The sequence below is a fragment of the Aliinostoc maniaoense genome (assembly GCF_058172895.1).
The window spans coordinates 1,613,971-1,844,656 of sequence record NZ_CP187952.1; the positions used below are offsets into that span (position 1 = coordinate 1,613,971).

190 protein-coding genes, 1 other RNA gene and 7 pseudogenes (2 of these 198 running past the window's edge) are annotated in these 230,686 nt (G+C 40.7%); 94 read left to right on the top strand and 104 right to left on the bottom strand.

All coding sequences use genetic code 11. The annotated features are described in order from the left end of the window. From ACPZ3T_RS07210 to ACPZ3T_RS07230, 5 genes are all read left to right on the top strand, one after another. Positions 1-718 carry the 3' portion of an Npun_F2552 family protein gene (locus tag ACPZ3T_RS07210; protein WP_490274760.1) on the top strand. 254 nt of this gene lie to the left of the window's left edge, so the window shows 718 of its 972 coding nt (coding positions 255-972); its start codon lies beyond the left edge, outside the window; the stop codon is at positions 716-718. Positions 719-1,389: 671 nt separating this feature from the next. Beyond that, positions 1,390-2,499 (top strand): ParB/RepB/Spo0J family partition protein, encoded by a 1,110-nt coding sequence (locus tag ACPZ3T_RS07215; protein WP_490274762.1) that lies wholly within the window; start codon positions 1,390-1,392, stop codon positions 2,497-2,499. Between the two features lie 362 nt (positions 2,500-2,861). Continuing rightward, positions 2,862-7,472 (top strand): CHAT domain-containing protein, encoded by a 4,611-nt coding sequence (locus tag ACPZ3T_RS07220; RefSeq protein WP_490274764.1) that lies wholly within the window; start codon positions 2,862-2,864, stop codon positions 7,470-7,472. A 118-nt stretch (positions 7,473-7,590) separates the two neighbouring features. Next, entirely contained in the window at positions 7,591-8,283 is a 693-nt protein-coding gene (locus tag ACPZ3T_RS07225; RefSeq protein WP_490274766.1) for a response regulator, read from the top strand. A 681-nt stretch (positions 8,284-8,964) separates the two neighbouring features. After that, on the top strand, positions 8,965-10,755 hold the full coding sequence (locus tag ACPZ3T_RS07230; RefSeq protein WP_490274768.1) for an eCIS core domain-containing protein: 1,791 nt from the start codon (positions 8,965-8,967) through the stop codon (positions 10,753-10,755). A 231-nt stretch (positions 10,756-10,986) separates the two neighbouring features. Here the strand turns inward: ACPZ3T_RS07230 and ACPZ3T_RS07235 are convergent, their stop codons facing one another. The 4 genes from ACPZ3T_RS07235 to ACPZ3T_RS07250 are packed head-to-tail and all read right to left on the bottom strand — an operon-like array spanning position 10,987 to position 12,250. After that, complete coding sequence (locus tag ACPZ3T_RS07235; RefSeq protein WP_490274769.1) at positions 10,987-11,322, bottom strand: XisI protein; 336 nt, start codon at positions 11,320-11,322, stop codon at positions 10,987-10,989. After that, positions 11,310-11,477 carry an element excision factor XisH family protein gene (locus ACPZ3T_RS07240; RefSeq protein ID WP_490277151.1) on the bottom strand — a complete coding sequence of 56 codons (168 nt, stop codon included), beginning with the start codon at positions 11,475-11,477 and terminating at the stop codon, positions 11,310-11,312. Before ACPZ3T_RS07240 ends, ACPZ3T_RS07235 begins: the two co-directional genes overlap by 13 nt. A gap of 30 nt (positions 11,478-11,507) precedes the next feature. Further along, complete coding sequence (locus ACPZ3T_RS07245) at positions 11,508-11,846, bottom strand: XisI protein (RefSeq protein ID WP_490274771.1); 339 nt, start codon at positions 11,844-11,846, stop codon at positions 11,508-11,510. Next, a complete protein-coding gene (locus tag ACPZ3T_RS07250; protein ID WP_490274773.1) occupies positions 11,834-12,250 on the bottom strand; it encodes a XisH family protein in 417 nt (138 codons plus the stop codon). Before ACPZ3T_RS07250 ends, ACPZ3T_RS07245 begins: the two co-directional genes overlap by 13 nt. A 788-nt stretch (positions 12,251-13,038) precedes the next feature. Here ACPZ3T_RS07250 and ACPZ3T_RS07255 point away from each other — a divergent pair. After that, positions 13,039-13,224, top strand: coding sequence for a TLTLP motif-containing protein (locus ACPZ3T_RS07255; protein ID WP_490274775.1), 186 nt, complete (start codon positions 13,039-13,041; stop codon positions 13,222-13,224). Positions 13,225-13,724: 500 nt separating this feature from the next. Beyond that, on the top strand, positions 13,725-14,237 hold the full coding sequence (locus tag ACPZ3T_RS07260) for an inorganic diphosphatase (RefSeq protein ID WP_490274777.1): 513 nt from the start codon (positions 13,725-13,727) through the stop codon (positions 14,235-14,237). A gap of 12 nt (positions 14,238-14,249) precedes the next feature. On the opposite strand, the gene ACPZ3T_RS07265 is transcribed toward ACPZ3T_RS07260, so the two are convergent. Beyond that, a complete protein-coding gene (locus ACPZ3T_RS07265; protein WP_490274779.1) occupies positions 14,250-14,600 on the bottom strand; it encodes a hypothetical protein in 351 nt (116 codons plus the stop codon). Positions 14,601-14,842: 242 nt separating this feature from the next. Here ACPZ3T_RS07265 and panD point away from each other — a divergent pair, with 242 nt between their 5' ends. Together panD and ACPZ3T_RS07275 are read left to right on the top strand one after the other, a co-directional pair. Continuing rightward, positions 14,843-15,226 carry an aspartate 1-decarboxylase gene (panD, locus tag ACPZ3T_RS07270; RefSeq protein WP_490274781.1) on the top strand — a complete coding sequence of 128 codons (384 nt, stop codon included), beginning with the start codon at positions 14,843-14,845 and terminating at the stop codon, positions 15,224-15,226. An 11-nt stretch (positions 15,227-15,237) separates the two neighbouring features. Next, the gene (locus ACPZ3T_RS07275; protein WP_490274783.1) at positions 15,238-16,137 is read left to right on the top strand and encodes an MBL fold metallo-hydrolase; all 900 of its coding nucleotides are present in this window, start codon (positions 15,238-15,240) and stop codon (positions 16,135-16,137) included. Positions 16,138-16,411: 274 nt separating this feature from the next. Here the strand turns inward: ACPZ3T_RS07275 and ACPZ3T_RS07280 are convergent, their stop codons facing one another. Next, positions 16,412-17,629 carry an RNA-guided endonuclease InsQ/TnpB family protein gene (locus ACPZ3T_RS07280; RefSeq protein WP_490274785.1) on the bottom strand — a complete coding sequence of 406 codons (1,218 nt, stop codon included), beginning with the start codon at positions 17,627-17,629 and terminating at the stop codon, positions 16,412-16,414. A gap of 51 nt (positions 17,630-17,680) precedes the next feature. Between ACPZ3T_RS07280 and ACPZ3T_RS07285 the strand changes: the two genes are divergently transcribed. From ACPZ3T_RS07285 to ACPZ3T_RS07295, 3 genes are all read left to right on the top strand, one after another. Beyond that, the gene (locus tag ACPZ3T_RS07285) at positions 17,681-17,821 is read left to right on the top strand and encodes a ribbon-helix-helix protein, CopG family (protein ID WP_096641987.1); all 141 of its coding nucleotides are present in this window, start codon (positions 17,681-17,683) and stop codon (positions 17,819-17,821) included. A 474-nt stretch (positions 17,822-18,295) separates the two neighbouring features. After that, positions 18,296-18,616 carry a hypothetical protein gene (locus tag ACPZ3T_RS07290; protein ID WP_490274788.1) on the top strand — a complete coding sequence of 107 codons (321 nt, stop codon included), beginning with the start codon at positions 18,296-18,298 and terminating at the stop codon, positions 18,614-18,616. 313 nt (positions 18,617-18,929) lie between these two features. Next, positions 18,930-21,362, top strand: coding sequence for a two-partner secretion domain-containing protein (locus ACPZ3T_RS07295; RefSeq protein WP_490274790.1), 2,433 nt, complete (start codon positions 18,930-18,932; stop codon positions 21,360-21,362). Between the two features lie 38 nt (positions 21,363-21,400). On the opposite strand, the gene ACPZ3T_RS07300 is transcribed toward ACPZ3T_RS07295, so the two are convergent. The 3 genes from ACPZ3T_RS07300 to ACPZ3T_RS07310 form a co-directional block, all read right to left on the bottom strand. Next, entirely contained in the window at positions 21,401-22,414 is a 1,014-nt protein-coding gene (locus tag ACPZ3T_RS07300) for a hypothetical protein (RefSeq protein ID WP_490274792.1), read from the bottom strand. Positions 22,415-22,528: 114 nt separating this feature from the next. Further along, the gene (locus ACPZ3T_RS07305; RefSeq protein WP_490274794.1) at positions 22,529-22,666 is read right to left on the bottom strand and encodes a hypothetical protein; all 138 of its coding nucleotides are present in this window, start codon (positions 22,664-22,666) and stop codon (positions 22,529-22,531) included. After that, positions 22,663-23,049, bottom strand: coding sequence for a hypothetical protein (locus tag ACPZ3T_RS07310; protein ID WP_490274796.1), 387 nt, complete (start codon positions 23,047-23,049; stop codon positions 22,663-22,665). The genes ACPZ3T_RS07305 and ACPZ3T_RS07310 overlap by 4 nt, the downstream gene beginning before the upstream one ends. A 442-nt stretch (positions 23,050-23,491) precedes the next feature. Between ACPZ3T_RS07310 and ACPZ3T_RS07315 the strand changes: the two genes are divergently transcribed. Next, entirely contained in the window at positions 23,492-24,133 is a 642-nt protein-coding gene (locus ACPZ3T_RS07315; protein WP_490274798.1) for a M23 family metallopeptidase, read from the top strand. Positions 24,134-24,378: 245 nt separating this feature from the next. Here ACPZ3T_RS07315 and ftsH read toward each other — a convergent pair whose 3' ends face one another. Together ftsH and ACPZ3T_RS07325 are read right to left on the bottom strand one after the other, a co-directional pair. Then, a complete protein-coding gene (gene ftsH / locus ACPZ3T_RS07320) occupies positions 24,379-26,265 on the bottom strand; it encodes an ATP-dependent zinc metalloprotease FtsH (protein ID WP_490274800.1) in 1,887 nt (628 codons plus the stop codon). Between the two features lie 781 nt (positions 26,266-27,046). Then, the gene (locus tag ACPZ3T_RS07325; protein WP_490274802.1) at positions 27,047-27,235 is read right to left on the bottom strand and encodes a hypothetical protein; all 189 of its coding nucleotides are present in this window, start codon (positions 27,233-27,235) and stop codon (positions 27,047-27,049) included. Between the two features lie 20 nt (positions 27,236-27,255). Between ACPZ3T_RS07325 and ACPZ3T_RS07330 the strand changes: the two genes are divergently transcribed. Both ACPZ3T_RS07330 and ACPZ3T_RS07335 read left to right on the top strand, forming a co-directional pair. Beyond that, a complete protein-coding gene (locus ACPZ3T_RS07330) occupies positions 27,256-28,818 on the top strand; it encodes a phytoene desaturase family protein (RefSeq protein ID WP_490274804.1) in 1,563 nt (520 codons plus the stop codon). Beyond that, entirely contained in the window at positions 28,805-29,044 is a 240-nt protein-coding gene (locus ACPZ3T_RS07335) for a hypothetical protein (protein ID WP_490274806.1), read from the top strand. The genes ACPZ3T_RS07330 and ACPZ3T_RS07335 overlap by 14 nt, the downstream gene beginning before the upstream one ends. A gap of 151 nt (positions 29,045-29,195) precedes the next feature. Here the strand turns inward: ACPZ3T_RS07335 and psaK are convergent, their stop codons facing one another. From psaK to ACPZ3T_RS07360, 5 genes are all read right to left on the bottom strand, one after another. Further along, the gene (gene psaK, locus ACPZ3T_RS07340; protein WP_490274808.1) at positions 29,196-29,456 is read right to left on the bottom strand and encodes a photosystem I reaction center subunit PsaK; all 261 of its coding nucleotides are present in this window, start codon (positions 29,454-29,456) and stop codon (positions 29,196-29,198) included. A gap of 314 nt (positions 29,457-29,770) precedes the next feature. Next, positions 29,771-30,853, bottom strand: coding sequence for a photosystem II q(b) protein (psbA, locus tag ACPZ3T_RS07345; protein ID WP_490274810.1), 1,083 nt, complete (start codon positions 30,851-30,853; stop codon positions 29,771-29,773). 578 nt (positions 30,854-31,431) lie between these two features. Then, entirely contained in the window at positions 31,432-32,127 is a 696-nt protein-coding gene (gene bioD / locus ACPZ3T_RS07350; RefSeq protein WP_490274812.1) for a dethiobiotin synthase, read from the bottom strand. 313 nt (positions 32,128-32,440) lie between these two features. After that, a complete protein-coding gene (locus ACPZ3T_RS07355; protein ID WP_490274814.1) occupies positions 32,441-34,096 on the bottom strand; it encodes a protein kinase domain-containing protein in 1,656 nt (551 codons plus the stop codon). Between the two features lie 117 nt (positions 34,097-34,213). Continuing rightward, complete coding sequence (locus ACPZ3T_RS07360) at positions 34,214-34,402, bottom strand: hypothetical protein (protein WP_490274816.1); 189 nt, start codon at positions 34,400-34,402, stop codon at positions 34,214-34,216. A gap of 996 nt (positions 34,403-35,398) precedes the next feature. Here ACPZ3T_RS07360 and ACPZ3T_RS07365 point away from each other — a divergent pair. After that, positions 35,399-36,415, top strand: coding sequence for a ribose-phosphate pyrophosphokinase (locus ACPZ3T_RS07365; protein WP_490274818.1), 1,017 nt, complete (start codon positions 35,399-35,401; stop codon positions 36,413-36,415). A 149-nt stretch (positions 36,416-36,564) separates the two neighbouring features. Here the strand turns inward: ACPZ3T_RS07365 and ACPZ3T_RS07370 are convergent, their stop codons facing one another. Continuing rightward, a complete protein-coding gene (locus ACPZ3T_RS07370; protein ID WP_490277152.1) occupies positions 36,565-37,140 on the bottom strand; it encodes an HD domain-containing protein in 576 nt (191 codons plus the stop codon). 104 nt (positions 37,141-37,244) lie between these two features. On the opposite strand from ACPZ3T_RS07370, the gene ACPZ3T_RS07375 reads away from it, so the two are divergent. Together ACPZ3T_RS07375 and ACPZ3T_RS07380 are read left to right on the top strand one after the other, a co-directional pair. After that, a complete protein-coding gene (locus ACPZ3T_RS07375) occupies positions 37,245-38,636 on the top strand; it encodes an NAD-dependent malic enzyme (protein WP_490274820.1) in 1,392 nt (463 codons plus the stop codon). Next, positions 38,623-38,847: a hypothetical protein gene (locus tag ACPZ3T_RS07380; protein WP_490274822.1), complete on the top strand. Its 225-nt coding sequence runs from the start codon at positions 38,623-38,625 to the stop codon at positions 38,845-38,847. Before ACPZ3T_RS07375 ends, ACPZ3T_RS07380 begins: the two co-directional genes overlap by 14 nt. A gap of 272 nt (positions 38,848-39,119) precedes the next feature. Here ACPZ3T_RS07380 and ACPZ3T_RS07385 read toward each other — a convergent pair whose 3' ends face one another. After that, complete coding sequence (locus ACPZ3T_RS07385; protein WP_490274824.1) at positions 39,120-39,383, bottom strand: hypothetical protein; 264 nt, start codon at positions 39,381-39,383, stop codon at positions 39,120-39,122. 540 nt (positions 39,384-39,923) lie between these two features. Here ACPZ3T_RS07385 and ACPZ3T_RS07390 point away from each other — a divergent pair. Beyond that, positions 39,924-42,206, top strand: coding sequence for a metallophosphoesterase family protein (locus ACPZ3T_RS07390; protein WP_490274826.1), 2,283 nt, complete (start codon positions 39,924-39,926; stop codon positions 42,204-42,206). Positions 42,207-42,883: 677 nt separating this feature from the next. Here the strand turns inward: ACPZ3T_RS07390 and ACPZ3T_RS07395 are convergent. The 7 genes from ACPZ3T_RS07395 to ACPZ3T_RS07425 all read right to left on the bottom strand — a co-directional run bounded on the left by ACPZ3T_RS07395 (position 42,884) and on the right by ACPZ3T_RS07425 (position 53,691). After that, entirely contained in the window at positions 42,884-43,768 is an 885-nt protein-coding gene (locus ACPZ3T_RS07395; protein ID WP_490274828.1) for a ParA family protein, read from the bottom strand. A gap of 979 nt (positions 43,769-44,747) precedes the next feature. Next, complete coding sequence (locus ACPZ3T_RS07400; RefSeq protein WP_490274830.1) at positions 44,748-47,354, bottom strand: DNA translocase FtsK; 2,607 nt, start codon at positions 47,352-47,354, stop codon at positions 44,748-44,750. Positions 47,355-47,383: 29 nt separating this feature from the next. Beyond that, positions 47,384-49,525 (bottom strand): ATP-binding protein, encoded by a 2,142-nt coding sequence (locus tag ACPZ3T_RS07405; protein WP_490274832.1) that lies wholly within the window; start codon positions 49,523-49,525, stop codon positions 47,384-47,386. A 57-nt stretch (positions 49,526-49,582) separates the two neighbouring features. After that, positions 49,583-50,431 carry a transcription factor RcaD gene (locus tag ACPZ3T_RS07410; RefSeq protein ID WP_490274834.1) on the bottom strand — a complete coding sequence of 283 codons (849 nt, stop codon included), beginning with the start codon at positions 50,429-50,431 and terminating at the stop codon, positions 49,583-49,585. 137 nt (positions 50,432-50,568) lie between these two features. After that, positions 50,569-51,558, bottom strand: a complete 990-nt coding sequence (locus ACPZ3T_RS07415; RefSeq protein ID WP_490274836.1) for a glycosyltransferase family 2 protein — start codon at positions 51,556-51,558, stop codon at positions 50,569-50,571. Positions 51,559-51,593: 35 nt separating this feature from the next. After that, the gene (locus tag ACPZ3T_RS07420) at positions 51,594-52,376 is read right to left on the bottom strand and encodes a glycosyltransferase family A protein (RefSeq protein WP_490274838.1); all 783 of its coding nucleotides are present in this window, start codon (positions 52,374-52,376) and stop codon (positions 51,594-51,596) included. Between the two features lie 232 nt (positions 52,377-52,608). Then, positions 52,609-53,691, bottom strand: a complete 1,083-nt coding sequence (locus ACPZ3T_RS07425; RefSeq protein ID WP_490274840.1) for an Npun_R2821/Npun_R2822 family protein — start codon at positions 53,689-53,691, stop codon at positions 52,609-52,611. Between the two features lie 169 nt (positions 53,692-53,860). On the opposite strand from ACPZ3T_RS07425, the gene ACPZ3T_RS07430 reads away from it, so the two are divergent. After that, the gene (locus ACPZ3T_RS07430) at positions 53,861-55,075 is read left to right on the top strand and encodes a glycosyltransferase family 4 protein (RefSeq protein ID WP_490274842.1); all 1,215 of its coding nucleotides are present in this window, start codon (positions 53,861-53,863) and stop codon (positions 55,073-55,075) included. A 476-nt stretch (positions 55,076-55,551) separates the two neighbouring features. Here the strand turns inward: ACPZ3T_RS07430 and ACPZ3T_RS07435 are convergent, their stop codons facing one another. The 4 genes from ACPZ3T_RS07435 to ACPZ3T_RS07450 all read right to left on the bottom strand — a co-directional run bounded on the left by ACPZ3T_RS07435 (position 55,552) and on the right by ACPZ3T_RS07450 (position 60,799). Further along, a complete protein-coding gene (locus ACPZ3T_RS07435) occupies positions 55,552-57,210 on the bottom strand; it encodes a N,N-dimethylformamidase beta subunit family domain-containing protein (RefSeq protein WP_490274844.1) in 1,659 nt (552 codons plus the stop codon). 51 nt (positions 57,211-57,261) lie between these two features. Then, positions 57,262-57,435 (bottom strand): hypothetical protein, encoded by a 174-nt coding sequence (locus ACPZ3T_RS07440; RefSeq protein ID WP_490274846.1) that lies wholly within the window; start codon positions 57,433-57,435, stop codon positions 57,262-57,264. 222 nt (positions 57,436-57,657) lie between these two features. Continuing rightward, on the bottom strand, positions 57,658-59,385 hold the full coding sequence (locus ACPZ3T_RS07445) for a glycosyltransferase family 39 protein (RefSeq protein WP_490274848.1): 1,728 nt from the start codon (positions 59,383-59,385) through the stop codon (positions 57,658-57,660). A gap of 166 nt (positions 59,386-59,551) precedes the next feature. Next, on the bottom strand, positions 59,552-60,799 hold the full coding sequence (locus tag ACPZ3T_RS07450) for a glycosyltransferase (RefSeq protein ID WP_490274850.1): 1,248 nt from the start codon (positions 60,797-60,799) through the stop codon (positions 59,552-59,554). Positions 60,800-61,512: 713 nt separating this feature from the next. Here ACPZ3T_RS07450 and cofH point away from each other — a divergent pair. The 3 genes from cofH (at position 61,513) to ACPZ3T_RS07465 (ending at position 65,122) form a co-directional block, all read left to right on the top strand. Further along, entirely contained in the window at positions 61,513-62,676 is a 1,164-nt protein-coding gene (gene cofH / locus ACPZ3T_RS07455; RefSeq protein WP_490274852.1) for a 7,8-didemethyl-8-hydroxy-5-deazariboflavin synthase subunit CofH, read from the top strand. 134 nt (positions 62,677-62,810) lie between these two features. After that, positions 62,811-63,212, top strand: coding sequence for a photosystem II protein Psb27 (psb27, locus tag ACPZ3T_RS07460; RefSeq protein ID WP_490274854.1), 402 nt, complete (start codon positions 62,811-62,813; stop codon positions 63,210-63,212). Positions 63,213-63,628: 416 nt separating this feature from the next. Then, positions 63,629-65,122 (top strand): family 10 glycosylhydrolase, encoded by a 1,494-nt coding sequence (locus ACPZ3T_RS07465; RefSeq protein WP_490277153.1) that lies wholly within the window; start codon positions 63,629-63,631, stop codon positions 65,120-65,122. A 186-nt stretch (positions 65,123-65,308) separates the two neighbouring features. Here ACPZ3T_RS07465 and ACPZ3T_RS07470 read toward each other — a convergent pair whose 3' ends face one another. Beyond that, positions 65,309-66,952 carry a purple acid phosphatase family protein gene (locus ACPZ3T_RS07470; protein WP_490274856.1) on the bottom strand — a complete coding sequence of 548 codons (1,644 nt, stop codon included), beginning with the start codon at positions 66,950-66,952 and terminating at the stop codon, positions 65,309-65,311. Positions 66,953-67,388: 436 nt separating this feature from the next. Here ACPZ3T_RS07470 and ACPZ3T_RS07475 point away from each other — a divergent pair, with 436 nt between their 5' ends. From ACPZ3T_RS07475 to ACPZ3T_RS07495, 5 genes and pseudogenes are all read left to right on the top strand, one after another. Further along, on the top strand, positions 67,389-68,672 hold the full coding sequence (locus tag ACPZ3T_RS07475) for a phenylacetate--CoA ligase family protein (protein ID WP_490274858.1): 1,284 nt from the start codon (positions 67,389-67,391) through the stop codon (positions 68,670-68,672). 7 nt (positions 68,673-68,679) lie between these two features. Beyond that, positions 68,680-69,222: pseudogene (locus ACPZ3T_RS07480) on the top strand (IS66 family transposase); the annotation flags it as partial. Positions 69,223-69,386: 164 nt separating this feature from the next. Beyond that, entirely contained in the window at positions 69,387-69,917 is a 531-nt protein-coding gene (locus tag ACPZ3T_RS07485; protein ID WP_490274860.1) for a methanogen output domain 1-containing protein, read from the top strand. 98 nt (positions 69,918-70,015) lie between these two features. After that, a complete protein-coding gene (locus ACPZ3T_RS07490; RefSeq protein WP_490274862.1) occupies positions 70,016-71,284 on the top strand; it encodes a hybrid sensor histidine kinase/response regulator in 1,269 nt (422 codons plus the stop codon). 150 nt (positions 71,285-71,434) lie between these two features. Continuing rightward, complete coding sequence (locus tag ACPZ3T_RS07495; protein ID WP_490274864.1) at positions 71,435-73,327, top strand: ATP-binding protein; 1,893 nt, start codon at positions 71,435-71,437, stop codon at positions 73,325-73,327. A 106-nt stretch (positions 73,328-73,433) separates the two neighbouring features. Here ACPZ3T_RS07495 and ACPZ3T_RS07500 read toward each other — a convergent pair whose 3' ends face one another. The 6 genes and pseudogenes from ACPZ3T_RS07500 to galE all read right to left on the bottom strand — a co-directional run bounded on the left by ACPZ3T_RS07500 (position 73,434) and on the right by galE (position 81,895). Continuing rightward, positions 73,434-73,703: a tyrosine-type recombinase/integrase gene (locus ACPZ3T_RS07500; RefSeq protein WP_490274866.1), complete on the bottom strand. Its 270-nt coding sequence runs from the start codon at positions 73,701-73,703 to the stop codon at positions 73,434-73,436. A 35-nt stretch (positions 73,704-73,738) separates the two neighbouring features. After that, a pseudogene (locus ACPZ3T_RS07505) lies at positions 73,739-73,831 on the bottom strand (hypothetical protein); the annotation flags it as partial. Continuing rightward, positions 73,818-74,120, bottom strand: a complete 303-nt coding sequence (locus tag ACPZ3T_RS07510; protein WP_490274868.1) for a plasmid pRiA4b ORF-3 family protein — start codon at positions 74,118-74,120, stop codon at positions 73,818-73,820. The pseudogene ACPZ3T_RS07505 and the gene ACPZ3T_RS07510, both read right to left, overlap by 14 nt. A gap of 361 nt (positions 74,121-74,481) precedes the next feature. Continuing rightward, positions 74,482-76,029 carry a hypothetical protein gene (locus tag ACPZ3T_RS07515; RefSeq protein ID WP_490274870.1) on the bottom strand — a complete coding sequence of 516 codons (1,548 nt, stop codon included), beginning with the start codon at positions 76,027-76,029 and terminating at the stop codon, positions 74,482-74,484. Between the two features lie 310 nt (positions 76,030-76,339). Next, positions 76,340-80,554, bottom strand: coding sequence for a polysaccharide deacetylase (locus tag ACPZ3T_RS07520; protein ID WP_490274872.1), 4,215 nt, complete (start codon positions 80,552-80,554; stop codon positions 76,340-76,342). Between the two features lie 129 nt (positions 80,555-80,683). After that, the gene (gene galE, locus ACPZ3T_RS07525) at positions 80,684-81,895 is read right to left on the bottom strand and encodes a UDP-glucose 4-epimerase GalE (RefSeq protein ID WP_490274874.1); all 1,212 of its coding nucleotides are present in this window, start codon (positions 81,893-81,895) and stop codon (positions 80,684-80,686) included. Positions 81,896-83,138: 1,243 nt separating this feature from the next. Between galE and ACPZ3T_RS07530 the strand changes: the two genes are divergently transcribed. After that, positions 83,139-84,842, top strand: a complete 1,704-nt coding sequence (locus ACPZ3T_RS07530; RefSeq protein WP_490274876.1) for a hypothetical protein — start codon at positions 83,139-83,141, stop codon at positions 84,840-84,842. Positions 84,843-84,888: 46 nt separating this feature from the next. Here the strand turns inward: ACPZ3T_RS07530 and ACPZ3T_RS07535 are convergent, their stop codons facing one another. The 5 genes and pseudogenes from ACPZ3T_RS07535 to ACPZ3T_RS07555 form a co-directional block, all read right to left on the bottom strand. Then, the gene (locus tag ACPZ3T_RS07535; RefSeq protein ID WP_490274878.1) at positions 84,889-85,698 is read right to left on the bottom strand and encodes a spherulation-specific family 4 protein; all 810 of its coding nucleotides are present in this window, start codon (positions 85,696-85,698) and stop codon (positions 84,889-84,891) included. An 88-nt stretch (positions 85,699-85,786) separates the two neighbouring features. After that, positions 85,787-87,307 (bottom strand): GT4 family glycosyltransferase PelF, encoded by a 1,521-nt coding sequence (pelF, locus tag ACPZ3T_RS07540; protein ID WP_490274880.1) that lies wholly within the window; start codon positions 87,305-87,307, stop codon positions 85,787-85,789. Positions 87,308-87,309: 2 nt separating this feature from the next. Further along, entirely contained in the window at positions 87,310-89,127 is a 1,818-nt protein-coding gene (locus ACPZ3T_RS07545; RefSeq protein WP_490274881.1) for a response regulator, read from the bottom strand. 645 nt (positions 89,128-89,772) lie between these two features. Further along, positions 89,773-90,093, bottom strand: a pseudogene (locus ACPZ3T_RS07550) (transposase); the annotation flags it as partial. Positions 90,094-90,304: 211 nt separating this feature from the next. Continuing rightward, complete coding sequence (locus tag ACPZ3T_RS07555) at positions 90,305-90,871, bottom strand: DUF3318 domain-containing protein (protein ID WP_490274883.1); 567 nt, start codon at positions 90,869-90,871, stop codon at positions 90,305-90,307. Positions 90,872-91,163: 292 nt separating this feature from the next. Here ACPZ3T_RS07555 and ACPZ3T_RS07560 point away from each other — a divergent pair, with 292 nt between their 5' ends. Next, on the top strand, positions 91,164-91,421 hold the full coding sequence (locus tag ACPZ3T_RS07560; RefSeq protein WP_490274885.1) for a hypothetical protein: 258 nt from the start codon (positions 91,164-91,166) through the stop codon (positions 91,419-91,421). A gap of 127 nt (positions 91,422-91,548) precedes the next feature. On the opposite strand, the gene ACPZ3T_RS07565 is transcribed toward ACPZ3T_RS07560, so the two are convergent. The 5 genes from ACPZ3T_RS07565 to ACPZ3T_RS07585 form a co-directional block, all read right to left on the bottom strand. Then, positions 91,549-93,162, bottom strand: a complete 1,614-nt coding sequence (locus ACPZ3T_RS07565) for an iron uptake porin (RefSeq protein WP_490274887.1) — start codon at positions 93,160-93,162, stop codon at positions 91,549-91,551. A 153-nt stretch (positions 93,163-93,315) separates the two neighbouring features. Next, a complete protein-coding gene (locus ACPZ3T_RS07570; protein WP_490274889.1) occupies positions 93,316-93,924 on the bottom strand; it encodes a Crp/Fnr family transcriptional regulator in 609 nt (202 codons plus the stop codon). 1,352 nt (positions 93,925-95,276) lie between these two features. Further along, positions 95,277-95,945 (bottom strand): phosphate signaling complex protein PhoU, encoded by a 669-nt coding sequence (phoU, locus tag ACPZ3T_RS07575; RefSeq protein WP_490274891.1) that lies wholly within the window; start codon positions 95,943-95,945, stop codon positions 95,277-95,279. Positions 95,946-95,974: 29 nt separating this feature from the next. Beyond that, positions 95,975-97,312 carry a sensor histidine kinase gene (locus ACPZ3T_RS07580; RefSeq protein WP_490277154.1) on the bottom strand — a complete coding sequence of 446 codons (1,338 nt, stop codon included), beginning with the start codon at positions 97,310-97,312 and terminating at the stop codon, positions 95,975-95,977. Between the two features lie 58 nt (positions 97,313-97,370). Further along, positions 97,371-98,123 (bottom strand): winged helix-turn-helix domain-containing protein, encoded by a 753-nt coding sequence (locus ACPZ3T_RS07585; RefSeq protein WP_490274893.1) that lies wholly within the window; start codon positions 98,121-98,123, stop codon positions 97,371-97,373. A gap of 621 nt (positions 98,124-98,744) precedes the next feature. Here ACPZ3T_RS07585 and ACPZ3T_RS07590 point away from each other — a divergent pair. The 3 genes from ACPZ3T_RS07590 (at position 98,745) to rtcA (ending at position 102,560) form a co-directional block, all read left to right on the top strand. Beyond that, a complete protein-coding gene (locus ACPZ3T_RS07590; protein ID WP_490274895.1) occupies positions 98,745-99,881 on the top strand; it encodes a FecR domain-containing protein in 1,137 nt (378 codons plus the stop codon). A gap of 245 nt (positions 99,882-100,126) precedes the next feature. Then, positions 100,127-101,476 (top strand): FAD-binding oxidoreductase, encoded by a 1,350-nt coding sequence (locus ACPZ3T_RS07595; protein WP_490274897.1) that lies wholly within the window; start codon positions 100,127-100,129, stop codon positions 101,474-101,476. Between the two features lie 31 nt (positions 101,477-101,507). Continuing rightward, the gene (gene rtcA, locus ACPZ3T_RS07600; RefSeq protein WP_490274899.1) at positions 101,508-102,560 is read left to right on the top strand and encodes an RNA 3'-terminal phosphate cyclase; all 1,053 of its coding nucleotides are present in this window, start codon (positions 101,508-101,510) and stop codon (positions 102,558-102,560) included. A gap of 84 nt (positions 102,561-102,644) precedes the next feature. Here rtcA and ACPZ3T_RS07605 read toward each other — a convergent pair whose 3' ends face one another. From ACPZ3T_RS07605 to ACPZ3T_RS07620, 4 genes are all read right to left on the bottom strand, one after another. Beyond that, on the bottom strand, positions 102,645-102,791 hold the full coding sequence (locus ACPZ3T_RS07605) for a hypothetical protein (RefSeq protein WP_490274901.1): 147 nt from the start codon (positions 102,789-102,791) through the stop codon (positions 102,645-102,647). Positions 102,792-102,799: 8 nt separating this feature from the next. Next, the gene (locus tag ACPZ3T_RS07610) at positions 102,800-103,705 is read right to left on the bottom strand and encodes a DUF8738 domain-containing protein (protein ID WP_490274903.1); all 906 of its coding nucleotides are present in this window, start codon (positions 103,703-103,705) and stop codon (positions 102,800-102,802) included. Between the two features lie 882 nt (positions 103,706-104,587). Then, a complete protein-coding gene (locus ACPZ3T_RS07615; protein ID WP_490277155.1) occupies positions 104,588-105,277 on the bottom strand; it encodes a glycoside hydrolase family 24 protein in 690 nt (229 codons plus the stop codon). A 150-nt stretch (positions 105,278-105,427) separates the two neighbouring features. Then, positions 105,428-106,084, bottom strand: coding sequence for an NAD(P)H-binding protein (locus tag ACPZ3T_RS07620; protein WP_490274905.1), 657 nt, complete (start codon positions 106,082-106,084; stop codon positions 105,428-105,430). A gap of 180 nt (positions 106,085-106,264) precedes the next feature. Between ACPZ3T_RS07620 and ACPZ3T_RS07625 the strand changes: the two genes are divergently transcribed. Together ACPZ3T_RS07625 and ACPZ3T_RS07630 are read left to right on the top strand one after the other, a co-directional pair. Beyond that, on the top strand, positions 106,265-106,924 hold the full coding sequence (locus tag ACPZ3T_RS07625) for a DUF1997 domain-containing protein (RefSeq protein WP_490274907.1): 660 nt from the start codon (positions 106,265-106,267) through the stop codon (positions 106,922-106,924). Beyond that, complete coding sequence (locus tag ACPZ3T_RS07630) at positions 106,921-107,100, top strand: hypothetical protein (RefSeq protein WP_490274909.1); 180 nt, start codon at positions 106,921-106,923, stop codon at positions 107,098-107,100. Before ACPZ3T_RS07625 ends, ACPZ3T_RS07630 begins: the two co-directional genes overlap by 4 nt. A 172-nt stretch (positions 107,101-107,272) precedes the next feature. Here ACPZ3T_RS07630 and ACPZ3T_RS07635 read toward each other — a convergent pair whose 3' ends face one another. Beyond that, positions 107,273-107,743: a DUF4079 domain-containing protein gene (locus ACPZ3T_RS07635; protein ID WP_490274911.1), complete on the bottom strand. Its 471-nt coding sequence runs from the start codon at positions 107,741-107,743 to the stop codon at positions 107,273-107,275. Between the two features lie 221 nt (positions 107,744-107,964). Between ACPZ3T_RS07635 and ACPZ3T_RS07640 the strand changes: the two genes are divergently transcribed. The 3 genes from ACPZ3T_RS07640 (at position 107,965) to ACPZ3T_RS07650 (ending at position 110,447) form a co-directional block, all read left to right on the top strand. Then, the gene (locus tag ACPZ3T_RS07640; RefSeq protein ID WP_490274913.1) at positions 107,965-108,141 is read left to right on the top strand and encodes a hypothetical protein; all 177 of its coding nucleotides are present in this window, start codon (positions 107,965-107,967) and stop codon (positions 108,139-108,141) included. Positions 108,142-108,200: 59 nt separating this feature from the next. Then, positions 108,201-109,466 (top strand): ankyrin repeat domain-containing protein, encoded by a 1,266-nt coding sequence (locus ACPZ3T_RS07645; protein WP_490274915.1) that lies wholly within the window; start codon positions 108,201-108,203, stop codon positions 109,464-109,466. A 510-nt stretch (positions 109,467-109,976) separates the two neighbouring features. Next, entirely contained in the window at positions 109,977-110,447 is a 471-nt protein-coding gene (locus tag ACPZ3T_RS07650) for a cobalamin biosynthesis protein (RefSeq protein ID WP_490274917.1), read from the top strand. Positions 110,448-110,539: 92 nt separating this feature from the next. On the opposite strand, the gene ACPZ3T_RS07655 is transcribed toward ACPZ3T_RS07650, so the two are convergent. From ACPZ3T_RS07655 to ACPZ3T_RS07695, 9 genes are all read right to left on the bottom strand, one after another. Next, positions 110,540-110,893, bottom strand: coding sequence for a phage holin family protein (locus ACPZ3T_RS07655; RefSeq protein WP_490274919.1), 354 nt, complete (start codon positions 110,891-110,893; stop codon positions 110,540-110,542). 158 nt (positions 110,894-111,051) lie between these two features. Then, the gene (locus tag ACPZ3T_RS07660; protein ID WP_490274921.1) at positions 111,052-111,978 is read right to left on the bottom strand and encodes a peptidoglycan-binding domain-containing protein; all 927 of its coding nucleotides are present in this window, start codon (positions 111,976-111,978) and stop codon (positions 111,052-111,054) included. A 158-nt stretch (positions 111,979-112,136) separates the two neighbouring features. Beyond that, a complete protein-coding gene (locus tag ACPZ3T_RS07665) occupies positions 112,137-113,438 on the bottom strand; it encodes a M16 family metallopeptidase (RefSeq protein WP_490274923.1) in 1,302 nt (433 codons plus the stop codon). Positions 113,439-113,682: 244 nt separating this feature from the next. Next, a complete protein-coding gene (locus tag ACPZ3T_RS07670; RefSeq protein WP_490274925.1) occupies positions 113,683-114,951 on the bottom strand; it encodes a M16 family metallopeptidase in 1,269 nt (422 codons plus the stop codon). Between the two features lie 249 nt (positions 114,952-115,200). Next, positions 115,201-115,384: non-coding RNA, 6S RNA (ssrS, locus tag ACPZ3T_RS07675), on the bottom strand. Between the two features lie 87 nt (positions 115,385-115,471). After that, positions 115,472-115,594, bottom strand: coding sequence for a hypothetical protein (locus ACPZ3T_RS07680; protein WP_490274927.1), 123 nt, complete (start codon positions 115,592-115,594; stop codon positions 115,472-115,474). Beyond that, a complete protein-coding gene (locus ACPZ3T_RS07685) occupies positions 115,579-116,721 on the bottom strand; it encodes a 5-(carboxyamino)imidazole ribonucleotide synthase (protein ID WP_490274929.1) in 1,143 nt (380 codons plus the stop codon). Before ACPZ3T_RS07685 ends, ACPZ3T_RS07680 begins: the two co-directional genes overlap by 16 nt. A gap of 148 nt (positions 116,722-116,869) precedes the next feature. After that, complete coding sequence (gene iscB, locus ACPZ3T_RS07690; protein WP_490271095.1) at positions 116,870-118,153, bottom strand: RNA-guided endonuclease IscB; 1,284 nt, start codon at positions 118,151-118,153, stop codon at positions 116,870-116,872. 280 nt (positions 118,154-118,433) lie between these two features. Beyond that, the gene (locus tag ACPZ3T_RS07695; RefSeq protein WP_490277156.1) at positions 118,434-118,925 is read right to left on the bottom strand and encodes a pentapeptide repeat-containing protein; all 492 of its coding nucleotides are present in this window, start codon (positions 118,923-118,925) and stop codon (positions 118,434-118,436) included. A gap of 542 nt (positions 118,926-119,467) precedes the next feature. On the opposite strand from ACPZ3T_RS07695, the gene ACPZ3T_RS07700 reads away from it, so the two are divergent. Beyond that, positions 119,468-119,791, top strand: a complete 324-nt coding sequence (locus ACPZ3T_RS07700; RefSeq protein WP_490277157.1) for a slr1957 family protein — start codon at positions 119,468-119,470, stop codon at positions 119,789-119,791. A gap of 150 nt (positions 119,792-119,941) precedes the next feature. Here the strand turns inward: ACPZ3T_RS07700 and ACPZ3T_RS07705 are convergent, their stop codons facing one another. The 4 genes from ACPZ3T_RS07705 to ACPZ3T_RS07720 form a co-directional block, all read right to left on the bottom strand. After that, the gene (locus ACPZ3T_RS07705; RefSeq protein WP_490274931.1) at positions 119,942-120,418 is read right to left on the bottom strand and encodes a NifU family protein; all 477 of its coding nucleotides are present in this window, start codon (positions 120,416-120,418) and stop codon (positions 119,942-119,944) included. Between the two features lie 170 nt (positions 120,419-120,588). Continuing rightward, positions 120,589-121,560 carry a hypothetical protein gene (locus ACPZ3T_RS07710; protein ID WP_490274933.1) on the bottom strand — a complete coding sequence of 324 codons (972 nt, stop codon included), beginning with the start codon at positions 121,558-121,560 and terminating at the stop codon, positions 120,589-120,591. Between the two features lie 436 nt (positions 121,561-121,996). Then, complete coding sequence (locus ACPZ3T_RS07715; protein ID WP_490274934.1) at positions 121,997-122,221, bottom strand: hypothetical protein; 225 nt, start codon at positions 122,219-122,221, stop codon at positions 121,997-121,999. 65 nt (positions 122,222-122,286) lie between these two features. After that, a complete protein-coding gene (locus tag ACPZ3T_RS07720) occupies positions 122,287-122,553 on the bottom strand; it encodes an asr0689 family protein (RefSeq protein WP_490274936.1) in 267 nt (88 codons plus the stop codon). A gap of 666 nt (positions 122,554-123,219) precedes the next feature. Here ACPZ3T_RS07720 and ACPZ3T_RS07725 point away from each other — a divergent pair. The 4 genes and pseudogenes from ACPZ3T_RS07725 to ACPZ3T_RS07740 all read left to right on the top strand — a co-directional run bounded on the left by ACPZ3T_RS07725 (position 123,220) and on the right by ACPZ3T_RS07740 (position 126,957). Beyond that, positions 123,220-124,182 carry an NADH-quinone oxidoreductase subunit B family protein gene (locus ACPZ3T_RS07725; RefSeq protein WP_490274938.1) on the top strand — a complete coding sequence of 321 codons (963 nt, stop codon included), beginning with the start codon at positions 123,220-123,222 and terminating at the stop codon, positions 124,180-124,182. A 55-nt stretch (positions 124,183-124,237) separates the two neighbouring features. Then, positions 124,238-124,747, top strand: a pseudogene (locus ACPZ3T_RS07730) (nickel-dependent hydrogenase large subunit); the annotation flags it as partial. Positions 124,748-125,168: 421 nt separating this feature from the next. Beyond that, on the top strand, positions 125,169-126,719 hold the full coding sequence (locus tag ACPZ3T_RS07735; RefSeq protein ID WP_490277158.1) for an ATP-binding protein: 1,551 nt from the start codon (positions 125,169-125,171) through the stop codon (positions 126,717-126,719). An 82-nt stretch (positions 126,720-126,801) separates the two neighbouring features. Further along, positions 126,802-126,957 carry a hypothetical protein gene (locus tag ACPZ3T_RS07740; RefSeq protein WP_490274940.1) on the top strand — a complete coding sequence of 52 codons (156 nt, stop codon included), beginning with the start codon at positions 126,802-126,804 and terminating at the stop codon, positions 126,955-126,957. Positions 126,958-127,012: 55 nt separating this feature from the next. Here ACPZ3T_RS07740 and ACPZ3T_RS07745 read toward each other — a convergent pair whose 3' ends face one another. From ACPZ3T_RS07745 to ACPZ3T_RS07755, 3 genes are all read right to left on the bottom strand, one after another. Continuing rightward, positions 127,013-127,453 (bottom strand): hypothetical protein, encoded by a 441-nt coding sequence (locus ACPZ3T_RS07745; protein ID WP_490274942.1) that lies wholly within the window; start codon positions 127,451-127,453, stop codon positions 127,013-127,015. Positions 127,454-127,590: 137 nt separating this feature from the next. Continuing rightward, positions 127,591-129,099, bottom strand: a complete 1,509-nt coding sequence (locus ACPZ3T_RS07750; RefSeq protein WP_490274944.1) for a hypothetical protein — start codon at positions 129,097-129,099, stop codon at positions 127,591-127,593. A 204-nt stretch (positions 129,100-129,303) separates the two neighbouring features. After that, the gene (locus ACPZ3T_RS07755; protein ID WP_490274946.1) at positions 129,304-130,758 is read right to left on the bottom strand and encodes a site-specific integrase; all 1,455 of its coding nucleotides are present in this window, start codon (positions 130,756-130,758) and stop codon (positions 129,304-129,306) included. A gap of 115 nt (positions 130,759-130,873) precedes the next feature. On the opposite strand from ACPZ3T_RS07755, the pseudogene ACPZ3T_RS07760 reads away from it, so the two are divergent. Continuing rightward, a pseudogene (locus ACPZ3T_RS07760) lies at positions 130,874-131,974 on the top strand (nickel-dependent hydrogenase large subunit); the annotation flags it as partial. A gap of 115 nt (positions 131,975-132,089) precedes the next feature. On the opposite strand, the gene ACPZ3T_RS07765 reads toward ACPZ3T_RS07760, so the two are convergent. The 7 genes and pseudogenes from ACPZ3T_RS07765 to ACPZ3T_RS07795 form a co-directional block, all read right to left on the bottom strand. Further along, a complete protein-coding gene (locus ACPZ3T_RS07765; RefSeq protein ID WP_490274948.1) occupies positions 132,090-132,254 on the bottom strand; it encodes a hypothetical protein in 165 nt (54 codons plus the stop codon). Beyond that, complete coding sequence (locus ACPZ3T_RS07770; protein WP_490277428.1) at positions 132,248-132,655, bottom strand: hypothetical protein; 408 nt, start codon at positions 132,653-132,655, stop codon at positions 132,248-132,250. The genes ACPZ3T_RS07765 and ACPZ3T_RS07770 overlap by 7 nt, the downstream gene beginning before the upstream one ends. A gap of 408 nt (positions 132,656-133,063) precedes the next feature. Continuing rightward, positions 133,064-133,437: pseudogene (locus tag ACPZ3T_RS07775) on the bottom strand (SMEK domain-containing protein); the annotation flags it as partial. Between the two features lie 55 nt (positions 133,438-133,492). Beyond that, positions 133,493-133,711 (bottom strand): addiction module protein, encoded by a 219-nt coding sequence (locus ACPZ3T_RS07780; RefSeq protein WP_490274950.1) that lies wholly within the window; start codon positions 133,709-133,711, stop codon positions 133,493-133,495. A gap of 150 nt (positions 133,712-133,861) precedes the next feature. Then, positions 133,862-134,254, bottom strand: coding sequence for an ACP S-malonyltransferase (locus tag ACPZ3T_RS07785; RefSeq protein WP_490274952.1), 393 nt, complete (start codon positions 134,252-134,254; stop codon positions 133,862-133,864). Continuing rightward, a complete protein-coding gene (locus ACPZ3T_RS07790) occupies positions 134,251-134,628 on the bottom strand; it encodes a DUF433 domain-containing protein (RefSeq protein WP_490274954.1) in 378 nt (125 codons plus the stop codon). The genes ACPZ3T_RS07785 and ACPZ3T_RS07790 overlap by 4 nt, the downstream gene beginning before the upstream one ends. A 41-nt stretch (positions 134,629-134,669) precedes the next feature. After that, complete coding sequence (locus tag ACPZ3T_RS07795) at positions 134,670-135,248, bottom strand: hypothetical protein (RefSeq protein WP_490274956.1); 579 nt, start codon at positions 135,246-135,248, stop codon at positions 134,670-134,672. A 236-nt stretch (positions 135,249-135,484) separates the two neighbouring features. Here ACPZ3T_RS07795 and ACPZ3T_RS07800 point away from each other — a divergent pair, with 236 nt between their 5' ends. The 3 genes from ACPZ3T_RS07800 to ACPZ3T_RS07810 all read left to right on the top strand — a co-directional run bounded on the left by ACPZ3T_RS07800 (position 135,485) and on the right by ACPZ3T_RS07810 (position 137,106). Then, positions 135,485-136,012, top strand: a complete 528-nt coding sequence (locus ACPZ3T_RS07800) for an SDR family NAD(P)-dependent oxidoreductase (protein ID WP_490274958.1) — start codon at positions 135,485-135,487, stop codon at positions 136,010-136,012. A 123-nt stretch (positions 136,013-136,135) separates the two neighbouring features. Further along, entirely contained in the window at positions 136,136-136,456 is a 321-nt protein-coding gene (locus ACPZ3T_RS07805) for an SDR family oxidoreductase (RefSeq protein WP_490274960.1), read from the top strand. A gap of 227 nt (positions 136,457-136,683) precedes the next feature. Then, entirely contained in the window at positions 136,684-137,106 is a 423-nt protein-coding gene (locus tag ACPZ3T_RS07810) for a hypothetical protein (RefSeq protein WP_490274962.1), read from the top strand. A gap of 120 nt (positions 137,107-137,226) precedes the next feature. Here ACPZ3T_RS07810 and ACPZ3T_RS07815 read toward each other — a convergent pair. Next, positions 137,227-138,108: pseudogene (locus ACPZ3T_RS07815) on the bottom strand (transposase); the annotation flags it as partial. Positions 138,109-138,312: 204 nt separating this feature from the next. Between ACPZ3T_RS07815 and ACPZ3T_RS07820 the strand changes: the two are divergent. Continuing rightward, on the top strand, positions 138,313-141,324 hold the full coding sequence (locus ACPZ3T_RS07820; RefSeq protein WP_490274964.1) for a valine--tRNA ligase: 3,012 nt from the start codon (positions 138,313-138,315) through the stop codon (positions 141,322-141,324). Positions 141,325-141,519: 195 nt separating this feature from the next. After that, complete coding sequence (locus tag ACPZ3T_RS07825; RefSeq protein ID WP_490274966.1) at positions 141,520-141,963, top strand: hypothetical protein; 444 nt, start codon at positions 141,520-141,522, stop codon at positions 141,961-141,963. A 71-nt stretch (positions 141,964-142,034) separates the two neighbouring features. Here ACPZ3T_RS07825 and ACPZ3T_RS07830 read toward each other — a convergent pair whose 3' ends face one another. Both ACPZ3T_RS07830 and ACPZ3T_RS07835 read right to left on the bottom strand, forming a co-directional pair. Beyond that, positions 142,035-144,023, bottom strand: coding sequence for a protein kinase domain-containing protein (locus ACPZ3T_RS07830; protein ID WP_490274968.1), 1,989 nt, complete (start codon positions 144,021-144,023; stop codon positions 142,035-142,037). A 112-nt stretch (positions 144,024-144,135) separates the two neighbouring features. Continuing rightward, positions 144,136-145,821, bottom strand: coding sequence for a protein kinase domain-containing protein (locus tag ACPZ3T_RS07835; RefSeq protein WP_490274970.1), 1,686 nt, complete (start codon positions 145,819-145,821; stop codon positions 144,136-144,138). 248 nt (positions 145,822-146,069) lie between these two features. Here ACPZ3T_RS07835 and ACPZ3T_RS07840 point away from each other — a divergent pair, with 248 nt between their 5' ends. Next, the gene (locus ACPZ3T_RS07840) at positions 146,070-146,282 is read left to right on the top strand and encodes a hypothetical protein (protein ID WP_490277429.1); all 213 of its coding nucleotides are present in this window, start codon (positions 146,070-146,072) and stop codon (positions 146,280-146,282) included. Then, a complete protein-coding gene (locus tag ACPZ3T_RS07845; RefSeq protein ID WP_490274972.1) occupies positions 146,191-147,726 on the top strand; it encodes a phenylacetate--CoA ligase family protein in 1,536 nt (511 codons plus the stop codon). Before ACPZ3T_RS07840 ends, ACPZ3T_RS07845 begins: the two co-directional genes overlap by 92 nt. Here ACPZ3T_RS07845 and ACPZ3T_RS07850 read toward each other — a convergent pair. Further along, entirely contained in the window at positions 147,661-147,864 is a 204-nt protein-coding gene (locus tag ACPZ3T_RS07850) for a hypothetical protein (protein ID WP_490274974.1), read from the bottom strand. The two genes, ACPZ3T_RS07845 and ACPZ3T_RS07850, sit on opposite strands and share 66 nt — an antisense overlap. Positions 147,865-147,909: 45 nt before the next feature. Between ACPZ3T_RS07850 and ACPZ3T_RS07855 the strand changes: the two genes are divergently transcribed. After that, positions 147,910-149,067: a DUF58 domain-containing protein gene (locus tag ACPZ3T_RS07855; protein WP_490274976.1), complete on the top strand. Its 1,158-nt coding sequence runs from the start codon at positions 147,910-147,912 to the stop codon at positions 149,065-149,067. Here the strand turns inward: ACPZ3T_RS07855 and ACPZ3T_RS07860 are convergent. Next, entirely contained in the window at positions 149,012-149,194 is a 183-nt protein-coding gene (locus ACPZ3T_RS07860) for a hypothetical protein (protein ID WP_490274978.1), read from the bottom strand. The two genes, ACPZ3T_RS07855 and ACPZ3T_RS07860, sit on opposite strands and share 56 nt — an antisense overlap. Positions 149,195-149,436: 242 nt before the next feature. Here ACPZ3T_RS07860 and ACPZ3T_RS07865 point away from each other — a divergent pair, with 242 nt between their 5' ends. The 7 genes from ACPZ3T_RS07865 (at position 149,437) to ACPZ3T_RS07895 (ending at position 154,665) form a co-directional block, all read left to right on the top strand. Then, positions 149,437-149,802: a ferredoxin thioredoxin reductase catalytic beta subunit gene (locus ACPZ3T_RS07865; RefSeq protein ID WP_490274980.1), complete on the top strand. Its 366-nt coding sequence runs from the start codon at positions 149,437-149,439 to the stop codon at positions 149,800-149,802. Continuing rightward, positions 149,799-150,191: a DUF309 domain-containing protein gene (locus tag ACPZ3T_RS07870; RefSeq protein WP_490274982.1), complete on the top strand. Its 393-nt coding sequence runs from the start codon at positions 149,799-149,801 to the stop codon at positions 150,189-150,191. The genes ACPZ3T_RS07865 and ACPZ3T_RS07870 overlap by 4 nt, the downstream gene beginning before the upstream one ends. 417 nt (positions 150,192-150,608) lie before the next feature. After that, entirely contained in the window at positions 150,609-151,103 is a 495-nt protein-coding gene (locus ACPZ3T_RS07875) for an LptA/OstA family protein (protein WP_490274984.1), read from the top strand. 28 nt (positions 151,104-151,131) lie between these two features. After that, positions 151,132-151,860, top strand: a complete 729-nt coding sequence (lptB, locus tag ACPZ3T_RS07880) for an LPS export ABC transporter ATP-binding protein (protein WP_490274986.1) — start codon at positions 151,132-151,134, stop codon at positions 151,858-151,860. A 214-nt stretch (positions 151,861-152,074) separates the two neighbouring features. Then, positions 152,075-153,190, top strand: a complete 1,116-nt coding sequence (locus ACPZ3T_RS07885; RefSeq protein WP_490274988.1) for an LptF/LptG family permease — start codon at positions 152,075-152,077, stop codon at positions 153,188-153,190. Between the two features lie 25 nt (positions 153,191-153,215). Next, on the top strand, positions 153,216-153,356 hold the full coding sequence (locus ACPZ3T_RS07890) for a hypothetical protein (RefSeq protein WP_490274990.1): 141 nt from the start codon (positions 153,216-153,218) through the stop codon (positions 153,354-153,356). 73 nt (positions 153,357-153,429) lie between these two features. After that, positions 153,430-154,665 (top strand): hypothetical protein, encoded by a 1,236-nt coding sequence (locus ACPZ3T_RS07895; RefSeq protein WP_490274992.1) that lies wholly within the window; start codon positions 153,430-153,432, stop codon positions 154,663-154,665. Between the two features lie 298 nt (positions 154,666-154,963). Here the strand turns inward: ACPZ3T_RS07895 and ACPZ3T_RS07900 are convergent, their stop codons facing one another. Together ACPZ3T_RS07900 and ACPZ3T_RS07905 are read right to left on the bottom strand one after the other, a co-directional pair. Beyond that, positions 154,964-155,872, bottom strand: coding sequence for an alpha/beta fold hydrolase (locus ACPZ3T_RS07900; RefSeq protein WP_490274994.1), 909 nt, complete (start codon positions 155,870-155,872; stop codon positions 154,964-154,966). A gap of 33 nt (positions 155,873-155,905) precedes the next feature. Then, positions 155,906-156,346 (bottom strand): SufE family protein, encoded by a 441-nt coding sequence (locus ACPZ3T_RS07905; RefSeq protein WP_490274996.1) that lies wholly within the window; start codon positions 156,344-156,346, stop codon positions 155,906-155,908. A 29-nt stretch (positions 156,347-156,375) separates the two neighbouring features. Between ACPZ3T_RS07905 and ACPZ3T_RS07910 the strand changes: the two genes are divergently transcribed. Then, positions 156,376-156,588, top strand: a complete 213-nt coding sequence (locus ACPZ3T_RS07910) for a hypothetical protein (protein ID WP_490274998.1) — start codon at positions 156,376-156,378, stop codon at positions 156,586-156,588. 1 nt (position 156,589) lies between these two features. On the opposite strand, the gene infC is transcribed toward ACPZ3T_RS07910, so the two are convergent. Further along, positions 156,590-157,024, bottom strand: a complete 435-nt coding sequence (infC, locus tag ACPZ3T_RS07915; protein ID WP_490275000.1) for a translation initiation factor IF-3 — start codon at positions 157,022-157,024, stop codon at positions 156,590-156,592. Positions 157,025-157,441: 417 nt separating this feature from the next. Next, complete coding sequence (locus ACPZ3T_RS07920; RefSeq protein WP_490277159.1) at positions 157,442-158,950, bottom strand: phytoene desaturase family protein; 1,509 nt, start codon at positions 158,948-158,950, stop codon at positions 157,442-157,444. A 318-nt stretch (positions 158,951-159,268) separates the two neighbouring features. Here ACPZ3T_RS07920 and ACPZ3T_RS07925 point away from each other — a divergent pair, with 318 nt between their 5' ends. Together ACPZ3T_RS07925 and ACPZ3T_RS07930 are read left to right on the top strand one after the other, a co-directional pair. Next, positions 159,269-160,051 carry an ABC transporter ATP-binding protein gene (locus ACPZ3T_RS07925; protein WP_490275002.1) on the top strand — a complete coding sequence of 261 codons (783 nt, stop codon included), beginning with the start codon at positions 159,269-159,271 and terminating at the stop codon, positions 160,049-160,051. A 16-nt stretch (positions 160,052-160,067) separates the two neighbouring features. After that, complete coding sequence (locus ACPZ3T_RS07930; RefSeq protein ID WP_490275004.1) at positions 160,068-161,459, top strand: MlaD family protein; 1,392 nt, start codon at positions 160,068-160,070, stop codon at positions 161,457-161,459. A 183-nt stretch (positions 161,460-161,642) separates the two neighbouring features. Here ACPZ3T_RS07930 and ACPZ3T_RS07935 read toward each other — a convergent pair whose 3' ends face one another. Beyond that, positions 161,643-161,939: a DUF3288 family protein gene (locus ACPZ3T_RS07935; protein WP_490275006.1), complete on the bottom strand. Its 297-nt coding sequence runs from the start codon at positions 161,937-161,939 to the stop codon at positions 161,643-161,645. A 234-nt stretch (positions 161,940-162,173) separates the two neighbouring features. On the opposite strand from ACPZ3T_RS07935, the gene ACPZ3T_RS07940 reads away from it, so the two are divergent. Together ACPZ3T_RS07940 and ACPZ3T_RS07945 are read left to right on the top strand one after the other, a co-directional pair. After that, complete coding sequence (locus tag ACPZ3T_RS07940) at positions 162,174-164,624, top strand: ATP-dependent Clp protease ATP-binding subunit (RefSeq protein ID WP_490275008.1); 2,451 nt, start codon at positions 162,174-162,176, stop codon at positions 164,622-164,624. A 416-nt stretch (positions 164,625-165,040) separates the two neighbouring features. Further along, positions 165,041-165,535 (top strand): pentapeptide repeat-containing protein, encoded by a 495-nt coding sequence (locus ACPZ3T_RS07945; RefSeq protein ID WP_490275009.1) that lies wholly within the window; start codon positions 165,041-165,043, stop codon positions 165,533-165,535. Between the two features lie 357 nt (positions 165,536-165,892). Here ACPZ3T_RS07945 and ACPZ3T_RS07950 read toward each other — a convergent pair whose 3' ends face one another. After that, positions 165,893-167,866, bottom strand: a complete 1,974-nt coding sequence (locus tag ACPZ3T_RS07950; protein ID WP_490275011.1) for an ABC1 kinase family protein — start codon at positions 167,864-167,866, stop codon at positions 165,893-165,895. Positions 167,867-168,124: 258 nt separating this feature from the next. Here ACPZ3T_RS07950 and recN point away from each other — a divergent pair, with 258 nt between their 5' ends. After that, the gene (recN, locus tag ACPZ3T_RS07955) at positions 168,125-169,873 is read left to right on the top strand and encodes a DNA repair protein RecN (protein ID WP_490275013.1); all 1,749 of its coding nucleotides are present in this window, start codon (positions 168,125-168,127) and stop codon (positions 169,871-169,873) included. An 11-nt stretch (positions 169,874-169,884) separates the two neighbouring features. Here the strand turns inward: recN and ACPZ3T_RS07960 are convergent, their stop codons facing one another. Together ACPZ3T_RS07960 and ACPZ3T_RS07965 are read right to left on the bottom strand one after the other, a co-directional pair. Then, a complete protein-coding gene (locus ACPZ3T_RS07960; protein ID WP_490275015.1) occupies positions 169,885-170,490 on the bottom strand; it encodes a Uma2 family endonuclease in 606 nt (201 codons plus the stop codon). A 102-nt stretch (positions 170,491-170,592) separates the two neighbouring features. After that, positions 170,593-171,543, bottom strand: a complete 951-nt coding sequence (locus ACPZ3T_RS07965) for an NAD-dependent epimerase/dehydratase family protein (protein WP_490275017.1) — start codon at positions 171,541-171,543, stop codon at positions 170,593-170,595. Positions 171,544-172,029: 486 nt separating this feature from the next. Here ACPZ3T_RS07965 and purD point away from each other — a divergent pair, with 486 nt between their 5' ends. The 4 genes from purD to ACPZ3T_RS07985 all read left to right on the top strand — a co-directional run bounded on the left by purD (position 172,030) and on the right by ACPZ3T_RS07985 (position 176,912). After that, entirely contained in the window at positions 172,030-173,310 is a 1,281-nt protein-coding gene (gene purD / locus ACPZ3T_RS07970) for a phosphoribosylamine--glycine ligase (protein ID WP_490275019.1), read from the top strand. Between the two features lie 324 nt (positions 173,311-173,634). Then, the gene (gene nblS / locus ACPZ3T_RS07975; RefSeq protein WP_490275021.1) at positions 173,635-175,575 is read left to right on the top strand and encodes a two-component system sensor histidine kinase NblS; all 1,941 of its coding nucleotides are present in this window, start codon (positions 173,635-173,637) and stop codon (positions 175,573-175,575) included. A gap of 20 nt (positions 175,576-175,595) precedes the next feature. Next, on the top strand, positions 175,596-175,751 hold the full coding sequence (locus tag ACPZ3T_RS07980) for a hypothetical protein (RefSeq protein WP_490275023.1): 156 nt from the start codon (positions 175,596-175,598) through the stop codon (positions 175,749-175,751). A gap of 189 nt (positions 175,752-175,940) precedes the next feature. Next, a complete protein-coding gene (locus ACPZ3T_RS07985) occupies positions 175,941-176,912 on the top strand; it encodes a CobW family GTP-binding protein (protein ID WP_490275025.1) in 972 nt (323 codons plus the stop codon). Here the strand turns inward: ACPZ3T_RS07985 and ACPZ3T_RS07990 are convergent. After that, positions 176,895-177,098, bottom strand: a complete 204-nt coding sequence (locus ACPZ3T_RS07990) for a hypothetical protein (RefSeq protein ID WP_490275027.1) — start codon at positions 177,096-177,098, stop codon at positions 176,895-176,897. The genes ACPZ3T_RS07985 and ACPZ3T_RS07990 overlap by 18 nt on opposite strands. Positions 177,099-177,113: 15 nt before the next feature. Between ACPZ3T_RS07990 and ACPZ3T_RS07995 the strand changes: the two genes are divergently transcribed. Both ACPZ3T_RS07995 and ACPZ3T_RS08000 read left to right on the top strand, forming a co-directional pair. Then, entirely contained in the window at positions 177,114-178,175 is a 1,062-nt protein-coding gene (locus tag ACPZ3T_RS07995; protein WP_490275029.1) for a WD40 repeat domain-containing protein, read from the top strand. A gap of 42 nt (positions 178,176-178,217) precedes the next feature. Further along, complete coding sequence (locus ACPZ3T_RS08000; RefSeq protein WP_490275031.1) at positions 178,218-179,207, top strand: metal ABC transporter solute-binding protein, Zn/Mn family; 990 nt, start codon at positions 178,218-178,220, stop codon at positions 179,205-179,207. Positions 179,208-179,353: 146 nt separating this feature from the next. Here the strand turns inward: ACPZ3T_RS08000 and ACPZ3T_RS08005 are convergent, their stop codons facing one another. From ACPZ3T_RS08005 to purE, 4 genes are all read right to left on the bottom strand, one after another. After that, positions 179,354-180,583 (bottom strand): FAD/NAD(P)-binding protein, encoded by a 1,230-nt coding sequence (locus ACPZ3T_RS08005; RefSeq protein WP_490275033.1) that lies wholly within the window; start codon positions 180,581-180,583, stop codon positions 179,354-179,356. A 151-nt stretch (positions 180,584-180,734) separates the two neighbouring features. Then, positions 180,735-182,315, bottom strand: coding sequence for an ammonium transporter (locus tag ACPZ3T_RS08010; RefSeq protein WP_490275035.1), 1,581 nt, complete (start codon positions 182,313-182,315; stop codon positions 180,735-180,737). Between the two features lie 398 nt (positions 182,316-182,713). Beyond that, positions 182,714-184,183 carry an ammonium transporter gene (locus ACPZ3T_RS08015; RefSeq protein WP_490275037.1) on the bottom strand — a complete coding sequence of 490 codons (1,470 nt, stop codon included), beginning with the start codon at positions 184,181-184,183 and terminating at the stop codon, positions 182,714-182,716. 594 nt (positions 184,184-184,777) lie between these two features. Next, positions 184,778-185,296, bottom strand: coding sequence for a 5-(carboxyamino)imidazole ribonucleotide mutase (gene purE, locus ACPZ3T_RS08020; protein WP_490275039.1), 519 nt, complete (start codon positions 185,294-185,296; stop codon positions 184,778-184,780). A gap of 278 nt (positions 185,297-185,574) precedes the next feature. On the opposite strand from purE, the gene nagA reads away from it, so the two are divergent. The 17 genes from nagA to ACPZ3T_RS08105 all read left to right on the top strand — a co-directional run bounded on the left by nagA (position 185,575) and on the right by ACPZ3T_RS08105 (position 213,534). Next, positions 185,575-186,732 carry an N-acetylglucosamine-6-phosphate deacetylase gene (nagA, locus tag ACPZ3T_RS08025; protein ID WP_490277160.1) on the top strand — a complete coding sequence of 386 codons (1,158 nt, stop codon included), beginning with the start codon at positions 185,575-185,577 and terminating at the stop codon, positions 186,730-186,732. 82 nt (positions 186,733-186,814) lie between these two features. Continuing rightward, positions 186,815-187,234: a hypothetical protein gene (locus ACPZ3T_RS08030; protein WP_490275041.1), complete on the top strand. Its 420-nt coding sequence runs from the start codon at positions 186,815-186,817 to the stop codon at positions 187,232-187,234. Positions 187,235-187,680: 446 nt separating this feature from the next. Next, positions 187,681-190,746, top strand: coding sequence for a type I polyketide synthase (locus ACPZ3T_RS08035; protein WP_490275043.1), 3,066 nt, complete (start codon positions 187,681-187,683; stop codon positions 190,744-190,746). Further along, positions 190,746-195,686 carry an SDR family NAD(P)-dependent oxidoreductase gene (locus tag ACPZ3T_RS08040; RefSeq protein ID WP_490275045.1) on the top strand — a complete coding sequence of 1,647 codons (4,941 nt, stop codon included), beginning with the start codon at positions 190,746-190,748 and terminating at the stop codon, positions 195,684-195,686. The genes ACPZ3T_RS08035 and ACPZ3T_RS08040 overlap by 1 nt, the downstream gene beginning before the upstream one ends. Positions 195,687-196,247: 561 nt before the next feature. Then, positions 196,248-198,065 (top strand): NAD(P)/FAD-dependent oxidoreductase, encoded by a 1,818-nt coding sequence (locus tag ACPZ3T_RS08045; RefSeq protein WP_490275047.1) that lies wholly within the window; start codon positions 196,248-196,250, stop codon positions 198,063-198,065. A gap of 173 nt (positions 198,066-198,238) precedes the next feature. Continuing rightward, positions 198,239-200,065, top strand: coding sequence for an NAD(P)/FAD-dependent oxidoreductase (locus tag ACPZ3T_RS08050; protein ID WP_490275049.1), 1,827 nt, complete (start codon positions 198,239-198,241; stop codon positions 200,063-200,065). A gap of 269 nt (positions 200,066-200,334) precedes the next feature. Then, positions 200,335-202,101, top strand: coding sequence for an NAD(P)/FAD-dependent oxidoreductase (locus tag ACPZ3T_RS08055; protein WP_490275051.1), 1,767 nt, complete (start codon positions 200,335-200,337; stop codon positions 202,099-202,101). Between the two features lie 203 nt (positions 202,102-202,304). Continuing rightward, a complete protein-coding gene (locus tag ACPZ3T_RS08060; protein ID WP_490275053.1) occupies positions 202,305-202,697 on the top strand; it encodes a hypothetical protein in 393 nt (130 codons plus the stop codon). Positions 202,698-202,801: 104 nt separating this feature from the next. Continuing rightward, the gene (locus ACPZ3T_RS08065) at positions 202,802-203,788 is read left to right on the top strand and encodes an alpha/beta fold hydrolase (RefSeq protein ID WP_490275055.1); all 987 of its coding nucleotides are present in this window, start codon (positions 202,802-202,804) and stop codon (positions 203,786-203,788) included. A gap of 312 nt (positions 203,789-204,100) precedes the next feature. Then, positions 204,101-204,970, top strand: coding sequence for a PEP-CTERM sorting domain-containing protein (locus ACPZ3T_RS08070; protein WP_490275057.1), 870 nt, complete (start codon positions 204,101-204,103; stop codon positions 204,968-204,970). A gap of 40 nt (positions 204,971-205,010) precedes the next feature. Then, positions 205,011-205,868 carry an SDR family NAD(P)-dependent oxidoreductase gene (locus tag ACPZ3T_RS08075; protein WP_490275059.1) on the top strand — a complete coding sequence of 286 codons (858 nt, stop codon included), beginning with the start codon at positions 205,011-205,013 and terminating at the stop codon, positions 205,866-205,868. A 630-nt stretch (positions 205,869-206,498) separates the two neighbouring features. Then, on the top strand, positions 206,499-207,809 hold the full coding sequence (locus tag ACPZ3T_RS08080) for an ABC exporter membrane fusion protein (RefSeq protein ID WP_490275061.1): 1,311 nt from the start codon (positions 206,499-206,501) through the stop codon (positions 207,807-207,809). Positions 207,810-207,818: 9 nt separating this feature from the next. After that, positions 207,819-208,988: an ABC transporter permease DevC gene (gene devC / locus ACPZ3T_RS08085; RefSeq protein WP_490275063.1), complete on the top strand. Its 1,170-nt coding sequence runs from the start codon at positions 207,819-207,821 to the stop codon at positions 208,986-208,988. Positions 208,989-209,073: 85 nt separating this feature from the next. Next, complete coding sequence (locus ACPZ3T_RS08090; RefSeq protein ID WP_490275065.1) at positions 209,074-209,784, top strand: DevA family ABC transporter ATP-binding protein; 711 nt, start codon at positions 209,074-209,076, stop codon at positions 209,782-209,784. A 583-nt stretch (positions 209,785-210,367) separates the two neighbouring features. After that, the gene (gene ntrB, locus ACPZ3T_RS08095; protein WP_490275068.1) at positions 210,368-211,192 is read left to right on the top strand and encodes a nitrate ABC transporter permease; all 825 of its coding nucleotides are present in this window, start codon (positions 210,368-210,370) and stop codon (positions 211,190-211,192) included. A gap of 54 nt (positions 211,193-211,246) precedes the next feature. Next, positions 211,247-212,074, top strand: coding sequence for an ABC transporter ATP-binding protein (locus tag ACPZ3T_RS08100; RefSeq protein ID WP_490275070.1), 828 nt, complete (start codon positions 211,247-211,249; stop codon positions 212,072-212,074). Between the two features lie 170 nt (positions 212,075-212,244). Next, entirely contained in the window at positions 212,245-213,534 is a 1,290-nt protein-coding gene (locus ACPZ3T_RS08105) for a CmpA/NrtA family ABC transporter substrate-binding protein (protein ID WP_490275072.1), read from the top strand. Positions 213,535-213,612: 78 nt separating this feature from the next. Here ACPZ3T_RS08105 and ACPZ3T_RS08110 read toward each other — a convergent pair whose 3' ends face one another. Then, the gene (locus ACPZ3T_RS08110) at positions 213,613-213,792 is read right to left on the bottom strand and encodes a hypothetical protein (RefSeq protein ID WP_490275074.1); all 180 of its coding nucleotides are present in this window, start codon (positions 213,790-213,792) and stop codon (positions 213,613-213,615) included. A gap of 45 nt (positions 213,793-213,837) precedes the next feature. Between ACPZ3T_RS08110 and ACPZ3T_RS08115 the strand changes: the two genes are divergently transcribed. Continuing rightward, positions 213,838-215,472 carry an alpha/beta hydrolase gene (locus ACPZ3T_RS08115; protein ID WP_490275076.1) on the top strand — a complete coding sequence of 545 codons (1,635 nt, stop codon included), beginning with the start codon at positions 213,838-213,840 and terminating at the stop codon, positions 215,470-215,472. A gap of 219 nt (positions 215,473-215,691) precedes the next feature. On the opposite strand, the gene ACPZ3T_RS08120 is transcribed toward ACPZ3T_RS08115, so the two are convergent. From ACPZ3T_RS08120 to ACPZ3T_RS08145, 6 genes are all read right to left on the bottom strand, one after another. Then, positions 215,692-215,994: a DUF1816 domain-containing protein gene (locus tag ACPZ3T_RS08120; RefSeq protein ID WP_490275078.1), complete on the bottom strand. Its 303-nt coding sequence runs from the start codon at positions 215,992-215,994 to the stop codon at positions 215,692-215,694. A gap of 97 nt (positions 215,995-216,091) precedes the next feature. Continuing rightward, positions 216,092-217,039 (bottom strand): 23S rRNA (guanosine(2251)-2'-O)-methyltransferase RlmB, encoded by a 948-nt coding sequence (gene rlmB, locus ACPZ3T_RS08125; RefSeq protein ID WP_490275080.1) that lies wholly within the window; start codon positions 217,037-217,039, stop codon positions 216,092-216,094. Positions 217,040-217,136: 97 nt separating this feature from the next. Next, the gene (locus ACPZ3T_RS08130; protein WP_490275081.1) at positions 217,137-217,616 is read right to left on the bottom strand and encodes a Mini-ribonuclease 3; all 480 of its coding nucleotides are present in this window, start codon (positions 217,614-217,616) and stop codon (positions 217,137-217,139) included. 601 nt (positions 217,617-218,217) lie between these two features. Next, positions 218,218-218,619, bottom strand: coding sequence for an STAS domain-containing protein (locus ACPZ3T_RS08135; RefSeq protein WP_490275083.1), 402 nt, complete (start codon positions 218,617-218,619; stop codon positions 218,218-218,220). Between the two features lie 184 nt (positions 218,620-218,803). Then, positions 218,804-219,970, bottom strand: coding sequence for a glutamine-hydrolyzing carbamoyl-phosphate synthase small subunit (gene carA / locus ACPZ3T_RS08140; protein WP_490277161.1), 1,167 nt, complete (start codon positions 219,968-219,970; stop codon positions 218,804-218,806). Positions 219,971-220,070: 100 nt separating this feature from the next. Continuing rightward, on the bottom strand, positions 220,071-220,199 hold the full coding sequence (locus ACPZ3T_RS08145) for a hypothetical protein (RefSeq protein WP_490275085.1): 129 nt from the start codon (positions 220,197-220,199) through the stop codon (positions 220,071-220,073). 184 nt (positions 220,200-220,383) lie between these two features. Between ACPZ3T_RS08145 and ACPZ3T_RS08150 the strand changes: the two genes are divergently transcribed. Next, positions 220,384-221,472, top strand: coding sequence for a retropepsin-like aspartic protease family protein (locus ACPZ3T_RS08150; protein ID WP_490275087.1), 1,089 nt, complete (start codon positions 220,384-220,386; stop codon positions 221,470-221,472). Here ACPZ3T_RS08150 and trpD read toward each other — a convergent pair. After that, positions 221,402-222,484 (bottom strand): anthranilate phosphoribosyltransferase, encoded by a 1,083-nt coding sequence (gene trpD, locus ACPZ3T_RS08155; RefSeq protein ID WP_490275089.1) that lies wholly within the window; start codon positions 222,482-222,484, stop codon positions 221,402-221,404. The genes ACPZ3T_RS08150 and trpD overlap by 71 nt on opposite strands. Positions 222,485-222,871: 387 nt before the next feature. Continuing rightward, positions 222,872-223,705 (bottom strand): DNA adenine methylase, encoded by an 834-nt coding sequence (locus ACPZ3T_RS08160; RefSeq protein WP_490275091.1) that lies wholly within the window; start codon positions 223,703-223,705, stop codon positions 222,872-222,874. Positions 223,706-223,763: 58 nt separating this feature from the next. On the opposite strand from ACPZ3T_RS08160, the gene ACPZ3T_RS08165 reads away from it, so the two are divergent. The 4 genes from ACPZ3T_RS08165 (at position 223,764) to ACPZ3T_RS08180 (ending at position 226,882) form a co-directional block, all read left to right on the top strand. Next, the gene (locus ACPZ3T_RS08165) at positions 223,764-224,459 is read left to right on the top strand and encodes a cytochrome b/b6 domain-containing protein (protein WP_490275093.1); all 696 of its coding nucleotides are present in this window, start codon (positions 223,764-223,766) and stop codon (positions 224,457-224,459) included. Between the two features lie 101 nt (positions 224,460-224,560). Then, positions 224,561-225,229 carry an AIM24 family protein gene (locus tag ACPZ3T_RS08170; RefSeq protein WP_490275095.1) on the top strand — a complete coding sequence of 223 codons (669 nt, stop codon included), beginning with the start codon at positions 224,561-224,563 and terminating at the stop codon, positions 225,227-225,229. 207 nt (positions 225,230-225,436) lie between these two features. Then, positions 225,437-226,408, top strand: coding sequence for an acetamidase/formamidase family protein (locus ACPZ3T_RS08175; RefSeq protein ID WP_490275097.1), 972 nt, complete (start codon positions 225,437-225,439; stop codon positions 226,406-226,408). Between the two features lie 102 nt (positions 226,409-226,510). Continuing rightward, on the top strand, positions 226,511-226,882 hold the full coding sequence (locus ACPZ3T_RS08180) for a TSUP family transporter (RefSeq protein WP_490275099.1): 372 nt from the start codon (positions 226,511-226,513) through the stop codon (positions 226,880-226,882). A gap of 336 nt (positions 226,883-227,218) precedes the next feature. Here ACPZ3T_RS08180 and ACPZ3T_RS08185 read toward each other — a convergent pair whose 3' ends face one another. The 3 genes from ACPZ3T_RS08185 to ACPZ3T_RS08195 form a co-directional block, all read right to left on the bottom strand. Continuing rightward, positions 227,219-228,460 (bottom strand): HhoA/HhoB/HtrA family serine endopeptidase, encoded by a 1,242-nt coding sequence (locus ACPZ3T_RS08185; protein ID WP_490275101.1) that lies wholly within the window; start codon positions 228,458-228,460, stop codon positions 227,219-227,221. 196 nt (positions 228,461-228,656) lie between these two features. Continuing rightward, the gene (locus ACPZ3T_RS08190; RefSeq protein WP_490275103.1) at positions 228,657-229,835 is read right to left on the bottom strand and encodes a hypothetical protein; all 1,179 of its coding nucleotides are present in this window, start codon (positions 229,833-229,835) and stop codon (positions 228,657-228,659) included. Between the two features lie 406 nt (positions 229,836-230,241). Next, positions 230,242-230,686, bottom strand: partial view of a prephenate/arogenate dehydrogenase gene (locus ACPZ3T_RS08195; protein WP_490275105.1) — the 3' portion only. It continues 395 nt past the right edge of the window; only the last 445 of its 840 coding nucleotides appear in the window; its start codon lies beyond the right edge, outside the window; its stop codon occupies positions 230,242-230,244.

Genomic DNA, 230,686 nt, shown 5'->3' on the forward strand with positions numbered 1-230,686 from the left:
GGATAGTCCGGCTTTTGGTAGTGCTAAAGGGGTAGCCATTGCTAATGGTTATCAATCCATTATTCAAGACTTAAATCTGCCTATCGTTGAATTTCACGGACAGCGTTATCAAACCGTCAACGACAATTTTAATCACCTACTCCTTAGCAAAGAAGCGATAGAAGCAGATGTGGTGATTAATTTACCCAAAGTCAAATCCCATACCCAATTAACCTTAACTTTGGGAGTTAAAAACCTCTTTGGTTGCGTTCCGGGCAAAATGAAAGCTTGGTGGCACATGGAAGCCGGTAAGGATGCCAACCGCTTTGGTGAAATGTTAGTAGAAACTGCCAAAGCCATTAATCCCGACTTAACAATTTTAGATGGCATCATCGGTCATGAAGGAAATGGCCCTAGTGGCGGTGAACCTCGTCCCTTGGGGATATTAGCCGCAGCATCCAATGTCTTCGCCCTAGATAGGGCAATGGTGGAAATTCTCAACGTGTCACCTCATCAAGTCCCCACCGTTGCAGTTTCTCAACGGTTAGGAGTTTGCCCAGAACTCGCTGACATTGATTTTCCCAATTTACATCCAGACTTACTCAAAATTACAGATTGGCGACTACCAGACAAACTTATGCCAATTGATTTTGCCATGCCCAGGGTCATCAAGTCCACGTTTAAGCATTTATATATTCGCTTTATCAAAGAAACAATCACTGCCTATGGAAGAAATTAATTTCTCGCGCTTAGTTTATCTTGAGCATTCGCCCAAAACTAAGTGCATACCCTGCTACAACAATCTTCTCATGAGGAGGGTAGTCTAGAAATTACCCTCCGATTGCTTAACTAAACCGCCCAATAGTGGCGGTTTTCTAATTCGTAATTCGTAATTCGTAATTCGTAATTCGTAATGAGCTGCGCCCTGCTATGGTAACGCGTAATACCATTTCACAAAATACTTGATACAAATGTTTAGTCTCTAAATTCTTTCCCCCTGCCTAGGGTGTTGACTTTGATGAGATTTACCTATTCTTTATTCATACAGTTTTGGTGTTATCATCGGTGAGCCAAATTCAATAAGTAATAAGTAATAAATCATGGGTATTTACTCATTACTCATTACTTATTACTCATTACTTAAAGAAGGAAAGAATTGTGCATGAATTTTTCACCCCTGAAAAGGTACAGAGTCAACAGCCTACCCCCTGCCCCCCTGCTGTCTATGTGTATCAATCTTAAAGTGAAACGGTATAACTACTTAGGGCTTGGTGAAAAATGGCGAAAGATAGAAACATCAAGAGCTTCAGGTGGAGAAAACAGAAATAAAGTGGAATCTCTTGTGGGATGGGCTTCTAGCCTGTCTGGTGCTGTCTGTTTCACACCAAAATAACTATGTGTGGCTGACGTATGTTTAGCATTTTTCAGCCTTTGGTACGTTACGGCTTACGCCTAACACACCCTACTTCAGTAATATTGCTTACTCTCCTCACAAGTTCCTCAGATTTATTCCCTATTTTGAATCTAGAAGCAGATTCAGCTAGCAATTATGAAGCTAAAGACAACTTTTGCTTTATTTGCGCTTCAGAGGAAAAGTTTATGGATATGCTAACAGAACCATCCGATTGGAAATCACAGAGATTTGAATTTAATTATGTTGGGTTTCCTACTCAATGCCCTATCACTGTTGCAATTGATTTGATTGAATTATCTCTGAAACAACCACGGCGTTATTTTGACGCGAAAAAGTTGGCTCAACTTGTAGAATCGGTGAAAGAACACGGTATTTTAGAACCTGTGTTAGTGCGTCCACTGCGTCACGGTAAATATGAATTAATTGCTGGAGAAAGAAGGATCAGAGCCGCACGCATTGTAGGATTAGTTGAAGTACCAATTATTTCCCTAGAGCTAAATGATCAACAAGCCTTACAAATTGCTCTGATGGAGAATTTGCAACGGGAGGAACTCAATCCTGTTGAAGAAACAGAAGCCATACTAGAACTACTATCTTTATCTCTTCAAGTCAGCACCAAGGAAGTGATTTCTTTGTTACACAGATTTTTCAACGCTCAACAAAGAAGTCAATCACTGAATCAAAACGATCTAATCAAAGTAGAGCAAGTTGAATCTATATTACAGGCGATCGGCAAGTTTAATGCAGCTAGTTTCCGTTCTAGTCGTCTCCCCTTACTAAAGCTACCGCAAGAAATTCTGGCATCTCTGCGACAAGGTGAAATTGAGTACACCAAAGCACAGGCTATATCAAGAGTTAAATCGGAACAACAGCGCACCAAATTACTCAAGATATCTATCACAGAAAATCTTTCTTTGAGTGAAATCAAAGCTAGAGTTAAGGCACTTAAATCTCAATCTGCATCACAATCACAAAATGCTGTAACTGAACGGTTGCATGAAATTAATAAGCTGCTACGTCAAAAACGCAGTGCAATCAAATCTCAAAACCAAGAAAGAATCAACAAGCTATTAGATGAAGTAGAGAAATTAATTTCCGAAAATTAAAAATGCAGACATAATTGTTTCCAAAGTCTGTAATTTTCCTTAATACAAGGAAATCTCCAAACCCTTGTAAAATCGCCTTTTTGCTTTTAATTGCTTATTAACTATGTATAGGAATGTATATATAGTTAATAAGTTTTAAACAGTAGTTGACTTAACAATCAAGCAAGTAAGAGACTAAGTTACGTAAGAGTTTTTACGGGTTTGAGTATGTCAGAAATTAGCGTTTTGAAGCTGCTATTTTTCGGCATATTTCCTTTGTAGATTTGGATTTTTCATCATAATTCAAAAACCAGAATTGAGAAATCAGAATGCTCTCAGAATAGTTAGAGGGCAAGATTATCTCCTTGTGGGAGAGCCTTATTATGTATAAGACTAAAACTTTTATATTAGCTATCATATTTTGGCTATTGCCGACAATTGCCAAAGCACAAATTACGACTGCACCCGATGGTACAGGTACAGTTGTCACAACCAACGGTAACAACATTGATATTACTGGGGGTAGTTTGAGTAATGATAGTGCTAACTTATTTCACAGTTTCTCAGAATTTAATGTCAATACTAATCAAACAGCTAACTTTATTTCTCAGCCTTCAATTCAAAACATTTTGGGGCGTGTAACAGGTGGAAATCCTTCTTTAATTGACGGACTAATTAGAGTTACTGGTGGTAATTCCAACTTATACTTAATTAATCCGGCTGGGATTATATTTAGTCCTAACGCTAGTTTAAATGTGCCTGCTTCATTTATAGCAACAACAGCAACTAAAATTACCTTTGATAATAATTTTGGCTTTGATAGCTATAGTGTCAATAATTATGCTGATTTAGTAGGAAATCCGTCAAATTTTGTATTTGATGTTAGTCAGCCAGGCAGCATTATCAATGCAGGCTCTTTAGCAGTTAATCAAGGACAAAATCTGTTTTTAATAGGTGGCAACGTTGTCAATACAGGAACATTAACAGCATCACAGGGTAAAATTTCCATCATAGGTGTTCCAGGCTCAAGTTTAGTGCGTATTTCTCAACCAGGACATTTGTTGAGTTTGGAAATTGATGCAAGCGCAATTACACCTTCTGGAATTAACCCTTTGAGTTTACCAGAATTGTTAACAGGCAAAGGTCAGAATTTAGCATCAGAAATTACAGTTGATAATTCTGGATATGTAAGCTTAACTGATTCTGAGGTAATTTTACCCAGTGGAGAGGGAGTAGCTATTAATGTTGGTGTAATTGATGTTTCTGGGAACAGTGGTGGCACGGTAAATATATTAGGAAACGAAGTAGCACTTATTAATAGTAACATTAATGCTTCTGGTCTAAGTGGTGATGGGGGATTTATAGAAGTATCGGGAAAAGAAGAATTAACTTTTTTAGGGAATATTGATCTGACAGCTTCTAATGGCAATTTAGGAACACTAGTTTTAGAGACATCTGATATCAATCTTATAGATATTAGTGGGATAAATAATTTTGAACCTACTATCGGGAATCAAGGTTTTATTTATGAGGTTTCTGATTCACTATTCATAGTTGATAAAAACATTGTTGAAAATTTAAATGCTAATCTTCTGCTCAAAGCGACTAACGATATAACTGTTCAAGATGGTGTATCACTAAATTTTGCTAGTGGCGGTTCTATTAGCTTCACCGCAGATGCAGATAACAATAATATAGGGTCTTTTTTGATGGATAAAACACAATCCATTACTGCCCCTAGTAGAAATATCTCGATTTCAGGAGCTAACATAACCACAGGTAATATTAATACTCATGTTGTAAATGGACTTGGTGGTAATGTCAGTTTGTCAGCACAAAAATCAATTGTCACAGGAGCAATTGATACTTGGGTGAATGGTGGAAGTGGAGGTAACATTGAACTGAATACAGGTAGTAATGGTGTAATTTCTACAGGTAATTTAAATTCAGTAACTTACGACTTTGATTTTGGTGGAGATGTAAATATTAATGCTAATGGCGGTACTGTTAAGACGGGTAGCATCAATAGTTATGCAAACCGCAGTGATAATCAAGGCGGTGATATTATTATTAGTGCCGGTAATATTGTCACTGGTGGAATTAATGACAATGGTTTGAGTGGCTTTGGTATCTTAGATGCTGAAGGTGGTGTTATTTCTTTTAATGCAACTAATAGTATTAGCACCGGAAATATCTTTAACAAAAATAATACTATTAGTTTTAACGGTTCATTTATTTTAAATAATGACGTATATATTAATAGTTTCGATGGTAATGTCAATTTTGCAAATAGTATTAATGGTGGTAATAATCTAACAATTAATGCAAGCTTAGGAAATGTTACATTTAATGGAATAGTAGGTAATACCACTCCTTTAGCTAATTTAAAAGTTATTAGTGCTGGGATAACTCAGATTAATAGTGATGTAACTACAACAGGTGAGATTAACATTATTAGCCAAAGTGGTGACATTAAAACTGAAAATTTAACTACTAATGGCGGTAATGTTAGTCTTATTTCTCAAAATAATTTAACTACAGGTAATATTAATACTCATGTTGTAAATGGACTTGGTGGTAATGTCAGTTTGTCAGCACAAACATCAATTCTCACAGGAGCAATTGATACTTGGGTGAATGGTGGAAGTGGAGGTGACATTGAACTGAATACAGGTAGTAATGGTGTAATTTCTACAGGTAATTTAAATTCAGTAACTTACGACTTTGATTTTGGTGGAGATGTAAACATTAATGCTAATGGCGGTACTGTTAAGACGGGTAGCATCAATAGTTATGCAAACCGCAGTGATAATCAAGGCGGTGATATTATTATTAGTGCCGGTAATATTGTCACTGGTGGAATTAATGACAACGGTTTGAGTGGCTTTGGTATCTTAGATGCTCAAGGCGGTATTATTTCTTTTAATGCGACTAATAGTATTAGTACCGGAAGTATTTTTAACAAAAATAATACGATTAGTTTTATTAGTGAAAGTGGTGAAATTACAACTGAAAATATAAATTCGTATGGTGGTAATATTAGCCTGAGTTCTAATAATAGTTTGACCACTGGTAATATTAATTCAGTTTCTAATATTCATAATTCTGGCAATATTTCTCTTACTAGTGTCACAGGTGCAATTACTACTGGAGATATTAACTCGAATAATCTGTCTAGTCATGGTGGTGCAGTTAATATTCAAGCACTTGATCGCATTAATACTGGCATTATTAACACTAGTTCTGAAACTGGTAATGGTGGTTCAGTGTTACTAGATCCAAACAATGGAATCCTCGTTAAATATATTAATACTCAAGGTGGAAATTTAGGTAGAGGTGGGGATGTAAATATCTCAACTAAAGCTAATTTTCAAGCAACAGATACGTTCACATCTCGTAATGGCTTAAATGCCAGCATCTCTACATTAGGAGGGTTAGAGAGTGGTGGTATTGTCATCAATCATGGGGGTGAGGTTTTTACAGTAGGCAATGCCACAACTAATGGTACACAAGGAAGTATTGTTACTGAACAGAATAACTATATCTTAGCTAACCGTAATATAGTTGGCAATTTAACTCACGGTAAAATTCAAGTAACTTCTTCACAAGAATCACCACCATCAGAAGAAATTGATAAACCTGATAAAGATCAGGAAAATACTGTCATACCATTCCCAGATGATAACCGAACACAAACTATAGAAACGCATAAAGAAGCCATTGATAAATCAGAATCAATAAACACCCAACAATTTGCTTCATTTTTGGGTATACGAGGAAATATAACTGCTCTTAAAACTGAGGATTCACAGGCGATTTTAAAAAGAAATGAAGCATTAACAGGTGTCAAATCAGCTATTATTTATGTCAAGTTTGCACCTAAGCGCAATGTAAGTCATGGCAGTTTAGTAAATACCATTCAGAATGACGATATTTTACATTTGGGATTAGTTACAGGTAATAGTCTGCCTCAAAATATATTAGTAGCAGATGCAACTAGAGAAAAGGTAATTGCAGAATTTATAAACTTGAAAAGACAAGTTACTGATCCTGGTAAAACTAAAACTACTAGTTATCTAAAAAGTTCCCAGAAAATTTATCAATGGCTAATTGCACCACAAGAAGCTGAATTACAAAAGCAAGGTATCAATAATTTAATCTTTGTCATGGAGGAAGGATTGCGCTCACTTCCTGTAGCGGTTCTTCATGATGGTAAACAATTTTTGGTTGAAAAATATAGTTTGGGAATGATACCCAGTTTTAGTCTCATTAATCCGAAATATCAAAATGTAAAGAATGCTGCAATTTTAGCTATGGGAGCAGCTAAATTTTCTCCAGAACAGAAACAAAAAGAATTAAGGGCAGTACCTTTAGAGATTAATATAATTAACCGAACAATGAAAGGTAGTCAATACCTGCTCAACGATAAATTTACTTTAAATAATCTCAAAGCTCAAAGTGCTAATACAAATTACAAAATTGTTCATATTGCTACCCATGCAGATTTCCCTAATAAAAAGAATGGAGGTAAAAAAGAATCATACATACAGTTATATGATAGTAAACTGCGCTATGAACAAATAGGAAAAATAGGCTGGAATAAATCACCAGTTAGTTTATTAGTGTTAAGTGCGTGTAAAACAGCCATAGGTGATGAAGAAGCTGAAATGGGGTTTGTGGGATTAGCTATTAAAAGTGGTGTGGATTCCGCACTTGCTAGTTTATGGTATGCGTCAGATGCAGGAACACTAGGTTTGATGACGGAATTTTACAATCATTTGAAAACTGCAAATACAAAAACTGCGGCATTAAGACAAGCACAATTAGCAATGATTAAAGGCAAAATCCGAATTGAAGAAAATCAATTAATTACATCTACTGGGAGTATTCCACTTTCACCAGAACAAGCAGCATATTTAAAGAATCATATCGTCGGAAATCTTTCTCACCCTTATTATTGGGCTAGTTTCACAATGATTGGTAGTCCTTGGTAAGAATCAAAAACCGGGTTTCCTGCAAATACCTCAGCTTAGAAAACTTAATTTTTCGTTCAGAAACCCTGTTTTTTAGAGCTTCTTGAAGTGAACACCTTTTTAGTTTTGATCTAATATTATGCCTACTGCAATTGATGTCAAAAAAGAAATCGTTTCTATATTGCTGGTTGATGATGAACCGCTATTTCGGCAGGGGATGCGGACATTATTAGAGTTTTACAATATTAGTAGTTCGTTAAAATTTAATGTTGTTGGGGAAGCGGCTTCTGTTGAACAGGCAATTGGTTTAACTGTTGAACAACATCCAGCTTTAGTATTACTTGATTTGGAATTACCGCCTGATGATGGAATTACAGTTTTAAGGCGTTTAAGTAAGTTGTCTTATGGTGGAAAGGTTTTGATTTTGTCAGAACATCATCAGGATGAATGGGTTTTTAAGGCGATGAAAGCGGGTGCTTGGGGTTATGTTTTTAAGGATCAATTAGCAGTTCAATTATGTGAGGCAATTACTACTGTTATGAATGAGCAAGTTTATTTACCGCCGGATGTGGCTACGGGTTTCTTTAGATTATTTCAAAGTTATTCAAGTGAGTTTATTAAGGCAAAGAATAAGGTTAATTTAACGCCTCAAGAACAGGAAATATTGAAATGGTTAGTTCAGGGGGAATCTAATGAAGAGATTGCGAAACATCTTTACGTTACTGCTGCGACTGTGAAGGCTCACTTAACGGCAATCTTTAAAAAGTTGGGTGTGGTTAGTCGGACTCAAGCAATTGTTAAGGCTTTGAAATTGGGTTTGGTTTGTCCATGATTACATTATTTATCGAGAAAGGGAACAGGGAACGGGGAGCAGGGGAGAGGGAACAGGGAACAGGGGAGAGGGTTTAGCAACATGAAAAGGATGGAGTTTAAATGATGATTAGTTTACTATTTTGCGCGGGGTGGAACTTTTTTAAACCTAACCCCCAGCCCCTTCCCTACGAGGGAAGGGGAGCAAGAAATAATTACATTTGTCGAGTTATCCCCTTTAGTCTCAGTTGGGAATTAGGTTTGGTTTGTCCATGATTACAGGATTGAGGATTTTGCGCTGTGTGGAACTTTTTTAAACCTAACCCCCAACCCCTTCCCTACGAGGGAAGGGGAGCAAGAAATAATTACATTTGTCGAGTTATCCTCTTTAGTCTCAGTTGGGAAATTAGGTTTGGTTTGTCCATGATTACAGGATTGAGGATTTTGCGCTGTGTGGAACTTTTTTAAACCTAACCCCCAACCCCTTCCCTACGAGGGAAGGGGAGCAAGAAATAATTACATTTGTCGAGTTATCCTCTTTCGTTTCAGTTTGGAAAGTAGGGGCGGGTTTAATAAGATTGTCGTTGATTGATGAGCATATATGTAAACCCGCCCCTACAAAATTGCGGGTTTAATTAAGATTTTTGTTGATTGATTACCAGGAAGATAATTCAAATTCACCTAACATTATCAGGAGAGTTTTATGTATACCAGAGTGCAAAGAAACGGGAAAAAACCTGCTGATTCTACAACAAATCAGTTTGCTTCACGTCCATTTAAAGTTGAGTCTAGACCACAAGATGATGCTAATGAAAATACTGTAGTGCAGAACAAGGCATTGTCGTCTTATAAGAAAAGTTGTTTGTTGACAAATATTGAAATATTACCACCAGGGGGATATCAGCAACCGTTACAGCCAAAACTGGAAATACAGCCGCAGAGGTTAGATGCAAGCACAAGCTATGAACCACAGGGAGTCAAGTCAGGAGGAGACTTTTTAACAATCAACAACGATGTGATTCAGAATAAAGAACAGCCAACAGACTTGAATACACAGACAGACAATTCCTGGGTGTTGGGTATCACAAGGGGAGCATCGTCACAACCGCCTGCACCACCCCTGGGGATACAGACGAAACTGACTATTGGAGAGCCTGGGGATAAGTATGAACAAGAAGCGGATAGGGTGGCGGCTGATGTTGTGCAGAGGATAAACGCGCAACAGAGTGAAAATGAGCCAGCACAATTGCAAAGTAAAGAGGAGCAGGAAGAAAGAATACAACGTGATATTGCACCGATGATACCCAAGTTTAGTATATTTCCACCTGGAGTATCATCACCCCCACCGCCTACGATACAGATGAAGTTGAGCATTCGAGAGCCTGGAGAAGAACGAGAACCAACATTTGACCAATCAATTTACACCCCAGTACAGCCATTGATTCAGCGTGTGAATATCGGCGAAATGGCAGCCTCACCCGATGTGGAAGCGGGGATACAACGGGCAAGGGGTGGTGGACAACCACTGGCAGACAGCATCAGAGAACCGATGGAGCTTGCGTTTGGGGCTGATTTTAGCGGAGTGCGGGTGCATACGGATGCTCAGGCTGACCAGTTGAACCAGTCGATACAGGCGAAGGCGTTTACCACAGGGCAGGATGTGTTCTTTCGGCAGGGGGCGTATGAGCCGGGGAAAAGAGGGGGGCAGGAGTTGTTGGCGCATGAGTTGACCCATGTGGTGCAGCAGAGAGGGAGCAGGGAGAACAACTCTCTGGCAATGCACCCCAGCAATGCTCAATCCGAACCGAATCTCGTGCGGGTACAGAGAGAGGTAGATATTAGCCAAACAACCAAATATCCAATGCTACGGCAGGCGCTCAACAACTTTTCAAGTATGGAACAGGAAGACATAACGGGAGAAGAATATCAACAATTAAGGAACGGACGTAACAGATTCATGCCTTTACTTGGACGATTCGCGCTAGCCAGACAGACAAAGCTTTTTGTAGGTGCTGACAACAACAAGCAACGCACAGGAGATTTCGCGGTAACGGAGTTGTGTTGTATGACAAATGACGGAAAAAGTCTCAACCACGATGACGCACCGACCAAATTCAGGCAAGCGATTTATAATCGGCAAGTGAAAAAATTCACAGTCAATATCTTGTTCTGGAACAGAATGGTTGAAGGATTGGAGGGCGACAGTGGCACATATCGCCGCGTGGGTGTCATCCTACAAGCGTTCACGCATGAAATGTCAGTCCATGCCGAGAATATGTTGGATTACATAGAGGACTACTGGAACTACTACGATGATCTAACCCTGAAATACCCACCCCTACCCTTGCTCCCGGCGAAGGCGGAACACAAAGACTTCATAAAAGGAAACGTCCCCCGCTACGAGTATATGAAGAATCGAACGCAAACCAGAGGAGGAACCCTTTGGGACGACTTCTCAATGCGGCACTTGGGGGATGTCTCCACTGCCTCCTAGTGCGATCGCCTGATCTTGTAGGTTGGGTTGAGGAACAAAACCCAACATTATATAATCCCAACCAATATGTTGATTTGTTGGGTTTCACTATCGTTCTACCCAACCTACCATTTATTCAAAGGCAATATCATCATTAAATATTAACCTTTCCGCAGTGCGATCGCCTGATCTTGTAGTGCGATCGCCCTGAGTTTTTACTTCCCTTACGGAAATGCGATCGCTTTAAAGTTGTTAAGCCACTCCATAGCCTGTATATTCTCGCATTTGGGGAGCTTGAAATCCTAAAATAATATCATCATTTAGAACACCTTGCTCAACAAGTTCTTGAGCTACTCTCATTTCCGTCATATTCTGCTCAATCCAAATTTTTCCCTCTTTAATATCTAAATGTAAAACACAACCATAAACTCGCCGATGACCATCCCATCCCACATTCATCACCATATAATGGTCTTGTTTTGTATCAAAAACTGTATAACAATCAATTTGACCATTTGCGATGGGGATAGCAGCATAAGCCGTTAACAACGACTGAATGATATAACGATAAGACTCTAGGGTATCCATTGTAAAATTACCTCTTGAATTGGGTCATAAACAATTTGTTTAATCTGATATCTCTCTAGAGAAATTTGGGCAAATTCCCGCTTAAAAAAAGATTCATAAAACCTATTCGCCCATAATGTTTTTGTAAGTGCGATCGCCTCTGGTGTTGCTGATATGAAAAGTCAAGCGATCGCATTCTCAAAAAATTAGGCGATCGCAAATTCAGTATATTGTCTGACATGAGGTGGATGAAAAGCTAAAACAATCTCTTCCCGTGCAATACCTTTGTGCAACAAATCTGTCGCCACACCATCCTCTGTCCAATCTTCTTCAATCCAAATTTTGTCATCCTGCAACCGAATATGAATCATCACACTCTTAATCCGCTCATCTTTGTGCCAACCCATCAATAGCAAAAGATACTGATCGTGTACCTCATCAAAAGCTAAAGCACTTTCGGTTGTAGAACCAGATTTTTCATTCAATTGATAATATTCTGTTAAAACTTCTTGGACAATTTGACGATGATACTTTAATCTATCCATTGCACAATTACCTCACTTTCAGCATCAACGATTAACAATTTAACTTGATTGCGATTGATAATCATTTGGGTTAACTGGCGTTGAAAATAACTTTTATAAGTTCCTTGGGTAATCGCTAAATATAATTCAAAATCTAATTCTGTTTCTAACAAAATATCTCGATAAACAACATACTGACCTACAGCTTGCTCTAAGTCATGAATAAATGACCGACCTAAAAAACTTTTGACTTCTACAAGAATTTTTTGACCCTGTTTTTCTGCTGCAATAGATTTTTCTGCTGCAATATCTACATATAAGCGATCGCCGCCATATTCCAAAGTATAATCTTCTGTTAAGATATTCCAACCGTCCTTGACTAATGCAAATCTTACAGCATTATGGTAAATATCCTTTGCAGGCATCTATATTTTTGAAGTACATACCACCTCAATTTTAACCTGATTTAGTGCGATCGCCTGATCTTGTAGGGTGCGTTAACGAAGTAACGCACCATCTGTATATGCCGATACCTTACGCCGTCCTTCACACACCCAACGCGAGTGCGATCGCCTGATCTAGTTTAATGAATCATTTTCATAAAGGTAAACTAATATTACTTGAATTAATTAACTCAGGTTTGTATAAAAAACTTAGTGTAATTACTGAATGGTCACTAGCCAATGCTGATAATTTATCTGTATTTATACAGTAGGATTTTTAGCTGGTGACAATCTACTAATCTGCTGATTGCTAAGTTTTTATTGATATTTATGTCTAAAATTTTTTAATGTTTCTAAAAAATCGCACATATCAGTAAAATTGCAGAATTTTAGAGGCGTGATGAACCAACTAAATCCCTAGAATTGCCTTAGACAAAGCTATTAAACATGATAAAATCAAAGTTAGGGTCAAATAATTTAGGTAAAAAATTGATGTCCTCAAACAACAGCAATCGTACTGTGTATTTAACCTTTACTTAACCCGAAGCAATAAATTACCAAAACCTAACACAATTATGTACTCGGTCAAGTCAACAATGTTCGTCTGCAACCAATCAAGATTGCCCAGTACAAAGGCTACAAGTGTGACACTCCCGAAACTGGTTAATCTTGCGATCGCCTACACATTTGAAGAAAATAGTTAAAATAGTATTCAACCTCTCTACTAGAGAGCCAAACTTGCAATTAATTGTGATTAAATCCAATTCTGTATGAATTCAGATAGCCAGTCTGCCAACCCTCCCGATACGTATTCCCATCGTTTGGCAGATATTGTGGGAACAATAATAGCCGTAGTCACGCTAACACTGCCTGTGTTTGTGATTGCCCATTATTCCGCCACTGTTCCAGAAAGTCAGCAACCTATGACTTACGAGCTAAAACCAGGTGAGCGATAGACGAAATTATCGACTATGAAATGTCACCAACCAAAAGTAATAAACCCAAACAACACAGAAAAAATGTTGAGCTAGCATTTTTGTATTCAGTATCTGAGCTAAATCTGCGTTCTTAGCGAAGGACTGAGATATTTTGATTCAAGAATGGGGAAACCCCCTTTTGAGTGAGAGATGAATAATTAAACCCTTGTAGCAGAAGGCGTTGTGATGTTTATTCGCAACGCTTTCTAGTCACAGGGGGCAGGAGGAAGGGGAGCAGGGTGTGGGAGGTGTGGGAGGTGTGGGAGGATGGGGAAGAAATCTTTCCCCCCCACACTCCCCCCTCTCCCCACACTCCCCACACCTTTTTTCTCTCACCATGCCCAATGCCCCATTCCCTCATATCTGATAATTAGGGGAAGTTGAGAATCATCGTTGGAAGAAGTCCATCTTGGCCATAAAATTTAACACGGGGAGTATGTCCCCGATAAATTTTAGTGAAACATAGAGAGGAATTTCTTGTGGACTTATCCCTGATTCCAGCCCAGCCTAAACCCGGTGTGATTAATGTTCTGATTGAAATTGCTGGTGGTAGCAAAAATAAATACGAATTTGATAAAGACTTGCAAGCTTTTGCTTTAGATCGGGTATTGTATTCTTCAGTCAAATATCCCTACGATTATGGTTTCATACCCAATACCTTGGCAGATGATGGCGATCCCTTGGATGGTATGGTAATTATGGATGAGCCAACTTTTCCGGGTTGTATCATTCCTGCTAGACCGATTGGGTTTTTGGAAATGATTGATGGTGGCGATCGTGATGAAAAAATTCTTTGTGTACCAGACAAAGATCCGCGTTACAATCACGTAAAATCCTTGGAAGATATAGCACCACACCGCTTAGACGAAATTGCTGAATTTTTCCGCAGTTACAAAAATTTAGAAAAGAAAGTCACCCAAATACTCGATTGGCACAACGTGGACAAGGTAGCACCCTTAGTAGAAAAGTCTATCAAAGCTTACATTTCATGAAGTTGAGGAAAGCTATACAAGTCTTGCGTCGTTTTTGGATGGTGATACAATACCTAAATTCTGCGAAAAACCGGAAGGGAAGCCAGCGCGTTGTGGGGGTTCCCCCCATTGTAGCGACTGGCGTTGGGTATCTTCAGGAAAACGAGTCAAACGTGGTTTGTTTGTCAGTGCAACTGGTAAACAAATCTCTGCTGATTTAAACGCCAGTGCCAATATGCTCATTAAAGCATCGACACAGCTAAATCTAATTTTAGATTTAGCCAAGGTTGTTAGGGGGCTGTTGACTGTCCCGCCAAGGATCTTTCTTTGGGAAAAGAACTGTAAAATGCGAAGGGGAGTGGCTTGAGCCTCAGCCCGTAGCATCAGTTTAGAATCCCCGTGCTTCAGCGCGGGGAGTAGTCAAAAGGGATAGTAGGCGATCGCTCTTTGGTCAGACTAAAGTAAAAAATGAACAGTGCTGATAAGTGCTGAGTTGGGAGTAGTGAGTGCTGAGTTGGGAGTATCTTGAGTGTAATGTGGCTATGAACCGCTTGTAGATTCAGGATACCTACTCAGAACTCAGGACTCAGCCAACTAAATAAATTGCCATATAATCTTGAAACGAAATGCAGCGTACCCTCCTCTTAGCAAAAATTCACAATTGCACCCTGACGGGCGCAAACATCAACTATGTGGGTAGTATCAGCATCGATCAAATTTTATTAGACAAAGCTGGCATTTTGCCTTACGAGCAAGTGCAAGTAGTGAACAATGCTAACGGTGAACGTTTCGTTACTTATACCATACCTGCCCCAGCCCATTCGGGAATTATTGAACTAAATGGGGCTGCCGCCCGTCTAGGCATGATCGGCGATCGCGTGATTATAATGGCTTACGGGCAGTTTACTCCCGAAGAGTTAAAAAGTTACACTCCTACGGTAGTCCTCGTGGACGAACAGAACCGAATTTTGGAAGTGCGACACTACGATGACCTGCTCAGTAAGGTCTAAATGCAAAAACAATGTCAAATATTGAGCTGTCAGGTTCTCAAGTCTACCTAACTGAAAATTCAGCCAACTCACCAAGTGGGCTTGTGGGTGATTTCGTTCTCAAATTTTGGGGTGTTAGGGGTTTAATTCCCACCCCAGACGGTAACACCAGCCGCTATGGGGGTAATACTGCTTGTGTAGAAATGCAGGTAGGCGGTAAAAACTTAATTTTCGATGGTGGTACTGGTTTACGCGTACTGGGCAAAACTTGGCAGCACTTACAACAGCCATTAGAAGCCCATTTATTTTTTACCAATTCTCAATCAAATCGGATTCAAGGGTTTCCCTTTTTTGCACCCGCCTTTATTCCACACAATTGCTTTTATATTTACGGTGGGGCTGCTTCTAATGGGGCTTCCATCAAACAATCTCTGTGTGACCAAATGCTGCAACCACACTTTCCCTATCCCCTACAGGTGATGCAGTCTGAATTGCAGTTTAAAAATATCACCTCTAACAGTGAAGTCAAATTAGATGATATTGTCATTAAAACTACACTGATTAACCAAAATCAGCGATCAATTGGCTACCGCGTGAGCTGGCAAGATTATAGTGTGGCTTATATTACAGATTTAAGCGATCGTGCAGAGCCAGTAGAACGAGAGCATATTCTACAAATTATTCAAGGGGTGAATTTGCTGATTGCTAATGCTACTTATACTCCCCCCACATCTCATGATCATGACTGTGCTGATTCTCTGTGGCAAGTAGCTGTAGAAATAGCTCAGAAAGCAAATGTGCAGCAGTTAGTCATCTCTCATCATCACCCAGATGACCACGATGATTTTCTGGACAAAGTTCAAGCTGAAGTCAAGTCTGCTTTTCCGAACGCACTACTAGCTTGTGAAGGGTTAATTTTATCTGTTGCCTAAGTTTTCCTCTGTCTATGACTCTATCGAGAGGCTTTTTTGAAATCTTCTCAAAGATAGAGGCTAATTTTCTTTAGCTGTATCTTGTTTTGGTAAATTTCTTCAAAAAAACTGTGTAGGCTGTTACAATATTGTTAAGAAAAGTTGCTCGTTGCGTTTTGGGAACTCGCAACTGGGTTTTGACTCTATTGAGAAGACAACGCGAATGAATATTTTTAAACCAGCTGTGGGAGGCTGGTTTTTTTTATCTAGTTGTTTTTTGTTATACTTGACATACTCACCGACGTAGAACGTCGGTGATTCTTGACGGTTCACAGCAACTAGCTACCGGAGTAGTCTTACAGTCGCTCCCCGTCCGTTTAAGGTCGTGCCGATGCCCCATGCCGACCATCTTTATATTTTGGGATGCGTTCTCATCTCTGTCGTGCTGAGTGTTGCAGTTCAAGCACAGCACTGAGCGAACAGACAAATCAACTTTGCCCCAACGATATCCACAGTAAGAGCAAATTTGGCTTGTTGGTTGCCACCTATCTATTACGCGAAAATCACGGTTAGACTTTTCTGATTTAGCTTCACAAAGATTCCTAAATTCTCTCCATCCCTGCAAACTAATTACCCTAGATAGTCTACGGTTTTTAACCATTCCTGATACATTCAAATCTTCCAAAACAATTACTTGGTTATCATTAACTATTTTGGTTGATAGCTTGTGCAGAAAATCTTTGCGGGTATCTGCAATTTGATTGTGTTGCTTGGCAATCTTTAATCTGGTGACTTCACGACGTTTAGAGCCTTTTTGCTGCCTTGCTAGATTGCGTTGTAGTTTACGAATTTTGCGGTCTTTCTTTGAGTAATCAGGGCTTAATGCTTTCTCCCCGTTACTCATGACAGCAAAAGTTTTAATTCCTAAATCAATACCAATACTTTGGTTTTTGGCATCGGGATGAATAGGTTCAATTCTCAAAACAAAACTTAAGAAATAGCGGTTAGCGCAGTCTTTGATGACAGTTACGCTACTTGGCGCAGAGGGTAACTGCCTTGACCAAATAGGTTTAACATTACCAATTTTAGCTAGATATATTTCCTCACCCTTGATTGAAAATCCACCAATTCTAAACCGTGCCGATTGTCTCCCCACTTTCTTTTTAAACTTAGGAGTACCGACTTTTTTACCTTTGCGTTTACCTTTGAGTGAATCGAAAAAGTTTTTGTAAGCAACTCCTAAATCAGCAACAGATTGTTGCAATGGGATATTAGAAACATCAGACAACCATGAACGCTCATCAGTCTTTTTAGCTTGCGTAATCACTAACTTTTGTAAGTCGTTGTTACTAGGAAGCTTTGTCGAGCGGGTACGCTCGCCCGCTACGCTAACGGACTGCTTGCAAATAGCTAGGGCATCATTCCAGACTACGCGGACGCAACCAAACAACTGCGCTAACAGTTGCTTTTGTTGGTCTGTCGGGTAGAAGCGGAATTGATATCTGGCTTTCATTGAATTTATTGAAATCTGCTATTATTGTATATCATTACGATATATAAATCAATGAATAAAAGTGTGTTTTTTAGGCTAACAGAGGAAGAGTTGGCGCATCTTGAGGAATACTGCCAATCGACCAAAAGAACAAAATCCGACGTACTTAGAGAACTGGTTCGGAAGTTAAAAATTAATAAAAAGCCGTCCTAGAAGGACGGGGCTTGTATCCCATTAATTTCGGTCAATACGGTTCAGTTAAGAAAGTTCTTCTATTGAGGTAAGGGAACAGGGAACGGCAGTAGCAAAAATCGGGTTATCTGAACCGTATTGTGTTGTGGATGGTTTTGAGCCAGGGAACAGCAAAAAATCAATTATCGGAAATTAATGGTACGGGTAGGGTGCGTCAGTGCGATATAACCTAAATATACTCAGAAATTATTCATACTGACGCACCCTACAGTTTGAATATCTTTTTATCTTGAAGTCCCGCAATTACATATTTTATGTAAACTTTTATAACTTATCGCATAATTTCGACTAAGTAAGATGTAGCAGTAATTAAGTGAAGTTGAGTAAAATTTGGGATTCCTACTCTTTTAGCTGAAAAATATCTAGCCAAAATTTATTGATCGACATCACCTTAACTTATATATCTACAATAGCTTGCAAGGATGACAAATATTTATGACTTCTAACAATCTACAACCAATAGCCTTAGATGCGGAAACATTGGCAGAATTTGAAAAAGAGATTAAACAGGAATTACTAGCAATCCTCAATACGTCTAAGTTAAATCAGGTTCTGGAAAAATACGGTATATCAAATCCAGAGATACTGAAACTGCAATATACAATAGACTTCAATCAATTGGACGCTAGCAATACTGTCAATAGTGAACAGGAAATGCAATCTTTTTTCATGATGCAGAAGCCAACTCTGCAACAACAAATATCATTGATTATACCTTGCCCCATTGATGGAGATCCTAAAGGTTGCTGGATGTGATAGCGGACTAAATAGTTGACGTATGCAGCCAAAAAATCAGTAGAACAGGGTAAATAATAAAAGGTGTGTAGTGAGAACTCAATCTTAGTTTTTTTTACATTACTTAACATAGTCCCGTTTTTTCAACTCGTTCTAGCTTGAAAAAGGGGTGTAGGGGTGTAAGGAATTTTAATACTTACACCTTTAAGTTTTTTCATACTTAAAAAATTCTTTGAGATGTGATTGTGGTGCTGATTAATTTAATAGTTTTACAGATCAGATAATTATGCTATTTAATTTTTAGTACTGAATAAATTGGGGTGTAAAGTTTTTAATGTATCAGACTCAAAGCGATCGCTATTGGATATTAGGGCTAGTAAGTGTTTTAACAAGTACTAGTGTATTGACTTTATCCGCCAGTTGTGCTTTAGCCCAGATCAAAGCAGATGATTCTTTAGGCTCTGAACATTCAATGATTACAGAAACACCAGTGAATGGCAACAGTGTATATCAAATAAATGGTGGCGCAGTTCGTGGCAATAATTTATTCCACAGTTTTGCCCAATTTTCTTTACCTCAAGGCACTACAGCTCACTTCAACAATGCCACAAATATTCAAAATATTATTAGCCGGGTAACAGGCAATTCCATTTCTGATATTGATGGGATTATCAAAGCTAATGATACAGCCAATTTATTTTTAATTAATCCTCATGGGATTGTTTTTAAATCTAATGCAGCTTTAGATATTAAAGGTTCATTTATAGCTAGCACAGCTAGTAGTTTTAACTTTAACGATAACATCCAGTTTAGTGCTACAAATCCTCAAACTGTACCACTGTTAGCTGTCGGTGTGCCTATAGGCTTACAATTTGGAACTAATGTTGCTGCCATTCGTAATCAATCTCAAGCTAGTTTGGGGGGAGCAACTAATAGCTTGAACTCACCTGCTGGTTTACAGGTGGCATCAGGTAAAACTTTGGCCTTAGTAGGCGGTGATTTAATATTGGAGGGTGGAAATCTTACAGCCAGCCAGGGAAGAATTGAGCTAGGAAGTGTTGGTAATAATAGCTTAGTTGAGGTTAAAAATACTAATCAAAATTGGATTCTGGGATATGAAAATGTGCAGAACTTCCAGAATATTCAACTAACCAATCGAGGAATAGTAGATGCAAGCGGTGAAGGTAGCGGTAGTATTTCTTTACAAGGTAAGCAAATTCTGATTAATAGATCAGAGATTTTGGCTAGAACTTTAGGTTCTCTAGCAGGAGGTAACTTAACAATCAAGGCCTCAGAATCTGTAGAACTAGTTGGTTTCAAATCTGGAATTTTGATGACTGAAACTTCCGGTTCTGGAAAAGCTGGAGACTTAGAGATTACCACTGGCAAGCTCATTGTTAGGAATGTAGCACAAGTCCGCACGGGAACATCAGGTTTGGGTTCAGGTGGAAAATTCATTATCAATGCTTCAGATTCCGTAGAATTAAGTGGTAGTCTTGTTTTTGGTAATTCCGTAGTTCGCACCGGATTCATTAGTGCTACTGCTAGTGTTGGAGATGCTGGGGACATCATAATTAACACCCGTAAGTTACGCATTGCAGATGGAGCGATCATAGCCACCGAATCAGGAGGTAAAAGGGACAGGTTACGCCCTAATGAATTTTTACCAGCTATAGGTAAAGGTGGTAATTTGACTGTCAACGCCTCCGAGTCTGTAGAAATAATTGGTACTTCAACTAATGGTTCTCCCACTCTTTTTTCTACCGCAACTAGAAGCCCTGGAATAGCCGGTAATTTAACAATTAATACAGGCGAGTTAATTGTGAGTGATGGGGGAGCGATAACTGTTAGTAGTGCAAGAGAACCAAATGTTATCTACCAAGGAGATCCCACCAACTTAGGAGCAGCAGGTGAAATGAATATCAATGCTCGTGTCATTCGCCTAGACAACAAAGGAATACTTTTAGCGGAAAGTGAAGTTGGTAGGGGTGGGGATATCACCCTCAATGTGCGAAATTTACTCTTGATGCGTCGCAACAGTCAAATTTCTACCAATGCTGGCAAGATATTAGGAGAAGGAGATGGTGGCAATATTACTATTAATGCTGCTAATGGCTTCATTGTGGGATCTCCTTTAGAAAATAGCGATATTACAGCCAATGCTTTTGCTGGCACTGGGGGGAAAATTACAATTAACACCAAAAAAATTTTTGGCTTTGTACCCCGTAGTGGGGAAAATTTGGTGAGGGTGTTAGGTACTGAAAATCCCCAGGAGCTAAATCCTAATAGACTACAAACCAACGACATTACAGCATTTTCTCAGCAAAATCCGGTATTAAATGGGCAAGTAATAATTAATACACCTGATGTTGATCCTAGCAAAAGCTTAACAGAATTACCAACCAATCCTGTTGATAATTCTGCCCAGATTAATGCAGTTTGCAGTTCAGGGAAGAACACTGAAAAAAGCTCATTTATTACTACAGGCCGAGGAGGTATTACACGTAGTCCGGGCGATACATTGACGGATGATGCTGTAATTACAGAGTGGATTAAATTACCACTAGATAGAGAAAATCATGCTGGTAAGATAAAGCAGAATACAGAAGAATTTGCATCTGGCGATCGCTATACGGCAATTATCGAAGCCCAAGGCTGGGTAATAAATCGTGATGGTAATGTAGTGCTTGTAGCTCAAGCACCTATTGTCACACCTTACACTACAGATTTGAAGTCACCAAATTGTGGGTTATTGGGGAGTAGGTAGAGAATAATTCGTAATTCGTAATTCGTAATTCGTAATTACTAATTTGTTTCCTGAATGTGGAGGCGGACTGTGTGTTCTGTAGCTCCACTTAGTTGTACTTCCATGATTTCGCTGCCTAGGGGTTCAATGCAAGTGAGGAGCGATCGCAGGTTGGGTGTACTTGCACCAGTATCTACATATAACCTATCAGCTAAGTTAGTGATGCGTTTCCACGTCATGTATAACTTCGCAATGGTTTGTTCAATTTGGGATGCTTGATTGACTAAATCAGCCGCTATGCTCAAACACCCGACTCTTTGGGCTTCTTCTAGGGCTGTTTCGATGTCTACATTTTCTTGTGTCAACGCTTGGACTTGAGCGGCAGATTTGAGGTATTTGGCTAGTTGTCGCGCTTCTGTAGTTACCTGCTTGAGAGTATCCACATCAGGATTAGCTGCTATTTCCTTTTGGATAAACTTTTGATGAGATTCTGGCAGTTTTTCCATTTCCTTGACTAGAGGGGCAATGTAGCGGGGCGGAAGGGAGTTTTCAGCAGCTTTTACTTTGACAGGTTCTGGTAACAAATCTGAAGACATAGCAGTCCATTCGTCTGTGAGTTGACGAACTTCACGCCGAGTAATGCGATCGCCTTTACTAGCGGCTTCACTTACCATTTGTTGCACTTCTGGGGAGGCTTTAGAGGTTTCCACAAAAGCGCGTTTGCTGAAGTTATTGACTGCACTGGGTTCAAGCTTCCCCTCTTCGAGCAGGGTATCAGCACTGTTAGCCAATTGAATCCAGGCATAGGCTTGACTTTTGCTGATTTCCCTTTGCTTGAGCCAGTTGAGGAAACCAGTACCGCGCCCATCACCACCTTTTTTTTCTCTATCGCGGATTGCTCTTAAAATACGCCCCCGCCAAATTTCAGTTTGCAAATCAAAGCGATCGCACACCTGCCAAGCTATATCCAATTGTTGTTGGAAATCTGACTCTGGAATCTGTTCGTCTTCGGGATCTGGTAGTTCAAAAGTCAGATCAGCAGGCTGTTGTAAAGCAGCTGCCAGGTCATTCATACTATCCGTTGATTGCACAGTCGGTAACTTATTACTCTAGCGATCGGCTTATTATTACATACTCTGGCGACTAATCAATTCAAAATTCAAAATTCAAAATTCAAAATTCAAAATTCAAAATTTAAAATTAAGGAATTTTGGGGCATGGGGCATGGGGCATTGGGCATTGGGGTAAATATTTCTACCTTGTCTCCCTTGTCTCCCTTGTCTCCCCCTGCTCCCCGCTCTCTGCCCCTGCCTCCTGCTTGTCACTCCGAAGACTCACCATCTCTACGCCCTAATTCATAAATCCCGCAACCCATACAGGCTAGTAGACCTGTACTAATTGCCCAACTACGTCCTAAACTGATTTCTACGCCCCAGTTACATAAAGCACCAATAATCAAAAACGGCACAATGCTAAATAGTGAGGCGTAAAAGGCGTTTTGTGATTCTCTGGCTTTGCGGGTTTTTTCAAATTCTTTTTCACTAGTGTAAAGCGATCGCTCGGCAAAGTTAAACCAACGGTTGAGTTGTTCCATTACCCATTCACTCAACGGGGAAAAAGCTAAATATAACGCCAAAGACCACAAACTTGCTCCAGCGATCGCAACTGTGTCTATTTCAAAACGGAAAGGTAATATCTCAGTCAGCATGGCTTTGGTGCGTCCTGCAAATGGTTCGATTGATGCTTAATCTCATCATCAATCGACTGATTCAGTAATTTTAAGCATAAAAGTTAACAATATTTCGCACCCTTGGCAACTATCCATTGGCTAATCTGTCTTTTGATGAGTCTTAATCATTTATCTGAGTAATATTTAATACAAAATTAACAGTACATTTAGTAGCGTGACGTAAGCAGCTACTTAAATCAAATTCAGAAATAGTTTGACAGTAAAAAGAGTTATAGATTAAGCTATTTGACTGGGTAAGTAAATACTCGTAAGTATATACTTATAGAGTAAATCTAATGATTCATATAAGATATTTTCTACTGGAAAATATGAAGTTTTGATTTAGATTTATTAGGGTATTTACAAGAACATTAAATAAATTTCTAGGTGTTAGATTTAGGTGGCTTAAGGAATAAGAATAATGAGTAAGCGGCAAGCAAAAGTAGTTGTTGCGAAATGTACGCTATTAGCTTTAGGTTTAAGTATTGTTAGCTGCATCACTCTATTACCAAGATTCGAGATTGTGAGAGCTAGAGAAGTTAACTCCAGCACAGTAGCCACTAGTAATAGTTGGTCAGCAGCATCTTTTCCTGTAGAGAATTTTCAAGCCTATACCTCTGCGTTTGGCTATCGCCGTTCTGCTACAGGTGGTGATAATTGGGAATTTCACAATGGTTTAGATATTGCTGCGCCCCACGGTAGTTATATTCGCAATTGGTGGGCTGGTATAGTCACCAAAGTTGGGGATCAAGGTGCTTGTGGTACTTACGTAGTGATTAAATCTGGTCAATGGGAACACACCTATTGTCATATGGAAGGTTATGTAGAAACCGCTAATGGTCGGCGGTTTATGATTGATCGTGCTGGTGGAATCCAGATATGGGAAGGCCAAACAATTTCCACTGGAGCTAGAATTGGCAGAATTGGTATGACTGGACGCACCACAGGCCCCCACCTCCACTGGGTTATGAAATACGCTAATAACTACGTAGACCCCGCAATGGTGTTAAGAGAAATGTTTGCCCAACAGCAAATTGCTAGAGGTAATTCAAGAAAACAGTAGGTAGTTGATTATTTTTGAAGTAATAACTAATAAGTAATAAGTAATGGGTATTACTCATTACTTATTACTCATTCCTTAATTCACTCCCGTAGTTGTCTCAACAAGCCCTAAAAAACCAGGTTTCTGAACGAAAAATTAAGGTTTCTAAGCTGAGGGATGACCTAAAAAACCGGGTTTCTGAACGAAAGATTAAGGTTTCTAAGCTGAGGGATTTGCAAGAAACCCGGTTTTTAACCAAGATGTGTCTATACAGCCACAGTTTGATCAACTAATTGTGTATTATTCTCAGTTACAATTGTGCGGAATAAGTCACCGTCAATTGTTTCTTCGTCTGCTAACAAATCTACTAGGCGTTCCATTAATGCTCGGTGTTCTTGCAATAATTCCTTAGCAGTTAGGTAGCAACTATTGACAATTTCACGGACTTGTGAGTCAATTTTGGCGGCAATTTCTTCAGAATATTCTGATTTATTCATCCAATCACGCCCTAAAAATACCTCGTTATTCTGAGTTTCTAGGGATAATGGCCCTAATTCAGACATCCCAAACCTTGTCACCATTTGGCGTGCCATTGATGTCACTTTTTGGAGGTCATCACCTGCGCCGGTGGTCACTTCTGCTTGACCAAAGACGATTTCTTCGGCGGCACGACCCCCTAAAGTAGATGTAATTCTGGCTTTGAGTTGAGAACGGGAAATTAAGCCTTGTTCTTCGTTGGGGGTAAACCAAGTTAAACCTTGTGCTTGTCCTCTGGGAATCAGGGTGACTTTCTGCACTGGGTCATGGTCTTTAATTAATGTACCAATTAAGGCGTGTCCAACTTCGTGGTAAGCAATGAGGCGTTTGCTCTTGCTGTCTACTAAGGGTGTGCCTTCCATCCCTGCAACTACTCGGTCTACAGCATTGTCAATTTCAAGGATGGTGATGGCTTCTTTACGTCTTCTGGCGGTGAGAATGGCAGCTTCGTTGAGCAGGTTGGCTAAGTCTGCACCTGTGAATCCTGGTGTGCGGCGGGCGATCGCTTCTAAAGATACACTAGGATCAACTTTCTTATTTTTGGCATGAACTTTTAAAATTTCTAGGCGACCCTTAAGATCAGGTGCATCAACTATCACCTGACGGTCAAAGCGTCCCGGTCTGAGTAGTGCTGCATCTAAGACATCAGGACGGTTGGTAGCAGCAATAATAATGATGCCTGTGTTACCTTCAAAACCATCCATCTCAGTCAGTAACTGATTGAGGGTTTGCTCTCTTTCGTCGTTACCGCCACCGATACCTGCACCCCGTTGTCTACCTACTGCGTCAATTTCATCAATAAATATCAGACAAGGGGCATTATCTTTAGCTTTCTTAAACAAATCACGGACACGGGAAGCACCCACACCCACAAACATTTCTACGAACTCTGAACCGGAAATACTAAAGAAAGGTACACCAGCTTCCCCAGCGATCGCTTTTGCTAGTAAAGTTTTACCTGTACCTGGGGGGCCTATCAACAACACCCCTTTGGGAATACGCGCGCCAACGGCTGTAAATCTTTCTGGCTGTTTTAAAAAGGTGACAACTTCTTGTAATTCTTCTTTCGCTTCTTCAATGCCGGCTACATCGTCAAATTTTACTCCAGTCTTCGCTTCCATTTGGAAACGCGCTCTTGATTTACCAAAGTTCATAGCTTGGCTAGAAGCATTGGTAGAGCGACGCAAAAACAGCAGCATCAAAGCCACCAGAGGCAAAATCCACATCAGGTTAATCAATAACCCTACCGCCGCCCTACTATTAGCGGAAGATATTTCCCCAAAATCAACATTTTTTTCTTTGAGTTTATTAATTAACTCTGTATTCTGCTCTAATAGCCTTACCTGTTGTGGTGGTGTATCTGGCTTTTGACCTTTTAAATAAACTTTTGCTATCTGTTCGGTTTCATCCAGTTCTACTTTTTTAACTTGATCTTGGTTAATTTTCTGGATTAATCCCCCATAGGTTAAAGGATCGCGCTCTGTCTTTTCTGCCAAAGCAGGATTACCTCCAAACATACTCGGCAACATAATTAAACTGGCTGCTAATGCACCAGTCCAAGCAACGCGCTTTGGTGATTGCTGTTTCATCAATGTCTTCTTAGTAGAACTTTTCATAAAAATTACCCTTTGTCTGTTGCCATCAGCCGAGCATATTTTTTTGACTACTCTTCTAGCAAAAATCGCAATAACTGGAAATTACTACTTATCTAATCTAGTCTAACTCCGAAAAGAGGCGGAGGGGCAGGGGAGTTAAATTAGGGTTTTGTGGGGGGCAGGGTTTTGTGGGTGGCATGGGAGCAGGGGGCAGGGGGCAGGGGGGCAGGGGAGCAGGGGAGACAAGGGAGACAAGGTAGACTCACTTCTTGCACCGGTTAAAAACGGGGTTTCTTGCAAATCCCTCAGCTTAAAACCTTAATCTTTCGTTCAGAAACCCGGTTTTTTATGGCTTTTTAGAGAACTGGCGTTGGGGTTTCTACCTAGCTTGAGAAATAAAGAAACATAAAAATCGTTGAACAAGTGTTGTGATTCTAGATAGACTAAAGTGCATTGATAGCTAAAAATTAGCGATCGCCCAGCTATTACCTTTTTACTGAAAACTGGTGTGTAATTTAAAACAGAGAATAGATTGAAAATTCTCTCATTTATTCCCGACGACTCACTTAATATCTGAAATGCGAATTAGTATCTGCCACTGAATAGAAATTACTGGCTAAAGTTTTTTGAATTTTTCACCTTCAGGGTAATACCAAATCCAGCTAAAAATATTTGACTATATTTTTAGTAACACTAAACTCAAAAAACTTTGTTCCCTATTCCCATCAGGGAATTTTAGATCACTAAAAAGCATTAATAAAAAACTCCACCCACGAGGGGATGGGTAATAGGGCATATCAATTCAAAGTTCAAAATTCAAATTTAAGGAATTTTCGGGCATCGGGTATGGGGCATGGGGCATTGGGCATGGGGCATTGGGCATTGGGCATTGGGCATTGGGCATTGGGCATTGGGCATTGGGGTAAAAATCTACCTTGTCTACCTTGTCTCCCCTGTCTCCCTTGTCTCCCCTGAAATCAAAAGCAATCAAGATGACCAGAGGAGGGTAATATGGAAATCTTCGATTATGTAATTTTAGGTGCTGGATTAGGTGGACTAGCAACAGCAGCTTGCTTAACGCGTCAAGGATATCATGTAGCGGTTTTAGAAAAACACTATTTACCTGGGGGTTGCTGCCACACTTTTGATTATGGGGAATACAGTTTTTGTGCTGATGTACATTATATTTCTCAATGTGGTCAAGGTGAGGCGATCGCGCAATTTCTCAACTATATTAACCGAGATGTTCCGTTTAATAGCCTTAATCCAGATTGCATAGATCGAGTTATCACACCAGAAGCAGATTTTAATATCCCCCTAGGGTGGGAAAATCTGCGTTACCGATTACTTTCTACTTTCCCGGAAGAAGCTAATGCTATCAACCGCTACTGTCGTGAAATTCAACAACTCCATCAAGAAATTCACAACTTAGGGCAGGAGGTGCATTGGTATGACCAAAAGTGGACTGACTGGTTAAAGTTGCCTAAATATCTCCATTTATTCCGTAAGCGGAATTGGACTTTGCAAGATTTATATAACTATGTCGGATTATCACCAAAATTACAAGCAATTCTAGCGGGACAAAGTGGGGACTACGCACTACCACCCCAAGAAATTGCCCTCCTCACCCATACTTCTCTCGTTTGGGACTATTCTGAAGGTGCTTATTATCCCAAACACCACTTTAAGCACTTTGTAGACACCATTGTGAATAGCATCATCGCAGGTGGGGGTGTCATTGCCTATGCTACCACCGTGAATCATATTCAAGTCAGTAACGGTAGTGTTCATAGTGTACTAGCTGACGGTAAAATCTATCGTGCTACCAAGGCTTATATTAGTGACCTTGACCCGAAATTAACAGTCGAGTTAATGCACGACAATGAAGCTATTAGCTATAGGGAACGTCGGCGGTTAACTGGTTATGAATATTCAGCTAGTGCTTTTAATATCTACCTGGGTTTAGATAGCCGCTTTAAACCCGAACGGTATGGCATTGGTAATTGGAATGTTTGGTATTATCCTACAGGAGACATCAACAGAGAATATCAACAACAATTGCAAGGTAACTTTACCCAACCGTGGATTTTCCTCTCTTGTCCGACAATAAAATCCCATGAACCAGGAATTGCTCCCCCAGGACATCATATTCTAGAAATTGCCACAGTTTGCCCCTACGCGCCTTTTGAACATCTCCACAAAACTGACTCCCAAGCTTACAAAGCCAAAAAGCGCGAAGTTTACCAACAAATCATGCAGAGTGTGAAAGATTTGATTCCTGACATAGAGAATTACGCGCGCATGAAAGTTTACGGTACACCCACCACCAGCGAATATTACTTAGGACAACCAAACGGTAATATTTATGGTGCGAAATTAGTACCCCAACAAGTGGGATTAAATCGCATAGGATACAGAACAGAATTACCCAACTTGTTTTTAGTGGGTGCAACTGCTGGGTATCCCAGTGTACCAGGTGTCATTGGTAATGGCATGGATGTTGTAGAACTATTAACTGGGGAGTCAGTACGGCGGCAAGTTACCCCACGTCAGCCTTTGGTTGCAGTCAGATGAAAGTTGGGCAGGCTTTTGGAGGCAGGCTTTTGGAGGCAGGGAGCAGGGGGCAGGGGGCAGGGAGCAGGGGGCAGGGGGCAGGGGGCAGGGGGACAAGGGAGACAAGGTAGACAAGGGAGACAAGGGAGATTTTTACCCCATTCCCCATTCCCCATTCCCCATTCCCCATTCCCCATTCCCCATTCCCCATTCCCCATTCCCCATTCCCCATTCCCTTATAGGATGAAAGAGCCAGAGAATATATTCTCTGGCTCATAGATACAGACACAACAATCAATAACTAAATTATTTAGTTCAGCATGGAGTAAGTAGAGATACCACCTGAAATTAGCAAAAGTTTTTGCTTGTTTTTACTGTTTATTTCCTGCCTTTTCGTCCTAAAATCTACCTAGGTAATGTAACCCTAAAATAAGACCTACTCCTAAGATGTGACCAAAGGCTGTAGTTGCTAATAAACTGGGTAAACCAAAGCCACCGAAGAGATTAGAAGAAGGTAAAGCTGGTTCTGAACTGGGATACTTGATGCTAAATTTACCAAAGGTAATAGCAATGATATTAGCAACAATCATCAAAATCCCAATTGCGGGACTCCACTCTAGGGGTGCGGTTGCAGCAGCGAATAAGGTTGAAGTTAACACCTGAATTTATGCTCCTGAGATTGATCGAATGATTTGAAAATATCATCTGAAAAATCCCGCAATAAATTCAAGAGAAATTCCCATTTTGCATCAATATTTAACATTCATTTTCAATACTTAATAAATCTGCTGTTGAACAACTAGCCCTGATTCTGAAGAAATAGGGTTGATTTTTGTTCAGAAACTGAAGGAAGTGTAATGCGATCGCATAATAAATATTGACATAAATATTTACACTTAAATTATGATTCTAATTAACTAAAAAAGCACCCTTCGTTACCAAAGGATGCTTTTTTTCAACTAAAATTGCAGAGTTAACCGTGAATCACCGGAGCTTGGCAAGCTACAGGTATAGCTTCACCACTAGCTAAATCTAGAGGGAAATTGTGAGCATTACGCTCGTGCATCACCTCTATACCAAGATTGGCACGGTTGAGAACATCAGCCCATGTATTAATCACACGGCCATTAGACTCAAGTATGGAATGGTTAAAGTTAAACCCATTCAGGTTAAACGCCATCGTACTGATACCCAAAGCTGTAAACCAAATCCCCACTACAGGCCAAGCTGCCAAGAAAAAGTGCAAAGAACGGGAATTGTTAAAACTGGCGTACTGCCAAATTAAGCGGCCAAAATAACCGTGAGCCGCTACAATGCTATAGGTTTCTTGTTCTTGACCAAACTTGTAACCGTAGTTAACTGACTCAAGTTCTGTTGTCTCCCTCACCAGGGAAGAAGATACTAAAGAACCGTGCATAGCAGAGAACAAAGCTCCACCAAATACCCCCGCCACACCTAACATATGGAATGGGTGCATGAGGATATTATGCTCGGCTTGGAAAACAAACATGAAATTAAAAGTGCCGCTAATTCCCAAAGGCATCCCGTCAGAAAAGCTACCTTGACCAATGGGGTAAATTAGAAACACAGAAGTTGCAGCCGCTACAGGTGCAGAGTAAGCCACACAAATCCAAGGACGCATCCCTAGACGGTAGCTTAACTCCCATTGTCTACCCAACCAGCAGAAAATACCAATGAGAAAATGCAAAATAATCAATTGATAAGGGCCGCCATTGTAAAGCCATTCATCCATTGATGCAGCTTCCCAAATTGGGTAAAAGTGCAATCCAATGGCGTTGGATGTGGGTACAACAGCACCAGTAATGATGTTATTACCGTACAACAAAGAACCAGAAACAGGTTCTCGAATCCCATCAATATCAACGGGTGGTGCAGCAATAAAAGCAATGACAAAACAGGTGGTAGCTGTTAAGAGTGTAGGAATCATTAAAACCCCAAACCAGCCGATATATAGCCGATTTTCGGTACTAGTAATCCATTGACACAAACGATCCCAAAAGCTACCGCTTTCCTTCCTTTCTAAAATTGAGGTCATGGTTATGGTATTGATAAAGTACGCACAACAAAGTTTCTCAATTACTAAAAATTAAAATTGCTAAATTGAGAACTCAGCAGCTTTCCACAGTTATCAGTTATTAGTTAAATACAACAATGAATCTCCGAATATACACCGGATAACTGTTGACTGTTAACTGTTGAAAAGACTTGCTCCAAATACCTTCTCCCCTATCACCGGGATTTTTTCACTCGCCTCACACTAACAAGACTCAAAATATAATTGAACTTCCGAATTTTAGATTTTTGATTTTGGATGCAAGGATAATGGAATTATTTTTTTGGTATTCCTATCAAAGAAACAAGCTACGAGCCTCACTCCTTATGTAAGGAACAAATCTCAAATCTTCAATCTAAAATCCAAAATTGATTGACTTACTCCCCTAGGGAGATGGTAAAATTATGGGGAAACTTTTCCCGGCTCTATAAGTTCTGTTTTACATTAATTATTTATATTTTTCCATAAATTTAAATTAAGTTATTTAAATAATTTGTAACAATGCCCCTGGGGTAAACATTAAAAAATACCCAGAAGCTTTGCAAACAAGACGAACTTGTTTATTGTTTATTGTTCGCTGAAAACATCATTTCCAAATCTAAACGAGAGGTGATTTGAGCGAGTTGATCTAAGTCAGTCAGGTTATCTGTGTATGGTAGACAGCCTAAAACGGGAATATTAGTCAGGGATTGAATTAAGTCTTTTGGTGTTAAATCAGCGATTTCGGAGTTAGAAAGGGGTTGTGTACAGTTCAACACAATCCCTTTGAGGTTTATCCGTGTTTGTCGAGCTAAGGCTACATTAGCTACAGTATGACTAATTGCACCTAATTTCACTGGCACTACTAAAACTGTAGGTAAACGCCATTCCCCGGCTAAATCAGCTACAGTTAATTCATCTGTGACTGGTGAACCTAAGCCGCCTAAAGATTCTATTAACAGAAAATCACACTGCGATCGCAATTTAGTTAAACCTTGCCAAACTATCCCTAAATCAACTGTACGATTTTCTTTAGCGGCGGCGATGGGAGGTGCTAAAGGTGCTTGAAAGTATAGCGGTGTAATTTCTTCTGGGGATTGTTCTAATTTAAACGTATTTTGATACCATTCTCGATCGCCTACTCCCGATTGAATCGGTTTCATTATCCCCAAGCGACTTTGAGGATAATATTTTTGCCAGTAAGCCGCCAAAGCGGTAGTCAAAACAGTTTTACCTGCTTCGGTATCAGTGCCAGTAATTAGTAGTTCTTTTAGCAAGCTCGTTTAAATTTAGATAGCCGGAATTACTTTTGGAATGAATTTGCAATTCTTCACAAACCAAAAACATTCTAATACATCTTGACCCAGAACAAACTTATTTTAGATTGTTTTCCCCTGCTCCTCTGCCCCCTGCCCACAAGTGTAGGTTTTTTGTGAAGCAGTGAGTAATGACTCTCAGACTAACGAAATAATCATCGTTTTACTAACCCCTACACAACCCCTACACCCCTACACCCTTACACCCTTACACCCCAAAACTAAGGTTTTTGGTACACAACGTAAAAACTTACACCTGCCCCCTGCCCCAAAATCAAGGCGTACTCTCAGCATCAGGAATTGGGGTAAAGGTGCTATCAAGAGGTGGGTTGTTCATTTCCATGTCATCAGTTGGGGTGGGTGTGGGTGTAGGGGTAAGGGTGGGGGTAGGTGTAAATGTAAATGTGGGTGTGGGTGTAGGGGTGAATGTAGGTGTAGGTTGAATGGGTTTTTCTATAGCCAGATTCAAGTTATAGTCACTAGCGGCTACTTCAGGAACTAAAGTTAGTTGAATAGTATATTTACCAGTATTGGGCAATATACCTACATAGCTAGTTACTTGCTGTGCAGTAGCATCAATTGGTTGTTGATTAGGGGCTAATACTGTCAGTAAAACACCCTCCCCTTGGAGAACAGAAACAGTTAATTTGTCTCCAGCTTCTGCAAACAAACTGTATTGAATGATTTGATTAGCTTGGAGACTACTTTCAACTATGGCGGTATTTTCATCTCCTAAACTGAGACGTTTGTTAATAATGACAGGTTCGGGTGTAGGTGTGGGAGTGGGGGTTAAGTTTGTACCTCCTGTCACCACTGGCGAAGGAAAAGTTTGTGGTGGTAATGTTTCTTGTGGTTGAGATGAGGATTGACTGCGGATAGAACTAACTAACGCCCAAGAACCGAAACCTGCCAAAATAACTACAGCACTGCCAATAGCTCCCAATGCCAAGGGATTATCTAAAACTGAATTACTGGAACTGGGTGGAATGTTTGGTTTGTTGGATGCAGGTGGTGGTGCAACATCAGGACGACGACCAACAGCAACAGTTTGCATACGGGAAACGTTAGGGAGAGAAACACCCATTCTCGATTGCTCTAAGAGTTGTAATGCTTGTAGTACCTCAGCTGTATTTTGATAGCGATCGCTAGGTGTATAATTCAACATCCGATTTAAAATCTGGGCAAATACTGTATTGACACTCACCCACTTTTGCCAATTCCAGGTTAGTTGATTTTCATCAAATAATTCTGATGGTTCTTTGCCAGTCATCAAAACTATTGCCGTCACAGCTAAAGCATACAAATCACTACTAGGGTATGCACGTCCTGTTTGCATCTGTTCACTAGGAGCATAACCCAACTTACCCACACTGGTGACAGGCATAGAACTATCTGGAGATTGTAAACGCGTTGCCAGTTCTTTGACTACACCAAAGTCAATCAATACTGGCTGATGATCACCATCGCGCAAAATAATATTGTCTGGTGAAATATCACGATGAATGATTCCTCGTCCATGAATATGCTCTAATACAGGCAACAAAGACCGTATCAAATGTAATACTTCCGCCTCAGTAAAAGTTTGACCATGCTGTTGGCGTTCAATCAAAATTTGCTGATAAGTTTTACCTGCAACGTAGTCCTCTACTAAAAACAAGCGTTGGTCTTGCTCAAATCGTTCTCGAAATTTCGGTACTTGAGGATGTACTATTTGATACAAAATAGTAGCTTCCCGGTGAAACAGTTCTTGAGCCTTTTCCCAAGCCAAAGTTCCTGTTGCAGAGGGAATCAATTCTTTAATCGCACACAGTTCATTAAAACGTCTTTGATCTTCCGCCAAATAAGTTCTACCAAATCCCCCTTGTCCGAGAATTTGAATAATGCGATAACGGTTCTGCACAACAGTGCCAATAGAAATTGGTGGTTGCATAATTCATTAAATTAGAGGGTAGTGGCAACTTACAAGCAAGTCATTCACCAGGATAATCTCAGCAGTGACTACTTTGGGGGCTATAGGCCAATATTTTGCAGACAGCGATATTTTACCTTACACAATACTCCCCGCTTCCCATTGTTGACAGGTGTAGGTTTTTGATGTTGTGTTGCAAAAACGTTGGTTTTGGGGTGTGGGGGTGTGGGGGTGTAGGGGTGTGGGGCTTAGTAAAAGGATGATTTTGCGGTTAGTCTGAGAGTCATTCCATCTTAAAAATATAGTTTTGAGATAGTTAATTAGCATGGTAGAATCTATTTGCTCAAAATATTGACAAAAACTAAATTGTTAATATGCTGTCAGTGTAAACCCTTCCGTAAGGGCTAAAAACTACCCTAAAAATACCAATAATCTGGCGAAAGACAGCATATCTTTAAAGCTCATATCAGCAATTCCAATGGGTTTTAAACAATAAAAACAATTGCAGTGATTTGCCCGTTGCTCTTTGTGAAGAAAGAGCAATAATTAGTCTTACTATCCATCTATCTATAAATTTGCACAAATATAGTATGTACGTCTCTTCATAACACCAAATTGCAGGATTTCAGTTTCTTATACCTATTCTGTAGCTGCTAGATATGATCATGAGCAGTTAACTCCTTGAGTTGAGTTTTTCAGAAGAGTTATGAAAAACCGACATTCGATCATCAGCAAATTCATCAGTTGTGACCTCTACAGCTAAGAGTTGCCGTATATTAATAAACTGAGAAATTTTTTTATGATTTTCAACCAAAAATATAGTCAGTCAGTTTATATTATAATTTTGCAACTACTATCATTGAGATATTCAGTAAACACTCACATACCCCCAACATATTTGTTGGTAAATGTGTCTGTTTCCTGAGTCCTACAGCAATCCTCAATCCTTAGTGAGAACTGAGAATACTGGTTTGTTCAAGAAAACGGGTGATTACAGTCTCGGACTTCTGACAAATCAAATAGGATGCTTATATGAGTTCAAGATTATTTCATCTTGAATTGAGGCATAAAATGGGTAGAGGCGGCGATCGCCAAAAAAATTGGTTTTTTCTTATTACCCCAGGTTCGACTAATGAGACTACTTTCCAGAGTTCGTGTCAGTTCATCTATGAAGAATATTCAGCTAAAAGGAAGGGAACATGAGCAACTCATGACTATGTTGAGAAATATTTAAAGTAATTATCAAAGCTTCAAGAAAACTCACAGATGTTTTTTTTGGTCTATTTCCGTTAAACCTACTAAATATCTAGTGCTAATATTGCCATGAATGCACATCGAGGATCTGCTGTGCTAAGTTCTACCACTTTCAAAGTACAGCCAGCTGCAACAGGATTGAATGAAAATCATCGCCTGCGGCTTTTTTCTGGTTCTGCCAATGTCCCCCTTTCTCAAGAAGTAGCTCGTTACCTGGGTATGGACTTAGGCCCGATGATTCGCAAAAGATTTGCGGATGGGGAAATATATGTCCAAATTCAGGAATCAATTCGGGGTTGTGATGTCTACCTCATCCAACCAAGCTGCCAACCAGTGAATGATCATTTAATGGAACTGCTGATTATGATTGATGCCTGTCGGCGTGCTTCTGCACGGCAGGTAACAGCAGTGATTCCTTACTATGGTTATGCCCGTGCTGATCGCAAAACCGCCGGGAGAGAATCGATTACAGCCAAACTCGTGGCTAACCTGATTACTCAAGCAGGTGCTAACCGGGTTTTAGCAATGGATTTACACGCCGCTCAAATTCAGGGCTATTTCGATATCCCCTTTGATCATGTTTACGGTTCACCTGTCATCCTCGATTATTTAGCTAGCAAAGAACTGCATGATATTGTAGTTGTCTCACCCGATGTTGGCGGTGTAGCCAGAGCTAGAGCTTTTGCCAAAAAACTCAATGATGCCCCCTTGGCAATTATTGATAAACGTCGTCAGGCGCATAATGTGGCGGAAGTTTTGAATGTAATTGGTGATGTCAAAGGAAAAACCGCCGTTTTAGTTGACGACATGATTGATACTGGTGGCACAATTGCCGAAGGTGCAAGATTGCTCCGGGAAGAAGGAGCGCGTCAAGTATATGCCTGTGCTACCCATGCGGTATTTTCCCCACCTGCCGTTGAGCGGTTATCAAGCGGCTTATTTGAGGAAGTGATTGTCACCAATACAATCCCCATACCAGAAAGCAAGCGATTCCCCCAACTAGTAACGCTATCAGTAGCTAATTTATTAGGGGAAACAATCTGGCGGATTCACGAAGATAGTTCTATAAGTAGTATGTTCCGTTAAGTTTGGGCATGGGGAATTGGGCATGGGGCATGGGGAATTGGGCATTGGGCATTGGGCATTGGGGTAAATATTTCTACCTTGTCTCCCTTGTCTCCCCTGCTCCCCTGCCCCCCTGCTCCCCTGCCCCCTGCCCCCTGCCCCCCTACCCCCTACCCTTCTACAATGGCTACCAACTGTTCAAGTTCTGTGACGACTCGTTTTAATTCTTCCACAATGGGTGTAGTTTGAATTTGATCAAAAGCATCTGCGATCGCTCGATAATACCAAAGAATGCCGGCTTTACCACCTTGGAAGCGTTGCCAGAGTGATTCACCGAGCAGGCGGTAATCTTTGAGGATTGAGCGGACATTGTAGAGTTTATCGGCAGATGATACCAGTAATACGGAAGCAGAGGCGGTAGGTAGGTGAGCGATGTATGCTTGCTTGCGTTCTCGCCAAGGGGGTTTAGGTGTAGTGTCACTATCCGTGCAACCATCGACAATGGCTGTGACATTTTCACCAAAACGGCGGTAAATTTCGGCTCTTGTGGCTGCACCGCCTTGGTCTTCTATGGCATCATGCAATAAAGCTGCGATCGCTTCATCTTCATTCGCACCATATTCTAAAGCAATGCTGGCAACACCCAATAAATGGGAAATATAAGGAACACCAGAACCTTTCCGCACTTGGTGGGCGTGGAGTTCTGTAGCATAGATTAAAGCTTGGGTGAAGCGTTCAGAAAGCACCATAGCAATTCAAAAATGAAAATTCAAAAATAAAGCTAATCAAGGATTTGAGAATTTACTGAGCAATTCAATATACAATCTAAAATTTAAAATCTCCAACCACAATGACAAATCTAACGCCTAATTCTAGTTTTAGTGTCACACTACGGTTACAAATTCCTAATCGGGTGGGAATGTTGGCCGCGATCGCCCAAGCTATTGCCACCACTGGCGGGAATATCGGTACAATTGATTTAATCGAACAAACTCGCCAAGTTTCGATTCGTGATCTCAATGTTGATGCTGCTAGCACTGAACACGCGGAAACAATTGTGCAAGCGGTAAAAGCAATTCCAGATATTAAACTGTTGAGTGTTTACGATCGCACCTTTAATTTACATCGGGGCGGCAAAATTAGCATTGCCAGCCGTATCCCCCTCAAGAGTGTTTCGGATTTGGCAATGGCTTACACACCAGGGGTAGGGCGAGTATGTACAGCGATCGCTCAAGATCCATCGCAAGTATATAATTTAACTATTAAACAAAATACCGTCGCTATTGTCACTGATGGTAGTGCGGTTTTAGGTTTGGGCAATCTCGGCCCCCATGCAGCTTTACCAGTTATGGAAGGTAAGGCGATGCTGTTCAAAGAATTTGCCGGGCTGGATGCTTTTCCTATTTGCTTGAATACTCAAAATACAGAAGAGATTATCCAGGCAGTAAAAAATATTGCTCCCGTGTTTGGGGGTGTAAACTTAGAAGACATCGCCGCACCCCGTTGCTTTGAAATTGAACAGCGATTGCGGCAAGAACTAGATATACCAGTATTTCACGATGATCAACATGGCACAGCAATTGTCACCTTAGCGGCGTTATTTAACGCTTTGAAATTGGTGCAGAAGTCAATTGCAGATATCCGTATTGTAATTAATGGTGCTGGGGCGGCGGGAGTAGCGATCGCTAAACTCCTCAAGAAAGCCGGAGCAGAAAAAATCTGGATGTGCGATTCCAAGGGAATTATCTCCAGCAGTCGCACTGACTTAAACGCAGAAAAACAAGAATTTGCCGTCAAAGCCCAAGGAACATTAGCTGGTGCAGTGCAAGGCGCAGATGTATTCATCGGTGTGAGTGCGCCGGGAGTATTAACACCGGAAATGGTGAAATCAATGGCTAAAGATCCAATTGTGTTTGCAATGGCTAACCCCATCCCAGAGATTCAGCCAGAATTAGTAACCAAAGACGTAGCTGTTATCGCTACCGGGCGTAGTGACTACCCCAACCAAATTAATAACGTTTTAGCTTTTCCTGGGGTGTTTAGAGGGGCTTTAGATTGTCGAGCGCAGACAATTACCACCACAATGTATTTACAAGCTGCTCATGCGATCGCCGCTTTAGTAAGTCCTTCAGACTTAAATCGGGAACATATTATTCCTTCCGTATTTGATGAGCGTGTCGTCACGGCTGTAGCGGCGGCGGTACAACAGGCAGCGCGTGAAGAAGGAATTGCGCGCAGTTAGTCAAAAACTAGGGGAGCAGAGGGGCAGGGGGCAGGGAGACAAGGAGAGAAGTCTGAGCGGAGGTTTCCTCCGATGGCTTCGCCAACGCCAAGGGCGAACAGAACTTCGGAGAGACAAGGGAGACAAGGGAGGGGGGAGTGTGGGGAGAGAGGGGAGTGTGGGGGGAAAGATTTGTTCTCCACCATCCCACACCTCCCACACCCTGCCCTGACGAGGTTTCAGCTTAACAAGCGTGCCATTCCCCATGCCCAATGCCCAATGCCCCATTCCCCCTTCCCTTATGGTATGAAAGAGCCTTACTCATTACTCATTACTCATTACTCATTACTCATTACTCATTACTCATTACTTATTACTCATTACTCATTACTCATTACTCATTACTCATTACTCATTACTTATTACTCATTACTCATTACTTATTTAATCTTTGGAAGTCCCTTGCAGTCTTAATTATAAGTCTTTAACCCAACACAACATAAATTATCTGGATTGAATATCTTGCTCAAAAACCAAGATAAAATCATTGACGGTTTTTTTATACTGAAAACCATAATCTAACAAAGCTTCCTTTAAAGCTTCCACCTCAGATTCTGTAAGTATATTTTTCTTAGGTGTTATCTCAATCGCTTGATTATTGACTGTAAAACTGAAAGATTCCTTAAATTGGTTATAATCCCAGTTTAACTTTCTAGCTGCATTTAACTCGATGGCAGCTAATGTATGATCAAATTTGTGCGTAACCATGACTTTCTCTCTAGTATTAGATTACCCAAATTTTAACAATCACAATAGATAACAAACTAAATCTAAGTAATTAATCCAGAGCTAAAAAATAAAATCATATATTTTATAACTGCCGAAAATCAGCCTCTTGGTGAATGTCTAAAACAAATTCACGAGCTAGTGATTGATATTTCATCAATAGAGAGTTATCCAATGTTTACCAGTCTTTACTCAAATAATCACAAACTAGGGCATTAGCAATGATTAGACTAGGATAATTGAGTGATCAAACCATATAAGGCTATACTATTTTATGAAAGCTAGGATATATTAACTTGATTTGTGTATTTATATCTGATGCAGCCAGTAGTGTAAATGAAAGTTGCTCAGTTAATAAGTCTATAGGAATAATTTGATTTCACCAGAAACAAGTCATATGCAACTTATTATTTTGTTACATAGGATTGGATAAATAAACGGAAGAGGTTGTGCAACACTGTTGAAAGATTACCTCTCTAGTTCAATTAACTTGTTACCCTCTGTTAATCTGCACATTGCGTAATGAATAACCAAACTGGAAGCTTTTTAGATGACCTGCCAGTAATTTTGGCTGGGCCAATGCTAAAACATACTGAACCGGACACGGTGACAGTATTAGTGGTATTAAAACAGTCTTGCCAGGTAGAACTCAAAGTTTATAACACAACAAATAATGGTGAACGGTTAGAAGAATGTTTATTAGTGGGACAACGTTCTACAGTTGCGTTAGGTAAATATTTACACGTTGTGGCAATTACAGCTGTGTCTGTAAATGGGGAAAGTCTAATAAGCGATCGCATCTATGCCTATGACCTCCAGTTTACCCTAGCCGACGAAACCTTACTCACCCTAGAACAAGCCTTATGTTCTAACCGCTTTCCTGACGTTAACATAAGCTACTTTGCACATCAAAAACCGACTTTTATTCTGCCACCGAATCGCCTCGAAGATTTGCACATTGTCCATGCTTCTTGTCGCAAACCTCACGGCCATGGATTTGATGCTTTACCAATTTTAGATGGCTTAATTGCAACTGCCAAGGACAGCGAACACCGCCCCCATCAGTTATTCTTAACAGGTGATCAAATTTATGGTGATGATGTAGCCGCCTCGTTTTTATGGTGTGCTACTCGGTTAGGGGATACTTTACTAGGTTGGGAAGAACAATTACCCATCAATGAAATTTATCGTACACCCAAGGAATTACCCCCCGGTGAACGGGCAGAAGTAGCGACACAAGCAGGTGGGTTTACGGCTGGATTACATAATAAACCGGAAAAAGTATCTAGTCACCTGTTGAGTTTGGGAGAATATTACGCTGCTTATATACTTTCTTGGTCGCCAGTCTGCTGGCCGGATGCTTTTCCTGATCCACACAGCGTCACCAATAAAGATCATGCTATCAAGTATTGGCAGAAATCAGTTAAATATTTACGCCAGTATATTCAAACACTGCCACAAGTGCGCCGGGCTTTGGCGAATATTCCCACATATACTATTTTTGATGACCATGATGTTACTGATGACTGGAACTTGAATCAAGCTTGGTGTTTGCGGGTGCTAGGAAATCCCCTAGGGCGGCGAGTTGTGCAGAATGCTTTATTAGCTTATGCAGTGTTTCAGGCTTGGGGTAATACACCAAGACAATTTGTAGCCAATAGTTGCGGTGAAAAATTGCTAATTGCGGCGCATAATTGGTCAAATTCCCAAGGTAAGAATCAAGATGCACAGAATGCGATCGCTAAATATCTGGGAATACCACAAACTAATCCCCAAACTGATTTACCTAATTTTACTCTAGAAGATGGGGTGTTGATTTTAGAGCGAGATCCCGAAGTTTTGACTTGGAACTACACCATCAAAAGCCACTGTCATGAAGTCATTGTTTTAGATACACGCACTTGGCGGGGTTATCCAGCCGACCAAAAACCCATCGCCCCACCTATGTTATTATCTCCACGGGCAATGAAACAACAACTACTGCAACCTTTACAACAAACAGCAGACAATCATCATCTCACCACCTTTGTCATTGCCCCGACAAATGTTTTTGGGTTGGAAGTAATTGATTGGATTCACCATTGGCAATTAAAACGCGAACAAGTTTTTTCTACAGATGTAGGAGATGCTTGGAATATTAATTTTCATGCCTTAGCCAAACTGTTAACTATTTTGTGTGAGCAACGCCAAAAACTGATCATTTTATCTGGAGATATTCACTATAGTTGCGCCGCTCGTTTTTCTTATGCCAAAACTCTCACTTCCCAACAACAATCTGTATTAGTCCAGTTAACTTCTAGTGCCTTAAAAAATGAAGAACCCATCACCAGATTAATTCATACACGTTTAAAAGAATGGTTATTACCAGAAAAAACTAGACGATGGTTAGGCTGGACTCAACCACCTAATATGGTGCAAGTTTCTACTCACAAATCACATCGTCATCAAGCAAAAACTAATCCTGATTGGTATTGTGTACTAGAGTGGATACCCCGACAAAGTACCCAAAAATTTCATCCTCAAACTGAAATGTATTTTTTAATCAATGCCCATAAAAAAGCCAAAAAATCTCCCTGGCAATGGTTAGAACCTTTCATGTTTTGGAAATCTCGATGGTTTCAAGATGGGAGAGAAGTTGTAGGAGTAAATAATATTGCTTCGGTGCATTTTGACTTAGCAGAGATAGAGAGCAGTTACAAAGTTATTCAGGACATTTTTTGGTGTGACTCTCAATCTTCAACTCAAATTGTCTACAGTCGTTTTGCTATGAATTTACAACCAAATCAGCAATTATTATCAAAGTAGTATATGTAGGGGAGGCAAATTGCAGTGTGGATTTTCCTCCTGCAATATTGCCGTTGTGTTAGGCGTAAGCCGTAACGCACCGAAACCTTTGGGTAAAGTTGCGATACGCTGTCGCTAACTATTGGCATGGCAAGGCTAAACTAGTGCATAAATATAACTTTTGTGAAATTGAGTTTGTCACCAAGCAATTCAGTTTCGTCACCAACACAATTTAGTTTGTCACCACACAATTAACAATGAACAGTGAGTAATAACTGTTAAATAAATAATGAATAGTACCTATTACTCATTACTCACTACTCATTACTCATTACTCATTACTCATTACTCATTACTCACTACTCATTACTCATTACTTAAAGACTGTCGGAGTCGGGGATTTAAACCCCAACTCAACTTAATTGTCTTAAACCCTTGATACGATAAGTAACCGTCATGAACTGGGTACACCAGAACACATGAAAAAGTCTTTCTCTTACACCCCTATACCCTTACACCCCTACACCCCTTTTTCAAGCTAGAACGAGTTAAAAAAAACGAACTATGTTAAGTAATGTAAAAATACTAAGATTGAGTTCGTAGTAAGGACTTTAGTCCTGATTTGAGAACTAAAGTTCTCACTACAAACCTTTAATTATTTACTCTGTTCTACTTAACTGTTTTAATCCACTCCGTGATTACAACTTCTGTAATAACTCCTGAGTTAACTGCAAAAATGCTTTAGAACCGGCTGACTGGGGTGCATTTAAAACAGCAGGCATAAAACTATCAACAGCTTTAGCAACATTAATATCTATGGGAATTTGTGCTTTACAAATTTGTTCTACACCAAAATCTTCTACAACTCGGTGCATTACCTGTTTGTAATATCTGCCAGTTAGTAAATTAGTATTGCACATACTAAAGACGATTCCCAGTATTTTAATATTGATCTTGCTTTCATTTTGATGATTATCTTTTAACTGAGCAATACGTCTTTCTAAGAGTTGAATACCTACTACTGATAATGGTTCTGGTTTAGCTGGGAGAAGATAAAAATCACTAGCAGCTAAAGCACTACGTGTTAACAAATTATACCCAGGAGCGCAATCTAAAAGAATAAAATCATACTCATCACGTACTGGTTTTAAAATGTTATTAATTAAGACTCTCTCAAATCGATTCCAAACTGTTTCAAAGTCTTGTTCACCTAAAGCTACTGTCTGTCTGTGCAGCATTTCTGAGACAACAAACTCATCATATAAGTCTATATCTCCAGGTAGTAAATGTAGTTGTGGTAAATTACAGACCTCGGTTTGAATGATATCTTGGATAGTTAGCTTAGAATTGGGGTCTGGATTGATAACTTCATCGATGAGATATCTAAATGTGAGCCTTTGTTTACGACGTTTGGCAAACTCCAAAGGCGACATCAGACTGAGTGTAGCACTAATTTGGGTATCTAAATCGAGAACTAGTACCTTTTTACCATAATTTTTAGCCAAACAAGTTGCTAAATTGACAGTGAGGGTGGTTTTGCCTACACCACCTTTCATATTTGCAGTAGCAATGACATATCCCATTTGTTAATTCCTCTGATGACGCGTTCCCATTTTAGGGAAATTTCCGGTAAATGTAATATTTACAGGAAAATTAAAACTGTTGTGTCAGGACTATAGACTCAAGAGAGAGTATATAATAATACGCTCTGTTGAGCATTTGTAATTCGGAATTTATTCTGACTTTTAACGTTATGTGGAAAAGCTAACGTGAAACCTAACCCCCTAACCCCCTTCCCTAGTAGGGAAGGGGGAATATGTAGAGACGTTTCATGAAACGTCTCTACAGTAATAGGGGAGAGGTACTCTACAAGAAGAGCTTCGCTCTATGGAGAAGGGTTTTCGAGATCCCGTGAAAAGTAAGATAATTGATTAAGTCTGCTGATGTTAACTATTGATGAGAGTCAAGAACCCCAGTTTCTCAAGGAAACCAGGGTTTTGCAGTTAGGTAATGTTTAGCAAGTCAAGAGATGGCTGTATTTGTTACACTAAGACTTATTTTTTTGGGTGATTGAACTATCAATAATAGTAGTTCAATTCTCTTGGCGATCACATCAATACAAATCCTATATGTAATAGTTTAATATTGAATTAATACACAACATTCCGGTTATTTCTGCTGATTGCTGATTATAGAATATTTCGGAATTTTGTAATACACCTTTACCGTGAATTATTTCATAATGATAATATCCATACTGGTCAAGATAAACAACTAGCGTAAGTTGATTAACAGCTAGCATCGAAAGTAATTTAGTACTCATTGTTGTACATCCTGCGTGTAGGTAAGGAGGCTTATATATATTTATTTTTCAGTTTTTTATTAGCCGTACAGGATGAAGTTAGACAAGTTTTGGAAAAAAATATAGTAATTCCTAATTAAGAAAATCAGGATAGTTCGGTATCTGAGAGAATTGGTATAGGTATTAGGGAGTAGAGGAGTGCAAAAATCATGAACTATTAATAATAATCTGAGTGAAAATACTCTTACTTACTGATTTTTTTATGATGGTATTTGAATTTTTTTAGCAAATAGGCTTTGTAAACGATGCAATTGCGGGCCGATTTGGTAGAGTAAGTCACCTTTTCCTAATAGATAAGATGCAGATGTTTCTGTACCTCCCAAAACAATTTTTGAGTCGGCTTCGCTAGCAGTTCTTAAGGCAACTCTTCCCGGTAAATTCGAGCGAATAATGGGGGTAACAATACCTGCTTCTGGACGTTGGGTAGCGATAATGAGATGGATTCCGGCTGCTCTGGCCATTGCTCCTAAACGTTTTATACTCTGTTCTAAGGTTTTGCGAATTTCTTTTTCTGCCATGAAATCTGCGTATTCATCAAAGATGCAGACGATGCGAGGTAAAGGTTGATGAGAACGCTGATTATAAGTGTTTAAATCGGCACAGCTAGCTTTTTCAAATTGCTGATAACGGGATTCCATTTCTAATACTAATTCTTCCATGAGTTCGGTAGCGCGATCGCTATCTTTAACGACTGGTGCATATAACCAAGCCATGCGCTCAAACTCTGGAAAGGTGACGCGTTTGGGATCTACTAGGGCAATTTTGAGATGTTGGGGGGTATGACGATATAGTAAACTGAGGAGGAGCGATCGCAAAAATTCACTCTTACCGCTACCTGTTGTCCCCCCAACCAAAAAATGACAGCAATTAGGATCAGATAAGTCAGCCTCTACCAATTTTCCCTCTAGATTTACACCAATGGCGATTTTCATGGGTGCAGTCGGAGTTAAATTTTGTTTTTGAATATAATCTGTAAAACTAGCAACCTGTCTATCTGAACGAGGTAAATCAATACTCACATACCCAGCTTGCGGCGCAATTAATGGTTTATCTGCCAACCCCAATTGCACTTGCAAGTCACTTGAAAGTCTCAGCAGTGCGCTAACTTTCACACCCAAATTAGGCTTCAACTTCACTCTGATAAAAGCAGGCCCCACAGCCGCACCTAAGTATTCCACACCAACACCAAAAGATTCTAAAGTATTAACTAATGCTGCACCTATTTCATCAGCATCAGATGTTTGTTCTTCTATTTTGGTATCAATAATTGTAGGATCAATCTCAATAGATTCCTCCCCCCTGCTTTTTAAGGGGGGTTGGGGGGAATCAGATATAACATCACCAAAAAAAGTTTGACACTTTTGTTGTTGGGGACAAATTTCACACAGATAAAGCTGAGTTGTGCGTGGCGGTGGGTTCGGTTGGGGTGATTCCCAAGTTAACCATTGCTGCATTTGTAGCAATTTGTGGGGAATTAGCTGATTGACTGTATTTTCTAACTGTTCCCAAGAATAACGATACTCTTTAAACTCAGGTAATACACAGTAAACTGCTGAGTCAACAGGAACTTTTTTCAGATGGTGCAGCATATAACTGTAAAGTGAAACCTGCGCTAATTGTGCGGAAGGATCTACAGGTTGATAGGTTTTAAACTCCACCACACAGAGACGATTTACTTCAAAATTAAATACTAAACAATCAAATTCACCTCTAACTAATTGCCCTGTTCCATTGGGTAAGGTAAACTGGTTTTCAATACTACTTTCTGGAGATAAAAAAGTATTATTAATAACTTTATCAGCATTGCAATATCGTCTATTTATTGCTAATAATTCAACAAAGCGTTTGATCAGTCCTTGTAATCCATTCCAAACCTGTAAAAGTGCCTTACCTTGTTGACTGTCTTTTTGTATAGCTTGTTGTAGATAAGGAAAAAATTCTAATTGATAGAAAAGTTGTTGAACTGCACTGGTGATAGATTCTATATTTAACTGTGATGCGGCTGGCTTGAATAAATCAGTAAATTGTGGTTCAATTAAAGCTAACTTGATAAATTTATCTGCTAATTGGTGAAAACTGTTTCCGATACCAATTGCTGTATCTCTTGGTAAGAATATTGCTTTGTCGCCAAAATTATGATTTAAATAAAACAGTCGAGGACATTCAAAAGCAATACGGACTTTAGTTACACTTAAAGATGGGTTTTCCATATTTTCTGTTAACTGCTTTGAGCCGTTATTTACTATAAAAATCTGAGTGACAGCACCAGGATTGAATATTTCTAGTAAGCGACGATGAACAGCCGCTAAATAAACGGTATCCATTGCCGCATATTTTAGCTGCTTTTGGCTGAGGGGACGCTTTCCCCAATTGCTTGCTTGTTCTTCTGTGTCAACATCGGAAAAATTGCACAGTTCTAAGGCTAAAGTCTTTAATTTTAAATTGCTAGTTTGCAGACGTTGGCGTGTAATTTTTCTGGCTAGTTGTAAAGTACAGGTAATATTTTTCGCTAGGTGTGCGCCTAAGTATTTTAAGTCAAAGCTAGCATTGTGAAAAACTTTCTGGATATTGGGATTAACCATGATTTGATTGATGAAATATGTCGCTAAATCATGTTTATCTAGTACATCCAGAATGTAAGCTGATGCGCCTGTTATGTCTGTAGGTTCAGCTAATACCTGAATCAGCGATAGTTTAGGATAAGATGTATTCCAATGAGCAATTTCTGTGTCTAGCCACAGTGTCTTGGCTGTTGCTAATTGGGATATTACATCTATTATTTCTGCTGCTTCTTTCAGGTAGTGCATTGATTAAACTTTAATGTAAGTAGAGAGTATTACGCAACAAAGCAAATTAATCGATCTTGTAACTTATCTTTCGGGTTAATAATTTTTACTCTTTTTTCTTGACATAAAAGCTCAATTAAAAATTGTACATCTTTTTCTTGAACATTAGGAAACTGATCAGCAGAGTTTTTGATTAAAATTGGAACTCCCATAAAACCTTGTGTTTTTACTAAATTCAGTAGAAAATCTTTAACTGGCTGTAAGTCTTTCCTTGTGCCATTACCATCATCTGGGTTAATTTTTTCTTTAGTAATAATTCCCAATTCCTCCAATAAAGTACACTTGTGTAAAATTTTTGATTGGCGAATTAAAGATTGTAATTCTTGTAAGTTAATTGCTCTACGTTTACTCGTTAATACCAATTCTTGAGATAGTGCAGAGTTTACCAAACCTTGGTATGTTGTCAAGTAATGAACAGAAGTAAGATTGGGTTTTATGTGACAATGATTGCTATGAGTGAAAATTTGTTGATATATTTGATTGCCAGCTAATTTTGGTGTTCCTACTCCTCCAAGTCTAATTAAATGTAAAGTTTGACATAAATTGTGCTGGATAGCTCTTTGGCAAGCGTTCATGATATGAAAAAAGCTGTTCATGCTAGCATCTTCAGTCCATACTATACCTACTCTTTCTTGTTTACCAGACTGTTGATAACTTAAAGAATAACTAGCATATGTTCCCTTTAAAAGTTTCAGTTTAATTCCCTGAGTTTGTAAGGCAAGTAATGCCTGTTGCAACATCCCAATTAAATCAGGTGATGATAACAATGAAATCTTGGTATATTTCTCCTGATTTTTCTTATATTCTTTCTGCCACAGCAGTTCAAATTCTGCTTGAACTTGCTCAATATTATCTGGAGGTGGAGGAGGCGGAGGGATAATTACTGTACCATCAGGCTTTTTAACTAGATGAATATTAACTTTTCTTGCGTCTATTACTTCTGGTTTTGAGGATGGAATATTAACAGTAGGTTGTGCTGAAATTATTTCTTCATTTTTTAACAGAGAAATTTTATATTTTTGATACTCATACCGCCCCAAAATTAGGGTATTTCTCGGCAGAGTTTTACCACCTGGAAAAGTTTTCTCTAATAATTCCTTCTCTAAAGGAAAAACGTGTGAATCAGGCTTGGTATCTGCTTTTTCATGTAGAGAATTTAGACGATAAATCCAAAGTGATTCTGCCTGATTTAAATTTATAGGTTTTAGTGTAACTTGCTTATCAACTCTAGCTTTATCTGCCTGTAAAATTCTGCTACTCTTTTGTCTCCACTCCGATTGAACTATGCTGATGATTATGAGAAAATTTTTGAGATTATCATTATGAATTGTAGTATTGATATGAAAGATTGGCTGAGGATTTGAATCCCAATTAGCTTGACTTTCAAGTTGATCAAAGCATAAAACGATTGGTTGAGTATCAGTAGAGACTTTACCAAAGTTGGCTAAAATATTTTTGGCTGCATCTTCACTATCAATACAGTGTTTAACTTTTAATTCAGCTCTTGAATCTTCGCTTAAATCATCGCCTCGTAACCATTCGCAGGCTAAAGGATATAATTCTGGATCAGTAAGGTCATGTAGTATGCCAAAAAATATGTCAGGATTATAAATTCCTGCTTGTTTATATGTTTTTTTGAGTTCTTTAATAAAGTTTTGGCGATCGCTGAGTAATAATTCCCATAAACTATGATTAAAAATGCGCTTCTTCAGACTCTGCTTCGTAAAAGCGGATAAACTTTTAAGCCATAGTATTAATTGAGACTGTTGTTGTCCATTTGGTATTTGAATTAAACTATCAACTGTATAACGTAGAATATGCCGCCAAATATAATCGTTGTCCGGCCAAGGACTTATATAGGCAAAAAAAGCTCTAGAATTAAACTTAAGTTTGAGTCTAGCAAGTAAGTAACTTTTACCAGAGCCGGAGTCACCTGTAAGTAAAACAGTACGGGTACGATGATCTTGTTCTACTAAGTCTAATAATGCTTCAATTTCACTAATTGCTTCTTGATGAATTGACTCAACTACAGACTCAAAAGCTTGTTTTTCACTCCAAAAATTACCAGATTTTAAATTTACAAGGTCAAAAGGATTAACCTCACGTTTAATAATGTCGTTAATTGATGTCATATCTAAATTTTGGTGAGTGAGCAACCTGCAATAAAGTAAAAATTATTAGAATTAGTGTTAACTAACACTGATAAAAAATAACGAACCACCTACATTTTGAGGAATACCAGTATTTAACTGTTCTGCTGTATATGGTGTTGGATCTAACAACGTACTCAGTTCAATTAGATCATTCTTTTGTAGCCTATACAAAGCTTGATCTAATTCATCTCGTGATAATGGAGGTTGCAATTTTTGCCGTAGATGGAAGATAGGTAAATAATTTTCTGTACCCAATTCTTTGTCTAATTTCTCAATTATCTGTAATATTTCTTCATCAGTGATATTGATAATTGCTTCAACTGGTGACTCAACATCAGGGGGAGACAAAGGAGATTCTAGTTCTGGCTTAACGCGCAAAGTCTTGCGTAAAAACCGGAGATAGTTCCCTAAAAGTTCTTGACTAATGAAGGGTTGATAACCTTTATCGGGTGTATAGTCATCGCGGAGAAACTCAACTCCTCTTTCAGTTAGCCACACCTCGGCTTTAGCTTTTTTAAGTTGCAATTCAGTTTCAATCAATCCCCGCTCAGTTAGTGTTTTCAACACTGCATCTCGTTCAGCAGCTTTTAATGAGGTTATTTTGCTGGGTGCGATTTTACTCGCAATTTTACTGATTTTCTCTAGCACCTTCAATTCTTTGTCCGTAATGGGTAACTGTCCTGCTGGGAGTTTCAGTAAGGCTTGACCAGGAGATAAAATCTTGACTGAGGCAATCTCACGGGAATAGTCTACCAGTTCACGATCGCCTAATGCTCGACAAATTTTATCCCTACCTTTCAAACTACCAAAGGTCGCAGTCAGTCCAGTGCGATAATTGGGACATCCCAATAGTTTTAAGAGGAACTTTAATTCATTAGTATCCATGCTAGTAGTTCATAAAGCATTTACAATATGACTACTTTAGCTCAAGGAGAAATCTTTTACAGAAATATTTTACACCTATACATTTCTGATTAGAAAATATATGCAACTAATTTTTATCCATACATTTACACTAGTGATTACACGGAGGCTTTTCGCACTTGCTCAGTATAATCTTTAGGACGAAGTTGGCGAAAAACCTGCAAAGCAAATTTGCGTAAACTCATTGGTAGATAAGATAATATCAAACCAAGCAGGATTCGGCGATCGCTTCCTAAAAACTGAGTTGATTGTTGTAAAAGTTTCCGTCCCTCTACAGAATCTCCCTTTTCAATCAGTCTTAAACCCAAAGCACGCTGGGTAGCTGCTAGTTTTTGTAATCGCAGTTTTTCTAATTCCTCATCAGGGAATTTATAACTACTAATACAGAAAACTTTGGCAGAAAGAAAGTGCAAATTTTGTTTTAAACTTGTTTGCCCGCCATGAAAACGATATTCCATCAAAAATTCTGGCAGAAAATACCCTTGCTTACCAGCGATCGCTAAACGTACTAATAAGTCAAAATCTTCACATCCGTCAGCTTGTGGACGCATATAATCAACTTCCATTAAACAAGCTCGGCGGAATAGTGTTGAACCTACTTGTAAGCTTTGATGTAAAAAGGTTTGCTCTATTAAGTCAGGAATCACTCCTCCTTTGAGTTTATCCTTGCCCCATTTACTAGAATTTTCAAGTGTTGCTGATTCAATTCTTTCATTATTCTGATTAATAATCCAGTGGTTTGTACATACAAAATCTACATTTTCTTCTGCTTCTAAGATTGCCACTGTTTTTGCTAAAAATTCGGGAGTTAAAGCATCATCATCATCAAATTTTATAAAGTAATTACCACAAGCAGCTTCAAAACCAGAGCGCATATTGCGACTACGTCCACCGTTTACAGGCTGTCTAATGTAACGGATTCGTGAATCATTCCACTGACTGACTATTTGAGGTGTGTGATCAGTAGAACCATCATCACAGATAATTAGCTCAAAATCTGTATAAGTTTGAGCTAGTACGCTGTTAACTGCGTAAGGAAGCAAATTTGCTCGGTTGTAAGTTGGAATGCAAACACTAATTTTAACCACAGGACTTGATCTCAAATTTTACAATCTATTAATTATTAATTAAAAACATCGTACAATTTAAACTCACTACGAATCGATTTTGTGATCCATCTGTAGTCTAATAGGGCTTTTGTTCTCATCAGTCTTGATTTCATATTGATTGTTTTATTTTTATCTTCAACTTCCAAGTAATTATTTTGCCCATTTTTTGTATATATAGCACCCGCAAAAGGTAAAGGTTCTAGTGGTGTTCCTCTGTTTGCTAAAGTCGTAGTTATTTGACGATGCCTATAATAGTTAAATATAGATTCTATATATTTAGCTTCAGTAATTTCATCTAAAGTTTCGGGGACATTATACAAATCATATCTAACTATATTACTTGTCCCGCAGTATTGATCGAAGCCTTTTCTCATCAAACGGATAATTTTATTCCCTTCTGTATAGGAATAGCCTTTCTGAATCACCCATCCATTTGCTTGGGGATGCAGATTGACAAACTCGGCCAAATGTTTACTAATGCAATCATCGGCATCCACACACATAATATGTGATGGGCTGAAATTCCTAGCATAACTTAACCCACTGATTAATTTCCGTGTTCTATCTATATTTTTACTACGCCAATCTAAGCTGGGTAATGAAAAATCGCGCTCAATATATATGATATTTTTATGGATAAATTCAAGATTTGGTTTTTCGTTACAAACAACAATCACTCTAAAATTATCTGTTGTCTGATTACAAATTGATTTTGCAGTTCTTTCAAATAATTGACATACTCTTTCCCAAGATTGGCAAATCTGTTTGCTTTTAAGTGGCACTATAAAAACTAGCATTTTATGTTTGTCCTAGAAGATATTGCATCTAGATTTTTATAAGAATATTAACAGTTATCTGAAAATTGATAATTGTTCGCTGTTCGCCAAGCCCAGTTGGGGCGAGGTGTGGGTGTGGGGTGTATAGACAGCCCTAACAAGCTCAAGATAATAGCATTGGTGCGAGTTTCAATCCCCGAATCATGCAGTTTTGCCTACACCCTATACCCTAACTCCTGTTTTTGACTGAACTTTAAGATATACCAACTTTGATTTTATTTGCTACTTTCTGTAAAACTCGATTGCTTTTTGTGAATATACTAGGTGCTTTTAACTGTTTTGGTCTTTTTTCTGGTTCTTTAAGAAAACGATAATGTAGAAATTCATTTCGATAGCGAATATTAACATCTTCGCCTTGGCATAATCGAGCAAAATCCTTAGACGAATAGTTCATGTAGTGAAGACGATAAATAGGTTTTAGTCCTTCTTGGTTATAGAGAACATTATTAATATTTACAAAAGGATCAGCATTGGCACAATTACCTGTTCTATCTTGACCGTTGGCACTGAGTGTAAAGTTAAATAATGAGCGATCGCATCTCAAGGTCATATAGCTAAACAAAAACGCATCTGATAAATACCAATCGCGCAGCCATTGTATTTCATTTTTGTCAATTAACAAATTTTTGAGGAATGCAATTTCCGACTCACCAAAAATACCTTTTTTAGAACCAAAGAAACTTGAACAATGCAGATTAGGACGTACATCTGCTTCCGTATACAAACCTGTTTCTTCTATAAGAGATAAATCTAAAGCTGTATATTCTCTAGGTTTTTTATGTTCCCAATCATCAAATATAAAATCATAATTATTCAGTTCATCTAATAGACGAACTATTGGTTTCATTGCTAAACTATCCCCATCATAAAACACGAATTTTTCAAATTCACCGTCAAAAGCACATAGCTTTCTGAATAAGGGGATGCGATTCCAAGTTTTACTTAATGACTGCCCTTTCTTTACTGCTGGATGCACAGCACAAATGTCATGAGCAAAATTATCCCAGCGTTGAATAGATTCCTGATTTTCAAACAAAGTGACATTTTTTCTAGATTTAATTTCCTGCTTTACCTTATCTAATTGGTCATTGTAAGGAATAATACATACAGGAATATCTTGGCTAACATTCACTTCAATGCTATTTAACAGGGCAACTAATTGGTCAAAGACAGCATCATTGGCAAGGGTGTAAATACCGACGGCTTTCATCTTGCTAAATCCTACTTGACTGATAAAATTACTTATAATGTTAGCATTTTGCCGTGTATTTAACATTAATAGCAACGGTATCACTGTGAATTTACGGTAAAGTTATAAAATGTAAGAAAATATACTTAGTAGGTTAAATGTAAGAAAAGCTTACCAAAATCAATCAAGAATATTAATGATGACATCAGGCTTAGAATGAGGTCATGGTATACATATCATCATTTGATTTATTTGTATGAATATCTTAATGCTATCTGCCACCTTTCCCTATCCACCTACACGGGGGGGAACGCAAGTCAGGACTTTTAATTTACTGAAATATCTCAGTCAAAATCATAGTATTACTTTATTAACTCAACGCGATCGCAATATTACAGAGGCAGAAATCGCAGAATTACAAGACTGTGTAAATCAACTAATGGTGTTTGATCGTCCGCCAGATCCAGGGAAAAATACAGCATTAATCAACAAAATACAGCGATTTAGTCAATTTTTACAACAGGGGACACCCCCCAGCGTCCTGACTCGCTACTCTAGGGAAATGCAGGCATGGATTGATCAGGCGGTAGCAGAGAAAAAATATGATGTGATTACCTCTGAACATAGCGTCAATGAAATATATGTGCGATCGCATTTCCAAAAACATCTCAAAACCATAGTCAATGTTCACAGTTCTGTCTACGGTAGTTGTTTAAATCAGCTGACAAGCGGTGTTTCAGAAAATGTGCTGCGAGATAAAATTAATTTGCCGTTGTTACGCCGCTATGAACAGCAATATTGCTCTAAATTTACAGAAATTGTCGTCACGACAGCAGAAGATAAAATCCAATTGCAGGAATTTGCCCCTAAAACTCCCATAGCAGTCATTCCTAATGGTGTAGATTTAGTCACTTTTCCCTATCGCCATACTGACCCACAGGGACATAAATTAGTATTTATCGGCGCAATGGATAACTTAGCAAACATTGATGCTGTCTGCTTCTTCGCTCATCAAGTCTTGCCAGAAATTCTAAAAGATTATCCTGATACGACTTTTGATATTGTCGGTTCTCATCCTGCACCGGAAGTTTTAGCACTACAAACCCAACCAGGAATTACGGTAACTGGAAGAGTGCCTGCAATGGTAGATTATCTCCACAAAGCCACTGTTTGTGTTGTCTCCATGCGGACAGGTTTTGGGATTAAAAATAAAACCTTGGAAGCTATGGCCGCAGGTGTACCGATAGTAGCGAGCGATCGCGGTTTAGAAGGACTAGCTGTAGATGGTGATAATATACCCTTGGCAGCATTAAGAGCCAATACTCCTCAAGAATATATTGCCGCTATTAAGCAACTATTTGAGCATCCCCAACTACGGGCAGAATTATCTCACAACGGCAGAAAACTAGTAGAATCAGAGTTCACCTGGGAAATTGCAGGTCAACGTTATGAACAGGTTTGTCTTAAGTAAAAGTTTACTCTCATCTTGCACCTGGAAATATGAATGTCAAATCTATGACTACGTACAATAGGAATTATATTTTTAAATTGAAAATCAAATAAAAATGTGTTTTTAGGTAGTTATACCAATTCTCTATGAAGTTGCGCCAAATAAATGATGTAGAGACGTTGCATGCAACGTCTCTACAGTACAGAATAAAGTGCATCTATGGCTACGCCAGGCAAGCTACATCAAGAAACGGTATTAGTAAGAGAAATACCAAGTCCTTGCTAGAAACCCATACTTAAAAGTATGGGTTTCCCTACCTCTTAGAAGTTTGCTATTTATCACTCAATGAGCCTAATAGGGATTTTGAGAAATTGCTTAATTAAGCTAAACCCTCTGTTTGTAATAGTGCCTTACGTAGTTCAGTTACAGCTTCTTCTGTTTCTACTAATCTATTAAGACAAGGGAAAATTTCTCCCCCTGCCCCCTGCCCCCTGCTCCTATTTCCCTATCATCTGATCTAAAATATTGCGTGTAATAGCCTGTGCATCAGGACTTAAAACAGAGGGGCGTAATTTGGGCGCATTATAATCATCTAATCCCCAACTCCACTGTATCGAACCAGTGGCAAAGACCATTGCTCCTGAATCTGCTGTATACATAGTCATATCGGAGTATCTGGTTTTACCCTTATATTTATAAGGTGAATGGGCTAGACGGATTGTGTTTTTGGGGTAATTGCGAAACATTCGATCAACTTCATAGCCTAAAAGTCCTCTGAGTTGCATTTCTTTTGGGCGGGTTTTGCTATTGCTATGCAGTAATGCTGTGTTATTGTCCTGGTCTAATTGTGTCCCAGCTAGTAACCAATTTGGGGCTGTGTTATTAATCACAATATCAGCATTGACTTGAAATGTTTCATACATCACACCTATCAAGGTTTCCTCTGGACGGTTAACAGGTTTAGTCCGCCAACGTGTCGTGACTAGGAAATCATTTGAAGGATCTCGATCTCTGGCAAATGGATCTAAAGGCGCGCTTTCTTTGTAGGAAACAATGGTACGATTCATTTGCTTAGTAATTAGACTAGGCTCAAAACGAATCTGCCAATAACAGGTGTTAGCAGAGAAAAATCCTAAATTTAAACCGTAATCCCTAGCTGTTTCTACATTTTGCCGCATCTGGACTGACCAATATTCATCATGCCCGACGGAAAGAAAGACTTTATGCAGCCATAACATGGGTTTGGTTGTATTGATGTCTAAAAAATTTTCGTGGGTGTCAATATCTGTAATGTAAGTGACATCATAGCCAGAACGTTCTAACCATCTCACCATGTTATATTCCCAACCACCGTTAGAAGTTCTTCTTGGTGGCTGGAAATTAGTTAAAAATTCTCCTGCACCGACTCCGTAGGCTGCGGCTGAATTGGGACTAGCAACATAGGGACGGTTAAAGGAAACTTTTTGTGCTTGTTTACCCTTGCTATTCCAACGGTACAGCGACATACCACCCCAATTGTTGTAGGCTTGATAAGTGGTGACGCTGGATTGAAATAAGATGTCAGAAGGACGACTGTCATCACGCACCACAAAGATAATGTAGCTTTGTTTGCCACTTTTACTAGCAGTTAGTTTTGCTAAGTAAAAACCACTAGCCCATTGTGTCGGGTCTTGAGGATTATACGGGATTTTGAGAGTGTATGGATGTTTCCAATTACATTCAATTAAGCCAGTGGCTTTATCTATAATTGGTCGTGGTTGTTTGACTCCTACTCTGTGAATAGCAGCCGTCATTTGTCTACCACCTGCACCACCATACCAACCCATGCGAAAGATTTCTATGATATAGTTTGGTTCTTTAGTATTGACAAATAACTGAATGCTGTCGCCACGATTCACACTAGTTAGAGAAGCATAACCTTCAATTTCTCGCCTAGTGGCAGGTTTAGTCAACTGCCAAGCTGTAGTGCCAACTTTTTGATTTTCAATGATGATGGGGTTATTTTGCTGATTGAGGTTGGCTAATTCTGCCCCGACGGGCTGCACCCCACTAGAGGCGATCGCATAGGGTTGACTATAAAAGAAGATAATAGCGATACTGAGCAAAAATGGTGATACAGCACTGGTAACAAACTTTAATGGATGTCTAAATAACATTACAGTCTCAGTAATTGTCAGCCATCAAATTTGTACCATGTTTTGATTGTTTCACATAGACCGATGTGTTAATTCGTAATTGGGCATTGGGTATTGGGCATTGGGGAGGCAGTGCGTTGCGGAGGTTTCCTCCGTTGTAGCAACTGCCGTCATTGGGGTAAATATTTCTACCTTGTCTCTCCGTTCGCGTAGCGTCCCGCAGGGAAGTTCTGTTGCCTGCGGCAAGCCCTTCGGGTTCAACAGTTCCCTACGGCGGGAAACCCGCCTACAGGACTGTTTCACCGCAAAGCGTCTACGGAGGAAACCTCCGCACCCTACGGGAAACAAGCTACAGACTTCTCTCCTTGTCTCCCTTTTCTACCTTGTCTCCCTTTTCTACCTTGTCTCCCTTGTCTACCTTGTCTCCCTTGTCTACCTTGTCTCCCTTGTCTACCTTGTCTCCCTTGTCTACCTTGTCTCCCCCTGCCCCCTGCTCCCTGCCCCCTGCCTAAATCGACAGTGATAAATTTTGTACTCGTAACCGTTTATGGCTGGTAAAGACTGAGTATCAGATGCACATTGTTTCACTGCTTCACCTAGGGGAGCATGAAAATTTACCAACCATAAATCAAACGGTTGTGACAATGTGTTTAAGGTCTTTTCTAGGGTAGTAGTAGAAATATTAGGGTTATTCTCTTGATGAGCTAGAAGAAATAAGGGAGAGGGAGAGTCAATATTTTTGATTTTGAACTCTCTGGCTATGCCCATCATTTCACCAATCTGCACATGAGTGATTTGTGTAGTAGCAATGAGAACTCGAACTGGGGATGTTTGCTGAATTAAGTTTACCAATAGGTCGGGGCGATAATATTTTTGATAGCCAAGATTACAAATGACTGTAACTGCACTGACAAAACCCATCAGCCAAATCACTATGACGGCTTTTTTTCCCTGGGAACTACGCCAAGTCACAGCTAGAATTGCTCCCAGTAAAACAATGACAGCCGGGAAATAAACGAAGTTATAACGCGCACCTCTAGTTAAGTCTATACCGAGAAAATAGGTAAAGACAAAAAATAAAGCGATCGCTCCTACCACTACTCCTATTAATACCTGGGTGATAAAGCGGGTGTCTGGTTGCTGTAAGTTGGCTTGCAATCCTCGGACTAAAATTGGTGCTGCCCAAATAATAAACATCAGCATTACCAAGCCAGAAGCTATCACAATCCACAATTGTGGGGCTTCTACTGGTAGCAAATACAGCATTGTCACCCAAGCAGCAAAAGCTTGAAACAATGGACTTAACCAAGCAAATCCCGCACGGGGTTGCTGTATCCATGCGGTTAAGTCTTCACCATAGTTATTCTGTAAAAATATTGGTAGCCAAACTATACCTGCAATGAAACTACCCACTGCAACAGCATAAATCCGCCGCCAAGGGGGAGATAAAAAAACTTTGGCGTTAGTTGGGATGTAGCGCACAGCCAACGCTAATAATACTAAGCCTTCTGTAGCCAGAGTCAGGACAAAGAAATAATGAGTTGCAATTCCCAAAGCATTAGTGATTATCCAGGATAATACTAGGAAAATAGAGATTTTTGTCTGGTTGTGAAGGTGACGAGTAGCGATCGCAAAGCAGGTGAGGGAAGCAATTACCCACAAAATCGCTAAAGTATAGTGGCGGGCTTCTTGGGCTAAAAATATGGCGTATGGTGAGACAGCCATCATTGCTGCCGCTAAATGAGCTACTAAACGGGAACGAAAAGCAATCCAACTAAAGACATAAATTACCGGGATAGATACAGCACCAAAAATTGCTGCTAAGGATCTCGCTCCCCAAAGAGAAACTAAACCCTGTTGTGTGGGAAATAACTGCATCCACAAGTGGGCTAAGGCAAAGTAAATTGGGGGATGATTGGTTTCATGACTGAGGTTTTTCCAAACATCGTAAAGATTGGCATCTGGTTGTGGTTGTAGTGGCTGCAATAGTATATCAGGTGCGATCGCTTGATCTAAAGGTACTCCTAAAAAACTATTGCCTAAACTAAACACTAATGTAGAAAATTCATCAGTCCAAGGAGGCTTGGCAGTCAAGTTGGTTAAACGTAAGCCGAGGCCAATAATTAACCAGATGAGCAACACTAAAGGGTGAAACCAACGAGATGAGATAGTAGAGTCCCAATTATACAAACGCATCTATTCCTTGATAAATGATTTAGAGACGTTGCATGCAACGTCTCTAAAGTACAGAATAAAGTGCATCTATGGCTACGCCAGGCAAGCTACATCAAAAAACGGTATAAGGAATTTCTGCACAAAAGAAGGACTAAAGTCCTTACTACGAACTTAATTATCATAATGACTATTTGACATCTGTGACGCGCCAACTCAGTTTTAAGTTTACCCAGAAATTCCAGACGGTAGCTACAGCGATCGCAATTAGGTTAGCAATATAGCGGTTAGGAATCAAAAAGTTAAATACCAGATTCAATACCAAAACGTTCAACACTAAGCCAGCTAAACAAATGACGTTGAATTTCAAAAATCGCTTCAGTCGTTGATGCCATTCCTGTTGTCTCATGGAAACATCTGCAAATGTCCAAGCATCATTCCACAAAAAGTTATTGAAAATCGCAATTTCCCCAGCAATGATTTTACTGCGAGTCAATGGCAAGGCTAAGGTAGAGGGATCACTAAGTAAATACAGCATTGTCATATCAACAAATACTCCACTCAACCCCACCAAGCCAAACCGCAAAAATCTACCTATGGGGAACTTTTCTACACTCCGACTCAGATGTCGTAATTTTCCTGTAGTGACTCGCAACCGGATTAAATGGTGAATGTATTCTACATATTGCTTCCATGTAACTTTACTTTCACCTTCTTTGCGCTCACAAAATACATAACCTACTTCGGCAATAGTTTTAACATTACCCCTGCCAATGACTTCTAAGAGAATTTTGTAGCCTACAGGGTTGAGTGTTGCCCCTGCTATACTGCTACGTCTTACCATAAAATAGCCACTCATGGGGTCTGAAACTCTTCCCAAGACTCCCGGTAGCAAAATTAACCCTAAAACTTGTGCGCCACGGGATAAAAAACGTCTCACAGCACTCCAACTACTGACACCACCGCCATCTACATGACGGCTGGCTACTGCCATATCTGCTCCTTGGGCAATTTGAGACAATAATTGTGTTAAAACCTCTGGTGGATGCTGCAAGTCTCCATCAATTACACCTAATACTCTACCTCTAGCAACTTGCCACCCACGAATTACTGCTGAAGATAACCCCCGTTCCCCTTGTCGCCGCATGACTCGCAACTGTTCATACTCAGTGGTTAAAGATTGCGCTACTTCCCAAGTTAAATCAGGACTATCATCATCTACAATGATTAACTCATAGTCTTCTGGAATGTACTCATCCAAAATTTGAGTCAAAATTTTGACAACATTTTGAATATTGTCCCGTTCTTTGTAAGTGGGAATGACCAAAGAAAAGTAAACTTCTTGCTCAATTGTCGCTACATTAGTAGGCGGTAGGTCAAAAATTTGCAAGGGGCCAGTGGGAACTGCTAATAATGCGCTGGATGAGTTGACATTCATAGACTAGATTACAAATCACAAGATAGAGTTTACCAGGGGGCAGGGGGCAAGGGGCAGGGGGCAGAGAGCAATGCGGTCTTGGGCTTTGCCCAAGTGGAGCAATTGCGGAGGGGCAGGGGGCAGGGGGAAGATTGACAATGAGAGAATTTATTTTCTGGAAGTCTCTAGATACAGACATAGTACATCTATAAAAGTGTTTGTTAGGCACTTTTTTTACTAGTAGAAACTCGTAAATAGATAACTTTTGTTGTACCAAAATTGTCGGCTATCTCAATTTTATATTCTTAACAGTGTAACTATTGCGATCGCTACTCAAGCTATCTCCCTACTGGGAAGCAGTTTACACAACAACAAGCTTCTTTAAATTATTAACTACTAAACCTGGATTAATCAATAGATTTACTTATGAAGTATTCTCATTATCATACTGGTAATATCCCTGGTGAAGTGTAATGATTGTGTTAAGTGTTTACTCTGTATTTATAAAGAATTAGCATAATATAGCACCTTTGAAGTAAGTGAGGTACACCATGAGTCATAAGTAATGAGTAATGAGTAATAAGTAAATTTCTTACTCATGATTAATTACTCATTCCTTTTTGGAATCAGTTGCTGTACCTCATCAACATCGCATCTGCTGTAAATAAGCTCTGATAGTTGTAAATTTGATAGTATAAATTTAGATTTTTGTAGTTAATTGCTATTAATTAATTGTGAATAAAAATCCTACTGATGATATTATCAACCGCGCTCTTTTAGGGTATGATTTATCTCCATCTGAGGGGGTATTGTTGTTAACACAAACTGACCCGGAAGCGATCGCGGCTATCTGTGCTACGGCTGACAAACTCCGCCAGCAGCAAGTGGGGGATACGGTTACTTACGTAATTAACCGCAATATTAACTTTACTAATATTTGTGAGCAACATTGTAGTTTTTGTGCTTTCCGGCGAGATGCGGGAGATCAAGGTGCTTACTGGTTAGATTGGCAAGAGATTCTAGCAAAATCTCAAGATGCGGTGGAGCGTGGTGCAACAGAAATTTGTATGCAGGGAGGATTAAACCCCGAAGCGCAAATTGACGGTAAATGTTTGCCTTATTACTTGAAGTTAATTGCAACTATCAAGCAAGCGTTTCCCCAAATTCATCTCCATGCTTTTTCTCCCCAAGAGGTGCAGTTTATTGCCAGAGTTGATGGCTTGACCTATGCTGAAGTGATTCAGGCGTTGCAAGATGCTGGTGTGGGTTCAATGCCGGGAACAGCCGCCGAAATTTTAGATGATCAGGTGCGGCGTGTCCTATGTCCAGAAAAAATTGATACAGCTACTTGGCTAGAAATTGTCAGCACAGCCCACCAATTAGGGTTAAATACGACTAGTACCATGTTATCAGGGCATATTGAAACCCCGTCCCAACAAATTGAACATCTGGAAAAATTGCGATCGCTCCAAAAAATAGCCATAGATCAGCAATATCCTGCTAGAATCACAGAGTTTATTCTGTTACCTTTTGTTGGTCAAGAAGCCCCCAAATCCTTACACCGTCGCGTCGGACGTGACCAACCAGTATTAGCCGATGCTTTACTATTAATGGCGGTAGCACGGATTTACTTAGGTAATTGGATTCCTAACCATCAACCGAGTTGGGTAAAACTGGGACTAGCAGGTGCTATAGAGGCTTTAAATGGGGGTTGCAACGATATTGGCGGCACATTAATGGAAGAACATATTAGTACTATGGCAGGTGCGATTGGTGGTACTTGTATGGATGTGAAAACTTTACAAAATGCGATCGCTTCCTTGGGTAGACCTTACCAACAAAGAGATACACTCTATCAAAAGATAGATATTACCAGCAAACTTGCTAGTAGAAAATAACTCTTGAGTTTTGATGTTCTTTACTCAAAATTCCTCACTGGCTCAAGGCTGCGCTATCGCTCACAGCACTCACTTGATCCCCAAGATACCAATCCAAGATACGATGGACGTTGATTTACGTATCGTTTTACATAATGCTTATGAAACGCTATTGGTCGCGTCTGCTTGCCCTCGTATTGGTTGTTGCCATTGGCTTAGTAGGCTGTGGTAGTCCAGATAGTTTAACAGGAGATTACCGCCAAGATACCTTGGCTGTAGTCAATACCTTAAAACAAGCCTTAGAAGTATCCCCAGATTCCCCAGAAAGAGCAGCAATTCAAGCTGAAGCTCGGCAAAAAATTAACGATTTTTCTGCGCGTTATCAACGGGTGAACTCTGTTGCCGGTTTGAGTTCCTTCACAACTATGCGAACAGCTCTTAACTCTTTGGCTGGACACTACAGTTCTTACCCTAACAGACCAGTACCAGAAAAACTCAAAAATCGTTTAGAACAAGAATTTCAGCAGGTAGAAGCGGCACTCCGCCGAGGTGCTTAATTTTCCCTCTGTTCTATGCTCAAAGTCAAGAGTCTTATATTTACAGGCTCTTGACAAAATAATTACTAATTTGTAATTCGTAATTCGTAATTCGTAATTCCTTACAGGAAGCAAGCTACGTAACGATGCTCCCCCCCGCTACGCTCTAAGCGCAGCTATGCCGCAGGCTTTACGTAATTAAGGGTAAAAGCCCGTTAACTGTTAAAATTTAACCATTAATAATAAATACCCCGTTAGTGGGATGTTGTTGTTTAAGCAATTTTTATAACTTGACAACATGAAGTATTTAATAACGCAAACATCGGGTTGAGGATTTCATCTCCAAAACCCTCATTTTTAACATATAACATTTAATACACCTTCACCTGAGTATTTGCAATCGGGTGGATGATTGGTGTGTAATGTTTTTATCCAGTATGTCTAACCATCCCAGGCAGCGTGTGAGAGTGAAATTACATTGGCAAAACTTATTTACTGCTATTTTTGGTAGTATTGTGTTAATTCCTGGCTTGAGGGTTGAACCAGCACAAGCACAGGTGACAGAATACTGTCGGATATCATCAGCCGCTATCAAAACCAAGGAAAATCTACGCCTATTAGCCCTCAAAGGTAATAAAGATGCTAATAGACGCTATCAGCAATTAATTCAAAAACACGCCAAAGAAGTACAGCAATGTCGTAACCGGACTTGGCCGAAAGTCCAAGCTGTTTGGATACGGTTATATCCGTGTGATCTGAAGCCAGGGGCGATAGATCAGATTATGGATAGGATAATTAATGATGGTTATAACCAAGTTTATCTAGAAGCATTTTATGATGGGCGGGTCTTGTTACCGGCAGCGAATAACCCGACAGTTTGGCCTTCAGTCATTCGCACTCCTGGAGCAGAGAAAGTTGACTTACTGGCCACAGCAATAAAAAAGGGCAAGCAACGGGGTTTAAAAGTGTATACTTGGTTGTATACTGCGAACTTTGGCTATAGTTATGCACTGCGGCAAGATAGAGCAGCTGCGATCGCGCGTAATGGTAAAGGTCAAACTAGCTTATACGTTGTCAATGATAGCAATCAAGTATTTATCGACCCCTACAACGAACAAGCCAAACGCGACTACTACCGCTTAGTACAAGAAATTTTACGTCGTCGTCCTGATGGTATCTTATTTGACTACATCCGTTATCCCCGTCAAGGTGGTAGTAATTCCATAGCCACCAAAGTCACAGATTTATGGTTATTTACTCAAGCTACCCAAGAGGCTTTATTTCGTCGCGCCCAAAATAACAAAGGATTAGAGTTAATTCGGCGATTTTTAAGTAAAGGATACGTCACAGCTGGGGATATTAGCGAAGTTGATCAACTCTATCCCCAAGAAAATGAACCTTTATGGCAAGGACGTACACCACCTACAAAAGAAAAATCTCTCCTGTCTGCTAACGAGAGACAGCCGCTCCTACAATCAGAATTATGGTTGTTAGCTGTAGCCCATGCCATGCAAGGTATTATCGATTTTGTTACCTTAGCTAGTCACCCAGCTAAACAACTTGGTATTCCCTCCGGTGTGGTATTTTTCCCAGAAGGCAATCAAACAGTAGGACAAGGATATGATTCCCGGTTGCAACCTTGGGATCAGTTTCCTAATTCCTTGCAGTGGCATCCCATGTCCTATGCAACTTGTGGTAACGTTAGCTGTATTGTGGAACAGGTGCAACGGGTGTTGAGTTTTGCCCAGCCAGGTACAAAAATTATTCCAGCTTTAGCAGGGAAATGGGGAGAAGCGGTGAGTAATCGTCCCTCCTTAGAAGCACAAATGCAAGCATTACAGAAATTTGCCCCAAAATTGCAAGGAGTGAGCCATTTTGCTTATTCTTGGCAGTATCCTGAAGATGATAGCGATCGCAAATTCTGCCGTTAGTAGATGTGAACAATACGAGGAGGGTGAGTAAGAAGTAATGAGTAATGAGTAATGAGTAATATAGCCTTTCTTACTCTGCTGAAGTACAAATCTCTGCGTACCTCTGCGCTTTACTTTGCGCCCCTTTGCGTTTCAAAATATGATCTGTACCTCACTTAACTGGGAATTGCTATAAGTAAGAAGTAACTATTGCAATTGAAATTCATCAAACTTGACGACTTCTGAATCTGGTTTGCGGGTATCAAAACGATAGCTACTAACTTTACCTGCTGCCGTTTCAAATATACTAAAAACTGTAATATCATTACTAGCAACATAGGGCAGAGCTTCACTATCTTCACCCACCAAAGCATTAATTGTAGGTAAGACCGGTTCTAAACCATTCGGGTCGCCTGTGGCGGTATAATCTTCTTGATAACCAAAGGGTACTTGTCGCTTGTTATTACCCCAAGCCGCACCATAGGAGTTACCAACATTTGATGTTTCTAAAAAGTGCATTCCTTGAGGATTAACGAAGCGATTCCATAAATGGGAATGTCCATAAAAAACTAGTTGCACTTGAGCCGCTTCTAGTAAAGGCATGACATCGCGTATTATATAATCTGAGGATTTGGGATACTCATAACGCACGGCTGTAATTTGTCCTTCCCTGTCCCGTTCGATAATTTGTACAGGGTTGGTGTAGGGGGGTACAATATTATCACCCAAAGTATGGGGCGGGTGGTGAAACATGACAACTTTGTATTTTGCTTGTTGAAATTCGGGGCTATTGAGTTCTTTGGCTAACCAATTATATTGCTGACTACCTTGATGAATTGGCTCATAAATTAGCTGTCCATAACCCCAATTTTCGGGCTGATGTAAATCTTTTTCTACTTCTTTATATCTCCCTTTATAGGATGCTTCTAAATTAGGAGTCCGCCACATATTAGTAATGTACAGTACTACCAAACGGACATCACCAAAAGTCACTGCATAATATTTTTTACCTCCTTCTTCGCTTTGGGGTAAAGTCAAAATTTCTTCATAGGTGTAGGTATTAAATGAGTGATCAATTAAAGATTTACCACTATATAATCTTTGGGCAACATCGCGGGGAATTGTATCATTAAATTCAGCATCTAAGTTATCGGTTCTACCTAATCTACCCATGACTTCATGATTACCAATACAAGTATACATGGGGGCGTACTGAATGATTTTACCGCCAGTGTAAGTTGTCTTTGTGCCATTGTGTTCCATTTCATAATGAGCGCGACCTTGCAAACCAGGAAAAAACGCATTTCCCCGGTTATCATCAAACCATTCTGAGGCGCGGTCTGGAACGTTAACTAAATCACCAGCGAACCATACAGCATCTACTTGTCCTACAGTTTCCACAACTTTTTGCAGATTTGCTGGGGTCATGGGTTTAAGTTGGTGGTCTGAGGTGAGGAGAATTTTTAGGGGTGTGTTTGGTTCGGGGGTGGGTGCAAGGGTAAACACATCGCTGCTGATACTTTGTTTATCTTCTCTGATACTGGTGACACGATAGTTAACCCGCACCCCAGGAGTTAACCCAGTCACCTCGGCTTCATGTCGCCAGATGTCACGCTTGAGGGGTTGTTGATAAACTTGTCCTGTTTGGGTTTGGTTAGCGACGCGTGAGTTTTGGTCTTCCCGTGTGCGGCTAAGTTTGGTGGTAGCGGCTGGGGTAGTGTGCTGTAAATTGTCCCCATAGGTGACTGTATGTTGATTACCAGCAAACTCAGTAAACCAGACTACTTTGACTGAATTGGCTGTTGGTAGTTGTAAAAATGGGTCTGTCAGTAGTTGTGGTGGGGAAGTCATAGTTGTTTGGCTAAATGAACGCGCAGTTATGAGGGTAAGGCAGAGAAAAAATAGGATTATAGACGTTAGCAGTTTCATTCTTAACCTTACTGGTGCGATCGCTCTTATGATAATTCTTAATTCGTAATTACGAAAGTTTTGCCAATTTTTAGTTTTAAATATTACTTTAACGCTGTTATTAATACGGATACAGACAGATAATGGAATCCAGAGGCTTTTTGACCTGAGATATAGAGATGATTACATTTGAATCTCAAAACATGACAGATTAGCCAACATTAAAAAAAACAGTGAAATATTTCCTTAATTGTCTTAACTGTCCTTGTCTTTTTACTTACAAAAATGATATTCAAAGTTTCACTGTTTAAAATATTTTCTAAGGAAAATGAATAAATTAGCTCTTGAACCATACATCTGGAATCGCAAGTATGAATCCATGCCACGCGAAGAATTATATGTGGTACAAAAAAACCGACTAATAAGATGTGTAGAAAGAGCTTATGAACACATACCCTTTTACAAACAAAAGCTTGATGCTGTTGGCGTACATCCTAGTCATATTCAGTCTGTAGAAAATATTTCCTTGCTTCCTTTTACCACCAAAGCTGATTTACGCAACGAGTACCCATTTGGAATGTTTGCAGTTCAAATGGATTCAATTATCCGACTTCATGCCTCTTCTGGGACTACTGGTAAACCTACAGTTGTTGGTTATACTCATAACGATTTAAACTTATGGTCAGAACTAACGGCACGAGCATTAGCAGCTAGTGGTGCAAAACCAGGGATTATCGTCCAGAACACTTACGGTTACAGTCTTGCCACTGGTGGGCTTGGCTTTCATTACGGTATTGAACGCATTGGTGCTACAGTAGTTCCTGCTTCTGGCTCTTCACCTCAACGGAATTTAACACTTTTACAAGATTTTAGCAGTGGCATTATATTGAGTACTCCTAGCTACATCTATACTATAAGTGAAGTAGCCGAAAAAGAAGGTATTGATTTACGTTCATTGTCTATTTCTGCGGGGATTTTTGGTGCTGAATCATGGAGTGAAGGTTTACGAGATGACATTGAAAAACGTTGGAATATAGTAGCCTATAATACTTATGGATTAAGTGAAGTGATTGGGCCAGGAGTAGCTCACGAGTGTCCTCATCGAGTTGGTCTGCATATTTATGAAGATCACTTTATTCCAGAAATTATTAACCCAGAAACAGGGGAACAAATGAAAGAAGGAATATATGGGGAGCTTGTATTAACAACTATTACTAAAGAGGCTACACCCCTAATTCGCTACCGAACTGGTGATATTACACGGCTATTTCATGAACCTTGCGCTTGTGGTCGAACTCTCATAAGAATGGATCGTGTTAAGGGTCGTATTAATGACCTAATTAGAATAAAAGATAAAACTTTCTTTCCTGCGAAAATTGAGGACGTTTTATTGAGATTACCTGGTATCATACCTCAGTACCAGATTGTGATTGACGATCATATCAATTTAATTGATGACATTGAAATTTGGGTTGAAGTTTCTGATTCAATTTGGCAAGAACAAACTTTACTTATTGAGCTAGAGCAGCAATTAATATTCAACTTTGAACATCATTTAGGGATAACTGCTAAAGTCAAGTTGATGCCACCACAAAGCTTACCTCGTAGTGAAGGAAAAGCAAAACGTTTAGTTAGGAGAAGTCAAGTTAATACAGGATCTTAAAGCATAAAGTGTAGCCCAGCAGAAGTGTTTAGCACATCTACGCCGTCACTTCAAAAAATTAATTCAACTTCCTGGCCTTCACAACCAAGCCATTGGTGCAACGTTTGTTGATTTAATTGATGAAGCTTTTAGGCATTACGCCATCTGGTTTGAGACTCTTGACTGCGCTAGTTACAATGATTGGGTCAATCAATTCAAATCTAAGTTGCACTCCTCACTCAATGAGTGGATTGATTTAGCAGGGGCTACCGCAGGCCAGGTTTTACGCTCTTTGCGAGATAAAGCTCATCAATGGTGGTATTTCCTTGATCATCCTGAAGTCCCTCCTGATAACAATCAGGCTGAACGCTCGCTGCGTTTAGCTGTGACAAAACGCAAGGTTAGTGGTGGTTCCCGTTCAATGGAGCGGTTTCAACATACTGCCAATTTGTTGACGGTGGTGCAGACTTGTCGCCGTCAAGGTCAGTCTGTAGTTGATTTTTTTGCACAAGCTCTAATTGCTGACTCTAATGATAGTCTGTCTCGTCCTTCTTTGCTTCCCCAATATTAGACCTGAATCCTTACGTTGATGTGAGTTTTGCAGCTAGAAAGGGAAAACTAAACTTAGTTGAATGTCAATAGCTCTTAAGAAATAAATTTTGAGGCTTCGCTGACTTTCCTTTCACCAAGTGCTATTGATTAGCTTCTATGTAGATTTTCAGGAACTCCATCATCATGCAAACATCTTCGCTTGACCATCAAGTACAGTCTTTAGAATTACCAATTGAACGCGATCAATTTCTCTGCACTATCATTCGAGAATTGGCAGGAACTTTACAAGATGTTGTTGGTATTAAAGAGGCAGCAGGATTTTTGAATGTAGTCGGCTATCGAACAGGACAACACGTTAATCAGATATATCATAACGGTTTGCAACTATCTAATCTTTCGGGTGAGCAGGTAACTGCTGTCCTTGTAGATTGGAAACGCTGGATTCAAGGTGACTTTTACGTAATTGAAGAAAGTGATGAAAAGATAGTTTTAGGCAATCGCAAATGTCCCTTTGCCGAGCAGGTAGAAGGGCGCGAAGCGATGTGTGTCATGACATCTAATATTTTTGGTGCGATCGCAGCAGATAATCTCGGCTATGCCAGAGTTGAGTTAAAAGACACAATCGCTAGAGGCGCAAAGGAATGCATAGTTGTGTCCCTAGTTCCTGGCTTCCCAATCCCAAGCAGATATATAGAACTCATATTTGCTTTCTAAAAAAAAGTAAGTACACTCCTAATTCTTCTTATTTGTTCCCTGTTTTCTGTTTTCTCCCTACAAAAATAATTTGATGAATCGAAACGGATTCCTATAGTATGACAACAACTTCAGAAACTGGATTGATTTTGATTGTTGATGACAACCCAACAAACTTATCCGTTCTTTCTGCGGCTTTGAGCAGTGCTGGTTTTAAATTCCGAGTAGCAGTTAATGGAGAAAGTGCGATCGCACAAGTCGAACGCAACCCTCCAGAGTTAATTTTACTAGATGTGCAAATGCCAGGAATTGACGGATTTGAAACCTGTCGTCGCCTGAAAGCAAATCCGGATAGTCAAAATATTCCGATAATTTTTACCACGGCTTTAGGACATATAGATAGCAAAAATAAAGGATTTTCTCTAGGTGCCGTCGATTATATACCTAAACCGTTTTCCCAAGAGGAAGTTATCGCTAGAGTGCGCGTACATTTACAACTGAAACGGTTGACCGAATCATTAGAACAGCAACTTAGCGATCGCACTATTGCTTTACAACAAGCTCAGATTCAATTAGTGCAGCAAGAAAAACTGTCAACACTCGGAGAGTTAATCGCCGGAGTTGCTCACGAAATTAATAATCCGATTAGCTTTATCTCCAGTAATATTAAACATTTAGAAGAACACATTGCCTCTATTACCGAAATTCTGCGACTTTATCAACAAGAATATCTCCATCCCTCAGATCAAATTACAGATGCCAGCGAGGAATTGGATATAGAATTTGCCCTACAAGATATAGTGAAAATTATCGACTCATTCAAGTTAGGTACAGATAGACTGACAAATCTATCTCTCTCACTCCGCAACTTCTCCCGTGCAGATGTTGACACTAAACAACCTGTAGATTTACACCAAGGGCTTGATAGTACGTTGCTGATTTTACAACATCGCCTGAAAAGTTTAGGCGATCGCCCTCGCATCGAAGTTGCCAAATCTTATGGCCAGTTACCAGAGGTTAATTGTTATCCAGGGCAAATCAACCAAGTGTTCATGAATATTCTGGCCAATGCCATTGATGCCCTTGATGAAGCCATGATTCATGGCAAAATGAACGCTTCTATCCCCCAAATCCAAATTACAACAGAGTTAGATGCTCAAAATTGCGTCATCATTCGGATTGCTGATAATGGCATGGGTATCCCTGACTTAATTCAAGAGCGATTATTTGAACCTCTATTTACGACCAAGCCTGTCGGTAAAGGCACTGGACTGGGTTTATCAATCGCCCATCAAATTATTGTAGAAAAACACAATGGCACATTAGCAGTAAATTCTCAGCCTGGTCAGGGAACTGAATTTACTATCAAAATTCCTAGCAAGGAGTAGGGATTGGGGATTGGTAATAGTCATTTCCCCTTCCCCATCTGCCTCATCCTTTCAAGGGTAAGTTTTTCAGAATCTCAAAAATAGTTGGGAAAATTCTCAATCTGTACTTTGAGATGGTAATCATATAAGGCCAAATCAGTGATTCATCCAATGATGTTGACATTATTTAAAGACTTCTATTTAATCGGTTTCATTCCCCACGGACATTGTTATCTCTGGCAAACAGGGTTAGTATGGCTCAACATCATAGGGGATGCAACAATCGCCATATCCTATTATTCAATTCCTTGTCTACTGGTTTACTTTATTTTCCAACGCAAAGATGTTCCTTTCAACGGAGTTTTTCTGTTATTTGGTGCTTTTATTATTGCCTGTGGTACAGGACACCTAATGGAAATTTGGACATTATGGTATCCAGACTATTGGATTGCAGCCGGACTGAAAGCCTTCACAGCTTTAATTTCCATATACACAGCATTTGCATTAGTTTATCTCATTCCCCTAGCTTTAAAACTACCCAGTCCTGCACAGTTAGAAGCTGCTAATCAAGCGCTAAAAAGTGAAATTGTAGAGCGTAAGCGAATAGAACAGGAGTTACGTATAGCAGAAGAAATTGCTACCAACTCTAACCAAGCTAAAAGCGAATTTCTGGCTAATATGAGCCACGAACTACGGACACCCCTCAATGGCATTCTGGGTTATACACAAATTCTACAACGCACAGAATCCCTCACCGAAAAAGGACACAAAGGTGTAGATATTATTCAGCAGTGTGGTTCCCATTTGTTGAGTCTAATTAATGATGTACTGGATCTTGCCAAGATTGAAGCAAGAAAGCTGGAACTGAACCCGATTGATTTCTACTTTCCGGCATTTATTGACAGCGTGACAGAAATTTGTCGTATCCGCGCAGAACAGAAAGGTATTGGGTTTTATGTGCAACTATCAGCAGATTTACCTGTCGGAATTCGTGCTGATGACAAACGTTTACGTCAAGTTTTGATCAACCTACTTGGTAACGCTATTAAGTTTACAGAAAAAGGTAGTGTCAATTTCAAAATTGAAGTTAAAGCTACTCAAGAAGAATTTCAGAAATTACCAATTCACAAAATTAGATTTGAGGTAACGGATACTGGAGTTGGGATGAACCCTGAGCAACTACAAAAAATCTTTTTACCTTTTGAACAAGTAGGAGAACAGAAACGCCAGATTGAAGGTACAGGGTTAGGACTGGCAATTACCCACAAAATTATTACATTGATGGGTAGTCAAATAGAAGTGAAAAGTAAGTTTGGTCAAGGTAGCAGTTTCTGGTTTGAGCTAGAACTACCAGAAGCTAAAGATTGGGCAAAAGCTTCGAGAGCAATTCCTCAGGGAACTGTTGTTGGTTATGAAGGGAAAAAGCGAAAGATTTTAGTAGTGGATGACAGATGGCAAAACCGCTTGGTAGTAACCAATTTACTAGAACCAATTGGATTTGTAGTCATAGAAGCTAGTAACGGTAAGGAAGCTCTATCACAATTAAACAGTCATCAACCAGACTTAATTATTACTGATTTAATGATGCCTTTAATTAATGGATTTGAATTCATTAATCAGTTACGTCATTCTTACCAGTTCGAGAAGACACCTGTTATTGCCTCTTCAGCTAGTGTTTTTGAAACCGATCAATATAGAAGCATAGATGCAGGTGCAAATGCATTTTTACCAAAACCTGTAGATGCTGAAATGTTGCTAGAAGTACTGCGAAAATATTTGCTATTGCAATGGATATATGATGATAAAGCTAAGAAAAATAATGTATATCATGCTGCAAATACAGATAATCAAGAAAATATAACTCCTCCTACTATTGAAGTTTTACAACAGTTAATGGAACTAGTAAAAGATGGCGATATTGAAGGAATTTTAGAGATAGCGCAGCAAATTTCTATATTCGATGAGAAACTAAATAAATTTGCTGGGCAAATTACTCACTTCGCTAGTAATTTCCAAATCCAACTTTTGGAAGAATTTGTACAACAATATCTACCTATAAATTGAAAATGGGCATGGGGCAATTCGCCCCAAACTTACACATCACTTGTGTACAACTTATGGAGAGCGATTTTTTTCGGGGGAGATGGGCAACAAGCAGGGGACTGAAAAATCAATCATCCCAAAGACCTTGAAACTTGGTAGACGCAAGTTCGGTGTAACGAACAGTATGCTGAATATTTTTATGCCCCAAATAACTCTGAATTGTTCGGGTATCAATGCCTCGATTAGCCAAATAATAACCCGTTCCATGCCGTAGCATATGAGCATGAACAGGAAAAGGTAAACCGGCCAACTCACCAGCCCGCTCAACAATGCCGGCGATCGTATCATGTGCCAACGGGCCACGTCGAGAAGACTGGAAAATGTAGGGACTTCCCACGGGCCACCACAGTCTTCTGGAGGACAAGCGCGTTTACCATCAATGCACACTGGATAAAAGCAATTTGATTTTGGCGTGAGAATTGCTTCAACTCGAATTTGATGCTGCCAGTTATCACGCCCCGTCATATTCGTATAAAAAACGCTCTCGCATTCGCCAGCCAAAGTCTGATAATTTCACTTCTTCTGGAGCGTCAGAAAACTCCATTCCACCAATTTTGGCAATCCCGTAATGCTTACCGTGAATTACAAAGCGATGTAGATGGGAATCAGTCCATCCCATTACTATCTGCATGATGTAGTGCAAATCGGCGATTGTGCTGTCGCTCTTGATTTTGACTCTACGCCAAATCATGGGACTGATGCCCAGGATAAAAATGTGAAGCTGGTAGATAACAAGTTGATCAGAATCGCTCATTGGGTCATCTTACCGCATTGCCAGCCCCATCTCCCCCGAAAAAAATCGCTCTCCTATAACGGTTCGCTTAACGCTAACCCAAATACCAAACTTCCCCTTACCTTCGATTGAGCGGCACTCTCGCACGGTTAGGCTTTCATGGTCTGCACTCCATCAGTTTCATTACTTACTACTGATGTGACCGGGGTCTGTGACCCTTTTATGTGGGGACTGAAGGGAGGGAACTTCAGGAGGAGACGGCTCCTCAGTAAAATAAGCTACTGCCTCTACGCACAACTTTCACGTCGCGCATCTCGGCTCAATACCTATTACTACTGATCAATTTTTTATCAAAGACGAAATTAGGGGGATTTTTTCAGGATTAATATCCGGCAATATAATATATGTAGTCAAGTTGTTTCATTGCTTGCAGAACTTCATGAGTTGAGCGCAACATAAACAAAGCTGCGCCAGTTACTAAACCAATGACAGCACAATCTGGACTAATAATATGTGCCAAGATGTAACCTAAAGTCAAATTGAGTAACAGAGCAGGGATAATACTTTTAATGACAATAATTGTTTGATTGAGACTGAATAACAATATTGCATTCAATAAGCCGATAACAAAAAATAAATAGCCTAATGAGCCAAACAAAGACTTTAAGTTGGTTTCTAAACTCCAATTTGTGAGTTTAAGAAATCCCAATGTTCCAGCCATACATAATGCAAAAAAAATAATAGTTATACCTATGGTTAACCAGTAACGATAAAATAATTCACCATAAAAATTACTGATTTTTTCGATATTCATATCTTTGGTATTTCCATACCAGTAGCGAATAAATTGATAACCCAAATATTCCACCAGGGGAACTAGCAAAACAAAATTAACCAAGGCTAAATCCATTGCTTGCTGATATCCAGCATCAATGGCAAAGACTAACCCAAAAGCCGGATTTACAGCCCATCCTGCGATCATGCGATCGCCAAAAATAAAACTAAAATAAGCTATTCCGTAAAAGAAATAAGGAGATAGTAAGTACACCAGCGAACTTAATCGCGGTAATGGAGCTTTCGCACCACTAATTTGACCTGTTTGATTATCTTTACCAAGTCCAAAAGCAACTAAGCAGATTACTACTATTAAAGTGGCAAACATACTGATAATTTGGGCTGTCAGCGCATCTAGATTTACCCAAACTCTTAAAAATACAAACAGTATGCTTAAACCTAGCATAATTAACGGTGGAAACCAGCGTAATTGAATACCCAATGCTGCTAACAACATCCAAAGTAAACTCAACACTAAATAATACAAAGCAGCTAGCATCAAATATTCATCAGCAAACTGACCCTGATAAAAACCAAACCATAGACCAAACAAACCTAAAAGAATACTAGTAGCTGTACCTAAATAAATAATAGGGAAACAGACTCTTCTACCTTGCATTGGCTCACCCAATTTCAGGTAAAATTCTCCTCTACGGCTAATCATCTGGACAAATCCTCCACTAATTGTCAGACTTGCCATCGTTGCCAAAGTGATTAGTGAAGCTAGTTCAGGTGGTAATAACTGAGATTGGTTATCGATATGGAGAGACTCTAAAAGCAATATCAACAGTAAAGGTAAAGCATAAACAAAACTTTGAGAGAATTGCTCAATAAATATTTGTATCTCATGAATGAGATGCCGCCAAGCATTTTTTCGCTTTAATTTTGATTTTGATGTTGGAGATAATTTGTAATTATCATAAACATACTTACCCAGAGATAAAGTATCTGCAAAACCAAATTCCTGACGAATAACTCTATCTGTATAACCTAATGATTCTATAATTGCCGTTACTTGCCAAAAATCAGCCATTTCTGAACTTACTTCTGAAATAGCTAGAACTAGCTCACATATTTTTTCATCTTGTGAAATCATAATTTTATATTTTATATTTAAATCAAACAGAAAAGTTAGTTATACCAATTTAATGTGCAACTTCACATTAAATTGGTATTACATTCAAGTTGTGAGTATTGCAATTACCCATTCAGCACTATAGAAAAAAATGAGGATAAATGTTGTATGTAAACAGTCATACAACAGATTTCAATTTTGCCCGTTCGTAGAATAATGTAGAGACGTTGTATAACGTCTCTACATCATTGATTTACCATAACTTCACAGAAAATTGGTATAAGAGTTCATCATCTCACAATATACAGATCAAACTCACTCTAGAATTTGTTTAACTTACATAGGTAAAACTGCTACTATTCAGGCTCAAATTATTAAATATGTCAAAAAGTCCAACGTCAATAACACCAATTAGTTCATCTTGTCCACCAGTAGTTAAATAAAGTTTCCTATGGTAACCAAAGGATAAATTAAATAATACACCACTAAGTTTATAGTTTGAGGCACTACCATAAAGTTGAATTTTATCTCCCTCAGAGATACTAAAGTCCTTAATTAGTGCATAATCATTTGTTCCAGATGTACTATTATTACCGTCATTGTAGTAAGCTTTATTTTTATCGCCCAAGATAAATAAATCGCCGTAACCATCACCATATAAGGTATCTATTTCCCCTGCGCCTGCCAAAATGTCGTTGGGGTTTACACCAATCAAGGTATCAACTCCTGAGTCACCATGTAATGTGTCACTACCACTACCACCTATAAGAGTGTCGTTATTTGACCCACCGGATAAATTATCATTCCCAGCTTCTCCATAAATCAGATCGTCCCCATCACTTCCCCAGACATAATCTCTACCATCGCCAGCATAAATGAGGTCATTACCATCGTAGGAATAAATGATGTCATCGCCACCAAAGCTGTTAATGATATCTCTACCATTAGTCCCGAAAATAGTGTTATTTGCAGACGTACCATTAATGATATTGCCGACAGGATTGACAGTCACACTAAAAGTATCATCAACAGTTTTGCCATTAGATGTACCACGAATAGTTAGTTGTGCAGTACCGAATTGATTAGGTAAATATTGCAAAGTTAAAGAATTACCCACAATATTGGCATTAACTAAGGAGTTATTACTATTAGCTAAAACCGACTTAGTAATGGCGTTAGAATCGTTGTCAATGTCAGTAAAGATACTACCTAAATTAATAATGGTATTAGCAGAACCTTGATTAACAACTACATCGGCAATTGGACTTGCTACAATTGGCGCATCATCTATAGATGCAACGTTCACTGTCAATGTATCATCAACAGTTTTGCCATTAGATGTACCACTAATCGTAATTGTGGCTGTCCCAAATTGGTTGGGTAGATAAGCCAGCACCAAATTATTGTTAACAATGCTGGCGTTGACTAAGCTACTGTTGCTATTAGTTTTAACGGTCTTGATAATGCTATTGGTATCATTATCAATATCAGTGAAAACATTACTTAAATTAATCACCGTATTGGCAGCATCTTCATTGACGCTGACATCGGCAATGGGGTTGGCTACTGTGGGAGGGGCATCAACACTTAATCTTACTCTGCCAGTATGTTGGGTAAGACCGCTAAAATTCATCGTCAGAATCTCGCCGTTGAGATTCGTACTGCTTGCACCTTCAGTAGTAATATTTAGTCCAGTGGGATTTTTTAAATCTAAGAGAACTTTTCCTTCACCAAAGAATGTAAATTCTAAATCTGTGCCATTACCAACAAGAGAAGTTAATTTAGCACGCATTGGCAGGTCAATAATACGGGTAACATCATCTTGAACTGTTCCCAAATTGATGGTAAATTGACCACCGTTGGCAGGTAAAAAGACTGTATCTTTATCGTAGGCATACCAATTATTTACACTTTTGATCGTTTGAGTTGGATCGATATTCAGACCAAAATTACCCACATCAGTAGCTACAACATTGGCAGTAATCGTATTCCCACTACTATCAATAAATAACTTTGATTTCTCAAAAGTTTTGATGCGGTTACTCAAATCACTCGCAGTGATAAATTCTGTATTATCGTTGTAAACCTTGGCCAGAAAATTAGTAAACATGGCCTGAGTGTAAGGTGAGGGAAGATTATCACCTGTATCTGTGTCCCAGACTGTTGGGCCATAATCATGCCACGGAAAATGAATAATGGCTTGGGCTGCATGATTTGTTAAACCAGTGTATTCTTTCAACCATTCTGCTTCTGCCTGTTGTGGTGTTAACTTGCGAAATTCCACCAGCGAAAAGTCAAAGGACATATTGGGAGCCAAATAGACATAATCGCTACCCGGAAACATAAAACCAAAAGCATTGGGATAACCTGCACCTACACTGGAATAACCACCAGAAACATAGGATAAGTATTTCTGAAGTTCTTGGGAAACCTTTACACCTTCTGGGTTTCCGGGAATCGCTCCTCCTAAGACTTGAATCCCTAATTGTTGCTGAATGACTAATTTAGATTGATTAAATTCAAACTCTAATTGTGCTGGCGTTAATTGATCTGTGAAGTCTGGGTGAGTATAAGAATGGGTGCCAATTTCGTTTTGTAACGCTAATATTTGGTCATAGTAAGGCTTGGAGACAGCCCAATCGGTAAATTGTCTATTTGCTGGATTGTTACCGACATTGATGTAGTATGAGCCTACAAAATTATAGTCATTTTTCCATTGTGTCAGGATAGGTAGCAAGCGATCGTAAATTCCAGGAGCGTTTCCAGCAGGATTCACATCATCAGCTTCCTGAGACTGATCCATATCATTGCGAGAAATAAAAATACTCGCATCTCGGCTCATATTTAAAGCCACTTTGGGTTTATTGTCTAATACCACCCATTCCAATGCTTGCCAGACTAAATTATTATCACCCATGAATCCTTCAGTGGCAAAATGCACATTTCTGCCACCAGTTTGCGTCGCTAGAACAGCATTGTTTTTCTGTCCATTCACCGCAAAATCTGCGAGAAGTATGGGTGTATTATTGTCAGTAGGATCTACATCACCATAAGTATTAAAAAATATACCATTATAAGCACGAATGGTCTCGTCGGCAGAGTACCCTTGCATAACTGGATGAGTAATATTCTCTGCGTTGAGAATGCCATTCACAGGGCCACCACCACCTGTTCTAGTCAAATTCAGCAACTGCTTCATCCGGATATAGGAGTCTCCGGCTAGAGCATTATTATTTTCGTCGTTTGTTAAGAAATCTCCGGCGGTAATGAGCCCAATGTTGTATTTATAAACTGCATCGGTGAGTGTATTTTGAATTGCATTTAGCTTCGCTAAAGGTACATTGCGGAAAGAAGGAAATATCAGTGCGTCATAATTGACAATTTTATTGATATCCGTTAAGTCATTCTCTGTGAGGATATCAAAGGGAATACCCGCCTGCATCGCTTGGCTTTGCATGGACAGGAAAAGCTGATTATAGGCTTTGTCTTGGAAGAAGTTTTTGGCAGTAGTTTCTGAGAAAACAATACCTACTTTTTTACTTAAATCTGTCCTTGTTGGTAAAACTGAAACTGAATATTTTTGAGCAGAATAATTAGACGGTAAAAATGTTTGATTATTAATATCTATTAATACATCAATTGCTTGTGGTGTGCCATTCAGGGACGATATTGGAACGGCAAATTCCACTATTTGATTATTACTACCATAAGCATAGTTTAAAGGGCCACTGACTAAATTTTGTCCTGCTCCTCCTGTGTAGAGGTAGGGTTGAGCATCTGTAAAGAAGTTAATGTTATATTCTGCTCCCCCAATTCCAGTCTGACCAAATATTTGATAGCCTGTAGTGGTGTTTCTGTCTGTGTTTAGCCATACTGTCGTACCAGCACCTATCGCTTGGCTATTTGATTTAAAAGCAAAAACATAAGCGTCTCCTGCGTACTTCCCATAGAGTTCATATCCTGGTTGCCCTGTGCCAGGAATAAAATCTAATCTGTCAGCAGATGTCCAATCAATTAAGTTACCATCAAGGCTGATATTACCGTAGGTAGCTGCTAGCTCTAATATTCTGGCTTGACCATCAATGATGACATTAGTAGTATCATTCTCACTTTTCAGTGCTGCAAGTTGAGATGGAGATAGCTCTTGACCTTGGACAACTGCTGCAAAAATAGCCCCTTCATCGCCCTTTGCATCTTGGATATTTATCTGATAATCTATATAGTGGCCTAGTTCTTCTATTAAAACATCAACACTTTTATCAGCATGACTTAAAAGTGTCTGCGATAAGTAAATCGTATTATTAAAACTACCAAAAGCCCCTTGTCCACCATTAATTTCTGACGAGTCAACAATTTTAATATTCGGGATGTTTGTATAGTTGATTAATCCCTGAATTACAGTCTGAGCTTTTTCCTCATCCCAAGTATCGCCAAATACCAGATTCATTCTTTGGTAATAATCTTGAGAAACGAAAAACTCACTAATATTGTTGATAGCTCTTTTTAGTAATTCTTGAAGATCAATCAATATCAAATCATTACTCATCTTTTAAAGTCCTTAACAAGTAAAATTTTAAAAAAACGACAGAAATCAGCAATGCCAAATAATTACATAATTTGGCTATTTATCTTTAAATATAAATACCGACGTTACTTCCTGTTACTTCCTTGTGATTTAAACTTGTAACCAAATTCCTTGTTTTCTCCAATTTTGCTCCAGCAGAAATTTTTCTAGCATCTGTGGAGAAATAATTGATTTGTGTACGAGAATTTCTCCTAATTTCTGTTTGGTTACTGATTGCTCTTGTAACGCCTGTGTTAATTGGGTTTGGGAAATAATTTTATGTTCTAACAATAAAGCACCTAACTTAAAATTTTGTCTGGCTATATTTTTTTCTAATGTCGCTAGAGTTATTAATTTTTGCTCCCACATTAAGGCTGTTGAGACAATAGTTTCTAAACTGTTATACTTTGGTTCCCAACCTAAAATAGTGCGAATTTTATGAGCATTGGCTACAACACAAGCTGGATCTCCTACTCGTCGTTGGCTCTCAACTACAGGAAAGTCTACTCCAGAGATTTTCTGCACCATATTTAGGACTTCCCGTACACTGTAGCCTTGACCATAACCACAGTTGAATATTTGGCTATCATTTCCTGCTTCTAAATAATGCAAGGCATCTACATGAGCCTTGGCTAAATCTTCAACATGGATATAATCTCTAATTCCAGTTCCATCTGGAGTAGGGAGGTCTGTGCCGAAGATATTGACAGAGGAACGACGACCTAAAGCTGCATCACAAGCTACTTTAATTAGGTGTTCTGCTTTCTTCGCAGACTGACCCAACTTGCCTGTAGAGTCTGCTCCGGCGACATTAAAGTAACGCAAAATTATGTACTTTAATCCAGATGTCCGGGCAAAGTCTTGGATAATTTGTTCACTCATAAGTTTGGAGTGACCATAGGGGTTGATGGGTTTAGTCGGGGATAACTCGGTTATTTGCCGTTGTTGAGTTTGTCCATAAACTGCGGCTGTGCTAGAAAAAATGAATTTTTTGACATGAAATAATTGACAACAATCTAATAAATTTAGTGTGTTAAAAGTATTATTCGTATAATAGGTTAGAGGTTTAGCAATTGACTCTCGTACAGATATATGAGCTGCAAAATGCAAAACTGCATCGAATTTATGCTGGCTAAAAGTTTGCAATAATAGGTCTTTATCTTCGAGGCTACCAATCGTTAATTCCCCATAAATTACTGATGCGCCTGAGCCTGTAGAGAGATTATCGTACACCACGATGTCATAGCCGGCTTCTCCTAACTGGCGGATTGTATGTGAGCCAATATAACCTGCTCCTCCAGTTACTAATATTTTTTTAGTCATTTTTTTATACCTGAAAGTTAATAAATATTTTTGAGCGTGCATTTTAAAGAACTACAGCAGTTTTGATGTACATGAAATACAAATCAACTGGTTCTGAGGCAGGAGGTGATACCAATTCAAAATTCATAATCCAAAATTAAGAAATCCATATTTTTGATTTTGCAAGGTTTTCTTAATTTGTATCTGTTTCATGATTTTAGTGAATTGGTATGAATCAGTGATGCGTACTTAGGAGATTTTCCCCATTAGCGACTGACATTTGCCATCAGGCGTGCCGGAGTCATGATAGTAAGTGCTGTCCTACGATAATGCTCCGCAAACAGTTCTGGCTTTACGCAACTTAAATGCTGATGAGCTTAAATCATGTGTGCAACATAAACTTTGCTAGATGTGAAAATGCTCACGATCTAACATCAATTGCCATGTTAATAGCTAGAAACTAGCCCATTCTTTTGTCTAAAAAGGGGTTGATTTAAAGAAATGTTCTAGCATTCAAGGTGGGCTTGAGTAATTTTAATGGCAACGCGATCGCCATCATTAAAATCTTTGTATAAAGGTATTTTTAGCTTTTGACATTCATTAGGGATTTACGATATTCAACAAGTATTCAGGACACAGCAAAGGAACTTGTCGAGTCTAGGAAAACACTTATTAACTTAGGGTTAAGCAGATATTAAAATAGTTCTGAAAAGTCAAGAGTATTGAAAATAAAGCAAATACTTTTTGCATTATTATCTAACTCTGAATAATTACAGATTTTTGCTTAATGGGTAGCTAAATTTTGTGTAAAGTTAACTACTACTTTTATATGTATCACGAATTACTCTAATAAGCAACAAATAATCAAGACTTTTTGACAAAAATAAGTAAAAGTCCTGAATTGACATAAAAATATCAGGATTTTTAATTTAAACATAAAATTTTTATAAAAAAAAATTGGTACTCAGAGTTAATTTATTTGCTAATGGTAAGATTTTTCTGATTTAGCAAGATTATCGTTTCAAGAAACTTAGAGGCTAGAGTATAGGTTTATATTTATTTAAGTTAAAAGAGCAGTCTGGTTGTGTATAATTATGAGTTTTTAGCGGCCATTTTCTACTAGCTGAGTATTTGATGAACTACTTTGTTGTCGGTAAAAATAATTGTGTTACCTTTGCAAACCTTCATTTTTGATTTGCTTACTACTATATGGGTAGCAATACTGCTGGTAATTTTGTTTTTTTGGCTACCCAGTCTCATTTTTGTGTTGCCCAATACAATTCCTTGGGTAAGTCGAATAGTAGCTGGTTGGACGCGAATGCTACTAGTGACATTGATTGGGGTGGGAATTTTAAGTGCCTTGCATTTGTTTAGCTGGTTAACTCTGGTAATTTTATATGGCAGCTGTTTTCTCCTCAGTTGGTTGCATCGCCATGATTGGCGTATCAAACAAAAGTGCAGTCTGATATTTCAAGAGATAGCATTTACTGTTTTAGATGCTCTAGACCAAGGCTTTCTACCTAAAATTAGTCAGGCTGTGGATGGGATGGGGCAAATTGCCAAAAAACAATTCCTGAATATTCAAAAAGTAATTGCGATCGCAATTACTCAAAACATCAAAGATATTCTACTACTGACGATAATTCTAACATTTGCTGTATTAGTTCGTTTTGAGTATCCTTTGCTAGAACTGCGTTTTACTAATCCCGACAGTTATGGCTTGCTGTTGACTACTAGACAAATCCTCGCCGGTGATGGGAATGCACAGATGCACTCTTTTCCAGCCTTTTCTGCTTTAGCTGCGGTCTTATCACTGTTGGGTGCTATTGATGCTATGCAGGTGATTCGCTTCCTCAGTCCTCTTTTGGGTTGTCTGTTGGTACTGAGTGTTGGCTATAGTATGGGTGTAATTGCTCACAGTAGAATAGCTGTCATGGGGGCGATGTATAGCTTAGGAGCTTATGTCTTCACTTCCCATATAGAAATCCCTCACTTTGCGCCGAATTGGGTACAACAATGGCTAACTACAGTCACAGGTAGTTTGAATGCCTCGTTAATTCGTCAATGGGCTGGGGGTGACTTAGAAATCGGGGTGATGTGTTTGGTTCTAGGTTTAGGGCGTGCTTGGGAAGCCTCTAGAACTCAACACCGTCGAGAAGCCTTGATTGATACAGTCTGCTGCTTGATAATTGTAGCTATCATTCAACCTCAGTTGCTGATTTTGGCATTATGTGGAGGAATCTGCTTTATTGGTGGTGGCAGATTTGCCCTGACTATAGTGACTATCATTTGGATAGTATTGGCATTGGTTTTAGCTCTACCGGAAAATCCCTGGGGATCGACAAACACTTTTTTAGTCACATTACCTGTAGGATTAAGCTGGGTTTGGGGACTCTTTTTAACTCTCACTAGCTGGCTGTTGAGTTGGATATTGGGTGTATGGTCTGAGATTGTATCGTTGATTTTGATGCTGGCGATCGCTATTAATTTTCTGTTGCCATTGCCTCCTAAAATCAGCTATCTAGAATATGATATGGCGGCGCGTAAGACTCTGGAACTGCGAGTCCGATTCCCCCTGAAGCGATGGATGATAGTTGCGCCCATTGAACAACTAGCCGAAAGTTATGGTGCAGGTTGGTATGAGGATATGGGCTTATTCGTGGAGAAGTATTCATCTCAAGTTAGTAAACCAAATTTTCACTTTCGTTATTCAGTACCTAATCTGTTTATCTTTGTGGAAAAACGACCCTTAGTCACTGGGCTAAGGGCAAGTCAATCACTCCCCTACTCGGTATTATCTGACCCTACCTATCGTTATTATCGTTCCTCGGCAGGTCGAGCCAGCCTACAATTTACGACGTTACAGATGTGTGAGACTTATCGTCACCTCCATGAACAAGATGTGGGGATTTATTATGAAGATCAGGATTTAAGGATCTATCAAGTTCAACTTCCTGAAGACCTTTGAGGGCTTCTAAATCAAAAAATATCCTATTGCTTGGTAAGTAGGGGAGTTAATTTCCTGAAGACCTTTGAGCTTTTTGATTTAAAGAGTGGATGTGATTTACTTCCTCTTGCCAGTAAGAGGGTAAGCTATTCCAAGGGTCTTTGTCAGGATGATCAGGGCTATCATCGGTGACATAGATATATTGAATATTACGTGCCACAGCCTGATTGATATGTTGTTTCATCGTCGCGGCATCAGGTACGGTGTGAATTAAACAGGAAAAATGCTGAGGCTGGTAATTTTTTAGATAGGGTTGAGGTTGGTATTGATCCCAAGCTGTGGAATAATTTTCAAAAATGACTAGAGTATCCCCTGCTGGTCGAGTTAGGTATCCTTGATCGGTTTGAGTCCCTTGGTTGAGTACGACCGTTTGCAGTTTGGGCTGAGTTTTAATATGTTTGTAAATATCTTGATAATAGTCGAGTTTGTCTAACCCACTGGCGGCCTCATCTAAGAAAATGCCGTCAAGCTGGAAATGTTTAGCATAGATATCAATATCGACTTTTACTTGCTTAATGTCACGCTTGCCGTAATTAGTAGCAACATAACCCAGGATAGTTACACCTCCTTGCTTGAGGTCTTGAATTCCTCTCGCATAATCTCTATTTGGTGGGCCGTTATCGGGGCCATTGTTGGGATTAATAATTGCGGTGATGGGGACTTGACGAGCCGCAGCAGCGACTTGCGGCCAAGTGTAAGTAGGGGGGTTGTACCAGGTGGGATAGGAATAGAGGGGAATGAGAATTTTCACCTGTGCAGTGGCAATTTCTGGCTTGATGGCACTACAAGCGAGGGAAGTTGTCAATAAAGCACCCATAATCAATTTTGTTGTAGTTTTGAAATCAAGATTCATATAGTGGGAAATGAGGGATTGGTGAGCCTAAGAAGGTTGGCTACTGTTATGTTTATTTCAAAGATGCGATCGCTAACTTTTTGATCCTATTTGTGTCAGTTCTTACCTGTTGTATAAGGTTGTAATAAGTATCTAAATGTGCATCTAAGAATTTTTGTTGAGTGAATAACTTCAGGGCGCGTTTATAGGCGCGCTGTCCGAATTTGTGTCTTTCAGATGCGGGTAATTCTAGTAGCTGCAAAATCGCCGCCGCTAAGGCTTGAGGACGATGGGCTTGTACTAGCAATCCTGTATCACCTAAAGCTTCACTCACTCCCCCCACATCTGTAGATACAATGGTGGCACCGGAGAGCATAGCTTCAATCAGAGCATAAGGAAAGCCCTCAGAAATACTCGACATAGCCACGACATCGGCCTCGCTATAAGCTCGCCAAGGTTCACTGGTAAATCCGGCAAAGTTAATGTTGGCTTCTAAATGCTCGGTGCGGACTAATTCTTGACATTGAGCAAAATACTTTTCGTCGGAAGGACGACCATAGAAACGGAATTCTACATTGGGGATTCTGTCGCGTACAATAGCGGCTGCGGCTATCAAATCTAGCTGACCTTTGAGGGGAAAAATCAAGCCCATGTTCATGACTTGAGGACGCTCTTTTGCTACCGGCGGGGTAGGATGAAAGACGTTGGGATCAGCCCCATTGTAAATTACCTTGATTTTCTGCTCAGGGACACCCCACCAACGTTCCCAACGAGCATTGTATTCACAAACTGGAGAAATCTGATCGGCGTAGTGATAGTTGAGTTTGACAATTGCTCCCATTAATCGATACAAGAATTGGCGTACAAATAGGGAGGAAATACTGCGATTTAAATTGAGATACTGCTCTCGGATATTGACCCCATGTTCGGTGAGCAGATAAGGTGTACCTCGTTCTAACTTGGCAATGATACAGGGTAAGCCACAAAAAGCGGCGGCTGAAGCATGGGTGATATCGGTTTGGGGAACAGGGAGATGAATGGGAATCAGAAACCGATATAGTAAGCGCATGGCTTCCGTTTGTTCGATGAGTTTGATGGTGGGAGGATTAACCAACGGATGCCAATCAGTAGCAGTTAAACGTTGAAAAGTTGACCATACCGGTTTGGACTCCATCGTTTTGTGGTAGTCATAAAGCTGAAAATATTTGTGGATTGCCAGGACAATATAGCCCAACTGTTCAATATCTGATTCGGCTAAAAGAACTGCTGTTAAGAAACGCTCAAATAGGGGGATGAATTGAGTGGCGATGACTTTTTGTGTGGTGGCTAGTTTGCTTTTGAAGGCTTGGGAAAAGGGGAATCGCCAAGAGTATTCTACAGGGTCTTCTGTTCCCCACAAAGGCACTTTTATCAGTTGTTTGATATTAGACGGCAACTGATAGCGTAATTCTAAATAAGGATTAGCGGCGATCGCAAACAAATGAAAATCTATCTCTGGTAGTTGATTTGTGAGGGCATCACACCATGTACTTACGCCTCCCTTGTGGTAGGGATACGTGCCTTCAGTGGTTAATAATACAGAGACTCTGTTCATAATCACTCTGGTAAGAATCGGATAGCTGCCATTTGTCCCACGAGTAAAGCATCGGTAGGATTTTCAAACTGGATTTCTACGGTGTGGCTCATGTCTTCAGATGGTAAGGGATTAATGGTGACAATCTTGCCGTCAAACTTCTGAGCCGCTTCTCCTGTACCTACTTGCACCGTTGCTTTTTGACCCCGACGCAGAGCGTTAATTAAACGAGCATTGACTAATACTTCTACATTCAAATATCTTAATTGAGCCAATTCTAAGAGGGGATTACCTGTAAAGATTTGGTCGCCTATTTTTACTGGTAATTGCACCACTACACCAGCACTTGTTGACCTGACAATGGTGTTTACTGATGGTGTCTGACGCTGTAAAAGTTGAGTTGATTGTTTACGGATGAGATTTAATCTTTCCGTGGCTTGTTGATACTCTAAACGCAGATTTTGTAGTTGTGCTTTGAGTTCTTGCTGCTTTGACTGTTGTTGTTTTAAAGATACCTGACGCTGTAGCTGAAACTTTTGTTGTTTGGCTATTTCTAGATTTTTGGCAGTCACAGCAGCCGTTTGGGCTACTTGATAATCTGCTTTTGCTACTTTCAGGTCTGCTTCTGCTTGCTCTAATTGGTCTTTGGCGATCGCACCTTGTTGATAAAGTTGTTGAAAACGCCGCACTCGTGATTGAGACCTTTCGTAAATTGCTTTGGTTCTCTCTACTGAATCTTGTCTTTGTGGTAAAGGTAGTTTATCGGCTTGAGTTTGATTTAAAGCCACATCTAAATCAGCATCAGCTATTTTAGTCGCTAGGGGTGTTTCTTGGCGATCGCTCTCGTTGATTTTCTGCTCCCAGATGAAAACTTGCTGTTGAGCTGCTTGTTGTTGTTGCAGTGCTGCTTGTTCCTGCTGTAAAACACTTTGCCGTTGCTGCCACAATTGTTGAATTTCCCTATCACCATCTGGGTTTTTTAAGACTAGTAACGGTTGACCAAGTCGTACTTTGTCACCAATGTGGATATTAATTTTTTCTACCACTGAAGGATCTGATGCAGCTATTTTTAATGTTTGCGCTGGCTTGACTTTCCCTGTAAACTCTGTTCCTAACAGCGTTGAGTTTTGTTGTAAGTAATTCAGTGCTGGTAGAGGCTTTCTCAACACTTGACGTATGACATAAATACCAACTGTGCAACTAACAGCAATGATCAGTAATATCAATAATTGATACCAAGCAATTTGTTTAGTATGGGGTTGTTCCGATTGGCTAGATCCTTCTTTCTTCAGACTAGGATGAGTTATTAACTTGCCGAATAATTTGAAATCAGACTTTCTAGCAGATAATTTGACTGGGTTCTCTTCTACAAGAGTTTTAACATGAGATGTTCTATCAGTTACATTTGCTGATACTAAAGCCGATGCCGGAACTTTTAAAATGGTTTTTTCCAGTAAGCTGGATTCTAATTCACTATAACCTTGACAAACAAAGCGAATTGCCTCTCGTAATTCCTCCACAGATACATCTTTGAGCAGATAGCCCATTGCGCCTGCATCTAAGGATTGATGGATATATTCATCTCGATCATTACTACTCAACACTAGAACTTTGGTGTGAGGACATCGTTGACATATAGTCTTGGTAGCTTTCACCCCATCTATGTCGAGTATATCTATGTCCATCAGGACAATATCAGGCTGTAAGTTTTCTACTTGCTTAATTGCATCCTTGACTTTTTGAGTTGTTGCAATTACCTCTAAATCCAAGTCAGGATCTAATAGAGCTTGCAAGTATCTTCTAATATATTGTTGCTCATTAACCAGCAGAATACGAACCATGCAATTATAAAGGTGTTTGAATTACAAATATGTGGATGATTTAATTTCTCTATTAGATGTGAAATCAAAGTACAACTTTGTATAATTGGAAACAGTTTTATCTATAATTATGACTAATTTTGCATATTAAATCATTAATATCACGCAGATTTTTACGTAGTCTTAATCTAAATATAATATTGTTTTTAATTCATGAATTTTATTATAAAATTTTCCTTGATTAATAGTTATGTTACCAAAGATAATCCCCATCACGGTTATCAAATAGGAGAGAATGGATTTGTTAGGAAATTCTAAGAAAATCAATAACAGAACAAAATCCTGATTTTTTGGAAAACAATTGGACATATCACATAAGAGATAATTTGTAAACTCAAGTAAAATGCTTACCTAACTTATTCACTGAAACTTCAACCTAATAATGATTTGAATCTCCTTAAGATTTTATTTACGAATCAGATATTAGAAGTTTATGTAGAATTTAATGCCCGATTTACCGATACAAGTAACAATCATATCAAGCATTACAACTAAATGATTCATCAATATAGGTATTTTTACATTACTTTGAATTCGGGTAGCCACCGCCGATACCGTTGGCGAATTCACCAAACAGCTAAACTGAACCGATTAGTTCAGAAATGAATCGGATTGCGCCTGTATAGTTAGCCCGCGAGGGTTTGTTTTTGCACGAGTACATTGATTCCGAACCGGACAAGCTAGACAATCAACCTGCCGAAACTCAACGTAAATTACAGGTTTACCGTAAACACTTTTATTCTTTTTCCAAAGGTAACTACGCTTACCTTGAGGACAATAGACCGCTTTCTGCTGCCAATCTATTTTAAAGTGAGATAAATCAAATCCCAGTCCGGCTTTTGCTTGCCATCCGACATTGAGGGCTACTGGCCCCAACAGGTCAATTTCATAGTCTCGCTCTGAGGTAGAAAGTAATTGTGCTGATGTGTTGCCATCTCCACCAACAAGTGCAGCATCTAGTCTTCTCCGTCCGTCAATAAAAATGAGGCGATTAGGTAATGATTGCGGTTGTTGAAACTCAAAACTATCCCACTGATCAGTCTCTACTGTAGGGTTAACATCACTTTCTGACTGCGAAAGTTCTTCATTGATTTGAATTGGCGGTTCATAGTCATTACCCCAAGGTTCGAGGCGAAAATTATGCGATCGCCTTTAAATTTTGGCAACGAATTAAATTCATAAAATTTAAGCCAGAATTACCCTCTATTGTGCTAACTGCCTCAATAGCAGAAAGTAAATGTTGAGCAGCTACGCTTTCAGAATAACCCCGTCTTTGGGCTACTTTAATCGCTGCTAAATCAGCATTGATCTCTGATTCTGGGGATTTATTAGTACGCCAAATACGAGTCAGAGCGATCGCACTTAATCCCCCAGCTACTGCCACACCTACAAAATCTGACTGGGTTAACTCTACTAATCCACCCACGAACCCGGCTAAAACTACACCTTGATAAATATCCGGTTTAAACCATCTCACCCCCGTTAACCAAGCAACTTTCTGTAACAGCAGTAAATCCCGTTGGGGTTTCGGTAAGCGACTCCATAAATCAAAATTAATATATATTGGTCGCTCCTGATGCCAAGGTAAGGGAAAAGCCGCATCTATCACCTGGGATTGCTCTGGTTTACTGACGATTTTCGTCCTCATCCGCCCAGAAGCAGGCATCACATCTAACAAGCGGCGAATTTCAATGTTTGACTCCATGAAAATAATTCGTAGTTCGTAATTCGTAATTCGTAATTAAAAAACTAATGTGATGTTCTATAAGTTTGTTCAAACTGTTTCTTTCCCTACACCCCACTCCGTTCGGCTGACGCGGAAGTTAAGCAGTTCGGCAAGCTCACTTTATCACTTGTGGAAACTGACAGTAAAGCCCCAAACCCTGCGCGAATGGGGCTTGTTCAACTGCTATATTATGATCAGATGAGGTGTAAGAAAAAACACCAATTATCTTCCTTAATTACGAATTACGAATTACGAATTACGAATTATCCTAATGGACGCTTTCGCTCCCCTCCCACCTGAATGGACATACAAGGCAGTTCATGCTTATGAGTTTTGCTGTCCTAGTTGTCGTGCTACTAGTTTAGATGCTGTGCAAGTTTGGATTAATCGGCGATCGCCTGTGCTAACAGAAAACAATCGTCGCAAATGGCAAGAGTTTTACAACTGTCAATGTGGTTGTGTATGGTGGGCTTGGAGTAGCGATCGCCCTCCCTCAGTTTTAAAGCCATCAGAATTGGACTTAGATTAACGCAAGGAAAGCCAAGAGTTTATATATACTAGCAGGGTGCGTCAGTCAGAATAATTACTTGGAAATTCCAAGTTTTATCTGACTGACGCACCCTACATAGCTATATATTTCTCAGTTTCGCAGTTCTTTAGAACTTGAAGGTTGTGCGGAGAGTACCAACGTAAATGGTATCGTTGCTGTCTCTGTGTTCAGGGTTGAAGATCACCAACAATCCAGGTGTTACCTGAATGTTATCGCTCAGGCTGATTTTGTACAGTCCTTCTAAGTGATATGAGGTGTCAGGATCTCTGGTAATTCCACTACCACCAGTTAATTTAGGTGGTTGACCAAAGATTAAACCCAGGGTGTTACCTTCTCTACCGAAGTCTTTCACAGCCAAGCTAGTAGCCCAGTACCAAATATCCGCATCTCGTGAAGCACCAGCTTCTGCTTTAGCATCGGTATAACCTACCCAACCAGCAAGAGTCAATTTAGAACTGGGTTGGAAGGTAGCTTGGATACCGTAGTTATTGGATGAGGTAGCATCATTACCAAAAGGTCTGCGAGAAGAGTTAGCTGCTATACTGCTTCCTGTACTACCAGTCAGGTTTACACCATCACCTGCATTATTATAATAAGCACGAGCGTAGGTTAAACCCAGATTGAAAGCTTTGTTTGGTTTGAAAGCAATTTGACCGAAGATGGCGTTACTACCATCAAAGATACCGTTACGAGCAGCTGGGTCATTGGCGTTAGGAGCTAAGTAAGCTGCACTCAATGTCAAAGGCCCTTTAGGATTGAACTCTAGTGTTACACCAGCACCGCCAGAACCGAGACGATAGATTGGGCTAAAACGTCCATAGCGGGAGATAGCACCAGAACCACTGCTTTTGAAGTCTGGGTGGAAAGCGTTGATGTTTTCATACACCTCAGCACCAATAGCATCAATTTTGACGCGTGCGGGGCCAAAATTGAAAGCATAGTTGACTTTATCAATTTCAACATTGTTGCCGGTTTCTTCGTCAAAGCCCAGACGGGTCATTCTAGTACCGGTTACACCATTATTGGCAATGAAGTTGCCGGAGTTTAACCGAGTTTGCAGTTGGTCTGTACCGGTGAAGCTGGTGTTTAAAGTTAAGCGTACCCGGTTAGAGAAGGTGGTGTTGCTCTCTAAATCAGCATTATTAGTTGAGACGTTGTCACCATCAGCTCTTGTATCACCAAATACTTGAGACAAGCCAAAGACTGCTTCCCCTGAGAGTTTGGTGGTAGTAGAGAACTGATTAGCTTCCAATTCAGCAGTACGCGCTTCTAAAGCATCGACGCGACCGCGCAGGGTAGCTAATTCAGCAGAAAATTCTTCTTGCAAACGCTGTAAGGTAGCTAGGTCTTCCTTAGTTACCAAGTCAGCTGTAGCTGTAGCGATTAACTCATTTACTCTGTCTAAACAAGCATTTAAACCAGCCGCAAACTCATACCGGGTCAAAGCACGATTACCACGGTATGTCCCGTTGGGATAACCAGCAATACAACCGTAACGCTCAACTAAAGATTGCAGTGCTTGGAAAGCCCAGTCTGTAGGCTGTACGTCAGAAAACTGTGATACAGATGTTACTTGACCGATATCTTGAGAGGCTTGAGTCAATTGGGCAACACTTGTTACCTTTTCTGTTTCACCAGCCCAGGCACTGTTAGCAGCCAAAAAGGTAGCCGCAAAAACAGCTGGACTTGCTTTTAAAGCGTTCCAGAGTATTTTTGTCATGATTTTACTTCCGCTCACACCAACGAGTTCCAACTCATGGTAAAATTTCTAACTCAATATTTTTGGATGAAGTATAGATAATTTCACATGATTTTCAGTAAGTATTATACATATCTTCTTGTAATTAACACAAGAGGATTCCTATTTTTTTTACTATGTTTTTATAGATTTATTTGGTAAACATAGAATAATCTGCCTTTGATAGCGTAACAGCATTTCTGCTGTTTCAAAGTCTTGCAGCAGGCGTGTGATTGTTACTCTTGTGGTGTTCAACACCTCTGCAATTTCCTGATGCGTTATATATAATTCAATTAGACATCCCTGTTCTACCTTGCGTCCAAATTTTTTACTTAACCATAGTAAAAATTCCCATAAACGTATTGAAATGGGTTTATGATTAAGTATATTTAACAGTTCTTCTGCATCTTGAATATGAGCAACTAAGCCATCTACATATTGATGCCACAGGTGTGGAGGAATTGTCCTTACTTCTACACTGGTTAAGCATTCAATTTGATAAGGTTTAACTTTAGATAAAGGATAGCCGATTAAATCACCAGCACCCCAATATCCTAGAGTAATAAATGTTCCATCTTCAGCCCATGTAAGTGTACGAACTGCGCCACGGTCAATTAACCAAAGTACGTCATTGCAAGGCTCAATGACTTCCCTTCGGGTAAATAACCTCTGTGGTAAATTTCCACTAAAGCTAGGTTTATTGGCTACATTAGTGGAGTTGGGCATAAACGTTATTGAAGACATTGTTTGGGCTATTCCTGACATGGAATTACTGGATTTTTTACTTGTTATTACTAAAAGTATGAAAATAGATTTATTAACTGTTTTGGTTATAAATACTGAAAATTTTATATTCTTAATTTTAGTTCGATTTAACTATCGTCATTTTGAGTGTGTGTGTTCAGTCAGTTGATCAGCAGAGTAATTGAGTCATTTTTAATATTTATATATTTATTTAAAAAGTCTTCTGATATTTAATGATGAGTTATGAATCTGTTTAACTATGATAATATGTGATTGTTTATTAGCGTTTTAGATGATTGATTATATCTGCTTATTTATTTAGTTAATTCATTTAATAAATTCCCTTAATAATTAAGGTGTTTTTTTAGAAAAAACCTCAGACACTTCTAATCATTATTATTATGCAAATTTTGTACTTGTAGTATTAAATTTTACTTATGTTACATAAAGAGAGTATTTATAGATATATGTGGAGAATAGACATCAATGTCAAGAGGTGGATTTTTATTGATTTCCATGCCAAATCTAATTGTGTCAGTTTAAGAAAAGGTAATGATCTAGTAAAATATCACTAATATTTAGTAATTTTTAATGTTTTTTTCCACAATTCCACTAGGCTTTATACCTTGTTCGGGGTTTGATATATCACTACACCCCATACCCCACAAGCTATACCCGCTCGGAAGTCGCTGTAAGTTGTATTAGGGTGAGAGAAAAAAGGTGTGCGGAGTGTGGAGGGTAATTTTTTGGATACTTAGCTAGAAATCCCAGACAAAATTTCGTTCACCCGTTGTATTAGAATTTTCGTGAAAAAAGAGAGGATTGGCTGCTACAACTTGCCAATCCTCTAACTTTTGTGGTTTTGTAGAATTTATCTGTTAAGACGAGAAGCTCAAAACTCTGTCTCTTTAGAGCAGAGATGTAGGGCAACCGCATATTTCAATATGCGTGTTCATGGTACAATTACCAACGGTGGAAGGGTAATCAACCACTCAAAAAACCCATTTGCTGCTTAATATGCAGACGCTGAACCTTGACAACTGAATCTAGATGGTTCTACTTCGTAGTTCTAGTATCACCTGGAAGTAGGTAAAAGATTCACAGGTACTAGACGAACAGCATTTAACTACAAGCAAATTTTGCACGGCAGTGAGGGAGTCGGGAAACCCGCCCAACCCACTGCCTCAGTAATGCAACTAGGGTAGGGCATACCCAAAGTTAACGCTTGGGGAGAGAACCACCTCTGGTTTAGATAACGCAAGGAATCTAAGTTAAGTGGACTCGTTGAACCAAGAATCTCGCGGTTTTTCATCGAAATGAGCGATAGCGAAATTTCGATAACCGGGAGAGTGTCAACAGCGTTGACCTGTGACGATATAAGCCACCCTTTGACCAATATTAGTTGCATGATCTGCCATTCGTTCTAGACAGCGAATTGCTAGAGCCAGTAATATAATTGGCTCAACAACACCTGGCACGTTTCGTTGTTGAGCTAAAGTTTGATAAAGGCGATCGTAGGCATTATCTACGGTATCATCTAAATGTTTGATACTCTGACCACCAACTGCATCTAAATCACCTAAAGCCACTAAACTAGTTGCTAACATTGCTTGAGCATGATGGGACATGACGGCAATCTCTGGTAAAGATTTATGAGGTGGGTAAGGAAAGATTTTAACGGCAATATCAGCTAAATCTTGAGCATAATCACCAATTCGTTCTAAATCCCGTACCAATTGCATAAAAGCACTCAAACAGCGTAAATCTTGAGCTGTAGGTGCTTGTAGTGTCATGATAGATGTACAGTCTGATTCTATTTGTCTATAAAAACGATCAATTTTTTTATCTAATCGAGGAATTTCCTCAGCTGCTTGTAAGTCGCGGGAAAATAAGGCTTGGTGGCTGAGGCGACATGATTGTTCTACCAAAGCTCCCATGCGTAATACATCCCGTTCTAATCGCCTAATGGCGCGTGCTAACTGGGGACTTGCCGGGTTGGGACTATAAAGAACGGCTTTCACACGTGTAGTCTCAAACGTGAAGATATTTTTTAACTATAGTCTTGGCTTTGGGAGTTTGCCATCACCTCAAAGAATTGAAGTTGCATCCATGCTCCACCGGTTTGGGGATGGTTCATGGCTTTAATAGAACCACCGTGAGCTAAGACAATTTGCCGCACGATCGCTAAACCCAATCCATTACCTACAATAGTATCAACTGGACTATTAACTGGTAAGGAAGCATGAGTTCTAGATTTATCTCCACGATAAAATCGCTCAAAAATATGGGGTAAATCTTCTTCTGCAAAACCGACTCCAGAATCAATAAGATTGATTTCTAGAGTTGGGTAGGTTCTATCCTCGATTTGATCAGCTTTTGGTGGCAATATTTTGGCTTGAATTTCAATTTTGGCGGATGGTGGACTATATTTAATACTATTATCCAGCAAGTTGAGAAAAACTTGATAAATGCGCGCAGGATCGGCTTTCATCCAGAGATGATCAGGGCCAGAATAGGCAAGAGATAAGTTGTGACGTTGTGCTAGTGGTTCGAGGGTTTCCCAAACTGATAGAATTAGCGATCGCAGTTCTACTGGTTCGGTTTGTAATTGGACTGCTAGACTAGTTTCCATTTGAGTGAGTTCTAGCCAGCTTTGCACTAAGTTAATTAATCTGTCTACTTCGTGCATTAAACGGTCAACCCAACGATTTAAAGGTGGTTCTAGGCGGTTTTGTAGAGTTTCTACCACCAGACGAATTGAAGTTAATGGGGTTCGCAACTCATGAGCCAAGTCGGAAAATGAGCGTTCCCGGACTTGGTTCATATCTTGCATGGGTTGACGGTTCTCTAAAAATACCCCGACTTGACCATTGGGTAAAGGTAAACTAGCAGCTCGTAGTGCTAAAGACTTGATGCTAGGCATTTCTGCCGGGTTATCACAAGAAGGATGAAACATCCACTCTTTAATTTTGGGTACTTGCTCATCACGAGTTTGCTCAATCAACCTGTCAAGTTCATAGGAGCGCACTAATTCTAGCAACAGACGCACTTGTCCAGGTTGCCATCTTTGCAAATACAAAATTTTTTGTGCTTCCTGGTTACACCATAGCAGTTGATTTTCTTCATCTACTTGCAAATATCCTACTGGTGCAAAATCCAGTACATCTTGGTAAGTCTGTAACGACTGCTGCAAGTCTTGCCCTTGCTGCTTGATGATGGCAATTTCTTGCCGTAGCCTGGGTAGCAAAGGCGTGGTTACTTTAGCATTAGCGGTGCGAGAATTTAAAGGTGGGAGTATACGCTCCAGGTAGTGGTTTAATTGAACTTGTTGCCAAATCCAAAACCCAATACCTACCCCTAAACCGAGAAGAAATCCCAATAAGAGCATTGCAGTTTGAGTTGTTAGTTGCTGGTGATTACTAAAAACTAACAACTATCTGACTAGATTATCCGAATCGATAGCCAAATCCTCTTACAGTCACAATATATTCTGGATGGCTGGGGTCTTGTTCTAGCTTTTCGCGCAACCACCGGATGTGAACATCCACGGTTTTGCTATCCCCGACAAAATCAGGCCCCCACACTTGGTCTAGTAATTGCTCCCGTGACCATACCCGGCGAGCATAACTCATAAATAATTCTAATAATCGAAATTCCTTGGGGGAAAGGTTGACTTCTTGTCCACGCACTAACACCCGGCATTCTTGGGGGTTGAGGGAAACATCCTTGTATTTGAGTATTGGTAGTTGTGGCAGGGTGCTGAGGCGTTGACGGCGGAGTAGTGCGCGACAACGTGCTACTAACTCGCGCATACTGAAGGGTTTAGTTAAATAGTCATCTGCTCCTACTTCTAAACCTAACACGCGATCGGTTTCGCTACCTTTGGCACTGAGGATTAAAATCGGTACTGGGTTGCCTTGATGACGTAGCAAGCGGCAAACATCTAGACCATTGATTTGGGGTAACATTAAGTCAAGAATTACCAAATCAAAGGGAAATTCTGTGCCGTTGGCTTCAGAACCTTTGAGGTATTCCATCGCCGAACGCCCATCAGGGGCAGTTACTACCCCGTAACCTTCCTCTTCTAATGCTACAACTAGCATTTCTTGGATTAGCTCTTCATCCTCGACCACCAGAACACGACTTGTTTGTCCAATGTCTGCTCTAGCAGAATATTTGATTGATTCACTGGTGTACATTGATATCACAAAAGTCTAACCCGTGGTTGTATCAATATGATGCTGGATTTAATTATCTGCCTGAAGTGCCTTTACGCTTGCACTATCGAGAGTTACTTTGCAAAAAAGTAATCTTTGTAACAGTAATACATATATCATAAATTACTTTGTTTGCAACCAGGCGATCGCATTTACATCAACTCATAACAAAAATTAGGTTTTTAAGCAGCCACTGCTCAGTAGGTTTGGGCAGGTGTAGGTTTTATGTTGCTGTGTACCAAAAGGGGTGTAGGGGTGTAAGGGTGTAGGGGTTAGTAAAAGGATGATTCTTTCGTTAGTCTCAGAGTCATTACATCCGATTGCTATATTCGATTTCTCTATATAATTTTTAATGTAATTTAGATATAAGTTAATCAAAATAATTATATACTTAAGTATAAGGAAAAGTATATGATATATTTGGTGTGAAAAATTTAGATAAGATTAATACTAAAGTAAAAAAATCATATATATAAAAGTTTTAAAATTGACAAGTTGAGATATAGAAATTGCCAAAGTATTTATGAACTAGTTCAATAATAATGTAATTCCAACTAATTTAATATTATGGGTTTTAAACTGTCTCCGTGCTGGGTAATTAGTTTGTGGTCTATAGTTATACTCATCACATTCCCAAATCAGGCTAAGGCAAATACACCTCTGACTCGTGCTGAGATTCAGCGTCTCCGCAATGTTGTGCAATTACTTCAAAGAAGTAGTAGAAGCAAACGTCCAGCCAAACGAGCCGACGCTATCATTCCCGGAGATGGCTTATCTACTGGTAGAGCTTCTTTAGCAGATTTACGTTTTAATGATGGTTCTTTAGCCAGAGTTGGAGAACAAGCAATATTCCAGTTTTTGCCTCGAACTCGCAATTTTAGACTATCAAACGGAACTGTATTACTGCTCATTCCACCGGGAAGAGGTCAAACCCGTATTCAAACCCCAAGTGCAGCAGCAGCAATTCGTGGTTCGGCGTTATTTGTACGCTATGACGAACAAACAGATACGACAATTATTGGCGCACTGACTAATAGTGGGATTACAGTTTCCAATAAAGACGCTTCTCAAAATCAAGAACTGCAAGCCGGACAACTGTTAGTGGTAGTCAAAGGTAGATTTCAGGGGCTATACGATTTTGACTTGCAAAATTTTTATCAAACGAGTGACTTAATTCAAGGATTAGATTTAACTAAACAAAATCTTACCTCTACTTCAGACCCCGCGATCGCTAGTGTAAAAGCAGAAATTCTTACAGCTTTAGCAGCACAAGCACCTTTAAGTGGTGAAGGCATAATTGATAACCCATCTTTTTTAGATTTAACTGCTAATTCAGCTAGTCAAGACACAGGTATAGGGAATATAACCGCCAAAACAAACGCTTCTCCAATAGATAATTTTGTAGACACAGGAGAAATTTTATTCAATAATGCTCAAGAATTGACCAATAGCCAAGAAAAAACCACTATTCCCCAACATGATGTTAGTTCTGATGCCATTGAACAACCAACAAATCCAGAGGTTACAAATCCAGAAGTTACAAATCCAGAGGTTACAAATCCAGAAGTCACTAATCCAGAAGTAACCAATCCAGAAGTCACTAATCCTGATATAAGAACACCTGACTCAACAGTAGAGTCTCCTAACAATGAAAATACTAACAGCTATCCAGAGATTATTAACGAACGAGAAAATCTTGATGGTCAGGGTAGCGTTACCAGTGAAACTCCCTTGCGGTAAAGTTTCGCTATACTCACGCATAAGAATTGGTTCATAATCCACAACTCAAGATATTAACTTAGTAACAACACACCACCATCAACCAAAATTAAATTCCCAAAACGCTCAGGAAAACCCAAAATCATGCCGAGTCTCTGCCTTTCTCCGCGTTAACCTCCCTTTGGGTTCACCAGTCGTCTACGGAGGGAAACCCTCCTACAACGCTGGTTCACCGCGCTCCTCTGCGTTAAAAAAAAGGATATAAAATGACAATAAAAAACCTAGATTCCCTAATTAACTCCCTTCCAGATATAGAAACTATTAAAGACAGCCACCAAGTAGCGAAATTATCCCAAGATTATCACACCTTTAGCCCAGTTCTAGTTCCCAAACTAGAGGGTAAAGTAGGGGATATAGTAGTTCGCCCTGCCAACGAACAAGAAGTATTAAAAGTAGCTGCAATTTGTGCAAAATACCGTATACCTATCACTGTCAGAGGTGCAGGAACAGGTAATTACGGACAATGCGTACCTATGCACGGTGGCGTAATTTTAGACATGACCAAAATGCAAGAGATTCTCTGGGTAAAACCAGGAGTAGCGCGAGTAGAAGCTGGGGTTAAATTAGCCTCCTTAGATAAAAAAGCGCGAGAAATCGGCTGGGAAATGCGAATGTCTCCCTCTACTTACCGCACAGCCACTATAGCAGGGTTTGTAGCTGGTGGGAGTGGGGGTATTGGCTCAATTCAATATGGATTATTAGGCGATCGCGGTAATCTATTAGCATTAAAAGTTGTCACCGTAGAAGATGAACCCCGTGTAATTGAGTTGCGCGGTGATGATGTACAGAAAGTCAACCATGCTTGGGGGATTAATGGCATTATCACAGAAGTCGAAATTCCCTTGGGTGTTGCCTATCCCTGGGCAGAGGTAATTGTCACCTTTGCAGATTTCATCACAGCCGCCAAATTTGGGCAAAGTTTAGCTAACGCCGACGGCATGATGAAAAAGTTAATTAGTGTCTTTGCATCACCCATTCCCCAATACTTCCACCCCCTCCAGCAATATATCCCTGAAGGTACTCACCCAGTATTTTTGCTTCTAGCTGAACCCAGCTTAGAACTATTACCCGGATTAGTACAGCAATATGGAGGAAAAATTACTTACCAAAAATCAGCCCAAGAAGCAGGTAAAGGCGTAAATTTAGCTGAATTTACCTGGAATCACACCACCTTACACGCCCGGAATGTAGATCCCAACATCACATACTTGCAAAGTATGATTCCTCCAGAAAAAGGCCTGCAATTAGTAGAGCATTTATATCATCACTTTGGGGATGAGGTGATGATGCACTTAGAATTTATTCGGATGAATGGTGCAGTAGTTCCCGCCGCTTTACAACTAGTACGTTACACCACAGAAAAACGCCTAAATGAGATTATTACCTACCACGAAGCCCAGGGTGTGTTTATTGCTAATCCCCACACCTATATTATTGAAGATGGGGGCAGAAAAGTAATTGATCCTGAACAATTAAAATTCAAGGCAATGGTTGACCCCTACGGATTAATGAACCCTGGCAAAAGCAAAGTGTTACAATTTAATATTCAAAATTAGAAATCTACTGACACTAGACCATTCCCGATTCATGATTGAAATTGATGGTTCTTATGGAGAAGGAGGCGGACAAGTTCTCCGCACTTCCCTGAGTCTAGCCGCCATCACGGGTGAACCCATCCGCATTACAGGTATTCGCGCTGGACGTAGAAAGCCAGGATTAGCCGCACAGCATCTAACAGCAGTTCGCGCTGCCGCTAAAATTTGTCATGGGGAATTGTTAGGTGATCAGTTGGGTTCAACCAAGTTAGAGTTTATACCAGGTGGTAGAGTACAGCCAGGTAAGTATAGTTTTGATGTCAGTGAAGTGCAACAAGGGGGTTCGGCAGGAGCAATTACCTTGGTATTGCAGACAATTCTTTTACCTTTAGCTTTAGTCAATGGCAACTCCCAAATCACTCTCCGGGGTGGAACTCATGTGATTTTTAGCCCCACCATGACTTACATTGAATTAGTTTATTTGTCAATGCTCAAACGCATGGGGATAGAAGCAAAAGTCAAATTAAGTGCGTGGGGTTGGTATCCTCAAGGTGGGGGAGAGGTAGAAATGGTAGTCAAAGGAGGATGTCAACTACAGGGTATTCACTTACTAGAAAGGGGAAATTTACACTTAGTACGGGGACTAGCGGTAGTGACCGAACTACCTGCACACATTCCCCAACGCATGGCAAATCGTGCAGAAAATTGGTTACGGAGTGCAGGGTTAAAAGCATCTGTGCGGGCATTGCGAGAAAAGGGCGTAGCACCAGGGGCAGGAATTTTTTTAACGGCTGAGTATGAAAATAGCTTAACTGGTTTTGGTGGGTTTGGCAGGTTGCGGTTGTCTTCAGAAAAAGTAGCAGAAATAGCCTGTGAACAAATGCTAAAATTCCATCAAACTGGCGCACCCATAGATGAACATCTAGCAGATCAATTATTATTACCTGCGGCTTTAGCTCCACAAGCAAGTTATTACAAAGTAGCGCAAGTGAGTACACACTTAACTACTAACGCCACGGTAATTGAAAAATTTGGCTTGGCGAAGATTAAAGTTGATAAAGCAGCAAAGATAGTTTCTGTGATACCTGGAATAAGTAATAAGTAATGAGTAATGAGTTATGAGTAATAATACCAATTCTCTATGAAGTTGCGCCAAATAAATGATGTAGAGACGTTGCATGCAACGTCTCTACAGTACAGAATAAAGTGCATCTTCATTAAGAAACGGTATAAGCTTGGGGCGACAGGCTTCGGGCATTGGTGATCTCTTCCCCATGCCCCATGCCCAATTCCCCATGCCCAAAAACTCCATCCCCTTGTGGGTGGAGTTTTTCATTGAGAACTCTATTGAGCAGTGCTGATAAGTTGCTGCCAGGCTGCAACTGCTGTCTGTAAATCCTGTGGTAAGTTCTTTTGGGAAATATCGTTATATTGTACTGTACCGTTGCGGCTAGTGAGAGTGTAAGTAATATAATCAGCCCCACCTCTAGAAGCTGGATAACTGAGATTTTGAAATTCTTCTTGTGCGCGGTTGATTACTCTTTGAAACTGACGTACTTCAACTAAATTAACCCGACGCACACTCCGTTCAGAATCATTAGCATCACCAATGCGTACCCGAATTAATCTACCATCATTCAGTAACACAGTTTCGTAAGTTCTACCAATAAAACCACCACTAGATATTTGTCGAAACACTACATTTCTATCTAAAGGTGGTGGTAGTTCACTAGCAGGAATTGGTACTGGCATAAGAGTGCTACGATCATTTTGTTTGAGTCTGACTACAGAACCAGTTTTGTTAGTATGATAAACCCACTTTCGTTGACCACGAGTAACTACAACTCGCCAACCTGGGACTAATGCTTGGGTACAAAATTCATTTGGTCTTGGCAGTTCTAAGCACCCATTACTCCAAGTTTTACGAGTATAATTAGCAATTTTGAGTTTTCTAGTAGCAATGCCTTCTCTGCGGTTGATATCACGCAAAACTGCATTAGCTACTGATCTAGGTAAGCGTTCTGATTTAGTATTTTCTGTAAATAATTCCTGGGAATTTTCTGCTAAAAATTTAGCAGGTAAAGCAGTGGTATTTTCAATTAAAATGAATCCACTACTAACAGATAAAAAACTAGTCAGGATTACAGCAGTAAAAATTTGAGTTTGTTTAGTGTGTAACATATAACCTAAAAATCTGAGTGACAATAAAGCCCAAAAAATAAATCTTTTGAGTGTTGTTTTTTCTGTCATACTGTAGAGTAAAGCAATCAATTTTAAAGACAAATATGCACAGGAGAAATTCTCCTCATCAATAATTAATTATATTTTTAGCTTTTCTATAAAAGCTAATTGGAGTGCTTGTTTCCTCTATCTTTTGAAACAGATATAAAGATAGACACCAGTATATTATTTATTTGTTCCGTAGTTTTTGTATCAAAGTGTAAAGTTTTACTTATTTGGGGCGTTATACCAATTCTCTATGAAGTTGCGCCAGATAAATGATGTAGAGAGGTTGCATGCAACGTCTCTACAGTACAGAATAAAGTGCATCTTCATTAAGAAACGGTATTAGTGGTTGCTTACCGTAGGTATTGCACTTGATAGATGATTCGTAAAAGAATCTCAAGAGAACTAAATCTGGCTTTACCAAAAACCTGGGTCTAAAGCCCTGTCCTTCTAGGACGGCTTTCGTGATATGATGTTCTTAGCGGTAAAGCGCACACACAAAAAACGAAGTAGGTCAAGCGGACAACTCCTGATCCGGAACCCTGGTAGTAAAAATCCTAAATCTTGTATAAATGTGGGAGTAAAACAAAAATTGAAAATCGTTTCAAACGCGGTCGGGCAGTCCGTGTGAGCTTGTGGACGTATCCAAACGGGGAAATTTGAATATTTTATATTCAGGTTTCTAGGGAGGACGGATGAAGCAAGAATCCTCATGTCTTTAGGCTGAGGAGTGTCAATAAGGTATCTGACTTTTCACGTTATGTGAAAAAGCTAACGTCAAACCTAACTCCCTAAACCCTTACCCTTGTAGGGAAGGGGGAAAAATTAAAACCTCTCGCCTAAAAGGAGAGAGGTTTTGAGAAGAGTTTTCCAGATACCCTAAATTTCCTATATATTGTTTTTTAACTATTGTTTTGGTGCTTTTGTTGGAGGGTTAATTTTAGGACTAGGAGTAGCGGCGGTGGCGGCGGCTGGTTGACTGGCTATTTTTAATTCTTCTTGCAACATTTTCTGATAAATTTTCGGCAAAGACTTACTAATAGAATTAGTTTCTATGCCATAACCTAAACTTGTCCAAGTGGGAGATAATCGCCGCAAAACTTCGTTTAATTTACCTTGACGCAATAGTTGGGAAATATCAACTCCCCAGACTTTAGAATCATTTAACCAACGGTAAACGACTACATCTTGATATTCTGGCTCAAAACTATAGCCAGACCAAAACATCATTTGTGATGGTTTGGGGTGATAACGGGGAGCAATATGATACCAAGTGGTATTAATCATTTGATATCTACCGGCAGCTGTGGAACAGTTACCTTTGTTTGGCCCCACGGGAATAGTGACGCATATTTGAGGATGCTTACTTAAATCAGTGATTTGTTGTCCACCATACAATAGAGAATAGGGACGGTTGCTATTAGCTTCACTGGCTGAGATGGTTCGCATCAAAGCACGGATGTAGGGATCGCCACCTTCCATGACCAAAGGTGGTAAATTATTACCAAAGATGGGGTCAATAGGCGATCGCAAATCACCAAACACGTACCATTGAAACAAGTAGACAAAGCCGAGAAGTGCGGCTATAGGGCCGATAAATTTTTCAGCACCTTTGAGTTCAACGCTTTTCAGAGTCTTACTCCTTGCAAATTCGCTCTCTTAGGTAACAACAAAAGTGGACGTAACTATTTCGGTAAAGTTCAAAAATAGTTACTAGTCCTGAGTCCCCAATTCAAAACTATATAATTAACACTGCTGAAATAATTCCCCAAAACTTTTAGGACTGGCTTCAGGTTTGGCGACTATCTCCACGATTTTATGGTGTGCTGCTGGTGCAAATAGAGCTTCTACACAAACCTGGGCAACTTTTTGGCGAGGAATACTACCGTCGAATAGTGTATCAGCACTCTGCATAACTATCTGGTCGGAATTGTCTTCATTTTTTAACCCACCAGGACGGACAATGGTGTAGTTCAAACCACTTTTTTGCAGATATTCCTCTGCTTGTTTTTTCCAAACTAAAATTAGCCAAAATAAGTTCAATGGATGGAAAAACTGGGAGACACACAAAGACGTTACTAAAACAAAATGTTCAATTCCCTTGGCTTTTGCCACATCTACTAAATTTTTAGTGCCTTCAAAATCTACTTTATAGGGGCCTGTGGGATCTAAACTGGGTTTTGCGCCGGTTGCACATAGTAATACCGTACTATCTCCCACGGCTGTAGTTAAGCTTTGTGGATTTAATACGTCACCCACTACTAATTCAGCATCAGGTGGCAAAATGGTTCTAGCTGCCTCTATATCCCTGACTAAAGCACGCACAGGAATGTTACGCGCTATTAATTCTTGTACTATGCGGCGACCTGTTTCACCTGTTGCCCCTGCTACAAATGCTTTCATAAGAAACGCTATCCTGGGAAACTAGTTATGTGATTGATCCGTTTTATATTTTAGTGATTTTATGAAGTGTATGACAGATTCATGAGCTTTCGGTCAAAATAGTAGTTTAGTTGCTCATTGACCCAATCAACCTGGGAATCATTAATTATAGACCAACGCCAAGCTAGAGGGGAATGCTTCATGCTTTCGACAAACGGCGAATATCAATCTCTGGAAATCACACCGACAGTTGCCCCCGTCTCTACTAACCTCCCAGAAATTGAAGACACGGGTACAGAAAAAACTATAGGGACTCCAAACAAGTTTTACGGTCATTATAGTGACTGTATGGAAATGTTCGCCCCAGCAAACACAGTAGCTGAGTATTTGAATGCTCATGCTGATTGGTTTTCGAGGTGTGCTGAACCAATGAAGGTGCAGCCTCTTGGGGAAAACGGTTATGCGTTAATTATTGGGCGTTTTGGCTCTTTTGGTTATGAAGTTGAGCCAAAAATTGGTTTAGAACTTTTACCCGCCGACGAGGGCATTTATCGTATTCGCACTATTCCGATTCCTGACTATCAACCACCTGGTTATGATGTAGACTACCGCGCATCATTACAGTTGAACGAAGCTATCGGTGAAGTAACGCGAGTGGAATGGGAATTAGATTTAGTCGTTTGTCTGCATTTTCCACGATTTATCCAGCGTTTACCTCAATCTTTAATTCAGTCTACAGGCGATCGCTTGCTTAACCAAATTGTTCGCCAAGTCTCCCGCCGTCTGACTCGCAAAGTCCAAGAAGACTTTCACCAAAGTTTTGATCTTCCCTTCCCTGAAACCTCTAAGAAACGGCGATGAATGGAACGCAAGAGGTAGGGGGTAGGGAGCAGGGGGCAGGGGGCAGGGGGCAGGGGGAAAGGAGCAGGCATATTTTGTATGTAGTATGTAGGGTGTGTGACGCTACGAAAGTATTTGAACGTAGTCATAAGACTTATAGCGTCACGCACCAACCACCAATCGTGACACTTGCGTAAGTCCTGTTAAGTAGAATGAGGTAAATAATTAAAGGTTTGTAGTGAGAACTTTAGTTCTCAAATAAGGACTAAAGTCCTTACTACAAACTCAATCTTGGTATTTTTACATTACTTAACACAGTTTGCTTTTTTCAACTCGTTGTACTTAATTACGAATTACGAATTGATTTAACTATGCCTTAGAAAGTATTCTCTGCACGATTTCTACACCTGTAATAGCCTGCCAGGTAAACAGGCCTAAAATCACGAAATTCAATAAAATGTGAGTCACCCGCGCCCAGTTCGCTCCTTTTTGCATAAAGGGAGATAAAGCCGCAGAAAATGCTATTAAACCCGTCATCCCTAACCCAGCTAATAGGTGTGGGCCAACAAACAATTTACCGTTATTAATATAGGTGACAGCCATACCACCAATTGCGCCAGCTACCATTAAAGCCAAAATTAATGAACCAATTTGGTAATGTTTGACGTTATATTTACCTTTAATTAGTTCTTTCTTTTCTTCTCCTTGTGCGTTGCGAGTGCGCTGTACTTGTAAACCTAGGTAAGCTGCATAGAGTGAAAGTGCTAGCAATACCCACATAATCAAGGGATGGAAGAAATTCAGCCAATATTTAACTGAGGCAGACAATTCCAAATTCATTGTGTTCTCGCCCAATTCTTAAATCTTAATAAAAATTAGCACAATTTTACCTACTCTTTGACGGTTGACTTGAAAGGGGCAGGGGGGCAGGGGGCGGGAGGCAGGGGAGCAGGGGGCAGGGGGAGACAAGGGAGATAAGGGAGACAAGGGAGACAAGGGAGACAAGGGAGACAAGGGAGACAAGGGAGACAAGGGAGGGGGGAGTGTGGGGAGAGAGGGGAGTGTGGGGGGAAAGATTTGTTCTCCACCATCCCACACCAAGCACACCTCCCACACCTCCCACACCCTGCGCCATTCCCAATGCCCAATGCCCAATGCCCAATGCCCAATGCCCAATGCCCAATGCCCAATTCCCCATGCCCAATTCCCTATGCCCAATCTCTTGCCAAACTACCTAAAGCATCTGAGACTAAATTCTGAGACTCGATAAATAATATTTCCCGGTGGAAATCGATTCATGATGGAAAACAATGATGCTTTGCTGCTCAAGGCTGCTAAAAGTGGTGATTTAAAGCGGTTGGATGCGCTATTGGCGGCGGGTGCAATGGTGGATGTGTGTGATGGGGATGGCACTACGGCGTTAATGTTTGCTGCTAATCTAGGTTATACGGAAATTGTGCGATCGCTCTTGGATGCTGGAGCAAATATCAATTTAGCTAGAAAACGCTATGGTTTGACGGCTTTAATGTTAGCTGCTAGTGGTAATCAGTTAGATATTGTACAGTTGCTAATTTCTAGAGGGGCTGATATTGATGCCACCAATGAAGATGGTAGTACGGCTTTGATGGTAGCTGCACTCAAGGGACATACCAATATAGTGCAAGCATTGCTAGCAGGTGGGGCTGATGTTAATTGCCAAGATCATGATGATGATACCGCTTTAAAATTAGCAGTCAAGCACGGACACGGGGCAGTAGTGCAACTGATTTTACAAAGCGGTGTCAATGCTAATACTCAAGATGATGAAGGTGAAACCCTGTTAATGGTTGCGTCTGACTTGGGATTTGTGGATGTAGTGCAAGCATTACTGGCAGGTGGGGCTGATGTTAATTTACACAACGAAGATGGGGGGACGGCTCTGTTAGCAGCTGCGGCGGCTGGACAAGGAGCGATCGCAGTTATATTACTAGATCAAGGTAGTCAAGTTAATCATCAAGATCAAGACGGCGAAACAGCTTTACACCAGGCTGTTGTAGAAGGCTATCTAGATGTAGTGCAAATTTTGCTACATCGTGGTGCAGATCCCCAAATCAAAAATCATCTTGGTGACACACCCTTACTAGTAGCCGCCTTACAGGGGCATAGTCAGATAGTAGAAGCACTCCTACGTTACGGTGCAAATGTACATGGTGATAACCTCGGTGAAACTCCTTTAAGTTTGGCAGTATCCCAAGGACACACAGAAACAGTCAAGGTATTGTTAGATTATGGTGCTAATACCAATATTCCGGGTAATGATACCAAAACGCCTTTAATCAAAGCCGCACAATGTAACTACCTTGGCATACTTGAGTTATTGTTAGCTAAGGGTGCAAATATTAATTATCAAGATGCAGCAGGGGCTACAGCTTTAATGTGGGCGGCGGCTGGTGGTTATAATAAAGCGGTGCAAGTATTGCTGGCATCTGGGGCAGATGTGAATTTAAAAAACCGTGGTGGTTATACAGCTTTGATGCTGGCAGAATTTAATGGCTACAGGAATATTGTGGAAATGTTTTCGTAATTCGTAATACCGCTACGCGGAAGCAAGCTACGTAATTATGATGCTAATTATCTAGATTTTTTTGTCTAAAAACTTGTGTGAGACAACTTGACAACTAGTAAAAAACACGGTATTAAATTAAATACTAAGGAGGTTAAAAAAATCTGCTTCAGAAATGAGAAACTAATAAGATAAAAATTTAGTCGTAGGTTTATATAAGATATCTACGGCAAAAATACGAAGAAATTGAAACACCGAAGTAGACTAGGTAAAACCTTTGTGCTTCAGGGATGCCAAAGAAGCAAAATCAAAAAAGTATAATTACTTTCTAGTTTTTACCTCGTCGTTCCCCGGCGTTTCCTACTGTGCTAGATATGCTCAATATATAGTTTTTCATTTCTGATAACAGTATTCTAGTTATCAGTTTTTTTGTATTTTAGTAAACCCTAAAAATGAGATTGACTAACTGATAATTAAATACCGTAACTTTCCAAGTTTAAACTTCTACTTGATAGCAGTTTAGTTACTAAAGTGCAAGTAATTCCTGAACAACAGACTGTAGAACAAAATTTGTGGATAGGAATTGGCTGTCAATCAGGGGTTTGTGCTGAGTTATTCTTAGTAGCAATTGAGCAAGTTTGGCACAATTATCAACTGCCGCAAATAGCGATGGCAGGTTTGGCTACTATTGATCTCAAAGCTTCAGAACCAGGTTTAGTGGAGTTTTGTCGTCGCTATAAGTTGCCTTTAAAAACCTTTACCGCCGAGGTGTTATCTAGCGTGGCTGTACCTCATCCTACCGCAGCGATCGCTAAAATAGTCAGAACACCTAGCGTAGCTGAAGCATCTGCAATTTTGGCAGCCACTCATTCTAATTTGCCAGTCAAGCTTGTAGTTCCTAAGCAAATTGTCCGCTTACCAGAACAACCAGGAGCGGTGACAATTGCTGTTGCTCAGGCAATAGAGACAAGGGAGACAAGGGAGGCAAGGGAGATAAGGTAGACAAGGGAGACAAGGTAGACAAGGGAGACAAGGTAGACAAGGTAGGGTGTGTTAGGCGTAAGCCGTAACGCACCGAAGGATATAACTAATAATTAGTCCATAGCTCTGAGAATGTAGTTAATAACGCTAGAAACTACAGATAATACAATTGAACCTAAAAAAGCGGATAAAAAATCTTTAATAATAAAATCAGGACTAGGTGTCAGGACACTTGCTAGCCAAAGTAATAAAGCATTTAGCACCAAAGTAAATAAACCAAAGGTTAATAGGGTAATAGGAAATGCCAAAATACTTAAAATTGGTCTGACAAAGGCATTAACTAACCCAATTACAGCCACGCCAAGGAGCGCACCCACAAAACTATTTACCTCAAATCCCGGTACAATATAAGCGGTAATCAGCAAAGCGATCGCAGTACCTAACCAAGTCAATAGAAAATTTTTCATATTTCGTTAACAAATATAAGCCTGACAAGAAAACATACAAAAACTACTACAACACAGCAAAGGTAAACAAGAAACACTAAAAATCAAGAATCCTGACTTTTTTTAGTTTCTGTCTATTTTAATTTCCCCTACACCCCCACACCCCTACACCCCTAATATCAACGCCGTTGAGCAGAACCCCGCAATAGAGCCTCCCAAGTCGCACTGCCAACTACACCATCAGGTGTGATACCATAGCGTTTTTGTGCTGCTTTGACGGCATTTTCGGTCATCACACCGAAATAGCTATCTACACTACCTTTGAGAAAGCCTAGCTGATTTAATCTTCGTTGTAACTTGGTAACTTCTGCATTACTCATCCCCACGCGCAAAATCGGCCAGCCTTCTGAAGTATACTGCACACCAGAAATGCGGTTAGCTGGTGGAGTGGGTCTAAGACCAGTTGTGGAGGATGGTCTAGTTGTGGTTGTATTTTGTCTAGCAGTATTATTAGGTCTAGGCGCAGGTCTGGTATTCACAACCTGATTATTTACAGGTTTAGTATTTGTCCGGTTGGGGACAGGTTTAGTATTCACCACTTGACTGGTAACAGGCTGGGGAGAAGTTGGTCTTACTTGAGGTCTAGTAGTAGTGTTAGTAGTTTGAGTAGGAACAGGAAAAGCGTTTGTAGAGTTGGGTGTTGATGATACAAAAGGTTGATTTGGGAAAAGTCTCTGCCAGGTTGGTGCATCAACAATACCATCTGGAGTTAAACCAACTGTTTGTTTAAACCGAGAAACAGCGTTGGCGGTAGCCTCATTATAACTACCATCAACTGTACCAGAATAAAAACCCAAAAGCTTCAGAGCCGCCTGAAGTTCCGATACACGTTCACCTTGACTACCAACTTTGAGGGTAGGACGATTTATCCCGACTGGTTGGGCTATTGCTTGGGGTGCGGTAACGGCTACTATGGCCAACCAACCAACGAAAATAGACGGACAGGAAAACAGGAGTAGCCAATAAAACTGATGTTTGCTGAAGCAGCGAAATGTTTTTAGTGACTCTAGGTAATTTACAATACTTGCTGTCAGGCTGCCTTTCATCGAAATCACTCCCAGAACTTCTGTTGCTAATATTACAATTTTTAGGAGTGCTGAAGTTATACCAATTTTGGATTTTGGATTGCCAGCCTAGATTCATAGGCTATTACAGCAGATCAAAATAATATTACCTATCCCAATTTGGTATTAACAATCTACATTTAACAATTATCAGCACTCAAAATTGCACGGTTAATTGCTTCTTCTTGACCTACCAAAGACAAATAAGGTTTCTGGAGGTAGCGACGTGCACCAATTAAGGCATCTTCTGCACTGACAGCAGTAGTCATTTCTTGAAATTGCCTATCAAAGTCAATTCCTAAACCCAAAATTTCATACCAGCCGTATATTTGAGCAATTTGCCCGTTAGTTTGTTTACCCAAGGCATACTGCCCTAATATTTTGTTTTTCGCTGCTTGTAGACTGGTTTGAGTTAACTCTGTGCTACACAGTAACTCTACTTCTGTACGTAATCCTTCTAGGGCTATGGTGGTATTTTCTGGGGCTGTACCCATATACACTAAAAATGAAGCTGGATAGAGCTTAGTTGGATAAAATGCCGATACTTCGTAAGCTAAACCCCTTTTTTCTCGTAATTCCACAAATAGACGGCTAGATAGACCATTACCTAAATAAGTGGAGAGCAATTTCAAAGCGGCATAATCAGCAGAATTGACTGCTGCACCCAAATAACCGAGCATAACAATAGATTGCTGGGTATGTATGGGCTTGAGCTGGGTTTGTGGCTCTACTGAGATTTCTGGTAAATTAATTTGTGGTAGCGGTTGGTCTGGAATTTGCCAATTCCCAAATACTTCTTCTACTAAGGCTACCGCCTCATTGAATGTGACTCGACCAGCAATACTAATTACTATATTGTCTGGACGAAAATAGGTTTGGTGATAATTGATTAAGTCCTCTTGGGTGATGTTGTTGACGGTGTTTTCATCCCCCATGACTGAGAGTGCATAGGGATGATTTTGGTAAATTGCCCGCCGTATTTGCTCTATTGCTAGGGTAAAGGGCTGTTCTTTTTGGGAACGGATGTTACTAATGGTTAAACGCCGTTCTAATTCTACTTGGGTGGTGGGGAAAGTAGGCGATCGCACAATCCGCCCCGCTAGTGATAATATCTGAGGAAAATCCCCAGTCACTGTCTTTAAAGACATTAAAAAATAATCAGTCGATGTATCTGCACTCAAACTAGCTCCGATAGACTCGACTGCTTCCGCAATTTCCATACTAGAGAGTCCATCACATCCTTTAGTGATGACTGCTGCTAATAAATGCGCTAACCCCGCTTTTTCGCGTTGTTCACAACAACTACCAGCACGAATAAAAATTCGCCCGGCAATAATATCGGCAGCAGGATTTTCTGCTACTAATACGACAATGCCATTATTTAATACAGTGCGTTGAATTAGGGAGTTGTTTGGCACAGAAGGATTCACAGTTTGAGTCATTATTTATGGGGAATTGGGAATTGGGAATTGGGAATTGGGCATTGGGCATTGGGCATTGGGCATTGGGAATTGGACAAAAGATCCATTTCTTTTACATTTTTATTTCCTTGTCTCCTTTGTCTCCCTTTTAGTACTTCACCAAGCCAAGTTTGCGGAGTTTGTAGTGAGGGCTTTAGCCCTCAAGTTAACAAGTTAAGGACTAAAGTCCTTACTACTAACTTATTTAGCAAGGAAAGTTAATCAGTCAAGAAGGTTTAATAACGGTTACTGCATAATTTTGGGGTGAGAGATACTGTTTAGCTAATTGTTGCAGTTCTTGAGGAGAAAATGATTGTATTTGCTGAGGATAAATTACAGATAATTCTGCTTGTGCAATGGTATTGTAATAGCCATACATCCCACTGAGTTGATTTGGTGTTTCGGTAGAAAAGGCATATTCATTACATAACAACCTACGGGTGCGGGCTAATTGTTGTTCATTAATACCTTGGGTGAAGATATTATCTAAATGGCTGAGAATTAAGTTTTCTACTGTTTCTAAATGTTCTGGTTCTAACCAGGCAGTGATTGTAAATAAACTGGCTTCTCGTTGTAGAGAAAAGTTACTACAAATTCCTTGCACTAATTGCTGTTCTTCTCGCAAATCACGTACTAAGCGGGAAGTACGCCCTTCTGCTAATAATACTGACAATAAATCTAAACCATAAGCTGCCCGCAGTTGTTCTACTCCTGGTACTAGCCACGCCATTAACAGCCGCGCTTGTTCTAGGTGTGGTAAAGATAATTCTTGACGACGAACGCCACTAATGACTGGCTGAATGAATGGTTTGATGGGTGGACATTGTTCTCGTTCACCAAATTCACCAAATGATTTATTGACTAAATCCCATGCTAGCTGCTGGCTGATACCTCCCGCCATCACTACTGTCATATTTTCAGGTTGATAGTGAGCGCGGTGAAAACAGCGCATTTTTTCTGGTGAGTGCTGCATCAGTTCTTGCTCATTCCCCAGAATTGAGCGTCCGTAAGGATGATTTTGGTAGACATTTTGAAGTAGAGATTGAAAGCCTACACTATCTGGGTCATCATAGGAAGCACGAATTTCTTCTAGGACTACATCCCGTTCACGGTTAAACTCATCATCTGGAATGGCAGCGTTAAGTAGAAGTTCTCCCAAGTGGGGCAGAGTATCTTCTATATAATTAGCAGCAGTAGTGAGGGAATAATTAGCATAATCGTAGCTTGTAGCCGCATGACTAACACCGCCTGTATTTTCAATATTATGGTCGAACATTCCCGGCTGTAAGGTGGCTGTACCTTTAAAAATCATGTGTTCTAAAAAATGTGCCATCCCAAACCACGGTTCTGGCTCTTGTATACTTCCAGCCTTTACCCACACATCAGCCACAACTACGGGAGTCGTGGGAATTTCCTGATGAATCAACGTTAAACCATTATCTAGCCGGAAAACCGACGCTGGAAATACAGGATTTGTTGGTTGCGGTTGTAACAATTTTTCTATTTTTAATGAAAATTTAAGTTATTTTTTAGCTATCTTAACTCTGTTTTGCACTCAATTAAGAATCATCTGATACAACTGAATCTTTTTTTGGTTTCGCGCAAAGACGCAAAGACGCAAAGAACGAGGCTATAAAGATGTGTCCTTATTTGAAACCCCACTCAGTCACACCCTAACCTCTACACCCTGTTCATAAATATTAAAGCTCCCAAGTTTTGTTCAAAATTGGGAGCTTAAAATTTTGAGTTCACCGCAACGCCGTTTTACCTAAGTTTATGACCTGGTTAAACCAGGGGGGAACTGATTTTACTCGTTTAAAGTTTCCGGGTACACGCCCGGTCTACTGCCACGAGAAGCATTTAGCTCCCTTTTTCTTAAAGACATAGATCAAAAAACTTGATGGCAGTCACCAACGTCGCAGTGTAACTAAATCATTATAGCCTTTGAAAAGTGATTGTGGCTAAATTGGGAATTGGGAATTGGGCATATCAATTCAAAATTCAAAATTCAAAATTCAAAATGAAAGACATTTTGGGCATTGGGCATTGGGACAAATGTCTACCGTGTCTACCGTGTCTCCCTTGTCTCCTCCTGCCCCCTGCCCCCTGCTCCCTGCCCCAACTATCTGGAGTACCAAATCGATTCTACGGTGTGGGCTATTTCAGAGGCGATCGCTTGGTGATGATTTTCTAACAAAATGGTGACGTGTCCTAGTTTGCGCCCTGGGCGAGATTCGGTTTTACCGTACCAATGGAGGTGTGCTTGGGGTATGGCTGCTAATTTTTGACGTTTACTTTGGTAGTCGCTGACAGAGGTTTCATAACCTAAGAGGTTAACCATGACTGCGGCTGGACATTGTAAAGCTGGATTACCTAAAGGCATACCACAAACTGCTCTTAGGTGTTGCTCGAATTGGGAAGTTGCACAAGCGTCTAGGGAAAAATGCCCGGAATTGTGGGTACGGGGAGCTATTTCGTTGACTAATATTTTGCCGTCAGCAGTGAGAAATAATTCAATGCCAAACACTCCCACAAATTCCAGGCTGTTTAATAGTTTATGGGCGATCGCAGCTGCTGTAGTAGCTTGTTCTGTTGTAATATCTGCTGGGGCAATAACACGCCGACATACTTGTTGTTCTTGCTGTGTTTCTACCACTGGATAGATGACAACTTCCCCATCTACACCACGGGCGGCAATTACTGCTAGTTCCCGTTGAAAGGGGACAAATTCTTCGATTAAAAATAAAGTCGGGTTGTTGCTGCTTAACTCTAGTTTCTCTTGTAAGGTAGCTAAATCACGAATGATGAAAGTTCCTTGTCCGTCATACCCATGACGACGGGATTTTAAAACGACGGGAAAACCTAACTCAGCAATTTTGGCTGCTAAATCTTGCTGTTGTCCAACTGCGAAAAATTGGGGAACAGGTAGCCCTAAATCACGTAAATAGCAGCGTTGATGATATTTATCTAATAGTGGTGCTAAGGCTTCTAACCGGGGACGAAAGCAGACATTTTGCTTTGCTAGTAAAGATAAAGCCTCTAAATCGACAAATTCATTTTCAAAGGTGATGACATCGCTTTTGGCTGCTAAAAGTTTTGTAGCATCAGCATCATCAACTGCTGCTAATATGGTACCTTGGGCGATCGCTACAGCTGGATCTTGACTGCTAGGAGTCTGCACTATCAACTCTACCCCTAGCTTATCTGCTGCACCTCCCATCATCCAAGCTAGCTGTCCACCGCCAATTACACCTACACGCTTCATCTAAAACCTCCAGGAGACTCCCACTGTACCTGTACTCAGGTCAGTGGTGAGAGGAATGGAGAGGGAATTACGAAACATCTTTTGATTAATTTTGTGCGTCAGCACAAACAAATCAAGAGATAGTTGAGTAATTCCCAACTTCTTGGATTTAATATACATATGAGTAACCATCTTTTGCGTGAATGAGTTTACAAAACTTGTACGATATTCCTTGGACTAATCCATTCTTAGTAGAAATATTGAAACTACCTGACGAACGAATAGCCACTTTTCCGACATAAATACCAACTTTTTTTCCAGTAGTAACAACTGCTTTTACGATGTCTCCAGTTTGAAAATTAAAATGTATTTTTTCTCTTGGGACATGACGATTAGGAAATCCAAATTTGTCCGTTCTGCATGATTGTCTTGAACCATGTCCGTTAGATATAATTAATAGAGGCTTGACGCATTTAATAATTAGTTTGGGTGTTGACTTACCAACACAAGCTGCATCTAACCAGTGAGTCTTTTGCAGTTTTTGTTGACTACGGTTGAACTTGGTCAAGCCACCAGAACCCGTTTCTACTGGTAATCCTGTTTCCCTTAAAGCCTTAAATAAGCAAAAACGAGTTGTATTTACTGCTGCTGCATCAGCTAATGGTCTCTTAGCTTGTGCCAATATTTTGGTTAATTTTGATCGGTCTTTTTTGAGAAATTCTTTAATGTCTTTTGTCCCTTTTTTTGTGTTGCACTTTTCGCAACTTAAAGTGAGATTTGTAATAGAGTTACTTCCCCCCTTAGCTCGTGGGTGAATGTGTTCAACCTGAAAAGGAACGTCTTTAACACCACAATAAGCGCATTGTCTATTCCATTTTTCAAGTAAGTATTCTCTGGTTTCGTAGCCAGCAAGAGTACCTTGTTGATACTCTTCCCCTTGAATTTCTGGATTACGCATTAACTGCATATCAAAGCGTACTAACTCTTGACTAATAGCCTCAGTAGGCGCGAGTTTACACAGTTTTTTAACCCAGGTTTTTATATTCTCAACCCTACTTTGTAGACTTGGTGCTAACCAACCCTCTGGTCGTGTTCTGTTTAAAAATCTTGGTTGACGATATCTAGTTTTACGGTTTCTTCTGCTGCGTCTTAATTGTCGCCTAGATGTTAAAGCATCTCTAATTGCAAAGCCTCTATGCTTTAGTTCGGCTGCAAATACAACTTCCCCAGTAGCATCGTTGATCAATGCAATTCCTGTGTTTTTAGCACCTGGATCAAGTTTTAATCGAAGTGTTTGAACTGTTGAATCTGAATGTGATTCTTTTAAGATAATTGTGAACGGAAACCGGCGAAATATTGCTGCTTTTTTGTTTCGCAATAGCTGCCTTGCCTGTGCTGAATGAATAGGGTCAAGCGGTCTTTTTTGAGTATCTATAACAAATATTTTGGACATAAGTCCCTCCATTTCTGGGTAAAGTTAGCCTGGACAATGATTTAAAGGCTTTTTACGTCAACGACACTAGCTTCAAACCCAATATGCTTGTTTAATCGTTAACCTCAGAAGCCACTGCGTTGCTTTGGTTTCCAAAGTTGTAGCAAGTGGCGTAGCTACAAACTGGCTGCGTATTTGTAGGTGAGATGACCTAAAAATCGTAGTGATTTAACACTTAGTCGGGTAAACTCTGGGCTTAAAAGCCCCCACTGTAACGGTACTCCGTTCAGTGGTGGGTAGTTTACGAGCATCCTAAAGAATCACGAGTTTCTATGCCTGTTTGCGAATTTACTCCGCTAGCTTTTGTACAAAGTTCTTTGATTTGTGCCTTGTCTAAAATTGCATCTGTAAAATCTGCGCCTACTATGTTCACATTATTAAAGATGGCACGGAGTAAAAGAGCTTCTTTAAAAACGGCATCGCTTAAATCAGCCCCTGTTAAGTTTACCTGATCCACCATTGCATTAGTTAAATCTGCTCCGTGGAGATTGGCATTTGTCATCACCGAAGCACTTAATACTGCTCCTCGCAAGTCAGCACCTACAAAGTTTGTCATTTCTAAATTAGCGTTAGAAAACTCTGCCGCTTGCAAAATATCACCAGAAAAGTCATGTCTGGATAACTCTGCATTGCTAAATGATAAAGGATGCGTCCAATCTACTGCCAAGGCTGGTAACGGCCAACAAAATATGATCACGCCCAATAATAATGCCCAACCTTGTTGCCAAAACATCTTTAGGTAGTTAATTTGGTACTTCATTTTCCATGTTCCCCATCTTTTAGTGTTTTGGATTACTCCTAGCTTAACATTTTGTCATAAATGATCGGTGTGCAATCTTCAGCAATTTATAACTATATGGTGAGCTAGATCAGACTCTAGATAGTAGAAATATGATGGAATAATCAGATATATTTCAATTACTTAAAAAAAATCAGCGATTGCTCACTTAATAATTTACAATTCTTGATTTAAAAATGAGAGTTTTAGGATATAAATAGGTTTAATTGAGATTGCGCGATCGCTATGAAATTTACATTTCTTCAAGTTAATCAAACCAAGTAAAGTTTATTGTCGTTTGTGTTGAGCAGAGAAGATTGCCTGTTAGTCTTTTAATCATGAAGAGTATTAAGCGCGAATCGAGCATAATTTTAATGATGTTTCGCCAGACTAAAAATGCTCTATATGGGGAGTATTATCCATAGTTTTATAATCACTACTCAACTGCTTTATTGTTTCTCTCTAAAAAAATTCCACAAGCCGAATAAGTAACTGCAATTATGACACACTACTCTATTGAATGGATCGAAGCATGGTGCGAAGAAAATGGCTGGACAGAACTATTTGTAGAGCGACGTAACAATTACTGGGCGTTTCCTCCGGGATGTGTCATGCCTGAACCAATTCCTACTCATGTCCTCCGAGCAATTAAATCAGAGAAAGGAATGACATTGGAAGAAAAGGTTTGGTCAGTTTCAGCCCTCATTAGTACAGTCTTAGCGGTTATCTCTACTTTTATTTTCAGATGTCCTATGCCATTAGTTTTTGCTTTTGCTGTCAATGCAGTTACAGTGGCTCAACTTGAACCAGAGGATGCGTAGATTATTAAATTTAGTTAATACTCCTCTATACTGCTCTTGGTACTAGCTTCAGCCAGAGCAGTTTTTAATATTTTTAAAATTCACGCATTCGCCGCAAGGCATTCTCGTAGAGTAGGCGTAAAGACGCAAAGAGGAAGGCAAGGAGATATTTTATCTCACTGCAATTACTTTGGTGATTTCTGGACAATATTCTTTGATTGCTTGTTCTACTCCTTGGGATAAAGTTAATGTTGAGGCTGGGCAATTACTACAAGTTCCTATTAACCTGACTTCTACTGTGTCTGGTGGTTTAATAGCTACTAATTCCACATCCCCATTATGACTTTGCAACCCTGGACGAACTCCTTCAATGGCTGCTTGGACACGTTGTGAAAGTGGTGGTTTGGGTGGTTTAACTAACTCATGATAAAGCAAAACACCATAAACAACTTCATCCTTCACCGCATTTTGTAGTGCTGGTAAAGACTCCTGCTTCACACTTTTAATTAACCGCGTCAAAGCCTCCTTATGTAAATCCTCAATTGCCCTTTTCAACCCCACAGCAACACTACGCTGACTTTCATCCCAATGAGAAATAATCACCTCAAACCGATTAATTTCCGTCACCAAATCTTCCAAATCACTCATAAATTACCCTCTCCCTCTCTCTGCGCGACGGACACTTTCCTCAAGTCGGGAAACCCGCCCAAGGAAGTGTCCTCCTCTGCGTGACGGCAGTCGCTACAACGGGGGAAACCCCCGCAACGCGCTGCCTGCTCTGCGTGAGCTTTTCACCCACTAATTAACAACGCCAAAAATCACTGCATCCGAATTTCTGCGTTAACATCTTGCAACGCCTGAGAAACTGCTGCTGCTTGTTCTGTTTGTTGATATTGGCTGAATAATTCCCAAGCTTCTTGATAGTAATCTCTAGCTTGTAAAAGATTTTTGGGATTACCTAACTCTGGTTTTTCTGGGTCGTCTGGTAAGTTAAATAAGGCGTTAGCTTTATTCGCAATTGTGTTAGCATACTCTAAAGGAGTATCTTGAGCATTACGCACTTTGAGAGCTTCATTATAAGCTGCGATCGCTCGCAAACTATTCTCCACAGCATGGGAACTTTGTAAATATTGCAAAGCATTACCCAAGTTGTTTTGCAACATTGCATATTCTCTGGGATGATCAATCAAGTTAATCTGCTTTAAAGCTGCCTCAAAAGTCTGCACAGCCAAGCCTTCACTGAGATTTTGCTGTTCGCTATTCCCAGACATCGAAAGATAAGCGATCGCAATATTATTAGATAAAATCGCGTATTCTTGTGGGTAATCTTGGCTAGTAAATACCCGCATTGCCTGCTGATAAATAGCGATACTATCCGTTATCTTCGCCAAATTAAAAGGTACTAAAGACTGTAAAACCAGCCCCAAATTCATCTGGGTTTCGGCAACTTCTACAGGTGCAGCTAATTGCTGCAATATCGGCAAAGCTTCTTCATAACCAGCCTTCGCCCTTAATAATAATTCCGCCCCCTCATCAGGAATCGACTTTAACACCCCTGCCATCCCAACTTGAGAACGAGCTTTCCACACAGGATAATCAACATCACAGAGTTTAATTGCTTGTTGATATAACTCCACAGCATTCCATAAATCTTGGGGAGTCTTTGGTTTTTTCTGTAAACCTTGTGCCAATTCAATCAGCATTTGGATTTTTTCTGCCGTCGTTGCTAATTCTGATGTAATAGCTGCAAATGCGGCTTTAACTGTTGAATCTGTAATACTAGGAGTCATCTAAGGTTACTTATAAAATGTGAGGTACTAAACAAGGGTTGATACACTTAGATGTAGGCAGCTTAATATCAGCAAAGATTTTACTTTTTATCTTGCTTTATCCAGTAATATTAAGCTGCTGTTTGTCATGCGAGATCAACTGTAACTAAAAGCAGTTTAACTCGATGCTTTTTCAGAGATTGAGGCAATTTTAACCAAAAAAATATTGATTAAACACTTATTTGTATAATCTCAGTCTATGTAGGGGAGGCAAATTGCAGTGTGGATTTTCCTCCTGCAATATTGCCGTTGTGTTAGGCGTAAGCCGTAACGCACCTCCTAAAGCTAAAAAATAATATAGAGACATAGCCTACTACGTCTCTAGAATATTTCTAGATAACACCTATTTTACTTCTAGAAATATCTTCTTCCCTTATACCCCTAAACCCCTTTTTTCCTACTTCATCTTGAAATCCTTAAGCAGAAAAGGCATTACTACACCAGTTGTTAAGCTAGCAAAAGTAACAGGTAAGCAGAAAGGAATTGCTAACTGAGCTAATACTATAAGCACCAGCAAACCCAGACCAACAGCAATGGTAGTTTGTCGAATAAAATACAAGGGGTCACGTAGTAGTTTGCCTTGAACAAATAACTTGGCAGAAAACCAACCTAATTCCAACATTTTGCCTCCTAAAAAATACAGATAATCATTGCTCAAATGTGGCTTATACCACCTATGAATCAAGGCTAAAAATTACCAATGAGATTTAATACAACAAACCCGAAAAGTATGGCAGGAATTGCCCCAGCCGGAGCAAATAAAGCTCCTAATGTTGCAGAGAATGTATAACCTATCTCTTTCCCAGCTAATATAATGCCACCAATCGCACCACCAATCATAGAAATGATAGTGGCAACTAATAACCACAATATTCCTGTCACTAAAGTTACATCACCTGTCACCATATTTGTGAGTAATGCTCTCACATTCGGTTCATTAAAAAAATCACTCATTTTCTTTGATTCTCCGTCTTAGGCATCGGGTAATTCAATTTCAGATTGGCAATTTGAGATTCGTAATTTTTATTGAATCTAAAATCTCAAATGGCTAGCCTCTAGTTTCTTTACAAAGTATATTGACTTACACAGATAGCAAATTAATGAAGCGAAATTCCCCTTTGATTCAAGACTAGAAAATGAGTAGAAATTCTCACTATACCCATTTTCTGAAAATTTCAGTAATTATTTTTAATATAAATCATTCTAAATATAAAATTCTAGAGGATAATTGCTTTTTCAATGCCTGTTATTAATACTTATACCAGTTCTCTATGAAGTTGCATCAAATAAATGATGTAGAGACGTTGCATGCAACGTCTCTACCGTACAGAATAAAGTGCATCTTAATCAAGAAACGGTATTACTAAAGTATTAATACTGCAAAAAATTATTATTCATATTATTTTATTCCAGAAAAATCTGTCTTACACACTACGGTTTGTTTTACTAAGGTTGTAGATTTAATTTTTAGTTAAATATTAATTTTTCTTTAATAAAAGCAAAATATTTCAAAAAATACCTTATTTTAATTATTAAAACTCCAAATTTATCACCAGGTGAAACTCTACAAGCGTATAAACCTGTGTCATAAATAGTAAACAATAGACAAATAAATAGCCAATGACTAATGTACTCTGGCTGCAAGGTGGTGCTTGTTCAGGTAACACCATGTCTTTTCTTAATGCCGAAGAACCAACAGTCTGTGATTTAATTGCGGATTTTGGCATTAAGGTACTTTGGCATCCTTCCTTGGGATTAGAACTAGGCTACAACTTACAAACGTTATTATGGGACTGCATTCTCGGTAAAATCCCCCTCGACATCTTGGTATTTGAAGGGACTGTAGTTAATGCCCCCAACGGTACAGGGGAATGGAATCGGTTTGCCGATCGCCCCATGAAAGATTGGCTGGCTGACTTATCAAAAGTTGCTAGCTTTGTTGTGGCGGTAGGTGACTGTGCTACTTGGGGAGGTATCCCAGCCATGTCACCCAACCCCAGCGAATCCCAAGGATTGCAATTTCTCAAGCGTCAAGAAGGCGGCTTTTTAGGTAAAGACTTCGTAGCGAAATCGGGATTACCAGTGATTAATATACCTGGATGTCCAGCACACCCCGATTGGATTACGCAGATATTAGTGGCGATCGCTACTGGAAGAATTGGAGACATCGCCCTTGATGAACTGCACCGTCCCCAAACCTTCTTTAACACCTACACCCAAACAGGTTGTACACGTAACGTCCACTTTGCCTACAAAGCGACCACGGCGGAATTTGGTCAACGCAAAGGTTGCTTATTCTACGACTTGGGTTGTCGTGGCCCCATGACTCATTCCTCTTGCAACCGCATCCTTTGGAATCGCGTTTCCTCCAAGACTCGCGCCGGAATGCCCTGTTTAGGTTGTACAGAACCAGAATTTCCTTTTTATGACCTCCAACCCGGTACAGTCTTTAAAACTCAAACCATCATGGGAGTTCCCAAAGAATTACCCCCAGGAGTCAAAACCAAAGACTACGCCTTACTCACAATGGTTGCTAAAACTGCAACCCCAGACTGGGCAGAAGAAGACTTTTTTACAGTTTAGTTCGTAGTAAGCACTTAAGTGCTTACTACAAAACAATTACCGAGAGGAGAGGAGAATGGGAATACAGACATTAGATATATCGCCCGTCGGTAGAGTCGAGGGCGATTTAGATGTTCGGGTGGAAATTGCCGATGGACAGGTGGTTAACGCCTGGACACACGCCGAACTATTTCGCGGATTTGAAATTATTCTCCGGGGTAAAGACCCCCAAGCCGGGTTAATTGTCACACCTCGTATCTGCGGTATCTGCGGTGCTTCACATTTAACCTCTGCCGCCTGGGCATTAGATACAGCTTGGGGTACAGAAGTTCCTCGCAATGCCATCTTAGCTAGAAACCTCGGTCAAATTGTCGAAACAATCCAAAGTATCCCCCGCTACTTTTATGGATTGTTTGCTATTGACTTAACTAATAAAAAATACCGTAGCAGCCGCTTTTATGATGAAGCCGTCCGCCGCTTTGCTGCTTTCACAGGTAAATCTTATGAACTGGGTGTGACAATTTCTAGTAAACCCGTAGAAATTTACGCCCTGTTTGGTGGACAATGGCCGCACAGCAGTTATATGGCAATAAATTAGGAAATTGCTTATATAGTAAGGATTTGCCAGGATAGGTGTGATTATTCCCTAGTTTTTCCTTGAATTAGGCAATAAACCCACTCCAGAAATATCATAAATCACGCCGTGTGCAACTTTCTCTCAAACCTAACCCCCAACCCCTTCCCTGCGAGGGAAGGGGAGCAAAATTCAAAGTAGAGACGTTGCATGCAACGTCTCTACAGTTGCAGGGGAGAGGTACTCTACGAGAAGAGCTTCGCTCTATGGAGAGGGGTTTCAAAAATAAGTCGCACATCGCGTTAAATCCATTTATTTTTATCAACTAAAAGTTATTTGCTTTTTTCAGGCGTTACCTAACTTTTCCCTACATTGCCTCCCTCCAACCCCAAAATCGTCTAAACTCAAAGTGTCCGCCAACTGCCAAAGTCCCATGTCTCGCTGGTTCAACATTGCAGGCCCTTGTGAAGACGATATCCACTATATGCTATCTCCAACAACACGATTACCAGATTTGGAGGAGCTAATTCAACAGCGTAGTTATTTTGTCCTTCATGCACCACGACAAACAGGGAAAACCACAGCAATGTTAGCTCTAGCACAGCAACTTACCGATACAGGACGTTATGCAGCAGTAGTAGTATCAGTCGAGGTAGGAAGTGCATTTAATCATGACCCCAGTGCAGCAGAATTAGCGATTTTGGGAACTTGGCGCAATACAATTGAGGATAGCTTACCTCCAGAACTACAACCTCAAAGTTGGGTTTATAATGTTCCTGGACAGAGAATTGGTGAAAATTTAAGAGCTTGGTCAAAAGCTATCAATCGTCCGATAGTATTATTTATAGATGAAATTGATTCCTTACAAGATCAAACATTAATTTCAGTTTTACGACAGTTACGAGATGGTTTTCCTAAGCGTCCAGAAAATTTCCCCTCATCGGTAGGATTAATTGGTTTAAGAGATGTGCGAGATTATAAAGTAGCATCCGGTGGAAGTGACAGATTAAACACATCCAGTCCTTTTAATATTAAAGTCACTTCCATTACCCTGAGAAATTTCAACGCCGAGGAAGTTGCAGAACTATATCAACAACATACAGCAGAAACAGGACAAATTTTCACACCAGAAGCCACAGCAACAGCCTTTGATTTAACCCAAGGACAACCTTGGTTAGTGAATGCTCTGGCTAAAGAAGTTGTGGAAAAAATGGTAAAAGATAGAAGTATTGCTATTACCAGAGAGCATATTTTACAAGCAAAAGAAATATTAATTGCTCGTCAAGATACTCATCTTGATAGTTTAGCTGAACGCCTACGAGAACCAAGAATCAAAGCAATTATCGAGCCGATGTTAGCGGGTTTGGAATTGGGGGATATACCCAATGATGATATCCAATTTGTGATTGATTTAGGTTTGTGTAAAATGCACCCCCAAGGAGGATTAACTATTGCTAATCCCATTTATCGGGAAGTGTTACCAAGAGTGTTAACAGTGACACCAATGGCTTCCCTACCAGTGATTGCACCAACTTGGTTAACCCCGGAAGGAGAATTAAATATAGATGCGTTACTGGCAGCATTTCTCAAATTTTGGCGACAGCACGGAGAACCGTTATTAGGTAGCACTAGCTACCATGAAATTGCTCCCCACATCGTCTTAATGGCTTTCTTGCATCGTGTGGTTAACGGTGGTGGAATTTTGGAGAGGGAATATGCAATTGGTAGTGACAGAATGGATTTATGTCTGCGTTACAAAGATGTAACTTTAGGTATCGAGTTAAAGGTATGGCGGGAGAAGAAGCGCGATCCCCAAGCTGAGGGGATTGAGCAGTTAGAATCCTATTTAGCCCGTTTGGGGTTGGATTTTGGTTGGTTATTTGTATTTGACAGGCGTAAAAATGCCCTCCCAATGGAAGAACGTTTATCAACTCAGGTTGTACTTACACAAAATCAGCGTCGGATTACTGTGATTCGCGCTTGAGTATTTTGTATGATTGATTTCTTAGTTTGGAAATTGAGCGATCGCAGTTAATAGTAGTTAAGGAAGCACAAGAAAATGGAAATTGAGCGATGGTCGGAGACCGGGCTTTGCCCATCGCACTTCTCAAAGATGTTTAACAGGAAATCTAACACCTCTAGACTGCGATCGCTTGCTTAAAGTCCACAATCTTGGCACTTTAAGAGGAATTTATCGGCGGAGTAAGCACCCTACAAGATAGGCGATCGCACTCTGCTATTTTATACTGAACGGTGGAAGTGGTTATAGTACTTAGTTTATCGGAACAGATTTAAGCATTCCCGAAAGCTTTGATTGATATTAGGGTATGCTGAGGCAACTTTTTTTAAGCTTAATTTTTGATAATTCCTCAGATTCTCAGATTTTCCTTTTTCAAATTTGAATCCTGACAACCCTTGCCCCATTCTTGGAACAGCATTTACGACATTTATAAGAGATGAACCTTGTAATTGCCCCTTAAAACAATAATCCCAATCAGTACCAGCTTGAAAATGCTTTCCAATTACAAAATTTCCGACTTTGCGAAATATGAAATATCTTGAAGAATCAATTATAGATGAGGTCTGAACCTCCTTGTAAACATGATTCCCATTAGGTAAATTCTGTAGTCGTTGAGCAGAAGCCCGCAACGAAAAATTAGTTAGAATGAAAAGGAAAACTAAAATTCCTAGTACCTTTTTAAAGCTTGATCTTTTCATATTCCTATCTGTTTAGCGAAGATTTTTTAGAAGAAATAACTACAACTAGCAACACTTTAGAGTTAGATGCTTATTAAATTGGGAAGTAAATTATCAGTTTGGGATAACAAGTAATGAAGAACCAAAATGATGTCTGACTACAATTTTAACCCTGTCCCTCTTTGTATATTTAATATTACTCTGCCTGGACGTGTATTTAAGAATTGGTAAGAGGATTTATAAGAACCTCTATCAAATCGGTAAATTCCCCAGGCAGATGCTCTTGTTGCACGATTATAAAGCTGGCTCGCAATATCTATAAATCCATTATTCATACTTCTTTGAATAGCTACAATCTCTCCGCCTGCTGACTCTACGCCAATGCCACCAATTGGTTTATATTCCGAGCCATTCCGTTGGAAAATGATTCCGTTACATTCCGATGCACCACAAGCAGGACTAAAAACGACCAAAATAACTTCTTTAATCCCATCATTGTTAAGGTCTATTTCTTTATAAAAATATTCAGTTTGACTTAAAAAATCTGGCAGATTTACATAGTTACTGACAATATTTGTGACAATTTTTCTATGATCAAATGATGCTGTTGTTGTAGTGCGTATACTAGATACATCTCTTAAAGTTACGGTATCCTTTTGTCCAGATATTGATATTGACATTGTTGTGTTAACCAAAATATCTGAAGCTCTTGCAGTTGTGATTAAAACATTTCCACCAATCCGTGTAACTCTTGCAAGAGTACCCCATCCTGGAGCTAGAAGGTCAATTGCCTTCTCTAAACCATGATTAGCTCCAGCTAGATAAACATCATAAAATGCTCCCAAAATAGGATTCTTGGATGGATCACTCTCAACCGTAGCAGTGTATCGTACTAGCTTATAAAAAACTTCCCCAAGTCTATCCTTGTCAATAAAATCTAGACTAAAAGCTGTCTGTAGACTAGGCTCACTTTTGAAAATATTAATCGTTGTTTGTGTACCAAATTCCTTAGCAAATTCTCGAACCAGCCGTTTAGTTGTTTCAGACTGTGTAAACTCAGAATCCCCTTGACCAAGTTGTACAATCTCCAAGGCAAGCATGGCAGTGTTGTACCAAATTGCAAAGTTGCTGGACTTAGTTATTTTGACATATCCACCAGCAGGAATAATCACAATCATGTTTTGTGCTTCTAGTTTCCGTCTAGCATCTTCAAGAGGATAGGGACTAAAAAAAGACGAAGGTGTTTTAGTTAAAACATCAATTTTATTCTGAATTAAATCTGTTGGAGGTCTATTCCCATCAATAATTTTGATATCCTGCAAACGTCCACTAGAATCATAAACCTCAACTAGAGCATCACTCAAAGCTCGATTAAAGACTTTCATTTCTAGCGTGATCGATTGATCTGCATTTTTAGTTTTTTTAAATTCATTTTCATCAAAAATAATACCAGAATCTACCTCTGAGCTTATACAATAGCCAGGTACTTTCTGTTTCGTAATACCTGATCTTTGATTTTCTATGCAATCAAGGTTAATAAACTCTAGTTCCTCAACAATAAACTTTCGTTCCTGAGCAGCAAAGGCTTGATTTGGGAAAACAATGTAGCTAGTTGTCAGAAGCGATCCTAAGATGCTTGTGAGCATTACAAAAATAGATTGTTTCATACCCTTGATAGCCAGAATAACGATGAAGTTGTGCTGCGGCAGACAAGCTAGAAAACCTGCCGATAACTTCCGTATCATAACCTATCGGTCTCATTGGTGACAGTTCGTAATTATACTGACATGATACTAGGAAAGTATTAAGTTTATATTTGTACACTTATGGATTAAAAATTTAGCGATCGCACTTGACAATCAAGACAGTTTCTAAGCCAAGGATTTCAATTTTTCGACTTCCAACTTTAACCTTTCATTCTCCATCCTTAACGCCAAAATTTCATTTTTCTGCAATTCAATTAACGACTTTTGACTAATTACCTCACCAAAGGCTTTTTTCCGGTTTTCAATACCAAACCATCTTTGATAGGTTTTTGTATGTTCATCAACAGTATGACCTAAATTATCTGCTGCTGCTTTAATCGGTATTCCTTGAAGATGCGCTCGAATCGCACAAGCGTGACGCAAATCGTAAGGTTGAAACTCAATTCCCACTTTTCTAAACCATCTGGATATATCTCTCCGCATCCAATTAATATTTTGCACAGATGCAATTTTTTCAACCTTTCTTTCTAAAATATTTAACGGTTTAGGATTTTTTAAATCAAATAATTCTATCCATTCGGGAACAAAGGGGATAACTTCTCGATATCCAGTTTTGGTATTTTTATTCACTTTCCAAGTATGGTCTATATTTTGGGGAGATATCCACCAATTAATATCCGGTTGTACAAATAATTCCCTTGGTCTTAAACCATAAGTCGCTAACATTCCATATACCCAACGCCACATTTCCCAAGTGTCTATTTCATCACTAATATTTGTATTTTTGCGGTTAAAGGCAAATTTTTCAAATAATTGAAAAGCAGATATTATTTTTTCATTATCAGGGATTTCTCGATAAGCAGGGGTGACATTATCACGTTTAACATCGAGTTTAAATCCTAAATTAAAGGTTTTAATCAAAACAGAAGTTACGGCAATCAGTTCATTCTTTTTATTACCCTTAAATGAATTAATAATTTCCTCAAAATTTTCTTTTGTGGCTAAATTACTGAGAGGAAAGTTTCTTTTAATGACAGATATATAGTTAGCAAAAGTATTTTGACTAGTGATGCTTTTTTGACGAGTTTGATAATATTTTTCGTCAAATGTATCTAATAATTCCCCAATAGTTTTTATATCTTGCTTCTCTCTAGACTTAATTCCTAAATACTTCTCATTCCACTGGAAAGTATGACGAGCAATTAATTTACCCAACTCGTAACTTTCTTCAATTGCAGTTTTTAATCCCTCTAAATTTGCTGGTATCCCTAGAGACAAATCGTACTGTTTTTTTTGCTTACCTACACTGCTATCACCTGGTTTTAACGGTAGGGTAGCTCGTAATTGGAGAGAATTGCCAGTTTGTTTAATGCTAACTCTTATTCTCTCCCTTTTTAAATTAGTATTAGCTTCGACTAACTTCTGTTCAAAAACTGCTTGATACTGTAATTCCGTTGCTTTTATTTTCGCCATTGTTCCCCTATAGCTACCGTCTGTGGTGTTCTGCGGCTCAAAATCTGCAAATATATCGGGGAATAAGTCGGTTAAGTCTGCATTTACATATTCATGTGTAGATGTGGAATATGTCTCCTCGCAATTACCCTGATTTTGTCCGCTCATTCCCTAAATATTCCCTTATTTATAAACTGAAATGGTGAAAATAAAATGTTCTTGTTGAGCAAATTTGCCTTATTAAAAGGTTACTCAGTAACATTTTCAATATATCACCAGTTGTCATAGCAGTTATATGGTGCCTGGTGGTGTGATGTGCGCGCCAACATTAACAGACATCACCCGCGCTTGGGCAATTTTGGAATATTTCCGCACCAACTGGTTAGAACCTGTGTGGTTGGGTTGTTCTTTGGAACGCTACGAAGAAATCCAAACTTATGATGATTTCATGGATTGGTTAGATGAAGACATCAAACATCGAGAATCAGACTTGGGTTTCTATTGGCGCATGGGTCTAGATATCGGTTTAGATAGATATGGTGCAGGTGTGGGTAAATATGTTTCTTGGGGATATTTACCTCACGAAGATAGATATCAGAAACCCACCATTGACGGACGCAACGCTGCGGTGATTATGAAAAGTGGTGTGTACAATAGCTTCAGCGACACTCACACTTTGATGGATCATACCTTTGCCCGTGAGAATACTACCCACTCTTGGTATGATGAAGGCAAAGAAAATGTTCACCCCTTTGACCGTACTACTAAACCCACTCAGAAAAATCATAAGGACTTTAATAATGCTTACTCTTGGGCAACTGCGGTACTACATAAAGATTTTGGCCGTTTGGAAGTCGGCCCTTTAGCACGTCAGTTAGTCGCAGGTGGTCAACATGGGGAATCTTGGCAGCACTATGATGGGTTTATCCTAGATGTCTTCAAAGAAATGGGTGGTGCTAGTATTCATGTGCGTCAGCTTGCACGAGTTCATGAAATTGTCAAGTTATACCGTGAAGCGGAAAGATGTTTGCGTGAGTTCGTTTTAAAAGATCCCTGGTATATTAAACCCAAGGAAAAAGATGGGCGCGGTTGGGGTGCTACGGAAGCATCACGGGGTTCTCTGTGTCACTGGATAGATATTGAAGAGGGCAAGATTAAGAATTATCAGGTGATTGCTGCAACTACTTGGAATGTCGGCCCCCGCGACAAAGATGGAAGATACGGGCCGATTGAGAAAGCTTTAATTGGAACACCGATTGAAGATCCTACTGATCCGGTGGAAGTGGGACACGTCGCGCGATCGTTTGATTCTTGTCTGGTGTGTACTGTTCACGCCCATGATGCGAAGACAGGGGAGGAGTTGGCGCGTTTTCGGACTGCTTAAGTTTAAACGCAGAGGGGCGCGGAGGTATGCGCGGAGGTACGCGGAGAATTGGCTAGTAATTAATGAGTGGCTAATGGCTAGTTATGATTTAGTTAGTCATTAGCTCATTAATGTTTCATGGTTGAGAATTGCCGCTAAAACGTTCTACAAATTCAGGGTAGTTATCTAAATCTTGCAATGATTCTAATGGTGGTATTTCAATCCAGTTGACTTCTGCGTGTAATTTGTCTATGTCGGCATAAAAGGTTTCTTGGTCATTTTGACAAACGCTTCTTACCATGATTTTCTTATTTCTAAATTGTTTCTGCCTTGTATAACTGCCTCTTGCATCTCCGCTAAAAAATTATACACACCAATTAGCAAGGGAGTAAAAATAGCTTCTTGATTATTAGATATACTTTTGAGAATGCAAATTCCTGATAAACACTCAGCCATTCCATTATCCATTCCAAAATTATGAAAAGACGTATCTGTAGTCATCCATGCTAAATTAAGGGGCAAATATACTTTGGTATTTCCAACTTCTAAATATAGATAAGGATCTTTCTTAATTATTCCGTACATTTGGGGCTTTTCATCATAACGATTCCAAAATTTAATATTTTTTGATACAAAATCTGTTTGAAAAAACTCAAATGCACATCCAATATGGGTTCTTGTTAAATTATCAGGGTTTTGCAAGTTTAAAACTCTAGGATGCCAGTGTTCGAGTAAGTCTAATGCAAAAGTTATTAATCCGTAGTAATCATCAAATGGTAAAGCACGTATACTACCAAATTTATCTATATCTTTAACAGGAATGTAACTAGGTCTTAATCCACTAATAGCTGCTATGCTTAGTAATCTGTGAATATTTAGATAGTGGAAAATAAAAGGTCTATACTGCCAAGTATGAATTTGATTTGGTATGGTATCAGTATATTGTAATTCATGAAATGCTTTTACTTCAGTTTCGCTAACACTGATTTCATCTTTTATAAAATTATAGACTTTCTTGATTTTTTCGGTTTCTAAAAAAAGTATATTTTGGCTGAATAAAAGGTTAAAATCAATAATATTTTTGCTTTCGTCAAATATGAAATGTCCTTGTGTATCAAATTTCTTGTACCGTTTCTGCTTCTTTTTAAAGAGAAATATATATAACTGTGAATATTTTTGATAAAGTTGGTGAGAGATGAATTTATCAATAGTTGTCTTAATTTTTTGGCGACTGGTTGTTGATGTAACCTGGACTGCAATCTTATTGCTAGAATCTCCTAGATCAATGCCAGCTTGGTTAAAGTTTATTGAGTTAAGGTTCTCAAGCTTAAAATGAAAATGATATTTAGTAAATTTCTAACAAAATCTTCTGCAATGATACCTAAGTCATAAAGATTCGATTTTGTTTGGAAATCAATAGAATTTTGAAGAATTGCTAAGTTTTTATTAATTTCTTTTAAATAAATTTCTTTAGTTAAAACCATATTTTTTAAAGTTATTCAGAAAGTTATGGACGAAAAACCAATACATAATCCATTATTATTTTTTAATAGAAGATTTAATCTTTTCCCATGTCATCACATTGTCTGGATTAGTTTCATAATCATTAATCCGCCGATCCAGTTCTTGTTTTTGTGCTGCTGTGAGATTTGGGTAAGTCTGTTCTGCGGCGATACTATCCCAAATGGCTTGCACAAAACAAATGCGTTCTTCAATGCTGAGAGATTTAATCTCATTGAGAGTGGCTGTAAAATCCATGTTGACTAAACCAAATGGAAAATCGAGTAATATACCTTAAATATACCGGATAAGATTTTACCTACTCAAATTTTGCTGAGGTGTAGCTTAACCTAAACAATGCCTGCAAAATACCAATAAGTGCGATCGCTTCCACAAAAACAGCTATAGTCATGGAATAAACAGACGACCAACACCCATATAGTTTTCAATATCCAAGACAATCTCAATCAGACGATCAACACATTGCTCTCGATAATCAAATTCATCAAGACGACTTAGATCCCCAATTGTCACAACAGGAAATGAACTCGCTATATTCTCTTCACGAATTACCTGTTCGAGTGACTCTTCCCCCTTCATGTTTCGGTTGGCTGTTAGTATCATCATGTGGTGCATTTGAGCATAACGCCAAACCATGCGATCGCTACTGTCCATCGATAAGCCTGCTTCTCTAAAGGTTACAAACCGAATAGATATTAGCTCCAACCAACCGAGTTTTGTCAAAATACCAAGGAAAATCAGGGCATAACCATCAAGATTATAATCAATTAAGAAGGTCATAATTTTTGGGCAGCACGTTTGGCTTTCTGCTCTTCCAACTTTGCCCACAGAAATTCTTTACCTGGTTTGTGAGGTATACTGGCAATCTGAGCCAAGCGTTCATGATTACGCTCTTCCCAATACTGGCGAATTTCTTTTCTGGTTGCTAGAACTTCTTGATACTCAGCTTCTAACTGAGTGCGGTTGACTTCAATATAAGACAAGGCTGTATTTATCTGTTCATCTGTCAAGTTGAACTTATCGCGGATCAGCTTAGGTGGGTATTGAGCCTTGATCAAATCCATTACGTCGTAAAGAGTAACGCGACTCCCTACGATAGTAAGCCCTCTCTCTGTGCGGATAATACCTGATTGTTCATTAAATACTGGAGCCATAACCGTAACCTCCGATATTTTTACATCTGAGCAGCAAGACATCAATCTGGATATGCTAAACCTGTGCGGGGATCGCGGATATATAAACCTAGTGTTAAACTCCGTATCACTTCATCCCATACGGGTGTTAACTGCTCGGCTTGATCTGCCCAATAATCAAATGTAATTAAACACTGCACATTTGACCCTAGACCAATGCAAATCCGCGAAAAAGCCTCCCGTGGTTCTTCTTGAGTGTCAATAAATTTAATCTCTGTCCAGACGATTTTGGCGGTTTGGCGTTTGACGGTAATGATTTCTCCTTTTTCAATCACATCGCGGCTATCGTCTTCTACTACCTTTCTCAAAGTAGATTTAAGCGGAAACAAACTCCAATCACGGGGAGGTAGTTGATTAAATGATACTTCTAGGCAGCAATCATCCTTGGGTGGTTTGTTATCCATGAACTTGAAGGAATTTTCTTGTGGCTCAAACACCCAATCCTGGGGGACATTGAAGCGAACCGCCCCCCGGTTAGCGACAAAAATCTTATAGCCTGATGGAGACTCCCAGCGATGGTCAGGCTTGAGTTCTAGAGTCTCTTTGATCCATTGGAGATTGCTTTTCTTCCGCTTGGTCATAATTTTTTTGCCAATCTACCACCTTGGCGATCGCCTATTTCGTTAATAGTATCAAATTCTTTGGTCAGTTAATCTAACAATTAACTAAACACCCTCTCCACGCTCAACTCCCTAGGGGAGAGGGTTGGGGAAACAGGCAATTCTTAACAGTTTGTTCGTTTGATTTAAGTAAGTCTTAAATTTTTTTGCCTAAACTGAGACTGATTGGTTTAATTTTTCTCACAAAAGGTATAAATATGGCACGTTTAAGCAACAAGACAGCTGTAATTACAGGTGCAACCACGGGTATTGGCTTGGAAACCGCTAAACAGTTTGTTGCGGAGGGAGCGCGGGTAATCATTACAGGACAGAATCAAGAGCGTTTGCAAGCGGCTGCTGAGACATTGGGCGCAAATGTGATTCCAGTACGTGCAGATGTGCGATCGCTCAGTGATTTGGATAGTTTAGCACAGACAGTAAAAGCAGAGTTTGGTAGCCTTGATATTTTGTTTGCTAATGCAGGAATTGGTTTATTTGCCCCCCTTGATGCCATTGATGAAGCATTTTATGACAAGCAGTTTGATACTAATGTCAAAGGGGTATTTTTTACTGTACAAAAACTAGCTGGATTGCTTCAAGAAGGAGCGAGTTTAAGAAGGCAGAAGTACGAAGGCAGAGGGCAGAAGGGAATCCCCATAAATAAATTCAGGGGATTTAATAAGGACGCTGTATTTCTCGCGCTTCGCGTCTCAAAACACATCTTTTTTTTTGCTTTGCATAAATAAATTTAGGGGCTTGAAACCCTTGTGGCAGAGGGAAAAAATTGTATTTCTTCCTTCTGCCTTCTGCCTCCTGCCCTCTGCCTTTCTTCGGTCATTCTGAATGCTTCCTCAGTGCATGAAAAAGGCATGGCGACGGGAAGCATATATTTTGCAACTAAAGCAGCTGTGCGTTCCTTAGCTCGGAGTTTAGCGGCTGAATTAGGAATACGGAAAATTCGAGTTAATTCGTTGAGTCCTGGTATCGTCTTAACCAATTTTCAGAGCAAGATCGGAATTTCTGACAAAGAACTAGATGGTTTTGTCAATTCTATTACGCAAGTTGCACCATTAGGACGTGTGGGACAACAGGAGGAAATTGCATCGGCGGCTGTCTTCTTAGCTAGTGATGAATCATCATATATGACGGCGGCTGATTTAGTAGTTGACGGTGGCTTTATGAACGTTTAGAACCAAAGTCAGCCAAAGAGCGATCGCTTTATCTTGATCACATGATATGAAATGAAAATAGAGCGATCGTTCTTTCGCAAAATAGCTTAGTTTATATACAATAAGTAAATAATCTCAGATAATCTATTTATTTAACAGTCGTAGCGTAACACACTAAAAATTGTAGAAATAGTGAGTTAGTCTTGCCTTAATACGCTCCAAAAAACTCAAATATCTAAGGTAAGCCTGTGTCTGATTTAGAACTACACAAATATTTCCCCAAACTTCCTGAAGAAGCCCTGAAAGAATTTGCAGAATGGTGTATTTTAGAGCAGGCAAGATCAGCAGGCATAGAATTTACACCTGACCCAAGTAAGTTACAAAATCTCATACCAAATGAATACATTTGGCAACTGATTGATCAGTTTATGAAAACCAGACCAGACCCCATTAAAACCGGACTAGTATCCGCAATGGCTGGGCAAGAAGCTGATAGTCATGGATTAATTGGCTCGGCAGTTATGGTAGATTTTGTTTCTCTTTATATTAAGTATTTAATTCCAGAAAACGGCACGACTCCAGAAGAAGCAAAGACATTAATTACTGAAGCAGCCATTCAACAGTATGAAAAGCTTTCGGAATTGGCTGATAAATATAATGTCAGTTTCTAAATAAATCACAGGGAAAAGGGGATAGTATTTTTTCTTTCCCCCAACCCTGTTACTTTTTACCTGTTATTTAGGGCTTGCTGAAAAAGTAGTAAACAAACAACAGGAGAATAGAGTAGGTAATCAGGCAGGAGTAAAGATAATTTTTTGTTTTCTGAAATTCATCAAAACATTAGTTTTGTTAATCAAAGCAGCGAAAAAAGATGTTGTTTTGAAAAATTGACACAAAAACTGACAAAAAAGACGTAATAACAGGGTAGAAAGATTCATAACTAAAAAAGTTATGGCAATAGCGGTTAAAGAAGTATAAGGAAGTTTAGCCATAACTCTATCAAGGCTAAATCTTCGTTTACCTTGTCCGAATTTCCCTTCAATAGAATTACGAACTAGCTTATCATCTCGTGCTTGTTTCTTTGTGTCTGTCCAGACGTTTTTGGGTGGTCTACCTAGTGGTAGTCCACTAATTCTAATTCCTCTTTCTTGACACCAAGCTCGATTCTCTCTAGTCCGATAAATTTTATCAACATGAACAGATTCAGGATAATATCCAGTGTAGTTTTTGTAGGCTTCTACTTGTGTTTGTAAGTCCCCTGATTCGTTAAAGTTATCCCAACTAATATGGTCTAAAAATACATAACCATCACAGCAACTAGCAGAAAACTTAGCCCCAAATTCTACCTCTGTTCTAGCTTTACCACGGACTATCGGACGAATATGTGGTTGACTTAAACTGACAATCCGGTCTTCTATACTCCGTTTTTTATTTTCATATAACCACAGTTGTTGACGATAAACTTCTGACACGACTAACAACATCTTATATTGTCTTTTACTCAGGTTTATTAGTGACGTACCTGAACCTATTAGTTGCTGAATGTGAGAGAAGTTTCTTTTGATATATTGTAGTTGCTTTTTAATGGCTTTCCTTCTTTCATTAAAGTTTACTTTCCTTTTTTTGGCTACTGCTAAATAATCCTTTCTGGCTCTTTTTCTGTAGGTTCTTGGAGAGACGTTTCATGAAACGCCTCTACATTATTTGTAGGGGAGAGTGTTGGAGATGGGTTTTACAGATCCCGTGAAAAGTCAGAATAGAGGTCTAGCGCGCCGGAGGCATCGCTCAGAAACTAGAGCATGAAAACAGCAATCTCCCCAATCCCCCAACGCTGTGGCAAAATTTATTAGAGTCCTTCCAAAAGTGAATTTCCCAGAATGACCGCAACTATACCGAATCTTCCCAGTCTGTATGACCCTTTTTCTACTGAAGCGAAGTGGCAAAAATTCTGGGAAGACAACCAAATCTACAAAGCTGACCCTAATCATGGTGGTGAACCTTATTGTGTCGTTATTCCGCCACCAAACGTTACTGGTAGTCTGCACATGGGTCACGCCTTTGAGAGTGCGTTGATTGATGCGCTAGTACGTTATCACCGGATGCAGGGACGTAATACTCTCTGGCTACCTGGAACTGACCACGCTAGTATCGCTGTCCACACAATTCTAGAAAAACAACTCAAAGCTGAGGGTAAAACTCGCTATGAGTTGGGACGCGACCAATTTCTAGAACGTGCTTGGCAGTGGAAAACAGAATCAGGGGGAACAATTGTCAATCAGCTACGCCGTTTGGGTGTGTCGGTAGACTGGTCACGGGAGAGATTTACCCTAGATGAAGGTTTATCGAAAGCTGTGGTAGAAGCCTTTGTCAGTCTCTACAATGAGGGGTTGATTTATCGCGGTGAATATTTAGTTAACTGGTGTCCGGCTTCTCAGTCGGCGGTGTCTGATGTTGAGGTAGAAAATAAAGAGGTTGAGGGTAATCTTTGGCATTTCCGTTACCCCTTAAGTGATGGTTCTGGTTATGTAGAAGTGGCGACGACTCGACCAGAAACTATGCTGGGTGATACGGGTGTAGCTGTCAATCCCAATGATGAAAGATATCAACACCTAATTGGGAAAACTTTGACTCTGCCCATTATGCAACGGGAAATTCCCATTATTGGTGATGAGTTAGTTGACCCCAGTTTTGGGACGGGTTGTGTAAAAGTGACTCCTGCCCATGACCCCAACGACTTTGAAATGGGTAAGCGTCATAATCTGCCGTTTATTAATATTCTGAATAAAGATGGCACGCTAAACGCCAATGCTGGAGAGTTTCAAGGACAAGACCGCTTTGTTGCTAGAAAAAATGTAATTGCACGTCTGGAAGCTGACGGCGTGTTAGTCAAGGTAGAAGATTATAAGCATACCGTTCCTTATAGCGATCGCGGTAAAGTTCCCATTGAACCCCTACTTTCTACTCAGTGGTTTGTGAAAATTCGCCCAATGGCGGATAAAGCTTTAGACTTCCTCGACCAGAAAAACACACCCCAATTTGTCCCCCAACGCTGGACTAAAGTTTATCGTGATTGGTTGGTAAGCTTAAGAGATTGGTGTATTTCTCGTCAATTATGGTGGGGTCATCAAATCCCGGCTTGGTATGCGGTGAGTGAAACTGACGGACAAATCACTGATACTACCCCCTTTATTGTCGCTAAATCAACTGCGGAAGCCTGGGAGAAAGCTAAAGCCCAATTTGGCGAGAATGTCCAGTTAGAACAAGACCCAGATGTATTAGATACCTGGTTTTCTTCGGGATTATGGCCATTTTCTACATTAGGCTGGCCAGAGAAAACACCAGATTTAGCCGCATACTACCCAACTACAACCCTAGTTACAGGCTTTGATATCATCTTTTTCTGGGTAGCCAGAATGACTATGATGGCTGGTCATTTTACTGACACTATGCCCTTCCAAACTGTTTACATTCACGGTTTGGTGAGGGATGAAAATAATAAAAAGATGTCGAAGTCAGCTAACAATGGCATTGACCCACTGTTACTAATTGATAAATATGGCACTGATGCTTTACGTTACACCTTAGTTAAAGAAGTAGCCGGTGCTGGTCAAGATATCCGCTTAGAATACGATCGCAAAAAAGATGAATCATCATCGGTAGAAGCTTCCCGCAACTTCGCCAATAAGCTGTGGAACGCCGCCAGATTTGTAATGATGAATCTCGACGGACAAACCCCCGGACAATTAGGTCAACCCAAGGCAAATGAATTAAGCGATCGCTGGATTCTTTCCCGCTATCATCAAGTTATTCAGCAAACCACTAACTATATTGATAACTATGGTTTAGGGGAAGCAGCCAAGGGCATTTATGAGTTTATTTGGGGTGATTTTTGCGACTGGTATATTGAGTTGGTCAAATCCAGATTGCAAAAAAATTCTGACCCAGCCTCGCGTAGAGTCGCTCAACAAACGTTAGCCTATGTACTCGAAGGGATATTAAAGTTACTGCATCCCTTTATGCCCCATATCACCGAGGAAATTTGGCAGACTCTTACCCAACAACCAGAGGAATCGAAGCAAACTCTAGCTTTACAGCCATATCCCAAAGCTGATACCAATTTAATTAACCCCAGCTTAGAAGCACAGTTTGAACTGTTAATTGGCACTATCCGCACCATCCGCAATTTACGCGCCGAAGCGGAAGTTAAGCCAGGTGCGAAAATCACAGCCAATTTACAATCTGAAAATCCTCAAGAACGGCAAATTCTCACGGCTGGACAATCTTACATTCAAGATTTAGCCAAGGTAGAAAATTTAACCATTGTCGGTGAAGCACAACCCCAAACAGTCATCCAGCCAAAACCCAAAAGTAGTTGGCGGACAATTGTTTGGCTAGTTGTGGGTTTAGTCTTCTTCCGACTGGCGTTAGCCGTTGGCGATACTTTAGATAATATCCCCGTCCTAAATACTTTCTTTGAAATTGTGGGTTTGGGTTACACCGCTTGGTTTATTGTTACGACTTTATTACCCGCCAAACCTAGACAAAAATTCTTAGCGAAGTTCTCCCCACTCACTACAGAAACGACTCCAGCACCGCAGGAATCACAACCATCAACCAAAGAACCAGAAAAAGCCATTGCGGGTGTAATTGGGACAGTACAGGTAGTTATACCGTTGGATGGTGTAGTAGATATAGAAGCTATGCGCGCCAAGCTACAGAAAAGCCTTAGTAAAGTAGAAGCCGAGGCGCAGTCTCTCAAAGGTAGGTTAAGCAACGCCAACTTTGTCGATAAAGCTAGACCGGATGTAGTCCAAGCCGCCAGAGATGCTTTAGCTGAAGCCGAAAAACAAGCAGAGATTTTACGCGATCGCCTGCGTGGTTTAGCATAGCTTTAGGGGTATAGGGGTGTAGGGGTATAGGGGTATAGGGGTATAGGGGTGTAGGGGAAAGAACAAAATCAATTTTTTCTTGCCTGCCTCACACCCTTACACCCTCACACCCTCACACCCTCACACCCTTACACCCTCACACCCTTACACCCTCACACCCTTACACCCTCACACCCTTACACCCCTTTCTAAGCTATGCGATATCTAGCCCAAGTACATAAAAATGAATTTTTAGACCAGTACCAATTACGCTTATTAGCACGTCAAGAAGCAGAACATCTGTGGACAATAATTCCTGAAGAAGCTGTTATTTTACTTGGTAAAAGTAATACTATGGCTGAAAAGTTATTAGTCTTAGTAGAGCTTTCCTCAACAGGTGAGATTGAACTTATGGAAGATGCTTGTGAGTGGGTACTACATTTAGTGCAGAATTATTTAACAACTGGTATCTCCCCAGAATTTTTACAGCAAGAAGCTGAAAGAGCAGAACATTGGCGGCAATCTCTAACTTTACAAAATCAAGATTTAGCAAGGCGCACACTAGAATTAGAAGCTCGTCGTGAACAAATTCAAGCCCTAGAAGAAAGTATTAAACGGGAAAGAAATGGTATTCAAAAAGATATAAATAGCAACTCTTAAATACCAGTAAGAAATTTACTTATTACTCATTACTTATTACTCATTACTTATTACTCAGTCCTAAAATCTTCTTAATTAGGGGTTGGTGTGGGGGTGTCGCTGGGTGTGGGTGTGGGCGTTTCTGTCGGTGTTTCTGTCGGTGTGGGTGTGGGTGTTGGTTCTGGAGGTGTGGGATTTTTAACTGTTAGGCTAATTTGATAATCTGCTGATGTGGATGCAGTAGAAACTACCACAAATTCATAAAATCCTGATTCTGGTAGTTCTGTTGCTAAAGTGCGTTGTGAGGAATCTTCTAAAAATATAATTTTGCCGGAAGGGGAATAAATTGATAATAAAATTTTGGGATTGGCTTGTAGTTTAAAATCTAAAGTTTGATTTTTACCTAAATCGGCAATAAAAACTCTACCCGCTCCAGGTTTGAGATTACCACTGATAGTTTTATTAGTTGCACCTTGATCAAAAACAATTCTTTGCAAAGCACTACCGGCAAGGATGGCGTTGAGTTTGTCACTAACAAAAGCGTGCCAAACTTGTCCTATAGGTTGATTGATGAAGTCTTGTCCTTTGCGTTCTGGGAAGGCGTGAAAGAAAGCCGCATCACCTAAATCATACAATGCTCGACTACTAACATTGACTTGATTAATATCTACCTTCCAGCGATCGCGTTCTGCTGCCGTATAAGTACCTAATTGTTGTCGCGCCCTTGTGCTTAATGGTACAAGTTTTTCTAACAACTGACGAGCGATAGCATCCCATTGAGCGCGTAAACTTTCATCTGTGGGTTCATCGCTGAGGGTACGTCCCTGTAAACTGGGGTTTTGCTCCCAAAAGATTTGATTGACTAAATTAACGTAGAAATTAAAGTCTATACCTAATTGTTGCCGGCGATCGCTTAATCTTTGTTTACGTCGTCGTTCGGCTGCTGAATATTTATCTAGGGGGTTAGTAGGTTGAGTAATAGTTGGTGTAGGTATAGGATTAACTACCCCTCGCTCCCCATTTCTACCATGCACTCCCCACCAAATTAATCCCCCGGTGGCAACTAAAGCTAGTACCCCTAGAAACGTTTTAGTAGGTGTCCATTGATTTTTGGCTGGGGGAGGAACAGAAACGGAGGGAGAAGGGGAGGCGGCTAGGGTTGCTGATGTTGGTGCGACTGTGGGGTTGGGGGCATGGGTGGGGGGATAATATACTGGTGTGGGGTTGAGTGCTTGGAGAACTTGTTGGCCTGACTGGTAGCGATCGCCCGGTCGAGGAGCTAACATTTGATCTAATACTTGTCCTAATAGGGGACTCAGAGTAATTTCCCGTCGCCATTGCCAAGAGAGATTGTAATTATCGACTAATTCTTGGGGTTGCTTACCCGTTAACAAAACTATTGCTGTCACCGCCAAGGCATACAAATCACTATGGGGAGACACTGCGCCGGTTTGCATTTGTTCTGGGGGTGCAAATCCCACCTTACCTAACAGGGTAGCGGCTGGAGGTGGTGTAGCTATCCCTGGTTGATAATATTGGTAAGCAACGGCGGCTACAATTTGTTTAACTCCACCAAAATCAATTAATACTGGTAATTGGTCAAAAGTGCGAAGAATTAAATTATCTGGCGAGATATCCCGATGAATCACACCCAAAGCATGGATATAATCCAACACTGGTAAAATCTGCTCTAAAAGTTGCCTAATTTCTAATTCAGTAAACCGTAAACCCTGTTGTTTACGGGCATTTAGAATTGCATTATAAGTTTGTCCTTCTATATAATCTTGGACTAAAAATAAATATTCCTTACCTTCTAATTTGATGTGAAACTGTTCCCGAAAGCGAGGGATTTGGGGATGTTGCAACTTATAAAGAACAGTAGCTTCACGCTGAAAAAGTTCTTGAGCTTTTTGTAAAACGTAATCTGTTTGAACCTGGGGACAAAACTCCTTTAAAACACAAAGTTCCCGAAAACGGTTAATATCTTCAGCCAAATAAGTACGTCCAAATCCTCCCTGACCGATTTGACGTACAATTACATAGCGATCGCCTAAACTTAGCCCCGGTTGAATGTTACTCATTACTAATTAATCATCACTCATTACTCATTACTCATTACTCATTACTCAATAGTCATGACTGATTTAACTCCCTTGTCTCCCTTGTCTTCCTTGTCCCCCTTGTCCCCCTTGTCTACCTTCCAGTCCCCCCTCTACTTCTCACTTGTTCATCTGCGATCGCATACCAAACTTGACCTAAAGTTTGTTGATTCAGTTTCCCACGATCTTGGTTAGGAAACAACTCGGTGAATTTTTGATTGGTATCTCTATTAAGATCAGTAACTGTGTAATTTCCCAGTTGTCCAGAACGCGCTTGTCTTCTCCAGGTTTGATAATCTCTTTGTGTGTAGCTTCCCAGTTTACGACGCACTGGTGTACTCAGGTTAGCCTGTTCTATTTTATTCAAGAAATCTCCGGCAATGGCAGCCCATTCATCCCGCAAAGCTGCATCTTCTGGTTGAGAAGTTAAGTTACGTCCATTTAACTCTGGTTTTTGAGCATGGAATAAGTTATCTACTGTCTGAATTAAGAAGGGTTCGGGAACTTCTAACTGTTGACGACGGCTTAAAACTTCCGTGAGACTAACTTTTTGATTGTTAGCCTGTGATTGCTCTAGGGGGTTGGGTATTTGGGGTAAGGAGATTTGGGGCGGCGTAATCGAAGATACACCACGAATTAGTGAATTTACTAAAGCAAAACTCCCCGCACCGATCAATACAATTACGGCTGTGCTGCCGAAGCTGACAGCAAAAGGACGTAGCCAGCCAGGGAGAGGTAATTTTTGGGCTACTGCTTGGGTTTTGCTATGGAATTTACTCACAATTGCCCCCGCTTTACGTCCTGGAGCAACTACCATTGTCTTAATCTTCGTTAGATGAGTCACTGGGGGTTGAGTCACACTAGTTGAAGTTAAATCTTTCAGAGCTTGATTAGCACTTTGATAGCGATCGCTTGGTTTATACGCCAGCATCTTTTTTAACACAGCTTCTAACTGAAAACTGACATTAATTTCCCTACCCCAACGCCAAATTCCTTGATAACTATCGTAAAGTTTTTGCGGTTCTTTCCCTGTGAGTAATACTAACGCTGTCACCGCTAAAGAATATAAATCACTGTTAAAATATACCTTCCCTTGCCGTAACTGTTCTTCTGGTGCGTAGCCTTTTTTACCCAATAATGTATGATTGACAGCCAACTTAGTAAACCAAAAACCCTGAGAAGCCGGTAATTGCTTCACACCACCAAAGTCAATCAAAACAGGTAAATTATCAGAGCGTCGCCAAATCAAATTATCAGGAGAAATATCGCGGTGAACTACATCTAAAGAGTGAATATAGGATAAAACTGGTAAAATCTGCTGTAGTAAAGTGATAACTTCTGCTTCTGTAAAAGTTTTGCCTTGACTTTGACGCTGTTCTAGTAGTTGATCAAAATTATCACCTTCTATGTAATCTTGCACCAAAAAGAAAAAATCCTGACTCCCGATTTTAACTTGTAGTGAAGCGTGAAACATGGGAATTTGGGAGTGGTGAAGTTTTTTGAGTACATTTGCCTCTCGCTCAAACAACTCCTTAGCCTTTTGTAAATCCTGTTTTTCCGTGACTTGGGGTGCAAACTCCTTCAAAACACACTTTTGATCAGATTTCTTTTGATCTTCAGCCAAATAAGTACGCCCAAAACCACCCTGTCCAATTTGACGAATTAGCCGATAACGATTGTCTATAACTTGCCCAACCGCAATAGACAACGGTTCACCGCAATGAATGCAAAAATGATTAGTGCTACTATTAGCGTGTTTTTTACTGCAATAGACTTGCATGGTGCTGAAGGATAGATAAGGGTTTTTTTAAATTAATACAATTGATATGCTTCAATTTACGAATATTCTGTAAAAGGGAACGGGGAAAGGGGGGCAGGGGTGTAGGGGTGCAGGGGTGTAGGGGTGTAGGGGTGTAGGGGGAGACAAGGAAGACAAGGGAGACAAGGAAGACAAGGAAGACAAGGGAGACAAGGGAGACAAGGGAGACAAGGGAGACAAGGGAGAGGGGAGTGTGGGGAGAGAGGGGAGTGTGGGGGGAAAGATTTGTTCTCCACCATCCCACACCTCCCACACCTCCCACACCCTGCGCCATTCCCAATGCCCAATGCCCAATGCCCAATTCCCAATTCCCATTATTATTGACTAATTATGAAACCCATATTACGAGAACAGCAAGTAATCACAGCATGGGAAGATTTTGTGTCTACCCCTCTAGAGGATTTATTACAGGAGCATATTAATACTTCTGGCGCATCAACTGTTTTGGATTTGTTTCATGATGTAGCTGGTAATGTACCGGCTTATCAGGCATTTTTGGCAGAGAGGGGAATTGAGGCAGATAAGATTAAAACTTGGGAGGATTTTGAGAAAATTCCAGCGATCGCTAAAGAAAATTATATCTCGCGTTATCCTCTGGCTGATTTATGCCGCAATGGACGGCTAGAAGGTTGTGATATGATTGCGGCTTCTTCTGGTTCTACAGGCAAGCCTACTTTCTGGCCTCGGTTCTTCACTGATGAACTACAAATTGTTACACGCTTTGAGCAAATTTTTCACGATAGTTTTGCCGCCGATACTCAGCGTACCCTAGCAATCATTTGTTTTACCCTGGGAACTTGGGTAGGTGGGATGTTTACGACTAATTGCTGTCGTTATCTTGCTAGCAAGGGTTATCCTATTACTGTGATTACTCCCGGTAACAATAAAGAGGAAATCTTGCGGGTGGTGCAGGAACTAGGGGGGAATTTTCAACAGGTGGTTTTATTAGGATATCCACCATTTCTGAAAGATGTCATTGATACAGGTTTAGCTCGTGATATCGATTGGGAACGCTATCAAATTAAATTGGTGATGGCGGGTGAAGTATTCAGCGAAGAATGGCGGAGTTTGGTAGGTAAACGGGTAGGTTCTCAAAATCCCTGCTATGATTCTGCTTCCCTTTACGGTACAGCCGATGCAGGGGTACTAGGGAATGAAACTCCTTTGAGTATTTGTATTCGTCGTTTTTTAGCAGAAAATCCCCCAGCAGCTAAGGCTTTGTTTGGGGAATCTCGTTTACCTACACTCGTGCAGTATGACCCAGTTAGCCGCTTTTTTGAAGTGCAGAACGGGCAATTATTATTTTCGGGAAATAATGGTATTCCTCTGATTCGTTACAACATTTTAGATACTGGCGGCATTATTAGTTATGATGCCATGCTCCAATTTTTAGCAGATTGGGGATTCAATCCAGTGGAATATTTATCTAATTTGAAGGATGAAGACGGAATAAATCGCGTCTCTACAAGGGGGATTCATCAATTACCCTTTGTGTATGTTTTTGGCCGCTCTAATTTTACAGTGTCCTATTTTGGTGCAAATATCTATCCAGAAAATGTCACAGTCGGATTAGAACAACCTGTGATTCAACAATGGGTTACAGGTAAATTTGTCTTGCAGGTAAAAGAAGATACTGACAAAAATAGATTTTTATCTGTAGTTGTGGAGTTAGCACCAGATGTTGAAGCTAGCGAAGACAAACGGCAAGCAGTAGCAAACTCAATCCTTACCCAACTATTACGGTTGAATAGTGAGTTTGCTAACTATGTGCCGAAAGAATATCAAACGCCCGAAGTAATCTTAACACCAATGGGCGATCGGGAATACTTCCCCATTGGAGTCAAGCATCGTTACACCCGAAAATAGGGGATAAAAATTCAAAATTAAAGAATTGTGGGCATTGGGCATTGGGCATTGGGCATTGGGGTAAATATTTCTCCCTTGTCTCCCTTGTCTCCCCTGCCCCCTGCCCCCCTGCCCCCCTGCCTGCCCCTGCCTCCTCAAATCAAATAGTGTGAATTTCCATTAGTCTTGGGTTAAAAAAGAAACATGAAAATCATGAAACCCATCACTAACTGGTTAGAAATCCATGCTAGCTCCCCTGCATACACCGGTTGGGTACTAGCGGGAATTACTGTTTGTTTTTTTGGTGCAGCAATTAATACAATGGCTGGCTGGCTGTATGCGATTAGCGGCGTGAGTTTTGCTTTATTAGTGATAGCAGGATTTTTACCCCCGCGATCGCTCACTGGTTTATCTGTGACTCGTCGCCCGATTCAACCTGTATCCACTGGAGATGATTTAATCTTAGAACTAGAAATCCACAATCAAACTAAGCAATCTGTGAGTTTATTGCAAGTTGCAGATATACTACCTTTTGTTTTAGGAAAACCAGTACAAGAGGGAATTGAATCTATCCCTAGCCAAAAAAGTTACCGTTGGCTGTATAGTCTGCCTACCCAAAGCCGGGGTGTTTATCGTTGGCACAATGTGGAATTAGCTACAGGCGCGCCTTTAGGATTATTTTGGTGTCGTCGTCAGCATGACTGTGCAGCTACAGCCATTGTTTATCCTACCGTCTTACCCTTGACTACTTGCCCCCTTGTCGATGAAATTGGACAAGCAGAAAGTAACCGCAGTGAGTATCGTGGTAGACCTTTGCAGACATCAACATCAGGGTTAGTGCGATCGCTACGTCCCTACCGTTTAGGCGATCCCACCCGTCTCATTCACTGGCGGACTAGTGCGCGTTACGGTGAATTGCGGGTACGGGAATTAGAAATGGTGACAAGTGGAGAAGAAATCATTATTGCTTTGGATAGTGCTGCTAATTGGGCAGCAGAAAACTTTGAACAAGCAGTAATTACCGCAGCATCATTGTACTTTTACGCACAGCATCAACAATTAGATGTGCAACTATGGACAGCCGCCACAGGATTAGTAAGAGGCGATCGCTCGGTTTTAGAAACTCTCGCAGCAACCAGATATCATGAAGATGCCAACGACCTAGATTTTTATCAGCCGTTAATTTGGCTCACACAAAACCCTATCAGTATTTCTACCCTGCCTCAAGGTAGCCGTTGGGTAATGTGGCAAGATATCCAATCGCCAACAGCACAAATAGTAGTTAATAGAGATTATCCTGGCATTGTCATTGATCAAGAACAGGAATTGCGATCGCAGTTACAAAAACCTTTAGATTCATAAAGTTTTTGGGTATCGGGAATTGGGAATTGGGCATTGGGCATCGGGCATTGGGAATGGCGCAGGGTGTGGGAGGTGTGGGAGGTGTGGGAGGTGTGGGATAGTGGAAAACAAATCTTTCCCCCCACACTCCCCTCTCTCCCCACACTCCCCCTCCCTTGTCTCCCTTGTCTCCCTTGTCTCCCTTGTCCCCCTTGTCTCCCCTGCCCCCTGCCCCCTGCCCCCCTGCTCCCTGCCCCCTACACCCCTGCCCCCTGTTCCCCGTTCCCTTTTACATTTAAAAACTCAGCTTGGGGATATCTCCCCAAGAATACGCTAGTGTTACTGCGGTACAATGCAAAGAAATATTTAAATTATGAACTGCCGATCCCAATGATCTCATCAGAAGCGAACACAACATCAACTGATAAAAGTCTAGAGGCCATGCGCCACTTTTCGGAACAATATGCCAAGCGTACAGGAACTTTCTTTTGTGCCGAACCTTCCGTAACTGCGGTTGTCATTGAAGGACTAGCTAAACATAAAGATGAACTGGGTGCGCCTTTGTGTCCATGTCGTCACTATGAAGATAAAGAAGCCGAGGTGAAGGCTACATATTGGAATTGTCCTTGTGTGCCGATGAGAGAACGCAAAGAGTGTCATTGTATGCTATTTCTCACCCCAGACAACGAGTTTGCTGGAGAAAATCAAGAAATTTCTCTCGATACCATCAAAGAAGTACGAGATAGTATGGCATGAGTGAAACCATGCCCCCAGAGTATTGGCAAGGTGTAGAACAATTTAATTCTGGACAGTTCTACGCCTGTCATGACACCCTAGAAGCGTTATGGATTGACGCTAGCGAACCAGAAAAGACCTTTTATCAAGGCATTCTGCAAATTGCTGTAGCTCTCTATCATCTGGGTAATCGTAACTTGCGGGGTGCAGCTATTTTATTAGGAGAAGGTAGTAATCGTCTACGACGTTACCCATCTAGTTATGGTGGTATTGATGTAGATGAATTACGCCATCAGAGTGCAGTTTTATTGCAAGAAATACAAGTGATGGACTTAGATAAAACTAATACCGATAACCTGAGTGAAACTCCAGCCTTACCGATACCTCAAATTGTCTTGATTGATGATTGAGTGTTCAGTTCGTAGTGAGGACTTTAGTCCTCAGTTACGAAACCTACCCGAACACCTAAAATATGGCGTTGGTGAGTGAGGGTATAAATTTGTCTCACGTAGAGGCAAGCCAGTGCGTTGGGCGGCTCTGCCGACTTAAAGCAACTGGCGCGCAGAGTCGCAGAGAGTTTAAGAGAGGAAATTTAGAGAAGGAATCTCAAGGCCTTTAGTTTCGATTTAGCGATCGCAGAAACTTTGAGATTTAGTGAAGCGTCAAAGCTGTAGCCAGTATTTAGTCCAATTGAATTTCGATTGGAGCTTTTATTTATGGAAAAAATACTGGAGATAGATTATATCATTTATCAGTCATCACTCATCAGTAACTTGATCACTGTTGACTGTTAATATATCATCCACCATCCCAAATCTTAAATTGCTATGATGCCCTGCTATCAATCTTCATCAAGAATGCGCCGCCTGGGATTAGCTTTAGTCTTACAAGCTACATTCTTGGGGACTTTGGCCTTTCCCCATCAACTACAAACAGCTACAGCCCAAACACCAACAGGAAATCGTCCCCTGACTATCCGCTCTGACATCCAAGAATACGACGCAAAAAATCAGGTGATCACGGCGCGTGGTAATGTACAAATGTTGTATCCTGCTCGCCAAATTCAGGCTACAGCAACACAAGCCCAATATTTTAGCAAAGAACGCCGAATTGATTTCAGTGGTAATGTCTATATTTTGCAACAAGGCGGTAACAGCATCCGCGCCGAAAGGGTAACATATTTGATTGATGAAGGGCGATTTGTGGCCTTACCCCAATCTAATCGTCAAGTAGAATCTATTTATATGGTGGACGACTCAGAACTTAACTCTGGAAATAGTACACCTGCCCCCAAAACACCAACATTTAAGCCTAACAATTAGCATCAACCATTAAGACAGTCCGCAAATAGTGAAAATTGTTTTAGAAAATATTCACAAATCTTACGGCAAACGAGTAATCGTCAATCGCGTCAACCTTTCTGTAGCTCAGGGTGAAATTGTTGGCTTACTAGGCCCAAATGGGGCTGGTAAAACCACGACATTTTACATTGCCACAGGGTTAGAAAAACCTAATCAGGGAAAAGTTTGGTTAGATAATCTAGATATTACTGGATTGCCAATGCACAAAAGGGCGCGTTTGGGTATTGGCTATCTAGCCCAAGAAGCAAGTGTATTTCGTCAACTTTCAGTTCAAGATAATATTTTGTTAGTACTAGAGCAAACTAATGTACCGCGAAGGGAATGGTCAAAGCGATTAACAACTCTATTGCGGGAGTTTCGCCTAGAAAAATTAGCGAGAAGTAAAGGAATACAGCTATCTGGTGGAGAAAGACGGCGGACAGAATTAGCTAGAGCCTTAGCAGCCGGGAAAGAAGGGCCAAAATTCTTACTTTTAGATGAACCCTTTGCAGGGGTTGATCCGATCGCAGTCTATGAGATTCAGCATATTGTCGCACATCTGCGCGATCGCGGTATGGGCATCTTAATCACAGATCATAATGTACGAGAAACCCTAGCCATTACAGACCGCGCCTACATCATGCGCGAAGGACAAATCCTCGCCTATGGTACGGCTGATGAGCTATACACCAATCCATTAGTGCGGCAGTATTATTTAGGGGATAATTTTCAAGTGTAGAAGTATCGGCGACTGGGGGCAGGGGGCAGGGGGCAGGGGGAGACAAGGTAGACAAGGTAGACAAGGGAGAAATTTTTACGCCAATGCCCAATGCCCAATGCCCAATTCCCAATGCCCAATTAAGAATTAAGAATTACGAATTACGAATTAAATTATGGTTGCCAAAAATTTCCCCTCTTTTTACAGCCTGAACTCATTGCTGCCTTTTACAATTATGGATCGCTACCTTGCTAGCGAATTGTTACCTACGTTTTTATTTGGGGTGGGGGCTTTTTCTTCTATTGGTGTGACTATTGATGCAGTATTTGAGTTAGTACGTAGAGTTGTAGAGTCTGGACTATCGATCAATATTGCGATTCAGGTTTTTTTATTAAAGCTGCCTAATTTTATTGTTTTAGCTTTCCCCATGTCTACGCTGTTGGCCACTTTGATGACTTATAGTCGTCTGTCTAGTGAGAGTGAACTAGTGGCTTTACGGGGTTGTGGGGTTAGTGTTTATCGGATGGTACTAACGGCGGTAGTGTTGAGTTTTGTTGTGACTGGGATGACTTTTTTGTTTAACGAACAAATTGCACCTGCTGCTAATTATCAAGCTAGTCAAACCTTAAACGCTGCCCTTAAGTCAGATAAACCAACTCTCAAGCAACAGAATATTTTTTATCCAGAATACCGAGACGTTTTAGAGTCAGACGGCACGAAAAACCGAATATTGACACGATTGTTTTATGCTGACCAGTTTGATGGTAAGCGGATGAAAGGCTTAACTATTATAGACCGTTCCACGGAAGGTTTAAATCAAATTGTGGTGGCAGAATCAGCCGAGTGGAATGGCTCACAAAGTGTTTGGGATTTTTATAATGGCACAATTTATTTAGTCGCGCCCGATCGCTCTTATCGCAATATCTTAAGATTTGAACAGCAACAATTAAAGCTCCCCCGCACTCCCTTAAGTTTGGCAGAAAAAAGCCGTGACTATGGTGAGATGAATATTGCAGAGGCCTTAGAACAGCTAACTATAGAAAAATTAGCAGGCGATCGCCAAAAAATTCGTAAACTAGAAGTACGGATTCAACAAAAAATTGCCTTGCCCTTTGTCTGTGTGGTTTTTGGCTTAGTCGGTGCAGCAATGGGAACTATCCCCCAACGCACCGGACGAGGTACAAGTTTTGGTATTAGTGTAATTGTGATTTTTTCTTATTATCTACTGGGCTTTATTACCGGTGCTTTAGGACAAGCAGGCGTAGTTTCTCCCTTTCTCGGTGCTTGGTTGCCTAACTTTATTTTTTTAGGAGTGGGTACATTTTTATTAATACGTGTTGCTAAAAGGTAAATTTTAACGGCAGAATAGCCAATAGGTGACAAGGGAGGCAAGGGAGCGGGGGCAGGGGAGCAGGGGGAGACAAGGTAGACAAGGTAGACAAGGTAGACAAGGTAGAAAGATTTACCCCAATGCCCAATCCCCAATGCCCAATGCCCAATGCCCCAAAATTCCTTAATTTTGAATTTTGAATTTTGAATTGATATGCCCAATGCCCAATAAATACCTATTAAATTTACTTATATAAGATTATGCCAAATCGTCGTTATCCGCCGGCTTACTTACGCTATCTCAAAGCTAGATTAATGAATTTGGGACGACCTAGTTTTTGGGTAACAGCCATTTTTTTAGCTGTATTAGGACTGCTAATTCAAGAATATTGGGCAAACCCTAATCTATTCGGGCAAAGGCCAGATGCTGCCGGTAGTGCTTCAGATCCTCTGAGTGCTTCACTATCTCCTGAAGATCGAGCGATCGCAGCAGATATTGATAATTTACCACTATTGTTTGGTATAAATGAACAATTTAGTTTGCCACCAACTACAAATAACACCCAAGAAAATAACAATAAAAATTCGTCAGCTAATCTTGCTCTTAAACTACCATCTACAGAGCAAAAACCAAAACCTATTCCTAATATTGTCAACCCCATATCTCCCACTCAAAACCAGAATGTTTTTCTGTCACAAACCCAGAATTTATTACGGTTTGGAGCAACTGACAATAGCCATTTATTAGGGTTTAAATCCTTGGATTCATCGGCTCAATCAACAACAGCCACACCCAATACCCTAGGATTATCTCCAGAATTATTGAATCAAAATAATCAGAGTCAAAGTAATAACCAAGCTACTAATTCTTTAACAACTGTTGTTAACCCATCAAATAATCAAAATCTATCTCCTGTCAATGGTGGAATTACATCACCAACTAATACAGAAACGCTACCAAATACACTTATTAATAGCCCATTCAACCAAACTTCTTCACCCAGTACGAGAATCAATTCGCCTATAAATTCTACCCAAACAACTCAATATAATAACTTCAATAACGGTCAAAGTTTTTCACCTACTACGGGAATAAATACTACCACAAATTATCTTCAGCCTCGTATTGACAATAACTTAAATACTCAACCTCTTTCATCTAGTACAAATTTAAATACTATACCAAGTTACACTCAACCGAATACCATACAACCAGGCATTTATAATAACTCGAATAACGGTCAGGTTGTGCCGAACCAATCACAAATCACCACACCAGTTATTACACGGACATCACCAATTATTGGCCCCTATACTATCCGTAATCCTCAATCAAATTCTGTAATCAATACAGCCCCACTAGTACCTAACAGTTACGGTAATTCTATTTGGCAACAACCTAATCAAATTCCTCAACCTGATGTTCGTTTCACTCCATATACTACCCAACCACAAGGGCAAAATAGAAATGGATTTGGGCGTAATATTTACCGTTGATTAAGTCGCTAAGAAGGAATTAGTGTATATAGCGGTTTGCAGTTGAATGCTTCTACCATCTTGATCACACGCTTGTTTCGCCGTTTATCTCCCAAATCTTAAGTAACTCAATTCCCTTGCTGCCCATTTTTCCATTTTTTACACCTTCTATCTCCTCTCTCAAAACTATACCTATCAAGCCTTTCTCCTTCTTTTAAGTATTTTTACTTTCTGTTAAGAAAGATCCCGGTAATGGATATTTTTTAGAAAAAGGGGGCTTTACGCATCACGACTCGTAAATCCCAACCAAGGATCAGAACTAGGAGTCATAAATAATTGAGCGTATAGCTGCAAAAATCTCTGCTGGGTATTCCTCGTGCATTCCCAAAGAACCGGGAAGTACAACACTTCTCACCCCTGGAAGTGCAGTAATAGCTTCCATTTCGGCGCGTGATTTGGGGGGGCTTGATTCTGGAATCACTACCATGAGGGGAACAGATAAGGATTGTACAAGTTCCAGAAAATCAGATTGGTTGTGTACTGCGTCAATATTACCAGTAACAAAAGCCGCAGAAGCAAACCTAGCTCCTGGTTTTTGGGTTGATTGCCATTTTTTTTCTATGAAACTGGGTGTGAGTTTTGCTGTATCAACAAAAACATGGCGACGGTACATAAACCTTAAAAACGATGGTGTAGTGTTGAGTTTGTAGAGAATTTGACCGACAATAGGCGATCGCACTAATCCTCTAACTACACCAGCTAAAATTGGATTTGCCCCCATTGTTGGTAAAGGACCGCGCCAAGTCGGTGCAATTAAAACAATTTTTGAGAAAGTATCTGGTTGTTGTTTTGCTAATTGCAGCACATAACTCGCCGCATGACCAGCCGCTATCACAGTGATGGGGGTAGAAAAAACAGCCTGAATAAAGTCTTTGAGAAATTGCTGATAAATTGCTGGTCGATAATCTAGACTAGGGCGTGAAGATTGCCCAAATCCTGGCCAGTCTACGGCTACTACTTGAAACTGGGGAGCGAGTAGCCTAGCTAAGTCAGCCATTTCTTGACGGGTGGATACGCTGCTAAAAGCTGGCAATAGTAATAAAGGCGAACCATCGCCAAGAGTTTCATAAACAACGCGCAATGGTTGATTCTCCCATTGCCAGATATATTCCTGAACTACTCCACCAAATCCAGTAGGGTCATAGGTTGATAATAAACTAGTAGACATCGCACTAAATATTTGGTAGTTGTCACGATACTTTTAGTTTGGCAGGTCTAACTTACATTCCAACGCTTTTTTTTGCATAGTTTTAAAAATGTTGTAAAACCCATTAGCGCGGGAAGGGGTGAGGCTGACATTTAACCCGGTGGCTTGGATAAAATCTGGTGTGAGTTCAACAATTACCGTAGGTGCTAGTCCGTTTAAGCCTTCAATTAACAAGGCGAGTAATCCTTTAGTCAATTGTGAATCAGAATCTCCCTGATATGTCACCTGACCATCATTTAAAGTTGCAGTCACATAGACTTGGGAAACGCAACCGGGGACTTTATTTTCTGGGGTTTTATCAGCTTCTGGGAACTCTGGCAGTTTTTGAGCATACCAGATAAGTTGTTCATAGCGTCGTTTTGGGTCTGTCGCTCGTTGAAAACGCTGGACAATTTTAGCAAGAGCAGGCGGTAAAGAGTCTAAACTGGAAGACATCAGAGGTTTTATATATAATCGGTCTTCCTTTGAGTGTAGATTATCTTGAGAGCGATCGCCTTTTATGTGGTGATCAAATCCCCCAAGAACAAGAAGGGGAGCAGGGAGCAGGGGGAAAAATCACTCCACTTGCCGGTGTTAGCGGAGCGAACGTACCCCTCTGGGGAAGCAAGCTACGCCAAGCGTCTTACAGAGAAGTTCGGTTTGTACCTTTAGTTCCCCCTGCCCCCTGCCTCTTATAAATTAAGCAGGAATAACTTGAGCCACTAGTGAGCGTTTATCAAGAGACTGGACTTTACCTACTTGACTAAGAGCATTGACAATGCGCTCTAACATTTCTCCAGCCTGTTCACGGTGTTGATGTTCCCGACCTCGTAAACGAATCACAAACTTGACTGAATCACCTTTACTCAACCACTTAATAGCTTGCTCAATGCGTAAGTTGTAATCAGCTATACCTACATTCGGACGCAGCCGCACTTCTTTTACCGTAGGTTTAGCACTGTGTCCCTGACGCTTTTTCTTTTGATACTGAAGCTTACCATAGTTGACAATCTTGGCTACTGGAGCATCTTTACCTTCAGAAACTACAACTAAGTCAAGTTCTAGACTTTGTGCTAGCTGTAGAGCCTCCTGTGTATCTGTGAGGCCACGGTTATTATTTTCATGGTCAATCAAGAAGACTTGAGTTGACTTGATTTGTGAATTAATTAGTTGTTTTTGGATAGCGATAACGATTGACTCTCTTTCTATAGTTCAACACTGGACAACTGCCAGTAATGCCAATGTAACATAACCTGAGTTCAATGACCTCTCCCCAACCCCTAGGGTTAATTCATTGTAGTGAGAGAAAAATTAAACTAGAAATCATCCATACTCTGACCAGATTGTAGTGTGAGATGATTAGTAGTTTGATAACAGCATTAAAATGGATCGAAGACTATCGTACCGCAGGTGGAAAACGTTATCCATTATGGGTGATGTTGTGATTAGTGATATTAGGAACATTAAGTCAGTGCTACGGATATGCGACATTATCAAGGATAGTGTGAACAATGGAGAGGGGTTTCAAAAATAAGTTGCACATCGCGTAAGTTAATTACTTATTAACTCCACCATTTGCCCCAAATTTACCAAAGTATTCGCGCATAAAATCCCGGAAGCAGCGACAGCCGGCACACCAATTCCCGGTAAAGTGCTATCACCTACACGATACAAACCCTGTATAGGAGTGTGTGTACTAGGGAACATACCCTTACCTGCTGCGATCGCCGCTCCATAAGTTCCGTGATATCTTCGTAAATAATGAGCATGGGTTAATGGTGTACCGATGAGTTCTAATACTACACGCTCTCGAATATTAGGGATAATACGCTCTAAGGCACGGTATAAAGTTTGGGCTTTCTCTTGTTTCTTCGCCTCATACCCATCATTGCGTTCCCACCCAGCGTAAGGTTCGAGGGTGTAAGCATGAACTATATGATGTCCCTCTGGTGCTAAATTTTTATCCCACACACTCGGAATAGATATCATGCAAGTATTACCTGGTGTAGTAATATCTTGGCTAGAATCATGAACTACTACATGATGTCCTGTCAAATTATCTAAGCCATCAGCACGGATACCTAAGTGTAAGTGCATAAAACTTTCCACGACTGGAGTTTTTAAAGCACTGTCACGATAAGCGGCAGGCAAATCTTCAGGACGGAGTAAATTATTATAGGTATCCCAAAGGGTAGCATTAGAAATCACAATTGCTGCTGGCAAAACTTCACCATTACGTAAGCGCACACCCGTGACTTTGCCAGACTCTACCAAAATTTGCTCAACATGACACCCTAAACGTAACTCACCACCCCACCGTTCCAAGCCCCGCACCAAAGCATTAACAATGGCTGCACTTCCCCCCACCGGATACTCTACCCCAGCACGGGAACGCTCACCCAACATAAATGCTACTTCGGGGGTAATTGTGCCGTGGGCTTTTAAACCAGAAAGTAAGAAACATTCTAAATCAATCAGCCGCCGCACCCAAGGGTCTTTCACTGTAGCATCCATGACATTGCCTACAGAAGACTGCACTAAGAATAAGTAAGGTAGCATTTTCGCCAAAGAGGGCAGATAACGCTGTAATAACACTAAAATTACTTGCCAGTCTGAGCGCAATGCCAAAGTAGGTATACCTTTCATCGCGTCGTATAGTCCTAACAGGCGTTGTGCAAATTGTTGGAACTCCTTCGCACCTTGGGGTGTAATTTTGTGTAATTCTTGATGATATTGCTCAGGGTTGCTATAAACTGCAAGACTGGCTTCGGGGAAGTGGTAGTGTCCTAAAGGATCATAAGGTATAACTTGAATGGATTCACCTAAAGAATCTAATACCTGTTTGATGGGATTTAAACTTTTGTTATCGGTTAAACCGCAATAAAAGGAGGGGCCAGAATCAAATTCAAACCCACGTCGTTTAAAACTATGCGCCGCACCGCCAGCAATTGTATGACTTTCACACACAATTACCCGCTTACCATAACGCGCCAACAAACCCGCAGCGCATAAACCGCCGATACCGCTACCGATAACTATGATGGGGGACTGGGGGGACATGAGAGGGGTGTAGGGGTGTAGGGGTGTAGGGGTAGGCTGTTGACTCTGTACCTTTTTTGGGATTTTGTCCATGCAAAAAATGTGCGTAGTTACGATGGCTGAAACTGTGTTTTGAGAAGGCTTTGAGGCACAAATTAAACATCGCGTACAAAATTACTAAAAACCGCCCAAATTTTAACAAAGTCAACAGCCTAGTGTAGGGGTGTAGGGGGGAGAAGGGGGACAAGGGAGACAAGGGAGACAAGGGAGATTATATATCTAAATGCCCAATGCCCCATGCCCCATGCCCCATTATCAATTACCAATGACTAATTACTAATGACTGAACCACTAATTGAGTTAAAAGGTATTTCTAAATCCTTTGGGAATAACCGGGTTTTAGATAATGTAGATTTGACGATTTATCGGGGGGAGGCTTTGGGAATTATTGGCCCTTCTGGTACTGGTAAATCAACGATTTTACGGGTAATTGCTGGTTTAATTACTCCTGATGAGGGGGAAGTTTATGTGCAAGGAGTAAAAAGAGAGGGGTTAATTGAAGATGGTCATGATCCTGTGGGTATTGGTATGGTATTTCAGCAGGCGGCATTATTTGATTCGTTGACTGTGGAAGAGAATGTGGGTTTTTTACTGTACCAAAATTCTAAGTTACCGCGATCGCGTATTCGAGATTTAGTTAAAGAAAAACTCGATATGGTGGGTTTACCGGGAATTAGTCATCTCTACCCCTCGGAACTCTCTGGCGGGATGCGAAAACGGGTGAGTTTTGCTCGTGCCATTATGTCTAACCCTGATAACCCGGAAGAAGGGGCAGAGGTTTTATTGTACGATGAACCCACAGCCGGACTTGATCCTATTGCTTCTACAGTCATTGAAGATTTGATTCGTGACTTGCAAATTACGCAAGGTGTTTGTAGTACCTATGCCATCGTTACTCACCAAGATAGTACAATTCGACGCACTGCTGATAGACTAGTGTTCTTATATCAAGGTAAAGTGCAGTGGCAAGGTACAGTAAATGAGCTAAGTGACACAGACCATCCATTAATTAATCAATTTATGAGTGGGAGTGTACAAGGGCCAATTCAGGTTGTTGGTTAGTTGGGCAAAGAACAGTATGCGCGATTTGATCACCACTCGGTTTGCATCTCGACGAACATTAAGGGAAGGCTCAGTTGGTTTATTACTCTTACTGGGATTAGGAGCATTTTTAGTTATTATCTTATGGTTAAATAGAGTCACCGCCTCTCGCAATTCCTACAAAGCTATTGTAGAGTTTGCCAATGCTGGCGGTATGCAAAAAGGCGCGCCTGTCAGGTATCGGGGTGTAAAAGTCGGGAATATTTCTCGCATTGAACCTAAGCCAAATGCGGTAGAAGTAGAAATTGAAATTTCCCAACCAGACCTAATTATTCCGCGTAATGTGTTAGTAGAAGCTAATCAAAGTGGTTTGATTAGTGAAAGTATTATTGATATCACTCCCAAAGCATCTTTACCTACAGACACAAAAATTGCTAAACCTTTAGATAAGAATTGCGATCGCAGTTTAATTGTTTGTAATGGTTCTCGTCTCAAGGGACAAATCGGTATTAGTCTAGATGAACTCATCCGTAGTACCACGGAATTAGCGACAATTTATAATAATCCCCAGTTTTATCAACGGGTGAATAAACTTCTAGAAACATCAGCAGAAGCAGCTACAGGTGTAGCAGCACTCAGCCGAGATGCTAGGAGTTTGAGCCGAAGCTTTCAAGGACAATTAAATACATTTGCTTCTACTGCCAATTCCGTACAAAGAGCCACCAATGAACTGACTGCTTCTACAAAGAAAACTGTAGATCAATTGGGTGTCACCGCCGGACAATTTGGCACAACTGCAACTCAAGCCAATAAGTTAATTACTGACTTAAATAGCCTTGTCACCTCTAACCGTTCTACATTGGTGGGAACGTTAAACAATCTTGCTGAAACTAGTAACCAATTGCGTGTAACAGTTACCAGTCTTTCCCCCGCTATTAGTCGCTTATCCGATGGCGAATTACTCAAAAATTTAGAAACTCTTTCCGCCAACGCCGCCCAAGCTTCAGCTAATTTAAAGGATGCCACTCAAGCTTTAAATGATCCCAAAAATGCTGTACTACTGCAACAAACCTTAGATTCTGCCAGGGTGACTTTTGAAAATACCCAAAAAATTACCTCTGACTTAGATGAATTGACAGGAGATGCTACCTTTCGCAATAATTTACGGCAGTTGGTCAATGGTCTAAGTACCTTAGTTTCCTCTACAGACCAAATGCAAGAGCAAGTGAAACTGGCTGCAACCTTGGAGTCTATGAAAGCAGTCGCCACTAAACCACAGTTGGCACTTACCACCAAGCAACAAGAAAAACCCATTACCCCTAATTCGTCATCTCTATTAGTCGAAAGTACGGTTAACCCCCCTAAATCAGCTAATTCATCTCAAGAGAAACTATTGCAGCAATTACGGCAATATCGGAAGGGGGAATAGGAAATGGGGAATGGGGAATGGGGAGACAAGGTAGCACAGGAGATTTTACCCCCCTGCCCCCTACCCCCGGATTTCTCACAAAGGTGTGGGAGGTGTGGGAGGTGTGGGAGGATGGGGAAGAAATCTAGCCCCCTTTTCTCCCCACACTCCCCACACTCCCCTCTCTCCCCTCTCTCCCCCTGCCTAATTCCAATCCTGCTCCTCTCGCTTGCCACGACTTTTGTAAATGCCGCCAAGATCATGTAACTGGCGGGTTTTCTCGAATAATTCGGCTTCGGTTAAGCCCCATTGTTGCAAAACTTTATCTAAGTCGCTTTGTATGTCCCTCGCGCCTGGGAAGCCTTGATAACGGATTCTGAGTCTGGCTAATTCGGCTAAATTGTAGTCTGTGGCGGCTTGAGTTAGTAGAATATTAATAAGAGGGCGATCGCGGTTGTAAAGTGGGTGTTGTTGGTCTTTACTTCCGTGCTGTTCAGTCATACTTTATACTTTGGCTAGATTGTTAATTCATTCCAAGTCTAGAGCGAAAATCTACCAAGAAGCAGGATAATTAAAGATGACGGCTACCACACCTGAGTCCATACGGCTCTCACCACTGCCACCCCATCAAAGATAAAGATACATTATCTTTAAGAAAATACAAAAAAGTTTAGATAAGGGTGAATTTTATTTAGATCGCCCAAAGTCCAAGCAGCAAGGGAGCAAGAACCCGCTATGTTTGAACACTTCACTTCCGAAGCCATCAAAGTCATCATGCTCGCTCAGGAGGAAGCACGTCGCCTGGGACACAATTTCGTAGGAACTGAACAAATTCTCCTGGGATTGATGGGAGAAGGAACTGGGGTTGCTGCCAAAGTGCTGAATGAGTTGGGTGTGACTCTCAAAGACGCACGTCGGGAAGTCGAAAAAATAATTGGGAGGGGTTCTGGTTTCGTTCCACCAGAAATTCCCTTTACTCCTAAAGTCAAAAGTCTATTTGAGCAATCATTTAGAGAAGCGCACAGTTTAGGACACAATTACATCAACACAGAACACCTGCTGTTGGGATTAACCGAAGCAGGTGAAGGTGTCGCCGCCAAAGTTTTGCAAAATCTCGGTGTTGACCTGAGAAATGTACGGACGGCTGTAATTCGGCGTTTAGGTGAAGATCCAGTAACGGTTGGTAGTGGTGCTGGTAGTCCCAGACGCAACCAAAACCTGAGCATGGAGGAATTTGGCAGAAACCTCACCAAACTCGCCCAAGAAGGTAAGCTTGACCCGGTAGTCGGTCGTCAGAAAGAAATTGAGCGCGCCATTCAAATTCTCGGTCGCCGCACCAAGAATAACCCGGTGTTGATTGGTGAACCAGGGGTAGGTAAAACAGCGATCGCCGAAGGCTTGGCACAGCGTATCATTAACCAAGATGTCCCCGAAATCTTGCAAGATAAGCAAGTGATTAGCCTTGATATGGGCTTATTAGTCGCAGGAACTCGTTTCCGGGGCGATTTTGAAGAACGCATCAAAAAAATCGTCGATGAAGTCCGCACGGCGGGGAATATCATCTTAGTGATTGATGAAATTCATACCTTAGTCGGTGCTGGCGGAACTGAAGGCGGCTTAGATGCAGCGAACATCCTCAAACCAGCCTTAGCACGGGGTGAACTCCAATGTATTGGAGCTACCACATTAGATGAATATCGTCAACATATTGAACGAGATGCCGCTTTAGAGCGGCGTTTTCAACCGATTTTAGTGGGTGAACCCTCCGTAGAAGAAACCATTGAAATTCTCTACGGTTTGCGCTCAGTCTACGAGCAACACCACCGAGTCCAGATTTCTGATGAAGCCTTGATGGCAGCCGCCGAGTTATCAGATCGTTATATTAGCGATCGCTTTCTCCCCGATAAAGCCATAGACTTAATTGATGAAGCTGGCTCACGTGTAAGGCTACGCAACTCCAAAATTTCAACTGACAAAGAACTCAAGCGCAAACTCGCTGAAGTCACCAAAGCCAAAAACGAAGCCGTCAGAGTCCAAAACTTTGATAGAGCCACCGAACTGCGGGAGCAGGAAATTTCCCTAGAAGCAGAACTACAAGCCGCTTCCACAGAAAAAGCCATTCATCCCATCGTCGTAGATGAGGAAGACATCGCCCAAATCGTGGCTTCCTGGACAGGTGTACCAGTCAACAAACTCACAGAATCTGAGTCAGAATTACTCCTGCACTTAGAAGACACCCTCCATAAGCGGCTCATCGGTCAAGAGCAAGCAGTTACAGCCGTTTCTCGCGCCATTCGTCGCGCTAGAGTTGGCTTAAAGAGTCCCAACCGTCCTATCGCTAGCTTTATCTTCTCCGGCCCTACTGGTGTGGGTAAAACCGAATTAGCCAAAGCCTTAGCAACTTACTTTTTCGGTGCAGAAGATGCCATGATTCGGCTAGATATGTCTGAGTACATGGAAAGCCATACCGTATCTAAACTCATCGGCTCACCTCCTGGTTACGTTGGTTATGACGAAGGCGGACAACTCACCGAAGCAGTACGCCGCAGACCTTACACCGTGTTGCTGTTCGACGAAATCGAAAAAGCACACCCGGATGTCTTCAATATGCTGCTGCAAATTCTCGATGATGGACACCTCACCGACGCGAAAGGCCGCAAAGTAGACTTCAAGAATACCTTAATTATCTTGACCTCCAACATCGGTTCTAAGGTCATTGAAAAAGGTGGCGGCGGTTTAGGCTTTGAATTTGACAACCAACCAGACGCTAGTTACCATCGCATCCGCAACTTAGTTAACGAAGAACTGAAAAATTACTTCCGTCCTGAGTTCCTCAACCGGGTAGATGAAATTATCGTCTTCACTCAACTATCTAAAGACGAAGTCAAGCAAATTGCTGACATTATGTTACGTGATGTAGCTACCCGCTTGACTGAAAAAGGTATTGTCTTAGAAGTAACTGAAAACTTCAAAGACCTAGTAGTTAGCCAAGGTTATGACCCCAGCTATGGTGCTAGACCTTTACGTCGAGCAATTATGCGCCTGTTAGAAGACTCCCTAGCCGAAGCAATTTTGGCTGGTGACATCACTGAAGGTTGCACAGCCATTGTTGATGTCGATGATGATGGTCAAGTACGGGTACACCCCTCAGAAAAACGAGAGTTACTCTTAGCAAATGCGGGGTAAGTTGATGTAGTTGATGTAGGGGAGGCAAAAAGCGGTGTGGATTTTCCTCCCCACCGAACTTCAGAGCGGCGGCTTCCGCCGCTCTAAGTTCTCGCTTTATTGCCGTTGTGTGACGCTGCCAAAGTATTTGAACGTAGTCATAAAACTTATAGCGTCACGCACCAACCATCCTGCAAAAAGTAGGTTGGGTTGAGCCACAGCGAAACCCAACAAACAAGAGAACTCCAAAAATAAATAGCCGTCATGAACTACGTACACCACAACACATAAAAAAGTCTTTCCCTTACACCCCTACACCCCTTTTTCAAGTCAGCACTTACGCACCCTACAAGACTTTCAACTATCTCAAACGTCAAAAACCAAAGAATTTAAGTTTAATATTTAATGGGAGTGTTGAGTTTTATTAAGAAGACATTATGAGATATTGGCAAATATTAGCTAGCCTTCTCCTGGCGGTAGTTCTGTTTTTGTTTCCTATGTCCGCACAGGCGGCGAGTTCATCTAGTATTACCCGCTCGGCTGGTGATGAACTGAAAGCGAAAAATTTTGCTGGTCAAAGTTTAATTGGTGCTGAATTTACCAATGTAGATTTAGAAAATGCTAACTTTAGCGATGCTGACTTACGTGGTGGTGTGTTTAACGGTACTGTGTTAGAGGGTGTCAACCTGCATGGTGTAGATTTCAGTAATGGTATTGCTTATTTAGCTAGGTTTAAGAATGCTGATTTAAGTGATGCTGTTTTCACCGATGCAATGATGCTGCGTTCTACTTTTAACAATGTTGATGTCACTGGTGCAGATTTCACTAATGCAGTTTTAGATGGTGTAGAGATAAAAAAACTTTGTACTAAAGCTAGTGGTGTCAATTCTAAAACTGGTGTCGATACGCGAGAATCTTTAGGTTGTAGATAGAATTTATTGGAAGTCGGCGGGAAACTCCATCCCCTTGTGGGTGAAGAGGGATAGCCGCCCGCCGACTTGGGGCATTGGGCATTGGGCATTGGGCATTGGTAATACCAATTCATGAAAAGAATGAAACAGATGCGTAGGTTGGGTTGTAGCTTGCTTCCACGGAGTGGTACGAAGTGAAACCCAACAATCACAAGACTTTGAGGTGTTGGGTTACTCTTCGAGAAGGCTGCGCCTACGTTCCTCAACCCAACCTACATTTGCATCATATTTTTTGTGAAATGGTATAACTCTTACCCATGCCCTTAACCCGATTCCCCATTCCCTAAAACTCCATCCCCTTGTGGATGGAGTTTTTTATTATTTGGTGTTTTTTAGAAGTGAGTTGGTAGATGTTGCTAACTCACTTTTACCGTTGCTATTGATTTCTTCTGCTAATAGCAACTCCCGAATTAGTCGGACTGCGGCTTTTTGTAGCAATTGATTGGTGACTTGCTGACCTAAACGTTGCACACCAGGATCTACTAATAATTGAGCTAGTTGAGGTGCAAGTTTAGCTGCATCAAACCCGCGCGTTTCTCTCAAAATATTCGAGATATTTTTGATATGTTCTAAGGTTTGTTGTTGCTCAACTGTGGCGGCTGGAGTTTCATTAATGGCTGTAATACCTACCCTTTCTCTTAACAAGTAAGTGAAGTTATGTAAGACATTTTTACTTAAGGCATTCAGTCCGTTTAAAGCTTCATCTACTAACTTATCTCGAATGAAAGCACCACGTTCAGATGAGAGAAAATCTACACCTTGATTAACTACTAAATTCAAGTCGTAATCTTGGTTTTTCCGGGCATTTTTCAACAAGTTTTCTAATCGATTCCAGCGAAATTTCCCCTCTTTAAAGAGTAAATCTTTCAGTGAAGTTCTCAATTCTACTGAGGGGTCTGTTAATAGACGTTTAGCAACATAAGGATAAGCTTCACTCAATACTTTAAAGTTGGGATCTATATATATAGCTATACCTTCTAGTGTGACTAGGGAACGAATAATTAAAGCGTAGTAGGGAGGTACGCGGAAAGGATATTCATACATCAGTTCTGATAGGTCATCAGTGATGCTTTTAATGTTAAATTCCGCGACACTAGCACCTTGAGCGTTAGCAAATACTTTGGCGAAAGCTGGAATAATCGGTGTTAAATCTGTGTCTGGGGAGAGGAAATCTAGTTTAACGTAGTCTTGGGCTAGTCCTTCAAAATCCCGGTTAACAACGTGAACGATCGCCTCAATTAAACCATATCTTTGGGGCGGTTGAATTTCGCTCATCATGCCAAAATCTAGATAAGCTAGTTTACCGTCGGGTGTGGCTAACAAGTTACCTGGATGGGGGTCAGCATGGAAAAATCCATGTTCTAACAGTTGTCTCAAAGAACACTGTACACCCACTTCAATTAAATAGCGTGCATCTATACCCTGGGCTTTAATTTCTGGTGTTTGGGTTAACTTTGTGCCGTTAATCCACTCCATCGTTAACACACGACGGTTAGTATATTCCCAGTAGATTTTGGGAACATAAATGTCTTTAATATGACCGTATAATTCAAAAAAGCGTTCAGCATTTTCGCCTTCGTGGATATAATCCATTTCTTCAAAAATGCGATCGCCTAATTCATCTAAAATTCCTACTAAGTCACTACGTACCCGCTTGACTTTTTTCTGTACCCAAGCGGCTAGACCCCGTAAAATATATAAATCAATAGTGATGCGTTCCCTTAAGTCAGGACGCTGGACTTTTACGGCTACTTCTTCCCCAGTTTTGAGTTTACCCTTATACACTTGACCCAAGGAAGCAGCCGCAATGGGCATGGCTGATAGTTCTGCGTAAATCTCTTGTGGTTGGTTTCCTAGTTCTTCCTCAATAAATTGATAAGCAATTTCGTTAGGAAACGCCGGTAATTGGTCTTGTAGCCTCGTCAGTTCTTCCAGGTATACGGGAGGAACTAAATCTGGTCTAGTGGATAAAGCTTGCCCAATTTTGATATAAGCAGGCCCTAACTGTGTGAGTAATTCTCTTAATTGAATTGCTCGACGCTGATTATTTTTGAAGACAATTCCCCGTTGATTATCCCACCACAACCCCAGAGCAAAGGAGAGTGTCGGCCTCAAAACAGCAAAAATCCGCCGTAAAACCTGCCAAGGTCTACCTTGATAGTGAGCTGCTATGGCTACAGGATTGTAACTCAATGTCTCAGGTTCAACAATTTGAGTCAGCATTGCCTGTTCTCTAACTTGCATTTCACCCTCAATGGGTGGGGAATTTGTCGGAAGTGTCTTAACAATCATAGAAAAAGCCACTGCTTGCATTGAGTAATGTTAAGTATTGTAACAATAGGTTTAAAAAAATTTGTAATTCTTAAGATTGGTGTGGAGGAAAAAAACTAATAATCGCGTCTGTGACACATTGACCATTAACTTTTTTGCTACACTAAAATGTGCTTGCTAGTTCAATGGTAGTAGGTATTTGCCGATTCTCAAAAATCCTGCTTAACCTCCTGTAACTTAGAAATATCCCGCATCTGCCTTTACGGAGATTTTATTCTGATGTTGCTGTGCCTGCGAATTGAAAATTTTGCCCTGATTGATCAACTAGAACTACAATTCGGCGCGGGACTGAACGTATTGACAGGTGAAACCGGCGCAGGAAAATCAATTATTTTAGATGCTATTGATGCTATTTTAGGCGGAAAAGTCTCTAGTCGTGCTATTCGCACGGGAACGGCTAGGGCGATGGTGGAAGGAACTTTTGCTTTAACACCACCGTTAGCAGCTTGGTTGATAGAACAAGAAATTGATTTAATTGATGATAGTTCAATAGTTATTAGTCGAGAAATTACAGTTACTTCTACTAATATCCGCAGTAGGTCGCGGGTGAATGGTGTGTTAGTTAACCGTCAGATTTTAACAGAACTGCGCGATCGCTTAGTGGAAATTACCGCCCAAGGTCAAACTGTGCAAGTGGGACAACCCTCACTAGTGCGTGATTGGTTAGATATGTATGGCGGCGAGGCTTTAATCAAACAACGTCAAGCCATCACCTCAGCCTTTAGTGCTTACCAACAAATCCACGCCAGTCTAGAAAAACGTCGCACCTCGGAACGGGAACGCTTACAACAACTAGATTTACTTACCTACCAAGTTCAGGAATTAACTACAGCCAATCTCAATGATCCTCAAGAATTGGAACAACTCCAGCAAGAACGAGAACGCCTGAATCATGTTGTTGATTTGCAACAAATGAGTTACAAAGTTTACCAAGCTTTGTATCAAAATGAAAACGAAACCCCAGCCGCCGCCGATTTATTGGGTGATAGCGAAGCCGCACTCAACCAAATGGTAGAGTATGATGCTCAACTGCAACCACTGTTAGATTTAATTAGAGATGCTCAAACAGCTTTGACAGAAGTAGGACGACAAATCAACGCCTATGGGGAAAGTTTAGAAGCTGATCCCCAAAGATTGGAGGAAGTAGAGGAACGCATCCGGGAATTGAAACAAATCTGCCGCAAGTATGGCCCCAGTTTACAAGAAGCGATCGCCTACTATCAACGCATCAATGACGAACTAGCACAACTTAATGATAGTGAACAATCCATTGAAAGTTTAGAACAGCAAGAACAAGTTAGTTGGGTAAAATTAACACAAGCTTGTGAAAAATTGACTAAACTCCGCCAAAAAACCGCCACTACTCTAGAATCCCGCTTAATTTCCGAACTCAAACCCCTAGCGATGGAAAAAGTCCAGTTTCAAGTGGAAATTGTACCGACTACTCCCACTGCGGCTGGTGCAGACAAAATCACCTTTATGTTTAGTCCCAACCCTGGCGAACCATTGCAACCATTAACAGAAATTGCTTCTGGGGGTGAAATGAGTCGGTTTTTACTGGCACTCAAAGCTTGTTTCAACCAAACCGATGCGGCGGGAACGCTGGTATTTGATGAAATTGACGTAGGAGTTTCGGGAAGGGTAGCGCAAGCCATAGCAGAAAAGTTACACCAGTTAAGTCAGCATCATCAAGTGTTATGTGTTACCCACCAGCCTTTAGTAGCAGCGATGGCAGACAAACACTTCCGCGTAAATAAACAAACAATTACTCAAGGTAAAGGTAAAAAAGCAAACAATGGTAACACTGAAGAACGTACAGTAGTCCGTGTCACCAACTTGCATGATTTAACTACAAGACGGGATGAATTAGCACAGTTAGCCGGGGGAAAATCCGCTAGTGATGCGATCGCTTTTGCGGAATCATTATTAATGCAAGCTGCTAATCATCGTCGTAGCCAGGAAAGTTGAAATCGAAAATCTTAGTTAGGCATAATTTCATCTAATTTAAGTTGTAATTTAGGTAATAAATAAGATTGAATATTTTCTCCTAAGCGATATTTTTGCTGCTCATATACACCATTAACCAAATGACAGACAGTCAATGTTGGTTGTTTGGGATTACCAATAAATTGCCAACCACCTAAGCCACGAAAGTCCACAATCCAATATTCAGGAATATTCAAAAAAGCGTATTCTTCTACTTTTCTGGCATAATCATCCTGCCAATTTGTACTAACAACTTCTGCAACAAGTTTGATAGTACTGCCGTTACAAATAATAGGTTCTTTTTGCCAGAGTGGTTCTTTACTAAGTTCTGCTTTATCCAAAACAATTATATCAGGACGCAGTGCTGTAGCTTCAGCAGCAGGTGGTTTAATCAGACAAGTTTTAGGAATCACCCATTGAAACTTAGAATTAAAGATTTCGACATAGATTCTACCAGCAATAGTACCTGCCACAGCTTCATGGAGTCCTGTAGCTTCCATGTCTCTTAATTCTCCGTCGATGAGTTCGTAACGAACATTATCACCATATTGGGTGATAAATTCTGCAAAGGTTAATAGTTTGGGTGGAGTATAGGTCATATTATTTTCAATGCAGTGATAGTATCACATCAAATTAGGCGATCGCCGTTCACACAAGATTATCCTCTGCTGAAATGGCGATCTCCACTCCAAAGATGAATCTTAACTATATAAAGCTTTCACCCATTCCCATTCTTGCTTTAACCCTTCTGTTAAAGAAACTTGGGGTTGATATCCTAAAATTTGCCTTGCTTTAGACACATCAGCAGCCGTGTGTCTAGCATCTCCCATTGCTTTTTCTATATGATTTCTTTTGATTGGTTTACCGACAATTGTTTCCATAGTATTCAGGACTTCCGCTAACACAACCCTGCTACCACCACCAATATTAAAAATTTCACCTATAGCTCCGGGAACAGTAGCGGCTGCTAAATTAGCAGCAACAGCATCCTTGACAAATGTAAAATCTCGTGTCTGCTGTCCATCACCATAGATGGGAATCGCCTCATCTTGGATAACAGCTTTAAAAAACTTATGAAATGCCATATCAGGCCTTTGTCTAGGGCCGTAAACCGTGAAATAACGTAAAGAAACAAAAGGCACACCAAAATTTTTGTGATACAGACCACACAAACGCTCGGCAGCTAGTTTAGTAATACCATAGGGAGAAACCGGTTGCGGCGGAATGCCTTCATGGGTGGGTAATGTTTCCGCATCACCATAGATGCTAGAAGTAGAAGCAAACACAAATCTCGTTAATTGTGGAGCATCTTTGGCAGCTTCTAAAATTACTTGTGTAGCGTTGATGTTACGCTCAGTATAAGCACGGAAACCTGTACCCCAACTAGCTCTGACACCTGCTTGAGCCGCTTGATGATAAATTACTTCAACATCTTGTAATAATTTTGACCAATCTAAAGCCAGAATATTGCTGTCAATTAAAGTAAAGTTAGGTGAAGATTCTAAATGAGCAATATTCTTGCGTTTTAGCATAGGGTCGTAGTAATCGTTAAATTCATCAATACCAATTACTTCTTGCCCTTGTTCTAGAAGGGTTTGTGTCAGGTGAGAACCGATAAATCCTGCTGCCCCAGTAACAATAACTTTAGTCATGTATCCTACTTGTATTCTTATTTTTAAATTCAGAATATTTATAGGTTAATACTCGTGATGCTCAATCGCCATTTATTTAGTGCCATCTTGGCGATAATTCCACGGAATTAAATATCAGTCTTGTAGTCTAAGTAGAATGACTTGAAAAAAACAAACTATGTAAAGTAATGTGAAAAAATTGCATTTAGTTCGTAGTAAGGACTTTAGTCCTTATGAGAGGACTAAAGTCCTTACTACAAACCTTTAATTTTACTACAAACCTTTAATTATTTACACCGTTCTACTTAGTAGTCCAGTAGGGTGTGTTAGGCGTAAGCCCTAACGCACCGTTCGCCTTGGAGGGATCTCAGCAAATAATATATACTTTCCCCTACACCCTTTCAATCAAGAGTTATTCACAAGACTTGCATCAGGGTAAGAATTAGTTAAGAATTGATCCGCAGCCATCAGGCATTCTTATTTTTCAAGGGACGCAAGAGGAGATCAGTGAAAGTTTTAGTTGTAGGTAATGGTGGGCGTGAACACGCTTTAGCTTGGAAATTATTGCGATCGCCACAAGTTGATCAGGTAGTATGTGTACCAGGTAATGGTGGTACAGCTAGTATGGCAGGTTGCCAAAATATATCGTTGGCAGTAAATGACTTTGCCGGCATCAGCAAATACGCCCTAGATAACGACATTTCTCTAGTGGTAGTCGGGCCAGAAGTCCCCCTAGCTCAAGGTATTACTGACTACCTGCAACAGCAAGGACTGATGGTATTTGGCCCCACCAGAGCCGGAGCAACAATTGAAGCTAGCAAAGCTTGGGCTAAAGCCCTGATGCAAGAAGCAGGAATACCTACAGCTAAAGCGGCGGTATTTACCGAGGCAACAGCCGCTAAATCCTATATACAGGCTCAAGGCGCGCCCATTGTCGTTAAAGCTGATGGTTTAGCTGCTGGCAAAGGTGTAATTGTTGCTACCACTGTAGAGCAGGCAACCAACGCCATTGAAATGATCTTTCAAGGGCAGTTTGGCAGTGCTGGGGAATTTGTGGTGATTGAAGAATGTTTAATTGGGCAAGAAGTTTCTGTATTAGCGGTAACTGATGGTATCACCATTCGCCCTTTATTGCCTGCCCAAGACCACAAACGCATCGGGGAAGGAGATACAGGGGAAAACACAGGCGGTATGGGCGCGTATGCCCCAGCCCCCATTGCTACGCCAGAAATTATGGCCAGGGTGCAAACAGAAGTTCTAGAAAGAGCGATCGCCACCTTAAAATCTAGAGGTATTGATTATCGCGGTGTACTCTACGCAGGCTTGATGATTTCCCCCGATGGTGATATTAAAGTTTTAGAATTTAACTGTCGCTTTGGTGATCCTGAAACCCAAGTTATTCTGCCCCTGTTAGCCACACCCCTAGAAGAATTGATGTTAGCTTGTGTGCAGCAGCGTTTAAGCGATTTACCCCCCCTAGCTTGGCATCAAGGCGCATCTGCTACCGTAGTAGCTGCTGCGGGCGGTTATCCAGGCAATTATGAAAAAGGCCAAGTGATTACAGGCATTGGGGAAGCAGAAGCCAAAGGAGTCACAGTATTTCATGCCGGCACAAAATTAAACGAACAGCAACAAATCGTCACAGATGGCGGGCGAGTTTTAAACGTGACGGCTGTAGGAGAGAACTTTGAGCAAGCCCTAGCCACCGCTTACAATGGACTACAATCAATTCAATTTGCAGGGATGTATTACCGTAGAGATATCGGTCATCGGGTGTTGAGTCATTAAACCAATTCACAACGATGCTCCCGCCCCGCTCCGTTCGCGGAGCGTCTCGTAGAGAAGACAGCAACCGACTAACGCCCCGCTACGCTCTAAGCGCAGCTATGCCGCAGGCTTTACGCAATTACGTGTTGTAACGGGGATTTAAACCCCTAAATTTTCTTAATTGCCCAATGCCCGATGCCCAATGCCCAAAATTTTTGAATTTTGAATTTTGAATTTTGAATTGATATGCCCCATGCCCAATCAATTAGCATATTTGTCGAATTAACTGTTAATTTTTTAGTTGTTGGGGTTGATAACCGAAACGACTAACAACTGTAATTTGAAATGCTGTCGCTGTTAAAAACAATCCGAGAAGCGATCGCCAATTGGTGGTCAGAGTTCACTCTCCAAACTAAACTACTAGCTGTGGCTACTTTAGTAGTCTCCTTAGTCATGAGTGGTTTAACTTTCTGGGCGGTAAATACCATCCAGCAAGATGCTCGCATGAATGACACCCGCTTTGGACGGGATTTAGGACTACTACTGGCGGCTAATGTTACCCCTTTGGTAGCTGAACATAATTTGACAGAGGTAGCCAAATTTTCACAACGCTTTTATGGTAGTACCTCCAGCATCCGCTATATGCTCTACGCGGATGAAACAGGCAAAATCTATTTTGGTATTCCTTTTTGGGAACCCGAAGTAGAAAACTCCTTGACTATTGAGCGACGCATCGAACTACCAGAAGATTACCCCGAACAAGGGGATCAACCGATGGTGCGGCAACACATGACCCCAGATGGGGCTGTGACCGATGTGTTTATTCCTCTGATCGTTAATAAGAAATACTTAGGTATATTAGCGATCGGTATCAACCCCAATCAAACAGCAGTCATTTCCACTAATTTCACCCGTGATGTCACCATTGCCGTATTTATCACAATTTGGGTCATGGTGATTCTCGCAGGAGTTATCAACGCTTTAACCATTACAAAGCCAATTAAAGAACTGTTAGTAGGGGTCAAACAAATTGCCGCCGGTAACTTCAAGCAACGCATTGATTTACCCCTAGGTGGTGAACTAGGAGAGTTGATTTTCAATTTTAATGAAATGGCCGAACGTCTAGAACGTTATGAAGAACAAAATATTGAGGAATTAACAGCCGAAAAAGCTAAACTTGAAACCTTAGTTTCCACCATTGCCGATGGTGCTGTGTTAATTGACAATAATATGCAGGTGATTTTAGTCAACCCCACAGCACGACACATTTTTGGTTGGGATGGTAGTAATGATGTGGTAGGTAGTAATGTTTTGCACCACTTACCGCCAACAGTGCAAATGGAACTTACCCGCCCTTTATCAGAAATGGCAGCAGGTGAGCGCGAAACTGCTGAGTTTCGGATTCTCTTAACTCAACCCATCAAGCGGACTATTCGCATTCTCTTAACTACAGTACTCAACTTACAACGGGAGAGTATTAAAGGCATTGCCATCACCGTGCAGGATATCACCCGTGAAGTAGAACTCAACGAAGCTAAAAGCCAATTTATCAGCAACGTTTCCCACGAATTGCGAACGCCATTATTTAATATTAAATCTTTTATTGAAACTCTCCATGACTACGGTGAAGACTTAAGCTTAGAAGAAAAACGGGAATTTCTCCAAACAGTTAACCATGAAACCGATCGCCTGACTCGGTTAGTTAATGATGTTTTAGATTTATCCAAGTTAGAATCAGGCAAGACTTACAACTTCTATGGTGTAGACTTAGCCCAAGCAATTGAGCAAACCCTGCGGACATACCAACTTAACGCCAGGGATAAAGGCATCGAACTCTTGCAAGAAGTTGCCCCCAACTTGCCCCTAGTCATGGGTAATTATGATTTATTATTACAAGTCTTAGCTAATTTGGTAGGCAATGCCCTGAAATTTACTCCCGCAGGCGGCAAAGTAGCCATTCGTACCTATCAACTAGATACCCACACCACATCATCTAACCACTCTGCACAAGTGCGGGTAGAAATCTCCGATACAGGTATTGGCATCGCACCAGAAGATCAACAGGCAATTTTTGACCGCTTTTTCCGGGTTGAGAACCGTGTTCACACCCTAGAAGGTACAGGTTTAGGTTTGTCAATTGTAAGAAATATCATGGAAAGACATCACAGTAGAGTCCATTTAGTCAGTGAGGTTGGTGTAGGTACTACCTTTTGGTTTGATTTAACAATATTTGCAGAAGAAACACCAAAAACAGCTATCGAATCGACTGATGAAGTAGGGGTTTAGGAAGGAAAACAATTTCAGTATTGTCAATAATTATTGGTGGGATAGGGCAGGGGGCAGGGGGCAGGGGGCAGGGAGCAGGGGGAGACAAGGGAGACAAGGGAGATAAGGGAGACAAGGGAGACAAGGGAGGCAGGGGGCAGATCACAAGTGTAGGTTTTTTGCCAAGCAGTGAGTAATGACTCTCAGACTAACAAAAGAATCATCGTTTTACTAACCCCTAAACCCCTAAACCCCTAAACCCCTAAACCCCTACACCCCTAAACCCCTACACCCCTACACCCCTACACCCCTACACCAAGGTATTTTGAATTGTTAATATAGGCGATAATGATTATCCATAAGGTGAGATAAGAGGTTTTAAAAATATGGTGGCGGACGTAATCACAAATTCAGTTCCCGTTACTGTTTTGACTGGCTATTTAGGCGCAGGTAAAACAACTCTACTTAATCACATCCTCACCTACGAACACGGCAAAAAAGTAGCTGTGATCGTCAATGAATTTGGGGAAGTAGGCATTGATAATCAATTAGTAATTGATGCCGATGAAGAAATATTTGAAATGAATAATGGCTGTATTTGTTGTACAGTAAGAGGTGATTTAATTCGCATCATTGGTAATCTAATGAGGCGGCGGGATAAATTTGACCATTTAGTTATAGAAACAACCGGATTAGCCGACCCTGCACCAGTAATTCAGACATTCTTTGTAGATGAAGATATGCAAAACCAACTATCTTTAGATGCAGTGGTGACAGTAGTTGATGCCAAGCATATTTCGCAGCACTGGGATGCAGACGAAGCCCAAGAACAGATTGCCTTTGCCGATGTAATTTTACTTAATAAAACAGATTTAGTTACCCCAGCAGAATTAGATGAATTAGAAAAGCGGATTCGGTCAATGAATGTAATGGCCAAAATTTACCGCACCCGTAATTCAGAATTAGCAATGGATGCTTTATTAGGAGTGAACGCTTTTAATTTAGATCGAGCTTTAGAAATAGATCCCAATTTCTTGGGTGAAGATGCCCACGAACATGATGATAGTGTTTTTTCTATAGCCTTGGTAGAACCAGGGGAACTAGATGGGCAGAAATTAAATGCTTGGCTTTCAGAATTATTGCGTACTAAAGGGCCAGATATCTTTCGGATGAAAGGCATATTAAATATTGCCGGAGAGGATAATCGATTTGTCTTCCAAGGTGTGCATATGATATTGGATGGCAGACCTGATAGACCCTGGAAAGATAACGAGAAACGCAAAAACGAACTAGTTTTCATCGGACGCAATCTCGATGAAGCCCAATTAAAACAAGATTTTCTAGCTTGTATGGCGTAAATGGGCATTGGGCATTGGGCATTGGGCATTGGGCATTGGGCATTGGGCATTGGAAATAAAAAATAATTGTCTCCCTTGTCTCCCTTGTCTCCCTTGTCTCCCTTGTCTCCCCCTGCTCCCTGCCCCCTGCCCCCTGCTCCCTGCCCCCTGCCCCCTGCCCCCTGCCCCCTGCCCCCTGCTTCCCATTCCCCCTAGACGACTATGAACCCCACAAATAGCAAATCTAAAGAATTTCAAGAACACTATTCCGGGACACTGACAGAGTATGTAACTGCGATCGCCTGGTCGCCATTAGGTGATACTCTAGCTGCAACCTCGGCGGCTGGGGAAGTGGTACTTTGGCAGGATGGTGAATTAACAACTTTGCAAAGTGGTGAAGGTAAGTCAGTAGATTGTGTGGCTTTCTCCAGGGATGGGCAGTTTTTAGCGGTTGGGGGACAAGATGGACGGGTGCAAATTTGGCAGGGACACGAATTAATTACTACTTTAGAAAATGCCCCGGCTTGGGTGGATAAGTTAGCCTGGAATCATGTTAATAACCAGTTGGCTTTTAGTTTAGGGCGTTATGTCCAAGTTTGGGATGCAGATGCTCGTGAGGTAGTAGTAACTTTGAATTTTGCTGACTCCTCTGCATTGAGTATTGATTGGCGGATTGATGGGGAATATCTCGCCATTGGGGGAAACCAAGGAGTGAAAATTTGGCACTCTCAAAACTGGGATGAAGAACCCTATCTTCTGAGTATGCCTACTGTCAGCGTCGCTATGGCTTGGTCAACTGATGGTAAATTTCTCGCCTCTGGTAACATGGATCGCAGCGTCACTGTGTTGGAATGGAATAATCCCGATCCTTGGGTGATGCGGGGTTTTCCTGGTAAAATTCGCCAATTGGCTTGGTCAGAAATTAAGACTAAAATCGGTGCGCCATTACTAGCTACTTCCAGCGTTGAGGGGATTGTCGCCTGGGAAAAGTTAGAGGATGAGAACTTGGGTTGGGAAGCACGAGTATTGACTAATCATGTAGGTGTAATTAATGCGATCGCTTTTGCACCAAACAGCTTTCTTCTAGCTTCTGCGGCTACTGATGGCTGGTTGTGCTTGTGGAATAAAGCCAAGCAAGTATCCCAAATTCTCACAGGGGTTACTGATGGCTTTTCTACCTTAGCTTGGCATCCCCAAGGCAAATTTTTAGCTGCTGGTGGTGACAATGGTGAACTGCTGATTTGGTCAAAAGTATCACGCGGTCAAGGTTTTGGACGTGGTTAATTAGAGAAAATATTTAATTTATACATTCAAAGTTAGTTAAATATGACCAAAAAAATCATTAAAAAAACCTGCTTAAGATTTGGGTTTTTATTATTAACAATTGGATTTTTTGGTTGTGGAAATCAAGCTGTAAATACTTCCCTCACCCAGACCTCTACCACTGTTAATGAAAATTTACCTAAAGTTGTCGTGACTACGAGTGTCCTGTGTGATTTAACCAAACAAATTGCAGAAAATACAATTAATTTGATCTGCCTAATTCCTGCTAATGTTAATCCCCAAGATTATCAACCAAAGCCAGAAGACCAAGCAGCGATCAGAGAAGCACAATTGATTTTTTATAATGGTTATAATCTAGAGTCTGACTTAATTAAAATCATTACCAATACTAAAACTTCAGCCCCCAAAATAGCTGTTAGCCAAGTTGCAGTTCCGAAACCACGACAATTTCAAGTTAATGGTCGCCCAGTCAGGAATCCCTATATTTGGCATCATCCTAAGAATGCCATCAAAATGGTGTCAGTTATTAATAGTAATTTAAAAAAAATATCTCCAAATAATGCTGATATTTATCAAGAAAATACAACTAAAATTAGCAGCGAACTGAGTCAGATAGATAATTGGATTAAGTCCAGAATTGCCAGTATTCCTAAAGATAAATTTAGAGTAGTCACAACCAATAATGCCATAGATTATTACACTAAAGCTTATGGTATTCCTTCAGCTAGTTTCGGTACAGAAGAACAAGCCACAGATCAACGTGTGCAAAATTTGGTGCAATATATCCGCAGGTTTAAAGTGCCAATAATTTTTCTAGAGGCGACAGTTAACCCTGAGTTAATTGAGTCTGTAGCAGCACAAGCACAGGTGAATATATCAGAGAGGCAATTATATACTAAAGGGCTTGGAGAACCTGGAAGTAATGCGGATACTTATCAAAATATGCTTTTTGCCAATACACGCACAATTGTAGAAGGTTTAGGCGGAACATACTTAATTTTTCCACCTAGAATTAAACAGTCCCAACCTTGAGGGACTCCTAAAAAAAATATTTCATCGCTGTGTTCGCAAGGGAGCAGGGGGCTAATTAATTCAAAATTCAAAATACCCTATCGGGAAGCAAGCTACAAAATTCAAAATTACAGGACTTTGGGCAGGGGGAGCATTAACTTAGTGCCTTAAGCAATTTGAGGATGTGGAAGAACAACACTTGGCTTGATAATTGCTGGCACAATTTTTTCAGTGGCCATTCTCGCCCCTGATAAATTTCGTGCTGTCGGCCCTATCTGTAAAGCCGCTAAACCTCCCATCAGAAATAATTCACAACCAGGCCAACGCAGACAAGTGTCTAACACAGGTACGCCGTTGACTACAGGAATGGGGTATGTAGAAAAAACTTCTTGTAATAATGGTTCAGCCTCAATATCAAATTTACTGCCGGTAGATAGCCAAATGCGATCGCAGTCATATTCATTACCATCATTGCATTTTACCTGCCAATGATCGCCTAACCATTGAGCAGCAAGAATCTCGCAATTTTCATCTATTATCGCCTGACCAGCCCGCACAAATCGCCGTAGCTGCATAGCCATTGCTGGTGTCATCGAACCGCCGTTACGGGCTTGTTGAATCATTTGCGATCGCAGTTGATAATCTGATGTAGCGAAAAATCCTTTTAAGTATTTTGGCCCTAACCAACCCGGTTCAGCATCAAATAATTTTGCTTGTAACTGTCTGCGTATCATCAAGTGGACTTTTGCACCACGAGTCATCGCACCAACGGCTAAATGACCACTAGTTAAACCACCACCAACAATTAATACTCTTTCACCCGCTAAATTTAATTTCCGTAAGTCTACTTGCTGGGAATGGCAGAGTTTATCTTCAGGATATGGTGATGTTATCTGATTTACCCAGTCGGGAATCTGGATTTGACTATTATTAGTAGCTAATATCACCCGCTTGGCAATAATTGACTTCCCATCTTGCAACCACAGACAAAAACCCTGATGTAAGGGTTCAAGACGTTTGACTTTCGCCGGTACTACTACATCCTGTACATCCCAACGTTGAATCACATCATGACACAAATCTTCAAACAGCCTAGTGCCTGGTAAATCGTAGGGGGGAAATAATTCTTGGGGACGGGATTGAGCAAATTTTCGTAAAGCGAAGGGGTTGGGATCGGGATGGTGTACCGCAGGCGATCGCAAATGTGGTATTTCTAAGGCTGCAAACTGCTGCTCCCACCGACTCAACCATCTCCCACTAGGGTCAAATACTAACAATCTCCCCCTCATTTTTGGCCGTTTTTGCAGCAAATGAGTTACAAATGTTAACGCATGGGGGCCAGCACCAATAATTGCCAAGTTAATTTTATTGGTTAACTGTGGTGGACTAGTTGCCATTGACGAATTTTTAATCTACAACGATAATCGTTATCATTGTACCTTGACCACTATTTAACTGCCATTTATTACTCAATAAATTGCCGCTACACCAGTTATGTGGTGTAGCGGCAATTTGTGGAATTTAGGATAATGCTACGGAGAAATAGGATTAAATCGTGCTGGAATAATCCTCACCGGTGGAGTAGCCGTCAGATTTACCACTTTCTGGAAAGCCACTGGGACTAGCTTCTTTGAGAAATCCACTGTAAGCTTCCATACCGTGTTCACCGATATCCAAGCCTTCGAGTTCTTCTTCTCTGGTGACTCGAATCCCTAAGGTAGCTTTCAGTACCAACCAAAAGATACTGCTCAGAAGTACAGTCATCCCACCGACTGAAATCACCCCTAGAAACTGGATGCCTAATTGTCCAACGCCACCACCAAAAAATAAACCCTTGGTGGGGCCAGAACTATACCAAGAATATACATTAGGGCCGACAGACCATAGACCAACTGCCAGAGTACCGAAAACACCACAAACCAAGTGAACGGATGTAGCACCTACTGGGTCATCAATACCGATTTTGTCAAATAATGTGACAGAGAAAACAACAATGATGCCAGCAATTAAACCAATAATCACAGCACTGGGAATGTTTACGTAAGCACAGGGGGCTGTAATTGCCACCAAACCAGCGAGAATCCCATTGATAATCATCGACAAGTCAGGCTTACCTAAGTAAAACCACGCTGTTGCTGTAGCGGCAATTCCGCCAGCCGCCGCCGCCATGTTAGTTGTTAAAGCTATATGAGTAATGGCTTCCGCGTCAGCAGCCATGACAGAACCGGGGTTAAAGCCAAACCAGCCTAACCATAGAATCAAACAACCCAAAGTAGCAATACTCATATTGTGACCAGGTAAAGCCACAACTTTGCCATCTTGATATTTACCAATACGAGGGCCAAGAAAAGCTGCTCCCATTAAAGCTGCCCAACCACCGACTGAGTGAACTACTGTTGAACCAGCGAAGTCCCAAAAGCCCATGTCAGCTAACCAACCAGCACCCCAAATCCAGTGTCCGGTGATGGGGTAGGCTATACCTACAAGTAAGATGCTGAAAATTAAGAAGTCAACAAACTTAATTCTTTCGGCAACTGCACCAGAAACAATTGTGGCGGCTGTGCCAGCAAACACCAACTGGAATAAAAATTTGGCAGCTAAGGGGACACCAGCCCAATTTAAAGCACTAAAGACACCTTTATAAGCCTCTCCAGTAGCCGGACTGCTATCTTCTCCTGTTAAGAAAAACCCATTTAACCCAATAAAATCGTTGCCATCGCCAAACATTAAGCCAAAACCAATTACCCAAAAAGCTATGGTGGCTAAAGCAAAGACAATCAGGTTTTTGGCGAGGACGTTAACAGCATTTTTCTGACGACAAAAGCCAGTTTCTAACATTCCGAAACCAGCATTCATGAAGAATACCAAAAAGGCAGCGATCGCTACCCAAAGGGTGTCCAGGGCAATTTTCAAGTCTGCGGTTGTTGGCCCGGGTGCTGGGGTTTGGGCAACTGCGACATAACCCCATCCCAAAACAATCAAACAAGCCAAAGGTAGACAGGCTTGCCAACTGGGAGAAAGTCCCTTAATAAAATTAATTAACTTGATTCTTGAGTTAAATTGTGAGCTTCTAGCGTAATTTCTTGCCGAAAATCGCCTATTTTTTATTCTCGATTTATGTTTGTACATGGGTTTCAACAACGTCCTCCAAACGATCCTTGATAGCAAGAAACAGGTTAAGCAGCAACACTAGCATTGTTCTTGCTAGCCAGTGGTTTTAATGATTATTCTTTGAGACCACCGCATTGGTAAACCAAAAACTCAAATAATATTTAGGAGTTTAAGAAATTAATGACACCTCTGTAAATATTTTTTGTGAATATCCTTAAGAAATTATGATGTAATTTCTGTAACAGTCAAGTATTCTTCACTTAATCTTTAATGAGCAAAGAAATAGTTTGATAGAGCGATGTCTGGCATTTTGTCAATAGAATCTCCATAAAACATAAAGATAAATATTAATCACAAATTTGTGCCACACATTACTACTATTTGTCAAGGTTTGTCAATTAATGAGCTTCACTGCTTTATTCCTGCTCAAAGCTAGTAATATCTGAACTTTTCGGATGATGCTTTTTATCTTCCACATACTTTTCAATTGGATAGACATCAGGCCAAACGGATGCACCATGTTCATAAACGTCAATACCTAAGCGATCGCCTTCTGGATGCACACGTAAGTATCCCAGAGCTTTGAGAACCGCAAACATCACAAAACTAAAGCCCACTGTAAAAACTGCGATCGCCACTACCCCTAAAAGTTGTATCCCTAATAATTCAATCCCACCTCCTAAAAGTAAACCTGCTTTTTTGTTTAGAGTCAGTTCGGGTTGTCCTAAAAAGCCCACCGCCAGAGTACCCATCATGCCGTTAATTCCATGTATGGAAAAAGCACTTACTGGATCATCAATGTGCAGCGATTCAATCAGATCAATCCCCCACACTACCAAAATGCCAGCCGTTACACCAATCAACACCGCAGCCCAAGGTGCTACATAAGCACAAGGGGCTGTAATTGCTACTAATCCCCCTAAAGAACCATTCAGACAATAGTCTAAATGCCATCTATTAGTGCGGAAATACTGAAAAATCATCGCCATCAGTGCTGCCGCACCGGCCGCGAGTGTAGTATTAACTGTTACCAAACCAATCAATCCTGGATTACCAGCACCAAGGCTTGAACCAGGATTAAATCCATACCAACCAAACCAGAGAATCATTGTTCCCAAAGTTACCAAGCTTAAATTATGTGGTGGTGGTGGCGTTCCCCAAGCTTTCCTTTCAGGGCGAGATCCCAGCAAATATGCTCCCACCAGGGCAGTCCAACCCCCTACAGAATGTACAACAGAACTACCTGCAAAATCATGGTAACTGAGTTTAGATAACCAACCTTCAACATTCCAAGCCCAATGAACAATTATCGGATAACTGAATGCTCCCATGACAGCACTGTAAATTAAGTTACCAATAAAGTTAGTTCTGCCCAGCATAGCACCGGTAGTAATGGTACTAGCAGTAGCTGCAAAAGCAAATTGGAAAAAGAATAAGGTATAGGTATGAATGGGAGCAGTAGAACCAGATAAACCAAGTGGATAAATACCATCTGTATTGGGTAGCTGGCTCAAAAAGAATGTATTTGTGCCTAACAATCCACCCGCACTTGTACCAAAAGCAATGCCAAAACCTACTGCCCACCACACCAAGATAGTGACAGCAGCATCCACAAAATTTTCCAGTAAAGCGTTAACCACACCTTTCTGCTGAGAAAACCCAGCTTCTAACATTGCAAAGCCTGCTTGCATGAAGAATACTAAAAACCCAGTGATTAGTACCCATATAGTGTCAATCGAAATTTGCAGTTTGATCGTAGTTTCTGATAAAGACTGCAAACTGGGAGGATCTGCCGCTTGTACAACTGTAGGGGCAAAAATTGCCAACACCATCGAACCGATCGCCAGCACCATCATGCGTTGCCAAGGTCGAATACGCTTATTCATTAGCTTATTTTTTCCTAGTTGAAAAGCGATGATTGATCATGGTAGCAGACTGACCAAAATCATTTACTTTTGATCAGAAAATCTAGCGATCAAGTTTTACTTAAAGCTAAGTTTCTTCTTGTTTGTTCACTACTCCACTCATTTAAATCAGCAATAAATTGATAAAAAGCACAATTGAGATAAGAAAGGTTAAATTTTACAACATACTTTGGTTAATCCATGACTAAATTTGATTTATACTGTTTTACTTGCAACATTAATTCTGTATTTTTTGATACAATTTGCCGATTATGGGGAATAATTTTAGTGAACAAATAAAAAATTAGATGAACTAAAACCTTTATCAAATCAGCAATTGTTGATATTCAGATAGAATCATGACTAAATTTATGAATTTTATATAAAAAATTTTAAGTAATATGTTCGCTCATTTGGAAAATAAGGAGTTAAGTGAGTGAACAGTTACCAGTCATACCGTTTCTTGATGAAGATGCACTTTATTCTGTACTGTAGAGACGTTGCATGCAACGTCTCTACATCATTCATTTAGCCCAACTTCATAGAGAATTGGTATCACCTGATAACTGTTGACTGTTAAAGTTCTTGTTGAAGATATTGGTTATATCCCAATTCTTCTAGCTTTGCCTGCTTACCCATAACCATATCTAATAGGCTTTGACGGTAGCTTTGGACTTTTTCTAATATTTCTGGCTGGTGAGTCGCTAAAATTTGCACCGCTAAAAGTCCGGCATTTTTGGCATTACCTATAGCCACTGTAGCGACGGGAATACCTGCTGGCATCTGAACAATAGAATACAAAGAATCCACACCTTGTAAATTGCGGGTAGGGATAGGAACACCAATCACAGGCAATGGTGTTAAGGATGCTACCATCCCAGGAAGATGGGCTGCACCACCAGCACCAGCAATGATGACTTTAATTCCTCTTTCGTGGGCAAATTTAGCATATTCTACCATTCGTTCGGGGGTGCGATGGGCAGAAACGATCGCTACTTCGTTTTCAATACCAAACTGATCACAAATAGCGATCGCATCTTTCATAGTAGGCAAATCGGAATCACTGCCCATAATAATGCCAACAACAGGAGACATAATTAATTCAAAATTCAAAATACTCTACTAGCAGCAAGCTGAGGATAGAATCATCATCTCATATATTCAAGCCCGGATTGCTGAGTGAAAAGTCAAGAAATCAGAAGTATTGTCTCATCATATCTTTTTTGTCTAGATATTATCCCCAATTACTTGAGTTGATTAAATAGCCACGACATGAGTTAATACCAATCATCCCCCATACCCAAAACTCTTTAATTTTGAATTTTGTAGCTTGCTTCCCGCAGGGTATTTTGAATTTTGAATTGATTAGCCCCATGCCCCATGCCCAACCAATAGAAATTATTAATGCTAGAGTCCCTGGCTACCCAGATTTGCAGATGCTCTCCATCAATCCAGAGGGGATAATTGAGCAAATCCTGCCCATGACGACAGTATTTCCCCGAATTTCATCACCGGAAGTAAAAGTATTCGATGTAGCTGGGGATTGGATTTCCCTTGGTGGTATTGATTTACAGATTAATGGGGCATTAGGTTTAGCATTCCCGGATTTATCGAGGGAAAACGCTTATTTATTGCCAAAAATTAATCAATTTCTTTGGGATGTGGGAGTAGATGGATATTTACCGACACTAGTGACTACTTCAGTAGAGAATATACAGCGATCGCTAGCTGTAATTGCAGATTTCCTCTCGAATACCAACACAGGTTCTCAGATTCTCGGAGTTCATCTAGAAGGGCCATTTTTAAATTATCAAAAGCGTGGCGCACATCCGGCTGAGTATTTATTACCCTTAACGATTGATCAGGTAAAACAGGTTTTGGGTGATTACGCTGATGTTGTCAAAGTCATCACCTTAGCACCAGAATTAGATCCGACAGGGAAAGTCATTCCTTATTTGCGTTCTTTAGGTATCACCGTTAGTTTAGGACATTCTCAAGCCACAGAAGCCCAAGCAAACCAGGCTTTTGCACTCGGTGCAACAATGGTGACTCATGCCTTCAATGCTATGCCACCCCTACACCACCGCGAACCGGGATTATTAGGCGCAGCTATTACCCATTCTGGTGTGATGTGTGGTTTGATCGCGGATGGGCAACACATTACACCCACCATGTTACAAATTCTCCTCCGTGCCAACCCAGGACTATTTTTAGTGAGCGATGCCCTTGCACCTTTAGGGCTACCAGATGGGGTTTATCCTTGGGATAGTCGGCAGATAGAAGTTAAAAACGGCACTGCCCGTCTAGGAGATGGCACATTATCGGGGACAACTCTACCCTTATTAGTCGGAGTACAGAACTTAGTCAAGTGGGGGATTTGTGAAGTAGAAACTGCGATCGCCTTAGCTACTAATGCCCCTAGACAGGCGATAAATTTACCAGTAATTTCCCCTAACCAAAAAGCCAATTTATTACGTTGGCATGGCAATGAAAATACAAAAGAACTGACTTGGCAAAGATTATTCAGCTAAAATCTCACAAAATTGTGATTATTCCGTAAATAAATCTCTGAAATGAGTAGTTACTGGAGGTGTTAAAAACTGCAACTTTGTTATGAAAAACCTTCTCATCTGTAGTGTCTCAACCCTACTTTTCACCGCAGGGACTTACATTTTACCAGCCCCATCAATGGCGCAGTTTGCCAATGTCCGACAACATTTAAATTCTCTGAATACAACCCGTGTGGTTTTTGCTAAAGGCAGAAGTAGTACCACAATTCAAAATGCAGAAAATAACATCTATATATTAAGAGCTAGAGCTGGACAAACATTGACCTTAAACATTCATAGTTTAGGAGCGCGTGCCAGTGTGACTCTCTATGGAGTTAATGGTAGACCTCTAAGTCCAGTTTTGGGTAGTGGTAGTGAAGGTAGAACTTTTCGCGTGCGTCTTCCTAGAAGCGGTGATTACTATATTGTAGGTGGTTCTGGCACAAGTAATCATTTCTACAAATTCACCGTTGCTATTAGGTAAAAACTTTACCCACTATAAGAATCCAATTTGATTTGAAGAAAGAATCTCAGTATATGTAGTGGACTGACACGCCTAAAATGTTGCATTAAATTTGGATGAAATTAAAGGTTTGTAGTAAGGACTTTAGTCCTTATCAGAGGACTAAAGTCCTCACTACGAGCCTAATCGAATTTTTATTACATTACTTAATGTAGTTTGATTTATTTTCGCCCACTTACTTATCCGAACTGGATATGACAACTGATCAACAGGATATCAATTCCTCCATTGTTATTTTTCATCCTTTGCATAAAAACCATCATTGGAACTGAATACATAATTAGGGCGCAATTACAGCCCTGCTGGTGAGCATTAACGCAGGTATTTCACCCTGAGATAACGTTGACACTAGCCTATCTAAAATTCATTAGAACAGATATTTCTATAGTCTAGGAAAGGATACCAAGATGCAAAGGAATGCAGATACTCCTGCGATCGCAGTTATTGGCATGGGTTGCCATTATCCTGGTGCGAGTAATTTACCACAACTTTGGGAAAATATACTCTCAAGGCGGCGACAGTTTCGGCAAATGCCAGATCAAAGATTACCTATATCTGAATATTATAACCCAGATCCCACTGCTCCAGATCAAACTTATGGCGATCGCGCTGGTGTAATTGATGGCTTTGAATTTGATTGGCCTGGTAAACGCATTCCGAAATCAACTGTAGAATCAACGGATATCGTTCACTGGCTGACTCTTGAGGTGGCATTAAAAGCGGTGGAAGATGCTGGATATACTCGCCAAAGTGTTGCTACTAATCGTTCTGGTGTGGTGCTAGGTAATACCCTCACAGGAGAACACACCCGTTCTCAAACGATGCGCCTACGCTGGCCTTATGTGCGGCGAGCTTTGCGGGCTGCCTGTCAGGCTAAGGGGATGCCCACACCAGCAACAGAAGAACTCGTTTTGATGATGGAAGAGTTCTACAAATCTGTGTTTGCACCTATCACAGAAGATACTTTAGCTGGTGGACTTTCTAATACTATTGCGGGGAGAGTTTGTAACTTTTTCAACTTTAATGGTGGTGGTTACACTGTAGATGGGGCTTGTTCTTCTTCCTTGATTGCCGTTGCTACTGCTGCTACAGCCCTGGCGAATGGAGACCTTGATTTAGCTCTAGCGGGAGGGGTAGATATTAGCTTAGATACCTTTGAACTGATTGGATTTGCTAAAACAGGGGCATTAACTGGTCAAGATATGACTGTTTATGACCGTCGCGCCAGTGGTTTTATTCCCGGAGAAGGCTGTGGCTTTGTAGTCTTGAAGCGGTTGGCGGATGCGGAAGCTGATGGCGATTATATCTATGCAGTCTTGAACGGTTGGGGTATTTCATCTGATGGTAAAGGTGGTATTACAGCCCCCTCCAAGGTAGGACAATCCCAAGCATTGCACCGTGCCTACGAACGAGCAGGTTACAGCCCCCATAAACTAGATTTTATCGAAGGTCATGGTACAGGAACACCCGTAGGCGATCGCACTGAAATTGAAGGTATTGCTCTAGCGATGAGTGCAGATGGTGAATTAGCCCCTCGTTCCTGCGGTGTGACTTCCTTTAAATCCTTAGTAGGACATACTAAAGCGGCGGCTGGTGTGGGTGGTTTTATTAAAGCAGTCATGGCTGTGAATCAGCGAGTTATACCCCCCACCGCAGGCTGTAAAGACCCCAACCCGGTTTTTGATACTTCTGCCCAGTGCCTTTATCCGATTATTCAAGGTGAAGTACGTCCAGCCTCAGATCGGTTGGTAGCTGGGGTGTCTGCAATGGGATTTGGTGGCATTAACTCCCACGTCACCTTAAGTTCTGGTCATGCTCCTGCACCTCATCTCAAGCCCAGCTTACCGGAAAGAGCCTTACTAGTTTCCCATCAAGATACAGAAATATTTGTCCTCAGTGCCATATCTGCACAAGCACTACTACAACGCACTCAAACAGTGATCAATCAAGCCGCAGGTATGAGCCTCGCGGAATTGGTGGATTTAGCTGCCGAACTAGCAAAAGCCACAGAACCATCTCATCCTGTACGAGCTGCGGTGATTGCTGGTACGCCCAAAGAATTGATGAACCGTCTGGAGCAATTGCAACAAATGCTCAATGATGCTCCTCCTACTTCTGGAGAAGTGAAAGTTACTCCCCAACAAGACATTTGGATTGCTAACGCCGTCAAACGGCATCGTGTAGGGTTTCTGTTTCCCGGTCAAGGCTCGCAAAAGTTAGATATGGCGCGTACCCTGGTAGAACGTCACGCTTGGGCTAGAGAACTGCTGCAACAAGCTGATAAATGGCTGACAGACATGGGTTTTGAGCCAATCAGTCAATTTATCTATCGTCCCCTCGACCGCGCAGCCAATCAAGAACAAGTGCAAGACTGGTTTAAACAGCTCACCGCCGTTGCTCCCCCAGCCATTTGCTTTGCTTCTTTACTGTGGCAACGTTACCTAGAACGCCTAGGAATCAAGCCTTCTGTTATCGGTGGTCATAGCTTAGGAGAACTGACAGCCTTTCAAGCAGCCGGAGCATACAACGAAAAAACCCTACTGTGTTTTGCTGCTATGCGTGGTAAAGCAATGGCGGCGAAGAGTGATAATCCAGGCACAATGGCTAGTTTAGCTTGTGATGCTGCCACGGCTGAGACTCTGATACAAGGGATTCCTGGCTATGTAGTTGTAGCGAATATTAATAGTCCTGTGCAGACTGTGATTTCTGGTGAGCGCGCCAGTGTGGAAGCAGCCGTCAAACGTGCCACAGAACAAAGTATCCAAACTCGCCTGCTACCAGTTGCTAACGCTTTTCATTCCCAAATGATTGCCGAAGCTTCTGCATATCTGCGTGCTAATGCACCTATTCCCGAACAACTCAATCAAACCCTTAGCCCTCTATTTTCCAGCGTTAACGGAAAGCAAGTACAGCCAGGAAAGAATCTCCGGGAATACTTCGCCCAACAAATGGTTGCACAAGTAGACTTTGTGGCCTTAGTGAAAGCGATCGCACCGCAATGTGATTTCATAGTTGAGGTTGGCCCTGGCAAAGTCTTAACAGGTTTGGTAGAAGCAACCACTAATACCAACCCGCTTATGTGTTTCCCCGTAGAATCGAAGCCAGGATGCGATCGGGATCTTAATACCTTATTAGCTAGTTTCTTTATTCACGGTGGTGAAATTAATTGGACTGCACTTTATGAAAATCGTGTAGTACATCCTTTTATTCCCGCTTCACAGCGTCTTTTCATTGACAACCCTTGTGAGCGATCCTTCCCAGAATCTCTAGAACAAATTCACGAAGTTTTGCATATTACTAACGTATCGCACAGATATATACCACAGGAGGCATTAACGCACCAAACTAACGAAGAGTTTTTTGATACTCTCTCTACTTATTTTTCACAACGTAGCTCGTTTTTAGCTGAGTTGATTCGAGCCGATATTGAAACTTTACCAATTTTGTCAACCATTAAGGAAGAAAACGCATAATGTCTAGCCAAAATTCTGCACACCAGCACATCAACGACGAACTGACCAAGCTATTAACTAACTACTTTAGTCAACGGGGTTCATTTTTAGCTCAAGTTATCCGCGCCGACTTGCAAAACTTACCACAATCAACCAAGCCAGTTCATCAACCCCAACCCGCCATTACAGCTAAACCCAACACCAACCAGCATTACATAGTTGAAGTACCCACCGCTAAATCTACAGTTGTTTCTGCTCCAGTTGTCCAACAGCCACAAGTAACCCCCCCAGTTGCTCAACCAACCGTAGATGTAGAAGCAATTCTTGTAGATTTGGTAGTTAAGCAAACCGGATATCCCACCGAAAGCATCGGACTGAATGCCAAATTACTAGACGATTTAAATTTAGATTCCATAAAAGCTGGTGAATTAGTCGCTGCTGCTAGTAAGCAATGTGGTGTAGCCGGTGCGCTAGACCCCTCCACCTTGGCAAATGCCACCTTAAAGGAAGTGAGTGATGTAATTCGCGCCACTCTGCCAGCACAACCAACTCCCAACCCTGTCGTTAATGCTCCGGTTGTTGAACCATCCGTAGATGTCTCCCAACAGTTACTCAAGTTAGTAGAACAGCAAACTGGATTTCCCCAAAATACCCTGTCTATGGACTTGCGCCTGTTGGATGACCTCAACCTCGACTCCATCAAGGCAGCAGAATTGGTGGCGACTGCGGCTAAACAAGCCGGTGTAGGTGGTGCAATTGACCCTTCAAGTTTAGCCAACGCTAGCTTAACTGATGTAGTGGCAGCACTTCAGGAAGCGCAACCCGTAAAAAAGCCTGAAGTTAAAAAGGCTACACCTGTAAGTCCGCCAACGCCCCAAACTGTCAAACCTGTAGCTACTAATTCCTCAGATTGGGTACGTAATTTTGCTATCGAATATGTAGCTGAAGCTGCTAAGATGGCAGAGCCTGAAGATTGGTCAATAGCCCAGGTTTTGATAGTATCAGATGAAGTAGAAAATCCCGTAGTGCAGGCCTTGAGCGCGCAACTAACATCACTGGGAGCGCGCACAAAAAAAGTCACCTACCACGAATTATTGGCAGACGACTCGATTTTAAAAGAAACTATCTCACATTATATTGCCGTATTGCCACAGACTGAAGCAGCACAAAAAACTTTACAGATACCACAGATGGTAGCAAGGCTCAATAGTATTTCCACTGCTATTGCTAACAGTTGTGTAGCCTATGTGCAGTTTGGTGGTGGTCGTTTTGGTAGTGGTTCTCAAACCATGAATCCAGAAGTATGCTGTGCGGCAGCATTTGCCCGGAGTTGGCACTTAGAACGCCCTGATTTACGGGTGCGGGTGGTAGACCTAGCTTCAGAAATTGAACCAACCCGTGCGGCTGAATTAGTGATTAGTGAACTGTCAGGAAGTGAAGCGATCGCCACTATCGGGTATGATGCCAATCAAGTCCGTTTAGTACCCCAAGCACAGTTACAACAGCCTGCCCACTACACCGAACGCGGCATTTCCTGGTCAGCCGCAGATGTCATCCTGGTGACAGGTGGGGCAAAAGGCATCACCGCCGAGTGTGCTTTAGCTCTAGCCCAAGCTACCGGGGTAAAAATGGCTTTAGTCGGTCAATCTCCTGCCCCCACACCCGGACAAACCGACAACGAAATTGCACGTACCTTAGAGCGATTCCAAGCCGCAAACTTAACCTGTCGTTACTACTCCTGTGATGTGACTCAGGCTGAGGCAGTTAATCAACTAGTTGCCCAAATCACCAATGAATTAGGGACAATTACCGGGGTAATACACGGTGCAGGTTTGAACACTCCCCGCCGAGTTGAACAGGTGACGAGAGCAGCCGCCATCAAGGAAGTTTCTCCTAAACTCCAGGGTGCTGATAATTTGTTACAAGCCTTAGCTGCGACACCACCCAAATTATTTGTTGGCTTTAGCTCCATTATCGGAGTCACCGGAATGCCTGGTAATACCTGGTATGCCTTTGCTAACGAGTCCTTGGATATTATGCTGCGCCACTTTGCGAGTCAGCATCCCCAAACACAAGTCATTTCTCTCGCTTATAGCGTCTGGGGTGAAGTGGGCATGGGTGCAAAACTGGGCAGTGTCAAACACCTAGACCGCATGGGAATCGGTGCGATTTCCACTCAAGAAGGTGTAAGCCGTTTCCTGAAATTGTTTGAATGTAACCCTGGTACGCAACAAGTAATCATTGCTGCCCGGTTGGGAGGGCTTGATACTTGGTCTCCTGCCCCTATATCTACTACTACTCAACTGCGTTTCATTGAGCAGGTTGTGTATTTAGAACCAGGAGTAGAGTTAACAGCGAGAACTCAGTTGACTATAGAGCGGGATTTGTATGTGCAGGATCATATCTGGCGAGGCTCTTACCTATTCCCCACAGTCTTTGGTTTAGAAGCGATGGCACAGGCTACTGCCTACGTCACTGGTACAACCCAACCACAAATTATCCGCATTGAAGATATCTCCCTCCAGCGTCCCGTGGTAGTGAATCCCACCACAGGCATCGAAATTGAATTACGTGCCGAGGTGATGGAAGTTGACCACAACGGAGAACAACGGGTGAAAGTGGGGATTCGCACAGAACAAACAGGCTTTAAAACTGACCACTTCGCCGCCATCTTCGTTTTAGGTGAACCAAAAGTAGGTACACAACTCAAACCAGAACTCGGTCAAGCCCTGACTTTAAATCCTCAAGTGGATTTGTACGGAGACTTACTTTTCCAAGGGTCACGCTTCCAACGCATGGGTGAGATTTACTCCCTGAGTGAGAAAAGCAGTGTCTTCCGTTCCTATGTCCGCCCTAGTAACGAACTACTCACAGAAAGTTTTGGGTCTGGTGCAGGTGATCATATCTTGTTGGGTGATCCTTACCTGCGGGATGTGTTGTTACAATCTGTACAATTGACCATTCCCCAAGATATTTGTTTACCAGTCCAAATTGGCAAAATTGAATTATTCCAAAATCCCCAGCCAGAGGCAACAGAGAGATTAGTTACAGTTCTGTTATTAGAGCGAGAAGGACGGGAATACATCAGTGAAGTATTTACCACTGATAGCGAAGGATACATTTTAGAACACTTGACTGGTTATAGATTGCGGATTCTGGAAGAACATCCCGACAACCCCACCGCAGCTGAATTAGCTCATCCTGAAATCCGCGATCGCCAAAAATTAGCCCAGGTAATTAATACTACCTTTCAAGAGTTGGCTTTAACTCCACCCAGCGTAGCTTTAGGATATGCCCCCAACTTACAAAGCAAGTCGAAAAAGCAACGCCGTGAGCAAGAACAACCGATTATTGCCCAAGCTTTAAAAGCCCAGTTGGGATTAGCACCAGAGGCAGATATCAAATTTGGTATCAAAACCCTAGCTTCCGGTAAACCAGAATTGACGGGTGCAAATGTAGCTGGATTGCAACTATCATTATCTCACTGCGATCGCTATTGTCTGTGTGTTGTCTCTGATACTCCCCAAGGTTGTGATATTGAGTCTATTACTCACCGTACAGAGGAAGATTGGGTAGCATTACTCAGTCACAAGCGTAGCCCCATAGTAGAGGAACTAGTCAGCAAAGGCGACAGCCGCGACACAGCCGGAACGAGAATTTGGTCAGCCTTAGAAGCCGTGCATAAAGCCTTCAATGGTAGTCATCCTGAGTTCTCCATTGTGGCGAAACAAGGTGAGAGCGTACTACTCAAGGCTACAACCACGGAGGGTGATTACTTTGTAGTTACAGTTCCCGTTAAACTTACCCGTCCCCCAGCCCGGATGGTAGCCGTCTTAGTCAGCCAACCACAACTGAAGCTACAGGTGCAATCATCCGCCATCGTCCCTGAAAGCAGCGAAATTGACCGCCACAGCACACGCTACACCCAAGATGGCCCCCAAGGACAACTGAGCTACGAACAACGTTTTCAAGTCAGTTTTAAAGACAGTGGTAGTATTAGCCGCCGCGTCTACTTCTCACAATACTTTCGCTGGATTGGCAAAATCCGCGAACTACCGATGGAGAGTATAGCAGAGCAGATGCTCTCGGACTTCTTAAGCGGTGATTGGGGCATGGTGACAAATGCAGTTAGTCTGCGAGTCTTAGGTGAAGGCACTTCCTATGATGTCTTACAAGCCAAAGCCTGGGTAGGTAACGTAGTCGGTTCATCCTTTGAAACCTATATTGAGTTTTGCCGAGTCCTACCTGATAATTCTTTAGAGAGAATAGCGATCGCGGAAGTAAAAGCAACCTGGGTAAGATTAGTTAGCTACGGTGTACCTTCACCGATGCCATTTCCCCCATACCTCCAAGAATATCTAGATCGATTTGCCGCCAAAGAACCAGCTACTCTAGACTTGAGACGGCCAGAAACCCTCCCCCTACCACCTTTACCATCTAGCTTGGCTAACCTCAACAGTGGTGCGATCGTGTATGAAGCTCCCAGTTCCTTAAACCGCTATGGTAAATTACTCCGCTCGGAAGCTTTCCAAACCACTCTAGAAGAATCGAACTTAGTCGGTAATGTCTACTACGGTAACTACTTCATCTGGCAAGGACGCATTCTCGATTTGTTCTTATACTCAGTTGCACCTGAATATCTGCGAGTTTCCAATCCCCGTGGTGAGATGGTTTGTCTCTACACCCGCATGGACTACTTACGAGAAGCAATGCCCTTCGATAAGATTCGCGTCTTCCTCTATGTCAAATCAGTCTCCGAATCTGGTGCTGTATTTAACTTTGAGTTCTTCCGCGAACAAGCCGATGGCACAATGGAAAAACTCCATGTTGGACAACAAGAAGTAGCCTGGGTGACTCGCCTCGCTGATGGTACTCCAGTTACCGCCAATTGGCCGCCAGAAGTTCTGCAAGCACTCACAGAAATGTCTGCTGTCGAGCTAAAAGCAAAGATTGCAGTCTAAAATCTACCCTACTCATTGTCAATAGCAGTAGCCAAACGGCTACTGTTTTTTTTTGGATAGCATCATAGTTAAACGTGAGTTCAACGAATCAAAAAACCCCTCTCCATAGCTTGCTTCCCGCAGGGTACCTCTCCCCTACAAGGAGAGAGGCTTTAAAACCCCATTTTTCGTTGATATTTTAGTTCCTTACTCCCCTCTCCGCGTCGGAGAGGGGTTGGGGGAGAGGTCAGAAAAGACTTGTCGAACTCACGTTAGTTAAACGCAGATAAACACAGATGAACGCAGATTAATCATGTCTATGCAAGTTAAAGGTTTGTAGTAAGGACTTTAGTCCTGATTTTAGGACTAAAGTCCTTACTACGAACTTAATCTAGGAATCCAGGTTGATTTATTTCCACCGACTTACTTAAATCCTTGTGAAAACAATCAATCCACTGCATAAAATCATTATTTCCATCTGAATAATATTTAGAGACAGAGAAATCAAGAGTTTGCAGTTAACAAATACCGAATGCAATATAACTGCAACTTCCAACAATACAATCACAACATAATTTTACAATGAACAACAATCAATCATCAGAATATGATGTTGTAATTATGGGTGCTGGCTTTGCAGGTTTGTGCCAAGCCAGACACTTAAAACTGAAAGTTCCTCATATCAAAATTGCCCTAATTGATCCCAGACCTGTAAATAGAGCTGAAAATGATCTCAAAATTGGTGAATCTACAGTTGAAATCGGCGCACTTCTAATTGGTAAAGAATTAGGACTTTACGACTACATGATTGAAAATCATCCGCCCAAAGCTGGATTGAATTTTCATTGGCCAAAAACACCAGATAAGACCGCAACTATCGACGATTACTACCATATTTGGATCAACCGTCAACCCCCTATCCCTACTTTTCAAATTAACCGTGCTAAGTTTGAGAGCGATTTACTCAAAATGAATCAGGAGATGGGAATTAAGTTCTACAATGGGCGCGTTTTAGATGTTGATTTAACTCCCGGTGATGCAATTAAAACCGTCAAAGTTAAGCTTGATGGTGAACAGATAGAATTAACAGCCAAGCATATTATTGATGCCGCAGGTCGCAAATTCATCATTGGCAAAAAACAAGATAATCTTGTCTTTGGTTCAGAAAATTTATTAGGGTTAAATAATGGCTCGGCTTGGGTGCGGGTGAAAAATGTAGATCGCACCCTATTTCATAGTGGTTATGACCCATTAGTATCTGCTGTTAGCCATTACTATACTACCAATCACTACTTTGGTACTGGACATTGGCTGTGGATGATTCCCATTGATAATCAGGCGAAGGAATTATCAATTGGGATGATGCACCATCATGATGTAATTCCCGCCAATACTATCAACACTCAAGAGAAATTTTATGAGTTCTTAAAAGCCAATCATACCGTTCTCTATAACATTATCCAAAGTGGTGAAACCGTAGATTTCACTTATTTGTCGAAAATTGCCCATAAAAGTAAAACCCTATTTTCTGCCGATAACTGGTATGTAATAGGCGATGCAGCTTGTATGTTTGATGCGTTTTACTCCTTGGGTACAACCATGATTGCTTTTGGTATTGAAAGTGTCACGGAAATCATCCGCGCTAAACTCGCAGGTGAAGCTGATGCTGAGGAGAAAAGGTCAAGTTATAACGAATTTAATTTAACTTTCTGTGATAGCGTTAATACCTTCATTCGTAACCATGCCGAACAATTGGGACACGCTAGTATTATGAGTTGGCGGATTTACTTTGAGTATATGTGGTGGTTTGGTATCCTCGTACCAATGTACATTGGTAAATGGCATTTACATCTGCCATTCTTGCGTGAGTTTATTAAACCTTTCCGCGCTTACTTAAATGGTATTTTCCCAGAGGTTTATCAACAGTTAAATCAATTGGTAGATAGGGGTGCTAATATCGGTTTTATGGATCCTGTGCGCGCAGATCAGTTACTTGGAAAATACTTCACCTTCAAACACTTTGAGGATTATCTAGAAAATAGTAAATTTGAACCTCAGCGTTCCAACATCTATAGCAGCATGAAGAATGCTTTCTTCTATATCGCTGTTTGGTATGCGAAGTTTCAATGGCAAGGCTTTGGACTACGTGGTTTACTCAAACCAAAAAATCTCTCCTATATCGTCCAACTTTTGCTGCAATCAGGTATATCTGCAATGGGTGCAGCCCGGCATAAATTCCAAACCAAAAACTTACCTAATAACAGTATTGTGGAAAATATGCGCCAAGAGTTTAAAACCTACCAATATCAGTCTGAGTTGCAACCTTGGAATGTAGAAGTTTCATTAGTCAATCCTCAAGAGTCATCAGTCACTAACCAAGAAAAGGTTTTAGTACGCTAAATTAACCCAACTGTTGGCGTTTCAGTCATAGTCATCGGATGTGAAAATATCTGCAATTTACTAAAGGCTCAAGGTAAATGAATAATTTCAGTTGCAACTCCTGATGACTATATATCTCTCCTCAAGTAATTAGCAGAATTGAGCCTCAAACAGAATTTAGTAAGGAGTTAATAATGTATACAGCCGAATCGTTAGAATACGATGTTGTAATTATGGGTGCTGGTTTTGCTGGTGTATGCCAAGCTAGACACCTGATGCTAAATATCCCAGGTATTCGTGTAGCTTTGGTTGATCCTCGTCCCGAAGAACGGTCTGATAAAGATTTAAAAATTGGCGAATCAACTATCGAAATAGCGGCTCTTTTCCTAGCTAAAGAATTAGGACTTCATGAATATTTAATTGAAAATCATACCCCTAAATTGGGATTAAGTTTCCATTGGCCAAAAGACCCTGCTCAAACTGAAAATATAGACGATTACTTTCATATTTGGTCTAATCGACAGCCAGCAATTCCAGCTTTTCAAATTAATCGAGTCAAGTTTGAGCGGGACTTGCTGCAAATGAATAAAAAGATGGGAGTGGTTTTCTATAACGGGCGCGTGCTAGATGTGGATTTAACTCCTAAAGATGCTATCAAGACAGTCACCGTCAAAATCGGCAATGAACAAATAGAACTCAAAGCCAAACATATCATTGATGCCGCAGGTCGGAAGTTTATTATTGGACGCAAAACTGATAATCTAGTTTTTGGCGCAGAAAACATGATGGGGCTGGATATTGGTTCAGCTTGGATGCGTGTTAAAAATGTCGATCGCACTATTTTTGATAGTGGATATGACCCCTTAAATTCATCAATTAGTCATTACTACTCTACCAATCACTACTTTGGTCATGGTCATTGGTTATGGATGATTCCTATTGATACTGAGTTAAAAGAATTATCTATTGGTATCATCCACCATCATCAGGAACTCCCTGCTGAAATTGTGGGGACAAAGGAAAAATTCCAGCAGTTCATTCATGAGAATCACAAAATTCTCGGCAAAATTATTGACAGTGGTGAATTAGTTGATTTCAATTATTGGCCTAAAGTTTCTCATAGAAGTAAAACTCTATTCTCTCCAGATAACTGGTATGTGATTGGTGATGCTGCCTATATGTTTGATGCCTTTTATTCCTATGGCACAACCACTATTGCTTTAGCAATTGAGAGTGTAACAGAGATTATTCGCGCTCACCTTGGGGGTGAGGCTGATGTAGAGCAGAAACGCACTGCTTATAACGAATTTAACTTGGGTTATGCCCGCAGTGTCAACTGTCTCTATGTGAGTCATGCTCAACAGTTAGGTCATGCAAGTGTCATGAGTTGGCGGGTTTATTTTGAATATATGTGGTGGTTCGGTGTGCAAGTGCCTATGTATGTTGGTAAATGGCATTTGGATTTAACTTTTATCCCCATTTATTTAAAGAGTCTAAATGCCAATGTAGACGGACTCTTCCCCGATTTGTATAAACAGTTCAATCAACTGGTAGAACGTAATGCCAATATTGGGTTAATGGATTGTTACCGTTCTGATCAATTAATTAATGATTATTACACCGCCAAACACTTTGACGATTTTTTAGAAAATACCAAATTAGAGCCTCGACGTTGTAATGTCTTTGGTAGCCTTAAAGCCACCTGCTTTTATGTTGCTATCTGGTATCTGATGTTTCAGTGGAAAGGTTTTGGCATTGCAGGCTTACTCAAACCACGCAATATTTATCATTTCTTGCGACTATTAGCATTATCAGGCCAAGGTGCGATCGGGGAATTAATTTATAAGTTCAAAACTAGAGGTTTACCTGCCAATACTGAAATTGAAGAAATGCGCCAAGAGTTCCGCCAAACTTATCAATTCTGTCCAGAATTGCAACCTTGGGTAGTAGAAGAAACTACCAAAGCCAGTATTGAAAATACAGAGGCTAATCAAATTTTGGAAGTAGCTGCATTACGTTAAGTTCATCTCTGTGTTTATTAGACTTCTTGCATGAATCCTTTGGTGTTGCCAAAAATATTGTTTAAAAGCTCACGCAAAGGCGCATTCGCCCTTGGCGTTCCCGAAGGGTAGGCGCAAAGAAGAACGCAAATAAAAACTTTTCAATTATTTGTGTAAGAGGTCTATTAATTAGACATCTCCAGGAATTTTATAGATGCTACATTGATTTTTGGAGATGTTTGCATAAAACCCGATAAATGTCTTGTGAAAATATTAGGAAATATTCAACTATGTACACTACTCAGTTACACGAATACGATGTTGTTATCATGGGTGCGGGATTTGCTGGTTTGTGTCAAGCCAGACATATGTTACTCAACGTTCCCAACATCAAAATTGCCCTGATAGACCCCCGTCCAGTAGAACGGACAGACAAAGATTTAAAAATAGGTGAGTCTATCATTGAGGTGGCGGCTCTTTTCCTTTGTAAAGAGTTAGGACTTCATGATTATCTGATTGAAAATCACGCTCCTAAGTCCGGGTTAAACTTCCATTGGCCTAAAGATGCGGCTCAGACTGAAACTCTTGATGACTACTATCACGTCTGGGCAAATAGACAAACTCCAATTTCTTCCTTCCATCTCCACAGACCGAAATTTGAGCGGGATCTGTTGAAAATGAATCAAGAGATGGGAGCAGTTTTCTACAACGGACGCGTCGTAGATGTGGATTTAACTCCTGGTGATGCTATCAATACTGTAGAAGTGAAAGTGGGTGGCGAAACCCTAGAATTGAAAGCTAAACACGTTGTTGATGCGGCTGGTTTGAAGTTTATCATTGGTCGCAAGACAGATAACCTGTTATTTGGCCCAGAAAACCTATTAGGAATTAACAATGGTTCAGCTTGGCTACGGGTGAGAAATGTAGACCGCACCATTTTTCACTCAGGTTATCACCCAGAGGGAACATCAAATAGCCATTACTACTCTACTAATCACTATTTTGGTCACGGTCACTGGTTGTGGATGATTCCCCTTGACAAGAAAACAATGGATTTATCGATTGGCGTTATCCATCATCATGATGTAATACCATCCGATAAAATCAATACTTTGGATAAATTCACTGGGTTTTTGAAAGCTAATCACAAGATGTTGGCGGAAATTATTGATAGCGGTGAGGTAGTTGATTTTAATTATCGCCAAAGGATTGCCCATAAAAGTAAAGTGATGTTTTCCCCTGATAACTGGTATGTAGTGGGTGATTCTTCTCATATGTTTGATGCTTTCTATTCTTACGGCACAACAATGATTGCTTTTGCGGTAGAAGGTATCACCGAAATTATCCGCGCTAAATTAGCAGGGGAAGCTGACGCGGAAGCTAAACGAGCCGCTTACAACGATTTTAATTTGGCTTATGCTCGCACTGTTAACTGTCTCTACCGGGGTCATGCTCAACAACTCGGTCATGCTAGTGTGATGAGTTGGCGTATTTACTTTGAATATATGTGGTGGTTTGGAGTTCATATCCCCACTTATATAGGTAAGTGGCATTTAGACCTGAATTTTATTCCCAGATATGTCAAGATTGCTAACGGTAACGTCGATGGAATTTTTGCGGATTTATGCAAGCAGTTTAACCAATTGGTAGAGCAGGGTGCAAACATTGGATTCATGGATGTTTATCGAGCAGATCAATTGGTTGGTAAGTATGGAACACTGACACATTTCGATAACTTCTTAGAAAATACCAAATTTGAACCACGACGCAGCAATGTTTTCGCCAGTATGAAATATACCTACTTTTACATTGCCATCTGGTATGTCATGTTCCAGTGGAAAGGCTTTGGTATCCGTGGTTTATTAGATCCTACACATTGGTTTTATTTCTTGCGGATGCTATCTTTGTCAGCTAAAGCTATTGTGGGTGAGTTCATCTACAAATCTAAAACCAAAGGTTTACCAGACAATAGTGAAATCGAACGGGTGCGGGAAGAATTTAAGGGGTATAGATATCAACCGGAAAGATACTCTTGGTTAAGAGAAAAAGTTTCTTAAGTCTGTAGATCAGGGTTTTTTCGGTACTGCTCATAAGGGGTAGGTTCACAGATATAATCCAATTCTTGGCTAATATCTCAGTTTACCCACCCCTACAACATCTCAACACAAAGAAAGCTTAACTTTAAAAATTTGGTGAGAAATCCAAGTTTCGACTTCAGTAAAATATCATTTTGATTGTAATTGAACACCAGGTATTAATTATGGAAGCAACAACAATGTCTTACCTCACACAAGGTCTGGAAAATGGGGAAATTCAAAAAGCGATAAATCGCTTGGGTTTAACTTTATCGGAAGCAGAAATTAATGATATTAAGGTTGGTAAACATATTTCTCTTGAGAGCAGATGTTTAAGTGAAATTGGTTCATTATTTATTTTAGCTTCAGCGATTTCTGCTAATAGTTTGGGTAAGAAAATGAATCATATTACCTTCCGAGATTTACCGGAAGCAGTTCATAATTCTGCATCTTGTACGGGGATTCCGATTTATTCCTGGGATTCTGAGAGTCTGGGTAAGTGTTCTCTTTACTTAACTTTGGTGAATGGCAAACCTGGAATTAGTCCCTGTTACGGTGTGTGTAGCAATGCTATTTGAGTTAGTAATTAAAGTTTGGTAGAGTTTTGAAAAATCCAAATACAACTAAAGATGGCTCAGGGTGGGGAAAGAATTGATATTTGTTCAAGTGAGCTATGGAAGATATGATGAGATATTTGCTTGGTGGTTTTGTGGTGCTATTGATTTTGATATTAGTTGGAGCATTATACCAGGCGATCGCTACTCGCAAAGATGTACGTAAATATCCACCCCCAGGTAAGCTTGTCGATGTGGGAGGCTACAAACTACATATCAATTGTGTAGGCGAAGGTGACTCAACTGTAGTAATGGAATACGGCTTGGGTGGTTTATCTCTAGTGTGGAGTTTGGTAGAGGCGGAAGTAGCTCAATTTGCCCGTGTGTGTACTTTCGATCGGCCTGGATATGGTTGGAGTGAATCGAGTTCTAAACCCCGCACTAGTCAGGAAATGGTGAAGGAATTACATACACTACTGACTAATGCCGGCATCAAACCTCCTTACATTTTAGTAGGTCATTCCTTGGGCGGGCTAAATTTACGTTTATTTGCCAGCCAGTATCCAGAGGAGGTTGTGGGGTTGGTATTAGTAGATGCAGTCCCAGCCAATATCTATCCACATCTTTCACCAGTCTTTCAAAATTACATGGCAGCAACTAGGCGGATGTTTCGTTCGTTGTCCATTATCACGAGACTAGGTTTGTTACGTTTATCGGCGCAATTGCTAGGAACAAAAGCAACACCAGACTTTGTCAGAAAGTTACCATCCCAGATCCAAGCAATGATTGTAGCCCAGTTTCTGCCGAAAACTTTTGAAACTGCGATCGCTGAGAGTCTGTTAATGGAAATCAGTACCGAGCAGGTGAATAAATCCAAATTATCAGATAACTTACCCCTGGTAGTCCTGTCTCATGGAGTCAATATGTTTTCTAGTCTGCCAGATGAACAAGCCAAAAAAGCTGGTTTAACTTGGGAACAATTGCAAGCAGAAGTAGCTAAACTTTCTTCTCAAGGGACTTTGCAAATAGCTCCAACTAGTGGACACAATATCCATATCGACCAACCTGAATTAGTCGTAGATGCCATCCGTCAAGTAATTAAAGCAAACGAATAGGAATAATAGGGTAGTCCTATCTCATTTGTAAAATTTTATCTTTTTAACGCACTACACAGACAAAAAAAAGAGATATTTACAAATACTTTAGGACTGCTATAGGAATCATATTTGATTATTGAACAGATACGTAGGGTGTGTTAGCGATAGCGTAACGCACCTAGCACCAAGGCCTGTGGTGCGTTACGGCTTACGCCTAACAAACCCTACACATACTTATATTTTTTCAGAAATCAAATACTAGTCCTATATAGCAATAGTGCCTAATTATTTAGAGTTTGAACCTTTATTTCTATATAGTCGAGGACAATAATGCTTAATAAATTAAGGGTAGCCAAATCCATAGCCAGTATTGTAGGTTTAACTGCTTTATCATTTGTGAATATTGCTAAACCAGCAGATGCGGCATCAATGACCTGTAGTACAGGCAATAATTGGGTAAGTACTTGTCAAAGTGGTATATATAATTTTTCAAATTCTATTACTACCAGTATCAACCTCTTTAGTCCAAATAATCAGTCAGATTTTAGTGTAGTACGTTCAGGAAAAACAAGTATTGCTATCGGTAATCCAACTAATGCGATTATTAGTGACCCCCTGTTAGGAGATGTCGGCAGTTCGGATCAGAATTTAGGTGTGCTGCAATTAGAATTATTTAAAAATCAAGCAAGTGGTTTGCTGCCTTTTGCTCCGGTAAGTAGCAGCGTTATTGCTGGTGATGGCACTCCTGATTTAGCTCCTACTCCATTTGAAAATACACTACCCTACAACTCCTTATATTCAGCAGGAGTAATTGTTCAAAGAGAAGATGATCCCACACTTGCTGATAGCTTTGTGAAAATTTTTATAGAAGCTGAGGGTGCTGAAGGTTTATTGCGTAACAAGCAACCCATAACTGCAATCTCGATATCACCTTTGACTGGGTTTCTTCAAAAAGGGCAGAAAAATCCCATCGTTTATGTCAGTAATGAAATTATCCCATTATATCTAGCTGGCCCCGATGGCATTTTCTGGACTGGAGATGAAGTTGAATTTGCCAGGATAGTTCCTGATGCTAACGGTAGAGCAGTCACTTTTGCGATCACACCTGTTCCTGAGCCTTCTACATTATTATCTTCTATCGTGGTGGGACTCGGCCTCATGTGGGGGGCAAAGAAAAAAAGACTGCTTCAGAATCAATAATTGTTGGTGAAATTAAACAAGAGAAACTAAAAAATTGCATATGAACAATAATAAAGGTGCAGTAGTTGTAACTGGCGCATCTACAGGCATTGGCAAAGCTTGCGCCCTGCATTTAGATAAATTAGGATTTCAGGTGTTTGCTGGTGTACGTAACCCAGCAGATGGGGAGAGTTTGAAAAATCAGGCATCTCATCGTCTGACACCCATCTTACTGGATATTACAGATGCGGGTTCTATTGCTGCTGCTGTAGAGACTGTAAATCAGGCTGTTGGTGATTTTGGTTTATGGGGCTTAGTGAATAACGCAGGTATAGCGGTTGTTAGTCCTTTAGAGTGTTTAGCAATCGCACAATTACGGCAGCAGATGGAAGTCAATGTCATCGCCCAAATAGCTGTCACTCAAGCCTTCCTCCCGCTTTTACGTTGCTCTCAAGGGCGAATTGTCAATATTGGCTCAATTATTGGCAAGATGGCTATGCCGTACTTGGGATCAAACTGTGCTGCAAAATTTGCAATGGAAGCATTTACAGATGTATTGCGGATGGAACTCCAACCTTGGGGTATTTCTGTTTCTATTATTGAGCCTAGTTATGTTGCTACGCCGATTTGGGAAAGGGCTGTCACTATAACTAATCAAGCAGTCAAGGATCTGCCACCAGCAGCTAAAGACCTCTATGGTACTGCTACGGTTGCTGCTTGCCAAGCGGCGATTAAATCAGGTAAAAATGGCATTTCACCGGCTCAGGTGGCTGAATCTGTGGTTCATGCCTTGACGGCAAAAAGACCAAAAACCCGCTACTTGGTTGGCAAGGAGGCGAAATTTGTAAACTTAATGATTAAATTTCTCCCCGATAGGATACGTGACCGAATTGTTATACAAAAAACAGTAGGGGTTTAGGGGTGTAAGGGTGTGGGGGTGTAAGGGTGTGGGGAGATTGGATTACTCAGTGCATAAATTCTGTCAGTGTCTCTGATAAATTAATGAAGTTTCAAATCAGGCAAATCCTCAGATTAATTCTCTAGAAAACATGATGAATTAGTATAAGTGCTACCGCCAAATGATATTTTGTGAAGTACTCCGGCTCGCTTTCCTGCGGAACGCTCTCAGCGTATCGCTCATAGAAACAACCATCAACGTTTCGCGTCTCATTCGCCGTTGCTCTGTTGGGCGTACTTATTGCTAAGTACCCGGAACTAAATCCGGTCTAAGTCTTACACAGCGTTTCTGGTATTGCTACCTTTATCTCCTCATGGGGAGAACCCGCGCAGCCACCCTGCTTCCCAAGGCGGTTTATTACTTTTTTGTACACCTCTGTATGGCTTATCTTTTACCGCAGAACGTAATCACGCGAACCAGTGACCGAGGTCTTTCCCCCTTTCTCACGCTCTTAGACTTGGTAAGCGTCTAACCGCTACTGTGACCGTTTGTTATGAGTCGTGTGGGTGGGTGAACAACCATTTATATCTTATCATAAGGGACTTTCGCAGAATCCGTTAAACTTAGGTAGTAAAAATGAAATCCCAACTCATGTTGAAACCTCTTAATCGAGGAACTACTGCTCTCATAATCATTTCTGCTGTAGCAACTGGTGCTATTACCACCTACTCTGTACTGAGTTTGCAGTCAGCTAATTCTAAATCAACATCCACAGTAACTACTGTCGATACCAATACTAAAGATATTGGTGCTATTGCGGCGACGGGGTATTTAGAACCTCAAGATAAAGTCATTACAGTATCTGCACCTGCGTTTCAAGAAGGGGCAAGAGTTACGGAACTTTTAGTGAAACGTGGAGATAAACTCAAGTCTGGCCAAGTTATTGCCGTTTTAGATAACCGCGATCGCCTTTTGGCATCTCTTAGACAAGCACAAGCACAAGTCAAAGTTGCCCAAGCTCGTTTACAACAAGTGCAAGCTGGGGCAAAAAAGGGTGAGATCACGGCTCAAGATGCTAGATTTGAACGCACACAGGCAGAGTTAAAGGGACAAATAGCTACGCAAAGGGCAGCTATTGCCAGTTTAAAGGCTAAGTTCCAAGGGGAAAGAATCGCCCAAGCAGCCACAATTGAGCGCATCAAAGCGGAGTTGCGAAATTCCCAAACTGAATGCCAACGTTATGAAAATTTATATCGGGATGGGGCAGTAGCAGCCCAACAGCGTGATAATTTCTGTCTGCAACAAGATACTACTCAAGAACGTCTTAAAGAAGCCGAAGCCAATCTCAACCGGATTGTAAGTTCCTATCAAGAAGATATCGAGGAAGCAACGGCTAATCTCAGTCGCACAGTCGCCACGAATCAAAAACAAATTAAGGAAGCAGCAGCAACCCTAGACTCGATAGCAGAAGTTCGTCCTGTGGATGTACAACTAGCAAGAATGGAATTGGTATCTGCCCAAGCTGCTGTACAAAGAGCGCAGGCTGATTTAGAGTTAGCTTATGTGCGATCGCCTAGAGATGGTCAAATTCTCAAAATTCACACCTGGCCTGGTGAACTAGTCGGCAATCAAGGCATTGTTGACTTAGGAAACACTGATCAAATGTATGTCACAGCCGAAGTTTATGAAACTGACATTGCTCAAGTCCGTGTAGGTCAAACAGCTACAATTAAGGGTGATCAAGTTATAGGTGAATTACAAGGCACAGTAGACGAAATTGGCTTGCAAATTGGTAAAAAAGATGCACTAGGTACTGATCCAGTTGCCGATGCAGATGCCAGAGTAGTAGAAGTGAAAATTCGCCTCGATCCCGAAACTAGTCAGCGAGTAGCAGGATTAACTAATTTGCAGGTCAAAGTAGTAATTAACACCTCTGATTCTACACAAAGCACTAGTAATTGAGCAAAAATTATGTTTGACAAACTACCTACCGCTTGGTTACAACTTCGACACCAAAGAACTCGCTTACTTGTAGCACTTTCAGGAGTTATCTTTGCAGTTGTAATTGTATTTATGCAACTGGGTATTCGTGATGCTTTATTTGATAGTGCTGTCCGATTACATGAAGGTTTACAAGGTGATTGCTTTTTAATCAGTCCCCGTTCTACGTCCTTAATTGCAATGGAAAGCTTCCCAGAACGGCGATTAACTCAAGCCTTAGCCTTTGAGGAAGTCGATTTTGTTAACCCTATTTATTTAGGATTTGGTCAGTGGAAAAATCCTGAAACTAGAGATTATTGGCGAAATATTTTTGTCATTGGGTTTGAACTGCGAGAGCAAATATTTGATTTTCCCGGAGTTGCAGAAAATTTAAACACTTTAAAACTCCCGGATATGGTTTTATTTGACCGCAGTTCTCGTGCTGAGTTTGGCCCAGTTGTAGCGGAACTTGAAAAGCAACATAGTGTGACAGCAGAAATTAGCGATCGCGGCCCCAATCGCAAAATTCAAGTAGCTGGATTATTTGAGCTAGGCACATCCTTTGGTTCTGATGGTAACTTAATTACTAGCCATCTCAACTTTTTAAGAATTTTCAGTAATCGCCAACCAGGATTTATTAATATCGGCATGATTAAATTAAAACCTGGTCGTGATGCTGATGCCTTTGTCAAGAAGTTAAAAGACTATTTACCAAAAGATGTCAAAGTTTTCTCCAAAGCAGAATTTGTGGCTTTTGAAAAGAATTATTGGCAAAGTAGTACAGCCATTGGTTTTATATTTAATCTAGGTGTAGGATTAGGCATCATTGTTGGTATAGTAGTTGTTTATCAAATTCTTTATAGTAATGTTTCTGAACATCTAGCACAATATGCTACCTTGAAAGCAATGGGCTATCGCCATAATTATTTATTGTCTATGGTGCTGCAACAAGCTTTATTCATTGCAATTTTAGGTTATATACCAGGATTTCTGTTTTCAGTTATTCAATATGAATTTGCTAAAAAAGCCACCTTATTACCAATTGAAATGAATTTTTCTAGAGCAATATTTGTGATGTTAGCAACTATCATCATGTGTTTTATTTCTGGTGCAACTGCGGTAGGCAAACTAAAATCTGCTGACCCGGCTGATATTTTTTAAAGTCTTCTCCCCTGTCCCCTGCTCCCTACTCCCTGCCCCCTGCCTCATCCCAAATACAAATATTTACACTTTTCTACTTATATTTATGCAACCTGTAATAGATATTAGTAATCTCAACCATTATTATGGCAATAGTTCCTTAAAAAAGCAGGTATTATTTGATATTAATCTCCAAATATATCCGGGCGAAATAGTAATTATGACTGGCCCTTCTGGTTCAGGCAAAACCACCTTACTATCATTAATAGGTGCTTTGCGTTCAGTCCAAGAGGGAAGTTTAAAAATATTAAATCAAGAAATGAATGGCGCGAATGAAGAGAAAATGGTGCAAACTCGTCGCCACATTGGATATATTTTCCAAGCTCATAATTTATTGCCATTTATGACTGCTAGACAGAACGTGCAGATGTCAATTGAGCTACATGAAAATATTAGTAAACACGAAGCCAAAACTAAATCTGAAGCCATGTTACGGGCTGTAGGTTTAGGTGAACGGGTTGATTACTATCCTGATAACCTTTCTGGAGGACAAAAACAACGGATAGCGATCGCTCGGGCTTTAGTGAGTCATCCCAAACTAGTGTTAGCAGACGAACCAACAGCAGCATTAGATAAACAGACTGGTAGAGATGTTGTAGACCTCATGCAGCGTTTAGCTCACGAACAAGGATGTACCATTTTGTTAGTAACTCACGATAATCGCATTCTAGATATTGCCAATCGCATTATTCATATGGAAGATGGTCAACTATCTAGAAAAGATGACTCAAAGCTAGAAAGCGCAGAAGCCAAATGAATAACCGAAAACTACCGTAATTATCATTAATAATCTAAAAAAAATTATACACCCACCCTACACTATTACATATCGGGGCTGGGTCTTATATTTTAATTATAGTAGCGTGACAAGGCTAAATTAGTGCAATAACAAAAGTTATATCCGCGTTAATCTGCGTTAATCTGCGTTTCATTCCATCTCAGTCCAGCAGCGTCAGTGAATACAAGATTATTCTGGAGTTTGTCTTAGGAAATATAGACTCCACTAGTGTAGAACTACCTAGCATAGCCAACTTAAGACTTCAGGTAAATGAGGTACAAAATTTTAGAACATAACCAGATACTAACAGACTTTCAAGCGTATTCCCTGTTCCCTGCTATATAAACTCACTGCATAAATCACAAAGTAATATCTGATAAATCTATAAAGGCATAAAATTAGCCGATAAACATACTTCCAGAATGATTATAAACTTCAGTTATAATCCTTGCTCATAGAAACCAAGATAAATCAATAGTATATCTATTTATGATTGCCGTTGATGATTAAAAATGCCAAGATTGTTGTTAATTTGAATAGCTGTTCAGATCCAGGTAATTATATGGTCATGCGCTCTAGAAGACGAATTAATCAAAAGCAAAAACCCCAGGAATTTATCGGGGAAATCCTTCAGCGAAGCTTTGCACCTTTATGCGGTATTACCAGTGTTTTAATAGCTTGGCACTTGATGAGCTTAATTCCTAATACATCCTTGCCTTCTCCTTTTGCAGTTATCAAAGATACTTGGGAATTAATTATTGATCCCTTTTTTAATAAGGGTGGATTAAATAAAGGTTTCTTTTGGTTAATTTTGGCTAGTCTTAAACGGGTTATGTTTGGCTATTTAATAGCTGTAGTTATTGGTATTCCCCTAGGGTTTCTGATTAGTCTCAATCAATTTTTAAGAGACGCTATAGATCCGATAATTCAACTTTTGCGTCCTGTTGCGCCTCTAGCTTGGCTACCTTTAGCCCAGGCTATATTTTTGAAACCCAATCCATCGGCTATTTTTGTAATCACCATTACAGCTATTTGGCCGATTATTATTAATACAGCTTTAGGTGTAAAAATGATTCCTAAAGATTATAATAACGTTTCCAAAATTTTAGAATTATCATTTTTGGAAAACTTTTTTAAAGTGCTGATACCTGCCACACTTCCCTATATTTTTACCGGATTAAGAATTGCTATTGGTCTAGCTTGGTTAGCCGTGGTTGCAGCCGAAATGCTACTTTCTGATGATGGACTAGGGTTTTTTATTGTGAATGCTTACAACAATTCCAATATCAGCGAAATCATATTAGCAATTATCTATTTAGGTATAGTGGGTTTAATCTTAGACAAAATTATGTCTTACATAGCTATTAAAGTTACCCCACAAGAATAGTCATTAATTCCCCAGTCCCCAATCCCCAATACCAATTATTTAGGACAACTTCTAATGCAAAACTTTGTCAAAATTCACGGTATCAATAAAGAATATTCCGCACCCAATGGTGAGAGAAACATTATTCTCAAAGATATTTATTTAGAAATTAAGCAAGGCGATTTTGTATCTTTGATTGGTCATTCTGGTTGTGGTAAATCTACTTTATTGAATATGATTGCTGGCATGGAAAAGCCTTCTAGCGGTTATGTAGAAGTAGATGGTACAAGAGTAAAACGCCCAGGTTCAGAACGAATGATGGTATTTCAAAATTATTCGTTATTACCGTGGTTAAGTGCTTGGGATAATGTGGCGTTAGCTGTGAATAAAGTATTATCTCATAAATCAAAAGTTGAACGCGATCGCATCATAAATACCCACTTAGAAATGGTAGGCTTAAAAGATGCAGCCCACAAAAAACCAGGACAACTTTCTGGCGGGATGAAGCAAAGAGTCGCCCTCGCCCGTGCTTTAGCAATTAAACCAAAATTGTTATTATTAGATGAACCATTTGGGGCTTTAGATGCCCTCACGCGCAAAACTCTACAAGCGGAATTAATGGATATTTGTAATCAAGCTCATATCACAACTATCATGGTGACTCATGATGTTGATGAAGCACTGTTACTTTCCGATCGCGTGGTGATGTTAAATAATGGCCCGGCTGCTACTATTGGTCAAATTTTAGATGTTCCTTTTGGTCGTTCTCGCATTCCCTCAGAGATTGTAGATCATCCTCTGTATCATGATCTACGCCACGAATTACTAAATTTTTTGCACCATCAACAACAAGCCCAATATAGAAAAATTGAAAAGATGCCGATTTTGAAATCTGCGGCTTGAAGAAGACAAGAAAAGCCAATCAATTAATGATGTAGAGACGTTGCATGCAACGTCTCTACAGTGCAGAATAAAGTGCATCTTTATCAAGAAACGGTATCACCACTCAGCACTCCCCACTCCCTACTCAGCACTCAGCACTCAGCACTCCCTACTCCCCTTCACATTGAAATATGACAAAGTTTACTAGAAGACATTTTATAGCGGCTGGTGGAGCAGCATTATTATCTACAACTCTAACTCATCGTTCCTCAGCTATCCCATCAAATGCGAGTTTATACGCTAGTAATGGTGATGTCCCAGAAGTTACAGGAGCAAAATTAGGTTTTATTCCAGTCACTAGTGCTTGTCCGTTGATTGTAGCTAAAGCTAAGGGCTTTTTTGCGAAGCATGGAATGCCTAATGTCGAGGTGTTAAGACAGCCTTCTTGGGCAGTAATGCGTGACAAACTGATGTTAGGTTCAGAGAATGAAGGTTTGGATGGCGCACATTTGCTGTTTCCGATGGTGCATTTGATGGCTACTGGCGAAATTAGCTATGGGCGCAAAATCCCGATGTATATTTTGGCTCGGTTAAATTTGAATGGGCAGGGTGTTTCTGTTACTAATGCTTATCAAGATTTAAAACTAGGGTTGGATAGTTCTCCCCTGAAATCATTGTTTGCGAAAAAAAGTTTAGGTGGGGAAAATGTACTCTGTGCCATACCTTACCGCCGGGTAACGGGTGACTTTTTTATGCGTTGGTGGCTTGCACATGGTGGAATTGATCCCGATAAAGATGTGTCATTGATTGTAGTTCCGCCGCCGCAGATGGTAGCGAATATGCGGGGTGGTTCAATGGATGCTTTCTGTGTGGTAGATCCTTGGCATCATCGCTTGATTAAACAAGGGATTGGTTACTCTACTGTGACTAGTGGCGAGTTATGGAATAATCACCCAGAAAAAGCTCTAGGAGTACGTGCTGAATGGGTAGATAAACATCCAAAGGCAGCAAAAGCTTTATTAGCGGCGGTTTTAGAAGCGCAAATTTGGTGCGATCGCCCCGAAAATAAACCAGAATTATTCCGAATTTTATCACAACGCCAATGGATTGGAATACCTAGTGAATTTTTGCGCGATCGCCTCTTGGGTAAGTTCGATTATGGCAATGGCCGCGTAGTCGAAAATAGTCCCCACGCAATTAAATTCTGGCAAGACAATGCTTCCTACCCCTATAAAAGTCATGACTTGTGGTTCTTTATAGAAGATATGCGCTGGGGTAATCGTCCCAAAGATTTTAATCCCCAACCCATCATCGATGCAGTCAACCGCGAAGACTTATGGAGAGAAGCCGCCAAACTCATTGGACAAGAAAAAGCCATCCCCGCCAGCACATCACGCGGTGTAGAAAAATTCTTTAACGGCTTAGAATTTGATCCCCAAAATCCCCAAGCTTATCTGAACGCGCCCAAAATTACGAGTTAGTAGTCATCAGGGCTTTCAACATTTAAGGCAAGGGGGCAGGGAGCAGGGAGCAGGGGAAGAATGATCTGTAGCCGAGATTTAGAGAAATGGTATAAATAATTCTCCCCTGTCTCCCTTGTCTCTCCTGTCTCCCCTGTCTCTCCTGTCTCCCTTGTCTACCTTGTCTCCCCTGTCTACCTTGTCTCCCTTGTCTCCTCTGCTCCCCTGCTCCCCTGCCCCAGTCCCCAATCCCCAATCCCCAACAGTAGCTAAATACACTGATATTCGCTATATTCCCCTAAGTAGCGATGAGTGAGTATTTTTATGGGAAAAAGCGGAAAAAGTCTAAAATTGCTTGCTGGTTTCTTGAGCGCACTGGCTGTAACCCAATTTTTTGGGGTAAACACCTCTGCAAAAGCTGCTGATACGGTGGTGCTGCGTTATGGCTTGTTTGCAGAATCAATTCCCCTCAAGGATTTACAAACCGCCGCCACAACTGGAGAGTTTCCCCCCAGTTTAAATATGTTTACCAGGCGGTTATCTGAACAACAGCGTCGCTCTCTGTTGGGGATGCTGAGAATGAGAATACCTCTAAATGTAGTGACTCTGAGTAGGTTACTGAATACTCAAATAGGTACAACTATTCTCAACGACTTGTCTACGGCTGTAGTTCGTGAAGATCAAGAGGGTGCAAAAGCTCTCAGAGCAGGGTTGGTACTCGGTTCTAACTCTCCCCAAGGTTTATCTCTACTGAGTTTTATTGCTGCCTATCCGAGTCAACGCTTGGAAATTAATTTACCCCAAGCTTTTGCTGTGATGGGAAGTTTGAATACTGGTTTTTGGCGTACCCAACAGTTCATGCTGTCCCTGTCTCCCCAACTTGTCGCTAAACGTAGCCAAATTAATTTACCTTTTGACCCTAGCCAGCAAGGTAGTAATTCTTTTCAAGTGCTGAACTTGAGTTTTAATGACCAAAACCGGAGTCGTAATATTCCTGTTGATGTTTACTGGTCAAATTCTGTTGATCCCAATAAGCCCCTAATTGTATTTTCTCATGGCTTGGGATCAGTTCGTACTGACTTACGTTACTTAGCAGAACATCTGGCTTCCCACGGTTATGTGGTTGCTGCTTTAGAACATCCTGGTAGTAATCAAACTCATGTTGATTTAGCTATTCAAGGTAAAACCAGAATCATTAAACCCCAAGAGTTTTTAGAGCGTCCCAAAGATATTAGTTTTGTATTAGATGAGTTAGCCAAGGTCAATCAAACCCCAGGTGATTCCCTAGAGGGGAAATTGGCTACTAATCAGGTGATGGTTGTGGGCTATTCTTTTGGTGGTTCGACGGCTTTAACAGTGGCTGGAGGGGAATTACAAATAGCAGAACTCAGGCAACGCTGTCAGAATCAATTAGCTGTTTTGAGTATTGGGGAAACAGTTCAATGTATTGCCCAGGAATTACCAGAAAACAGCTATCAACTACGAGATGATCGAGTTAAGCAAATTATTGCCTTAAGCCCAGCAACTTCATTAATGTTCGGTGAAACTGGTTTAACTAAAGTGCAAGTACCTACCTTAATTTTAGCCAGTTCCGCAGACAAAACCACCCCAGCTTTAACAGAGCAAATCATGGGATTTAGTAAAATTTCTTCTCCCAAATGGTTAGCGGGTGTAATTGGTGGGACTCATTTGAGTGTCAAAGATCCCAGCACTACTTTAGATCAAGCAGATAAACCCAATACACCTTTAAGTGGTGGTGAAATTGTCGGTGAACAAGCTGGTGATGTGCGAAAATTTGTCAAGGCGATCGCGTTGGCAATGGCAGCACAACTCACACCCGAAGCTGAGAAATACGCTATCTTTCTCACCCCAGATTATGCTCAAGCTGCCTCTACACAGGTCTTTCCTTTCCGTATAGTTAGAGATATTCCCCCTGGATTTATCTCAATGGAAAAATGACGTTTACTGGGGACTGGGGACTGGGGATTGGGGATTGGGGACTGGGGCAGGGAAGACAAGGGAGAGAGGGGAGACAAGGGAGACAAGGGAAAGAATTTTAGATTGTAGATTTGGGATTTTAGATTGAAATCCAATCCAAAATTTAAAATCCAAAATCCAAAATTGAATTGCCCCATGCCCAATGCCCCATGCCCAATTCCCATTGATTATTTGCCTAAATTAAATCTGACCGCTAAAGGCAGGCTTTACTTTGCGGTCAATCCTTTCCCCCAGGTCATCGGCAATGGTCAAAATATCTGGTTTGCATTGCTTGACGTTTACCACGATTCCTTGCGCGCCTTCAGCTTCTAAATCTTCTACATAGCCTTTAGTCTCTACTTTGGCATCAGTGGAACTGAGAAAAGGGCCGAAGTAGTAGGTACAACGGGGATTTTGAGTTTCGATTTCTACCCACCAAGCCAAGCCCAGCGCATTATAGGTGTTGATTACAGTTTCCTTCAGGTTATGCCAAATTGTTGTCATGGTTGCCGCCAGTTTATCAAAGTGGTACTGAATGCTAAACGTCTGATGTTTTTATGTGTGCTATTTACATTTCTTTATACTCTTTTACTCAAAATTTTTAAAGAGGTTTTGGTAATTTATCTAGGTATAAAGTGTTAACCGCACGTTGCCGAAAAATTTCATAGAGTGCCATACCTGAAGCTACAGAAGCGTTTAGGCTAGGGGTTTTACCCAAAAGGGGAATTGAAACCAACACATCACAAGATCGTTGTGTCAACATACTCAGACCTTCGCCTTCTGAACCGATTACCAAAACGATAGGGCCACGGAAGCTGACGGTGTGGAGTGGTTCGCTACCATCTGCGGCAGTACCATAAATCCAAAAACCAGCTTCTTTTAATTCTTCTAAGGCACGACTGAGGTTAATTACTCTAGCTACAGGAAAGTTTTCTAAAGCTCCGGCTGCAACTTTAACGACTGTGGAGGTAATTCCCGCAGCTCTTCTTTGGGGAATAATTAGACCTTGCGCGCCTATAGCTTCGGCAGTACGAATAATTGCACCCAAGTTATGGGGGTCAGTGATCCCATCAGCGACTACAATCACGGGATCGGTGACTGATTTGGCTTGGGCTATGAGTTCATGTAATTCACTGTAGGAATAGGGCGCGATTTGTGCAGCTATTCCTTGGTGGTTGGCTTGGTCGGTAATTTGATCTAGACGCTTGGGATCTACTTCATCAATGACTGTGCCGTTTTCTTTGGCTTGGAGAATGAGATTATGAAATCGGGGATCATAACGCAACCGAGATGTAACCCAAATGCGGTTAAGTTCCCGTTGATTTTCTAAAGCTGTTAAGACTGGATGGCGACCATAAATCATGTCGCTATCTTCTGCTGGTTTTTGGGATACCGCAGGGGGATTAAATTGGCGGCGTGGATGTGGCTGATGCTCTCCTTTTTTAAAAGGGCGTGGTGATTTAGTCACTACACGCTTACCCTTAAGTTTGAGAACTGGCCCGCGATTGGGTTCGTTAGCTGTTTTGATTTTTTTCGGTTTATTGTTCATGGGAGTTTTGGGTATAAGGCATGAATAGACTGCCGATTCCTACATATACTCAACCATTACGTATTGATTTTCCGATCATGGAGATTAAAGGGTTTATTTATTTCTCTAGATGGATTTTTTGCAATAGTTCGGTTAAGCGCGAGAAATCGGTGAGATACAAGTAACCAATTAAAGTTTCTAAACTAGTAGCTTGTTGATATATTTCGGGATTAACCCGTTTTGGTCGTCCTGTGGCGGCGTTACGGCCTCGCCGGACAATTTCTAATTCAGTTGTTGTCAAGTAAGGAGTTAGCGATCGCAAATGTAGCGCCTGTGTTTCTGCTCTTACCTGTGCTACTACCAATCTATGATAAGCTTCTGGCCGTTGTAGTGGTAGCAGGTAATACATTCTAGCATAAAGCTCATAGATTGCATCCCCTATATAGGCTAAAGCTGCGGGGGAAATTTGCCGTACTTGCCCCTGATCAATTTGTGCTGTGAACTGTGCTGTATGTACCAAGAGTGATTGATGCCAAGATTTATCCATCAGGGGATCTTCATCTTTGCTATCTAATAACTCTTCCTCCTTTGACTTCACAAATTAGCTATTCCTTAACAGGTTCAATTTATTTAGTAGGTATCTAGTTAAAATTCAAAAATTATTTCTATTCTCTCATAACTCTGCTGTATCTATAGACTCAGCATCATTAAAATTATCAGGATTATTTGATAATTTTATCTTGCTTTCTGGATATTTTTTGGGCATGGGGCATTGGGCATGGGGCATTGGGGAAAATCAATGCAAAATTCTAAAGCTATTATTTAATTTCTATAGAATTATTTTGATGAGAAACATTTACGTCAAGATACTTAAGTAGGACGGTGTAAATAATTAAAGGTTTGTAGTAAGGACTTTAGTCCTTATGAGAGGACTAAAGTCCTTACTACGAACTAAATGTAATTTTTTTACATTACTTTACATAGTTTGTTTTTCTCAAGTCGTTCTACTGAGATTGATATAAATTTGGTAAGAGCAATTTTTATAGAACTAAATTTTCTCCTCCCAATACCCAATGCCCCATTATGGTGGCTTTCCCTCTCCCACTGGGAGAGGTGATTGCCAGCCTGTTGTTTGAAATTAAGCTATTCCATACATGACATTGTTGGGAATAGCTTAACTAATTAATTCGGCCAAGCGATCAAGACTGCTTGATGTTGTCTAGAGCTGCTTCAACAGAGGTTTGCAGCGAGAGAAACTTCTCTAAGCGCACAAGCTTGACCGTTTGAGTTACACGGGCATTAGTGACGATTTGCAAAGTTCCTGTGGCGGTTTGAGCTTGCTTGGCTAGCTGTACCAACGCACCCAAGCCGGAGCTATCTACAAAGTCAATTTGTGAAAGATCCAGAATGATGTGCTTTGGGCCTTCTTCAATTTTAGTGCCAAGAACCTTGCGAAATGTCGGTTCGGAAAAGGCATCTAACAAACCTGTGAGGCGGAATAGCTGATAATTATCCCGTGCTTCACGAGTACCTCTCAGGCTGACGGTTAGATTTAGTGGTTCAGCAATAATTCCCTCCTCATGGTTAAAGTAAACGCTCAAGTATAGATGGTTTTTAGGCTTGTTGTCTATAGCCTTTAGTGGGGACTGGGGATTAGGTCTTGGGGGTTAGGGACTGGGTATTGGGCAAACAGGGTATTGGAGTCAAATTTCCTCTACTTTCTCTGCTTCCTCTACTCCCCAGTTCCTAGTCCCCAGTCCCCAGTCCCTAATTCCTAATCCCTTTTTAACTCACTTGGGCTGTAGTTGCTTGACGCGCGGTTCGCATGGCTTGGACGAACTGTTCAAACAAGTAATCAGCGTCGTGGGGGCCGGGACTGGCTTCTGGGTGGTACTGCACTGAGAAGATGGGTAGGGACTTGTGCCTTAAGCCAGCAACGGTGCGATCGTTTAAGTTGAGGTGGCTAACTTCTACAACTGCTTCTGGTAAGGAATCAGGGTCGATCGCAAAGCTGTGGTTTTGGCTGGTAATTTCTATCCTTTGTGTTAGTCCTGCGGGCTGATTTAAACCGCGATGGCCGAATTTCAGCTTGAAGGTTTCTGCTCCCAAGGCATGACCGAGAATTTGGTGTCCCATACAAATGCCAAAAATTGGTTTTTGACTTTGGAGCAGGGTTTTAGCTGTGGCAATACCTTCGGAAACTGCGGCCGGATCACCAGGCCCGTTGGAAAGGAAGATACCATCTGGATTGTATTGAAGAATTTCTGCGGCTGGTGTATCGGCAGGTACAACTATGACTCTACAGCCATAACTAGCCAAGCGACGTAAGATATTGCGCTTGACTCCAAAGTCTAAGGCCACAACTGTCAAGGTTTCCTGATGATTGCTGGTGGCGACTGGTTGAAATTCCCAAGCGGGGATTGTGGGATCTGACCATTCGTAAACTTGGCGGGTGGTGACTTCTTTCACTAAGTTCAAGCCTGCCATGTTAGGGGCTGCCTGTACCTGCTCTAACAATTCAGCTTCATCTAAAATTTCTGTGGAAATGCCACCGTTCATTGCGCCATACATCCGAATTTTGCGGGTGAGGGCGCGGGTGTCTATGCCGTAGATGCCTGGAATTTGGTGTTGTTGCAGGTAGTCTGGTAGGGATTGTGCCGATCGCCAGTTACTTGGTTGATGACAAATATTGCGGGCGATCGCACCCTTAACTTGTGGCTTGGCTGATTCTTCGTCTTCTGGATTCACGCCAGTATTCCCCAATTCGGGATAGGTGAATACTACTATTTGACCGCAATAACTAGGGTCAGTCAAAACTTCTTGATATCCAGTCATCCCGGTGTTAAACACGACTTCGCCGATGGTTGTTCCCGTTGCACCAAATGACCAACCACGGTAAGCAGTTCCATCTGCTAAGACGAATAGAGCAGGAATTGTGTCAGACAGGGGCATAAGTGATAAATGGGATTGGGGATTGGGGTATTGGGCATGGGGCATGGGGCATGGGGCATGGGGCATAGGGGAATAGCACGCTTGTTAAGCTGAAACCTCGTTAGGGCAGGGTGTGCTTGGTGTGGGAGGTGTGGGATGGTGGAGAACAAATCTTTCCCCCCACACTCCCCTCTCTCCCCTCTCTCCCCCTGCTCCCTGCTCCCTGCTCCCCTGCCCAGTACCCAGTCACCAGGATACTGCGAGTGTCAATTATCTCACAAGTTGGTAAATTATACGTTTTCGAGGAAATTAATTAAAAATTAAAATTAGTAAATGATTCTGAAATTCTGGGTTTTAAATTCTCCATTAGGAAATTAAATCTACAATGGGAATCGGTGGCAGGAGTCGTGGGACAGTTTCAATTAAGATTAATTATGCTTCAGCCCTTTTTTTCTCGTGCAACGCTGATTTTTCTGTCTGGCGCGATCGCAGTTGTGAATGTTGGTTGTAGTACAAATCAACCAAAAACGTCGATTCTGCGGAATCAGCAGTCTGTGGTGACTGATGATGTGGCAATAGTGCCATCTCCTGTTACACCTACAGAGCAACCTAATATTCCCGCACCTACTGATCTGCCATCATCGCCACTAGAACCTAGTTCTTTTGAGTTGGGACTAGATAAGGCAGCAGGGGCGACTAGTATTAGTCAGTCGGCACAATCGCCGGATGATTGGTATTTGGTGGCGAGTCAGTATCATGATGCGATCGCTTTGATGCAGAAGGTGGAACGGCAAAGCCCAGAATTTGCGATCGCTCAAACTAAAATTGCTGAGTTTGACAGACAGATGAAATATGCTATCCGCCAAGCTAATACTGCGGCTAGGCCATCACCTCAGTCGGTAGCTGTCGCATCTCCCCAGGTGCGAGTGGTGGAAACTCGTTCGTCTGTGCCTCCAGCTAAAACAACCATCAAGCCTGAATCTAAATTTACGATTCCCGTACCACCACCGGGAACTACAGAACTAGCACCAGAACGAGCAAGTTTCCCGGTATCCGCCGCCATCACCTCAGAAAAAGTCTACGTTGCCCCGATTAAACGCCGGGTTGGTGGTACGCCTGTGGTGACTGTGACTTTTAATGGTCAACAGCAATTTGACATGATTGTCGATACAGGCGCAAGTGGGACGGTGATTACCCAAGCAATGGCGGATGCTTTGGGAGTGATCCCGGTGGGGAAAGCCAAAGCTAATACCGCTAGTTCTAAAGGTGTGGAATTTCCGATTGGGTATGTGGATTCCATGACTTTGGGAGGTGTGAGAGTAAATCGTGTACCAGTGGCGATCGCTGGGGCAGAATTAGAAACGGGGCTATTAGGACATGACTTTTTTGGTAACTATGATGTCACCATTAAACGCAACGTCGTCGAGTTCCGCCCCCAATCCCACTCAGATGCTAGTTCTGGAGGAATCCAACTAAATGTTCCAACTTTGTCCAGGCAGTACCAGCCTGTAGGATCTCCTTAGCTACCTTGACACCTTGGGCATGATCTAACAACGGAATTGCACCCGCTACCTGTAGTGCCAATGAAGCATTAAGGGCTACAGCGTCTTGTTGTGCCTGAGTACCTTTCCCTTGTAATACCGCTTTTAAAATCACCGCGTTTTCTTGAACATCGCCACCTTTGAGGGCGGTAATTGGTGCAGGGGTAACACCTACCTCTTGGGGATTGATGGTAGTTAATTTAACTTCACCGTCAGATAATACGGCTAAATCAGTCAAATCACCCAACCCAGCCTCATCTAGTCTTTCTCGTCCATGTAAAACAATTGCTTTTTGCTTACCCAAATTATGTAAAGCTTGGGCAACGGTTTCTAAGAGTTTGGGTGTAAATAATCCTACCACCTGCCCAGTTGGACGTAGGGGATTTACCAAGGGGCCAAGTAAATTAAACACCGTGCGGATTCGTAAAGTCCGGCGTAATTGTGCCACAGCTTTCAGTGCGGGATGCCAACCGGGGGCAAACAAGAAAGTGATCCCGACTTCTGAGAGTGCAGCTTGGACTTTTTCGCTAGGAGCATTTAAATTTACACCTAATGCTTCTAAAACATCAGCACTACCCGTCAAACTTGAGGCGGAACGATTACCATGTTTAGCCACAGGGACACCATAAGCAGCCACCACAAACGCTACGGCTGTAGAAATGTTAAAAGTTGAAGAACCATCCCCACCAGTGCCACAAGTATCAACTATGGGGAATGGGGTTAAGGGCATGGGGTTAAGGGAAGAATTTCCCCCAGTCCCCATTTTCGATTGAGATTGTAGAACTTCCGCCATACCGGTGAGTTCGTCGGCGGACACACCTTTAAAGTTAAGTGCTGTTAAAATTGCGCCGGATAACTCTGGCGGAATGGCTTCACTCAGCCAACCTTGCATTAATTCAGCAGCTTGGGCGCGACTGAGGGATTGACCGTCAATTAACTGTTGTAGGATCAGATAGGGTTCGGTAGAGGCAGGTGCAGCAGTAGAAGTTGTCATATTAAATTGATAACTGTTAGGGATGATTACATGAATTGTCTATGGCAGTTATCGTACCGAAAAATTGCACCCTTTCAAAAGTTAAATTAATTCCCTTTGTGTAAGTAGAACAGGGTAAATCATTAAAGGTTTGTAGTGAGAACTTTAGTTCTCAAATCAGTACTAAAGTCCTTACTACGAAGTGAATCCTAGTCTTTTTAGATTACTTAGCATAGTTCGTTTTTTCAACTCGTTCTACTTAATTCACAATTACCAATTAAATAAAATTACTGTAGTTGTGTGATAGGACTAAAATGATACCTAAAAATCGTAGGTTGGGTTGACGCAAGGAAACCCAACACCGATATTTATGTTAAGTTACAAAGGCTCTGTTGGGTTGCGCTACGCTTAACCCAACCTACATTTGATAGGCGTAATTTTATAGTTAGTGATGAATAACTCTTTGCCTTTAGCTGCCCTTCCTTGTTTATAGTTATTCATGCCATATTGTAATTCCCATTCGTAGATATTAGCATATTTAAAGTTTTCCCTAATTTGTGGAGAGTCATCGTAAGTAATTAACCATTGATGATGGCATTGTTGTAATATTTCAGCGAATCTTTGATGATCGAAAGATGTATGTAAATCCCCATCTTTCCCATATAGTTTTGATTTGGTAGCACTAAAATACGGCGGATCTAAAAATAAAAATACATTTTTTCCTTCTGCCTTTAATAGTTCGCTATAATCTAAGTTAGTAATTTTGATATCTTCTGTTAGAATAGCTTCCAAATTTTCCAATCTTTCTATAGAAGAATAAGTAAATCTTTTATGAAAAGCTTCTTGAGAAAATCCCCCTGATTCTACAGTGCCACTGAATGTAATCCTATTGAGTACGAAAAATCGGACGGCTCTTTCTAAATCAGATAGGCTATTAACATCAACACTTGTTAATTCTGTAAACAGTAATTTACCATCTGTATATTTATCTTTAATTTGGCGTACTGCTTTAACTAACTGAGATATATCAGACTGAGTTATTTTCCAGAACAGGAATAGTTCTTGATTTAAATCATTAATCCAGAACTTTAAATCAGGAAACTTTTGCTTTAAGTAAATAAAGACTGAACCTCCGCCTATGAATGGTTCACGAAATTCTGCAAAACTTTCTGGTATGTATTCAACTATCTGATTTATCGCTTTTGATTTACCACCTGGATAGCGCAGAGGACTTTTAATCATCCATTTACAAATTTCAAAGAATTTTATAATATATCAATTTTATACAGATTTAATGACTATGTCTCGTTCTGCTCCCTATCAACCTTTGTTACTGCGGATTCTGCATGGTGTTAGTGGGATTTTAGCGATCGCAGCTATCATTACCGGATATTTAGTTTACAATACTTTCGATGGTAGATTCGGTAAAATCCTGATTCCTCGCATCAGTACTATTATCGATATTCACGGTACAATAGCGGTTTTTTTCTTGTTTGTGTTTCCAGCGATCGCGCTTTATAGTTTTCATGCGGGTAACAAACGACTCTTACAACCAGATTCTTTACAAAATTTAACTGAGTTTGGTAGACCGATTTGGTGGGTGAGTTTGCAAAGAATTACTAATACTTTGATGTTGATAGCTTCTGTATTCGCGTTGATTTCTGGCAGAATGATGCAGGAAGAATGGCTACCCACAGGAGAGTTAAATCACAGTTGGTATTATCTGCATTTGCTGAGTTGGGTGGTGATGGTTGTCTGTGTGGCTATTCATATTTTGATGTCTATAAAGGTGGGTGGTGTACCATTATTAGTTTCGATGTTTTTATTGCAGGTGCGCGCTGGAGATACTCCGAGTAATTGGTTGCGTGATTTGCGTGATTGGTGGGGTAATTTTAGAATAGGAAATAATTTGGTTTTGCGGGTTGTAGAAGTCGTTGTGTTGCTGGGAATTGTGGCGGCGTTTATTTTACCTTTGGTTGCTGGGGGTGGAGAGTAATTTTTTGCAATTCAATAATAAATTTCTAACTTGCCATCTAGAAATATAAATGTCAAAACTATAAGTAAATTATGTCACCTTGGTAAAGCCAAGAAAAACAAATGGCAACTTTTGAAATTATTGAACGCGAAAGTTTACGTTTAGTTAAAGTAACATTACAAAACGAAACAGTGCGTACTGAATCAGGGGCAATGTATTATATGCGTGGAAATATTACCATGCAATCAAAAGCACCTTCAGCCGGAGGATTTTTAAAATCTTTAGCGACAGGAGAAAATATTTTTCGTCCGACTTATACAGGTACAGGAGAATTATATTTAGAGCCTTCATTGTCTGGATATCACATTTTAGAGTTAGATGGTAGCGAATGGATATTAGACAGTGGTGCTTATTGGGCTAGTGATGGCAATATTGAAGTAGGAATTGAGCGTAATAAATTAGTATCTGGCCTAATTGGTGGCGAAGGTTTGTTTCAAACCAAAGTCAAAGGTAGAGGTAAAGTAGTGATGGTAGCGCAAGGGCCTGTAGAGGTGGTAAACTTGCGAAATGAAAGATTAGTAGTAGATGGTAATTTTGCGATCGCTCGCACAAGTACCATAAATTATCGCGTCGAGAAAGCTACTAAATCTCTATTGGGTTCAATGACTTCTGGTGAGTTTTTAGTCAATACCTTTGAGGGAACTGGTACTGTTTTACTCGCTCCGATTCCCTATTGGCAAGTCATGATGTTACGCCAAATTAGAGCCGCAATTCCTAAAACTTCTAGTTAATTATTATTAGAGACGAGTGGCATTTGACGTAAAAAAAGGGTGTAGGGAATCTTACCACCCACTTTCTTGTGGGTTTTTAACTTGCCAAGGGATATAAGATTTACCCACAATTAATGATAATAATCAAATATTTTTGACCTCTGAGTCTCTGGTGAGTACAAAACCGCTATTCTAAGCAATGATAGTGAAAAACTAGACATAGCGGCAATGACTCACCACATTTTAAAAGCCAGTAAATCAACTGTGCATTTAGGGGGATTTTCTCACCTATTAGCACCTGTATTAACTATTGATTCTGGTGACACAATTGACGTGGAAACTTACACAGGTTACTACATCTACGACAAAGCACCAGCCGAATTTATCACCCCACAATTCTTAGATATCTGCCAAAATTTACCACCAGAACGTAAAATTGCCCCAGGGCCACATTTACTTACAGGGCCAATTTACATTCGGGATGCAAAACCAGGGGATGTTTTAGAAGTAAAATTAGAAGCGATCGCACCTAGTCTACCAGTCGGGTTTAATGCCATTCGTTCCGGTTGGGGAGCATTACCCAATCATTTTACTCAACCTGCTTTGCGATTTATCCCCTTAGATTTAGTCAATAATCTAGCCGAATTTCCTCCTGATAGTGGCATCAAAATTCCCCTGAAACCTTTTTTTGGGATTTTGGGTGTCGCCACTCCAGAAACCGCGCGTTCCTCTGTCCCCCCTGGCTGCTATGGTGGTAATATTGATAACCGCGAACTACAAGCAGGATCACGGATATTTTTACCTGTGTTTGTTCCTGGAGGATTATTTTCTATTGGTGATGGACATTCTGCACAGGGAGACGGAGAAGTAAATGTCACCGCCATTGAAACTTCTATGAATTGTTGCATTCAAATTAAACTTCATCACAATTTACCAATTACAAACCCCATTGCAGAAACACCAACTGACATCATCACAATGGGATTTGCTCCCACATTAGATCAAGCTTTAGAAATAGCTTTGCAAAACATGATTAATTTTCTAGAAAAGTTTGTGAATTTGTCCCCAGAAGACGCTTATGTTTTGTGTAGTTTAGCAGTGAATTTTCGCATTACCCAAGTTGTGAATAGTCCCAACAAAGGTGTACATGGTATGCTTCCCAAAGCCATACTTTCACCAACAACTGTATTTAATTGGTGAGTATCCGTAGGTTCAAACTCCTAATTTCACAACTCAGTTAGGGGTTTTGTTTCTCCCAAATGCTTTAGGATCAGTATAGTCACAAAAGATTTACAATTGTTTATGTCTAATTTACTCATTCAACTGTTGCTAATTGGGTTAGCGGCTGGCGTAGCAGGTGGAATGTTTGGCATCGGTGGCGGTGCAATTATGGTGCCAGCAATGGTCTTATTATTAGGGATGGATCAAAAATTTGCCACTGGTACATCTATCGCCGCCCAAATATTACCAATTGGCATTTTAGGAGCAGCAGTTTACTATCGTAGCGGCAAAATTGATATTAAATATGCCGTAATTATTGCTATTGGTTTAGTAATTGGTAATTTATTTGGAGCAATGTTTGCCAACCAGCCATATATTAGCAGTGCATTGATGAAAAAGCTTTATGGCATATTTTTGTTAGCTATTGGGATACGGTATTTGTTTATACGGTAGGGAATGGGGCATTGGGCATTGGGCTAATCAATTCAAAATTCAAAATACCCTTCGGGAACGCCAAGGGCGAACAAAATTCAAAATTGAAGAGTGTTACTCCCCCTGCTCCCTTGCTCCCTGCTCCCCTGCCTCCTTGTCTACCTTGTCTCCCCTACACCCCTACACTAGGGTGTTGACTTTGTTAGTTTTTAGTAAATATGTACCATGTACTTTGTGTTTCGTTAAAAGCCAAGCCATTACAAGGTTTTAGGCATTGTGGAAACCGACAAAAAAGTGCATGAACCACACCCCAAAAAAGCCACAGAGTCAACAGCCTACCCCTACACCCCTACACCCCTACTGCACTTGCTCAGTAGGAAAAGCACCAGGACGTACAGCTAGCTTGACAGTTTCTCCTCTGCGTTTTACTTGTAATTCCAACTTGCCGCCGACTTGGGCATTTTCTACGGCTCTTTGCACACTATTAGCATCGGTGACTGATTGACCGTTTAATGATTGGATGATATCACCTGCACGTATTCCGGCTTGGGCGGCTGGTGAATTTGGCATGACTCTGACAATTAAGACACCTTTATCGTCATCAATAGTTAAATTGCTATTGGGGTCAGAGTTAATATTTTCCTTGAGTTGTGGTGTTAAACCCACCATTTGAATACCCAAGTATGGGTGTTCTACTTTACCTGTGGCAATTAATTGGTTAGAAATCCTTTGTACTGTTTTAATTGGGATAGCAAAACCTAGTCCTTGTGCGCCTTGGATGATGGCTGTATTCATGCCAATGACTTCACCTCGCGCATTCAGTAAAGGGCCGCCGGAGTTACCGGGGTTAATGGCTGCGTCAGTTTGAATATATTCTACGCGTTTATCTGGTGCGCCAATTTGATTGCTAGAACGCCCAGTTGCGCTGATGATACCTGTAGTTACTGTATTATCTAAACCTAAAGGATTACCAATTGCGATCGCCCATTCTCCTGGTTGCAATTGGTCAGAGTTACCTAATTTTACTGTAGGTAAATTCTCAGCCTCAATTTTAATCACTGCGACATCAGTTAATTCGTCTTTGCCTAAAACTTTACCTTGGAAACTACGACCATCTTTGAGTATGACTCTCACCCTATCAGCACCATTGACTACGTGAGCATTGGTAAGAATACGACCATCCCCACTAATGATGAAACCAGAACCAGTACCCCGTTGTACTCTCTCTTGGGTTTGGGGTAATTGAGAACCAAAGAAGTCACGGAAAAATGGGCTGTTAAATTGTTCAGGTAAGGATGTTCTCACAGTGCGAGACGCTTCAATTCTGACGACAGCCGGGCCGACTTGCTGCACTACCTTTGTAACAAAGTTAGGATCTGTGATACTGGGTAAAGGTGGTGCGGCATCAACTCGACTCACCGCTAAGTTAGATGCACTCTTAGTTAACTGTTGATGGTTGCCAGCTAAATAACCACCAGCTAAAGTCATCCCTGAACCGAGCAACACTAGGGATAGAGAAGCGGCTGTTTGTTTCCAAGCTGCGTAATTATGAGGTTTATTATTTAATGGCTGAGAATTATCTCTTACTTGGTTTTGCATGGCTATCTTAAACAATATCAATATGTATTACTAATGTAGCTATGCTTTATTACAGTTATATTACGCTCATATTGCAGGGTTATGAAGACAATTTCCATCAATTAGCATGAATTACGCCTGATGTCGATGTGAAACAGTATTACCCAGCCTAACGTATTTTACTCATTGCGGCCGTAGAACAGCAATCTCAAGGACTTTATTTTGGTAGTGAGTGCCTAAGTAGCCTGGAAAGCTTTCTAGCTGGAGTTTTGATGATGTTTCCGACTTGCGCCTTGAATTTCAGTAATTGGGAGGAACGCGGAAACTTAAAATCCCGTTCTTTGGCAAATAAGACAATTTCTTTTATTAATGGATCATTGGTATTGAGTACCTTGTAAGCAATGTATTTTTCTCGCTCCTGAGCATAGGCTTTCAGATCAAATACATGAGCATAACGGTCGATACTCCCTGCTATCTCCAAGGTTAGCAATGTTCTCATACATTTAAAACAAATCGAACAATTACGAGCTGTGTTGGCATGAACACAGACATCAAGTATCTGATATGAGTCTTCAATATGAGCTACACGAATTGTTTTTTCAACACGAGTGTATTCGCTATCTACAGAAAATGCGTCCAGAACTTCGGTTGAAAGCAGTGGAAGTGTCACCGCATCGCTGTAGCCCATACCGTTGCTTGCTCCGATATAAATATCTGTATAAGTATAAGCAGATGCGTACATAAAACGCCCAATACCACTTTGTAACAGTAGTGCTACTGAGGCATTGCGAGGAGTATGAGTTTGGCGAAAGTTGAAACCTTTATAGAAACTGTCAAGATTGGAATTAATGGCAATGAAGGGTAGTTGAAGTCCCTCGACTGCAATTGTTTTTAACCTTGCATAACGCTCTCTAAATAAGCGTTCAGCACCTCCACCGTGTGAGCCAACATTGTTATACAGCAAATGGGTGACACGAAAACCAGGGGGTACATTTTGCTTGTAGTGATGATCTACTAGTACGGAGAAGGAATCGATACCAGCAGAAAAACCAGTAGCCACCCCCGCAGCTTGCACAGATGCAGCTTGAACATCAGATGGGTAAATGTTGATTAAGCGTAGCGATGGAATAATCAGTTGTAATACTTTTTGATATCTACCAGACAAGTTGTAGTAAAGTTTCTCAGAGATTGTTCCTGATATATAGATATCTTCACCCCTTGCCATTGCTGGGATCAAGAGTGCTACAAGAGCAGCATCACCACGATCTGATACAAGATCAGCGTATTTGGCATCAACGGCATACCACAAGCTTTGATTACCCTCTGAAAATGTAACATCAACACGATGGAGAATATCGTGATCTTGCTCTACAATTTCAGGCTGACTAATTTTCATCAGTGGGAGTAAATATAAAATTGTCTGTGTAAAGGAATACAATTTTGTATTTTATCTTGAATTGATTTACTCTCATCAATAAATAAGTAATGAGTAATGAGTAATTAGTGATGAGTAATTAGTGATGAGTGATGAGTGATGAGTGATGAGTGATGAGTGATGAGTGATGGGATTTACTCATTACATGATGGTTTCTCGTTGATTTCAGAGGGAAAGGGTTGGGGAAACTCTTAACAGTGTACCCACGGCTTAAGCGGTGGAATTGGAATAAGGATGCCGTATTTCTTGCGCTGCGTGTCTCGAAATACATCTTTTTTTGAAGTGGGCTTGTATTTCACAACTCAAGTTTTTTCTTTTCCTGTTCCCCGTTCCCCGTTCCCCGTTCCCTTTTTTTGTCAAAATCTCCCTAATCAACAAAACTAGGTCTGGCTGCGTTGGTTGCTTGTAACTTAGCTGTGAGTTCTGTCCAATTTTCCTGCTCAATTAAATTAATTAATTGATCAAGATTTTGACGATATTGTTGTAGTGAAATCAGCAAAGCTTGGCGATTATATTGCGCCATCATCACACCTAACTCTGGATTACCACCACCAACTCGGCTGGTATCTCGAAAACCAGAACTAGCGAGATTTTGGGCTAATTGTAAAACTTCTGGGTCAGTTTCACTCATACAACTAGCGATTAAAGAGGAACTGACCATGACGGGTAAATGAGAAATCCAACTAACGGCGCGGTCATGTTGTTCTGGCTGACAATGATAGATATTAGCACCGAGCGATCGCACAATTTCTTCCACCATTACCACAGCATCAGGTGGTGTATGCTCATCTGGTGTTAATACATAGGGTCGA

Bases quoted from the DNA above. Each gene is read 5' to 3' on its own strand.
- ACPZ3T_RS07215 (WP_490274762.1), top strand. From the start codon at position 1,390: ATGTTTAGCATTTTTCAGCCTTTGGTACGTTACGGCTTACGCCTAACA.
- ACPZ3T_RS07220 (WP_490274764.1), top strand. From the start codon at position 2,862: ATGTATAAGACTAAAACTTTTATATTAGCTATCATATTTTGGCTATTG.
- ACPZ3T_RS07225 (WP_490274766.1), top strand. From the start codon at position 7,591: ATGCCTACTGCAATTGATGTCAAAAAAGAAATCGTTTCTATATTGCTG.
- ACPZ3T_RS07230 (WP_490274768.1), top strand. From the start codon at position 8,965: ATGTATACCAGAGTGCAAAGAAACGGGAAAAAACCTGCTGATTCTACA.
- ACPZ3T_RS07235 (WP_490274769.1), bottom strand. From the start codon at position 11,322: ATGGATACCCTAGAGTCTTATCGTTATATCATTCAGTCGTTGTTAACG.
- ACPZ3T_RS07245 (WP_490274771.1), bottom strand. From the start codon at position 11,846: ATGGATAGATTAAAGTATCATCGTCAAATTGTCCAAGAAGTTTTAACA.
- ACPZ3T_RS07250 (WP_490274773.1), bottom strand. From the start codon at position 12,250: ATGCCTGCAAAGGATATTTACCATAATGCTGTAAGATTTGCATTAGTC.
- ACPZ3T_RS07255 (WP_490274775.1), top strand. From the start codon at position 13,039: ATGAATTCAGATAGCCAGTCTGCCAACCCTCCCGATACGTATTCCCAT.
- ACPZ3T_RS07265 (WP_490274779.1), bottom strand. From the start codon at position 14,600: ATGCTACGGGCTGAGGCTCAAGCCACTCCCCTTCGCATTTTACAGTTC.
- panD (WP_490274781.1), top strand. From the start codon at position 14,843: ATGCAGCGTACCCTCCTCTTAGCAAAAATTCACAATTGCACCCTGACG.
- ACPZ3T_RS07275 (WP_490274783.1), top strand. From the start codon at position 15,238: ATGTCAAATATTGAGCTGTCAGGTTCTCAAGTCTACCTAACTGAAAAT.
- ACPZ3T_RS07280 (WP_490274785.1), bottom strand. From the start codon at position 17,629: ATGAAAGCCAGATATCAATTCCGCTTCTACCCGACAGACCAACAAAAG.
- ACPZ3T_RS07285 (WP_096641987.1), top strand. From the start codon at position 17,681: ATGAATAAAAGTGTGTTTTTTAGGCTAACAGAGGAAGAGTTGGCGCAT.
- ACPZ3T_RS07290 (WP_490274788.1), top strand. From the start codon at position 18,296: ATGACTTCTAACAATCTACAACCAATAGCCTTAGATGCGGAAACATTG.
- ACPZ3T_RS07295 (WP_490274790.1), top strand. From the start codon at position 18,930: ATGTATCAGACTCAAAGCGATCGCTATTGGATATTAGGGCTAGTAAGT.
- ACPZ3T_RS07300 (WP_490274792.1), bottom strand. From the start codon at position 22,414: ATGAATGACCTGGCAGCTGCTTTACAACAGCCTGCTGATCTGACTTTT.
- ACPZ3T_RS07310 (WP_490274796.1), bottom strand. From the start codon at position 23,049: ATGCTGACTGAGATATTACCTTTCCGTTTTGAAATAGACACAGTTGCG.
- ACPZ3T_RS07315 (WP_490274798.1), top strand. From the start codon at position 23,492: ATGAGTAAGCGGCAAGCAAAAGTAGTTGTTGCGAAATGTACGCTATTA.
- ftsH (WP_490274800.1), bottom strand. From the start codon at position 26,265: ATGAAAAGTTCTACTAAGAAGACATTGATGAAACAGCAATCACCAAAG.
- ACPZ3T_RS07330 (WP_490274804.1), top strand. From the start codon at position 27,256: ATGGAAATCTTCGATTATGTAATTTTAGGTGCTGGATTAGGTGGACTA.
- psbA (WP_490274810.1), bottom strand. From the start codon at position 30,853: ATGACCTCAATTTTAGAAAGGAAGGAAAGCGGTAGCTTTTGGGATCGT.
- ACPZ3T_RS07355 (WP_490274814.1), bottom strand. From the start codon at position 34,096: ATGCAACCACCAATTTCTATTGGCACTGTTGTGCAGAACCGTTATCGC.
- ACPZ3T_RS07360 (WP_490274816.1), bottom strand. From the start codon at position 34,402: ATGCTAATTAACTATCTCAAAACTATATTTTTAAGATGGAATGACTCT.
- ACPZ3T_RS07365 (WP_490274818.1), top strand. From the start codon at position 35,399: ATGAATGCACATCGAGGATCTGCTGTGCTAAGTTCTACCACTTTCAAA.
- ACPZ3T_RS07375 (WP_490274820.1), top strand. From the start codon at position 37,245: ATGACAAATCTAACGCCTAATTCTAGTTTTAGTGTCACACTACGGTTA.
- ACPZ3T_RS07385 (WP_490274824.1), bottom strand. From the start codon at position 39,383: ATGGTTACGCACAAATTTGATCATACATTAGCTGCCATCGAGTTAAAT.
- ACPZ3T_RS07390 (WP_490274826.1), top strand. From the start codon at position 39,924: ATGAATAACCAAACTGGAAGCTTTTTAGATGACCTGCCAGTAATTTTG.
- ACPZ3T_RS07395 (WP_490274828.1), bottom strand. From the start codon at position 43,768: ATGGGATATGTCATTGCTACTGCAAATATGAAAGGTGGTGTAGGCAAA.
- ACPZ3T_RS07400 (WP_490274830.1), bottom strand. From the start codon at position 47,354: ATGCACTACCTGAAAGAAGCAGCAGAAATAATAGATGTAATATCCCAA.
- ACPZ3T_RS07405 (WP_490274832.1), bottom strand. From the start codon at position 49,525: ATGACATCAATTAACGACATTATTAAACGTGAGGTTAATCCTTTTGAC.
- ACPZ3T_RS07410 (WP_490274834.1), bottom strand. From the start codon at position 50,431: ATGGATACTAATGAATTAAAGTTCCTCTTAAAACTATTGGGATGTCCC.
- ACPZ3T_RS07420 (WP_490274838.1), bottom strand. From the start codon at position 52,376: ATGCTAGTTTTTATAGTGCCACTTAAAAGCAAACAGATTTGCCAATCT.
- ACPZ3T_RS07425 (WP_490274840.1), bottom strand. From the start codon at position 53,691: ATGTTAAATACACGGCAAAATGCTAACATTATAAGTAATTTTATCAGT.
- ACPZ3T_RS07430 (WP_490274842.1), top strand. From the start codon at position 53,861: ATGAATATCTTAATGCTATCTGCCACCTTTCCCTATCCACCTACACGG.
- ACPZ3T_RS07435 (WP_490274844.1), bottom strand. From the start codon at position 57,210: ATGTTATTTAGACATCCATTAAAGTTTGTTACCAGTGCTGTATCACCA.
- ACPZ3T_RS07445 (WP_490274848.1), bottom strand. From the start codon at position 59,385: ATGCGTTTGTATAATTGGGACTCTACTATCTCATCTCGTTGGTTTCAC.
- ACPZ3T_RS07450 (WP_490274850.1), bottom strand. From the start codon at position 60,799: ATGAATGTCAACTCATCCAGCGCATTATTAGCAGTTCCCACTGGCCCC.
- psb27 (WP_490274854.1), top strand. From the start codon at position 62,811: ATGCTTATGAAACGCTATTGGTCGCGTCTGCTTGCCCTCGTATTGGTT.
- ACPZ3T_RS07465 (WP_490277153.1), top strand. From the start codon at position 63,629: ATGTCTAACCATCCCAGGCAGCGTGTGAGAGTGAAATTACATTGGCAA.
- ACPZ3T_RS07470 (WP_490274856.1), bottom strand. From the start codon at position 66,952: ATGACTTCCCCACCACAACTACTGACAGACCCATTTTTACAACTACCA.
- ACPZ3T_RS07475 (WP_490274858.1), top strand. From the start codon at position 67,389: ATGCCACGCGAAGAATTATATGTGGTACAAAAAAACCGACTAATAAGA.
- ACPZ3T_RS07485 (WP_490274860.1), top strand. From the start codon at position 69,387: ATGCAAACATCTTCGCTTGACCATCAAGTACAGTCTTTAGAATTACCA.
- ACPZ3T_RS07490 (WP_490274862.1), top strand. From the start codon at position 70,016: ATGACAACAACTTCAGAAACTGGATTGATTTTGATTGTTGATGACAAC.
- ACPZ3T_RS07495 (WP_490274864.1), top strand. From the start codon at position 71,435: ATGATGTTGACATTATTTAAAGACTTCTATTTAATCGGTTTCATTCCC.
- ACPZ3T_RS07510 (WP_490274868.1), bottom strand. From the start codon at position 74,120: ATGAGCGATTCTGATCAACTTGTTATCTACCAGCTTCACATTTTTATC.
- ACPZ3T_RS07515 (WP_490274870.1), bottom strand. From the start codon at position 76,029: ATGATTTCACAAGATGAAAAAATATGTGAGCTAGTTCTAGCTATTTCA.
- ACPZ3T_RS07520 (WP_490274872.1), bottom strand. From the start codon at position 80,554: ATGAGTAATGATTTGATATTGATTGATCTTCAAGAATTACTAAAAAGA.
- galE (WP_490274874.1), bottom strand. From the start codon at position 81,895: ATGACTAAAAAAATATTAGTAACTGGAGGAGCAGGTTATATTGGCTCA.
- ACPZ3T_RS07535 (WP_490274878.1), bottom strand. From the start codon at position 85,698: ATGGGTGCTTTATTGACAACTTCCCTCGCTTGTAGTGCCATCAAGCCA.
- pelF (WP_490274880.1), bottom strand. From the start codon at position 87,307: ATGAACAGAGTCTCTGTATTATTAACCACTGAAGGCACGTATCCCTAC.
- ACPZ3T_RS07545 (WP_490274881.1), bottom strand. From the start codon at position 89,127: ATGGTTCGTATTCTGCTGGTTAATGAGCAACAATATATTAGAAGATAC.
- ACPZ3T_RS07555 (WP_490274883.1), bottom strand. From the start codon at position 90,871: ATGGAGTCAAACATTGAAATTCGCCGCTTGTTAGATGTGATGCCTGCT.
- ACPZ3T_RS07560 (WP_490274885.1), top strand. From the start codon at position 91,164: ATGGACGCTTTCGCTCCCCTCCCACCTGAATGGACATACAAGGCAGTT.
- ACPZ3T_RS07565 (WP_490274887.1), bottom strand. From the start codon at position 93,162: ATGACAAAAATACTCTGGAACGCTTTAAAAGCAAGTCCAGCTGTTTTT.
- ACPZ3T_RS07570 (WP_490274889.1), bottom strand. From the start codon at position 93,924: ATGTCTTCAATAACGTTTATGCCCAACTCCACTAATGTAGCCAATAAA.
- ACPZ3T_RS07580 (WP_490277154.1), bottom strand. From the start codon at position 97,312: ATGCTCTTATTGGGATTTCTTCTCGGTTTAGGGGTAGGTATTGGGTTT.
- ACPZ3T_RS07585 (WP_490274893.1), bottom strand. From the start codon at position 98,123: ATGTACACCAGTGAATCAATCAAATATTCTGCTAGAGCAGACATTGGA.
- ACPZ3T_RS07595 (WP_490274897.1), top strand. From the start codon at position 100,127: ATGACAATAAAAAACCTAGATTCCCTAATTAACTCCCTTCCAGATATA.
- rtcA (WP_490274899.1), top strand. From the start codon at position 101,508: ATGATTGAAATTGATGGTTCTTATGGAGAAGGAGGCGGACAAGTTCTC.
- ACPZ3T_RS07605 (WP_490274901.1), bottom strand. From the start codon at position 102,791: ATGAAAAACTCCACCCACAAGGGGATGGAGTTTTTGGGCATGGGGAAT.
- ACPZ3T_RS07610 (WP_490274903.1), bottom strand. From the start codon at position 103,705: ATGACAGAAAAAACAACACTCAAAAGATTTATTTTTTGGGCTTTATTG.
- ACPZ3T_RS07620 (WP_490274905.1), bottom strand. From the start codon at position 106,084: ATGAAAGCATTTGTAGCAGGGGCAACAGGTGAAACAGGTCGCCGCATA.
- ACPZ3T_RS07625 (WP_490274907.1), top strand. From the start codon at position 106,265: ATGCTTTCGACAAACGGCGAATATCAATCTCTGGAAATCACACCGACA.
- ACPZ3T_RS07630 (WP_490274909.1), top strand. From the start codon at position 106,921: ATGAATGGAACGCAAGAGGTAGGGGGTAGGGAGCAGGGGGCAGGGGGC.
- ACPZ3T_RS07635 (WP_490274911.1), bottom strand. From the start codon at position 107,743: ATGAATTTGGAATTGTCTGCCTCAGTTAAATATTGGCTGAATTTCTTC.
- ACPZ3T_RS07645 (WP_490274915.1), top strand. From the start codon at position 108,201: ATGATGGAAAACAATGATGCTTTGCTGCTCAAGGCTGCTAAAAGTGGT.
- ACPZ3T_RS07655 (WP_490274919.1), bottom strand. From the start codon at position 110,893: ATGAAAAATTTTCTATTGACTTGGTTAGGTACTGCGATCGCTTTGCTG.
- ACPZ3T_RS07660 (WP_490274921.1), bottom strand. From the start codon at position 111,978: ATGAAAGGCAGCCTGACAGCAAGTATTGTAAATTACCTAGAGTCACTA.
- ACPZ3T_RS07665 (WP_490274923.1), bottom strand. From the start codon at position 113,438: ATGACTCAAACTGTGAATCCTTCTGTGCCAAACAACTCCCTAATTCAA.
- ACPZ3T_RS07685 (WP_490274929.1), bottom strand. From the start codon at position 116,721: ATGAAGCGTGTAGGTGTAATTGGCGGTGGACAGCTAGCTTGGATGATG.
- iscB (WP_490271095.1), bottom strand. From the start codon at position 118,153: ATGTCCAAAATATTTGTTATAGATACTCAAAAAAGACCGCTTGACCCT.
- ACPZ3T_RS07695 (WP_490277156.1), bottom strand. From the start codon at position 118,925: ATGTTTTGGCAACAAGGTTGGGCATTATTATTGGGCGTGATCATATTT.
- ACPZ3T_RS07705 (WP_490274931.1), bottom strand. From the start codon at position 120,418: ATGAGTGATTTGGAAGATTTGGTGACGGAAATTAATCGGTTTGAGGTG.
- ACPZ3T_RS07710 (WP_490274933.1), bottom strand. From the start codon at position 121,560: ATGACTCCTAGTATTACAGATTCAACAGTTAAAGCCGCATTTGCAGCT.
- ACPZ3T_RS07715 (WP_490274934.1), bottom strand. From the start codon at position 122,221: ATGTTGGAATTAGGTTGGTTTTCTGCCAAGTTATTTGTTCAAGGCAAA.
- ACPZ3T_RS07720 (WP_490274936.1), bottom strand. From the start codon at position 122,553: ATGAGTGATTTTTTTAATGAACCGAATGTGAGAGCATTACTCACAAAT.
- ACPZ3T_RS07725 (WP_490274938.1), top strand. From the start codon at position 123,220: ATGACTAATGTACTCTGGCTGCAAGGTGGTGCTTGTTCAGGTAACACC.
- ACPZ3T_RS07735 (WP_490277158.1), top strand. From the start codon at position 125,169: ATGTCTCGCTGGTTCAACATTGCAGGCCCTTGTGAAGACGATATCCAC.
- ACPZ3T_RS07745 (WP_490274942.1), bottom strand. From the start codon at position 127,453: ATGAAAAGATCAAGCTTTAAAAAGGTACTAGGAATTTTAGTTTTCCTT.
- ACPZ3T_RS07750 (WP_490274944.1), bottom strand. From the start codon at position 129,099: ATGAAACAATCTATTTTTGTAATGCTCACAAGCATCTTAGGATCGCTT.
- ACPZ3T_RS07755 (WP_490274946.1), bottom strand. From the start codon at position 130,758: ATGAGCGGACAAAATCAGGGTAATTGCGAGGAGACATATTCCACATCT.
- ACPZ3T_RS07765 (WP_490274948.1), bottom strand. From the start codon at position 132,254: ATGGTAAGAAGCGTTTGTCAAAATGACCAAGAAACCTTTTATGCCGAC.
- ACPZ3T_RS07780 (WP_490274950.1), bottom strand. From the start codon at position 133,711: ATGGATTTTACAGCCACTCTCAATGAGATTAAATCTCTCAGCATTGAA.
- ACPZ3T_RS07785 (WP_490274952.1), bottom strand. From the start codon at position 134,254: ATGACCTTCTTAATTGATTATAATCTTGATGGTTATGCCCTGATTTTC.
- ACPZ3T_RS07790 (WP_490274954.1), bottom strand. From the start codon at position 134,628: ATGGCTCCAGTATTTAATGAACAATCAGGTATTATCCGCACAGAGAGA.
- ACPZ3T_RS07795 (WP_490274956.1), bottom strand. From the start codon at position 135,248: ATGACCAAGCGGAAGAAAAGCAATCTCCAATGGATCAAAGAGACTCTA.
- ACPZ3T_RS07800 (WP_490274958.1), top strand. From the start codon at position 135,485: ATGGCACGTTTAAGCAACAAGACAGCTGTAATTACAGGTGCAACCACG.
- ACPZ3T_RS07805 (WP_490274960.1), top strand. From the start codon at position 136,136: ATGGCGACGGGAAGCATATATTTTGCAACTAAAGCAGCTGTGCGTTCC.
- ACPZ3T_RS07820 (WP_490274964.1), top strand. From the start codon at position 138,313: ATGACCGCAACTATACCGAATCTTCCCAGTCTGTATGACCCTTTTTCT.
- ACPZ3T_RS07825 (WP_490274966.1), top strand. From the start codon at position 141,520: ATGCGATATCTAGCCCAAGTACATAAAAATGAATTTTTAGACCAGTAC.
- ACPZ3T_RS07830 (WP_490274968.1), bottom strand. From the start codon at position 144,023: ATGAGTAACATTCAACCGGGGCTAAGTTTAGGCGATCGCTATGTAATT.
- ACPZ3T_RS07835 (WP_490274970.1), bottom strand. From the start codon at position 145,821: ATGCAAGTCTATTGCAGTAAAAAACACGCTAATAGTAGCACTAATCAT.
- ACPZ3T_RS07845 (WP_490274972.1), top strand. From the start codon at position 146,191: ATGAAACCCATATTACGAGAACAGCAAGTAATCACAGCATGGGAAGAT.
- ACPZ3T_RS07855 (WP_490274976.1), top strand. From the start codon at position 147,910: ATGAAAATCATGAAACCCATCACTAACTGGTTAGAAATCCATGCTAGC.
- ACPZ3T_RS07865 (WP_490274980.1), top strand. From the start codon at position 149,437: ATGATCTCATCAGAAGCGAACACAACATCAACTGATAAAAGTCTAGAG.
- ACPZ3T_RS07870 (WP_490274982.1), top strand. From the start codon at position 149,799: ATGAGTGAAACCATGCCCCCAGAGTATTGGCAAGGTGTAGAACAATTT.
- ACPZ3T_RS07875 (WP_490274984.1), top strand. From the start codon at position 150,609: ATGATGCCCTGCTATCAATCTTCATCAAGAATGCGCCGCCTGGGATTA.
- ACPZ3T_RS07885 (WP_490274988.1), top strand. From the start codon at position 152,075: ATGGATCGCTACCTTGCTAGCGAATTGTTACCTACGTTTTTATTTGGG.
- ACPZ3T_RS07895 (WP_490274992.1), top strand. From the start codon at position 153,430: ATGCCAAATCGTCGTTATCCGCCGGCTTACTTACGCTATCTCAAAGCT.
- ACPZ3T_RS07900 (WP_490274994.1), bottom strand. From the start codon at position 155,872: ATGTCTACTAGTTTATTATCAACCTATGACCCTACTGGATTTGGTGGA.
- ACPZ3T_RS07905 (WP_490274996.1), bottom strand. From the start codon at position 156,346: ATGTCTTCCAGTTTAGACTCTTTACCGCCTGCTCTTGCTAAAATTGTC.
- ACPZ3T_RS07920 (WP_490277159.1), bottom strand. From the start codon at position 158,950: ATGTCCCCCCAGTCCCCCATCATAGTTATCGGTAGCGGTATCGGCGGT.
- ACPZ3T_RS07925 (WP_490275002.1), top strand. From the start codon at position 159,269: ATGACTGAACCACTAATTGAGTTAAAAGGTATTTCTAAATCCTTTGGG.
- ACPZ3T_RS07930 (WP_490275004.1), top strand. From the start codon at position 160,068: ATGCGCGATTTGATCACCACTCGGTTTGCATCTCGACGAACATTAAGG.
- ACPZ3T_RS07935 (WP_490275006.1), bottom strand. From the start codon at position 161,939: ATGACTGAACAGCACGGAAGTAAAGACCAACAACACCCACTTTACAAC.
- ACPZ3T_RS07940 (WP_490275008.1), top strand. From the start codon at position 162,174: ATGTTTGAACACTTCACTTCCGAAGCCATCAAAGTCATCATGCTCGCT.
- ACPZ3T_RS07945 (WP_490275009.1), top strand. From the start codon at position 165,041: ATGAGATATTGGCAAATATTAGCTAGCCTTCTCCTGGCGGTAGTTCTG.
- ACPZ3T_RS07950 (WP_490275011.1), bottom strand. From the start codon at position 167,866: ATGATTGTTAAGACACTTCCGACAAATTCCCCACCCATTGAGGGTGAA.
- recN (WP_490275013.1), top strand. From the start codon at position 168,125: ATGTTGCTGTGCCTGCGAATTGAAAATTTTGCCCTGATTGATCAACTA.
- ACPZ3T_RS07960 (WP_490275015.1), bottom strand. From the start codon at position 170,490: ATGACCTATACTCCACCCAAACTATTAACCTTTGCAGAATTTATCACC.
- ACPZ3T_RS07965 (WP_490275017.1), bottom strand. From the start codon at position 171,543: ATGACTAAAGTTATTGTTACTGGGGCAGCAGGATTTATCGGTTCTCAC.
- nblS (WP_490275021.1), top strand. From the start codon at position 173,635: ATGCTGTCGCTGTTAAAAACAATCCGAGAAGCGATCGCCAATTGGTGG.
- ACPZ3T_RS07985 (WP_490275025.1), top strand. From the start codon at position 175,941: ATGGTGGCGGACGTAATCACAAATTCAGTTCCCGTTACTGTTTTGACT.
- ACPZ3T_RS07990 (WP_490275027.1), bottom strand. From the start codon at position 177,098: ATGGGAAGCAGGGGGCAGGGGGCAGGGGGCAGGGGGCAGGGGGCAGGG.
- ACPZ3T_RS07995 (WP_490275029.1), top strand. From the start codon at position 177,114: ATGAACCCCACAAATAGCAAATCTAAAGAATTTCAAGAACACTATTCC.
- ACPZ3T_RS08000 (WP_490275031.1), top strand. From the start codon at position 178,218: ATGACCAAAAAAATCATTAAAAAAACCTGCTTAAGATTTGGGTTTTTA.
- ACPZ3T_RS08005 (WP_490275033.1), bottom strand. From the start codon at position 180,583: ATGGCAACTAGTCCACCACAGTTAACCAATAAAATTAACTTGGCAATT.
- ACPZ3T_RS08010 (WP_490275035.1), bottom strand. From the start codon at position 182,315: ATGTACAAACATAAATCGAGAATAAAAAATAGGCGATTTTCGGCAAGA.
- ACPZ3T_RS08015 (WP_490275037.1), bottom strand. From the start codon at position 184,183: ATGAATAAGCGTATTCGACCTTGGCAACGCATGATGGTGCTGGCGATC.
- purE (WP_490275039.1), bottom strand. From the start codon at position 185,296: ATGTCTCCTGTTGTTGGCATTATTATGGGCAGTGATTCCGATTTGCCT.
- nagA (WP_490277160.1), top strand. From the start codon at position 185,575: ATGCCCCATGCCCAACCAATAGAAATTATTAATGCTAGAGTCCCTGGC.
- ACPZ3T_RS08030 (WP_490275041.1), top strand. From the start codon at position 186,815: ATGAAAAACCTTCTCATCTGTAGTGTCTCAACCCTACTTTTCACCGCA.
- ACPZ3T_RS08035 (WP_490275043.1), top strand. From the start codon at position 187,681: ATGCAAAGGAATGCAGATACTCCTGCGATCGCAGTTATTGGCATGGGT.
- ACPZ3T_RS08040 (WP_490275045.1), top strand. From the start codon at position 190,746: ATGTCTAGCCAAAATTCTGCACACCAGCACATCAACGACGAACTGACC.
- ACPZ3T_RS08045 (WP_490275047.1), top strand. From the start codon at position 196,248: ATGAACAACAATCAATCATCAGAATATGATGTTGTAATTATGGGTGCT.
- ACPZ3T_RS08050 (WP_490275049.1), top strand. From the start codon at position 198,239: ATGTATACAGCCGAATCGTTAGAATACGATGTTGTAATTATGGGTGCT.
- ACPZ3T_RS08055 (WP_490275051.1), top strand. From the start codon at position 200,335: ATGTACACTACTCAGTTACACGAATACGATGTTGTTATCATGGGTGCG.
- ACPZ3T_RS08060 (WP_490275053.1), top strand. From the start codon at position 202,305: ATGGAAGCAACAACAATGTCTTACCTCACACAAGGTCTGGAAAATGGG.
- ACPZ3T_RS08065 (WP_490275055.1), top strand. From the start codon at position 202,802: ATGATGAGATATTTGCTTGGTGGTTTTGTGGTGCTATTGATTTTGATA.
- ACPZ3T_RS08070 (WP_490275057.1), top strand. From the start codon at position 204,101: ATGCTTAATAAATTAAGGGTAGCCAAATCCATAGCCAGTATTGTAGGT.
- ACPZ3T_RS08075 (WP_490275059.1), top strand. From the start codon at position 205,011: ATGAACAATAATAAAGGTGCAGTAGTTGTAACTGGCGCATCTACAGGC.
- ACPZ3T_RS08080 (WP_490275061.1), top strand. From the start codon at position 206,499: ATGTTGAAACCTCTTAATCGAGGAACTACTGCTCTCATAATCATTTCT.
- devC (WP_490275063.1), top strand. From the start codon at position 207,819: ATGTTTGACAAACTACCTACCGCTTGGTTACAACTTCGACACCAAAGA.
- ACPZ3T_RS08090 (WP_490275065.1), top strand. From the start codon at position 209,074: ATGCAACCTGTAATAGATATTAGTAATCTCAACCATTATTATGGCAAT.
- ntrB (WP_490275068.1), top strand. From the start codon at position 210,368: ATGGTCATGCGCTCTAGAAGACGAATTAATCAAAAGCAAAAACCCCAG.
- ACPZ3T_RS08100 (WP_490275070.1), top strand. From the start codon at position 211,247: ATGCAAAACTTTGTCAAAATTCACGGTATCAATAAAGAATATTCCGCA.
- ACPZ3T_RS08105 (WP_490275072.1), top strand. From the start codon at position 212,245: ATGACAAAGTTTACTAGAAGACATTTTATAGCGGCTGGTGGAGCAGCA.
- ACPZ3T_RS08115 (WP_490275076.1), top strand. From the start codon at position 213,838: ATGGGAAAAAGCGGAAAAAGTCTAAAATTGCTTGCTGGTTTCTTGAGC.
- ACPZ3T_RS08120 (WP_490275078.1), bottom strand. From the start codon at position 215,994: ATGACAACAATTTGGCATAACCTGAAGGAAACTGTAATCAACACCTAT.
- rlmB (WP_490275080.1), bottom strand. From the start codon at position 217,039: ATGAACAATAAACCGAAAAAAATCAAAACAGCTAACGAACCCAATCGC.
- carA (WP_490277161.1), bottom strand. From the start codon at position 219,970: ATGCCCCTGTCTGACACAATTCCTGCTCTATTCGTCTTAGCAGATGGA.
- ACPZ3T_RS08150 (WP_490275087.1), top strand. From the start codon at position 220,384: ATGCTTCAGCCCTTTTTTTCTCGTGCAACGCTGATTTTTCTGTCTGGC.
- trpD (WP_490275089.1), bottom strand. From the start codon at position 222,484: ATGACAACTTCTACTGCTGCACCTGCCTCTACCGAACCCTATCTGATC.
- ACPZ3T_RS08160 (WP_490275091.1), bottom strand. From the start codon at position 223,705: ATGATTAAAAGTCCTCTGCGCTATCCAGGTGGTAAATCAAAAGCGATA.
- ACPZ3T_RS08165 (WP_490275093.1), top strand. From the start codon at position 223,764: ATGTCTCGTTCTGCTCCCTATCAACCTTTGTTACTGCGGATTCTGCAT.
- ACPZ3T_RS08170 (WP_490275095.1), top strand. From the start codon at position 224,561: ATGGCAACTTTTGAAATTATTGAACGCGAAAGTTTACGTTTAGTTAAA.
- ACPZ3T_RS08175 (WP_490275097.1), top strand. From the start codon at position 225,437: ATGACTCACCACATTTTAAAAGCCAGTAAATCAACTGTGCATTTAGGG.
- ACPZ3T_RS08180 (WP_490275099.1), top strand. From the start codon at position 226,511: ATGTCTAATTTACTCATTCAACTGTTGCTAATTGGGTTAGCGGCTGGC.
- ACPZ3T_RS08185 (WP_490275101.1), bottom strand. From the start codon at position 228,460: ATGCAAAACCAAGTAAGAGATAATTCTCAGCCATTAAATAATAAACCT.
- ACPZ3T_RS08190 (WP_490275103.1), bottom strand. From the start codon at position 229,835: ATGAAAATTAGTCAGCCTGAAATTGTAGAGCAAGATCACGATATTCTC.